The following is a 225,748-nucleotide window of genomic DNA, read 5'->3' as shown; positions in this document are numbered from 1 at the left end:
GCCGGGGCCGACGAGCGCGCGGACGGTCGTGATTCCGGTCGCAGCCGTGATCAGACCCGTGCCGGTGCCGAGCTGAACGAGGGTGCCGCTGATGTAGATGGCGTTCTCGATGGCCGCGAAACCGAGGCCGGCGACGGCGCCGAACACCGCGCCGTCGATGACGGCGTCGAAGTGTTCGCTCCGGTACGCCAGGACGCGAACGGCGAGCAGCTTCACCGCCTCCTCAACGGGCCCGACGATCAGGAAGAAAAAGAGGAGCGTGCCGACGATCGGAATCGGCTGGAGTCGAGTGCCACCGACGGTGTTGACGACGGCGGCGAACGTCGCGAACAGTACGGCGAGCACGAACGTGGCGACGAGGAGCCACAGCGGCTGTTTCGTCGTGATGTCGGCGTACCAGATGTACGCCGCGAGCGCGAGCGCCGGAACGATCGACAGGCCGAAGAAGACGGCGATAATCGGCTCCTCGGCGACGAGCAGCCCCGGCGTGACCAGTAACGAGATCGTGATCGCGACCGCGGTCAGCAAGACGATCGACTGAAGCCCGTAGCTGAGCCCCTGGTAGATGCCGTAGGAGAGCCGGTCGACCGTCGACCGTGGCTCCCACGTCGAGACGTCGTAGAGGTCCGTCCCGTCGCCGTCGGCTCGTTCGACCGGGTCGCGCCTGCGGGTCATGCGCGCCGATACGACCTCCGGCCCCCTATAGTATCGGACGGGTCGTATCGAACACACGAACACCGGACGTGGACGGCGCCACCCCATTCGATCCCGGCCATTATATGATATAATGTATCACGACACATATTAGGAGATGGCTTAAGCGGATCGAGTTCACACCGATACTCAATGTACAGCCCGAGCCGCGGTATCCTGTATGCCGACCTCCCCTCGGCGGACGAAGACGAGAACGAGGAGACACGAACCCGATCTCGAGTACCGCCCGCCGACGCCGAATCGACGCTCGAGGAACCGTCCGCCGATGCCCCCGCTCACGCTGTTTCTCATCCCGTTTCCGAACCCGCCGACGACTGAGACGGACTGCGGTACCGAGTTACCGACCCGCCCGTGAGCCGTTCGACCGGTACGCTCTACCTCGGACAGCGACCCGTCTGTCGACCCGGAATCCACAAGCACCCCCCGTGCGAAGCGCCCGCCATGCACTCCGTTCGCGTCCGTGGCATCTACACCACGGCGGTGACGCAGCTCCTCTCGGAGAACGGGCTCGATGTCGTCCAGGCCTCAGAACCCATTCGGGAACGGTTCGACGACGAGTTTCAGGTCGCACCCGCTGACGTCTCGATCGAGACGACGCGCGACCGACAGGGCGTCTCGATCTCGGGACCGTCCGAGGCGGTCGACGCGGTCGCCGCCGAACTCGAGTCGGTCGCCGTCGATGCGTTCCGGTGGGACGCCGCGGCTCCCCGGGGAGCCGTCTACGACGGCGAAATCATCGAGACGATCGGCAGCGGTGCCGTCGTCGACCTCGGCGACGGCCGCTGGGGCTTTCTGCAGTACGACGACGTCGACGGCTACGTGGACGTCGGGAATCGCTACCGCGTGCAGGTCCACGAGCCGACGCCGCCGTGGGACGACGACCGCCCGCTCGTCCGGCCGGAGATCGAGGTTCGAACCGGACTCTGTCGGCTCACCCGTGGCGAATCGGGCGTCTCGGCGGCGGCCAGGGGCCCCCGTGGGAACGAACTCGTGGGGATGACCGACCTGCTCTCGACCGACGTCCCCGACGGCTGGGGGCTGCGCTGGCGACACGCCGCCGCCGAGGCCGACCTCGAGGCGATGGGAAACGGCCTCGCCCACGTCGTCGACCGGGCGCGGGCGCTCGAGGCCGACCTCGAGGCGGCGGCCGACGGCCCGGGCGAGCCGGCACTGATCGCGGCCCCCGAGGCGACGACGTGGGTCTGGTTCGGCCGCGAGTCGCGGTTCGCGCTGGACGCGGCTCGACGGGCGGTCGAGAACACGATGCCCGGCCACCACCGGACCAAGGCGGCCGACCGGGCGGCGAGCGCGGCGGTCGACTTCGTCGAGGCCGTCTGTGACGCCGCTGGCGACGACGAGGACGATGCGTTCCCCTTCGACGCCGTCTCCCGCCAGTTCGGCCCGACGACGGGCGACCGACTGACACTCGGCCACGGCAAACCCGACGGCCGACTCATCAGCCTCGGGACGGGCAAGGTCACCGGCTGGGATCCCGACGGCTCGATCACGCTCGAGCGCCAGCTCTCGGGCGGTGGCACCTACGACGCGCTGGGCGTCCCGAAAGAGGCCGGCGACGTCGCGGTGACGAAGCTCCGGGAGGGCCGGTGGTGGTACCCCACAACCTACCGGGACGCCGAGGGGACGGCGAAGGGGACCTACGTCAACGTCTGCACGCCCGTCGAACTCTTCCCCGACTGCGCCCGATACGTCGACCTCTACGTCGACGTGATCCGCCACGCCGACGGGACGGTCGAGGTCGTCGACGAGGCCGAACTCGAGGCCGCCGTCGACGACGGGCTCGTCTCCGAGGCGCTGGCGAAGAAGGCGAGGAGCGTCGCGGGGGCGGTCGAACGGGCGCTCTCGAAGTAGTCGTTCCCAGCTGCTGGAGCTTTACCTGCCGACGTTCGTCAGCACGTCCCCGACGGCGGGCGCGCTCGCGTCGAACCCCTCGGCTCGTAATTCCTCGGCGAACGCCTCGCAACGATCGCCGTGGTTCACGAGCACCGTGGCGTCGCGGTAGCTCTCGAGGAACGCGAGCAGGCCCTCGCGGTCGGCGTGCGCGGAGAAGTCGTACCCCTCGACCTGAGCGCTGACGGGCATTACGCGGCCGTCGATCGGCGCGCTGCCGGTCTCGAGTAGCTCTCTGCCGGGCGTTCCCTCGACCTGGTAGCCGGTGAGCGCGATCTTGTTCGCTGGATGAGTTCGGATCTCGGGGACGTAGGTCATCGCGGGGCCGCCGTGGAGCATCCCACTGGTGGTGACGATCACGGTGTTCTGGGTGGCGATCCGCTTGCGCTGGCCGTCACGGCCGTCGACGAACCGGGCGTTGCCCTTCGCCCGCCGGAGCAGGTCGGGGTCGCGCAGAAAGTCGCGGTTTCGCGGGCGCAAGAACAGTTCGGTGACGCGTTTACCCATCCCGTCGACGTAACACTCGAGGTCGTGTGCTTCACAGATACAGAGCACCTCCTGAGTGCGGCCGATGGCGAACGCGGGGACGACGACGGTGCCGCCCTCCCAGATCGTCGCCTTCAGGCTGTCGGCGAACGCGCGCTCGAGTTCGTCGCGGGGCGGCCGGGTCGTATCCGAGTACGTGCTCTCACAGAGTACGACGTCGGCGTCGGGGCGGGCGGTCGTGCCGGAAACGAGCTGCTGGTCTTCGGTGTGGAAGTCGCCGGTGTAGAGCAGGCGGGTGTCTCCGTCGTTGACCAGGACGTGGGCGCTGCCGACGACGTGACCGGCGTCGAAGAACGTGAGCTCGTACCGGCCGGCGTCGGTGTCGACGGTGAACGGCTCGCGGTAGCCGTGAGTCTCGGAGACCTGCGTGAGACGGGCCAGTTCGGCCTCGGTGAACGGACAGTCGTACGTCCCGCCGTGGAGGGAAAGCGTGTCCCGGGCCAAGAGCATCGCGAGGTCGTAGGTCGGCTGCGTCCAGTGGATCGGTGGCCTCGAATCACCCGAGAGCAGGGCAGGGATCGAGCCGACGTGATCGAGGTGGCCGTGGCTCACGACGACGGCGTCGGGGTCGACGTCACGCACGGGGTATCGCGGCGGGTCGCCCGAGTCCATCCCGAAGTCGAGCAACAGGGCGTCGTCGATCAGCATCGCGCTCCGGCCGATCTCGCGCGCCCCGCCCAGGAACTCGAGGTCCATCGGAAACCGATACTCGCGAGCGACGTTTGGGTCTGTTGATCCCTCGCGCGCCGGGAACCGCGAGCGAGACAGGGGCCACGGTTGTCTCGAGATGGAAACGTTGAGGGTCCGTTCGAACGACATGTGCGTGTGATCGGCCGCGGACGCCGACTGCGGCCATACAGCGATCGACATGAACCACCAGAACACGCTCGAGGCGATCGGTGAGACGCCCCTGATCGAACTTCCGTCGATGCGACCAGATGGCGGCGCGACGATCGCCGTGAAATGGGAGGGAGCGAACCCGACCGGGAGCCTGAAAGACCGGATGGCGCTGGCGATGATCGAGGCGGCGAGACGACGGGGCGAGCTGGAACCCGGCGAGCCGGTCGTCGAGTTCACCGGCGGGAGCACGGGCTCGAGTCTCGCGTTCGTCTGTGCCGTCCTCGAGCACCCCTTTTCCGTCGTCACCGCCGACTGCGTCGCCGAGGAGAAGATCGCGTCGATGCGGGCGCTGGGGGCGGAACTCGAGTTGGTCGAGACGCCCGACGGGACGGCCTACGACGGGCTGTTCGACGACCTCCGTGACGCGGCGCTGGCCGTGCAGGAGCGGACGGGCGCGTACTTCACCGACCAGTTCGACAACCCCGACCAGCTCGAGGGCTACCGGGCGCTCGGTCGGGAAATTCTCGAGGAACGGCCCGACGTCGACGAGTTCGTGATGACCGTCGGGACGGGCGGCTGTGCGATGGGCACCTCGCGCGCGTTCCGCGAACGGGGCGCCAACGTCACCGTCTCGCTCGTCGAGCCCGCAGAGTCGCCGGTGCTCACGGACGGCACGGCCGGCTCACACAGCGTCCAGGGGACGGCGATCGTCGGCTCTCCGCCGCTCGTCGACGAGGAGCTGTACGATCGGGTTCACACGATCCCGACCGAGGAGGGAGTCGAGTGCCTCCGCGAGGTCGCACGGGAAGACGGGTTGCTCGTCGGGACGAGTACGGGGATGAACCTCGCCGCCGCCAGACGAGCCGCGGCCGAGCACGATCCCGACGGGACCGTCGTGACGGTCGCCTGTGACACCGGGCTGAAGTACCTCTCGGACGGCCTCTACGACGGGCTCGAGGGGTCGACGTTCTGTCTCTGCTGAACGTCGGTCACGCTCGACGGCCCGCTCGGGGCTCAGTCTCGCCCTCTGGTGGTGAGCCCGAGCAGGTAGACGTCGAGCAAACAGACGAGCAAAACGGCGAGCGGAACGGCGACGTCGGCGAAGTTCACCTCGTCGAACTGGAGCGCCGTCACGAAGAACGGGCTTCCCGGATCGAGCGCACCCGAGAGCGTCCGCGCGCTCAGGAACGCGAGCGCGAGCGCGTAGAGGACGAACCAGAGCGCGCCGCGTCGCCACTTCCCGAGATAGACGTGGCCGAGACCGGCGACGAGGAGCGTCAGGAGGTACGCCGGCCACGTCGGACGGGTGGGCTCACTCATTCGTTCGACCGTTCGGTCCCGATTACCAAAAGATCAGTCGCTCGCTCGAGTCGCTCCCGGGCGGGCGAGTCGGGGAGCTCCCGGAGTAGCCGACGGGCGCGTTCGAGGGGGTCGGCGACGGGGTCGACGGCACCGTCTCGAGGGAGCGACCGTGGCTCGGCGACGGCCACCAGCGAACGGTCGTCGAGAGCGGCAGACAGCTTCTCGAACGACTCGGCCGTATCCACGGAAGCGGCCTCGGCAGCCGTCGCCAGCGACTCTCCGTAGCGTCGCATCGCGTCGATCACCTCGTCCGACGCACCGCCGGCCGCTGCGCCGAGTGCGCCGCCCGTGCCGACGAGGACGGCTCGCGGGCTGGGTCGACGCGCGTTCGGTGAGAGCTGGTGACGGCTCGACCCGGCGGCGTCGGTCTGGGCGAACAGCCGCTCGACGAGTGACTTCGAGCCCTCGGTCAGCAGGCGGTAACAGGAGCGGTGGCGGCCGGCCGGAAGCGAGGCGCGCGCGAGCGCCTGGTGGGCCGACGCGTGGAGGTAGTCGCTCGCCAGAACGGCACCGTCTCGCTCGCGCGGCGTGACGTACCGTTCGGATTCAGGTCCGAGTAAATCCGCACGAACCTCCGCGTACGCTCCGAGAAAGGAGACAGCGGTTGCGACCTCGAGGAGGGAACCGTCCCGACTCTCACCGACGGCCGAACCGACCGTCCGAACCAGGGCGGCCGGGAGATCAGTTCGCCGACGGACGCTCTCGCGAACGGCCGAGCGGGTCGTCGGTGAAAGCGCTCCGAGCGAGGAGTCGATTCGATCGGCGGTGTACGTCGTGGTGGGGAGGTCTGACATTGGATCAGGTGACTGGCAAGGGAGGAATCGACTGGGTCATCGGTTCGGTTCGTCGGCGGCGTCGGTCGGCTCGATCCGGCGCGTCGGGAACTCGAGGTCGTCCGCGAGCAGTTCCTCGAAGATCCACTCCTCGGTCGCCGACCGAACCGCCACGAGGTACTCGTCGTGGCTGGTGGTGAGCTGGCGAACCCGTGCCCCGTCGAACGCTGCGATCAGGAAGGCCGCGGTCGTTACCGGGTCGTGTTCGCGGAACGCCCCCGACTCGATCCCGTCCCGGAGGATCTCCTCGAGCGCCGATCGAATTCGGTCGTCACTTCGGCACAGCTGTTCGCGGAAGCGATCGTTGTACGGTGCCTGGGCTCGTAGCTCGAGCATGGCGGTATGAAAGGACGCCTGCTCGTCGTCGTTCGGTCCGTAGAGGAACCAGTCGACGAACGTCGCGAGTCGCTCGACGGCGGACAGCTCGCGGGTCTCCTCGACGCGGTCGTCGAGGCGCTCGAGCAGGAAGTCGACGAAGTCGACCATGAGCTCGTCGGTGGAGTCGTAGTGGTAGAACAGCAGCGACTTGCTCTTTCCCGTTCGGTCGGCGATGGCCTGTGCGGTCAGATCGGTGTATCCGTGCTCACACAGCGCCTCGTACGTCGCGGTCATAATCTCGGCTCGAACGTCCGGGTCGGTCACTGCCTGACTAGTCAGTCAGGACCGAGATATGTATTTCGGTTCGATAGGTCGTGACGAGACGAACGACCGGACCGCGACGAGTTCGCCGCGTGGATCCAGAGATCGGAACGTGGATCCAGAGAAACAAAATCCACATCGGCTACCCACTTCACGTCTGGTATCGCCGGACACCAAACCGTTCGTAGCTACCGTAGGCGAGCTCGAGCGAGCCGATCCACCAGTTCCACCGGTCGGCGGGCGTGCCGTCGGGAGCGTCCTCGAGTTCGTCGATCACGACGTCGTTTGTCAGCGTCGCCCCGACGTCCTCGGCGTATCGACCTGAGTCGGCGAGGTCGACCGCCTGTCGGACGACCACGCGCGCCTCACCGGCCGTCCCGCCGAACTCGCGCTGGAGGCGCGACTCGAGTCGGTCCGGATCGAGGAACATACTCGAGAGAAGCACGCGGCCTACTTGAGTCGTTGGACCGCCAGGTTCCACGCGGTGACCGCCAGTTATGGCCGAAAATGACTACTGATTAGACGTCGGGTTCCGGGTCGTCCTCGACGGACCGTTTCAGCGAGTCGCGACGGGACTTCGCGTCCCGGGCGGTCGCCTCAAGTAAGAACTCGTTTTTTGCGGAGACGGCATCGCCGGCCGCCTCGAGTTCGTCGGGGCCGAGTTCGGTGGGGTCGCGCTCGTGGAACTCGACGCCAAGTTTGTCCTTCTTGCCGGAGTATTCGACGGCACCCACGACGATGCGTTCGAAGACGGGGTTGTCGGGCTCTCCGATCACGTAGAGGTCACTCCCCTTGTACTCCTCGGTGCCCGTGATCGGTCCGAAGTACTCCTCGACGGTGGCTTTCATGTCGGGGATTCGCTCCTCGAGGTACTCACCACGACGCATCTTGTACTCCTTCATGAATTGGATCATATACGGGGGAGCGTTTACCTCTTTTCATCAGTGGCCGGTTTCGAGACCGTGGGAGAGGCGTCGTCGCTCGACGCCGAACTCGGCTTTGCGCAGACGTGGCGAACGTCGAGGGAGGTCGGCGAGCCGGTTACGACTCACTCGAGGTCGCGTTCGCCGAGGTAGCCTCGTCGACACTCGGGGCAGATATCGCCCGGGCGCAACGAGCCGTGGGTCGCCGGGGCGACGAACGAACAGCGAGGGCAGAAGTACTCGGCGGCGACGGGATCGGTTGACTGGCTCTTTCCAGGTTCCGGAGCCGGCTGGGCGCTGGCGATGCCGGTCCCGGAGTCGGTCGCCGCCGGCTCGGGGACCGGTCGCTTGTCGGCGTCGACGAAGACCGCGTCGTCGACCGGCTCGACGTCGTCGGCCGGTTCGTCGGCGGCCAACTCGGCCGACTCGGGTGATTCTGCCTCGGGCCACGACGACGGTTCGGTCGCGATTCCCACCGGCGGGCCGACGTCGTCCGACTCCGGCCACTCACCGCGGGCACGGTCGTGTCTGGGTTCGTCGTCGGCCTCGAGAATCTCGCCGTCGTCGGTGATCGGGCCCTCGTGTTCGTTGGCGATCGGCTCCTCGTGCTCGTTGGCGATCGGCTCCTCGTGTTCGCCGGTGATCGGGTCCTCGTGTTCGCCGGCGACGGGTTGCGCTGGCGATTCGGTCGTCTCCGCCGATGTGTCGACGGTTTCGCCGAGAATCTCGGTCTCGTCGTCTCCGTCGGCGTCACCAACAGCCGACTCGGGAGCGCCGACGGCGGCTTCGTCACCGGCTTCGTCGGCGAGAATCTCGCCGTCGTCGTCGGCGTCGACGACCGCTGGCGTCACGTCGTCGTCACCCGACTCGACCGTCGGCGCAGGGTCGTCCGGGGCCGCGCTCGACTCGTGAGAGACCGACGTCACTTCGGTACTCTCACTGACTACGCGCACCTCGCCACACCGGGCGCACTCCTGGTACTCCCTGACGGTGACGACGACCTCACTACCCTGTTCCTCGCGCTCGCGTTCGACTTCGGTGTCGCCGAAGTCGTGCCCGAGCAACGAACATCGAAGGACCATGCTCTCACCGTTCCGAGCGAGAGGATAAAAAACGTACTGGAGCGGCGAACACCCCAGAAACGGCAAACGTCAAATCCTGGCTCGTCGAATAGCCGTACGAATGAGAGCGAAGCGGGAGTTTCGGGACCGCGAGTCGACAGAAGTGGCGGTCCTCGACGCGCTCGTCAACCGCGCCGACGACGGCATGACCGTCTTCGAACTCCGGGCGGCGGTCGCAGCCGAGATCGATGCCCTCGAGGATGCGCTCGCACGGCTGAAAGACGACGAGCTGATCGTCGTCGACTCGACGGGCGGACGGACGGTCATCAAGCCCGCCGAGCGCGTGATCCCCGACGAACCGGTCGACGACGAGGACGAGTCACTCTCCGACTGGATTCGACGGCGCATTCCGTTTTGAGCGTTCCAGGCGTTCGACACCGGCGTGAACCGTCCACCGGATCGGAAATCCTGATACGTCCGAAGCCCCTCGAGTGAGCCATGAGCGTCATCGAGTCGATCCACGCCGCCCACGGCGCGACGTTTGGCGAGCGCGGCGGTCGGCGGGTCGTCGAACACTACGGCCGACCGGAGCGAGCCCACCGCGCGGTCAGAAACGGCGTCGGCCTGTTCGAGCCGGCCTACGGCGTGGTCGTCGTCGAGGGTGACGACCGGGTCGAGTACGTCGACAACGTGGTCTCGAATCGCGTTCCCGACGCAGAGGGCGAGGGCTGTTACGCGCTCGTGCTCGATCCCCAGGGTGGGATCGAGGTCGAACTCGCGATCTACAACGCCGGCGAGCGGCTGTTGCTCTTTACCCCACCCGACCTGGCCGAGGAGCTGGCCGCCGACTGGTCGGAGAAAGTGTTCATTCAGGACGTCGAGATCCGTGTCGCAACCGACGAGTTCGCCATCTTCGGCGTCCACGGGCCGACGGCCACCGAGAAAGTCGCGAGCGTCCTCGCCGGCCCGGCGACGCCAGAGCGCCACCACTCCTTCGTCAGGGGCTCGATCGCCGACGCGGGCGTGACCGTGATCCGCACCGACGCCCTCGCCGGCGAGGAGAGCTACGAGGTCGTCTGTGGAGTCGCCGACGCTGAAGCCGTCTACAGCGCCCTCGAGACGCAGGGCAGCTCGGCCGCTCCCTTCGGCTACCGCACCTGGGAGACGCTCACCCTCGAGGCCGCCACCCCGCTTTTTTCGACCGAACTCGAGGGAACGATTCCGAACGTCTTCGGCCTGCGAAGCGCCCTCGACTTCGAGAAGGGCTGCTACGTCGGTCAGGAGGTCGTCTCGCGGGTGGAAAACGTCGGCCAGCCCAGCCGCCGGCTGGTCGGCCTCACCGTCGAGTCCGACGCGGTGCCCGACGCAGGTGCAGCCGTCTTCGCGGGCGACGCGAGCGTCGGCGAGGTGACCCGCGCGGCGGAGAGCCCGCTGCTCGAGCGACCGATCGCGCTCGCGCTCGTCACGTTCGACCTCGAGGCCGACGAGCTATCGGTGCGCGTCGGCGGCGAGGAGGTGCCGGCGACACGAGCCGACCTCCCGTTCGTCGCGGGATCAGAGCGTTCCGGCCGGCTCCCGGCGTACGAATAGCAACCGTTGAAGCGAGTACTATAGCGTCAGGCGAGTCACATCAGCTGACGATTGCGATCGGCACCGGCATGAAACAGAGGATCCCGAGGACGAACGTGACGACGCCGAGGACGATCCGCCCCGTCCCGAGGCGCTCGTCGTTGACCGGTCGTGCCGGGCCAACGGCGGCGATGAGCGTGGCGAACAGCCCCCAGAACACCCAGATGAACACCGAGTTGCCGCTGTGGCCACCGACGTAGTAGAGGTAGCCGGCGAGCGCGAAGAGGACACCCGGAACGAGCGCGCCGATCGTCTCCTGTCGGTCGCCGAGCACCGCCCGGAGGATGTGCCCGCCGTCGAGCTGGCCGACGGGGATGAGGTTGAGGAAGGTGACGAACATCCCGACCCAGCCGCCGATGACGACGGGATTGACGGCCGTCGTGGGGTCATCACGGTACAGCGGCTGGTCGAACGCGCTCGCGAGTAACTCGAGCAACGGTGGATAGCCCAGCTGGATCTGGATCGCGTCGGGATCGTTGACCAGCGAGGACGGCGCGGTCACCGGCGGGAGGTGGAGGCCGACGATCGTGACGACGACCGTCGCGACCAGCCCGGCGAGCGGCCCGGCGACGCCGATGTCGAACAGGACCTTCCGGTCCGGCATCCGACCTTTGATCTTGATCACCGCGCCCATGGTTCCGATGAGCGTCGGCACCGGGAGGAAGTACGGCAACGAGGCGTCGACCTCGTGGTAGCGGCTCATCACGTAGTGGCCCATCTCGTGGAAAAAGAGGACGCCAATGATCGCGACGGTGAACGGCCAGGCCGCGAGGACCGCACCGACCGGGTCCGAGATCGGGTCGACGTAGTACCACTGTGCACCGGCGAACAGCGTCGAGAACACCGTCGCGACGAACAGGAAGACGTTCGTCCAGGGGATGCCGTCGACGCCGACGTCGGTGGGCTCGGCGACGAGGACGTACTCGCCGTACTCGACCGCTAGCTGCACCTCGTATCCTGCCTCACGGAAGACCGGCCACAGCTCCCGCACCGTCGGCTCGGGCGCCAGCAGTGGCTCGCCGTAGTATCGTAACTGTTCGCCGTCCGTTCGCGTCTCGTAGACGACGAACACCGACTCGATCGCTTCGAGCGGAGGGCTCGAGTCGGGTTCGTCCACGTCGTCCATTGATTAGAACGTACTCTCCCGCGAGTATAAAACGACCATCGTTGCCGTCGATCGTCGACCACGGCGGTGGCCGACCGGCGAGCGCGAGATCACGCCGGTACTGGAAAAGCGAAACCTGGACGAGCGACGCGGGTCAGTGACCGATAACGATCGACTCGCGGCGCCGAGTGAAGCATGGCGTTCGAACACGAAGCGTTCAGTGGTGTGGCACGGTGTGAACGCGGTTCGGGGGTGGTTGGGAGCGGTTCGGGGATGGTGGGGGACGGTTCGGGCGGTCCGGGGCGATTCAGGGCAGTTCGTCAACTGTTCGTGCGTCGACGGTGGCTGCTCAGGCGGGTTCGACGCGCCAGGTCGTCGCGCCCGTGTACGACCACTTCTCGATCTCGAGATCCGTGGCGGACTCAGAGAGCTTCACCATGAGCGCGCCGATCTCTTTGGGGGACAGGCCGACGTCGTCGGCGATGAACTTGCCTTTGAAGTACAGCTCACCGTCGGCGGCGCGGTCGCGAAGGTAGCGTTTCAGGCGGCGTTCCTTGCTTTCCGTGGAGGGGGTAGCTGTCGTGCTCATCGACAGTAACCCCTCTGGCAGGAGGAAGGTTATAAAGAGAGGATGGTTAGCGAATTTTCGATTGCGTTCAGCCGCTCGGCGGCTAACTGAAATTTTACGTCGGTTCAGCGAACGTTTCACGAAGCTCTGAGATCGCTCGAGACGTTTTAAAGTCCAATCTAACACATTATCGCAGAATGTGGATCGATCCAGTTCGACCGACGAGAGCAGCCGGCGTCGGACGTTCGTTTCCTTCCCGATTTCACGGATAAATCGATCAGGTCTGCTCGTGAACCCAGAATTCGTCGTCGACGGTGACCTCTTTTTTGAACAGCGGCACCTCGTCTTTCAGCCGGTTGATGCCGTCTTCGACGGTCCGGAACGCCTCCTCGCGGTGACCCGCGAGCACGACGACGAAGACGATGTCCTCGCCGTCGCGCACGACGCCAGTCCGGTGGAACAGCTCCACCGCGTACACCCCGTCACGTGCCTCGAGTTCGTCCCGAATCGTCTCGAGTCGTTGCTCGGCGACGCCCTCGTACTTCTCGAACTCGAGGTACTCCGTCCGGGCGTCATCGGCGGCGTCCTTCGCGCGGACGCGCCCGGTGAACGTCGCGATCGCACCCGAGCGGTCGGCGTCGGGCGATCGCTTGATCCTGGCGACGAGCGTCTCGAGCGTTTCGTACGGTTCGGCTGCCTCGAGGTCCTCGACGACCGACTCGAGATCGAGGTCGGCGGCCGTCGAGACGGTCGCGATGGCCGACTCGGGCACGTCGCCGCCGTCGCCGACGGCGATCGTCGGATGGCGAGGCGGTTCGACGCCGACGACGAGACCGTACGCACAGTCGCGCGCGAGTGCGTCGAGCGCGTCGGTCACGGTCAGGTCGGTTCCTGAGGCGACCCAGTCGCCGCCAGCACCCAGGTCGTAGGTGACGTCGCCGCCCGGGGAGAGCGTCGAGTCGCGAAGTTCCGGCGTTCCGTCGGCGATCGTCGCATCGTACCAGACGACGCCGACGCGTCCGTCCTGCGAGAGTCGATCGACGACCCGGTCGACGACTCGCTCGAGTGCGTCGTCCGTTCCACCGCGGTCGAGGATTCCGAGTACGTGCATGGTCGAACGAAAGACGGCTCGAGGCTTGTAGGTGTCGCCACTGCGCTCGCTCGAAGTCGACTCCGGGGCGCCAATCGGGGTTGAGAACGCTTAAGGTCGGCTCCCGGTTACACCGCGGTAGCATGAAAGTTGTCGTCTCCATCGGCGGAAGCGTCCTCGTGCCCGAACCTGGCTCAGACCGGGTGGCGGCACACGCTGCCGTCGTCGAGGACCTCGTCGAGGATGGCTGTCGGGTCGGTGCCGTCGTCGGGGGTGGCGGCGTCGCCCGCGAGTACATCGGTGCTGCCCGCGAACTCGGCGCGAACGAGATCGAACTGGATCAGCTGGGAATCGACGTCACCAGGCTCAACGCCCGGCTGCTCATCGCCGCGCTGGGCGAGGGGACGGTGACGGCGCCCGCCCACGACTACGACGAGGCGGGCAACGCGCTCCGCCAGGGAGACGTCTGCGTGATGGGCGGGGTTGCCCCGGCCCAGACGACCGACGCCGTCGGAGCCGCCCTCGCCGAGTACGTCGACGCCGACCTGCTCGTCTACGCGACGAGCGTCCCGGGCGTCTACGACGACGATCCGAACGAGAACCCCGACGCGGTCAAGTTCGACGAACTCACCGCGCGCGAGCTGGTCGACGTCATCGCCGACCTCGAGATGAACGCCGGCTCCTCCGCGCCGGTCGACCTGCTGGCGGCGAAGATCATCCAGCGATCGGGCATGCGGACGATCGTGCTCGACGGCACCGACCCCGACCGGATCGCTCGGGCGGCCCGCTACGGCGAACACGAGGGCACCGACGTCGTCCCCGAGGGCGTCGGCGAGGAACCAACGTACTGGGCGGACGATGAGCACTGACGACGCCGACGAGACGGGCGCCGACCGACGGTCGACGACCTCGAGTCCGTACACGATCCAGCACGAGGGCGGTGAGGCTCACCACGCCTTCTGGGCCGACGAGATCGCCGACGAGATCGAGGCGCGCGATCCCGACGAACCGATCGTGATCAAAGGCGGGATCTCTCCCTCGGGCGTTCCCCACCTCGGCAACGTCAACGAGATCATGCGCGGCTACTACGTCGCCGAAGTGCTGCGCGACCGCGGCCACGAGGTGAAACAGGTCTTCACTGCCGACGACCGCGACCCCCTGCGAAAGCTGCCACGGACGCTCTGTGACCTCGAGGGCGAGCTCGTCGGCCTCGGCGACGTCGACGCGGGGGCGCTCGGTCGGAATCTCGGCGTTCCGTACACAGACATCCCGGACCCATTCGGCTGCTGTGACTCTTACGGCGCGCACTTCTCGACGATCATCCAGGACAGCGCCGACGCCCTCGACGTCCCGATCGAACTCATCTCGACGACCGAGCTCTACGAGTCCGGCGAACTCGAGCCCGTCGTCCGCCACGTCCTCGAGAATCAGGATCGCGCACGCGAGGTGCTCGCGAACTACCAGGACAAAGTCGACGAGGAGTACGTCCCGTTCAACCCCATCTGCGAGGAGTGTGGAAAGGTCACCGAGACGGTGACGGCTGTCGATTTAGCGGCCGAAACCGTCGCGTACCGCTGTACGGACATGGAAGCCGGCGACCGGACGATCGAGGGCTGTGGCCACGAGGGCGAGGCGAGCTTTAGCGAGGGCAAGCTACCCTGGCGCTTCGAGTGGCCCGGCCAGTGGCAGGTACTCGGCGTCGACTTCGAACCGTTCGGCAAGGACCACGCCGAGGGCTCCTGGCCCAGCGGCGAGGACGTCGCCCGGAACGTGCTGGGAATCGAGCCACCGGTGCCGATGGTCTACGAGTGGTTCACCCTCGATGGCGAGCCGTTCTCGTCTTCGGAAGGGAACGTGATCCTCGTCTCCGAGGTGCTCGAGGTGCTCGAGCCCGAGGTGCTCCGGTACTTCTTCGCGAAGGATCCCTCGAAGGCGCGGGACTTCAGCATCGAACGGCTCGACCTGCTGGTCGACGAGTTCGACCGGTTCGAGGCGATCTACTTCGGTGAGGTCGAAGCGAGCGAGGACGAGCAGGCGTTCGCCGAGCGCGTCTACCCGTTCGTGGTCGAACAACCGCGAGAAGCGCGCATTCGACTGCCCTACACCTTCGCCGCGGTGCTCGGCATGACTGACGATCCCGACCTGCGCGAGGAGATCGCCCGGCGGGAGGGACACATCCCGGAGGACGCGCCGGAGTGGGCGGTCGACGGCGCCCTGGCTCGCGTCGAACGCGCCCGAAACTGGGCGCGTCGGACCGGCAACCAGTTCGACTACGAGCTCAAGCGCAGCGAGATTCCCGACCACGACTTCGACGCGGCTACCGAGGCGGCGCTCTCCGAACTCGCCGACTTCGTCGAGGCGGATCCCGGCCCCGAGGAGTTACAGGGTGAGATCTACGAGACGGCAAAGCGCCACGACGTCCCGGTCGGTGACTTCTTCGCCGCGGGCTACCGACTCTTTTTCGACGACGACCAGGGGCCACAGCTCGGGCCGTTTCTCGCGAAGGTCGACCAGGAGTTCGTCGTCTCCCGGCTCCGCCGGGAGCGATGACGACGCCGGTCGAGGAGACAAAAGCGCTTTGAGAGCGCGTCCCCGAAAGAGACGACAATGGATTACGGTTCGTCTCCGCCTGCCGTTCTTGCGTTCCTCGATCCGTCGAGTCCGCTGACGTGGGTACTCGTCGGACTCGTCACCTACTGGCTCGCCATCGTCGCGCTCCGCAAACGGGACCTGTTGCCGAGTTACGTCGGCACCCAGGGACCGATCCTGACGATTCACACGAAACGCGGCCGTGAGTTTCTAGATCGCCTCTCGAAGCCGAAACGGTTCTGGCGTGCCTGGGCGAACCTCGGCATCGGCATCTCCCTCGTCGTGATGGTGAGTATGTTCGCCGTCTTGCTGCTGTCGGCGTTCGGCGCGCTGCAGACGACCGAGACGACGGAGGTCCAGCAGCCACAGAACGTCCTCGTCATCCCGGGCGTCAACGACTTCCTCCCGCTGTCGGCCGCGCCGGGCATCGTCTTCGGCCTGCTCGTCGGCCTCGTCGTCCACGAGGGGGCCCACGGCCTGCTCTGTCGCGTCGAGGACATCGACATCAAGTCGATGGGCGTCGCCATGCTCGCGATCATCCCGCTCGGGGCGTTCGTCGAACCCGACGAGAAAGACCAGTACGAGGCGAGCCGCGGCGGTCAGACCCGGATGTTCGCCGCCGGCGTCACCGCCAACTTCGCGGTCACGATCGTCGCGTTCGCCCTGCTGTTCGGCCCCGTCGCCGGCGCGATTGCCGTCGCACCAGGGGCGGCCGTCGGCGGCGTCGCTCCCGGCTCCTCGGCGGCCGAAGCCGACATCGAACCGAACGACCGCATCACCGCGATCGACGGCACGCCCATCGAGACGAACGACGACCTCTCGGCGGTCCTCGAGGAGACGACCGACGACGAGGTGACCGTCGAACTCGACGACGGCGAGCGAGAGACCACGGTCGAGCGATCGTTACTCGTGACCGTGGCGGTCGCCAACGGCCCGACCAGCGTCGAGACCGGCGACACGATCCGGGCCGTCGACGGCGAGCCGGTCGCAACCCAGGCCGGCCTCTTCGAGGCCGTCGGCGACAACGAGGTGGTTTCGCTCACCGTCGAGCGGGCTGACGGCGAGACGGTCGAGCGCGAGACGCCGATCGGTGCGTTCGTCGTCGTCGGCACCGACGGCCCGCTCGCCGACGCCGGGGCACCGGCCGGTGAGGAACTCACCATCACCACGTTCGACGGCGAGCGGGTCCACGACTACCGGAGCTTCGAGAATCGGATCGGCGAACTCGAGCCCGGTGACGAGGTCGTCGTCGCCGGCTACCTCGACGGCGAGCGGGTCGAGTACACCGTGACGCTCGGCGAGCACCCACAGGGGAACGGCGCGTTCCTCGGAATCAATGGGGCAAGCGGCGTCTCCGGCGTCGTGATGAGCGACCTCGGCGTCCAGCTCTACCCTGCCGATCAGTACCTGGCGATCCTGGGTGGTAACACCGAAGCCGAGTTCCATCCGATCCTCGATCCGTTCACCGACTCGTTCCTCGGGAAGATCGTGTTCGCGCTGTTCTTGCCGATCGTCGGCGTCGTCGGCATGCTCCCGTTCAACTTCGCTGGCTTCACCGGCGGGGTCGAGAACTTCTACACGGCTCAGGGCTCGTTCGCCCTCTTCGGCGACGGGACCGTCTTCGTGCTCGCGAACCTGCTGTTCTGGACCGGCTGGATCAACGTCCAGCTCGGCTTTTTCAACTGCATCCCTGCCTTCCCGCTGGACGGCGGTCACATCCTGCGGACGAGCACCGAGGCTGTCCTCTCGCGACTCCCGATCGAGGCGAACCGAGGGATGGTTCGGACCGTGACGACGACCGTCGGCCTGACGATGCTCGTCAGCTTCCTGTTGATGCTGTTCGGGCCGACGCTATTCGCCGGGTGAGCCGGGGCGGGTGACGACGGGCCACCCGACGTCGGTCCCGGGTTCACAGGAAACGTTGTGACAATGTACCGCCGGTCGCTCTGGTGTCGGCGATCGGCGGTACGTGACTTCAGCGGCCTCTGTCAGTCGTCCTCGAGGCCGTGTCGCTCGTCGAACTCCTCGGGCGTGTCCGGCACCCGTTCGAAGTCCGTCTCGAAGTAGTGTTCGTGGTGGCGGACCACTTGTTCGACGATCCACTCGCTGAACGCCTCGTCGAACCGCCACTCGTTCTCGCGCTCGGGGAGTTCGAACCGCTCGTCGGTCGCGAACGCGGCGTAGACGTGGAAGAAGCCGAGGATCACGTCGGCGAAGTCTTTCGCCTTCTCCGCACCGCTCTCGCGTCGCTCCTCGAGTTCCTCGTAGCCCGACTCAGTGAGCTCGAAGTACTTCCGATCGGGTTCGTCCTCGCGTTCGATCCGCTGGGCCCACCCCTTCTCCTCGAACTTATAGAGGATGGGGTAGACGGAGCCGTAGGACGGTTCCCAGTGGCCACCGCTGATCTCGCGAATTTCTTTCAGGATTTCGTACCCGTACCGGGGTTTCTCCTCGAGTAACTCGAGGACGAGATACGCGATCAGCCCCTTCGGCGGCCCACTTTTCCGCATATGACACGTGATTTAAACGGGTAGACGTAAAGGGTTTCGGTCGGCAGCAATTCCGGTCGACACCGGGGTCCCGGCGCCGTGGCGGGTGAGAAACAGGACCTTTCTTACCGTCTCCGTCCTAACTTGGCCTATGGAGCGACGCACACCGCCGCAGACTGACGAAGGCTGGTTCGTCTTACACGACTTCCGAACGGTCGACTGGGACGCCTGGCGGGACGCACCCGACCACGAACGCCGCCGGGCGATCGAGGAGGGAGTTTCCTTCCTCGCCGACTGCGAACGCGTGACCGACGCCGACGAGGGCAGTTCGGCGACGTTCGCCATCCTCGGCCACGAGGCCGACCTCCTGATCGTCCACCTGCGGCCGACGATGGCCGACCTCGAGGTGCTCGAGCGCCGGTTCGAACACACCGCCCTCGCCGGCTTCACCGAGCAGACCGACTCGTTCGTCTCGGTGACCGAGGTCTCGGGCTACGTCTCGAGTGCGTACTTCGAGGACGAGGAGGTCGACCCGGGTATCCAGCGGTACATCAACATGCGACTCCACCCGGAGATCCCCGACGCCGAGTACGTCAACTTCTACCCGATGGACAAACGCCGCGGCGAAGAGGATAACTGGTACGACCTGCCGTTCGACGAGCGCGCCGAGCATCTCGCCTCCCACGGCGAACTCGGCAAGCAGTACGCCGGAAAGGTCACCCAGGTCATCTCGAGCAGCATCGGCTTCGACGACCACGAGTGGGGCGTCACGCTGTTCGCCGACGATCCGACGAACATCAAGGACCTCCTCTACGAGATGCGCTTTGACCCCTCGACCTCCCGGTACGCCGAGTTCGGCCGCTTCTACGTCGGTCGGCGCTTCGCCCCGGAGAACCTCGGTGCGTACCTGGCAGGCGAACCCGTCCCGCAGGAGGCCGCGAGCGATGCCCACGCTGGCGCAGGTGGCCACCCCCACGCAGCCGACGACGCCGGCGAGAGCGCGGCTGACCATCCCCACGCGGACGAGGGTGCAGGCAGCCCACCACGCGGCGACGACGGCGAGGCGGTGCGCAGCGAACTCGAGGAACTCGGCGTCTACGCCGGCAAACCCCACGGCGAGGACGTTCACGCGGTCGTCCTCTACTCTGGGGCCGACGCCGACGAGCTGTTCGAGGAGGTCGACGGCCTGCGGACGAACTTCGACCACTACGACAGCCACGTGAAGACCGCCGTCTACGAATCCGAGGACCCCGAGGCCGAGACGGCCGTCGTCAGCCTCTGGGAGACCGATCGCGCCGCGAACACGGCTGCGGGCTTTCTCGCCGACCTCCCCGACGTGGTCAGGCAGGCCGGCGACGACGACGATGACTCGTGGGGAACGATGGGGATGTTCTACACCGTCAAGCCGGAGCACCGCGAGGACTTCGTGAGCACGTTCGAGGAAGTCGGCGGACTCCTGGGCGAGATGGACGGCCACCGGAAGTCGGACCTGCTCGCCAACCGCGAGGACGAAAACGACATGTTCATCGCCAGCCGCTGGGACTCCCGCGAGGACGCCATGGCGTTCTTCCGCAGCGACGCCTTCTCCGAGACCGTCCAGTACGGCCGCGACGTCCTCGCCGACCGGCCGCGACACGTCTTCCTCGCCTGAGACGGATCGTTGGACCGTGGTACCGGTGCTCGCTCGAACGGGGAAGCGAGCACCGGTACAGAATCACAACAGACCGTATGAATCGCGCTCCGCGCCGATCACGGCTCGTTCTCCGTACGTCAGTCGACCGCCAGGCGATATCGCGTCGTCGGACCAGGCCGCGTCGTCGGGCCAGTACGACTAGCGCCCGAGCTCCTCGTGGGCGCTCGCGAGGTGTCTCGAGGCCAGCGCGGCGAGCAAGGAGAGTTCGCCGGCGAGCGCGCCGACGGCGATCACTTCCGCCAGCGCGTCGGCGTTGGCACCGGCCGGGTCGCCGCCCCCGCGCAGGCCCATGACCTCGAGCGCTTCTGACTGCGTGGGGAGTTTCGTGCCGCCGCCGACGGTGCCGACCTCGAGTGAGGCGAGCGAGACGCTGGCGTAGAGGTCGACGGTGCCATCCTCGCGCTCGCGCGTGTCCATCGTCGTGATGGCGTTGGCGCCCTCGACGACCTGGGCTTCGTCCTGGCCGGTCGCGAGGAAGGCCGCGCCGACGACGTTCGCCGCGTGGGCGTTGAATCCTAAACTCCCGGCCTTGGCGCTCCCGATCAGGTTCTTGCGGGTGTTGGCCTCGACGATCGCGTCGGCCGTCGTGTGCAGGCGTTCCTCGACGAGCTCGCCGGGGATGACGACGTCGGCCGTCACCGAGCGGCCGCGGCCCTCGACGGCGTTGATCGCGGCGGGTTTCTTATCGGAACAGAGGTTCCCTGAGATGGCGACGAGCGAGGCGGGCGTCTCGGCTTCGACGACCGCACAGACCTCGCGGGTCGCGATGGTGACCATGTTCATCCCCATCGCGTCTTTGGTGTCGTACGCGAATCGCAGGTAGACGGAGTCGCCGACGACGTAGGGTTCGACGCCCAGCAGTTCACCGTGGTTCGTCGTCGACTCGGCGGCCTCCCGAAGGGACTCGAGGTTCTCCTCGACCCACGCGACGGTCTCGGCGGCCTCGGCGACGCCGTCGACGCGGAACACCGGCGCGCGGGTCATGCCGTTTTTCGTCACGCGAGCGGTCGCCCCGCCAGCTGAGCGGATCACGGAGAGGCCGCGGTTGACGGAGGCGAGCAGCGCCCCCTCGGTCGTCGCGAGCGGCAGGTAGTACTCGCCGTCGGCTGCGCCGCCGTCGATGGGGACGGGACCGGCGACCCCCATTGGAACCTGCGCCGCGCCGATCATGTTCTCGATGTTTGTCCCGGTGGCGACGGCGGCAGCGAAACTGTAGTCGCCGACGGTCTCGAGGCTCGTCCTCGTCTCTTCCTCGATCAACAGTCGACGGGCCGCGACGGCCGTCTCGTGGTCTGCGTGCTCCTCGAGTTCGTGCAGGCGAAGCTCACCCTCTCGCACCCGGTCGGCGAGGGTCTCGGCGTCGGTCATGACTGGAGGTCACAGCCGCGATTCCTAAGGGTTGCTGATTCGATTGGCAGCGTGCCGGCTCGTCGACAGTCGTCGCGAGACCTGCACGATCGTTCGTCTCGAAAATACTTTTTACCCGGGTACCCCATTTACTCAGATATGAGTACTAGTTCACACCAGTTCGGTGCGGTCGTCCGACGGACGAGCACGAAGCTGAAGCGAACGATCGAGCACTCACCTGATCTGTCGACAGCCCAATCGGAGCCGAACGGTCGTCGACCGGCAGGTCGAGTTCCGCCGGGCGGATTCATGACGGGATAGCGTCCCCCGATTCGATGGCCGACCCGGACCGCTCTCGAGTTTCTCCAGCAGTCGCCGCTTGGGAGGCTGCTCTCCGGCTCAGGCGTCCTCGGGCGCGGCGTCTTCGGGCGCGGCGTCCTCGAGGAGGTCCGGGTCGTCGTACTGGTCTCGAAGGACTTTCTTGTCGAACTTTCCGGTGGCCGTCTTGGGGACTTCGTCGATGAACAGGACGTCGTCCGGCGTCCACCACTTGGGGTAGTCCGCACGGACGAGTTCGAACAGTTCGTCTTTGACGGCCTCCGGTTCGGCCCGGTCGCGTGCCGCCTCGCTGAGGACTACGAAGGCGACCGGTCGTTCCTGCCAGCGTTCGTGAGAGACGCCGATGACCGTCGCCTCCACGACCGCCTCGTGGGCCATCAACGCGTTCTCGAGGTCGACGGAGGAGATCCACTCGCCACCGCTTTTGATGACGTCTTTCGTGCGGTCGACGATGGTCAGATAGCCCTCAGAGTCGACCGTGACGATGTCTCCAGTTTTCAACCAGGAGCCGTCGAAGTCGGCCTCGTTGGCGTCGTCCCGACCGAAGTACGAGTCGGTCACCCACGGACCACGAATGTGGAGTTCACCGAAGTCTTCGCCGTTCCAGGGAACTTCCTCGCCGTCGTCGTCGATCACTCTGAACTCGAGTCCGGGGAGGATCAACCCCTGTTTGCCTCGCTGGTCGTACTTGCTGTCCCGGTCCCACTCGCGCATCTCGGGTTTGAGGTGGGAGATGGTGCCGACCGGCGAGAGCTCGGTCATGCCCCAGCCGTGGAGCATCGTGACGTCGTACTCCTGGTCGAACGTTTCGATGAGGCTCTTCGGCGCCGCGCTGCCGCCGACCATGATCCGTTCGAGACTGCTGATGTCGACGTCGTGTTCCTGGACGTACTCGAGGACGCCGAGCCAGACGGTCGGGACGCCGGCGGTGAACGTGACGCCTTCTTCCTCGATGAGTCTCGCGAGGTCTTCGGGGTCAGGTGACGGGCCCGGGTAGACGTGTTTTGCACCGGCTGCCGTGACGGAGAACGGCATCCCCCAGGCGTTGACGTGGAACATCGGCACGACGGGCATGACGACGTCGGTGTCGTCGATGTCCAGTCCCTGCGGGGTCAGCGTCGCCATCGTGTGCGCCCACAGCATCTGTTGGGTGTACTCGACACCCTTCGGACGGCCGGTGGTCCCGGAGGTGTAACACATGCCGGCGGCCGCGTCCTCGCTCAGTTCGGGCCACTCGTAGTCGGCGTCGTGTGAACCGACGAACGACTCGTAGTCCGTGATGGGCTCGAGGTCGGTGTCCGGGACCGATTCGCCCATGACGACGAACTGTGCTACGGACTCGAACGTCGAGGGATCGTAGGCGCTTTCGAGCTTCTCGACCAGCGATGGATCGACGAACACGAGCCGATCCTCGGCGTTCTCGACGATGTACTGGACGTGTTCGTCGGGGAGCAGCGGGTTGATCGTGTGCAGCTGTGCGCCTACGCTGGGGACCGCGAAGTACGCCTCGAAGTGGCGGTGGTGGTTCCAGCAGACGGTCGCCACGCGGTCTCCGGTTTCGATTCCGGCGTCCGTGAGCGCGTTCGCGAGTCGAGCGGTCCGATCGCTGTAGGTCGCGTAGTCGTAGCGCTGGATCCCCTCGTGGGTGCGCGATACGATTTCAGTGTCGGGATACAGTCGTTCTGCGCGCCAGAGAAACGGCCTCAGCGTCTGGTCGAAGCCAGCCATACTGTGACAGAGTAGCCAACACCATATAATTATTGTCATTGTTAAAGATATGCGTCCTATAGCTACCATCGTTAAACTCGAGTGGGCGACGAGCCGGCTAGACGGGCAGGAGGCAGGCCACCGGAACCGGTCGCGGCGGCGTCGGTAAAACCGCCCGAAGCTTCCAAAGTTAGGCCAAATATTAATTTATCTAAAGTTGTTTATGAATAGTGTGATTTACCGAAAAGCTATTTAGGAGACGACGAAGTTCCGGTAGCATGGAGTTTCAGTTGACCGACGAACAGCAGGCGATCGCCGCGGAGGTTCGCCGGTTCGCGGAGAACGAGGTTCGGCCCGTTGCGACCGAGCACGACGTCGACGAGCGGTACCCGTTTGCGGTGATGGACGCGGCAGCCGACATGGGTTTGACCGGTGCGAACGTTCCCCTCGAGTACGGCGGGCCGGGCTACTCGGCGCTCGAGGTCGCACTCATCGTCGAAGAGCTGTTCGCGGTCGACCCGGGGATCGGCCTCTGTATCACGAGCGCCGCGTTCGGCTCGGAGGCGATCCTCGAGTTCGGCACGGAGACCCAGAAAGAACGCTACCTCGAGCCCATCACCCGCGGTGACGCCGTCATGGGGTCGGCGATCAGCGAGCCCGATACGGGCTCCGACGTCGCCTCCGCCTCCACGACCGCTGAGAAAGACGGCGACGAGTGGGTGATTAACGGGTCGAAGATGTGGATCACGAACGGCTCGGTCGGCGACTTCTTCGTCGTGCTCTGTCGAACGGACCCCGACGCGAACGGCCGGTACGACGGCTTTTCACAGCTCGTCGTCGAGTCCGACCGTGACGGATTTTCGGCGGAGAAGATCACCGGCAAGCTCGGCATCCGCGCTTCGGACACGGCTGAACTCATCTTCGACGACGTCCGCGTCCCCGAGGAGAACCTCGTGGGCACCCGCGGGGAGGGCTTTTACCAGCAGATGCGGTTTTTCGACGAGACGCGAACGATGGCCGCCGCCCAGGGCGTCGGCATCGCGAAAGGGGCCGCCGAGGCCGCTCTCGAGTACGCGCGCGAGCGCGAGCAGTTCGGTCGGCCGATCGCGGAGTTCCAGGCCATCCAGCACAAGCTCGCCGAGATGCACACCCGGACGGAAGCCGCCCGGCTACTGACGTACAAGTCGGCCTGGAGCGTCGAAAACGAAGCCGAACAGCTCACCGGGCTCGCATCCATGGCGAAGGCGTTCGCCTCACAGGTCGCCGTCGACGTCGCCAGCGAGGCGATCCAGGTCCACGGCGGCGCCGGCTACGTCAACGACTTCCCCGTCGAACGGCTCTACCGCGACGCCAAGATTACCCAGATCTACGAGGGCACCTCGGAGATTCAGTACAGTGTTATCGCGCGCGAGCTGCTCGGCTAATCTCGATCCACCAATGACACACCCTACCGACCCGACCAGTCTCCCGTACGAAACGATTCCCGAACTCATCAGCCACGCCGTCGACCGCTGGGCCGACGATCCGTTCGTTCACTACGACGAGGAGACCTGCACGTACGGCGAGCTCGACGACCGATCAGACCGGATCGCGGGGGCGCTCGCGACGGCCGGCGTCGAGCCCGGCGATCCGGTCTGTACGTTCCTGTACAACTCCACAGCGTACCTGGCGACCTGGTTCGCGCTCGCGAAACTCGGCGCCGTAATGGTCCCGCTGAACGTCGAACTCAAAGGTGACGGGCTCACGTACATCCTCGAGGACTCCGGGGCCGACGTACTCGTCCTCGAATCAGACACGCGCGACCAGTACGAAGCCGTCAGCGACTCCCTCGAGGGAATCTCGACCGAGTACCTCCTCGAGGGAGACGACGATCGGTATCGACCGTTCGCGGAACTCGAGGAGGGAGATCCCGCAGCCGTTCCGGCGGTCGACGTCGGTCTCGGGGACACGATGAGCGTCATCTACACGAGCGGGACGACGGGGTTACCCAAGGGCGTCGAACTCCCGCACTTCTCGTATCTGAACACTGGCCTCGAGTTCGTCACCCACCTCGGGCTGACGAAGTCGGATACGACGTTCACGACGCTGCCGCTGTTTCACTGCAATCCGCAGCAGCTGACTGTGATGGGGGCGCTACACACCGGCGGCGACTTCGCGATGGAACGGTGGTTCAGCGCGTCGAACTACTGGGAGCAGCTCCGGGCGGCCGACGCGACCTACTTCGTCGCCATCGGTACCATGCTCCGGGCGCTCGAGAGCCAGCCACGCTCGCCCGACGACGATGAGCACCCCGCGGAGTACGGGATCGCCGCACCCGTCCCCGAAGACCTCTACGAGACGTTCGCCGACCGTTTCGGCGTCCAGCTGTTCGAGGCGTACGGGCTCACCGAGACGGCCGCGATCGCGGCGATGAACGACCGGGACGACCCTCGCCGCGGCAGTTTCGGACGGCCGGTCAGACACGCAGAACTGGCCATCGTCGACGGCCACGACCGGCCGCTCGGGCCGAACGAGGTCGGCGAAATCGTCGTCAGACCGACCGAGCCGTACACGATGATGACCGGCTACTACGGAAAGCCGGCGGCGACGGTCGAGGCGTGGCGGAACCTCTGGTTTCACACCGGCGACGTCGGCTACCGCGACGAAGACGGCTACTACTACTTCCTCGAGCGCAAGACGTACACGATCCGGCGTCGGGGCGAGAACATCTCGGCGACGGAAGTCGAGACGGTTCTCGAGACCTGTCCGGACGTCGTCGAGTGTGCGATCGTCGGGGTCCCCGGCGAGCTCGGCGAAGAAGACGTCAAAGCCTACGTAAAGCGCAGCCCCAACAGCGACCTGACCCACGCCGACGTCGTCGAGTGGTGTGGAGATCGGCTAGCGTCGTTCAAGATCCCACGCTATGTCGAGTTCGTCGAGACGTTCCCGAAAACGGCGACCGAACGCATCGAGAAGTACCGGCTCAAAGAACGGGGGATCGGCGACGCCTGGGATCGGGAAGAAAAGCAGTAACGGCTATTCGCCGAGGTAGGCGTCCCGGACGTAGTCGTCGTCGCGCAGCGTCGATGGGTCGCCCTCGAACTCGATGCGTCCGTTCTCGAGGAGGTAGATCCGGTCGGCGTGGTTCATCGCGAACGTGACGTTCTGTTCACAGAGCACGACCGTTACGCCCTGTGCACTGATCTCCTCGAGTGCCTCGCTTATGTCCTCGAGGATGACCGGTGCGAGTCCGATCGTCGGCTCGTCGAGCAACAGGACCTCGGGGTCGCTCATCAGCGACCGTCCGATCGCGAGCATCTGCTGTTCGCCGCCACTCATCGTCGCCGCCTCCTGGTCTTCGCGCTCTTCGAGTCGCGGGAAGAGGTCGTAGACGTACTCGAGGCGCTCGTCGACGTTCTCGCCGCGGCGGTACGAGCCGATTCGAAGGTTCTCCCGGACGGTCATGTGACCGAACAGGTCTCGTTTTTCGGTGCAGTAGACGAGCCCAGCCTCGACCAGTGTCGCCGGCGACCGTCCGCCGAGTTCCGCACCCAGGTAGGTGATCTCGCCCTCGTAGTCGAGGAAGCCGGCGACGGTGTCGGCGAACGTCGATTTTCCGGCCCCGTTGGGGCCGATGATCGAGACGACCTCACCCCGGTCGACCGAAAGCGAAATCCCTCGGAGGGCGATGATCTTGTCGTAGGAGACGTGGAGGTCCGAGACATTGAGAACGGGCTCCCCAGCAGCGAGGTCATCGCGTCCACGACCGACATCGTCGCTCATAGATCACCCCCCAGGTACGCTTCCTGCACGATCGGATCGGCTCGAATCTCCGCCGGCGATCCCTCGGCGATCTTCTTGCCGAACTGGATGGCGATGACGCGATCGACGAGGGTCAACAGTCCGCGCATATTGTGGTCGATGACGATAATCGTGATTCCCTCCTGCCGAAGCTGTTCGAACAGCGTGGAGAACTCTTCGACCTCGCTCATCGAGAGCCCGGCGAACGGTTCGTCGACGAGGAGGACGTCGGGATCGGTCGCGAGCGCTCGAGCGAGCTCGAGTCGAAGCATCCCGGCGTGTGGCAGTTCTTCCGGATTGGTGTGCAGGCGATCCCCGAGACCCACGCGTTCACAGAGTTCGATGGCGCGGTCGCCGGTCCGTTCCTGCAGGGTCGACCAGGAGAACAGTCGATCGGGGAGCAGTGGGACCTGGACGTTTTCGACGACCGTTCGGTCCTGAAACGGCTTGAACGACTGGAACGTCCGGGCGAGCCCACGTTTGACCATCTCGTGCGTCGGCAGCCCCGTGACGTCGTCGCCGTCGTACCAGACGGTGCCGTCCGTCGGCGGGAACGTGCCCATGACGGCGTTGAACGTCGTGGACTTGCCCGCGCCGTTAGGGCCGATGAACCCCAGGATCTCGCCTTCTTCGACCGCGAACGAGAGGTCGTCGACGGCAGTGAGTCCGCCGAACTCCTTGACCAGGCCCGAGAGGACCAGGATTCCGTCGTCCGGGCCGTACGACGAGTCGGTGAGCGCCGACGATCGAACCGTCATCGGGACTCACCCCCGTGGTCTGCAAACGCGTCGTCGGTGCTACCGCCCCGCGACTCGTCGGTGCCGCCGTCGGTCACCGCTCGATCGGCCCGGCGCCGATCGAGCGCGCGTCTCCCGGCGTCGATCGAGGCAGGAAGCAGCCCGCGCGGCATATAGAAGATCATCGCGAGGGCGATGGTCCCGAAGATCGCGAAGGACATCGCCGAAATCTCGACGCCGAGCAATGGCAGTGCGAACGAGATGCCATCGAGGAAATCCTGGAGGACGACGAGCAGAATGCCGCCGATCGCCGCGCCGACGATGGTTCCCATCCCACCGAGAATCGTGGCGATCACGACCTCGATGCTGACGTGGATATCGAGTAACACGCCCGGCGTGGTCGAACCGACGCTCGAGTGAACGAAGACGGCGCCACCGAAGCCACCGACGGCCGCGCTGAGCGCGAACGCGAAGATCTTGAATTTGGTCGTGTTCAGGCCGGCAGCGGCGACTGCCTCTTCGTCCTCACGGATCGCGGTAAACACCTTCCCGGTGTCAGAGCGGGTGATCACCCAGAGGACCGCGAGGACGGCGAGGAAGACGACGAGCGCGAAGTAATAGTTAGCAGTGAGCTCGACGACGTAGTCGTCGAACCGGAGGAGTTGTTGGGGGCTTCGGAGCCCGAGTTCGCCGCCGAACGTGTCACTGTACATCGTGAAGATCTGGAGGAGGATCAACGGTGCGACGAGCGTGACGAGTCCGAGGTACGGACCGCTGAGTCGAAGGGCGGGAACCCCGATCAGCAACCCGACGAGGACGCTGAGCACGACGCCGACAGTGATGCTCAGCGCCGGCGTGATGCCGAACTCGAGGTTGAGCAACGTCGAGGTGTAGCCACCGATGGCGAAAAACAACGCGTGGCCGAAGCTGATCTGACCGGTGTATCCCGACAGGACGTCCCAGCTCATCGCGAAGATCCCGAAGAAGAACGCGACAGTGAGCGTCCGAATCCAGATCAACGGGATCGGCGTGTTGGCGACGACCAGCGGGAACGCCGCGAGGGCGCCGATTCCGAGCACGCCGAGCTTGTACCGGAGTGCTGTCGATGCCGCGAACCGTTCTCCGAGGGTAGTGAGTCTACTCATGGTATTACTCCGTGTGGGGCCGTCCGAAGAGGCCCTCGGGTTTGACGATCAGAACGACGACGAGCACGACCAGCGGGATGACCTGGGTCAGCGAGTGGGAGACGAGCGAGGCGGTCAACACCTCGAGCGTGCCGATCAGGTAGGCACCGACGACGCTCCCGCGGATCGAGCCAATGCCACCGAGGACGACGATCGTGAACGCCAGGATGAGTGGGTTGAGCCCCATGCCGGGGTAGACCCCGTACTTCGATCCCAGGAACAGGCCCGCGATCGCGGCGAGCATGCCCGAGATGATCCACGTGTAGAGGTTGATCCGGGTCGTATTGATGCCCACCAGTGCGGCACCTTTGGTGCTCATGCTAGTTGCGACGATCGCCTGGCCCGTCGTGGTCCGGTTGATGAAGAGAAAGATCCCGATGATGACGAGCCAGGAGAGGACGAACACGGCGATGTCGTTTTGCTGAACGGTCTGTCCGAGCACCGACAGCTGCCCCTCCCACAGCAGCGGGATTGCGCGTTCGCGTGAGCCCGCGGCGACGGCGAACAGTTCCTCGACGACGAGCGCGATCAACAGGGTGAGGATCATCACCACGATCGGCTCGTCCTGGATGTGGCGGATGAACCAGTTGTAGAGTACGCCGCTGACCACGGCGCCGACGATGAGTGCCGGGACGATCGCTCCGACGATGCCGACGTCGACGAATCCGCGCGTGAACGCGTAGACGACGTACGCGCCGATCGTGATCACTGCACCGTAGGTCAGGTTGAGAACGCCTCCGACGCCGAAGATCAGCGTGAAACCGATCGCGATGAGTGCGTAGAGCGCACTGATCGTTATCGAGTTTATGACTATATTGATCACTGAAACCATTGTGTGTAGCGGAGTTACTGACCCTGGTAGGAGGACGTGGCCAGTTCCTCGGGGAAGATGGGAATCTGTTCGCCGTCCTGCCACTGCGCGTAGAGGCCGTAGACGTTGTCCGGGCCGTACACCGTGTCGTGGGCGTTGGGTTCGCTCGCATCTGCGTACTCGATGTTTCCGACAGTGCCGGTGTAGCGCTGGTCTTCGAGGGCCGCGACGACCTCGTCGGCGTCGGTTGACCCGACCTCCTGGACCGCCGTGGCGTAGCTGTAGACGGCATCGTAGGTGGTGTACGCGGAGAAGACGGGCTCCTGGCCGAACTCCTCGACGTAGGCCGATCCGAACGCCTCGGTCTTCTCCGTGACGGGCGTCGTCGGCGTCGCGAAGTTCTGCGTGAAGGCACCCTCTGGCGCCCCGTCTAAGTCCTCGTACATATTGGGGTACTGTAACGGAATGTGAATGCCACCGAACCCGAACGAACGGTTCTGCTGTGCCCACTGCAACACCGCCGGGACACCCGTGTGTGCCATGCAGATGTACGCCCCGTCGGCGCCTTCGCTCTCGATCTCGTCGTAGATCGGGTCGAAGTTGTCCGTTCCGGCAGCGTAGCGTTCGTCCATCACGACCTCGACGTCGGCGTCCTCGAGTCGCTCGTTGAGCCGCTCGGCGACGGGGATCGTCCACTCGTAGTCCTCGATGAGGACGGCGATGCTGTCCCATCCCATCTGCTCGAAGTTGCCGTCCGCGAAGTCGGCCATGCTCTCGCCGAGGTAGTGGCTGTTGAACAGCCCCGTCCGGAAGTGGTACTTGTACCGGTCGTATTCATCGTGGACGAGTTCGCTCGCCGCGGGGGTGTTAGCACCGGTCGTGAAGTGTGGCGTCCGTGAGTCGGCGATGCCGTCCATGACCGCCATCAGGACCTCACTGGTGAAGATTCCGGTCGTCATGTCGACGGGATCTTCGCCTCTGGTGAGTTGTTCGTGTACGCGCTGCCCGGTCGAAGGCTGTCCGTTGGTGCTCTCGACTACCAGGTCGATCTCCTCTGTGATGAGATCGTCACTTTCTGAGAGTTCGTCGACCGCGAGTTGGGCCCCGTTTCGCATCGACAGCGAGACGGGATTTTCGTCCGGTGGCGAGGGTAGCAAGACGCCGACGGAAATACCGTCGCGTTCCTCCTGCTCACCCAGACAGCCGGCGAGTGCGAGCCCCCCTGCCACGGTCGATGCGCGCAAGAAGCTTCGCCTGTTCAGGGCCGCCGATCCCGATGCGTGGTCTCTGTTTACCATTGTATGTCGATCACTGCCGGTTGCCATAACAAAGTTAACTCAAAGCAATCGTGATAAATCATTCGTTTATTTTTATCCTTACATAAGTTTCAGTGGTAAAAGACCGAATAGCTCGTCGACAGCTTTCTGGGGCAGGGACGACCGACGCACCGGTGCAAAATCGGTGCCGTTTAAACGACCCACGTCCGTGTCGTAAACGCGTACGTGCGGCCGAATAGGGACCATCCGGGAGCTGATTTCGATCTCGAGACGTCCGCCCGAAGCGTACCGTGAGCAGAGAGTGCACTCGATAGTGGTTACCGAGGTGCGAACGGAACGAACCACCCGGACCGATAGATCTAACACTGTTAAACCTCGAGGGGAACGCAACGGTCACGATGGGCACATACCCAGAGTGGGTTCGTCGGCGCGTCCGACACAGACGGCGCGTGACGGAGAACGCACACTCGACCGAAACACACAGTACGTGCCCCCGTGGAGCGTTGACCTATGACAGACGGAACACCCCCAAACTGGTCGTTCAAACATCGAGATATCGTCATCTTACAGGAACTCGCTGCCGACCCGCAGGTCACCTCTAGAGAACTGGCCGATATTCTCGAGACGAAGTACGACATCGACGTCTCACACGTCACCGTCAGCGAGACGATCCGGAAGATGCGTGAAGCGAACGTGTTCAACGAGGCGATCATCCCCAACGAGTCCTACTACAACTTCGCGCTGTTCGAGTACAAGTTCAACACCGAGAACTTCGCCGACGGCTGGCGTGACGCGATGGAGTACATTCGCGACGACGAGCACACGCTCTTTTTCTCGATTACGAACGGAGAGTATCAGTGGACCTCGGTGATGATGTTCGGCTCCAACGAGGCCGAGGCCCGATGGATTCACGAACTCTACAAACGCCACGGCGCCGTCATCGAAAACGTTCGGAACTCTGCGATGCACAACGTGCTCAAATTCGGCGCCGATCCCGAACTGTTCAGGGCGCTCGAGCACTTCGAGTGACCGACGGTCGCCGTCGACTCGAGTCAGCACCCGGCCATCACTCGAGCAGACCAGGTTTACAGTGGAAAGAACTCACACAGTGAGTGTTTGCAACGCTGCTACGGTGTCAGCCACCAGCAGTGTTCGATGGCGCCTGGCGTGAAGAGCCCCGGCAAGTCGTCCCAGAATATCTGCTGTGACTGTTTTCCGATACAATCGCGAACCGTCTTGCGGCTGCCTCGGTACTGAGTCACAACAGTCGTAATCAATCGTAGAATCCGACGCCCGCGGCTGCGAAGTCACGAACGGTGTCTGCCGGTTCGTATCGGTCGTCGCCGGTTCGCTCGAGGCGTTCCTCGAGGACGTCGACGACCCGATCGAGTCCGATCTCGTCGCCGCGTCGGCAGGGACCGACAGGGAAGCCGCCGCCGATGCGCAGCCCCTCGTCGATCGTTTCGGCGTCCGCCACGTCACGGTCGATCAACGTTGCGGCCTCGTTGACCAGGACGGCCTCGAGTTCGATCGGATCGAAGCTGGCCGCGTCGTCCGGCGTGTACGTCGGCCCATCGCCGTCGTCGTATCGGTAGAAGCCGACGCCGCTTTTGCGGCCGAGTTCGCCGGCGTCGAGTTTCTCGGAGACGATCGAGGGAATCGAGTCGCCGGCTGTCGTCGACCGATGGTACACGACGTCCAGGCCGATGAGGTCGGTCAGCTCGAACGGACCCATGGGGTAGCCGCCGTCGTGGACCATCGCCGCGTCGATTCCCTCGATGGTGGCGCTGTCGGTCGAGACACGCGTGGCCGCTTCGTGCATGTACGGTCCGAGGACATTGTTAACGACGAATCCTGGGACGTCCGTCTCGACGAGAATCGGCGTCTTCTCGAGCGATCGGACGAACGCCGTCGCGGTGTCGACGACGGCGGGCGCGGATCGGTCTCCGGCGACCACTTCGACCAGGTCCATTTTGAGGGGTGGATTGAAAAAGTGGAGGCCAACGACGCGATCAGGGCGCTCGACCGCCGCGGCGATGTCCGTGATTCGAAGCGTCGAGGTGTTCGACGCCAGGATCGCGTCGGCTGGCGCAGCAGCCTCGAGTTCGGAAAATACCGTCCGTTTTATCTCGAGGTCCTCCGGTGCGGCCTCGATGACGAGATCTGTCCGTGCACACGACGCGTCCAGCTCGACGGTGGTGTCGATCCGGTCGATCACGGTGTCGACCGGCTCGGCTCCATCGAGCCGCGAGAGCGTGTCCTCGATCGCTCGATAGCCCGTCTCGAGAATCTCGTGGTCGATGTCTCGCATCGTGACCTCGTATCCCGCGAGTGCGACGGCTCCGGCGATACCCCGCCCCATCGTTCCTGCGCCGAGGACGGTGACGGCTCCGATCTGCTCGTCTGTCATACTCGACCGTCACCTGAGTCGTTATTAAATGTCTCGGTTATTGCTACCATAGTTTTGTAAATAGTCTATAGGCCTTCCACCAACAAGTATTTCTAAGTCTAAGTTAACATTGTTTCTCATGGCCGGGATACGAGGGTACGGCTCATACGTGCCGCTGTACCGAATCACACACGAGGCGCTCGCGACACAGCACGGTCGGCGAGGGCGTGAACGAGAGGTCGCCGTACCGTCGCACGACGAAGACGTCGTGACGATGGCGGTCGCCGCGCTGAAAGAAGCCCTGACCGTCGCGCGGGACGACGTCGACCTCGACGCCGTGTACGTGGCGACGACGTCGGATCCGTTCGACGAACGCGGAATCGCCCCGCACGTCGCCCACGCAGTCGGGGCCGACGGTGACGTCCGCGTCGCCGACTTCCAGGGCACCCCACGCGCGGTGACGACGGCGCTCACGGCGGCTCGTGACGCGATTGAGGCCGGATCGGCCGAAACCGTCGCCGTCGTGGCGACCGACGTGCTTTCGGCGCCGGCCGGCAGCGATGCGGAGCTCACCGCCGGAGCGGGCGCCGGGGCACTGGTGCTCGGATCGGACGGAGACGTCGGAACGTTCACCGCTGGCGTCTCGAACACGACCGGATTTGTCGGTCGGTTCGCACACCGTGAGACGGGGCCCGTCACAGGCGACACACAGTTTCACCGGGACGAGGGCTTTGTCGACGCCGTCACCGACACGCTGGTGACGCTCGCGTCCCGCTGTCCCAGGGAGTTCTCCCCGGAACGGTACGCGATGACGACGCCCGACCCCCGGTGGGTTTCGAGCGCGGTCGAAGCCATCTCGATCGACTGTACGCACGATACCACGTTCGACGCCGTCGGGTATGCAGGAGCTGGCAGTCTGCTCCTCGACGCCGCACTGGCACTCGAGCGTGCCACCGAAGGTCAGCAGCTGTTTCTCCTCTCGTACGGACCGGGAGGCTGTGACGCACTCTCGGTGGAGACCGGCCCCGGCGTCGAGCGAACGCCGGAGACGACGACGAGCACGTACCTCGAGAGTAAGTCGTACGTCTCGTACGCCGCACATCGACGGTATCGAGCGCGAGCGAGGGGGACCTGCTGATGTTCCGACCACGACACTGGCGAGAGCGGACGCGAACCGAACGACTCCTCGCCAGGGAGTGTAACGCCTGCGGATACGTCTCGTTCCCCGAACGGCCTGAGGGGTGCGTTCGCTGCGGAGCACTCGAGCCCGGATGGGAGCCCACCGAACTCTGTGAGCGCGGGATCGTCAGGTCCTACGTCGTCCAGCACCGCTTACCAGCGGCGTTCGAAACACCCCTGCCGGTTGCGATCGTCGATATGCCACAGCAAGGAGACGGGGAGCCAGCACGCGTGTACGGGCTCTTCACGGAGACCGACCCAGCGGAAATCGAGATCGGAATGGAAGCCGACGCCGACTTTCGGCGGCTGTTCGAGATCGAAGGGCTGCCGATGTACGCGTTCGTGTTCAAACAGCCGCGGGGTGACCGATGAGAGACGTCGCCGTCGTCGGTGCTGGGATGATCCCCTTCGGCGACCACTTCGACCAGTCGACGGATCAGCTCATCGAACGTGCATACCGTGGCGCACTGAACTCTGTCGACGCCGGCGTCTCCCCCTCGAAGATCGAGGCCGCTTGGTACGGAACGGCCGACATCGCCGGGGACGCTGCGAGCGGGCTCGGCCTCTCGTGTGCAACCGGCCTGTTCGATATCCCCGTCACACGGGTCGAAAACGCCTGTGCAACCGGGAGCGACGCGTTTCGCAACGCAGTTCAGGCCGTCCGTTCCGGAACGGTCGACCTCGCACTGGTCGTCGGCGCCGAGAAGATGCGCGACGACGAGCGTGGGCTGATGGATCTCAGCCTGGTCGAGCAGCCGTGGCGCGGCCGAGGCGTGACGATGCCGGCGTTCTTTGGCCTCCGAGCGAGTCGACACATGCACGAGTACGGCACCACTCGTGAGCAAATCGCCGCCATCAGCGTCAAGAACCACGAGAACGGCTCGAAGTACCCGTACGCACACTACCAGTTCCGATGCTCGGTGGAGGACGTCCTGACGAGTCCGACCGTGACGGATCCACTCACGCTGTACGACTGCTGTCCGGTGACAGACGGTGCAGCCGCAGTGCTCGTCGCGAGTGAGGAAGTGGCCTACACGTATACCGACGCACCCGTCTGGGTCGCTGGAAGTGGGCTCGCCACGAACAGCCTGTTTCGCGGTGACGACGAGGCGCTCGCACGGTTCCCGGCCACGCGCGCCGCCGCCGAGCAGGCGTACCAACAGGCCGGCATCACCGCCGACGATGTCGACGTCGCCGAGGTTCACGACTGCTTTACCATCACCGAGCTCATCACCTACGAGGACCTCGGATTCGCCGACCCCGGCCGCGGTGGCGAACTGATCGAGAACGGGGTCACGACACTCGACGGCGATATACCGGTCAACCCCAGCGGCGGGCTGCTCTCGAAAGGACACCCGATCGGCGCGACTGGCGTCGCACAGATCGTCGAACTGTACGAACAGCTCCGCGACGAAGCCGGGGCGGTACAGGTCGATTCGCGCCCGAGGTACGGCCTCCAGCACAACATCGGCATCGGCCGAAACGCAACTGGGAGCGTCGCCTGCGTCAACCTACTGGCCAGAGATCGCTGAAACGCGCACGACCCTGTCTCTGTCTACGCGGGTCAGAGCGCTATAGTAGCCACTGAAAGTCATTGCACACCTGCTCGCGATCAAGCGGCCAGAACTGGCAGCGTAAGCCAGTTCTGGCCGCTCCACTGCGAGCAGTGTGTAAACCGTTTCAGTTGTTACTATACCAGACGCAACCGTCACCACGCGACGGTACCCATCGCCACGACGCTCCGGAACGATTAACACGAGACGTCCATCTCTCTCACCCATGGTACGACAGAACGTGTCGGGACGCCGACTGGGGGAAATTGATGGCTGAGTTCCCCGTCGATCAGGATATCTACGAACGACTCGAGGCGGCCGTCGACGAGCTCTCGGCCGACCTCGTGGCGTTCGCGGCCGATCTGGTCCGGGTTCGAAGCGTTCCCGGTCAGGAAGGGCCGGCCCAGGCCATCGTGCGGGAGAAACTCGAGTCGCTCGACCTCGACGTCGAGGACGTGAACGCCGCCGACGTGGACGGCCTCGAGGACCACCCCGAGTACGTCGAACCCGAGAGCCCGTACGACGACCGGCCGAACCTCGTGGCGACCCGCGAGGGCGCGGACGACGGGCCATCGCTGCTGTTCAACGGCCACGTCGACGTCGTCCCCGAGGGCGACCGCGAGGCGTGGTCGTTCGACCCCTTCGCCGGAACGGTCGAGGACGGCCGGCTGCTCGGCCGCGGCGCGTCGGACATGAAAGGCGGCGTCGCCGCGATGATCTTCGCGCTCGAGGCGCTCGAGCGGGCGGGGATTACCCTCGCCGGCGACCTCACGCTCAGTTCGGTGATCGAGGAGGAGTCTGGCGGCGCCGGGGGAACGCTCGCGACCGTCCTCGCGGGCGTCGACGCCGACGCCGTCGTCATCCCGGAGCCCACGGACTTCGACCAGTGGATCGCCAACGATGGCGTCTCTTACTTCCGGGTGACCGTCCAGGGGGAAGGGGCCCACGCGGCCGAGACCGACAACGGCGTCAACGCCATGTCGAAACTGCTGCCGATCTACCAGGCACTCGAGGAGCTCCACGACCACCGGAAGACGACGGTTCACGACGAGCTCTTCGAGGGATGGCACGAGCACACCGTCTCGCTCAACCTCGGGACGGTGCGCGCCGGCGGGTGGGTTTCGAGCGTCCCCGACGAGGCCGTTCTCGAGGCCCGAATCTCTCACGCCCCCGATGAGACCCGCGAGGAGATCCACGAGCTCGTCGCGGAGACGGTCCGCGAGGCCGCCGCAGGCGACCCCTGGCTCGAGGCACACCCACCCGACCTCGAGTGGTTCGGCTGGCGGGGCAGCTCGGCGAAGATCGACCCCGACGAGCCGATCGTCCGCACGGTCCAATCCGTCACCGAGGCGGTGCTCGGCCAGGAGAGTCACCCCAAGGGCTTTCCGGGCGGGATCGACAGCCGATTCTTCGTCAATGACGCCGACACGCCGGCGACCTGTTTCGGCCCCGGCGCGTACAACATCCACGGCACCGACGAGTACCTCCCGGTCGAGGAACTCGAGGCACTCACCCTCGCGCTCGCGGCGACCGCGATGGCCTGGTGTGGCTACGAACTCGGCGACGCGTAGTCGTACTCGTTCGTCGGGCACCAACCGCTGGATACAACTGCACCCGCTTCACAAGAGATTCCATGACACACGACGCGCGACGAGAACGAACCCCGACGCCGGGGGCCGACCTTGGGGGACTGTTCCCCCGCGTCTTCCCGAAGGAGTACGTCACCATCGTCCGCGGGGAGGGCCACACCGTCTGGGACGCCGACGGCAACGCCTACTTCGACGCCGTCTCCGGCAACCAGAACGTCACCGTCGGCCACGGCCTCTCCGAGGTCGCCGACGCCGCAGCCGAACAGATCGAGCGCCTCGAGTACACCTCGAGCATGCTCTTCGCGAACGAGCCAGCCCAGGCCTATACGGAGAAGATCGCCGAGTTCACTCCCGACGGCTTCGAGAAGGCGTGGCTCGTCTCGAGCGGCTCGGAGGCGAACGAGAGCGCCGTGAAGCTCGCCCGCCAGTACCACTACGAGCGAGGCAACGAGGGCAAGTACAAGGTGATCTCCCGGCGCCAGAGCTATCACGGCAACACGGGGATCGCGATGGCGCTCTCGGGCTTTCCCGCCCGGAAGACGAAGATGGGGCCGCTGTACGCGAACTTCCCGAAGGTGCCCCACGGCTCGCCGTATCGCTGTCCGTACTGTGACGGCGACGGCGGCGAGGCCTGCGGGGTGCGCTGTGCGGACGAACTCGAGCGCGTCATCCAGCAGGAAGGACCGGACACCGTCGCCGCGTTCATCGCCGAGCCGGTGACGGGTGCCGCGAACGCCGCCGCCAGCCCCCACGACGGCTACTTCGAGCGCGTGCGGGAGATCTGCACCGAGTACGACGTGCTGTTCATCGTCGACGAGGTCATGTCGGGGTTCGGCCGCACCGGCGAGAACTTCGCCATCGAACACTGGGACGTCACGCCCGACATCATTACTGGTGCGAAGGGAATGAGCGGCGGCTACACCCCGATGGGCGGGACGATGCCCCACGACCGGATCGTCGACGTCTTCGAGGACCTCGAGGACGGCTTCCAGCACGGCCACACCTACTGTTTCAACCCGACTTCGGCCGCCATCGGCCTCGCCGTCCTCGAGTACGTGGCCGACCACGACCTCGTCGCGAACGCCCGGACCGTCGGAGCGTACCTGGGCGAACGGCTCGAGGAGTGTTACGAGTACGAGTTCGTCGGCGACGTCCGCGGAAAGGGGCTCATGTGGGGCCTCGAGTTCGTCGCCGACCGCGAAACCAAGGAACCGTTCGACCCCGACGTCGGCCTCGGCGAGCTGTTGTTCGAGACGGGCCTCGACCACGGGCTCATCACCTACCCCGGCGGCACCCACGTCGACGGCGAGCGCGGCGACCACACCCTGCTCACGCCACCGCTCACGATCGACGAGGGCGACGCCGACGACCTGCTCGAGCGGTTGCACGCGACGCTCGAGGCCGTCGAACGGGAGCTGTGAGAGCCGACCCTCGATCCCAGCTGCTCGCTCGATTCAGCCCAGGAGATTGTTGAGCGACATCACGACGAAGAAGCCGAGCACGAGTTCGTTGACGAGCCACGAGTTCGCGTTCATCCAGTCGCGAGCCGTCGGGAGGAAGGTTTCTGCGCGCTCGCCGAAGGCAGCCAGGACGAGCGAAGGGAGGGCCAGCGCCAGGAGTGTGAGGGCGACGAACGGAACGGCGTGGGTCAACGGCGCGTCGTGCGCCGCGAGGTAGGAGCCGACGGCGACCGACGTGAGGAGATCGGTCGGGAAGAAGCCAATGAGGAGAAAGCCGAGCCGGAACGAAAACCGTGGCGTCGCGGTCTCGAGTTTCCCCATCCATCGCGGCGGTTCCGCCTCCGCCCTCGTGCGGTACGTGTGCACCATCGCGAGCAAGAGGAGAACGACGACGACCGCGCTCAGCGCCTCGTTCGGCGCCCCCTGCCCGGTGGCACCGACGCCGAACACGTACGCGAGTGTGACGACCAGTGGGACCGAGAGTGCCGCACCGCCGACGAACGCGGCGGAGTTCCGTCGCCAGTTCTCGCTCGTCGCGAGAAAGACGGCGCTGAGGATCTGGGGGCCCGCGATCATCACGAACACCAGTGGTAACAGCTCGAGGAACCTCACGGGTCGACCACCCTGTCGCCGGTTTCCGGCCGCTGTGCCGGAGAACTTCCGGAAGGTGTCGAATCCACCGCGCGATCACTGAAACATCGATGGGAGCCGTCGCCGCCGCTCGTAACGATCGTACCGGTCGTCATCGTCTCGAGATCCGCCTCGACCGCCACTAGTTGGTCACGCCCCATGCTAAAGCTTGACCGAGTAACCTGCTCTTTCTTCGACTGGTATTCGCCTGCATAGTACGTACTCACCGACGGTGTACGTGCAACGTGATCTCGGAACTCGATTCCCCCGTAGCGAGAGCGCAGGACGCCTCGAGGAGTCGACCGGCCACCCGACGACGGTGCGCTTAAGCCGCGCCGTCGAAAGGGTGGCGGTATGAGTGATGTCACAGTAGACGGCCAGCGATTGCGGGATCGGTTCGACGCGTTTAACGAGATCGGCGCCACCGAGGCGGGCGGGGTCAACCGGCCGTCGCTGTCGGACGCCAACCGAGAAGCTCGAGACCAGCTCGTCGAGTGGTTCGAGGAGGCGGGACTCGAGGTGCGAATCGACGAGGTGGGCAACGTCTTCGGTCGCCGGGAGGGGCGTGACCCCGACGCCGACGTCGTCCTGCTCGGCTCGCACGTCGACAGTCAGTACAACGGCGGGCGCTACGACGGCGTCGTGGGCGTTCTCGGCGCACTCGAGGTCGTCGAGGCGTTTTCCGACGCGGGCGTCGAGACCGACCGCCCACTCGAGGTGGTCTCCTGGAGCAACGAGGAGGGCGTTCGGTTCCAGCCGGACATGCTCGGCAGCGGCGTCTACGCCGGCGTCTTCGATCCGGAGTTCGCCTATGGGCTCGAGGACAAAGCGGGGAAGACGTTCGGCGAGGAACTCGAGCGCATCGGCTACCGGGGCGAGGCTCCCGCCGAGCCCGACGACCTGCACCGTTACCTCGAGCTCCACGTCGAGCAGGGGCCGGTCCTCGAAGAGCGGGGGCTCGACGTCGGCGTCGTCGAGGGCGTCTACGGCTTCGCCTGGCTCGAGGCCACCTTCGAGGGGCAGGCAGATCACGCAGGACCGACGCCGATGCACGCCCGGCAAGACGCCTTCGTCGGCGCGGCCGAGGTCGCGAAGGCGGTCCGCGAGCTGACGGCCACGGGCGGAACCGACCTGGTCGGGACCGTCGGCAGCGTCGACGTCTGGCCCAACTCGATCAACGTGATTCCCGAACGCGTCACGTTCACGGTCGACGTCCGATCCTACGACAACGAGACGATCGACGCCGCCGTCGACCGCGTCCGCCGGGAGGTCGAACACGCCGCCGAACGGGAGGGACTCGAGTACGAACTCGAGGAACTGATGCGGATCGACGCGGCGCCGTTCGACGACGGCTGCATCGAGACGGTGGCGGCGGCGGCCGAGGAGGTCGGCTGTTCGTACACGCACCTGGTCAGCGGCGCGGGCCACGACGCGAGCTACCTGAATCAGCTCGCGCCGACGGGGATGCTCTTCGTCCCGAGCGTCGACGGCGTCAGTCACCGCGAGAGCGAGTACACCGAGTGGGACGACGTCGTCGCGGGCACCGAGGTGCTGTGCCGAGCCGTCGAACGGATGGCGACTCGAGCCTGAAGACGGGCGGCGCGACAGCACTTTCCTCGAACGCACTCAGCTTCGCTCTTGCCCGACGAGGGGTGATCGCTCACCGAACGAATGAGTCCACGACGAGTTGTTCATCATAAACCATTAAGTTTATGTCAATCCTCCCCGTTCGTCGGCGTACCGACATGGCACCCACCGTCACCCTCGGCGTGATCGGCTCCGACGCCCACGTCGTCGGCATCACGATCCTCGAGCACGCGCTCGAGGCCGCCGGCTTCGACGTCGTCAGTCTCGGCGTGCAGACCTCCCAGGCAGCGTTCGTCGACGCAACGGCGGCACACGACGCCGACGCCATCCTCGTCTCCTCGCTGTACGGCCACGCCGAGCAGGACTGCCAGGGCTTTCACGAGCGCGTCGAGGCCGCCGGACTCGACGTCGTCACCTACATCGGCGGCAACCTCGCGGTCGGCCAGGACGACTTCGACGAGACCCGCACGACGTTCGAGGCACTGGGATTCGACCGCGTCTTCGACTCCCAGACCGACCCCGAGGAGGCCATCGCCGCCCTGCGAGACGATCTCGAGCTCCGCTCGAGCGAGGCCGAGTTCGAACCCGAACGCGTCCGGGCGGCGAACGGCTAACGTCGTCTGACCCGCTGGCGACCGTGAGATCAGATCCGACGGACTCACTGGCGACGTCGCGCTGCTCGTTCTCGCACCCCGGACGGGTGTCAGCGCTCGAGGGAATTTTCCTCGAGCGCGTCGGTCTCGTCGAGGTCCGAAAAAACTCGGCGAACCGCGTGACGATCGTCTCCTCAGCGCGGTGGAGCGTTTCGCTACAGGTCGACTTGGCGATCCCGAGGTGGCCGGCGAGATCGGTCAACGTGGTTCCGACTGAAGCGAGTGACACACAGAGAGCAGGTGTCCATCGGTTCAACGACCACGAGTTCTCGGCCGGCGAGAAACGGTTGAACTGGCGGACGATCAGTGCCGCCGTCGGAGTGACGAACGAGCAGTACCGCCCGATCACGCGTCACGCCCGTCGCTGGCGGCCGGTGTGTGACCGGGGTTCCGCCGGCGTCGTTACCGGACTCGAACGAGCCGATCGTTCCAGCACTCCTCACACGTCGTGCGCTGGGGACCGTACGTACAGCCACAGTTCGGACACCGAAAGACCGGCCGGCTGGATTCGTTTCGGAGCAGTTTCTGTATACATCTCTCGAGTACTTTCACGGCGATCAGTAGCGTGCCAGCTACGAGAGAGAGGATCGAGCGAACGGGCATAAGCTTCCCGGCGACGTCAGTTCGTTCGGCCTCGAGCGAGTCGGCTGTGGCGGGATGCCAGTCCCGTGAACGGAACTGCCGGGTTGCAGAACCGAGGCTTCCGAGAACGAAATTGTCTTTTTCGTGAACGGGCAAGGACTGGTGATGCCAGCAACCGGCGATTCCGCACCCGACTTCACTGCACCGCTCGCGAACGGCGACCTCGAGTCGATCACGCTCTCAGAGCGCCTCGAGGAGGCCCCGATCGTCCTCGCTTTCTTCCCCGGGGCGTTCACGGGCGTCTGCACGACCGAGATGTGTACGTTCCAGGATCGGCTCTCGGCGTTCGAAGACCTCGACGCGACCGTCTACGGCGTCAGCGTCGACTCGCCGTTCTCGCTCAACGAGTTCCGCGCGCAGAACGACCTCTCCTTTAGCTTCGTCAGCGACTTCGAGAAGGAGCTCATCGACGAGTACGACGTCCGGATGGACTTCGAGGATCTGGGCGTCTACGGCGTCGCCAAGCGCTCGGTGTTCGTCGTCGACGCCGAGGGCGAGATCACCTACGCGTGGGTAAGCGACGACCCTGGCGTCGAACCCGACTACGACGAGGTCGAGGACGCGGTCGCTGACGCCGCCTGATCGGCGTCCCGAATCCAGCGGAGCGTTTTTTTGCCCTGCAATCGACGTTCGCGTATGGCCGATTCTGAGACCCCTGACTCTACCCGCGTCTACTCCCCGGAGGACGATCATCACTTCCCGGACGAGAAGCTGAACCGGGTCCTCGCGTTCGTCGACGCCGACGAGGAGATCACAGCCCTGCTCGAGGCCCAGAACGTCAACGCCGTCGACCGCAAGGGATACAACGATCACGGGCCGAAACACATCGAGATCGTCCGCAACCGGGCGCTCTGTCTGTACGACCTGCTCAAAGCCGGTGACGTCGACTTCAACGGCGCTCGCGAGCAGGGACTGGCCGAGGAGGACGAGTCGGTGATCATCGCGCTCGCGGCGATCTTACACGACGTCGGCCACCTCGTCCATCGCGACAGCCACGCCTACTACTCGATCCCGATCGCTTCGGACGTCCTCGATCGCATCCTGCCCGAGTTCTACGGCGTCGCCGACGCCGTCCGCGTGAAAGGCGAGGTGCTCCACGCGATCCTCTGTCATCACACCGCCGAGACGCCGTTAACGACCGAAGCCGGCGTCATCCGCGTCGCCGACGCCCTCGACATGGAACGCGGGCGCTCGCGCATCCCCTACGAACAGGGCGGGCGGGGCATCAACACCCTCTCGAGTCAGGCGATCAACCGCGTCTCCCTGCACGAGGGCGAGAGCCGCCCCGTGATGGTCGAGATCGAGATGACCAATGCCGCGGGCGTCTACCAGGTCGACAACCTGCTGAAAGCCAAACTCGAGGGCTCGGGACTCGAGGACCTGATCCGAATCGTCGCGGTCAACATCAACGAGGACCGCGAGCAACTGGTCGAGCGGATCGAACTCTAACGCCGTCTGTGGTGTTGCCTCGAGTTGGAGCACTCCGTTGGGATAGCGAAGCGCTCGGACCATGCGGTATCGACGGCTGCTTGCAATCGCCTCACACACGCTTTAGTCGGACGCCGTGTCTCTTCTACCCATGCTCGTCCACCTCCAGCAGTACAAACACGAAGAGGTACAGTTCGACGACAACCGGACGACTGGCGAGTCACAAACCGAGGATTCGGTCGACAAAGATTCCGAGGAGTACTTCGGCGAAAACGTCGATCGGTTCGACGTCGTTACGTGGGAGACCGTCGAACACGACGGCGACCCGATCCAGCGTCGCGACGTCACGATCGAGGGCGTCACCACGGTGTCCGTCCCACAACAGCCGACCGACGAAGACGATCCCGACCTCCCCGGGCAGACGATCCAGTTTCACATGGATGGTGGGGTCGAATACGTCGAGCAGGCGGAGATCGTCGAAGTTCAGGACGAAGACCCCCAGGAGCCATAGTCCGATCCGGCTGCCCCGTCGCGTCTCGGTTCCCGTCCCCACCGTCAGCTGTCGAGCGACTCGAGGAACGCCGCCACCGCCTCGTTGAACGCCGCGGGTCGTTCGAGCATGGCGAGGTGGGCGGCGTCGTCGATCGTCTCGACCCGGCCATCGGCGACGTTCTCCGCGATGTGCTCGTGGTACCACGGCGGCGTCAGCCGATCGTGCTCGCCCGTCACGGCGAGGACGGGGACGTCGATCTCCCCGAGTCGGTCGCGGACGTCGAACTGGTGGCAGGTGAGAAAGTCCCGGCGGGTGACCGTGCGGCCGGTTTCGCGCATCACGTTTCTCGAGGCCTCGACCAGCCGCGGATCGGGGTCGTGAAAGAACAGGTCCTCGCCGTGGAGGAAGTCGATCACCCGCTCGAAGTCGGACTCGAGCCACTCGAGCAGGTCCTCGAGGACGCCCAGCCGTGCGCCGGTGCCCGCGAGGACGGCTGCGTCCGGGGTGAACTCGCGCTCGAGCAGGACGTGCATGACGACGGCGCCGCCGAGGGAGTTGCCAACGAGGACGCGGGCGTCGGTCGCCTCGGCGACGGCGACAACGTCGTCGGCGTAGGCGGCGAGCGTCGTGAACCCGGGGCTGGCGTCGACGTCCGCGGACGCGCCGTGGCCGCTCAGGTCGAGGACGACGACGGGCCACCGGTCGGCCAGCCGCCGCTGGGACTTCCAGACGGCGTGTGAGCCCCCACTGCCGTGGACGAACAGGATCGGCGGCCCGTCGCCGTCGCGATCGGAGTAACTGTACGCCGTCTCCCTCCCCAGGTGCTCGGCGGTCTGCATGACGCCGTAGACGGTAGTGGCGACCATAAAGCCCCGAGTACACCGACGACAGCGGTGTGACCGACCGGTGGCTCGCTCGAGCGCGACAGGCGTGGCGGAGAACGACTCTCGAGGGATCGGTCTCGGTTACGTCTTCGCTGAGTGCCGTGGGCTACGGCCTTGCGTCTGGAACGGTGCACCCAGTGCGAGGAACCGAAATAGATACGCATCCCAGTTTACAAGTTTTGGTATGAGTTCGACCACCTCCGGTACCTCCTCCCACCTCGGCACTGACGAACGGGAACGGATTCGCCGGTCGTTTCTGTTTTCGCTCGCTCTCACCCCGGTACTGCTGTTGATTGCGCCTGCCCGTCGAATCGTTTCGCTGGAGGCAACGCTGGCGGCGATTGCACTCGGGATGTCCCTCGGGGTCGTGGCAGCCGTTGGAGTGGCCGATCGTACCCTTCAGGATGTCAACAGCGTGATGGCAACACTCGTGGCACTCGGTTGTATTGGTGTGGCAACCATCGTCGTGTGGCTAGTTGTGCCCCACCAGCATCTCGGGGCAGTGATCCAGTTTACGGTCGCGTTCATCTGGGCAATGCCTATCACTGAGCTGTTGTATCACCGCCGCTGAGCACCTGAACCCAACTAAGGAACTGCTCTCCCCCTCGACACACCCCCAACACAGGATTGACCATTCGTCGGACGGTCGTGGGGTACGGTCTGTCGTGAGTCGGTACCGGTACAACGATCCGTATCATCCCCTTCACACGACGGCTACACTTCTGCACCGGACCGGAAGCTCGTGAGGTCGTCGATCCGTTCCTCGAGCGCTTCGATCTCCTCCTGGAGCGTCTCGGCCTCGGCGCCCTCGGTCGCGGCCAGTCGGTCTTTGAGCCCCTGGAGACGGCTCTCCTTTTCTTCCTCGTCGACCTCGGCCTTGCGGACGTACTCGCGTTCTTCGATCTCGTAGACGTCGGAGGGTGCCAGCTCGGTCACCTCGAGGGCCTCGTCGACTTTCGACGCGTCGACGCTGGTGACCCGTTCCCGGGGGATGCCGGCGTCCTCGAGCGTGTCGAGGACCTCGGCTTCGTCCCGGAGCGACCGGTAGGTGCGGCCGGTCCGCTGGACGGAGCCGAACTGGCCGTGGACGGGCTGGTCGTGGTGGATGCGCTCGAGGAGCGTGGCCGAAACCTCCCCGCGGAGCTCGTCTGCCTGCCGCTGGACGTCAGACAGGAGCGTGTAGAGGTTCACCAGCGCGGCCGTCTCGAGCGCCTCGAGGTCGGCGACGTCGGAGCGCTCGAGGGCGTCGATCAGCAAGAGCGCGTCCGCGTAGATCGCGCGGTCGGGAACGGTTCGGTCCTCGTCGTCGCCGGCGCTCGCTCCCTCGAGCAGCTGTGACGGCGTCGGCTCGTCGGTCTCCCGGAGGATGCCGGCCTGCGCGTCGATCTCGAACCGTGGGTGCAGGCTCAACACCGCCGGATACGGGTCCGCTTCCGGAGGGAGCCGATCGAGTTCGAAGCCGTCTGGCCCGTCCTCGAGCCGGTCGACGAGCGTTTCGAACTGCTCGCGCTGGAGCGGCCGGGCGTCGCCGGAATCGACGAACTCGACGACAAAGCGGTGCTCCTGGACGTCCGTGATCCGAAACCGCTTTTCGGACAGCGGCGTGAGCAGCGTCGCGTCGTCCTCGAGTGCGTCGCCCTCGGCGAGCAGGTTTCCCCACGTGGAGGCGAAGGTCATGGACGGTCAGTCAGAAGACCGTTCGGGACACGCAAAACGTTTACCATGGACCGGGGTTCGGGTAGAGCTATGCACGAAACTGACGGGTCTGACGGCTGGGTCGCGGTCGTCGGAACCGACGCGACGGGACGAACCATCGCCGCGGCCGCCGACGCGGCCGGATACGACGTTCGACTCGCCACCGCTCCGGGAGACGACCCCGCGAGCGACGCGCCGGCAGACTTCGACGACCGCGAGGCGCTCCCCCTCGAGACGGCCCTGGACGGGGCCGGGCTCGTCTTCGAGGCGACGGCAGAGTCGACCGCCCTCGAGCGCGTCGCTGCGCTCACACCCGCGGACGCAATTCTGGCGACGACGAACACGTCGCCGCTCGCCGAGCTCGCCGCGGTTACGGGGCGGCCCGAGCGCGTCGTCGGCGTCTATCCCGCAGGTCCGTCGCTGTCGGCCGTCGAACTCGGTCACGGCGAGCGAACCGACGGCGACGTCGTCTCCCGCGTCCGGGAGCTGTTCGAAGCCAGCGAAACGCCGGCGTACGAGGTCGACGGGGAGGTTCCCGGTTCGATCAGCGAGCGACTGACGCTGCGCTTTCGACTCGAGGCGATTCGCCGCCTCGAGGGCGGGACCGATCCGGCGGCGATCGACGCGGCGGTGAAACGGCTCGGCTTCCCCCGCGGGCCGCTCGAGGCGGCCGACCGTGACGGCCTGGACGACCTCGAGCGCTCCGCGAAAACGCTCGTCGAGTACGGCGTGGCGGTCCACGTGCCGGACCGGCTCTCCGCGCTCGTCGAGGACGGTGCGCTCGGAACCGAAGCGGGAGCGGGGGTCTACGGGTCAGACGAGCCCCAGGCCCCCCGCGAGCGGCGATACGAGGTCGATCCGTGGCCCCTGTTCGCCCCCGTCGTCAACGAGGCGGCGCGGCTGCTCGAAGTCGACGCCACGACTCGAGCGGCGATCGACGCCCTGCTCGAGCAGGGGGCGAACTGGCCACGTGGCCCCCTGCGCCTCGCCGACGAGTACGGGATCGACCGCGTCGTCGAGCGCCTCCAGGCGGCCCACGAGGCGACGGGCCGGGCGACGTACGACCCCCGACCGACGCTTCGCGAGCTGGTCGCGTCGGGGACGGTCGGCCTCGCCTCCGGGGAGGGGTTCTACGGCTACGAGTACGAGTCGCGGACGTTCGAGACCGTCCGGTACGAGCGTCGTGACTGTTTGGCCGTCATCACGCTCGACCGACCGCACGTGCTCAACGCCCTCGATGAGGCGAGCTGGCTGGGGCTCAGGCGGGCGCTCGAGCACGCCGACGCCGACGACGGCGTCCGGGCGACGATCCTCCGTGGGGCGGGCCGGGCGTTCTCGGCCGGCGACGACATCGCCGAGATGTACGGCTGGGAAGCCGACGAGGAGGCGACGACGTTCTTCCAGGAGGTGCTCGGCCCGACGGTCGAAACGCTCCGCCAGCACTCGAAACCGACCATCGCCGTGATCGACGGCATCGCGACCGGCGGCGGCTGTGAGCTGGTCCTCGTCTGTGACCTCGCAGTGGCGAGCCACAAGAGCGAGCTCGGGCTCCCCGAGGCGCTCATCGGCGCGATTCCGCCGATCGCGCCGGCCTACGGCCTGACCAGCCTCCGGAAGAAGGACTTCTTCGAACTCGCGTACACCGGCGACCGCCTCTCCGGGCTCGAGGCGACAGAGCGCGGCCTCGTCAACTACGCCGTCGACGCCGATCAGGTCGAGGACGTCGCGCGCGAACTCGCTCGAGCGACCACTGCGGCCTCACCCGCGTCGACCGCCGCGATCAAACGGGGCTGGAACCGGATGGAGACCGAGTTCCACGAACCGTTCTTCGAGGCATATCTGGAGTCCGTCGCCGAACGCGTGCAGTCGGCCGACGGGCAAGAAGGCATGGGGGCGTTCCTCGAGAAGCGAGCGCCGGAGTGGGTCCGGTAGCCGACCCTCGTTTCGAGTCGAATCGACGAAATGGTATTGCTCAGCCGACGAGTAGCTACTGTGAACCACGAACAGTCTGAATTCTCCCATCGGACCGTCCTCGGCCAGTTCACCAGAGGAAAATTTATATACTAGGAGCGATTACCTCGAGTTAGTATGAGACTCGAACAGTTCGCTCGCGACGACGAGCGACCCTTCAGCCAGTACCAGTACGACGACGGTGCGGTGTTTGCCGTCGACTTCGGCGCGGCCGGCGCGGACGCGGCGGTCGACGTCGTCGACGACACCGTGATCGTCGTCCTCGAGGACGATCAGGTCGAACTCGAGCTGCCAGCCGCCGTCGAGGACGCGCAAGCGTTTATCAAAAACGGCGTCCTCACTATCGAAGTGGAGGCAGACGAATGAGACTCACCGTCAAACCCCTCAAGCAGAAGGACGCGGGGCGTGGACTCGCGGCGATCGACCGCGCGTCGATGCGCGAACTCGGCCTCGAGAACGGAGACTACATCCTCATCCAGGGTAACGGCGACGGGCAGGCGGTTGCCCGCGTCTGGCCCGGCTATCCCGAGGACGAGGGTCGGAACGTGGTCCGGATCGACGGTCGCCTGCGCCAGGAGGCCGGCGTCGGGATCGACGACCGCGTCACGGTCGAGAAGGCCGACGTGAAGCCGGCGTCGTCCGTGACGGTCGCGCTGCCCCAGAACCTGCGCATTCGGGGTGACATCGGCCCGCTCGTGCGCGACAAGCTTTCCGGCCAGGCCGTCACCGAGGGGCAAACGGTGCCGTTCTCGCTCTCGTTCGGCCCGATGGGCGGCTCCGGCCAGTCCGTGCCGCTGAAGATCGCGAGCACCTCGCCGTCGGGGACGGTCGTCATCACCGACTCGACGAGCATCGAGATCTCCGAGACGCCGGCCGAACAGATCAGCGCCGGCGCGCCCGGGAGCCCCGAGGGCGTCCCGAGCGTCACCTACGAGGACATCGGCGGGCTCGACGACGAACTCGACCAGGTTCGCGAAATGATCGAGCTGCCGATGCGCCACCCCGAGCTGTTCAAACAGCTCGGCATCGAGCCGCCCAAGGGCGTGCTGCTCCACGGCCCGCCAGGCACCGGCAAGACGCTGATCGCCCGCGCCGTCGCCAACGAGATCGACGCCCACTTCGAGACGATCTCCGGCCCGGAGATCATGTCGAAGTACTACGGTGAGTCCGAAGAGCAGCTTCGTGAGGTGTTCGAGGAGGCCGAAGAGAACGCGCCCGCGATCGTCTTCATCGACGAGCTCGACTCGATCGCCGCCAAACGCGAAGAGGCCGGCGGCGACGTCGAACGCCGAGTCGTCGCCCAGCTCCTCTCGCTGATGGACGGCTTAGAGGAACGTGGCCGCGTCACCGTCATCGCCGCGACCAACCGCGTGGACGCGATCGATCCCGCGCTGCGCCGGGGTGGTCGCTTCGACCGTGAGATCGAGATCGGCGTCCCCGACAAGGACGGCCGCAAGGAGATCCTGCAGGTCCACACCCGCGGGATGCCGCTGTCTGACTCGATTGACCTCGACCAGTACGCCGAGAACACCCACGGCTTCGTCGGCGCCGACTTAGAGAGTCTCGCCCGGGAGTCGGCGATGAACGCCCTGCGGCGCATCCGCCCCGAACTCGACCTCGAGGAAGACGAGATCGACGCCGACGTCCTCGAGACGCTGAAGGTGACGGAGGCGGACTTCAAGGAAGCACTCAAGGGCATCCAGCCCTCGGCGCTTCGCGAGGTGTTCGTCGAGGTCCCCGACGTCACCTGGAACGACGTCGGCGGCCTCGCCGACACCAAAGAGCGTCTCCGCGAGACCATCCAGTGGCCACTGGACTACCCCGAGGTGTTCGAGGCGATGGACATGGAGGCCGCCAAGGGCGTCCTCATGTACGGCCCGCCGGGCACCGGGAAGACCCTGCTCGCGAAGGCCGTTGCCAACGAGGCCCAGTCGAACTTCATCTCGATCAAGGGCCCCGAACTGCTGAACAAGTACGTCGGCGAATCCGAGAAAGGGGTCCGTGAGGTGTTCGAGAAGGCGCGGTCGAACGCCCCGACCGTGATCTTCTTCGACGAAATCGACTCGATCGCCACCGAACGCGGCCAGCGAACGGGCGACTCCGGCGTCGGCGAGCGCGTCGTCTCCCAGCTGCTGACCGAACTCGACGGGCTCGAGGAGCTCGAAGACGTCGTCGTCATCGCGACGACCAACCGCCCGGACCTCATCGACAGGGCGCTGCTCCGGCCTGGCCGGCTCGACCGCCACGTCCACGTGCCCGTCCCCGACGAGGGAGGCCGCAAGAAGATCTTCGAGGTCCACACCCGCGACAAGCCGCTGGCCGACGCGATCGACCTCGAGTGGCTCGCCGCCGAGACCGAGGGCTACGTCGGTGCCGACATCGAGGCCGTCTGCCGGGAGGCCTCGATGGCGGCGACCCGCGAGTTCATCACCTCGGTCGACCCCGAGCAGCTGGACGAGGCCGTCAGCAACGTCCGCATCGGCAGGGAGCACTTCGAACACGCACTCGAGGAGGTCGGCCCGAGCGTGACCCCCGAAACCCGCGAGCGCTACGAGGAGATCGAATCGGAGTTCCAGACGGCCGAGCCCGAACCCGAAGACCAGCTCGGACGGACGTTCCAGTAACCCGTTTTCTACAGTTTTTCTTCTCTCGAAACGACTCGAGCGACCGCGCCGTCGAGTGACGAGCCGGCGCGGATACTGACAGTATCAGTCGATCGTCCGCCGGCCGGTCAGCTCGGTCGGCTCGAGTTCGTAGAGGGCCATCTCGACCTCGGGGACGGCCTCGTCGAAGAGCCGAAACGGCGGGAACTGCTCGTTCAGCCAGGTGTCGGTGAACTCGGCCTGTTCGTCCTCGGGCAGGCGTTCGATCCGCCCGCGGATCATGACGCTCCAGGAGTGGGTCTCGCCGACGGTCTCGTAGACGATGAACGTCGCCGTCGCCGTCGACTCGGCGTACGCCACCTTCTCGCTGCCTGGCTCGTCGCTCACCCGGAGGAGGAACCGTTCGCCGTCGTAGGCGTAGTTGAGCGGTACGGCGTAGGCGTCGTCGCCGTCCGCCAGCGCGAGTGTCCCGTGACCCCGATCTCCGAGCAGTTCGTCGACCGCATCGGATGGCACACCCTCGGTGTAGACGTATTCGACGTTGTCCATGGGGAACCGACGACCCCCAGCGTAAAGAACCACCGCTGCGGGTCCCATGCGCCGAGACCGCACGACGATCTCGGGAGTGGAGTTACTGCGCCGCGCGCGCTTCCTCGAGGTCCGCGAGCACGTCCTCGGCGTGGCCCTCGGGGGTGACGCCCTCGTAGGCGGCCGCGACCCGGCCGTTTTCGTCGATCACGTACGTATTGCGGAAGACCCCATCGAAGGTGTTCCCGAACATCTGCTTTTCGCCATAGGAGTCGTACAACGTGGCGACCTCGCCGAGTTCGTCGGACAGCAGGTCGAACTCGAGGTCGTGTTCGTCGGCGAACGCCTCGAGGTCAGAAACGGGGTCGTCGCTGACGCCGACGATCGAGACGTCCCGCTCGTCGAACGCGGGCCGTTCGTCGCGGAACTCACAGGCCTCGGTGGTGCAGCCGTTCGTATTCGCCCGGGGGTAGAAGTAGAGCACCACGCGGCCGTCGAAGTCAGCGAGGGAAACCGTCTCACCGTGCTGGTTTGGCAGTTCGAATTCGGGGGCATCCGCACCTACGTCGAGCATGCCCGTTCGTTCGGCCGATCGATCGTAGGTCTGTCGGTCCGGTCGGCCGACCACCGAACGCACGTTGCCGGCCGTTCACGCCGCCGGCGACCGACCACGTCGCCGACAGCCGATCACTCGAGTGGTTCGGCCGCGTCGCGTTCGACCAGCGGCGTGGCGTTCTGCTCGGGCAGCGTCACGACGTCGTCGCACGCGAGTGTGTACTCGCGGTCGTCGACGCCGAGGATCGAGCCGACGTCCTGTGTGATCCGCACCGTGAGTCGGTCGACGGCCGTGGCCGACTCGCGAGACTCGGCTGCGTCGTCGACCCTGTCGGCGTCGCCGGACCCGTCAGCCGTTGGCTCGCGTCGATCCGCCTCCGGACGGTCCGGCGACGGCTCCCCCGGCGCTGACGCGGACGATGGCGGCTCGGATGGCGTGGGGTCGGGTCCGTCGCCGCCCATCACGTCGGCCACGTCGACTCGGTCCGCCGAGGAATCCGTGGCGGCGGGTCCGTCAGCCATCATATCGTCGACGGGTGGTTCTTCCGGGGGAACCGGCGGCACCTCGTCCGACGGATCAGCGCCCGACGGCGCGCCCGTCTGGTCGGCCTCCCGGGCGTCGCTCGAGGGCGTCGAGTCCGTCGGGGCCGCGTCGGTCGCGCTCGCCGAGTCCGTCGTCTCGGCCCCGTCGAGCACCTCGAGGACGCGGCCCTTGTTCGACTCGATTCGCGAGACGAGGTCAGAGAAGAGGTCGGCCTCTTCGGCCGTCAGTCCCTCGTCGTCGGCGGGCATCCCCGCCGCGGCGAGGCTCGCCTGTTTGACGAGTTTGCCCATCCGCCGTTCGTAGATCGCCTCGACGACGTCTTTCGCCGTCTCGATCTCGTCGGTGAGTCGGCCGACGTGGGGCGAGGAGAACGGGTCGTCGGCGTCGGCGGCCACGCGGTCGCGTTCGGCCTCGAGCTCGGCGATGTACTCGCCGACGTCGCGGTAGAAGGTCGGTCGCAGGTGCTGGAGACTGTCCTTCTGGCGCTCTTTGTGCTGGACCGTTCGAAGCTCCTCTAAATTCATTCTTTCTCCTTTTCGGCCCGGCCGCGTGCCATGAGGAAGGTCGCGACGTACTCCGGTAGTGACTGGTCACCCTCGGGGACTGTAAAGATATCGCCACCCAGTTCGACCTCACCCCCACGACTGACGGAGACGGCGATCTCGTGGCCGACGAACGTCTCGGGGACGGCGTCGACCAGCGGGTCGAACGCGTCGATCTCGTGGCGATCGATCCGGACCGTCTCGAGGGCGCTCCCGCCGTGGAGGCTTCCGGGGAGGCGGATCAGTCGGTTCGTGTCGGTCGTCACTGGCTCGTCGATCGGCGCGTTGTCGCGTTCGACCGCCCGCTTCGCGAACCGTTCGGCCAGCTGGGCGACTGCCGTGTGGACGGTCACGTTGCCCGCCTCGATACCCTCGCGATTGTTCCGGGCGGCGTTGAGAGTCGCGTTCGCCTTCCCCTCGCCGATGCCGTCGAACGACTGGAGCCGGGACAGGGCCTCGTCCTCGGGGGCCTCGAGTAGCTCGTCGAGAAAGGCGGTGAAGTGGTGCTGGGTTCGCCGCCCCCAGCCGCCGTCGGTCTCGAGGATGCGCCGTTCGGTCGGCGTCTTCCGGCCAAGCCCCGCCACCGTCTCCGTCTCGATCAGCTGCTCGAAGTCCAGCCCGATGCCGCGAACGTAGTCGACGATCTCGCGGCGGTGTTCCCGGTCGAGGTGCTGAACCGACTCGTCCCGGACGTGGACGTGGTAGCCACGCCCACCCGAGAAGACCACCTCGAGGTCGGAAAAGGCGAAATCGTCCTCGAGGAAGTCGAGCAGTCGCAACAGGGCGTCCTTGCACGTCGCCAGCATCTCGGCGTAGGAGTCCTCGCCGAGGGTCACGCCCGGGAGGTGGTCGGCGTCGAGGTCGAACACGAGGTCAGAAGATTGCCACTCCTTTTCGCTCATCGACCCCGCGCCGGGATCCCGGTAGCGGCCGGCCGAGAAGTAGACGTGACGGGGTCGTTCCCGCTCGAGAAAGTCGCCGACGTCCCCGAGCTCGAGCAGCGATCGGTGACGAACCATCGTCGTCCCCGGCCCACCGGTCCAGGGGATGTACCCCCACTCGCGCTCGTTGGCCGCCGGTGGCAGCGTGATCTCCGTCCGGCGATAATGGTCTCGAAATCGCCCCCTGAGGTAGGCCCTCGTTCGTTCCTCCATGCGCCTCAATCGGTGGGAGCGGCGATGGTATAACTTTGTTGGACTGTCGTCGATCGGCGACGGTCGATCGTGTTTGACTGTCGTCAGGAATAGTCTGCCGTGAAAACGAACCGGTCCGAAATCGGGCGAGTCGCACTCGGTGACGATCGGATCGTCGCCCGATTCAGTGGCGGCTCACGACCGTCGTCGCGCGATCGCCAGCGCGCTGCTGACGATCACGACGACGAGGAATCCAGCACCGAAGCCCGGCGTACTGTCGTCGTCAGCCCCCGGTTCGTCGTCATCATCGGCCGGGACAGGCTGGTCGTCCGTGGTGGAGTCGTCCGAGTCGCCGTCGTCGTCCGTGCCGGAGTCATCACGGTCGTCCGAGTCGCCGTCGTCGTCCGTGCCGGAGTCGTCACGGTCGTCCGAGTCGCCGTCGTCGTCCGTGCCGGAGTCGTCACGGTCGTCCGAGTCGCCGTCGTCGTCCGTGCCGTCGTCGTCCGTGCCGGAGTCATCACGGTCGTCCGAGTCGCCGTCGTCGTCCGTGCCGTCGTCGTCCGTGCCGGAGTCGTCACGGTCGTCCGAGTCGCCGTCGTCGTCCGTGCCGGAGTCATCACGGTCGTCCGAGTCGCCGTCGTCGTCCGTGCCGGAGTCGTCACGGTCGTCCGAGTCGCCGTCGTCGCTGTCGTCAGAGTCGTCCGGGTCTGGATCGGTCGACGGTGGCGGGGACGGCGTATCCGGTTCGTCGTCCAGTTCGTCCACGTCGAAGCTCGTTTCGTAGGTCGCGTCGTTCCCCGCCTCGTCCGCGACGGTGACCGTCGCCGTGTACGAGTTGCCGTCGTCGACCGTGAGCGTGTGCGTCGCGGTCGTCGACGTGATCTGGGTGGCGTCGTCGTCGGTGACGTCCACGCCGTCGATCGACAGCGCGATCGAACGCACGTCCACGCCCGAGAGCGCGTCCTCGTACTCGAATCGGACGGTCACCTCGTCGGTCTCCGCCTCGAGTCGGTCGTCGGGGTCGGGTGAGACGTCCACGAGTTCGGGCGGCTCCTCGTCGATCACGAGCACGCCGTACGTCGAGAAGCGCGACACGTCGGCGACGGCGAACGGCTCGTCGTCGAGGTACTCGACGCTAGAGTCGACGGTCGTCCACTCGTCGGCGGGTTCGTCATGGTGATGTAGCTCCACGTCGCCGAGGTCGGCGTCGCCGGGGAGTTCCGCCTCGTCGATCGCCAGCGAGATCGTCGCCTCCTCGATCGTGCCGTCCTCGAGGTGGTAGTCGATGAAGCTGTCCAGGTCGGCGGTCAGGAAGCCGACGCCGAGTTCGCCGCCGTCGAGGTTCGCGTTGACGGTGTTTTCTGAGAGGGCAACGAACAGTTCCTGGCTCTTGATCGCGTCGTCGGCGTCGTCAACGAGGTCGAACTCGATCGTGGTCCCCGTCTCCTCGAAGACGATCGCGCCGTCGGCGAGCGTGAAGCGGGTGTCAACGACCACGGAGGCGGTGTCCGTTCCCACGTTGCCGGCGCGGTCGGTTCCGACGGCGGTGACGGTGTACTCGCCCGACTCGTCGAACTCGAGCGTTCCGGTGAACTCGGTTCCGTCGCCGTCGACGGCTTCCATCTCGAGGTCCTCAGACGACGTCGCACCGACGTCCGCGTCCGTCAATTCGGCCGACACCACGGGAACGTCGTCGAGGGGCTCGTCGCTCTCGACGATCACCGTCGCGTCGGTGCCGTCGACGTCGACGATGGTGACCGACAGCGACGGTTTCTCGCGGTCGATCACGAGTATCTCCGAGGCGTCGGCCATTCCCGCATTGTCCCGTTCGTCCACGGCGATCACCGACAGCGCGTACCGGCCGTCGTCAGGCAGCGCGTCGAGCGGAACCGACGCGTGCCAGCGATCGCCGCTCTGGTGGGTCGCGTCGACGGGGACGGTGTAGGTCGTCTCGAGGGAGTCGACCAGGAGCGTCACCTCTTCGAGGTCGAGGTCAGCGTCGACGTCGATCTCGACGGTGGCGTCGTCGCTCGCGTACTCGAGGTCGGCTCCCGTCTCGGGGTCGACACTGCTCGAGTAGCCCTCCACGGCGACGACGGTCGGTTCGACGGTCGGTTCGACGACCTCGAACGTCCCCGCGTTGCGGTCGCCGAGCTCGAGGTCGTACGTCCCCGCCTCCTCGATCGTGAACGAGACGTTGAGCGCGCCGAGGTGGTACCAGCCCGGCTCGAGCGTCACCTCCTGACTGCCGAGCACCTCGATTTCTCCGGTCTCGGTGTTCGTGGCGGTGAGCTCGATCGTCTCTGGCCCCTCGATGGTCCCCGCCTGATAGATACTTCCGATTGCGTAGGCCGACTCGCCCTCGGCGAGTTCGACCGCCGAGACGCTCGCGGCGATCACCTGCACGTCCGATTCGGCGGACTGGACCTCGATGGTCCCGGCGGCTCGCTCGCCGAGCTCGAGTTCGTAGGTGCCCGCCTCGTCGAGGGCGAACGAGACGTTGAGCGCGCCGAGGTGGTAGAAGCCCGGCTCGAGCGTCACGTCCCGGGCTCCGAGCACCTCGGTCTCGTTGGTCTCGGTGTTCGTGGCGGTGAGTTCGATCGTCTCGGGGCCGTCGATCGTCCCGTTCTGGTAGATGCTGCCGACGACGTAGAGTTCGTCGCCCTCGACCGCCTCGACTTCGGAGACGCTCGCGGCGATCACCTGGACGTCCGACTCGGCAGGCAGGACCTCGATGGCCCCGGCGGCTCGCTCGCCGAGCTCGAGCTCGTACGTGCCGGCCTCGTCGGGGGTGAACGAGATGTTGAGCGCGCCGAGGTGGTAGAAGCCCGGCTCGAGCGTCACGTCCCGGGTTCCGAGCACCTCGGTCTCGTTGGTCTCGGTGTTCGTGGCGGTGAGTTCGATCTCTTCGGGGCCGTCGATCGTGCCGTTCTGGTAGATGCTGCCGACGACGTAGAGCTCGTCGCCCTCGACCGCCTCGACTTCGGAGACGCTCGCGGCGATCACCTGGACGTCCGACTCGGCAGGCAGGACCTCGATGGTCCCGGCGGCTCGCTCGCCGAGCTCGAGTTCGTAGGTGCCGGCCTCGTCGGGGGTGAACGAGACGTTGAGCGCACCGAGGTGGTAGAAGCCCGGCTCGAGCGTCACGTCCTGAGTTCTGAGCACCTCGGTCTCGCCGGTGTCGGTGTTCGTGGCGGTGAGTTCGATCTCTTCGGGGCCGTCGATCGTCCCGTTCTGGTAGATGCTGCCAACGACGTAGAGGTCGTCGCCCTCGACCGCCTCGATCTCTGAGACGCTGGCGGCGATCACCTGGATGTCTGACTCGGCGGGATCGACCTCGACCGTGCCGGCGTTGTGATCGCCGAGCTCGAGGTCGTACGTTCCCGGTTCGTCGGGCGTGAACGTGATGTTGAGCGCGCCGAGGTGGTAGTAGCCGGGTTCGAGGGTGACGTCCTGGCTCCCCACCACCTCGCTCTCACCGGTGTCGGTGTTCGTGGCGGTGAGCTCGATCGTCTCGGTCGCTTCGTGGCTGCCGTTCTGATAGATGCTCCCGGTCACGTGAACCGGCTCTCCCTCGATGACTTCTACCGCCGAGACCGACGAGCCGATCACCCGGATGTCGGTGACGACCTCGTCGACGGTGATCGTGCCGACCTCGCGGCCACCCAGCTCGAGGTCGTAATCGCCCGGTTCGTCGGGCGTGAACGAGATGTTCAACGCGCCGAGGTGGTAGAAGCCCGGCTCGAGCGTCACTTCCTGGGTTCCGAGCACCTCGGTCTCGTTGGTGTCGGTGTTCGTGGCGGTGAGCTCGATCGTCTCGGGACCGTCGACGTTGCCGCCCTGGTAGATGCTTCCGGTGACGTAGAGCTCTTCGCCCTGCAGGACTTCGACCTCGGAGACGGAGGCTGCGATCACGGTGATGTCGGAGTACGCCTCCTCGACCTCGATGGTGCCGGCGTGTCGCTCGCCGAGCTCGAGGTCGTACGTGCCTGCCTCGTCGGGGGTGAACGAGACGTTGAGCGCGCCGAGGTGGTAGAAGCCCGGCTCGAGCGTCACGTCCCGGGTTCCGAGCACCTCGGTCTCGTTGGTGTCGGTGTTCGTGGCGGTGAGCTCGATCGTCTCCGGGCCGTCGATCGTGCCGTTCTGGTAGATGCTGCCGACGACGTAGAGTTCGTCGCCCTCAACCGCCTCGACCTCGGAGACGCTCGCGGCGATCACCTGTACGTCCGACTCGGCGGCCTCGACTTCGATGGTACCGGCTGCTCGCTCGCCGAGCTCGAGCTCGTAGGTGCCTGCCTCGTCGGGTGTGAACGAGACGTTGAGCGCACCGAGGTGGTAGAAGCCCGGCTCGAGCGTCACGTCCCGGGTTCCGAGCACCTCGGTCTCGTTGGTCTCGGTGTTCGTGGCGGTGAGCTCGATCGTCTCGGGACCCTCGATCGTGCCGTTCTGGTAGATGCTGCCGACGACGTAGAGTTCGTCGCCCTCGACCGCCTCGACCTCGGAGACGCTCGCGGCGATCACCTGTACGTCCGACTCGGCAGGCAGGACCTCGATGGTCCCGGCGGCTCGCTCGCCGAGCTCGAGCTCGTACGTGCCGGCCTCGTCGGGGGTGAATGAGACGTTGAGCGCGCCGAGGTGGTAGAAGCCCGGCTCGAGCGTCACGTCCCGGGTTTCGAGCACCTCGGTCTCGTTGGTCTCGGTGTTCGTGGCGGTGAGTTCGATCGTCTCGGGACCCTCGACGTTGCCGCCCTGGTAGATGCTGCCGACGACGTAGAGCTCGTCGCCCTCGACGGCTTCGACCTCGGAGACGGAGGCGGCGATCACGTCAATGTCCGATTCGGCGGCCTCGACGTCGATGGTACCGGCTGCTCGCTCGCCGAGCTCGAGTTCGTAGGTGCCGGCCTCCTCGGGCGTGAACGAGACGTTGAGCGCGCCGAGGTGGTAGAAGCCCGGCTCGAGCGTCACGTCCCGGGTTCCGAGCACCTCGGTCTCGTTGGTCTCGGTGTTCGTGGCGATGAGCTCGATCTCTTCGGGGCCGTCGATCGTGCCGTTCTGGTAGATGCTGCCGACGACGTAGAGGTCGTCGCCCTCGACCGCCTCGACCTCGGAGACGCTGGCGGCGATCACCTGGACGTCCGACTCGGCAGGCAGGACCTCGATGGTCCCGGCGGCTCGCTCGCCGAGCTCGAGCTCGTAAGTGCCGGCCTCGTCGGGGGTGAACGAGACGTTGAGCGCGCCGAGGTGGTAGAAGCCCGGCTCGAGCGTCACGTCCCGGGTTCCGAGCACCTCGGTCTCGTTGGTCTCGGTGTTCGTGGCGGTGAGTTCGATCTCTTCGGGCCCATCGATCGTGCCGTTCTGGTAGATGCTGCCGACGACGTAGAGGTCGTCGCCCTCGACCGCCTCGACCTCGGAGACGGAGGCGGCGATCACCTGAACGTCTGAGTACTGATTCTCGACCGTCACGGTGTCGACGACGAAGCCATCGAGGGTGAGGGTCACGTTCATCTCCTCTTCACCGTCCGGGAGGTCCACAGCCGTCGGCGTCCAGGAGAGTTCCACGCCGTCACGGGAGATTCCGGGCGGGACGCTGGCCGTCGCCTCGTCGACGACCTCGCCGTCGACCTCGAGCGCGACCGTCTCGGTCGTCACCGCGTCCCCGCCGTTGTAGAGGTCGCCCGAGACGGTCACCGTCTCGTCGAGCGCCACGTGCGATCGATCTGCCTCTGCGCCGTAAACGACGAGCTCTCCGTCGCCAGCTGGCTCCTCGACGGCCACCGTGGCAGTGTCGGTGTCGTCGTCGCTGCGCACCTCGAGCGGGATGGCCTCGCCGACGTCGTCGGCGCCGGTCGTCCAGGTGAGCGTGACCGTCTCCGTCTCGCCCTCGTCGAGGGTGACGTCGGCTGAGTCGACGACCGCACCTCCGGCGACCAGTTCGATCGACTGCGTGTCGGCTTCCTCGCCGGTGTTCTCGACCGTCGCGGAGACCTCGAGGGAGTCGCCAGCCTGCACTGGCGCGTTCGTCTCGAGGAGCTCGACGCCGAAGAACGCCGGCTCGGGATCGTCGGCCGGCTCGGAGACGGTGACGGTTCCGACGAACTCGCCGGCGACGACCACGTCGAACTCGCCAGCGTGGTCGAACTGGTGGGTGAACGTCAGATCGGTCGTCTGGCCGGACTCGAGGGTAACTGCCTCCTCGTCGACGACCTCGCCGTCGACCTCGAGGTCGACAGTCTGGCTACCCGCGGCGTCGCCGACGTTCTGGACGGCCGCGTCGATCGTGACGACCGACCCAGTGTCGACGTTCGTGTCACTGAGGCTGGTCTCGGTCACCTCGATCTCGCTCTGGGAGGAGTCACCGAAGACGCCGAACGTCGAATCCGAGGTGAGTGTCGCGGTGACGACCCGCTCGTCGGTGTCGACCGACGAGTCGACGACGGGCGACCACTCCTGGGCGTCGTCGTTGTAGTCCCACAGTGCCAGCGTCTCCTCGTCGACCTCCTCGAGGTCGGTCGCCTCGTACGGAACCTCGACGGTGAGCGAGCCGCCGGATTCCTCGGCCGCCGCGACGAAGTAGGCGTCGAGCGAGATCGTGTCGTCCGGAGCCGGCGGGACGGTCTCGACACCCTCGATCCCGGCGTCCGTTCCGTCGACGTCGAGTGTGGTTTCGGCGACCGATTCGCCGACGGTGAGTTCCGACACGGTGTTGTCCTGAGAGCCGTCCCAGAAGAACACGTCCCAGTCACCGTTGTCGTGGGCGGTGACCGTCTCGAGCTCGTTTCCGACGGCGTTCCAGAATCGAATTCCGTGCGTGTCACTCCCCGTCGCCGTGGTGTTCGTCAGGACGTTGTCGTTCGCATCGACGAGTCGGAAGCCCTCGCGGCCACTGTCCTGAGCCGTGTTGTTCTCGAGGGCGTTTCCATCGCCGCGGATGCCGAACCCTTCGGAGTACGACCCCGTCGCGACGTTGTCCTCGAGCACGTTGTCGTCGCCGCGGACGTGGAAACCGGAATCGCCCCACGAGCTTCCGCTGTCGGTCACGGTGTTTTCGACGAGCTTGTTTCCGCTCGAACTACTGGTCACGAAGAATCCGTGATCTTCGACGCCGGTCACGTCGTTGTTCGAGAGCGTGTTGTCGCTCGAGTGGCGGACGGCGAAGCCGTACCGTCGGTTCTCCGCCACCGTGTTGGACTCGACGAGGTTGCCGGTGCTCGACTCCCGAAGGACGATTCCATCCCGGTTCTCGATCAGGTCGTTGTTCCGAACGGTGCTGTCGGTAACGGTGGTCAACCAGATTCCCGACTGGCCGATGTCGATCGCCGTTACGTCCTCGATGAGGGCGTTCTCGACGTGTTCGAACTCGATCCCGTACTGCCAGTTTTCGAGCGTCAGATCCCGGACGGTGACGTTCTCGACGTGCTGGGCGGCGATCGCCGTCCCGCCACTCTCGCTGGTGATCGTGTGACCGTTCCCGTCGAAGACGACGTCGCTCGAGGCGACGATCACTGCCGGTTCGTCACCCGGCAGCGTGAGATCGTCGTCCAGTTCGTACACTCCGGGTTCCGTGATGACGAGCTGGGCCGAGGAGGGTGCCTCGACCGTGACATGCTCGCTGTCCGAGGTATCCTCGCTCTGGACCGTAACGTGGCCCGTTCCGGCGTCGCCCGCTCCGGTTTCCCACTCGAGCGTCACCGTTTCCTGCTGGCCCTCTGCGAGCGTCACGCTCGCGGTGTCGACGACGGTTCCGTCGAACCGCTCGAGGATAACGTCCTGGGTCCCCTGGGCGTCGCCCGTATTCTCGACGGCTACCTCGACGGTGAGCGACTCGGTTTCTGCCACCGGGGAGTTGGTCGAGACGATCGAGACGTCGAAGAGCGCCTCCTCGATCGGGGTGTCACCGAGCCACGGGTCGAACAGGACCTGCTCGTCAACGGTATCTCCGTCACCGTCCGCGATCGCTCCGGTTTCGGGGTCCGTGGCGCCGCCGCTCGGCCCGTTCGCAGCGCCCCACCAGTTGTTCGTCGCGTTCAGTGCGTATTCGGGGTCCCACTCACTGTAGACGATGCCGTCGCCGTTGCCCTGAATGCCGTTCCCGTGCACCTGCACGTCTTCGGCTTCGTCGGTGACCTCGAGGCCGGCCACCGAGTTGTGCTCGAGGACGTTGTCGAGGACGGTCACGTTGACGATGGGCGCACTCCACCCCTGTGCCTCGACCACGATCCCTCGCTCGGTGTTCGAAACCGTGTTATTCGCGAGGTCTGCACCCGAGCCCTCGTCGGCGACGGTCGTGTGGATGCCGTCCCCATCGGCGCCCGTCACGGTGTTCTGGGTGATCGTCAGCGCGTCACCGTTTGTGACGGTGATGGCGTCTCTACCCGCGTCCGTCACGGTGTTCTGGGCGATAGTCGGAGCGTCGACGTCGTCGACGGTAATACCGTTCCAGCCGACGTCGGTAATCGTGTTGTTCGCGATCTCGGTGGGCCCTCCATTAATGAGCTCGATCCCGATCGTTCGATCGCCCATCTCGCTGATCGCGTTTCGCTGGATCGTCGACTGGGTCGACTCCCAGACGGTGATCGCCCCCCGGTTCGTGCTCGTGTCGGTCCCGTTCGCGATCGTGTTGTCGGCGACCGTCACGGCGTCGCTGTAGGCGACCTGGACCGGGGCCGGGACGCCCTCGAACTCGAGGCCGGAGACGGTCACGTCCGTCGAGTTGACGACGATAACCTGCCCGACGTCGTCCGGGACCTCGACGCCGGTGTCGTTGCGGACGTAGTGTAGCGGCCGATCGCCGACCGTGTTGTTGACGAACGAGTGCGTGGTCAGTTCCTCGGACTCGGCGTAGTGGCTCCGTAAGAGCACGCCGGATTCGAACGAATTGTGCCGGACCGTGACGTCGGCGGTCTCGTGAATCCACAGGTCGACAGCGTGACCGCTGACCTCGTTATCCTCCACGAGCTGGCCGTCGAAGTTCCGGAAGTAGATACCCGTGTTCCCGTTGTCGACGATCGTGTTGTCGCGCACCGTCGAGTCGGCGTTCGCCTCAACGCCGTTTCCGCGGTTGTCCTGGACGACGTTGTTCGCCACGAGCGAGTCGTGTGAAACGTCGATGCCGACCGAGTTCCCGCTGACGTCGTTGTCGGTGACGATCGCTCGCGACGGTCCGTTGATACCGGCTCGACCGTTGTCCGTGACGGTGTTGTTCTGGATCGTCGCGTCGTGGCTCCTCGACCAGTAGATTCCCTCGTTACCGTTGTTCGCGATGAGGTTGTCTTCGATCGTGACGTACTGCGAGTTAGACCCGCGGTTGTCGTGGATACCGTTGACGTGGTTGTCCGTGATCTCGTTTCCGCGTATTTCGACGAACTCCCCGCTGGTCACGAGGATCGCTGACCGGAAGTTCGAGGTCGTTCCCCCGTGGTGCGTGCCCGTGATCTCGTTGTCCGTGACCTCCAGCCGGTCCGAACTCGAGAGGAACAAACCGTTGTGGTTGTCGATCAGCGAATTGTTCCGGACGATCGCGTCGGGCGAGCCGCCGACGGAGAGCGCCCGGCTGCTACTGTCGGTGATCGTGTTATCCGCGACGACGGCGCCGGCCGAGCCGTGGATTCCGATTCCGGAGACGTGCGAGGTCTCGCCGTTGCTCACCAGCTCGTTCCCCGACACGACCGCATCGTCGGAAGACCACACCCGGATCCCGTGACTCCCGGTGTTCGAGACGTCGTTCTCCGTGACGACGGCGTTGGGACTGTACGCGATCTGGATCCCCGAGGTGACGCCGTCGAACGCGTGGCCGGAAACCTCGACGTTCGTCGAGTCCACGACGATAACCTGCGCCGCGTCATCGGGGATCTCCGGGTCGTCCTCGCCGCTGACGAAAACGAGCGGATCGTCCCCGATCGTGTTTCCGGTGGCGACGTGGTCGAAGTGCTCGAGCGTGTCGGCCGAGCCGTCGAGGGCGATCCCGGTCTCGAGGTCGTTGTCGACGATCGTGGCCGTCTGTACGCGGTCAAGTTCGACGTCGACCGTCGCGTTGGTAATCGTGTTGTTTCGGATTTCGGGGCTGTCCACCGTCGTGGCCTCGATGCCGACGCCGCCGCCGGTGACCTCGTTCCCCTCGACCAGCGCGTGGTCGCCGTCGTGAGAGATTCTTATGGCGACGTTACCGTTGTCGTTCAGGGTGTTGTTCCGGACGACAGCGTACTCGTCCCAGATGGCGATTCCGTTTCCGCTGTTGCCCTCGAGGACGTTGTCGACGACGACAGCGTGCGGCGCGTACCTGGCGTTGATGCCGACGCCGCCGTTGTCCGCGATGTGGTTCCCCCGGACTTCCACACCCTCGTTGTTCTCCCCGATGTGAATCGCCCTGACACCGTTGTTCACGATCTCGTTGTCCTCGAGGACGGCGTTCGAGGCGGCGTTGTTCTCGAGCCAGATCCCCCGTCCGCTGTCTTCGATGTGCGTGTCACGGACGGTGAGATTGTGACCGTCGCCGGTAACGCGAACTCCGTTGCTGTCGTATCCCTGGATCGTCAGCCCCTCGATCGTCACGTTGTGGGCACCGTCGACCTCGATACCCGTCCCCGACGAGCCCTGCAACACCGGATCAGCTCCCGATGCCGCCACAATGGTGATTCCTTCGGTGGCCACCTGCACACTCTCGTCGTAGGTTCCCGTCTCCACGCAGATCGTCTCCCACGGATCTGCCGCGTCGATGGCGTCCTGGATGCTCTCCTCTGGACCGACGGTCAGACAGTCACCCGACGTGTCCGCCGATCCTGTCACAGCTGCGAAGGGAACCACGATAGAACCCACCATGAGAATAGAGAACATGACCGCAAAAACTCGAGTCCGCAACAATGTTCGGTGTTCGTGCTGATACATGGAGAAGCAAAGTATCCTAAAAGAAATAAGTTCACGCTTACGAGGGGGTAATCGACACAGTTACGCCGAGGTAACCTGGGCTGGCTCGAGGTCGACGGCTTCGTCTCCCCGGCCTCGGACCGTCCCCGCTTCACCAGAGAATCTACGGGGCCGAACGTCGTCCCCGATCGGTTGTCACTGCCGCGGAGCGAGCCACGGTCCGCACGGCGCACTCGCCCGGACCATCAGTCGACCTGCTCACCGCTTCGCCAGGCGTCGATGACGGCGCGAAGCAGGTCGGTGTCCACGTCGTCGTCTCTCCAGTCGTCGATCGCGTCGCGAAGCCCGTCGGTCCGAACGACCCCGTCCTCGGCGTCGGCGTAGTCGGCGACGCTCGGTTCCGGCTCCGTCACCGCGACCGTCTCTGTCGTCTCAGCCGTCTCGCCTGTGTCGTCTTCGACCTCGAGGGTGACGCTGTAGTCACCCGCCTCGTCGTAGGTCCACGTCGCCTCCGGCTCAGTCGTCGTTACGTCGACGGTGCCATCGCCGGTGAAATCCCAGCGGTACGCCGCGATCGTTCCCTCAGGGGCACTCGAGGCGGACGCGTCGAAAGTCACCTCGTCGCCGACCTCGGGTTCGGTCGGCTCGTAGTCGAACGCGGCGACTGGTGGCGAGCCGGGTTCCAGTTCGACGTCGACGGTGACGGGATTCACGTCGATCGAGACGCCGTCGCCGGTGACCAACACCTCAAACTCGCCCGGCGAGTCGAACGTCTGTTCGAACGTGACTTCCTTGGCTCCGTAGTCGTCTTCGTAGTACGGCGGAACTTCGACGTGTTTCGTCTGGACGATTTCGCCGTCGATCCAAAGCCCGAGGTCGCTCGTTGCCAGTTCGTAGGGATAGTAGCGGTTTTCTAACGCTGCGGTAATCGTGACCGTCTCGCCGGTACCGACCGTATTCGAATCCGCGTCGAGGTTCGCAAGCCAGAGGTCCGTTTCGATTACGTGAACCGTCCCAATCGCGATTCCGTTGACCGTTACCGTCTGGTCATCGCCTTCATCGCTACCCCGTAGTGTGACCTCGATTGTCTCCGACGCCCCGCCGCCAATCGTCACCGACGTATCCGTCGAATCGGAACCGACCGCCACCTCGATCGATTCGGTGACCGACTCCGTTCCGAGATTCTGTAGCGTTGCTTCGACCGTGAACGGCTCTCCGAGCATAGCCGAGTCGGTGGAGAGTTCGGCGTCGGTGAGCACGACGCCCTCGAGTTCGGTCGGTTCGATCGGCTCGCCGTACACGGTTGCCGTCTGGGGAGCAGTTGTGTGATACCGGTAATACCCGTTGGGCGACCCGGCGCTGAACATGCTGTTGGCTGAGATGTCGGCGTGGATCGAGTGGTCACCGGGATGTGGCGTTACTGAGAACGTGATCGTCTCCGACTCACTCGGCCCCAGCGTCGTTGTGTAATCCCCAGAGGAGCCGTCTTTTCGCAGAAGTGGGTTCGCTCCGGTCATGTCCACCCTGATCGGCTGAGCGAATGGTGTCGGGTTGGTTACCACGACCGTCGCCTCGAGTTCCTCGCCGTGCTCCAGCTCGGTCGCAGAGAGCTCGAGTTCGGAGACCGAAATGGGTTCGACCCCCTGGTACGCGCCAATGCCATCGTCGGTCACGCTCAGGACGGTTCCGTTCGAAATTGCGACCGGATGCCCGGTTTTCGAGAACGAGATGTGTTCACCCGTTGCGGCGTCGTACGTTTTCAGCCCAGCGTAGAACACGCCGTCGGCGGCGACGATCGGGCTCTGGGATAGCCGAGTCTCGAACTGTTTATTCGTGGACTCGAACCACTCAACCTCGCCTCTCTCGGTATCGATCCCGTAGTGAGCGATATGATCACTCGTGAATGGGCCTCTCGTGGCGGTGATCAGCATACTGTCGCTCACGACGAGTCCGTGGTGTTGATCGTATTTGTCCTCTTGCTGGAGGTACATTTCTGGTGCGAGTTGCCATGTCGTCGAGAGATCGTCGGGATCGAGTGCGAGCAGTTGGTAGACTCCCCCCTCGTCGGGCTCCAGCGAGAGATAGATCGTCTCGCCGTCGGTGATCAACGTCCTGATGTCGCCGTCGTCGAACGTTCGAGAAGCGGTTAGCTCAAGCGTCGACCGGTCGAACGTGCGTATCGTATCAGAACCGGTGTCGTAGGATCGATCAGCGATGGCGAGTCGGTCGCCGGTCACGAGGACCTGATCCCCGCTATTGAACTCACTGTCGTCGGCGAAATACTGGGACTTTTGATTGCTGAAGTCGTGTCGATCGACCGCCCAGAGGTAGCGGTCGCCGTGGTTGTCTCCATTGTCTTCGACGCGCATCGTGAAGAACAGGCTATCGCCGTCGGTCGACAGCGATCGGAGGTTGATCCGTTGATCCTCGAAGTGACGATAGTCGATGAGTTCGCCGTCGTCAAGACCGATCGTGTACAGCCGCGAGCGTGGCTCGGCACCCGCGTGTCCCACAGAATAGGACATCCCGAAGTAGACGACATCGTCAACGATGACGTGGCTGCCGATCTCCTCCGTGTCGTCGGCCTCTTCTGGAACCGAGATTCGGTAGTCCCAGAGCTGGTTACCGGTCTCGAGGTCGAGCCCAAAGACCGTCGTATCGTTGTGGACGACGACCGTGTCGTCTTTGACGAGGACGGGATTACGTTCGACGTTGCCGTCCGTTTCGAACTCCCACGTCTGCATGAGCGGCTTCGTCGGTGCGTGGGTGTTCGGGTTCCAGTGTGAGCCGGCCGCGTCGTAGCCGATTTGAGTCCAATCGTCGTCTGGGTTCTCGTGGCCGACGACGACCGAGACGGATTCGACGCGTGGGTCTGAAGCTAGCCCGCCCGTTCCGCTCTCGAAGGCGGTTATCTCGTAGGTTCCCGAACTCGTCACTTCGAGCTCGAGCGTAGTTGTCGTCGTTTCGCCCGCCCCAACCGAAACCTCAGTCGTTCGGTGATCGAGATAGGTTGGTGTCAACGGCGAATCGATCTCGAAGGTGACCTCGCTAGTTTCGCTTTGTTCGCCATGGTTGCTCACTGTGGCCTCAACCGTGATCGTCTCGCCGACGGTGGCGCTGTCCTCGACGACCTCCACGTCGTCGACGGTGAGTGTGGTGGGCTCGAAGACGTACAGTGAGTTGTCCTCGGGCGTCCCAAACTCCTCTGAGATTCCGGCGACGTAGAGGGTGTCACCGATCGTTGCGAGAGCCGTTGGATAGGCCACCCGGTCGAGATTGCCGGTCATCGTCGGCAGTGACGTCGCCCAGGCGACCGAGAGGTCGTGCTCGAGCGCCGTGAGGCTTTCACCGGGGCCGCTATACTCTCGCGGGTCTTTCGACGCGACGTACAGCTGCGCGCCGAGCTCGAGGGCCTGGATCTCGCCGGCCGTCTGGTACATCGCGTTTCGTTCGCCGGTAAGGGAATCGAACCCGTGGATGCTCGAGCCGCTCGCGACAAACACGCCGTTGTTCCAGACGACTGGGGACAGGTCGGCTTCCTCTGGAATTGGGGTTCGCCACAGTGGAACACCGTCTGCTGTGTCGAATGCGTACAACGCACCCGTATCATCTACGTCAGCCGTCACGTACAACGTCCCGTCTGCGATCGTCGGTTGCGCCGATACCTCGCCGCTGAGTGGCCAGTCGCCGCGGTTCCACAGCACGTCGCCGCTCGACCCGCCGAACGCGCGGACGTGATCGTCGTCAACGACGTACACCGCGTCATCGTCCGCAGCCAGTTGCACGTGACCGGTATCGTCCAGCGCTTGCTCCCAGACAATCGAGCCGTCCGAGGGGTCGAGCGCGTAGACGCTTTCGCCGTCGTCGGGTTCGAACACGTCGCCGGGATCGAACACGTAGAGGTACTCGCCGAACACCGGCGGAACGTCCGAATAGAGTTCAACTCCTGCAGTGTCGAACGAGTTCCACTGCAGCGAGCCGTCGCTCGCGTCGAGTGCGACGAGCTGATCAGAAGAGAAGGTTTCTCCACTAATAGCGACGTACACCGTGCCGTCGTCGATAACGGGTTTCGACTCGAGGTCGTCGCCCAGCGTCGTCGACCAGATCGGTTCGCCCGCCGCGTCGAACGCCTCGAGCCGATCCGTTCCGTTCGTGACGACGAGCAGCTCGTCCGACGACGCGATTCCACGGTCGCCGAATCCGTCGTACTCGGCGCCGAGCAACCGGTCGAGCCGAACGGCGGGATCGTCGGCGATCGGCTCACCGGACGATTCCGGATTCAGCGACGGTTGGACCATCGTCGTGGACGCAGGGTCGACTCCCGACTCAACACCGTCTCCCACGGGAGCTCCCTCCTGAGTCGCTCCAGCCACCGCCACGAACGGCGCAACGACCGAACCGATCAGTAGTATCGAAAAAACGACCGCAAAGAGTTGCGCTCGTGTTCGAGTCCGCTGTTCACACTGGTACATGAGCAGAAGAAATACCGAAAAGAAATAAATTCACGCTTACGCAGGGGTTAGTGGCGAAGTTACTCCGAAGTACCTTACTGCAATTCGAGGCCGACGTCAGCGAGTCCGACCGCCATCCCGTCGAACCCACGACCGGACGTGACCACCGTTCGATCGTGGGCCTTGCCGACCGCCAGAGTGGGCACCAAAGCGTTCCTCGAGGCAGCCTATCCGTTCTCGAGTTCGACCCCCGAAAACTCGAACCGGGCGCCGCCGGCCGGCCCGTCCGTGACGGTGACCGTCCAGCCGTGAGCGTCGGCGATCCGCCTGACGATCGGGAGGCCGAATCCGGTGTTGCCGTCACCCGTCGTGTAGCCCGGCTCGAAGATCGCCTCGCGCTCGGCAGCGGGAATCCCGGGGCCGTCGTCTTCGACGAAGAACCCGTCCTCGAGAGTGCCGACACGAACGGTCACACCGGCACTATCGTCCCCGCGAGCGTGCGAACGAGGGCTCGTCGAGCTATGCTCGACGGCGTTACGAAACAGGTTTTCATAGACGTGTCGCAGTCGATCGGCGTCTGCACGAATCCGGCCGTCGACCTCGAGTTCGAGCGTCGCGGCTGTGGTATCGACCAGTTGCCAGCAGTCGTCGACGATCGGTTCGACGTCGACCCACTCGACGTCGGCGACAGCCTGTCCCTCGCGAGCGAGGGCGAGCGTCTCGTCGACGATCGTTTCCATCCGGTCGAGGGCCGCAGCGATCTGCTCGAGGTCGTCGTGCTCGCTGTCGGTTTCAACCACCGAGAGCGCCCCCTGAGCGACGTTCAACGGATTTCGAAGGTCGTGGCTGACGACCCTCGAGAACGCCGCCAGCCGTTCGTTCTGTCGCCCGAGTTCACGTTCCTGACGTCGCGTCCTGGTAACGTCCTGGACGGCCCCGCGCAACGTGTGAACGGCTCCGTCCTCGACGACCGCTGCACCCCGTGATCGGACCCAGCGTTCCGGGCCATCGGCGCGGACGATTCGCGCCTCGAGATCGTAAGGCACGCCGTCGGTTCGACAGCGGTCGATCGCGTCCCGGATCGCGTCCCGGTCGTCCGGGTGGTAGAACGCGAGGGCGTCCTCGAGCGTCGGCTCGAACGACGCCGAGACGCCGAAGATCCGACGCGTCCCGCGCGTCCAGCGGAGCGCGTCGGTCCGGACGTCGAGTTCCCATCCGCCAGTGTTCGCCAGCGCCTCCGTGTGTCGGAGGAGGTCGCGACTGCGGGTGCGTTCGCGCCGGGCGCGTCGCCGGTCGGTCACCTCGCGAGTGGTCCCAACGAGCTGGGACACCTCGCCGTCGACGAGCACCGGCGTGAGCGTCGTCTCCCAGATTTCGGTTCCGGACGGGAACTCGAGGCGTTCCTCGTACCGGAGTCGTGCCTGCGTCTCGAGACACTCGTGATACTTCTCCTCGAGCGTCGAGCCGACGTCGTCCCCGAGCCACTCCCGCGGGGTCAGGCCACGGGCGTCCTCGAGCGACAGCCCGGTCTGGTCCTCGTAGGCGAGGTTGAATCGGTCGATCTCGAACCGGGGCGCGTCTCCCGTGTGAACCACGTCGACGAGAAAAAGTGGCTGTCCCGCATAGTCGACGATCGTTCGGTATGCGTCTCCTGTCGTTTCCGAGAGCCCCCCAGCTCTCGGCTCCCGCTCACCCATTGCAGACAGAAACTCAGGATCGTCGGATAGAATTCTTTCGGATTGACTACTACGTGGGGACGACAGGAGCGGTGTCGGAGGAGGTGGTTGAACGATATGTCGAGGAGACTGAACATGCACCGGAGTGACGCGCTTCACCCCCGCCCACGGTGGGGCGGGGTACTCGCGCTGGGTTTCGTTTAGAGACGACGGTGAACGTCGGCGGGAGTCGTCGTGGGGTCGCCTGGCACACTTCCGACACGGTTTTCCCGGGGGGTGATGAATCGACGCCTACGAATGCTCGACCGGACCTACCTGCGCGAGCACGCAGCCGAGGTACGCGAGGCCCTCGCAAACCGCGGGGCCGACGTCGACCTCGATGCGGTGCTCGCCATCGACGAGGAGTGGCGCGAGCTGAAAGCCCGCGGCGACGACCTGCGACACGAGCGCAACCAGGTCAGCTCGCGCATCGGCCAGCTGAAACAGGAAGGGAACGAGGAGGCAGCCCAGGAGGCGATCGACCGCTCGAGCGAGCTCAAAGCCGACCTCGAGGAGGTCGAGGCGCGAGCGGGTGAGCTCGAGGCCGAACTCGAGGAAGCGATGCTCGAGATTCCCCAGGTGCCCGACGAGAGTGTCCCTGTCGGCGCAGACGAGTCGGACAACGTCGAGCACCGCCGCTGGGGCTTCGACGATCTGCGCGTCGACGCCGACGCGGTCACGCCCCACTACGAACTCGGCGAGGAACTCGACATTATCGACGAGGCGCGCGGTGCGAAGACCACCGGCGCCGGCTTCTACTTCCTCAAGGGCGACGGCGCCCGACTCGAGCACGCCCTGATCCAGTTCATGCTGGACGTCCACCGCGAGCAGGGCTACGTCGACCTCTTCCCGCCGATTCCCGTCAAGAGCACGTCGATGCAGGGCACCGGCCAGCTCCCGAAGTTCGCCGACGACGCCTACCGCCTCGGCGGCGACAACCTCGAACCGTACGACGACGAAGACCTCTGGCTCTGCCCGACGGCGGAGGTCCCCGTGACGAACATGTACGCCGAGGAGATTCTCCTGAAAGACGATCTGCCGCTGAAACACCAGGCGTACACGCCCAACTTCCGCCGGGAGGCGGGCGAGCACGGCACCAAAACCCGCGGGATCGTCCGCGTCCACCAGTTCAACAAGGTCGAACTCGTCAACTTCGTCGAACCCGAGACCAGCTACGACCGCCTCGAGGGCCTGCTCGAGGAAGCCGAGGAAGTGCTCCAGCGACTCGAGCTCCCCTACCGCATCCTCGAGCTTTGCACCGGCGATCTCACCTTCGCGAGCGCGAAGACCTACGACATCGAAGTGTGGGCCCCCGCCGACGACCTCGAGGACGGCCCCGAGGAGGGTGGTCGCTGGCTCGAGGTCTCGAGCGCGTCGAACTTCGAGGACTTCCAGGCCCGCCGCGCCGGCCTGCGCTACCGGCCCGAGCGCCACGAGTCCGCAGAGTACCTCCACACGCTGAACGCCTCGGGGCTGGCGCTGCCCCGCGTGATGGTGGCCATCCTCGAGTACTACCAGAACGACGACGGCACCGTCACGATTCCCGAGGCCCTGCGACCGTACATGGGCGGCCAGGAGGTCATCGAGGGTCACGGGAAAGTCGGAGAGGCCGCGTTAGGTGCTGGCGAGCGCGAGTAGCCGATTGCGCCGGCGGTGCGATAGTAACCGTTGAAAGTCATTGCACACCCGGTCACGAACGTCGGCGGCCAGCCTCGGTCTCGTCGTCGAGGCTGGCCGCTCGCTGTGACCGGGTGTGAATCGTTTCAACGATTACTATACTCCTCGTCGATCGGTTCGCCGCCGTCGGCCTCGCGGGGCCGATCCGCACGAACCCGTCCGCGCGTTCGGAACAGTCCGCCGATCGCGTTCCAGACCCGATCGACGACCGACGCCTCGGGCGCCCCCGGGAGGTAGAACGGCGACGGTTCGTCGTCGTCGGTCTCTCGTCGGTCGTCGGGACGATCCTGACTCATGGACTGTCAGCGGAACTGGAGTAACGTAACGGTACCTATCATCTCTGACTGAATTGATTTTCTGTGCTGTCAAGAATTGCGACGCCATCGTTCGGACGCCCCGAAGCCGGGACGCCGGAGGCTCGGACGGCCGGCAGTTCGATGGGGCTTGAGGGTCGACGAACGTTCGGTTCGTCCACCGCCGTGACGCGTCCGGCGTTGGCGCGCGGCGTCGCCGGCCTCGAGTCGACGAACCGGGCCGTGTGTGTGCCTGGCCCGCGTTTAGGGCCCTCGAGCACGTTTTTGCACCGATGGTCACCACACTCACCGCCGACCGACTCGCCGAGGCCCAGGACGGCGGCGAGGAGTTCGTCCTCGTCGACACCCGCCCCGAAGAGAGCTACGAGGCCTGGCACGTGAAGGACGCGCGGCACTTCCCGTTTGGGCCCGAGGAGGAGCTCGAGGAAGACGGCCAGCTCGAGGAACTCGAGGAGCTCGTCGACGACACCGATCGCGTGATCACGATCTGTGGGAAAGGAATCTCGTCTGGAAACCTCGCGACGCAACTCGAGTCGGCCACGGGCGAATTCGAGGTCCAGACGGTCGACGGCGGCATGGAAGCCTGGAGCGGCGTCTACGACCACGTGGAGATCGACGTCGGTGAGGGGGTGACCGTCGTCCAGGTCCAGCGCCGGGCGACGGGCTGTCTGGGTTACCTCGTCGGCTGCGCGGAGACGGGCGAGGCGGTCGTCGTCGACACGACGGCCGACACCGACGAGTTCCGGATCGCCGCCGGCGAGCACGGCCTGTCGATCGTCGGCGTGATCGACACGCACGTCCACGCCGACCACGTCTCCGGCGGGCGCGAGCTCGCAGCCGACCTCGACGTCCCCTACTACCTGGGCGAGCGGGCGGCCGAACGCGACCTCGAGTACGCGTTCGTTCCGCTCGAGCGCAACGAGGTGCTGGCGATCGGCGACCTGGACGTGAAGGCCCTCTTCACGCCGGGGCACACGAGCGAGTCGATCTCCCTGCTCGTGAACGATCGGGCGCTGCTGACCGCGGACACGTTACACGCCGACTCGACGGGACGGACGGAACTCGAGTTCGGGGAAGAGGAGGGAGAGGAGGGGGCGAAGATGCTCTACGAGTCGCTCCACCGCACGCTCCTCGCCGAACCCGAGGGAATCGTCGTCCTGCCGGGGCACGTCACCGTCTCGGCCGATGGTGAGTTCGGCGTCGGTGCGCCGGGCGAACCGATCGCGACGACGGTCGGCGAGGCGCGGACCGAGATCGACGTGCTCGACCTCGAGGAAGAGAAGTTCGTCGACCGACTGGCCGACGCCGGCGAGAAGCCGGCCAACTACGAGGAGATCATCGAGCTCAACCGCGGCGTCCGCGAGGAGCCACCGGAGGAGCGCGCCGAACTCGAGATAGGGCCGAACAACTGCTCGGCGTGAGGCCGATCCCTCGCTGTGGTTCGTCGGTCACTCGGCTGTGTGCCCCTCGGCGGCTATCGAGGTGATACTCAACCAGATTTGAGTTGCAGCCCTGTCAAAATGACAGATGTATGATAATGCTTATGACGGACCGTCGGCTATACCGTCTATGTCCCCACGTCGAAACCCGGTCACGAACTGGATCCGGGCCCACGAACTCGGCGCCTTCCTGCTGTTGACGTTCGCCATCTCCTGGAGTCTCAACGGACTGGTGATCCTGCTCGAGATGGAGATGTCCTGGACCCGGTGGCTCCTGAGTGGCTTCCTGAGCACGACCGGTCCGGCCATCGCGGCCGTCGTCGTCGTCTCCGTCAGCGACCGCAGGCTTCGGGAGTGGGCTCGAGGGATCGTCAGGTGGCGCGTCCACCCGACGTGGTACGCCGCGGCGGTCGGGATTCCCGCCGTCATCGCGCTCGGTTCCGCAGGCGTCGCCTCGCTCGTCGGTGCGCCGATCGACTTCGGCGCCTTCTCGCCGGAACTCCTGGTGCTCGTGTTCGGGATCGTTCTGGGAACGTTCGTCGGCGGCGGCCAGGAAGAAATTGGATGGCGAGGCTTCGCACAACCCGAACTCCAGCAGCACTACAGTCCGGTCGTCGCGGCGCTCGTCGTCGGCGTTATCTGGGGCGCCTGGCACCTCCCGCTGTTCGTCGACCCGCTCGCACTCCACTCCACCTGGCCGCTCGCCTCACAGGTGGCGTACTTTGTCGGCATCACCGCCTTCTCGATCCTCCTCGCGTGGGTCTACAACGGCACCGGCGGCAGCATCTTACTCGTGATGGTCATGCACGGGGCCAACAACGCCCTCGGCGGGGCGCTCGTCCCGCTCGACGTCGACCAGGTGCTCGTCGACGACGTGACCGACTTCGGGGCGCTCGTCCCGGTCTACGTTTCGAACGCCGCGATCACCGTGGTGCTCGCACTCGTCGTGGTCGCCGTCGTCGGCCGAGGGCTACTGGCCAGCCGCCTCGAGGCCTCGAGGCCCAGGACGTGAATCCGAGAGCGCGGCCCGCCCTGGAGAGAATCCAGGGAAGCTCACTCGCGCGGCTCGACGTTCTGGTTGAGCCGAAACAGGTTCTCGGGGTCGTACTCGGTCTTGACGTCGACCAGCCGCTCGTAGGTCTCCGCGCTATGGGTCGTTCGAAGCGGGTCCTCGGCTTCCTCACCGAAGCCCGGGAAGTTCAGGTAGCGACCGCCGGGCGAGAAGTCGCGCAGCTCCTCCCGGAACGACCGGGACCACTCGACGACGCGGTCGTCGTCGGCCGGCTCCTCCCACGTGGCGTCGATCGCCAGCAGGAACGGGTGCTCCCGGCCGCTGTACGCCGTCGCCTCGTCGGAGACGTCGGCGATCGCCCCGCCGAGGTGCCAGACGTCGACGAGGACGCGGTAGTGCGGGCGAGACTTCGCGCGGGCGACGACGGCGTCGATCGCCTCGTCGGTGAGCCCCTCGAGGAAGATCGACGTCACGTAGTAGCGAAGCTCCCCCGCCGGGAAGAACGGGTCGAAGTCCTGCTGGAGCTCGACGTACCGGGTCGGCCCGCTCAGGTCGAAAATCGGCGTTCCGAGCTCCCGGAGGGGCTCGAGTGCCCGCTCGCCCGCGTCGACGTCGCCGCTGTGGACGGCGGCGACGATGGCGACCGGCTGTTTCCGGAGCTCCTCCGGGAAGTCCGGGACGTCGGGAACGCTCCAGAAAACCAGTTCGGCGCTGACCTCGGTCGGCGCCGTCATCACGAAGTCGCGCCAGCCCCGGGCGACCGCTTTCGCGTCGTCGATCGAATGCCACGTCTCGACCGTCGCCACCTCCGGCCCGACCGGGTGGAGCTCGTACTCGAACGCCGTCACGATTCCGAAGTTTCCGCCGCCGCCGCGAAGCGCCCAGAACAGCTCCTCGTGTTCCGTCTCGCTGGCGGTCAGGTATCGTCCGTCGGCCGTGACGACGTCGACCGAGCGGAGGTTATCGCAAGTCAGGCCGTGTTCGCGCCGGAGGTAGCCGTAGCCACCGCCGAGGGTCAGGCCCGCCACGCCGGTCGTGGACACCACGCCGGCCGGCGTCGCCAGGTCGAACGCCTGGGTCTCGTGGTCGACGTCACCCCAGGTCGCGCCGCCACCGACGCGGGCGATGCGGGCCTCGGGATCGACGTCGACCCAGTTCAACTCGGACAGGTCGACGACGATGCCGCCGTTGCACGTCGCGTGTCCGGCGACGTTGTGGCCGCCGCCGCGGACCGCCACCAGCAGGTCCCGCTCGCGGGCGAACGCCACCGCCGTTCGGACGTCGGCGACGCCGGTACACCGGGCGATCATCGCCGGATATCTATCGATCATCCCGTTCCAGACCGCTCGCGCATCGTCGTAGCGCTCGTCACCCGGGAGGATCACCGCGCCACGAAACGCGTCGGTGAACGTCTCGAGTGCCTCGTCCGGGACTGCCTCGAGTCCGTCTTCCCCTGGATGTCTCTCTCCACTCTCCCCCGCATGCACCGCTCCGCCGTCCGGTCGCCGTCGCTCCGAGACGCCGTCACGAGTCTCGTCCGCGGTGTCGCCTCCGTTTCGGTCGGTTGTCATGGGTTCATCTCACCATCCATCGATGAACGAGACGAGGGCGAGGAGTACGAACGCATCTGGTGACGGCCACGCAGCTGCTGCACGGTGGTCACCAGCTGCCACTCGAGGGAAACCGACGCTCAACGGGCGTGCAGTGAAAAGACGCCGACACTCAGCGGGTGTACGTCTCGAGTCGGGCGAGCCGCCCATCCTCGAGGTCGAAGACGTCGGCGAACGCGAACAGCTCGCCGCCGCCCGAGTCGAGTAAGACACCACGGGCAACGGCTCGCTCCCCGTCGACGAGGACGTCACGAACGTCGTGTTTCGTCTCCCGGTTCGGCCGGTCCTCACGCATGAACCGGACGAACGCCTCGCGGCCGACGAGCGCCCGGTCGGGTCGATACTGGACGAACTCGGGAGCGAGGGCCGCCTCGAGGTCGTCGTACGCGCCGGCGTCGAGTGCGTCGTAGTACGTTCGCACGGCCGCCTCGGGATCCATGCCAGGCAGTGGTCGTCGCACCGACAAAAGTGTCCGGTTCACCGACTCCCCGCACCACCGACCCCTCCACGATCAGATAGAAACTCGTTTCAGGGAACGGTTTTGTCGACCCTCGTGGTACGACGATACATGTCACAGGTGTCCGATGGATTGGTCGAAGCGGTCGACCTCGAGGAGTTGAAAGCCGCGGGTCGAACGCTGATTACGAGCAACGGGACGGCGATCGCGCTCTTCTACCACGACGGGGAGGTCCGGGCGGTGGACAACCGCTGTCCGCACATGGGGTTTCCGCTTTCGGAGGGCAGCGTCGACGACGGCATTCTCACCTGCCACTGGCACCACGCCCGGTTCGAACTCTCCTGTGGTGACACCTTCGACCCGTGGGCGGACGACGTGCAGACCTACCCCGTCGAGATCCGCGACGGGACGGTGTACGTAGACCCCGATCCGCCACTGGAGACGTCGCCGGCCGAACACTGGGCCGGCCGGCTCGAGACTGGCCTCGAGGAGAACCTCCGGCTCGTGGTCGCGAAGTCGACGATCGGGCTGCTCGACGCCGGCGTGGGGTACGAGGAGCCGACGGCGACGGCCCTCGAGTTCGGTACTCGATATCGAGCGCCTGGCTGGGGCTCCGGGCTGACGATCCTCGGCTGTATGGCGAACGTGATGGACGACCTCGAGTCGGAGGATCGAAAGCGAGCCCTCTACACGGGCGTCCGCCACGTCGCGAGCGACTGTGCCGACGAGCCGCCGAACTTCGACCAGCCGTCGTTCGCGACGAGCGAGGTCGAGTTCGAGCGGTTGAAAGGGTGGTTCCGCGATTGCATCGAGGTCCGGGACGCCGACGGGGCCGAGCGCTGTCTCCGGACGGCCGTCGCCGCAGGCTGTACGGAATCGCAGGTCGCCGAACTCGTCTTCGCCGCCGCGACCGACCACCCCTACCTGAGCGACGGTCACGTGCTCGACTTCGCGAACACGGCGTTCGAGACGCTCGAGCACGTCGGCTGGGAGTTCGCGGGAGATTCGCTGGCGAGCCTCGTCGACCCACTCGTGACTGCCGCCCGGAGTGACGAACGTTCCGCGTGGCGACAGCCGATCGACCTCGTCGCCCTGCTCGAGGACGTCTACGGCGGCGACGTGACCGAGACGAGCGGCCTCGAGCGGCTGGCGAGCGAGGGCGAGGGGAAATCCTGGACCGCCCCCGAGGACTTCCGGGAGACGCTGCTCGGGGACGATCCCGAAGCCATCGTCGGTCAGCTGGCCGACGCCGTCCAGGAGGGGGCGACGACCGAAGAGCTGGCCGCCGAGGTCGCGGGCGCCGCGGCCACCCGCGTCGCCCAGTTCGGGACGGCCAACGAGTTCGGCGACTGGAACACCGTCCACCACACGTTCACGTACGCGAACGCGGTCCACGTGTCGAGTCGACGGACGGACGCCGTCGAACTCTACCGCGGGGTCTTCGACGCCGCGCTGAGCGTCTACCTCGATCGCTTCCTCAACACGCCGCCGGCTCCGATTCCCGAGGTCGGCGCCAACGACACCGGCCGGGAGTCCGACGCGATTCGCGAGGACCTGCTCGAGACGTTCGACGAGGAGGGGTCGGTGAACGAGGCCGGCCGGCTCGTCGGCGAGTTCTTCGACTGCGGTGGCGAGCCCGCCGACCTGAAACGCACCCTCGGACGCGGCCTGCTGCGCGAGGACGCGGGCTTTCACACGCTCCAGAACCTCGAGGCCGCCTTCCGGCAGTTCGACCTCGCGACCGAGGCCGACGCCGACGAGGAACGCCGTCGGGTGCCCCTCATCGCGACGGCCCGCTACCTGGCCGCCCACTTCCCGACGCGACGGGAGGCTGAACAGACGTTCACCATCGCCTCGCGGCTCAACAGCGGCGACGCGATCCACGAAGGGTAAGCTCGCTCAGTCGAGGACGACGTCCTCCCGCTCGAACGCCCCTTCACCCTCGCGCCAGCGCCAGGACCGGACCTCGAGGGCAGGCTCGAGCGAGACGATGACGTACGAGCGGTCGGGCCAGGCGGCGGCCTCGACGTCCGTCTCGCTCGGCTCGGGCGGGCCGCGCGGGTGGGAGTGGTAGAAGCCGACGATCTCCTCGCCGCGGCCCTCGAGTCGTTCGAAGACCGCGAGTTGCTCCTCGGGGTCGATCCGGTACCGGTTCAACGGGTGTTCGGCGGCGTTGCGCGTTGGGTAGTGCGACCGCACGCGGCTGCGCTCGTCGTCGAACGTCCCGCCGAAGACACCACAGATCTCTTCCGGGGCACCCTCGCGGGCGTCGGCGACGATCGCGTCGCAGGTTGCGGCGGGGAGTTCGATCGCCATTTCAGGCCTCGAGTCGGCGCGCCAGTTCGGACAGCGAAACGGCGACGTCCTCGGGTGGGGCGTCGAACCGGTCGGGGTGGACGATCGGCGCGAGGTGCTCGAGCGTGTCGACGATCCGTGGCCCGGGTCGGTTCACGTAGTGGTGCCCGTCCATCGCCCAGACTCGTCCGTTCCGGACGGCGGTGAGTTCGTCCCACCCCTCGCGATCGGTGAGGTCCGCGAGGTTCTCGGCGATCTGCTCGAGGCCGAAGCCACAGGGGGCGGCGACGAGTACCTCGGGGTTGTACGCGCGAACCTCGTCCCACTCCCGGGGCGTCGAGCGGTCGGCCGGATCGGCCATCCCGTACTCGCCGCCGGCTGCCCGGACGAGTTCGGGCACCCAGTGGCCCGCGATCATGACCGGACTCGTCCAGTCGAAGATGGCGACCCGCGGCCGGTCGACGACGGCGTCGGTTTCCTCGCGAACCGCGGCGATCCGCGATCGGAGACTCGTCACGACCTCCCGGGCCAGGCTCCCGCGACCCGCCGCGCGGCCGATCCGCTCGATATCGCCCATCACGTCGCCGACCGTGTGCGGGTCCGTCGTGACGAGTTCGGGATCGGCGTCGATCTCCTCGACGGCGCGCTCGATCACGGCCTCGTCGACCGCACAGACGTCACACATCCCCTGGGTGACGATCAGCTCCGGCTCGAGCGCCTCGAGCGTCTCGACGTCGACCTCGTAGACCCCCTCGTCGGCCGTCTCGAGCACCTGCCGGTCGATTTCAGCGCTCGAGGCGTCGGCGTCGATTCGCGAGCTCGTGACCGCAGGGATCGACTCGACACCAGGTGGGTGATCACACTCGTGTGAGACGCCGACGGGCTCGATCCCGAGCCGGCAGACGATCTCGGTGGCGGAAGGGAGCGTGGTGACGATTCGCATGGGAAACGTACGGGCTGGGTCACCAAAAGGGCACCAGAAGGCAGGACCGACGTCAGTCGTCGAGTTCGTCCGGCCGGAACTCGTCCGTTTCGGTGTCCGCGTCGTCTTTCGCACCGTCCTCGCCGAGTTCGTCCGGCCGGAACTCGTCCGTTTCGGGCCCGCCTTCGTGGACTGCCTCGAGATCCTCGAGGTCGCCGTCGGTCGCCTCCTCGAGCGCTCCCTCGTCGATCTCGATGACGACGCCGTCCTCGCGTCGCTCGACGCCGAGGAGCTGTTCGAACGCCCCCTCGGTCTCCTCGTTGACCGCCCAGGCGAACCGCAGCGCACGGTCGAGTTCTCGGCTCACCTCGCCGTCGAGGTCGCCGCGGGAGAGTTCCTCGAGGCTTCGTGCACCCTCGGGGTGGAGGTACTGGAACGGGTGGTCGGCGGGCACCTCTCGGAGGTCGACGTCGAACGACCAGACGTACGGTAACAGCTGGAGGCCGTATCCCTGGGGCTTCGGTGCGCGTCGCCCTGCGAGGGTGAACGCGACGGTCAGCGCCGTCGATCGGGCGTCAGTGTCGTAATACACGCCAGGGAGGCCCGGAATGGTGAGTCTCATTGAGGTGTGACCAGGAGGGGACGAGAGGAGAGTCTGCCCCCGGCACACCCAACCCCGTTTTCAGAGCTCGTACAGGTCGCCGTACTTCTCGGTCACGTACTCGAGGAAGTAGTCGGCGGTGTAGCCCTCGCCGGTGGCCGCCTCGACCAGCTCGGGCGTCGTGTAGCGCTTGCCGTGGGCGTGGACGTGCTCGCGGAGCCAGCCGTTTACGTCGTCGAACTCGCCGGCTCGGATGCGTTCCTCGAGGTCGCCAAGCTCGTCCTCGGCGGCGGCGTACAGCTGGGCGGCCAGCACGGAGCCAAGCGAGTACGTCGGGAAGTAACCGAAGGAGCCGTGAGACCAGTGGATGTCCTGGAGGCAGCCCTCGGCGTCGGTCTCGGGCCGAACCCCGAGGTACTCCTCGTACTTGTCGTTCCAGACCTCGGGGACGTCCTCGACCGCGAGGTCGCCCGCGATCAGGTCGCGCTCGACCTCGAAGCGGATCACGATGTGGAGGTGGTAGGTGAGTTCGTCTGCCTCGACGCGGATGAGGTTGTCGTCGTACACCTGGTTGGCCGACTCGTAGGCCTCTCGCGGCGTGACGCCCTCGGTCGCGGGGAACCGCTCGTGAACCGTCGGGAGGAACCGCTCCCAGAACGGCTCCGAACGGCCGACGTGGTTCTCCCAGAGCCGAGACTGGGACTCGTGGACGGTCAGGTCGCGAGCCTCGCCCAGCGGCGTGCCGTAGCCCTCGTCGGGCAGGCCGAGGGTGTAGTTGGCGTGGCCGAACTCGTGGATCGTCGACGTGATCGACCCGAGCAGGTCAGACTCGTCGAACCGGGTGGTGACGCGGGCGTCGAACTGCGTCCCCGTGGAGAACGGGTGCGGGGCGGTGTCGAGCCGCCCACGACCCCAGTCGTAGCCGAGTGCGTCGAGGACGTCCCGACAGACTTCTTCTTGGGTGTCGGCATCGAACTCCCCCGAGAAGGCGTCGGTCTCGAGGTCGGCGTCGCTGTCTCCGATCGCGTCGATCAGCGGTACGAGCTCGTCGCGTAGTTGCTCGAGTACCGCCTCGGCCGTCTCGAGGTCGAGGTAGGGCTCGTAGTCGGCGAACAACACGGCGTAGGGGTCCGCGTCGGGGTCGATGTGCTCGGCGTACTCGCGTTTGAGTTCGACCAGCTTTTCGAGCGTCGGCGCGAACGCCTCGAAGTCGTCTTCCTCCCTGGCCTGCTTCCACACCGGGTGGGCGTTCGCGGTCGTTTCGGAGAGCTCCTCGACGAGTTCCTGGGGGACGCTCGTCGCCCGGTCGTACTCCCGGCGGATCTCGCGGACGACCGCCGCCCGTTCCTCGTCGAGGTCGGCCGACTCGAGTTCTGCGAGCAACTCGCCCGTTTCCTCGGCAGTCAGCAGTTCGTGGCTGAGCGACGAGAGCGTCGAGAGCTGCTTCGCCCGGGCGGGCGTCCCCTCCTCGGGCATCACGACCTCCTGATCCCACCGGAGGACGCCGGCGGCGTTGCCGACGTTCCTGATCCGTTCGACGCGCCGTTCGAATCGTTCGTAGGTGTCGGACTCCGCCGACGATGCCTGGTCTGTTGCCATCGAATCGAAATAGTACCGGGGTGGCTATGAACGTCCGGGTTCCGGTTGGCCTCGGGCGTCACTGGCCGCGGAACGATCGATGCCTCGTCGCGACGTCCACCGTCGCCCGTGCCAGCGTCCCGACTCCGACCCGGGGTGAGCGCGACGGTCGGTAACACTCCACTGACTCGGTCCGGTTTCGTCTCGGCGTGAATCGAAGCCGCGTTACTCGGAGGTTTCGCTTGCGGAGTACCGGTCTCGAGAAGACGCTCAGTTATCCTTGACGCGAACCGACACCCTGAGCCGCGCGTCCCGGTCGTCCCGAGGATCAACCAGGACGCGGTGTTCGCCGTCCCGTTCTGCGTCGAAGGTCACCCACAGTCTCCGCACCTGTCCCGACATGTCGAACCTGGTGGCGTCGATTTCCTCGCCGTCCGGACCGTACAGCGTCATCCGCCCCCGCCTCGAGCCTTCGTCCCGGGTCGTAACTCTGAAATAGTTGATTCAATAGATTCTCTTGAGGATTAGACCGGCATAAATATATCATGGTTGTTCTGACGTCGTTCAGTAACTTACTTCGACATACAGATACCAGATAATTACACCAGTAAATTATGTTCGATAAACGGCCACCAATTATGAACCGCAGGGAACTCCTCGCGACGATCGGAACGGGACCACTGGTTCTCGCGGGATGTACCGGTAGAGCCGGACCCGAACTCGCACTCGGTCGAATCGAAATCCAGAATCGGAGCACGGAACCGGTGGAGATTCGCGTCACGATAACCAAAGACGGGGAAGAGCGGTATCGAGAGACGCTCTCGTTCGACGCCGCCGACTATGACGCGGACCATCCGACCGTCTCTGCAGAAACGATCGTCGAAGAATGGTTCGGGGACCCCGCCGAGTACGAGTTGACGGTAGCGATGGTGGACGGAGAGTTGAACGCGAGTTCCTCGACTTCTGAGGTGATCGATCGTGTCAGGGAACGCTACGCCAATACGCCCGCCGACGGCACGTGTTTCGCGTTCTTCGTAACGATGGGGATGTTGGGCGAGGAAGACCTCGACGCCATTCGGATCGGGCCGGAGATCATTCGACCGGACGACGACCTCCTTCCATACGCCGATTCGTGTGAGTGAGTAGCTGCTCGACGACCCGGTCGATCGGTTCGACCCCGTCAGCCGTCGATTCCTGCCCGCGGGTTCAGGACGCACGGAAAAACCGTGTCGGAAGCGTACGAGCGCCGTCACGGGGTCGGGGAACGTACAGGTCGAGAACGACGAGACGACGGTGTCGAAGCTGTCGTCGTCGAACGCGAGCGCCTGTGCGTCCATCTCGTAGAGCGTGCCGTCGACCTCGAGGCGCTCGAGGCGCTCGCGTGCGTTCGCCAGCATCGCCGGGCTGACGTCGATCCCGACGAGGTCGACTTCCGGGGGGAGGGACGGAAAGTTCGTCCCCGTCCCGCAGGCGACGTCGAGGACGCGTCCCCTCGCGTCCCCGAACAGTTCCCGCCGATAGCGACCAGTGACGGTCCGGTCGAGCCAATCGAACCGGTCGGCCCAGTCGGCCCAGTCGGCGTACGAGTCGCGGATCTCGTCGACCGACATCGGCCGGCGGTCGGCCGGGTCGGTGCCGTCGAACGGAGTGGTTCCCATCGACTGATCACCTCGATCGAAGTACGTGTGAGTCTCGTGGTAACTAGTACCATATAACTAGCAGGGACCGCTCACCTGGGTTGGGCCGACCCCGATCGGATCGAGTTACCGCGGCCAGCGTTCGGCGGCCTCGCGGTAGATCGCCTCACACCGCTCGAGTACCTCGAGCGAGACGCTCTCCGCAGCCGTGTGGGCCTCACCGGGCTCCGCCGCACCGCAGATCACGCACTCCGTTCCGGCCCGGGCGAGCCAGCCGGCGTCGGTCGCGTGCGGTTTCGTTACGAGCTCGGGCGTCCCCGTCTGGGCGGCGTCGGCCCCCTCGAGGACCGTCTCGGCGAACGTCTCGTCCTCACACCGCATCGGCGGCAGGTCCTGGTCGACGGTCCACTCGACGCCCTCGAGATCGGCGACGCGCTCGAGGGGGGCGCGTTCGCCCGGCACGGTCCGCTCGTCGATCGTCACCGTACAGCGGTCGGGGACGACGTTCATCGCCGAGCCGCCTTCGATTCCGGTGACGACGACGCTGCCCTCGAGGAGCTCGCCGGCGACCTCGACGGCCGGGCGCTCGAGTTCCCTGACGAGGTCGACGGCCGCCGTCGCGCGGTAGATCGCGTTCTCGCCCGCGCCGGGCTCGCTCGCGTGGGCGGCCGTGCCGTGAGCGGTGATCGTACTCCCTCGGCGACCCTTGTGAGCGACGGCGACGTCCGTGGTTCCGGAACTCGAGTACCCAGTCGAGCCCTCGCCGACGATCGCGTAGTCGGGGGCGAATCCCTCCTCGATGGCGTGGCGAGCGCCGACGCCGCCGACCTCCTCGCCGACGAAGCTCGCGAAGACGAGCTCGCCCGCCGGCGCTGCATCGCGGAAGGCGACGGCGGCTGCGGCCAGCGACCCCTTCATGTCCGCCGCCCCGCGGCCGTACAGTCGACCGTCGCGCTCCTCGAGGACGTACGCCTCGCCCTCGAGCTGGACAGGATCGGGGGCGACCACGTCGTGGTGGCCGACGAGCGCCAGCGTCTCGCACTCGCCGTCGTCCGTCGTGCGCCTGCCCTTCCGGGCGAACACGTTCCCCACCGCGTCCCGCCACACCTCGGCGTCGGTCTCGCGGCGAAGCCACCCCTCGAGAACGTCTCCGGCCGCCGTCTCGTCCTCGTGACTCGGGATCGAGACGAGCTCGCGCGTCAGCTCGCGTACTGGCATGGCTGACGATACCGGGGCCACGAAGTTGACTCCACTGGAGGGGGCAGAAAACCGGCCCGACCAGTGACCCATCCCGCAGGTCACGATCGAGGCGATCCGATCACTCGAGTCAGGACTGGGGCTGCTGGAGCTGTTCGTACACCGGTGGTTCGGTGATCTCCTCGGTCTGGGTGAGTCGGTGGACCGACGTGGCGACCTCCCTGATGTTCGCCGTCTGCTCCTGGCTCGCGGCGGCCACCGCCTCGGCCTCGCCGGCGACGTGGTCGGCGGTCCGGGCGACGTCCTCGACGGTTGTCGCGATCAGCTCGACGCTCTCGGCCTGCTGGTCGGTGGCGGCGGTGACGTCTTCCATCCCGCTGGCGGTCGCCCGCGCAGATTCGTAGATCTCATCGAGGTCGTCGATCGTCTCACGAACCCGACCGGTTCCGTCCTCGACGAGGTCGACGGTCTCGTCGGCGGCGTCGACCATCTCGACTGAGCCCTTCCGAACGGCTTCGACCGCATCCTCGATCTCGTCTAAGTCATCTCGAGCCCGTTCGGAGAACGACATGACCTCGTCGGCGATGACCGAGAGCGTCCCGCTGCTGCCACCAGCCCGGGAGGCCTCGATGTTGGCGTTAGTCGCGAGCACCTTCGTCCGCTTGGCGAGTTCGTCGATCCGCTCGACGACGTCGTCAATCTCGTTCGTTCGTTCCTCGAGGGCGGTCGCCGCGGCGGCGACGCGCTCGGTCGCCTCGTCGATGTCTTCGAGGGCAGAGAGCGTCTCGTCGGCCGACTCCGTGCCGCTGGCAGCCAGTTGCTCGGTCCGTTCACTCGCCCGACCCACCTCGTCGGTGATCGAGGCGACCTCCTGGACCGTGGCGCTGACGTCAGAGAGTTCCCTCGCGGCTTTCCCGGTGTCGGTCGCCTGTTGCTCGGTCAGGTCGCTGATCCGTTCGGCACGCCTGGCGACTGACTCGCTCGCCTCGTAGAGCTCTTCGACGGGCGCCTGGACGTCGTTTTCGACCTCGTCCGCCAGTTCGTCGCGTTTCTGGACCGCTCGTTCGAGATCCTGTGCGTAGGAGTCGACGTAGGTGTCCGCCGCCACCTGCAGATCGAGGTTGATGATGCGCAACAGCGCCAACATGTTCCGCATCGTGTCGTCGACGGCCTCGCGGACGGCGTCCTCGAGCAGTTCGTCGAGGGAGTCGTCCTCGTCGTCTGCGGCGTCACCGCCCAGAATGCCGCCGAGCAGCCCACCACCGTCGGCGTCCTCGGCGGCGGCCGCGCGATCGGCGGCCCACGACTCGAACGCGTCGGTAAGTTCCTCGTGGACTCGCTCGTTCATCACCCTGAAAAAGAGGTCGTAGTAGACGCCGTACTGCCCCACGTACTGTTTGAGGGGCATGTCGATGATCTCGTGGAGTTTGCCGACCCGGGCGCGGTTCTTGAAGTAGTCCTGGTCGTAGCCGCCGGTAGCGAGCGTCACGAGGTACGCCCGCTGGGTCTGTTTGAGCTGCTCGACGTTCTTCGGCGACCGCTCGATGACCTCGACCGCCTCGTCGTACTGCGTCAGGTTGGCGTAGAAGTCGTCCGCGATCGACTCCTGGTGTTCTCGAAGCAGCGGCTCGAGGTCAGACAGCCGCCGCTCGTCTTCGCCGTTGAACCCGATGAAGTCCTTTCGCCACTCGATCTCCGCCTCGTCGAGCCCGATGTTCTCGACGAGTTCGTCGACGTCGACGAAGCTGTTGAAGCCCCCACGTCCGAACGTACGTTCCGGATCCATAGCGTCATATGTCTCCATTCTTGTTTAAATTTACCTGTGGGTTCCCACCACACGGTTGCCAGGCGCGTCGACCGCTCCCGCAGCCTTATACTCACACACCGTCAACGGTCGAGCATGAACGTCGTGCCGGACACGAGCGTGGTCATCGACGGCCGCGTTTCGGCGACGATAGAAGACGGGCAGTTCGAGGGAGCGACGGTTTCGGTCCCGGAAGCAGTCGTCGCCGAACTCGAGGCACAGGCGAACGATGGCCTCGACAGCGGCTGGGACGGCCTCACCGAGCTCAAGCGGCTCGCCGAGCTGGCCGACGAGGGCGCAATCGACCTCGAGTACGTCGGCGAGCGCCCGAGCGCCATCGAGCGCGGCCACGCCTCCGAAGGCGAGATCGACGCGCTCATCCGCGACCTCGCCGAGGAGCTCGCGGCCACCTTCGTGACGAGCGACATCGTCCAGGCCGAAGTCGCCGAGGCGAAAGGGCTCGAGGTCGACTACATCTCCCCCGAAGTGCGCCGCGTCGGGACCCTCGCCATCGAGGAGTTCTTCGACGACGAGACGATGAGCGTCCACTTGAAGACCGACGCCGTACCGATGGCCAAACGCGGCTCGCTGGGCGAGATGCGCTACGAGCCGATCGCCGACGAGCCCATGGACGAGGAGACGATGGACGAGTACGCCCGCGAGGTCGTCGACGGCGCTCGAGAGGCCACCGGCGGGTTCATCGAGCTCTCCGAGCCGGGCATGAAGATCGTCCAGTTCCGTAACTACCGGATCGCGATCGCCCGCCCACCCTTCGCCGACGGCATCGAGGTCACCGCCGTCAGGCCGATCGCCCAGACCGACATCGAGGACTACGAACACGCCGACGAGCTGAAAGCGCGACTGCTCGAGCACCAGCGCGGCGTCCTCATCTCCGGCTCGCCCGGGGCAGGGAAGTCGACGTTCGCCCAGTCGGTCGCCCGCTATCTGAACGACAACGACTACGCGGTGAAGACGATGGAGAAACCCCGGGACCTCCAGGTCGGCCCCGAGATCACCCAGTACACCGCCCTGGGTGGCCAGATGGCGAAGACCGCCGACGCCCTGCTGATGGTCCGACCCGACTACACCATCTACGACGAAGTTCGCAAGACCGACGACTTCGAGGTGTTCGCGGATATGCGCCTCGCGGGGGTGGGCATGATCGGCGTCGTCCACGCCACCCGACCGATCGACGCCCTCCAGCGCCTGATCGGTCGCGTCGAACTCGGCGTGATCCCGCAGGTCGTCGACACCGTCGTCTACATCGAGGCCGGCGAGGTCTCGACGGTGTACGACGTCAAAACCGAGGTGAAGGTGCCTGCGGGGCTCACCGAGGAGGACCTCGCCCGCCCCGTCATCCTCGTCACCGACTTCCAGACCGGCGAACCCGCCTACGAGATCTACACCTTCAACCGCCAGATCGTCACCGTTCCGCTGGCCGACGAGGACGAACGCGAGTCGGGCGTCGACCGCCTCGCCAAAGGCGAGATCGAACGCGAGATCCGGTCGATCGCCCGCGGCTACGTCGACGTCGACCTCGTGAGCCAGAACAAAGCCGTCGTCTACGTCGACCAGGACGACATCTCGACCGTCATCGGCAAGGGCGGCGGCCGGATCACCGACGTCGAGAACCGCTTGGGAATCAACATCGACGTCCGCACCCACGATCAGAACCCACACCAGGGCCAGGACGGCGCGAACGCGTCGCCCTCGAGCGCGAAACCCGCCGGACAGATCGTCACGCCGGAGATCACCTCGAGACACATCGTCGTCCCGGTCGAGGGCAACCCCGGCGAAACCGTCGAGGTGCAGGCCGCCGGCGAGTACCTCTTCACCGCGACGGTGAGCCGCGGCGGCGAGATCCAGGTCTCGCGGGGCAGCGCCATCGCCGACGAACTCGAGCGGGCGATCGACCGGAAGGATCCGATCACGGTCGTTCGATCCTAACAGCTGTCGGCAGTCACGGGACCGCCTCGAGCCGTGCCTCGAGGTCGGCGTCGTCCGTCCAGCGGACGGTTCGGTCGGCGTTCTCGAGCAGTCGCAGGTGTGAGGCAGCCATCCCGTTGTCGTAGTGGGCCCTGTTCGCCGCCTCGCTTCCGTAGTCGCGTTTGAGTACCCAGACCTTCTCGCGGACGTCCTCGTGGAACAGGTAGCCGAGTTCCCAGACGTATCCGCCCTCGTAGTCCTCGATCACGGCCACGATATGCGTCGCCTTCGCACACAGGTTCTCGTAGGCGGCCGCCCACAGCGCGAGTTCGTCGGGTGTCAGGCCGAAGTCCTCGAGGCGGAACGACGTGGCGTCCCGACGGGCGCCCAGCCGTTCGTAGACAGTCATTCGGCGGTCGGCGACCTCGCTATCGCCGCCCGCACCCAGGACGAGATACCGGCGCTCGCTGTAGGCGAGGTCCCGGAATCGCTCGCCGTGGAGCAACGTCTTCAAACGTTCGTGTTCCTCGTACGTGAACGCCAGTCCGTCGACGTCGATCACGTCCGCATCGACGACGTTCTCGTCCGCCATACGCTCCCAGTGTGGCGGAACTGGCTTCAACGTGCTGGTGAACCGGCTAACGGTTCCCCCAAATAGTGGCTCAACTAGCTGGGCGACTACTGGCGTAAGAGATACGTACGTTTATGCGGGTGGACCTCGTAGCCGTTCGTATGAACCCGCCGGGACACGCGAGCGGCGACGAACCCGACACCTGGCACCTGCTGCAGGCGGTCACCACCACGAGTCGAGCCAACATCGTCGCCGATATCGTGGGCCACCCGAAGGGAGCACCCAGCGTCGACGAACTCGCGAAGACCAACCCCAGTCTCGAGAAGGACACGATCCGGGGCCACCTCTCCGTACTGAAAGAAGTCGGCGTCGTCGAGGAACTCGTTATCCCAGCCGGGGAACGGACGCGGGGCTACCCGTACAAGTTCTATCGGCTCACCGAGCGGGCGCGGACGCTCTTCGATTCGAACGATCTCTTCCCCGAGTCGGCGTGGAAGCGCCAGTACGCCCGGCTCACCAGGGACGCCGAGCTGCGCGAACTCGAGCGGATGCCGCGACCCGCACCCGAGCAGGAACACGGCGACGATCCGGAGACTGAAGCCACGGCGGATTGAGAGAGGCCCGGAGTTACGTGCCACCGATCGCTCGCCGACACCCCCGACGCTTTGCATCCTCGCCGCCAACGACCGCTCGAGTATGAGCCTCGCGTATCCACACTTCCTGCTCAACTTCAAGGTGTACGAGGGCACGGCCGGCGAGGACGGACTGGCGTTGGCCGAAACGATCGAAGCCGTCGGGGCGGAGACCGGAACGGCGTTCGCCGTTTCCCCCCAGACGCCCGACCTGCGCCTTCTGGCCGCCGAAACCGACCTCGGCGTCGTCGTCCAGTCAGCCGACGCGCTCGCGTCCGGTCGTGGCAACGGCAAGGTCTCCCTCGAGGCGGTCGCCGACGCCGGGGCCGACGGCGTGCTGATCAACCACCCCGAGTCTCCGGACTCGCTGACCGACGTCGCCCACCTCGTCGAGAGCTGTGCCGACTTCGGTCTCGAGTCGATCGTCTGCGTCCACAGCCACGAGATGGGGAATGCGGCGCTGGCGTTCGACCCCGACTGCCTGCTGTTCGAGAACCCCGCGGACGTCGCGACCGACCGCGCGATGTCCCGGACGGAGCCGGGCCGACTCGAGCGGTTCGTCGACCTCGTCGCCGCCGAGCATCCGCGAACCAGGGTGATGGCTGGCGGCGGGATCAGCGTCGCCGAAGACGTCGAGCGGGCGTTCGACCTGGGCGTCGACGCCGCGGGGGCCGCCTCGGCGTTCCTCGAGGCCGACGACCGGCGGGCGTGGCTACGCGACGTGGCGGCGGCGATTCCAGGTTCGGATCGACTCGAGTGACCGGTCGACCCCGCTCCGGCGACGAGTCGCTCGAGTCTCTGGAATCGGGGGCCGACGTGGTGACCGACGGGCAACAACTGTTAACCCGGCGTAGTTGCTCGACACTATCAGGAAACGTGAGATGAGTGTAGACGCGATCGAACCGTCGGGGACGGTATGAAACGCCGCGCGATCGTCGCGATCGCCATCGCGCTGGCCTTACTCGGCGTCTTCGTCACGCTCGTCGGCTGGAACGAGGTCTTAGGCGCGATCGAGCGGACGACGCCGTCGGTGTACGCCGGCGCATTCCTCGCGATGCTCGCCTGCTTTGGCTTCCGGAGCGCGGTGTGGGCTCGCGTCCTGTCAGTCGTCGACGAACCGCGGCCGTACTGGCTGGTCCTCGGCGTCTTCCTGACTGCGTCGTTCGTCAAGTACGTCACCCCCTACGGACAGGTCGCCTCGGGCGTCGGAACCGCCGCGATCGTCAGCCGGTACACCGACGCCGCCTACGAGGAGAGCCTCGCCGCGGTCGTGAGTGCCGACGTGCTCAACTACCTGCCGTACTACACGTTCGGCGCCGTCGGGCTGGTGGCCGTCGTCTTCCTCGAGTCACCCCGGTTCGATCCGGGGGCGTACGTCCTCCCCGCACTGGCGCTCGTCGTCGGGATCGTCGCCGCGCTCGCGTTGCTGTGGGTCGGCCGATCGGCCGTCCGCGCGGGCGTCCTCCGCGTCAGCTCGGGACTCCGTGCGCCGGTCGCCCGCGTTTCGGAACGGAAGGCGCGGCTGCTGCGCCGCGAACACGTCGAACGCCGATTCGAGGGGTTCTACGCGACGCTCGAGCTGGTCTCCCGGAACCGCCGGTCGATGTCGATCGCGCTGGTGTACGCCCACGTCGGCTGGCTCGGACTGGCGACGGCGCTGTACGTCACGGCGCTCTCACTCGACGCGCCGGTGTCGGTCGGCGCCGCCTTGCTCGTGGTCGCGCTCAGTAAGCTCGGCTTCCTCGTCCCGACGCCGGGTGGGATCGGCGGCGTCGAAGCGACCCTCGCTGCAGTGTTGTTCCTCGTGACGCCGATGGGCGTCGCCGTCGCGACCGCGACGGCGATCCTCTATCGCTTCGCGACGTACTGGTTCACCGTCTTCGTCGGCGGGAGTACGTCGATGGTGCTCACGATCACGGACCCGCTCCCGCCGGAGTGAGACGAACCGAGGCGACGACGTGACACTATCCGGGAGAGTCTGATCGACAAGACTTATGCGCGGCGGTGACTCACCCCTGATAACTCCACGTCGAGCCTGCACCCACGACTCGAGTGAAGCCAGTGATGACCGGATCGAAGACGACGTCGCGGTCGGTAGAGGCGGGACAGAAAGCGCTCACGCCGGACGGTGGCCGACGATGACGGGGCGGTCGATTCCGATGGTCGATCGGCTCACCGATGCGTTCTTCTCGCTCGATACCGACTGGCGCTTTACCTACCTCAACGAGCAAGCCGAAACGCTCCTCGAGCGCTCCCGTGCGGAGCTGCTCGGTCGCGTCATGTGGGACGAGTTCCCCGAAACCGTCGAGACGCAGTTTCTCGACGGCTTCTACCGCGCGATGGACGACCAGGTCCCCGTCTCGTTCGAGGTGTATCACACCCCGCTCGAGACGTGGTTCGAGGCGCGAGCGTACCCCTCCGAGACGGGGCTGTCGGTCTACATGCGCGACGTGACTGCCAGAAAAGAGCGCGAGACGCAACTCGCCCGCCACGGAGCGGTCGTCGAGGCCGTCGAAGACGGCGTCGTCACGCTCGACTCGAACACCCGTATCGTCTCGATCAACGACGTCGTCGAGTGCGTGCTCGACGTCGACCGCGAGGACGTCGTCGGCGACCACGTCGAGCGGCTGCTCGAGCTGGCGTCGGTCGATCCCGCGGAGACGGTCGAACTCGGCCGGGCGATCAGCGACATCCACGTCGGCAACGCGACGAAGCGGCAGGTCGAACTCGAGTTCGTCGATGCGTGCGAGAACGCACGGGTCGGCGAAGTTCGGCTGGTCCCCATCGACCACGGGACGGCGACCGTCGCCGGCGTCGTTCGCGACGTCACCGAGCAACACGAGTACGGACGCGTCGTCACCTCGCTGCACGAGATTACCCGGTGGCTGCTCCAGTCCGACGACCCCGAAGAGATCTGTGCGATCGCCGTCCACGCCGGGAGCGACCTGCTCGACCTGCCGATCAGCGGCATCTGGCTGCTCGACGACGAGCACGGCTACCTCGACCCCGTCGCCGCGACCGCGGGGGCGTACGACGAGTTCAACGGGCTCCCCCGGTTCGGCCAGGGCGAGGGGCTCGTCTGGGACGTGTTCGAGGCCGGTGAGGTCGAACGCTACGACGACCTCCGCGAGCTCGCCGACGATTGCTACAACCCCGGAACGCCGATCCGCTCTGAGATCATCGCCCCGATCGGCACCCACGGCGTCCTCGTAACCGGCTCACTCGAGCCCGACGCGTTCGACGAGACCGACATCGACCTCCTCTCGACGCTCGCCGAGAACACCCACGCCGCACTCGACCGGGCCGAGCGCGAACGCGTTCTCCGCGACCGGACCGAACAACTCGAGCGACAGACCGAACGGCTCGAGGCCATCGCGGACGTCCTCTCGACGGACTTAAAACGAGGACTCGAGGCCATCGAAGACGCACTCGAGCAAGAGGAGACGGACGTCGCCGAGTGGGAGTTTCCCCTCTCCGAAGACGGAGCGACCGCGAGGCTCGATCGCGCCGAGCGACTCGTCGACGACGTCCGCGAGTTCGCCCGGAACGCCACTGCCGTTGGCCCCCGGTCCCGGATCGACCTCGAGACGGCGATCGACGCCGCCGTCTGCGCCTCGAACCTCGAGAGCGCGGCGGTCGTCGTCGAGGAAGGTGCCACCCTTCGAGCCGATCCCGAACGGTTCGGCCACTTCCTCGAGACGATCTTCGACGACGCCGCCGCCCGCTCGGAGGGCGACGTCACCGTCCAGGTAGGGCTCGTCGGCCTCGATCGGCCGATCGACGGCCCGCGCGGATTCTACCTGCTCGACGACGCCCCGGAGATACCGCCAGCCATCCACGAACAGGTGTTCGAACCCGCGGCCGACGACGCGACCGACGGGCTCGGACTCGCCGTCGCCAGATCCATCGCCGAAGCCCACGGCTGGACGGTGTCGATCTCGCGGGGCGAACGTGGCGGAACCCGCTTCGAGGTCAGGGACGTGACCACGCTCGAGCGCCGGTGACAGGTGGCGAACGAGGCCACGTCGAGCGAGAAGATCACGACCTCACCTCCGGGAAAAAGGAGCCGCGCGTCAGTCGTGGGTCACACGCCGGTCGGAAGTCGCTGACGGCTCGCGCTTGACATCCTCCACACGACTGAAGTCGTGGGATTCCTCGCGTTTGGGGTCGGGCGTTCCGACCCCAACGGAGGCAACTTCCCGACCTCGGTGGTCGGTCCCGGTTTGTAGGTGGTGCGTCGGGGCGGTGGGCGGATGATGACGCCAGTCCGTTCGGACTACCCTGCTGACACCCTACAGGCCGTGCCATCGACCCGACTCGGACTCGCGTCCGAGCCTCACTTGGGTAGGGTTGCGTTTTGGTTACGGAGACCCCAATCCAACTCCAATGTTCCCGAGGAAGTTACGCTAACATTCGACCCCGTTCAAGCTACGTATTGCGGTTTTGACGGAGACTCGTCGGATTCATCCCACGACTACTGTCGTGGGCTTTCTCCTTGACTCTGTGTGATCTCCAGGCAGAGGTCCCGGTGCCCGTCCCGGTTCACCAGCTCGTCGATCGTCTCGTCGACCTGCGTGCGTACCACAGCCAGACGGTCCTCGAGTCGCGCGTACTCGTGGCTCGCCCGACGTTCGGGGGCGGTCTTCTGGCCGTCGAGCAGTGCCTTCTTCGAGGCGAGCGAGAAGTACTCCTGGAGCTGTTCGTCGTACGTCGATCGTAACAGCAGCCGATCGATGGCCGTGCGCAGTTCCGCCTTCGAGACGGGCTTGACGAGGTAGGCGTCGAATCCCAGCTCGACGATGTCGAAGTCGGGTTCGACCGCCGTCACCATCGCGACGTGACAGTCGAGTCCGTTCTCACGGATCGTATCGAGGACGGTTTCACCGGAGCGGTCGGGCATCCGACGGTCCAGCAGGACCACGTCGACCGATTCGTCGATCGACTCGAGCGCCTCGCGCCCGTCGAGCGCCGTCTCGACCGTACACGAATCCTCGAGCCAGGTGGTGTACAGGGCGGCCAGGTCGGGTTCGTCTTCGACGATCAGGACGTGTGGATTCCCCTCCATTCGTTCCTCGCAAGTAGTGTCGTAACGAACACCGCTTCCCGAACGTACATCAAGCTATCGGTGACTGGGACCGATAGCCGATCCGGTCGAGCGACTACTCGAGTTCGGCGTCGATGACCGACCGCATCGATCCGATCTCGTCGGCGTCGGCGGTGAGTTCCTGGTCACCGAGCTCGATCGAAAGCGTGCCGTCGTCGGTTCCGGAGCCGAGGGTGACGACGGGAGCAACGCCGTCGAACGCCTCGCGGACCGACTCGGGATCGGTCGTCTGGATCAGCGCGCGGCCGGGCTGTTCGTGGAACAGCGCCCCAGCGGCATGGGCGTCACCGGGCAGCGAGACGGCAAGTCCGGCACCGTCTTCGACCATCTCGGCGAGCGAGACGGCCAGGCCGCCGTGGCTGACGTCGTGAACCGCGAGCGTCCCCTCGGCGTCGGCGACCGACGCGAGCGTCTCGATCAGCTCGGCTGGATTCTCGGGCAGAGCCGGGAACTCGTCGCTGCCGCCGAGCCGGGCGAGGTACTCCGAGCCGCCCAGCCGGAACGCGCCGGCCTCGAGCGCGAGGTCGCCGACGAGCAGGAGTTCGCCCTCGGAAGCGGCCGACAGCGGCGGCGCGTCGTAACCCTCCTTCGTTCCCACCAGCGCGAGCGTCGGCGTCGGCGGGATTGGGCCAGAGGGAGAGTCGTTGTACAGCGAGACGTTGCCGCCGACGACGGGCGCCGAGAGCTCGGCACACATCTCAGCCAGCCCGTCGACGGTGGCCTTGAAGCCGCCGTAGACGTCGGGCTTCTCCGGGTTTCCGCCGTTCAGGCAGTCGACGGCCGCGAGCGGCGTCGCGCCCTTCGCCGCGAGGTTGGTCGCGTTCTCGAGGGCGACCGCCTTCGCCCCTTCGAAGGGGGCCACGCTCGTCCAGTTGGGTGCCGCGCCTGCAGAGATTGCGAGTCCGGTCTCGTTCTCCCGAATTGCGATAATCGCTGCGTCGTCGCCCGGCGGCACGCTCGTCCGCACGCCGACCTCGTGGTCGTACTGGCGGTAGACCCACTCCTTCGAGGCCGTGTTCGGGCTCGAGACGACTGTCTCGAACGCGTCCTCGAGGTCGGCCTCGGGGAGATCGGTTTCCGGCACCTCGGATTCTTCGACCTCGAGGTCGTTCATCGGCGCGCCCTCGCCGAGGAAGTAGGCGTCGACGTCGACGACGGTCTCGCCCTCGAAGGTGCAGACGTAGTGCTCCTCGGTGACCTCGCCGATGACCGAACAGCCGAGGTCGAACGTCTCGGCGATCTCTTGGACGCGGTCGACGTTCTCCGGCGTCACTTCGTAACACATCCGCTCCTGGGATTCGGCCAGCAGGATCTCCAGGGCCGACATGTTCGGCTCGCGCTGGTGGACGCGTTCGAGTTCGATGTGTGCGCCCAGACCGCCTTTGGCGACCATCTCGCTCGAGGCGCCGCCCAGCCCGGCGGCCCCGAGGTCGCGGGCGGACTCGACCAGCCCCTCCTCGATGAGGACCTCGTTGGCCTCGATCAGCAGCTTCTCGGCGTAAGGGTCGCCGACCTGCACCGCGGGGCGGTCCTCGGTCTCGGCGTCCTCGGCGAGGTCCTCGCTCGCGAAACTCGCCCCACCGAGGCCGTCGCGGCCGGTGGCGTTGCCCACGAGGACGAGTTTGTTGCCTGGCTCCTGGGCCTCCGCCGTCACCAGTCGCTCCGCGTCGAGCAGGCCGACGCAGGCGACGTTCACCAGCGGATTGCCCTCGTAATCGGGGTGGAAGTCGACGCTCCCCGCCACGGTCGGCACGCCGATGCAGTTACCGTAGTGGCTGATGCCCTCGACGACGCCCTCGAAGAGGTACTTCGAGTGCTCGCGCTCGAACGCGCCGAAGTACAGCGAGTCCGCGAGCGCGATGGGATAGGCCCCCATCGAGAGGGTGTCACGGACGATGCCGCCGACGCCCGTCGCCGCGCCGTCGAACGGATCGACGTAGGAGGGGTGGTTGTGGCTCTCGATCCCCATCGTGATGTACGTCTCCTCGTCGAGTGCGACGACGGCCGCGTCGTCGCCCGGTCCGACGACGACCTGCTCTCCCTCGCTCTCGAACGCCGACAGCAGCGGTCTCGAGGAGCGGTACGCACAGTGTTCGCTCCAGAGGTTCTCGAACAGCGCCGCCTCGGCGGGGGTCGGCTCCCGCCCCAGCTCGGAGACGACGAGTTCGTGGTCCGACTCGGGAAGACTCATTCATCTAGGTGGTGAAAGCCGGCCGGTAAATGGGTTTCTATGTGCACGTTCGTGTATTGGGTCGTCGGGTCCGTGGGGCTGGCGATCGAACCCGTCGGCGTCCGGAAGCGGCCGCTACGACCACTTCATACGGATCGTTGTAACGGTTTACCGGTGATCGCTACCCCGTTCGAGCGATCACCGGTACCGAATCACAACAGACCGTATCAGTCGTCCCTGCAGTTCGTCACTCGCAGCTTCGACTCGAGGGCGTCCGTCTGAAAGTCGGCGTCGGCAACGACGAGGTGGTCGCCGGTCGATCGCGCCGTGGCGGCGATCATCAGGTCTCGAACCGCCATTCGGGTACCCTCGTCGAGTAGTTCGTCCTGTAGCCGGGCGGCCTCGAGCGCGAGGCTCTCGTTGAACTCGAGGGCACGAACGCCGCCGAAGCGCTGCCGTTCCGCCTCGACGTCGGTGCGGCCGCTTCCGAGCGGCCCCTCGAGAACTTCGTAGACGCAGATCGCCGAAGTCAGATAGGGTGTCCCCTGCGATTCGACGAACTCGACGGTGTCCTCGACGCCCTCGAGCATGTCGATGATGACCGACGAGTCGAGAAACGTCATCGTCCAAAGTGCTCCCGAGAGCGGTCGACGGCCTCGCGAGCGCGATCGGCGGTGCCGGAATCCCACGCGCCGACGGTAATGGGCTCCTCTTCGTTGGCCAGCCGAACCAGCAGCTCGTCGAAACTCTCACCCTCACGCTTGAGCCGCTCGAGTTTCTCCTTCGTTTCCTCGGAAACGCTGATCGAGGTGCTCACATGTATACGTCGTGCAGACAATCGCTAAGTCTTTTCGCCGCTACCGTCGGACGCTCGCTCGAGTCGATCGGTTCGGCCTTCCACGCCGCCTGCCGGACGGTCCGAATCTCCCGGCTCAAACACAGAACATGAACGGCTTGATCAGTCCGACGCGGTCGCCGTCGGCGAGTTCGGTGGCGAACCCGTCGTGGTGTTCGTTGAACCGGCCGTTGATCGTGACGCGGGCAAACGGCCGGGTCTGTTCGCCCTCGGGGTTCTTCCGCCAGGTACCGGGGAGGTCGTCGGGAACCGGCGCCCAGCCGTGGGCGGTCGCCTCTGCCTCCGTCTCGGCGATCAGCAGGTCCTCGACGTCGTAGGCCTCGAAAAAGCCCTCGAGGAAGTCCCGGAGCGTCGATCCCTCGAAGGCGAACTCGAGTTCGTGGGTGCCGACGGCGTCGCGGACGTGGCCGGTGCAGCGAACGTCGACGGTCGTCTCGGGCTCGAGCCCGGTCGCGGGGTCGGCCGCGGTGGTGGTCTCCATACGCCACCGTACGCGCTCGCCGCGGGAAAGGCTCGTTCCGAACATGTTCGATCGGCGAGGCGGCGAGCGCGGTGGCCGGCGGCGAAACCAAACGGCTTTTCGAGGGGAGCACCGTTCCGAACGGTATGCCCACACCCACGGATCGCGTTCGCCGGGCCGAGCGCTCGAGCATCCGGATCATGTTCGACCTGGCAGAGCGCCACGACGGCGACCTCGTCAGACTCGAGGTCGGCGAACCCGACTTCGACACCCCCGCACACGTGATCGACGCCGCCGCACGCGCCGCCCGCGACGGGGAGACCCACTACACCTCGAACGCGGGGCTGCCGGCGTGTCGGCGCGCGATCAGTGACATGCTCGCGACGGAACACGGCGTCCACCACGACCCCGACGAGATCGTCGTCACGACCGGCGGGATGGAAGCGCTCCACCTGACGGCCCTCGCGACGGTCTCCCCCGGCGAAGAGCTGGTCGTCCCCGGCCCGACGTGGCCGAACTACGCGACGCAGGCGACCCTCGCCGACGGCACGTTCCGGGAGGTACCCATGCCCGCCGAGAACGGGTTCGACCTCGAGGCCGACCGCGTGATCGAGGCGATGGGCGAGGACACCGCCGCGGTGATCCTCACGACGCCGTCGAACCCGACCGGCCGGGTCTTCGACCCCGAGGAGTGTCGCGCGGTCGTCGAGGCCGCCGCCGACCACGACGCCTACGTCGTCGCCGACGAGGTCTACCTGGGGCTCACCTACGACGGCGAACCCGAGGGAATCGCTGCCTACACCGGCCACCCCGACCACGTGCTGACCGTCGGCTCCTGCTCGAAGACGTACGCGATGACCGGCTGGCGGATCGGCTGGCTCGCCGGCGACCCAATCCTGATCGACGAGGTGGCCAAGATCCGCGAGTCGACGACCGCCTGCACCTCGAGTCTCGCCCAGCACGCCGCGATCGCCGCGCTCACCGGCCCGCAGGAGCCGATCGAGGAGATGTACGAGGCGTTCCGCCGGCGCCGGGACCTCGTCGTCGACCGCGTCGCGGCGATCGACGGACTCTCCTGTCCCCGTCCGGAGGGCGCGTTCTACGCGTTCCTCGATCCGGGCATCGACGACGACAGCCTCTCGGTCGCGAAACACCTCTTAGAAGAACACGGCGTCGTGCTCGCCCCCGGCGACGGGTTCGGCGAGGCGGGCCGGGGTCGACTGCGGCTCTCGTTTGCCAACTCCGAGGAACGGCTTCACGAGGGGTTCGACCGACTCGAGGCTGGATTGGCGAGCTACTGACGACGCCGTCGGCTGCGGCGTCGGCGCTTATCGAACCATCGTAAGCACCATCGTAAAGCGCGATGGAGCTGCCACCGCGTGGGGCACGTTCGCCGGCATGGCCAGGGCCTCGCCAGCCTCGAGCACGTGCTCCTCGCCGTCGATCGTCACCGCGCCGGTGCCGTCGACGACCTGCAAAATCGCATCGTGGGGCGCGCTGTGCTCGCTGATCGTCTGTCCTTCGTCGAGGGCGAACACGGTCAGCGTCGCCGACGCCGCGTCGATCAGGGTCCGGCTGACGATGGCGCCGTCCTGGTACTCGATCAGGTCCGAGAATTGGAACGGTGCTCCCTCGAGGGCTTCTAGCGGCGTACCGTCGGGTTCCATGCACGTACTCGGTCCGGAACGGGCTTAGTCGCTGTCCCGCACAGTTTCGGGTCCGCGGCTCGAGCGTCTGTGAACCGCTTGTGTCGTTCACACCTGAACACGGCCGTCAGATGCTTACTAATTTCACGGGAACGTAGCGTTGGTATTCGTTACTCCCCTCGCTGCTGAACCGCGTCACGAGAGACCTCATCGGGAGTAAGGTCGTACTCGGCACAGGCTCGCTCCAGTTGCATATTCCGCTCAACCACCTCTGGACATGGAGGGCGATTCTGACGCTGTGCATACACAAATACTGCGAGAAGGAGGCCCCCGGCCACGAGTCCGATTATCGGCGCATTCAGTATGAAGACACTGTACCCCACAGCTAGTGCCACTCCAATAACGCCAACACTACCCCGTTTCCACGACTGTCGTCGAAGTTCTGTTTCATGCGCCTCAACAACGACATCACCGTCACCAGCTTCAACCCCGCGATACGCTATGTCTGGTGGCTCACCGTACCGAAGAACGTCAATACGTCGCGGACCCTCCTCGTTCCTCATGCGTGTTCAGTTATTTGAATATCGGGTATACTTTCTGGTGTTGTGACGATAGCCGTGGACACTGTTCGAGCTGACAGCCGCAGTCGCCGCTGTGCCAGGGTCGTCCGAGTGAAACCAGCGCCCCATATAAGACTCGCGCCCTGAATCTTGCACACCAGTTCAAATACTAATCGTATCTGGCAGCACCTTCATCGGTCAGTACGCACATCTACGTATCAGGTGGTTCATCGAAAGAGAGTTGAAAACAACGCCATGGATATAATTCTATAATACCCTCTGTCTCTAACCAATATCGAGTGTTTCAACACACAATAAGAAATCTGTATCAGTATTATCTTCTGGAAATATTTACTATATTGGTCTATTATATAATGCACATCTACAAATTTCAGAAGGTTTATATCATTTGGAAACAACCAATGGTTGTATGGGTAGGAGGCGTCTTCATCGAAGATATACGGAAGGAGCTCGATATGACACTATGAATCGACGAACGCTTCTCACGACCACCGCTTGCGGAGTGGTTCTCGCAGGCTGTCTCGGAAACAACGACTTTGAAGACGGCCCCACTTCCGTCGTTGCCCATCCGTACGACACCGCTCCACCTGAGGCATCGACGACAAGCGTTGACGACCCAAAAATTGAGGGAGTCATCAAAGAGGTCGTGGTCGAAGCGATTGAGACGAACGCAACGGCGACGCAGCGACTCGACGAAGAGGAACGAGAAGCGGTAACTGATCAATTCGATGAACTACCGTGGTATGAGGGTGACGACGAGTTTTCGTCCGGTGCGTACGTAACTCGGGACGACGACGCGGCCGCAGTGTTCCTCGAAGTGCTGGAATGACGGTAATACCGTCGGACAAAACGGTTGATAGATCGACCTTCCGAACTCCCTGACGTACTTCACGCTCCAGGGATTTCAGCGGGATTCTCATGGAGTCACCCTCACCACCACACGAAACCGAACTGCCCAGCGTGGACGGCTGACTCTCTTCACCCGCTCAGCACATCAGCTCGCCGCCGTTGACGTTCAGCGTCTCGCCGGTGACGAACGTCGCGTCGCGGAGGTAGGCGACCGCGTCGGCGATGTCTTCGGGCTGACCGTAGCGATCCACTGGAATCGCCGCCAGCTCCTCGCGTTTCTCCTCGGGCGTCCGGTCGCCCGTCATGTCCGTTTCGACGTGGCCCGGCGCGACCGCGTTCACCCGAATCTCGGGTGCGAAGTCAGCGGCGTGACTCCGCGTCAGCGAGATGAGCGCTCCCTTCGAGGCCGCGTAGTGACACTCGATCGGTGCGCCGGTGTGGGCGAGGATCGAGGAGACGTTCGCCACCGAGGGATCGTCCGTCGAGGTCTCGAGGTACGGCAGCGCCGCCTTCGTCACGGCGAACGCGGAGTTGACGTTCACGTCCATGATTCGATCGAAGTCGGCGGGCTCGAGGTCGGCGGTGTAGACGTGCTGGTCGATCCCGGCGTTGTTGACGACGTGGTCGACGCCGCCGAAGGCGTCGACGGTTTCCTCGACGAGGCGGGTGGCGTCGTCCGGGTTGGCGACGTCCGCGCCGACGACGATCGCGTCCTGTCCCCGATCGCGGACCTCGTCGGCGACCGCCGCGGCCGCGTCCGCACTCGAGTGGTAGTTCACGGCGACGTCGTAGCCGTCCGCGGCGAACCGGAGTGCGATCGCGCGGCCAATCCCTCTCGAGGAACCAGTGACGACTGCTGCAGGCATATCCCAGACGAGACGGCGGGGGGTCTTTGTCGTTCCGAAGGCGGTCACGGTCGACGAGGCGGCGCCAGCCACACGAATCCCGGTAGTCGCCCCCCTGCAGTGATCGACTCACTCCCCTCCCAAACGCCGTCTCCACAAGTGCAGACGGCCCGATACCTGCCATGAGCCGATCGGACGCGCCGAAAAGGCCAACTCCCCGGCCGCCGACGACCCGATATGGCAGAGAAACGACTCGAGGGCCAGGCAGCGATCGTCACCGGCGCGAGCGCGGGCATCGGCGCGGCGACCTGTCGGGCGCTCGCCGCCGAGGGAGCGACCGTGACGCTCGCGGCCCGTCGCGAGGAGCGACTCGAGAAGCTGGCGGCCGAACTCGAGGCCGACCACGACGTCGAGACGCTCGTCGTGCCGACGGACGTTCGCGAGGAGACGCAGGTCGAGGCGCTCGTCTCCGAGACGGTCGAGACCGTCGGGAGGCTCGACGTGCTGGTGAACAACGCCGGGCTCGGTCGAGGAAGCGACGTGGAGACGATGGCGACCGACGACTATCGGCTGATGCAGGAGACGAACCTCGACGGCGTCTTCTACGCGACGCGAGCGGCGATCCCACACGTCCGCGAGCAGGGCGGGCACCTGCTCTTCGTCGGGAGCTTCGCCGGCCAGTACCCGCGGCCGTTCAACCCCGTCTACGCGGCGACGAAGTGGTGGGTCCGCGGCTTCGCCAAGAGCGTCGCCGCGCAGGTGGGCGACGACGGCGTCGGCGTCACGATCGTCAACCCCTCCGAGGTGCGCTCTGAGTTCGAGACGACCGACGGCGACACGTTCGCCGAGCGGTTCGAGGAAGGCGAGGTCACCGAACCCGAGGAGGTCGCCGAGGCGATCGCGTTCGCCGCGACGCGCGAGCACTCCTCGGTAACCGAACTCGACCTCTACCGACGGGACAAGTTCACCGGCTTTTGACCCACGTCCGAGGATTTACTATCCGTCGTCGAGTGTTTCGAGACGAAATATGGCGTCTACTGACAACACACAGCATTCCCCGGAGGCGTACGCCAGCCTCCTCGAGCGAGCGAGGAAACTCGGAAACGTCCGGATGGCTTCGATGGTCCTCGCGTGGGACCAGCGGGTGATGATGCCCGAGGGCGGAACGCCGGCTCGAGCCCAGCAGCTGTCGACGCTCTCGTCGCTGGGCCACGATCTGCTCGTCGACGACGAGGTGGGCGAGTGGCTCCAGTCCCTGGAAGACGAGTCGCTGACCGAGGAGCAGGCCGCCGTCGTCCGCGAACTCCGCCGGGAGTACGAACGGGCCGCCGAGGTGCCCGCCGAGTTGATCGAGCAGCTCTCGGCTCACCAGGTCGAGAGCCAGCAGGTCTGGCAGGAGGCGAAGGCGGCGGACGACTTCGACCACTTCGCGCCGGCGCTCGAGCAATTGATCGATCTCAACCGCGAACGGGCGGCCGCGATCGACCCCGGCGGCGACCATTACCGGGTGCTCTACGAGGACAGTCAGCCGTACCTCCCGCTCGAGCGCGTCGAGGAGATCTTCGCCGAACTTCGCGAGCATCTCGTGGCGCTGATCGAGGAGATCCGCGAGGACGGCCGCGAGCTCCCCTCGCCATTTTCGGGCCACAGCTACGACGAGGAGTCCCAGCGCGCGCTCTCTGAGGACGCCCTCGACCTGCTCGGTTATCCGCGCGAACACGGCCGGCTCGACACCGCGCCGCACCCGTTCATGTCGGGCAACCAGTTCGACGCCCGGATCACCACGCGGTTCAAAGAAGACGATCCTATCGACGCCCTGACGGCGACGATCCACGAGTTCGGCCACGCGACCTACCAGCTCGGCCTCCCGAAAGACGAGTACGGCACGCCGCTGGGCTCGCCGCGTTCGTCGGGCGTCCACGAATCCCAGTCGCGGTTCTGGGAGAACCACGTCGGTCGGTCGCGGGCGTTCTGGGAGCTATTCTTGCCGACGATGAAAGCGCACTTTCCCCACCTCGAGGACGTCACGGTCGAGGAGGCCTACGCCGCGGTCAACCGGATCTATCCGGAGAACCTGATCCGCGTGGAGGCCGACGAGCTGACTTACCACCTCCACATCATCCTCCGGTGTGAGATCGACCGGGCGTTCGTCGAGGGCGAGCTCGAGGTCTCGGAGATCCCGCGCGTCTGGAACGAGAAGATGGAAGCGTACCTGGGAGTGACTCCCGAGACCGACGCCGAGGGCTGTCTGCAAGACACCCACTGGTCGTACAGCTTCGCGAAGTTCCAGGGCTACACCGTCGGGAGCGTTCTCGCCGCCCAGCTCGACGCCGCGATGCGCGAGGACCTCGACGTCGACGGCCTCGTTCGCGACGGGGAGTTCGAGCCGCTGTGGGAGTGGATGACCGACCACGTCCACCGCCACGGCCAGCGCTACCCCACCGAGGAGCTGATCGAGGTCGCGACGGGCGAACCCCTCACGGCCGACTACTTCCTCGAGTACGTCGACGAGAAGTTCGGCGAGCTCTACGAGCTCTGATAACTCGGTCGCAGTCCGGGTGAAACGGCCGTCGGCCGTCGCCTCGAGGAGAACGAGGTCGGCGACGGACCGACCGACGCTTGGCGGAGTACTAGCTCGCGTTCTCGGGATCGTTCAGCGCGAACGCCAGCCCGACGCCGACGAGCGTCAACAGGAGGATGAAGCCGACGATCGCCCCGACGAGTAACTCGCCGCCCGCCGGGGAGAGCGTGCTGTCTGCTCCCCCGTAGTTGAGCCCGATGCCGATCATGACTCCGAGCATCAGGAAGACGGCGGAGACGGCGACGACGATTTCGATGATTCGCTCCCGCTCGAGCATTGTATCCCGGATTTCTCCGGCCCGGACAAAAGCGCTTCGAAGGGCGGCGCCGTTCGGCCGCCGACTCGACAGGTCGTCAGCGGTGACGGTCTGCGCTATCGACGGGCGCGACGTTTAGGCCGCTCGAGCCCCTACCACGTTCGAACAGCCGATCGAACGCTCACCACCGAGGACGCACCCCATGAACACACACGCGTCACCGAAAGCACCGCTTTCGCCCGCCGACGGCCACCTCGACGAGCGGTCGCGCCGGGCTCGAGTCGAACCGATGTCCGTGCTGGCGCTCGGCGACGGCCTCTACGAGGTCGAGTCGGGCAGCGGAGCCACCTACCTGATCGACGTGGAGGCGGGACGGTGTACCTGTCCCGACCACGTCTTCCGGAACGTCCGCTGTAAACACCTCCGCCGGGTAGCTATCGAGATCACGGAGGGGCGAACCCCGCCGCCCGGACAGCTCGCACTCGAGTGCCACGACTGTGAGACGGCCGTTTTCGTCGACGAGAGAACCCCGGAGCCGGTCTACTGCGACGACCACGCGATCTCCCCGGGCGATACGGTCAGAGACCGCGAGACCGGTTCCCGCCTGACCGTCGTCGACGCGTCCGATCTTCGGGCCGACCACGTCCAGATCCGGGAGGCCGACTGCACCGTCGCCGAGTACGGCACGAACGAAACTTACGATCCCGACGTGCCCGTCGTCGGTGCGATCTACCCTCACGCCAGCGTACGGCGCCACGGCCCCGTCCCAGAGTCGCTCAAAGTGTACGTCTTCCCGCGAACCCGCCTCGAGCGAGTGCCGACGGACTCCTAACCAATCGATCCCGTTGCTGACTCGCGAGTATCACGGCGGACGACGCCATGCCGGCAGATGTAGGTGAGACGATTACGCCGCTCGACGACGACGGTCACTGTATGTGCGCTCACTTCAGCGACCACGACGAAGGAAAGCGAGTCGTCAACGCCGATGGCGAAGCGATCGGAATCGTCGAGCACGTCCACGGATCGACCGTCCACGTCAACCCCGATCCGGGCGTGACCGATACGATCAGGTCGAAACTCGGCTGGGGCGATGCCGACGAGGAGACCTACGAACTCGACGAGTCGAACGTCGAATCGATCACGGACGACGAGATCCGACTGGGTCGGCTCTGAGGCCGACCGAGGCGGTCGGGCCGCTACGCGGGGACGATTCTAGGCGAACAGCTGCCGTGCATCGTCGAGCGCCTCGACGAGCGCGTCGACCTCCTCGTGAGTGTTGTAGACGTAGAACGAGGCCCGCGCCGACGCGGCCACGCCGAGTTTGTCGTGCAGCGGCTGAGTGCAGTGGTCGCCGGCGCGGATGGCGACGGCGTGATCGTTCATGATCGAGGCGAGGTCGTGGGCGTGGACGCCCTCGAGGTTGAAGCTCACGAGGCCGCCGCGCTCTGCGCCGGGTTCGGGGCCGTAGATCTCGACGTCGCCCTCCTCGGCAAGGCGGTCGTAAGCGTAGGCGGCGAGCTCCTCTTCGTGGGCGCGGACTCGCTCCATCCCGAGCTCCTCGAGGTAGTCGACCGCGGCGTGGAGGCCGACGGCTTCGGCGATTGGCGGCGTGCCGGGCTCGAACTTCCAGGGAAGGTCGCCCCAGGTCGAGTCCTCGAAAGTGACCTTGCGGATCATGCCGCCGCCGTAGAGGTAGGGCTCCATCTCCTCGAGCAGCTTCTTCTTTCCGTAGAGGACGCCGATGCCGGTGGGGCCGGCCATCTTGTGCCCGGAGAAGGCGTAGAAGTCGGCGTCGATGGCCTCGACGTCGACGGGGCGGGTCGGAACGGCCTGGGCGCCGTCGACGAAGATGTACGCGCCGTGGTCGTGGGCGAGGTCGGCGAGCTCGGCGACGGGGTTGACGGTGCCCAAGGTGTTCGAGACGTGGACGACGCTCACGAGCGCGGTGTCGTCGGTGATGCACTCGCGGGCGTGCTCCATGTCCAATCGACCGGTCTCGTCGACCTCGATGTACTTCACGCTCGCACCCGTTCGCTTGGCGATCTGCTGCCAGGTGACGAGCGAGGCGTGGTGTTCCATCTCCGTGAGGACGACCTCGTCGTCGGGGCCGAGCTCGTTCAGCCCCCACGAGTAGGCGAGCAGGTTCTCACTCTCCGTGGTGTTCTTCGTGAAAACGATCTCCTCGCGCTCGCCGCTCGCGCCGATGAAGTCGGCCACCCGGTCGTGGGCGTCCTCGTACGCGATGGAGGCTTCCTGACTGAGCTGGTGGATGCCCCGGTGGACGTTCGAGTTGGAGGTGCGGTAGTAGTCACTCATCGCCTCGACGACTGGCTCCGGCGTGTGGGTCGTCGCCGCGTTGTCGAGATAGACGAGGGGAGTCCCGTCAAATTCCCGCTCGAGGATCGGGTACTCGGCCCGGATCGCCTCGACGTCGAGCGACCCGACGTTCTGCTGGCTCATTACCGGATACGAGGGACCGCAGGCAAAACACTCCTTCGGTCGCGACGCGCGTCTCCGGTCGCAGGGACGGGTGTCGGGCGACGCTACTGGCTGATCTCGAGCACGCGCTGGCTGCAGTCGTCACAGGTGATCGCATACACCTGGTGTGACCGACAGCAGGACTCGACGGTCTCCTCGTCGAGCGAGAGCGGTCCGTCACAGGCCGGACAGACGTCGGCGAAGGCCCGCAGCCCGCTCGTGACCGTGCTCCGCTCGCGGAGATCGAACGACTCCCAGCCGGGGATGCGGTCGGCGAGGACGTCCAGCCCCGCCAGATCAGCGAGCAACGCGGCTTCGGACTCCCAGCGCCCGCCCAGGCGACCGTTCACCCGGACGATAACGACGTCGCTCGAGGATTGCATCGTGAGCGGTTCCGCCTCGACCTCGAGGAAGTCGGCGACCTGGGCCTCGCGGTCGCCGTCGCGTAACGCCTCGATCCGGGCTCGCCACTCCGTCTGGACCTCGTCGTCGAGACAGAGGTCGTCGACGTCCGCACAGGGGGCGATGACGCCGTGCTCGAGGAGGAGCGCTTCGGGATCGACGGGTCCGTCGTCGGTCGCGACGTCGTCGGCCTCCTCGAGTTCCAGTCCCACCTCGGGGCCCTTGTCGAACGTCGCGAGCAGCCAGTCGGGGAAGTATCGCTTCGTCAGCGCCGGCGTCCCGGGAACGAGGTAGCCTCGTAGGTAGATCGCCGCGAGCGAGAAGACGAGGGCGGCGGCGCCCACCGCCGGGGCGACGACTCCGATGGGAATCGCGACCGCGACGGCGATGACGACGTTGACGACCGTACACGGGACACATCGGTTCTCGCCAGTGTACTCTGGTTGTCGGAATCGCTCGAGCGTACGTGTCAGGCTGGAGTGCATGGCTTCTCGAAGAACGTGTACGACAAAAACGTTCGTGGTCGTGAGACGCGCTATCCAACCGCTCGCGGACTCCGCTCCGGCCGCATCGCCCGCCAGCTCCGTCGTCCTATGAATCGACGAACGGGTTCTTCCCCTTCACCACGTTCGTCTTGTAGACCCCGCGCGTCTTCGCGAGGGGCCGGTCGTCCTCGTCGACGACCTCGACCTCGACGACGCCCGTCTCGCGTCCGTACCGAACGACCTCGGCTTTCCCGTAGATATCGCCCGTGGCTGGTCGCAGATAGTCGATGCGCACGTCGAGCGTCGGCCCCGGATTCCCCTCGACCGACGCGAGCGCGGCGGCCGACAGCGAGTCCGCCAGCCCGAACGGCACCGCCCCGTGGGCGAGCACCGTCGTCTCCGACAGCGAGTGGTGGTCCTCGAGTTCGATCTTGCCCTCGACGTAGCCCTCCTCGACGTGGGTGAGCTCGAGGCCGAGGTGCTCGCCAAACGGGTACTGCTCGTTGAACCGCTCGAAAACGTCCATGTGACTGGTCCGTTCACAGGAATACTCTATAAATATATCTTACGTAAACAGTCACGTTAAGACGAATTACTAAACGAAGAACCGGTCAGTAGAGCCGCAGAAGCTGGGCGTGGCGTGTCGCCCCCAGCTCGAGGACGCACTCCTCGTCGATGACGTCCGCTTCGATGGCCAGGTCGACGGCGCGCGTCCCGACGATGTTGGCGATCGTCGCCCGGGCGAGGCTGTCGACGACGGCACCCTCGTCGACCTCGTCGCCGCCGTAGAACTCCTCGGTGACGGTGAGCGAGAGCTCACCCTCCTCGAAGGTCTCGCCTAAGACGTCGGCGTCACAGACGGTGACCAACAGCCCCTTCTCGGTCTCGCGTTCGGAGACGATCATCCGTGATCCCGTGCTCATTCGTGCGTTCGCTCGCGCTCTTCGATCAGCCGCTGCTCGGCCCGTTCGCGCAGTTCGTTCGCCTCGTCGGCGATCACCTCGGCCTCGTCGTACTCGCCGAGTTCCTCGAGGATCCGCACCTTCTCCTCGAGCACCGGCGCGCTGCGAAGCCCCAGCCGGATCGCGTTGTCGAGGCAGTGGAGCGCCTCCTCGGCGAGGCCACGTTCGGCGAGGAAGAAGGCCCGGTTGTACCACGCCTGCGGGAACCGATCGTCGAGTTCGACGGCCCGCTCGGCGTGCTCGAGCGCCTGGGCGGTCTCGCCGAACTCCCAGAGCGCGTAGGCCAGGTTAGTCTCGGCGGATGCAGCGTGCTCACTCTGGTCGTCGATCCGCAGGGCCTCCCGGTAGGCGCCGATCGCCTCGTCGTACTCCTCGAGTTCGGCGTGGGCGACGCCCTTGTTCACCCAGGCCTCTTGGGCGAGCAGGTCGTCGTCGGCGAATCGGGCCGCCCGTTCGAACGCGTCGACGGCCTGCTCGTGGCGGTTGATCGCCACGTAGTTGAGGCCCACGTCGAGCAGTTCCTCGGCGTCGACCTCGTCCGTCGAGAGTTGGCGCTCGTCGAGCAGGTCGGCCACCACGCGGGAGTCGACGGGGTCGACTTTCGCGGGGTCGACCGAGAGCGCCGGTGGGTCGAGGTCGAACTCGTCGTAGGGGTCGTCGAAGCCAGCGCCTTCGGAGAAGCGGTGGTCGCGATCGCCCTCTCGGTCGGTCATCGACGGGAATTGGATCGCGTGCGGGTTAAGGGCTGCGCTCTTTATGACTCGAGCATCGCCGCGGCTTCCTCGACCGACAGCTCGCCCTGGGAAACGGCGGTGAGCACGCGCAGCACGTCCGGATCGTGGTCGGGTCGCTCCTCGCCGAGCTGGTCGAGCGTGACCTTCTTTGAGTCGCCGACGAACTCGGGGAAGTCGGTCCCCTCGGCGATGGCGGTCTCCTTTTTCACGCGGTAGTTCCCGCCGTCGGTCCGGTGGAGGTCGCCGGGGTGGAAGAAGTACCAGTCCTCGCGGTCGAAGCGGACGCCGATGCGGGGTTTCGCGCCGAAGTTGCGGCTAAAGTAGACCAGCGCTTCGACCTCCTCGCCGGAGAGGTAGATGGGGTTGCCGGCGCTCGATTTCGCCTCGATCGCGTAGAAGTCCTCGCCGTTTCCGGCCAGCACGTCGGGGAGTTCGCGTTCGGTCGCGGAGCCGCTCGCGGGCGCACGCATCACCGCAAAGCCCGCCTCGTCGAGTAAGTTGACGAGTTCGCGCTCACGACGGTCGCCCTTCGCCTGGGACATGGCCGTATCTCACCGGCGGTGACTAATAAACGAGGTGGACCGAAGGCGGCGCGATTCGGGCCGACGAGCGACCGGCGTCCCGTCCGATCGTCCTCGTCGACGATCGTCAGAACGGGACGAGCGCGAGGGCTTCGAGGGCGAATCCCTGCAGTTCCTCGAGCTGTTCGGGGTCGCCATACTCGAGCTGGAGGTAGAGGATACCGAACTGGAAGAGGTTGAAACCGGCGTGGGCGACCGTCGGAACGAGGAGGTTGTCGGTTTTGGCGTACGCGTAGCCGAAGATGAGCGAGCCGACGAAGACGGCGGTGAGTGAGACCATCGTGGCGAGCAGCGGGCCGCCGCTGACGAGGAAGACGGGGAAGTGAACCGCAGCGAAGATGACGCTGGCGACGACGACGGCGCCGTTCTTGGTGAACGACTGATAGAGTCGTTTCTGGATGACGTTCCGAAAGAGGAACTCCTCGGCCGGCGCGTTGGCGAAGACGACGATGGCGAACATCCAGAGGAGGAGGATCTGGTCGTCGCCGATGATGTTGACGATGTCGTTCGGCGCCGCGGGGAGCTCGAGGAGCTGGACGGCGATCCCGAAGACGATGATGAAGAGGATGCTCCCGACGGTCGTCGCGATCATCCAGAGCCAGTCACGTTTCGTGGGCATCCGAAGATCGACGTACGACCACCCTCGGCCGGTGTACGCGAGGTAGATCGCCCCGGCGACGGCGAAGCCGGCGAAGTTGAGCACCATCATCGCGATCGTCGTCGACCGTTCCATCGACGTCTCCGGATCGAGAAAGCCCGGGTCGACCAGCGCGAGCGGCGTGACGAGGACGTTGGCGACGACGAACGCGAAGATCGCGATCGCGACCCCGACCACGACCGAGCGAATCGGGTTGTCACGATGGCTGGAAGTGACCATGGAGGTCGATATGGGCGGGAACCCTTTGTGCGTTCCCTTGTTCCTCGCCTCCGTGAAAGACAGCAGTTGATTCACTCCTCTGGACGATCACCACGGCGAACCGCTCGAGATCCGGAACAAACCGCTCGAGACCGGGGACGGAGCCGAGAACGTCCCCGATACAGTTCGATCGACGAGAACCCACCAGTACTATAGTCGTGTCACGTGAGCCACCAGTATGGACGAGTCCCCGATCGTCGACGCACTCGATCCGGAGGACGCCTTCGCGGTCCTCGCAGACGAGACGCGGATCGACATCCTCCGGGCGCTCTGGGAGGCCGACGGCCACGAGGCGACCTTTTCGGAACTGCGAGAGGCCGTCGGCGTCCGCGACTCCGGGCAGTTCAACTACCACCTCGGGAAGCTCACCGGCCGGTTCGTGGGCAAGACCGACGAGGGCTACGAACTGCGGACGGCCGGCCAGGAGGTCGTCGGCTCCCTGCTCTCCGGCAGTTACACGATGACGGCGGATCTCGAGCCGATCGACCTCGAGGACCCGTGTCCGGTCTGCAATGGCCCGATGACCTTCGACTACGAGCACGAGCGCGTCGTCGTCGAGTGCGACGAGTGTTTCTACGCGGGTCGGTTCCCCGTACCGCCGGGCGCGTTCGCTGGCTACGAGGTCGATCGGTTCCCGGACGTCACCGAGCGGTACGTCCGAACGTTCATCGCACAGTTCAGCAACGGCTTCTGTCCATCGTGTACCGGTCCCGTCGAGCCGGAACTGATCACGCTCGACGACCTGGGTGGCTGGGACGTCCCCGCTGAGTTCGCGAACGTCGCGTCGGTCAAGTACGACTGCGAGCGGTGTGGTTCGAGCAGTCAACTCGACCTCAAGACGGTATTGCTGACTCACCCCGCGGTCGTTTCGTTTTACCACGACCACGGCACCGACGTCCGCGACGTCCCGATCCTGCGGCGACGAGAACCAACGGAGATCCCACAGTCACAGCTCCTCGAGGGCAAGCCGCCCAGGGCGACGGTCACGTACACGATCGACGACGCTTCGCTCACGCTGACGGTCGACGACGCGCTCGAGGTCGTCGACGTGCAGCGACGTGATAGTCAATAAACAGAACCACAGTTCTGTCCTCGGCGTTACAGAAATACAGTTCTGATTACACTTATCGCGCCGACGCTCGAGTCGTTCGGTAATGCGAGGTCCCTTCGAGAATCGCACGTTTCGACGTCTGTTCGCCGGCCGCGTGATCACCAACTTCGGGGACAGTCTCTACTTCGTCGCCGCGATGTGGCTCGTCTACAGCCTGACGAACGATCCGTTCTACACGGGCCTGGCTGGCTTTCTCACGATGGCGCCCCAGGCGTTCCAGTTTCTGGCGGGGCCGCTCGTCGACCGCTGGTCGATCCGGCGGACGCTCGTCGGCACGCAGTTGCTCCAGGCGGCCATCATCTCCCTGATCCCGATCGCCCACGCCCTCGGCGTCCTCAGCGTCGGGCTGCTGCTGGTCGTGATGCCGCTTCTGTCCGCGCTCAACCAGCTCGTCTACCCGGCTCAGACGGCCGCCCTGCCGCGGATCCTCGAGGACGAGGAGCTGGTCGCGGCGAACTCCGCGTTCTCGATCGCCTACCAGGGGTTCGACATGGTCGCGAACGGGATCGGCGGCGTCCTCATCGGTCTGGTCGGCGCAGTCGCGCTGTTCGCGGTCGACGCCGTCACGTTCGGGCTCGCCGCACTGGTGTTCGCGACGCTCTCGATCCCGCGGGCGGGTGCGTCGGGTGACGATGCCGGGAGCGCCGACCGATCGCCGACCGACGACGCCGATTCTGACGGGGCTGCCGTCGCCGACGGCGGATCGTCGACGCTCGAGGAGCCGGAGTCGTACCTGTCTCGGCTGCGAGAGGGAGCGGCTGTCCTCCGTGGAACGTTCCTCGTGTGGCTAATCGCGGGCGCAGCCGTGGTCAACGTCACCGCCGGAATGATCCTGGCGGCGATTCCGCCGTACGCCGATTCCCTCGGCGTCCCACCCGCGTTGAGTGTGATCGGCGCGGCTGGCGGCTACGGAATCCTCATGGCTGCGTTCGCAGCCGGAAATTTCTTCGGGGCACTCGGCGCAACGCTGGTCGCTGACCGGCCGTTCGGCCGGACCATGATCCTCGGCTTCGGACTCGCCGGCGTCCTCTGGTTCGCCGCCATTGCCGTCGACTGGCTCCCGCTAACGGCCCTCCTGATCACGCTCGCGCTCGTTCCCGTTGGCCTGGTCAACGTCCAGTTCGCCGCCGTCGTCCAGTCTGCCCCACCCGAAGCACTCGTCGGGCGCGTGAGCAGTATTCTGGGTTCCGCCTCGGCCTCGATGATCCCGCTCGGCTCGCTCCTCGGTGGGATCGTCGCGAGTGCGTTCAGCCCCCGCCTTGCGATGAGTGCACTCGGCGTCGGCTCGCTCTGCCTGGCGCTCTACGTGCTCGCCCGACGTGACCTCCGCGAACTGCCCGCGCCAGATCGGGCGACGCTCGAGGTCGACCCCGAACGGGTCCGGTGAGCCGGCGGCTCTCGAGAATAGCTGACCGTCTGAAGCCGTTTACGTCCCGTGGTCCCAGGAGCCCATGTACTCGCGCTGGACGTCGGTCAGCGCGTCGAACTCGACGCCCTCGGCTGCGAGTTTGATTTCGGCGATCTCCCGATCGAGGTCGTCGGGGACGTCGTGGACGCCCGGGCCGTACGCGTCTGCGTTCTCGAGCAGCTCGCGGACGCAGACGGCCTGGATACCGAAGCTCTGGTCCATCACCTCGACGGGGTGGCCGAGCGAGACCGGCGCGGCGAGGTTGACGAGTCGTCCCTCGGCGACGACGTTCAGTCGGCGGCCGTCCTCGAGCACGTAGGCGTCGACGCCGTCACGCGCCTCGTAGGTCTCGACGGCGAGGTCAGAAAGGGCGTCGAGGTCGATCTCGATGTCGAAGTGGCCGGCGTTGGCGAGCAAGACGCCGTCTTTCATCTTCTCGAAGTGCTCACGGACGACGACGTCGCGGTTGCCCGTCGTCGTGAGGAAGACGTCACCCACCTCGGCCGCCTCGGCCATCGGCATCACGTCGTAGCCTTCCATGTGCGCCTCGAGCGCCCGCCGGGGCTCGACTTCGGTGACGATCACGTTCGCGTTCTGGCCGGCGGCCTTACGGGCGACACCTTTGCCGCAGTAGCCGAAGCCGGCGACGACGACGTTCTTGCCGGCCCAGGAGAGGTTCGTCGTCATAGCGATGGAGGCGAGCGAGGACTCGCCGGTGCCGTGGACGTTGTCGAACAGCCGCTTCATCGGCGTGTCGTTCACCGCGAAGACGGGATAGTCAAGCGCCCCGTCTGCGTCCATCGCGCGTAGCCGGTGGACGCCCGTGGTGGTTTCTTCCGCCCCGCCGACGATGCCGTCGATGAGTTCGGGGTACTCCTCGTGGACCATCGCGACGAGGTCCATCCCGTCGTCGACGGTGATCGTCGGCTCGTGGGCGATCACGGCGTGGATCGCCTCGTAGTACTCCTCGTCGTTGACGCCGCGTTTGGCGTAGCTCGTGATCGAGTCGTGGGCGTCCAGGGCGGCGGAGACGTCGTCGTGAGTCGACAGCGGGTTACAGCCCGTCACCGCGACCTCCGCGCCGCCGTCGGCGAGCGTTTCGACCAGGATGGCGGTCTTGGCCTCGACGTGCATCGCCATGGCGATTCGCTCACCGGCCAGGGGCTGGTCGGCCTCGAACTCCTCGCGGACGGCCGCCATGATGGGCATGTGCTGGGCGGCCCAGTCCATCTTGCGCCGTCCCTCGACTCGAGCGGCGTCGACGTCGTCTAGCTGCTCGCTGATCGGCGGATACTCCGTCATGGCTCGACAGAGTACAACCGTGGCCAAAACGCTACCGGAGCGAGCCAGTCGGAGAGGGAGCCGAGAAACGGAGGAAAAAATGTCCCTCGAGCGGTTCACGTCCCGAACTGACGTCCGGTGAGCGATCGTTTCCGGTGACTGTTCGTTCGGTTATCTGCCGCCTGGTCCGGCGTGACCCGGCGGACCACGTTCGTCGTCATCGTCGTCGCCGCCTGATCCGGCGTGACCCGGCGGACCACGTTCGTCGTCATCGTCGTCGCCGCCTGATCCGGCGTGACCCGGCGGACCACGTTCGTCGTCATCGTCGTCGCCGCCCGGTCCGGCGTGACCCGGCGGACCACGTTCGTCATCAGCATCGTCCGTTTCGTCGTCCTCGTCAGCGCTGGCTTCAGACTCCTCCTCGTCCGCGTCGTCCTCGTCAGCGTCGTCGTCACCCGGCCCGGCGTGATCCGGCGGGCCAGCGTGACTTGGCGGACCGCGCTCGTCACCGTCGTCGGCATCGTCGCCGTCGTCGTCACCAGATCCAGCGTGAGCCGGTGGACCAGCGTGGCTCGGCGGGCCGCGCTCGTCATCGGCATCGTCCGTTTCGTCGTCCTCGTCAGCGCTGGCCTCAGACTCCTCCTCGTCAGCGTCGTCCTCGCCAGCGTCGTCACCACCCGGTCCGGCGTGTTCCGGCGGGCCAGCGTGAGCCGGTGGTCCGGCCGCGTTGCCGGGATTGTTCTCCCTGACGAAGTTGGAGACTGCCTGTCCGAGCGGTCCATCGGTGTCGTCACGGTTCTCCTCGACGAACTGTGAAACGAGGTGCCCAAACGGAACCGATTCGTCTTCCTCACCGTCGGCGTCCTGAAGCGTTACCTCGGTCGTCACGGACTCGTTCTCGTAGCTCGCCTCGAGTGCGACGACGACGGTCTCGTTCGGAACCGGGAGGGAGACCGTGCCGTTCGCGTCCGTCGTGTAGTTTCCGACGCCGTCGTAGGTGGCGTTCTCCTCGACGGTCGCTACCTCGAGCGTGGCGTTCTCGATCCCGTCACCGGTCCCGTCGTTGAAAACCACGACGGAGACGTCGTCGTCCTGCTCGACGTCGATCGCGAGTTCGAAGGGTGCCTCGAGGGTCACCTGGGCCATTTCGGTCTCGTTCTCGTAACTCGCCTCGAGTTCGACGTCGACGGTTTCGTTCGGAACGGCGAGGGAGACCGTTCCGTTCTCGTCGGTCGTGTAGTTCCCGACGCCGTCGTAGGTGGCGTTCTCCTCGACAGTCGTTACCTCGAGTGTCGCGTTCGCGATCTGACGCTCAGTTACATTGTTGCTCACCGTCACGAGCGGGGCGTCGTCCTGCTCGACGTCGATCGTCAGCTCGAGTGGCACTTCGAGGTGGGCTTCAGCCGCGGTCGACGCGCCCTCGTAGTTCGCCTCGAGGACGACGTCGACGGGCTCGCTCGGTACCGGGAGCGCAGCCGTTCCGTTCTCGTCGGTCGTGTAGTTCCCGACGCCGTCGTAGGTGGCGTTCTCCTCGACAGTCGTTACCTCGAGCGTCGCGTTCGTGATCGGGGCCTCAGTGGCGTTGTCGGTCACCGTCACGAGCGGGGCGTCGTCCTGCTCGACGTCGATCGCCAGCTCGAGCGGCGCCTCGAGGTGGGCTTCAGCCGCGGTCGACGCGCCCTCGTAGTTCGCCTCGAGGACGACGTCGACGGGCTCGCTCGGTACCGGGAGCGCAGCCGTTCCGTTCTCGTCGGTCGTGTAGTTCCCGACGCCGTCGTAGGTGGCGTTCTCCTCGACAGTCGTTACCTCGAGCGTCGCGTTCGTGATCGGGGCCTCAGTGGCGTTGTCGGTCACCGTCACGAGCGGGGCGTCGTCCTGCTCGACGTCGATCGCCAGCTCGAGCGGCGCCTCGAGGATCACTTCGTCCGTCACGGACGCGTTCTCGTAGTTTGCCTCGAGTGCGACGACGACGGTCTCGTTCGGAACCGGGAGGGAGACCGTGCCGTTCTCGTCGGTCGTGTAGTTCCCGACGCCGTCGTAGGTGGCGTTCTCCTCGACAGTCGTTACCTCGAGCGTCGCGTTCTCGGCTGTACTCTCGTTCGCAGTCACGGCGACGAGTACGTCACCGTTTTGTGAGACATCGATCGACAGCTCCTCGCCTGAGGCGTCGTCAGCGGCCACCGTCCCCAGCGGGGTGAAGACGGCGGTTATCATGACGACGGCGAGGACCGTCGCGAGTAGTCTTGATACACTCATCACAGGCAGACATTCACGAATACTCGAATAAATACCGATGGTAGTTCGTCTCGGACCGGGCCATGAGCGACCGTTCGAGAACTGTTTTAAGCGTTTATCGAGCTCGTAGAGCGTTCAACTCCACAGCTGTCAACTACACGTCAGCACGAGCAATCAGCGACTCAGCTCGCTCGATCGCACGCTCACGAACTGTCGACTCCTCGAGCGTCAGCACCTCGCGGTCGCGCATGAGCACCCGGCCGTCACAGACGGTGTGTCGCACGTCCGACGCCGCCGCGGCGTAGGCGAGGTGGCTCACGAGGTCGTGGGCGGGCGTCAGATGGGGCTTCTCGAGGTCGATTACCGCGAGGTCGGCGGGCGCGCCTTCCTCGAGTCGGCCCGCCTCGAGGCCGATCGCCGCCGCACTGCCCCGGGTCAGCATTTCGACGACGGCCGGAGCCGGCACCGCGCTCGCGTCGTCGGCAGCGAGTTTGCCGATCATGGCGGCGTCCCGGCCCTCGTCGAGCATCGAGAGGTCGTTGTTCGAGGCCGCGCCGTCGGTGCCGATGCCGACGGTGACGCCGGCCTCGAGCATGTGCTGGACGGGGGCCATCCCACTGGCGAGTTTCATGTTCGAGGCAGGGCAGTGGATCACGCCCGCACCCGTCTCCGCCAGGAGTTCGATCTCGGTCTCGTCGACGTGTACCCCGTGGGCGATGAAGTCCTCCGGCTCGAGCAGGCCGCGTTCGGCGGCGTAGGCGAGCGGTCGCACGCCGTGTTCCTCGACGATGGGGGTCACCTCGTTCACCGTCTCGTTGGCGTGGAAGTGGACCGGAACGCCGAGTTCGCGGGCTTTCGGGACGAACTCCTCGAGGATCTCGGCCGTGACGGTGGTCAGCGCGTGGGGCATGAACGCCGTCTGCACGCGGCCGTCGGCGACCCCGTCGAGTCGTTCGGCGACGTCGATCCCCGTCTGGGCGTCCTCCCGGGCGGCCTCGGTGTCCTTCCCGACGGAGATGACCCCGTGGCCGATTCGGGCGCGCACGCCCGCCTCCTCGACCGCCGCGGCGACCTCGTCCATGTAGAAGTACATGTCCGCGAACGCCGTTACCCCACCTTTGATCATCTCGAGGATGCCGAGTTCGGCTCCCGCGCGGACGTCTTCGGCCGTCAGTGCCGCCTCGACGGGCCAGATGTCCTCGCGAAGCCACGGCTCGAGTGGTTTGTCGTCCGCCCGACCCCGAAAGAGCGTCATCGGGACGTGACAGTGCCCGTTGACGAATCCGGGCGTGACGAGCCCGTTCGAGGCGTCGAGTGTCTCCTCCCCGTCGCCCTCGAGGTCGGAGCCGATCTCGAGAATCGCTCCTGTTTCCCTGTCGATCAGTACGTCCGCGCGTTCGACGGTCAGGTCGGGTCGGAGGACCCGCCCGCCGGTCACCGACAGCGTGCTCATGGCTCGGGATTCCCCGGCCATCGGTGTTATACTATCGGTCCCGGAACGCCATCGGCGTCGCTCGATCCCGTCCTGGTCCAGTGATTTCCGTCCGCTCGCTCACTCGGCGTTCTGCTCGCTCGCTTCTTCCTCCTCGCCCGGCTCGAGCGCCTCCTCCTCGTCCGTCCGCGGGGCGTTCTGCGTCCCGAAGTCGTCGCCCTCGTCGACCTCGTCCGGATCGCGGCCGATGCGCTCGAGTTCGTCTTCGATCTTGGCCTCGCGTTCGGCCTCGAGTTCGTTCGCTCGGTCGGTGTCGTCCTCAGCCATGGTGGACGATCGAACGCGAGCGACTTGGCCGACGGGCCGTCGACTGCAACCCGCCGCCTGCGTGGCCGCGGCTGGGCATCGGTTCGTTCGTTTCGTTCGATCGATGATCGCGCGCAGTAGAAAGACAGATAAAAGGGGGCGCGCTGTGAATACACAGATATGGACGTTCCGTACGACCTCACCTCGTACGTTCGGGTGTTGAAGATGGCGACGACGCCCACGCGAGAGGAGTTCCTCCAGGTAGCGAAGATCGCCGGCGCCGGCATCCTGTTCGTCGGCTTCATCGGCTTCATCATCGGGGTGACGATGGGGCTGTTCACAGGTGGCTTCTGATGAGCATCTACGCCGTCAAAACGACCGCGAGTCAGGAACAGACCGTCGCGGATATGATCATCAACCGTGAAGAGCCGGAGGTCCACGCCGCGCTCGCACCCGACTCGCTCACCTCCTACGTGATGGTCGAGGCGGAGAACAACGCGGTGCTCGAGCGCGTCTTAGAGGAGATTCCCCACGCCCGAAGCATCGTCCCCGGCGAATCGAGCATCACGGAGGTCGAACACTTCCTCTCGCCCAAGCCGGACGTCGAGGGCATCGCCGAGGGCGACATCGTCGAGCTGATCGCCGGGCCGTTCAAAGGCGAGAAAGCGCAGGTCCAGCGCATCGACGAGGGCAAAGATCAGGTGACGGTCGAACTGTACGAGGCGACGGTCCCGATTCCAGTCACCGTACGCGGCGATCAGATCCGCGTGCTCGACTCCGACGAGCGCTAGCGAGTCGGCGTTTTATCCTAACTTTTACAAGGAGCGGTGAGCGAACCGTGTGAGCGGACCCGACGCAGTAAAAGTTAGGAGCGCGAGGGTCCCGATTCCGGCCACCGTGCGCAGTGATCGAGTCCGCGTGTCGACTTCGACGAGCGATGGTGAATCGGAGTGGTTTCTTCTCCAGTCGTTCTTCTGTAGGGTCTGTCGATACTGGAAAGTTGTTGCTGTGGCGTCGAAGCGGGCAAAGATGTCTCGGTAGCGAGAGTCGACGTCGCAGTAACACCGAATACCGGCCCATTCACAATCCTTATTACCTTAAAGTCTAGTTTTAATAACAGATGCAATATAAGCGACGTGAGTTTTTGGGGGCAACTGCGGCGGTGACCGTCGGCGGGCTGGCTGGCTGTCTTGGCCAGCGCGAGTCGGATGTTGTTCGCGTTGGATATGTGCCAGTGTATCCGAATCTTCAGCATTTCGTCATGGATGAGGCGGGGCATTACGACGAACTGCCGGTCGAGATAGGCTACGAGAAGTTCGATACGGGCACGGGATTGAACACGGCTTTTGCGGCTGGTGATATCGATATCGGGCATTTCGCAATCGTCCCTGCGTTTTCGCTCGTTCAGCAGGACCAACAGGTTCGTGCTCTGGCGGTCAACAATGTAAACGGAATCAAGCTCCTCGGGTCCGAGGCCGTGGCCGAATGCCATCGGGAACACGGGAACTCGTTTCTGGATGCGTATCAGGAACAACACGGACGACCACGGATTGCAATTCCGGGTGGCAAGGGTGGTGCTCCCCACCTCGTCGTCCACCGCTGGATAACCGCCGAGCTCGGGTACGATCGCCTCGATGCCGTCCTCGAGGAACGAGACGTGGCACCACCCCGTACTGTCGAGGCGATCCACCAGGGCGAAGTCGACCTCGTTGCGAACCAGGAGCCGTTTGCGACGAGCATTACCCGCGACCCCGGCTATACATCCGTCGCATGGTCCGGAGAGATCATCGAGAACCATCCGTTGTCAGTCATGCTGGCCAACGGCCGAGTCCGCGAAGATACGGACCTCCGCACGGAGTTGCTCGACCGACATCGCGACGCGACAGAACTGATCCGTGCTGAGCCGGAGACAGCGGCCTCCCACGCCGCTTCTGGGATGGGCATCGGGGACGAACTCGCTCAGGCAGTGACGACATCACGGGCCTACGACTTCGAGACGTCACCTGACGGACTTCGATCCAGCGTTGAGACGATCGGTGACATTCTCGTCGAACTCGAGATCATCGACCAGGCCCCGACAGCTGAAGAGCTGTTCGCGTCTGACGTCCTCGAGTGATGGGTGACGTCGTTCGGTCACCGGTTTCTCACCGGCGACTGCTTCGCGGTGGGATGGGGATCCTCATTTTCGGCGGACTCTGGTGGATCGGTTCGATACTCACCCAGCCAGGGTATTTGATTCCGAGTCCAGTGGCGACGATGCAGGCCTTCGTCGAGCTGTCCACTTCGGTGTCGACAGTTCAGTCCCCGGTCTTCGGGACTGTCACGCTACCGACGAACGTCGCTCATCTCTTTCAGACCTTCCATCACTACGTGCCCGGTCTCTTACTGGGTACCGCCGCCGGAGTAGTATTGGGGATCGCGATGGCCTGGCATCACACCCTCGACGACTGGCTAACACCGATCGTGCGGGTGCTTCGGCCAATCCCGCCGCTTGCCTGGGTTGTCTTCGCTATCGTCTGGTTCGGAATCGGTCACGGCGGTGCGTTGTTTATCGTCTTCGTTGGCGGGTTCTGGATCAACTTCTACGGTGCATACGGTGCTGTCGAAGACGTATCGAATACGACGATAGAGGCCGCCGCCGTACTCGGTGTTGAGGATGACCGTACGATGTTGTACTCCGTCGTCTTACCCAGCGCACTACCGCAGTTACTGACCGCCTTTCGGACGAGTATCGGCCGTTGCTTGATGATCGTCGTCGGAGCAGAACTGTTCGGCGCGCCGGGCGTCGGCTCGGAGATTATGACTGCCTCAAATTACTTCGCGATGGATATCGCCCTCGCCTACATGCTTCTGATAAGTATTGCCTTTTTGACCATGGATGTTGGATTCCGTATCGTGGAGCGACTGGTACTCACATGGCGTTGAGAAATGAGATCCCGAAGGTGACTGTCGAGGCTGTCACCAACCGATACGACACCGGTGAGAGTCGTGTCACCGCCCTCTCTGATGTCTCGCTCGAGATTCCTCCCGGCACGTTCATCGGGATCGTCGGCCCATCAGGCGAGGGGAAGTCAACGCTCCTTCGATTACTCGCCGGACTCGAACAGCCAGACACCGGGCGGATTCTCGTCGATGGTGATCCAGTCGACGGACCGTCGGCCGATCGGACGATGGTCTTTCAAGAGTACGGACTGTTTCCGTGGCTATCTGTCGAGGAAAACGTCGCCTTCGGTCTCCGACAGCAGTCAGTTCCACAGGCCCAGCGTACCGAGCGAGTGGACAAACTACTTCAACAAGTGGGACTGACTGCTGTCCGAGCGGCCTATCCCAAGGAGCTCTCCGGAGGGATGAAACAGCGTGTCGCCGTTGCGCGAGCGTTGGCGGTGAATCCGTCGGTTCTGTTGCTGGACGAACCGTTTGGCAGCCTCGACGTCACAACCCGAGAGCAGCTCTGGGAAACGGTGCTTACGCAATGGGAGAAGACCGGAATGACCGTGGTCCTCGTCACCCATGAACTGACAGAGGCAGTCGTTCTTGCGAGTCAGGTTCTCGTCATGGGTGACGGTAGTATCCGTGATCGGGTTCCAGTCGACTTGGAGCGGCCGCGAGATCCGACTGACGAGGGTGTGGTGGATCGGGTACAGGCAGTCCGGGAACACCTGTGAGTTTCTCAGCGGTGGTTGACGAGGATCCCTCGGCGCGTTGGATCAGAATGACATTCGACGACGTGAGAGTCAAGAACGCGACGGTCCCGATTCCGGTCACCGTACGCGGCGATCAGATCCGCGTGCTCGACTCCGACGAACGCTGACGTATTCACCCGAACGTCGACCCAACCGGACGCTGCAAGACAATTACTTCGTCAACTCACTCGAGAGCGCCGTCACGTCCACGTTCGACTCGATCTCCTCGAGGAGTCGCTCGCGGTGTCTGACGTCCCTGGAGCTGGCGCCGTAGGCGCGGACGTACTCCGCACGGCTGTGGTCGGTGAGGACGTGACGGATCGCGACGTAACCGTCGGGGATGATGGTGCCACACACCTTACACTCGTGGCGTTCGTGCTCGTTCACCTGGTGGACGATGGCCGACTCGGCGTCCTCGAACGCCGCGTCGCAGTCACCGATTCCGCATTCCCAGTGCATTCGTTTTTCTCAGTCGTTGGGCTGTCGTAATGGTTGTTTCGTCACCACACCGTCAGGAGTGGCCGACAGGACCACCAAAACGTCAGCACGCATCCGCTTTCGGGAGCCACTGCGGCACGGAGACACACCCGTCTCAGGCGGGCGTGTAGCCGAGCGCGTGGCTCGCGAATCAGAATTCCTAACTCTCCCGTCTCGAAACTACTCGCCGTGACCGACAGCGACGAGTTCCGGGTCGACCCCCACGTGAAAGTCCTCGACGAGCGGGTCGTCCGGCGCGCACGACGCGCAGGGCTCGACGCGATCGTCTACGCGCCACACTTCACCCGCCTCCCGGACGTCCGCGCACAGGCGGCCGCCTACTCGAGTGCGGACCTCCTCGTGATCCCTGCCCGCGAGGTGTTCACCGGCTCCTGGCGCGAGCGCAAACACGTTCTCGCGATCGGACTCGACGAGCCCGTCCCGGATTTCATCTCGCTCGAGGCCGCGATGGCCGAGTTCGACCGGCAGGACGCCGCCGTCGTCGCCCCACACCCCGGATTCCTGAACGTCAGCCTCGATGAAGCCGACCTGCGTGCGTACCGGGACGTCGTCGACGCCGCCGAGATCTACAACCCGAAGCACCTGCCCCGACACAACCGGCGAGCGCGCGCGCTCGCCGAGGCGCTCGAGTTCCCGCCGGTTGCCTCCTCGTACGCCCACCTGCCCTCGAGCGTCGGCGTCGCCTACACGGCGTTCGACGGCGTCGAAGACGAGGCCGACCTCGTGGAGGCGCTCAAACGCGGCGACGGCCGGCGGGTCGGCCACGAAACCGGCCTTGATCGCTGGCGAACGACGGCAGCCGAACTCGGGCACCTCCTCTACGAGAACACCTGGGAGAAGGCCGATCGGCTCTTCCTCCAGGGGACCGAGCCGACCCACCCGAGCCACATCGCCTACGAGGGCGCGTTCGACGACGTCGCCGTCTACTGATCGAGCGTTCGCTTTCGCTTCTCGAGCACCCGCACGTTCTCGATGCCCGTCTCGGGGTAGCCGCCGTCGTCGCCCTTCTCGATCGCTTTCACCATGTCCCAGACGACGTTCAGGCCAGTGGTGACGCCCTCGAGGGCCTCCATCTCACAGCCCGTCTTGCCCGTCGTCTCGACGGCGACCTCGAGTTCGACGCAATCTTCGGCGAGGGAAAACTCGGTGTCGACGTTCGTGATCGGGATCTGGTGGCACATCGGGATCGTCTCCCAGGTGTGCTTGACGGCCTGGATCGCGCCGACGCGAGCGGTCGCGAGCACGTCGCCTTTCCCGACCTGATCCTCGCGGATCGCCTCGATGGTACTCGAGCGCAGGCGGATCTCTCCGGCAGCGACCGCCCGACGCTTCGTGTCGGGTTTCTCGCCGACGTCGACCATCTGGACGTCGCCCGCCGCGGTCGTGTGCGTGAGGTCGTCGGCGCCGGCTCCCGACGCCGGCGCCGCTCCCGGCTCGTCGGCGTGGCCGGGCGTACTCTCCTCTCTGTCACTCATCGTCACCACCCCACAGGACCGCGGGAATCTCGGCTAACAGTTCCGACGCGAGAAAGCCGAGGTCGTCCGCCTCGGCCAACCGCTCGCCCGCCACGCCGTTGACGGAGGCCCCGGCGCAGGCCGCCTCGAACGGCACGCTCTCCTCGAGCAGTCCGGCGACGATCCCGGCGAGCGTGTCGCCGGTGCCGCCGACGGCCATCCCCGGCGTGCCCGAGCGGTTGATCCGGGTCCGCTCGCCGTCGGTGATCACGTCGTCGGCCGCCTTCGCGAGGATCACGTGGCCGAGGTCGGCGGCGAACGCCTCAATCTCGTCGGCCGCCGACTCCAGGTCGTCGGTCTCGGGCCCGCCCATCCCTGCGAGCTCCCGGCGATTGGGCGTACAGACCAGCGTCGCCTCCGTCTCGACCTCGGGGACGACCGACAGCGCGTCGGCGTCGACCACGACCGGGCCGGTGAACGACTCGAGAAACTCACGGGTGGCCTCGAGCGTCTCCTCGGCGGTGCCGAGTCCGGGGCCGAGGATCACGACGTCGTCGTAGCGCTCGGCGGTGTCGACGAGGTCGGGGACGCGCTCGGGGATGAGTACGTCCTCGGCGTAGGGCTGGACGATGAGGTCCTCGGCGTAGCTCTGGATCTCTCCGGCCACGCTCTCCGGGGCGGCGACGAACGAGAGCTCCATCCCCGTCCGAAGAGCCGCCTGGGCGGCCAGCGCGGGCGCACCCGTGTACGGCCCGCCGCCGATCACGAACGCCCGGCCGTCCCGACTCGAGGGGCGCGCGAGGCGGACGTCGCCCGGTCCGACGAGCCGCTCGGCGGCCGTCGGGATGCCGATGTCGGAAACGGTGACCGACGCCTCGAGCTCGCCGAGGCCGGGCTTTGCGTCGTGGAACGTGACGACGTGATCGGCCTCGACGCCGTTGTCGGCGTGCTCGCCGGCGTCGGCGTCGAATCCCGAGGGAACGTCGATGGAGACGACGGTCGCCTCGGCCTCGTTGATCGCCCGCGCCGCGGTCGCCATCGGCTCCCGGAGGTCGCCGCTGATCCCAGTCCCGAGCATCGCGTCGACGATCACGTCGCAGTCGGGAAGCGCGAAGTTCCGGGAGTCGGCCACCTCGCGGACGTCGTACGCGCCAGCCTCGAGGGCGTCCCAGTTCTCCCGGGCGATGTCGGTGCCGATTCGCTCGGCCCGACCGAGCAGGTAGGTGGTGACGTCGTACTCCCCGAGAAAGCGAACGGCGACGAACGCGTCCCCGCCGTTGTTCCCCCGGCCGGCGAGGACGACGACCCTCGAGCCGGGGTCGGCGACCTCCCGCACCGCGCGAGCGACGGCGTTCCCGCTCGACTCCATCAGCTGTTTGCGCGCCACGCCGAGCGCCGCGGCGTTCTCGTCGACGGCGGCCATCCGTGCTCCGGTGATCATGTTCGGTCCTTCGGCGGGTCGGTCGTTGAAGGTTGCGGACGACGGGGCTATCCCACCTCCACACCTAGGACCGTCGTGAACGTCTTCTGGCTCGACGAGGAGCCGCGACTGTCCGCTCGCTACCACTGCGACCAGCACGTCGCCAAGCTGATCCTCGAGGCCGCCCAGGTGCTCTGTACGGCGGCGCGGGCGAACGGCTACGACGCGGCGTTTCTCTACCGACCGACCCACGCCGACCACCCCGTCACCAGGTGGGCCGGCGAGTCGCGGGCGAACTGGCTGCGCCTGCGTGAACACGCCCGGGCGCTCGACGCCGAGTACCGCGAGCGCTACGGGAACGACGACCACCACGCCAGCTGGCTCGTGATCGAGCGAATCGATCCCGACGCGATCGACTTTCCCGCCGAGGAGCCGACGCCGCGCCCGCAGGCGATGCCCGAGGAGTACAAACGACCGGGCGACCCCGTCGGCGCCTATCGGGCCTACTACGCCGGCGAGAAGGCCGACTGGGCGCGGTGGGCCCACACCGACGAGCCGCCGTGGCTCGAGGCGTATCGACGCGAAGGCGGGGAGTAAGCCCCAGTGACCCCGCTCGCCGACCGTCACTCGTCGGACCGTTCCGCGAACCGCTGACAGCGTTGGACCCACTCGCGCTCGTACGTCTCCGGGCCGACCACCCGGCCGTGCAGGTCCCGGACCGTCTCGACGCCAGCGGCCGCACACCAGTCGATACACGTCAGGTACGCGTCGAAGTCGAACTCCTCGAGGACGGTCCGGTCCCGTTCGACCCGGATCGTCTCCGCGCCGGCGAGCGCGGTCGCGAACGCGCGCGTGTGCCCGTCCGAGAGGTACCACGCTCCGTCGTGTTCGAAGACGGGAAGCGGCTCGTAGTTCGGATCGTCGACGTCGAACCACTCGAGCATCCCCGCGAGTTTCTCGCTCGAGAGGTACAGCTGCGTCGGGCGGAGTTCGGAGAGTGGAAGTCGGCGGGCCATTCGTCGGCCGGTCGTTCGCAATCGCGTGAAATAACGCTTCGGTCTCTCGATTGGCTCCCGCCGAGTTCGATTACGAGTGGGGCGTCGCGACCCGCGTTCGACGGTTCCGAAAGAACTTCGACGCGCCGACACGACGGACGACCACCGATGCCCTCCCGCGAGAATCTCGTCCTCCTCGGCTCGCTCGTCGTCTTCCTGCTCACGTTCGCCGTGGTCGCGGCCGTCGGCGTCGAGAGCGCCGTCGTGACGTTCGCCGTCGTCGCCGGCGTCGGCGTCCTCGGCCCGCAACTGGTCCTCGCCGCCGTCGACGACTCGGTCTCCCCACGAGGTCGCGTCCGGATCGGCGTCCTCCTCACCCTCGTGATCGCCGGGCTCACGGTCGGGTCGGCCGACCCCTTCGAACGCCGCGTCATCGGAACGGTCGCCGCCGCCCTGTTCGTCGGCCTCGTCGGCTGGGAGTTCGTCGGCGGCTACCGCTCGCGCGGCGGGTGAGTTCGATCAGTAGCGAATCTCGAAGCCGTCCTCGCCCTGGGGCTCCTCGTACTCGGCCTCGACGTCCTCGACCCGCGCCGCCGGAGAGCCCTCGTGACACCACTCGACCATCGACTCGACGGCGTCCTCGGGCCCCTCGAAGACCGCCTCGACCCGGCCGTCGGCGAGGTTTCTCACCCAGCCGTCGACGCCCGCCTCGCGGGCCGCGTCGCGGGTGTTCGCGCGGTAGTAGACGCCCTGTACCTTGCCGGAGACGAACACGTGGGCTCGAGTTCGATCGCTCATACGCGAGCCCTCGAGGCGACGGGACAAAAATTCGGCTCCCGTTGAGGGGACGCGACAGGACGATGGGCCTCGAGGCCGTACGGTCGCGCACAGCATGGGACTCCTCGACCGCCTCGAGGACGAGTACGTCGACGTCTCGAGCCGCCGGGTGACGGCCCGGGAGTTGTTCGAGCTGGTCGCGGGTGCGGTCTTCTTCGTCTTCGTCGCCGGCGCGCTCACCTACTCCCTGCTCGGGGGGACGGCGGCGCTGGTCGTCGTCGCGATCCTCGCGGTCGTTTTCAGCGTTACGATCGTTTCACAGGCGTACTGGACACGTACCGGGCGAGCGGACTACGAGGAGTGATCGGAGCCTTCGACTTCACTCGCCGGCACCCGTCCGAAGGTGGTGAAAGACGTACGTCTGGGCGTAGCCGGCGTGGCGGCCACCGAAGCGCTCACGGATCGCCCTCGAGGTGTCGGCGTAGTTGCCGCGGTCGCAGTCGGGGTAGTGCTCCTCGATCGCGCTCTTGATCCAGGTGTCGAGCGGGACGGCCTCGTCGAAGCCCAGCGAGAACAGCAGCACGCAGTCGGCGACTTTCTCGCCGACGCCGACGAACTGCGTGAGGTACTCGCGGGCGTCCTCGTACGGGAGCTCGCGCGCCTCCTCGGGGTGGGCCTCACCCGAAGCGACCATCTCGGCCGTGCGAACGACGTACGGGGCGCGGTAGCCCAGGCCGAGCTCGCGCAGTTCGTCCTCGGTCGCCTGTGCCAGTTGGTCCGGCGTCGGGAACGCGTGGTAGGTTTTGCCGTCGAAGGCGACCTCGTCGCCGTACTCGCGAGCGAGCGTCGACACCATGCCGTGGATGCGACGCACTCGCATCTGGGCCGAGCAGATGAACGAGATCAGCGTCGGAAACGGCGGATCCTCGACCAGCCGGAGCCCGTGGTGGGTCTCGTACGCCTCCCGAAGCAGCGGGTCGTCGGGCGCGTCGGCGACGATTCGCTCGAGGTCGTCCTCGAGCCTGAGCAGCCGGCGGACGAGGGCGTCAGCGTCGGTCGTCGATTCCCACTCGAGGCGGCCGTCGCGCTGGCGCACCCGGACGACTTCACCCCCGACGACCGTGTCGTACCACGCCCCCGGCTTCCGGTTGCCGCCGTACATCTCGCCGTCCTCCCGGCGCCAGCAGTAGCTCTGGCCGCTCTCGAGCGTGCGGTAGAGGTCGAGTCCTCCCGAGAGGTCGTCGGCCGCGAGTTCGCCCGTCTCCATCGGTTCGTCCCTTCGGGGGCTCACGCTTGGGAGTTTCGAACCGATGCGACGCGAAAGCCGCGCCTGTGCCGGTGCTGGCCGGCCTACCGTGTGCGTGAGGCGAACCTTCATACCGATGGACACAGAATGACTAGCTATGAATTGCAGGGTTGTCGTCGAGGCTGCCGTGCCGGTGTTCGACGTCGAGACGGAAGACGAGGCGATCCGCATCGCCATCTCGAAGACGGGCGAGATGCTGAACCCTGACTTGAACTACGTCGAGATCAACATGGGCGAGCGAACCTCGCCATCGGGGGAGGAGCTGCCGCCGGCCTTTATCGCCGCGGACGAGGCGCTCGTCGCGCTCGAACTCGAGATGACCGTCTTCAACGTCGAGCGCGAGGAGCACGCCTCGCGTATCGCCCGCAAGGAGATCGGCCAGCGCCTCGAGAACATCCCGCTCGAGGTCCTCAACGTGGACGTGCTCGAAGCGGAAGACGAGGACGAAGACGAAGCGACCGAGGAGCGCGACGAAAACGAGGAGGTGGCCGAAGACGACGAGAACGACGAGGACGACGTACTTCCGGAGTTCGAAGACCTCATCGAGTGACGGTCGCGGTTTTTACGACGACGTCGACACCAGCCCTGCACCGAACTCGGTTCCAGAACCAGCGTCAACGACGGCACGGCACTCGCGACGAGTCGGTGAGACAGGGGTCACGTCTCTCGAGTCCTGTAAGTGCCCACTATCGACCCAGCCGACACGAACGCGACTCGTTTCTGTCAGACGGGAGCTGATTTGACAGTCGGCCGAACTCGCCAAAAGAGTCCGAGAAAGGGAACGATAGCAAACGATCGGCCGGCCTAAGAGAGCCGTTCCACTGGGCGGCGTGAGTACTCGAGGATACGTCGCGTTCTCAGTCTGCAGTTGCGGCGACTGCTTCCGTTTCACTCTCGTGCATAAACTGGGTGACTCCCCCGGCGAGTGCGAACACAGCGGCTTTGTGATCTGTTTTCGACTTGTGAATAGATGTCGGTCGAATACCGAGCGATTCGTACTCTTCAAGATCAATCTGACAGTCTTCCCACTCCGCACACTGGTTCGATACCTCCGCGAGAAGGCCGTGGAGGTGAATGAGCTCCTGTTTCTTCATAACCATCCACTTCTATCCACCGCAGGGTTATATTATTATCCTGAGCATCGTTAACACGCTGCTCCCGTTCGATCGTCCAGATATATTCGTTCGAAACATACCGACGCCCGAAAACGAACGATTCAACAGCGATCCATCCGCGCAGTAACAAACTATTGAACACGTGTAAGGTGTTCGTTTCCTCCAGAACCTGATATCGATCGTAGAGAACGATACGACTGTCTGTGTATCTTACTGTTTTTTCCGTCCACCACAGATGGTTGGCCTCAAAAATTCGGAATGAAAAACCGAGATCGAACGGATCGATCCGACGAACGACGATTAGCCGAGTTGTTTCAGCGTCCGGAGATCGCGATCAGTCCGCGTAAACTCCGACATCCGCCGAGAGGCGTGGCAGTTCGGACAGTGGAACACGGTCGCCGGTTCGGGGAGGTCGCCCGGCGGAGCTTGCCAATTTTTCGCACACTCGGGGCACAACAGTTGAACGGTCGTTTCGTCCATGAGACTCTCTTTCACACCCGTAGGTGAAAAGCTTTGTCGCGGCGTCGGATCAGCGACTGCATTGGAACCGAAAGCGAACGGGCGTGGTGGTGCCAGCGGAGACGGGACTCGCGTCGATCAGGCTGGCGTCGCCGTGTCCGAGGCCTCGAGCAGTTCCTTGTACCGGTTTCGGATGGTCACTTCGGAGATGTTGGCGACCTCGCTGACCTCGTTCTGGGTGACTTTCTCGTTGGTGAGCAGGGCGGCCGCGTAGACGGCGGCAGCAGCGAGGCCGACCGGCGACTTGCCCGAGTGAACGCCCTTCTCTCGAGCGCTGTCGAGCAGTTCGCGCGCCATGCGCTCGGTCTCGTCAGAGAGCTCGAGTCCGCTGATGAAGCGCGGGACGTAGTGCTCGGGGTCGGCGGGCTTGACCTCGAGTCCGAGCTGGCGGATCACGTAGCGGTACGTTCGCGTGAGTTCCATCCGGTCGACGCGGCTCACCGCCGAGATTTCGTCGAGGCTCCGAGGAGTGCCGGCCTGCCGAGCGGCGGCGTACAGCGACGCCGTCGCGACGCCTTCGATCGACCGGCCCGGGAGGAGATCCTCCTCGAGCGCACGGCGGTAGATCACCGAGGCCGTCTCGCGGACGTTCTCGGGGAGACCGAGCGCGGAGGCCATCCGGTCGATCTCGCCGAGGGCCTGCTTGAGGTTCCGCTCTTTGGAGTCGCGGGTACGGAAGCGCTCGTTCCAGGTGCGCAGCCGCTGCATCTTCTGGCGCTGGCGGCTCGAGAGTGCCTTCCCGTAGGCGTCTCTGTCCTGCCAGCCGATGTTCGTCGACAGCCCCTGGTCGTGCATCATCTTCGTCGTGGGTGCGCCGACGCGGCTCTTCTGATCTTTCTCGGCCGAGTCGAACGCGCGCCACTCCGGTCCGCGGTCGATCTCGTCCTCCTCGACGACCAGCCCACACTCGTTGCAGACCGTCTCGGCGTGTTCGGCGTCCGAAACGAGTCGGCCGCCACACTCCGGGCAGCGATCTTGCTCTTCCGTCCGCTGCGTCTCGGTCTGGGTCTCTGTCTCGCCGGTGTACGTTCGGGTAATCGTATCTGTCATGATGTATCACTTGGTTACTCGGGGCTCCCGGGCGGGGAAACCAGAAAAAACCCGGTCACCTCTGCTAACATATAGTTAGACCGAAAACCATATAAACGTTTCGCCTACTTAATAAACAGATCGGCGTTCGAGTTATATACGTTTCGGATATTTTGTCATTGATCGTGTACAATATCGGCGTGCGACGCCCGGCCACCACGGGGCCGGTCCCCGCAGATAAACGTCTCGAACGTCGACGACGATTACCCCCGTGAGTCGGTAGCCGGATCCCCAGCGGAGGACTCTCACACGGTAGCGCTGGGTGGCGGTCACACGGTAAAGAGGTGCCCATCCGTCGGAACGTCGAACAGTCCCACGCGCGCACCCGCATCGAGCCACGCGTGTCCGTACGAGAACGCCGCCAGCGCGTTCACGAGGTCTCCCTCCGCTCGGAAGTGACGTCCGTCTTCGAGGTACGACGCTGCCATCTCCCGACACTCCGCCGCTGCCTCGGCCATCGGCGTCCCCGACGGCGGGGCGACCGCCGCCGCCTCGAGCGCCTCCGCCAGCAACTCGCCGTATCGGTCGGTCTTCTCCTCGAGTTCTGCAGCCATACCTGGAGGGTCGACCGGCCACGCTGTAAGTCCGTCGTCAGCCTCGGCGATGACTACCGCGGCTGTGTCCGGACCGTGCACCCCGGCACAAGGAGTTTACCGTCACGACTCTGTACGATCGTCCATGGACGACCAGACGCGAGTGGAGATCTACACCAAAGATCCCTGCCCGTACTGCGAGATGGCGAAATCCCTCCTCGAGAAGAAAGGCGTGGCGTACGAGGAGTACCTCGTCACCGGTGACGACGAGCTGTTCACGGAGATGGTCGAACGCGCCAATGGCCGGACGACCGCCCCCGAAGTGTTCGTCGACGGCGAACTGATCGGCGGCTGGAACGAGACCCGCGCGCTCGAGGAGTCGGGCGAACTCGACGAGTTGCTCGGCCTCACCGTCGCCGACGGTGGCACGGACGTCGAGCACCGGAACCTGATCATCGCCGGGACGGGGATCGCCGGCCTCACGGCGGCGATCTACGCCGGCCGGGCGAACAACGAGCCGCTGGTGCTGGAAGGCGACGAGCCGGGCGGCCAGCTCACGCTCACGACCGACGTGGCGAACTATCCGGGCTTCCCGGAGGGGATCAGCGGCCCCGAGCTCGTCACCGAGATGAAAGCCCAGGCCGAGCGCTTCGGCGCCGAGATCGACCACGGCGTCCTCGAGTCTGTCGAGCGCGTCGAGCAACGCTCGACTGTAAATCGGAACGTGGAGCGTTCCGATGACGCCTCCGACCGGCCGTTTCGCGTCGAGCTGACGAACGGCGACGTCTACACCGCCGACGCGATCATCGCCGCCTCCGGCGCGAGCGCGCGCACCCTCGGCGTGCCCGGCGAGGACGAGCTGATGGGCTACGGGCTCTCGACGTGTGCCACCTGCGACGGCGCCTTCTTCCGCGGCGAGGACATGCTGGTCGTCGGCGGCGGCGACGCCGCGATGGAGGAGGCGCACTTCCTCACCAAATTCGCCGACACCGTCTACCTCGCTCACCGCCGCGAGGAGTTCCGCGCCGAGCAGTACTGGATCGACCGCGTCGAAGAGAAGGTCGAGGCCGGCGAGCTCGAGATCATGAAAAACACCGAACTGCTCGAGGTCCACGGCTCCCCCGAAGACGGCGTCGACCACGTCACGCTCGTCCACAACGAGCAGGGTCACCCGACGGACCGGCTCGACGACCCCGAAACCGACGAGTTCGACTTCGACGTCGGCGCGGTCTTCCTCGCCATCGGCCACACCCCCAACACCGACTACCTCGAGGACACCGGCGTGCAGATGGACGACGAAGGCTATCTCCGAACCCAGGGTGGTACCGACGGCGGCCAGACCGAAACCGACGTCCCCGGCATCTTCGGCGCCGGCGACGTCGTCGACTACCACTACCAGCAAGCGGTGACGGCGGCGGGCATGGGCTGTAAAGCCGCCATCGACGCCGACGCCTACCTCGAGGAGCTCGAGCGCGCCGACGCCGCGACCGAGACTGCCACAGCCGACGACTGACGCCGTAGCCGGGGAACAGAGCGGAGTCGCTTACAGCCGACTCGGCGCGTCGAGTCAGTCGAGGGCGTCCGACTCGACGTCGTCTTCGGCCATCTCGAGGAACTCGAGGAGCTCTGAATCTGCGTGCTCGAGGTACTCCGGCGGCGGCGCGCTGACGGGCCCGGGCTCGGCGCCATCGCAGCCGTGAGCGTCGATGAGGATGGCCCGGCGATCGTACTGCCGATAGTCGTCGATCGTCTCCGTCTCCGTCCACTCGTAGATGTAGTACATCGTGGTGCGCTCGAGAGGTTGGCCGTCCCACTCGTAGTGCTCACAGAGATACTCCTGGTAGTGTTCGACGACGCCGCTCTCCCGGCCGTCGACGCCGTGGTTCCTGACAGAGATCATGTAGAACCGATGACGGTACGTCTCGAGCTGTTTGTAGTTGTCGGCGTACGGTCGATCCCACTGTAAAGGCCGATCGTTGAACACGTCGACGTGCTGGCCGTCTGCGGTCTCCCCGGCGAAGACGAAGTACCGGTTCGAGGAGATCGGGCTCGGGTAAAAACGCCACGACGGCTCGGCGAGTCGGACGGTCTGTTGGCCCGCCGTGACCTCGTCTTCGAACGGGATCGACTCGTCCTCGTCGATGACGCCGATCGTCTGGGCGTTTGGAATGACCGTAAAGATCCCCGAAACCAGGACGATCACGATCACGAGGGTGGTGGCCGTCCTCCGCAGTCGCTCCGTCGGGGGGATCCGATCGCTGATCGCCAGGTGTGGGAGCCGTCGCTCGAGATGCCGGCCCTGGCGGGTCACCGCGGCGACAACCCGCTCGACCGGAAGGTCGAACCGCGACGCCACCCACGCGGCGTCGTCCCACGCCCGGGACTGGAAGAACAGCATCAGCCCCATGATCGCCGCGTAAGGGAACGCGCCGATCCGGACGGTGACGGCCAGAAACAGGTGCCCGCCCGCGTAGAGGGTCGCCAGCAGGTACCGTCCTCGGCCGGTAAACAGCAACAGCAGGGGCGATCCCAACATCAGGGAGTACCACATGATGCCGCTGAACTGCATGAACAGTGGGAACTCCCGAACGTACTCAGAGAGGAAAAACGCCACGCGGTCGTAGTGCAGGATCGTCGTCATCGTCTCGCCGCTGAGCCACGCCTCCCGCGACGGGATCTTGTGACTCCCGTTGGTGAGGTACATGAGCATCATCTGGGCGAGCGCGAACATCCCGGCGAGACCGGTGTACTGTTTCGGGGGCGGCCCGTCGGCCCGGAGCGCATCGATCGAGTAGCGCGCCCCCAGCGGCATGAACATCGCCCAGAACAGCATGTGCCTGAAGATCACGTCCGCGTAGCTGGTGACGATCGGATTCCGGTAGTCGACCGAGACGACGAAGAGAAACGAGACGACGATGGCGAACCGGGTGTAGTACCCCAGGATTAGCTGGATCGCCACGACGAAGTGGATGGCAAAGAGGAGCAACGTGATCGTCGGCTCCCCCGAGAAGAAAAACACCGAGACGGCGTATTCCGGCACGAGCCCCTGTGCGACCTCTACGGGCACGACGCCGTCGTCGGTGTAGAAAAACCGGAAGTTACGGAGCCGAAGCAGGATGTCGACGACGATCAGGACTCCCGCGATGACGCGAAAGACCGCGAGCGAGCGCGTGTCGATCCTGATTCGGCGTCTGAACTGCTCGATCAGTGCGTTCCTGTCCATCGGTATCAATCCGCAGCTCGGAGGGGCAATTCGACCGCTCGTTTCTAGCGCTTGACCATGAACGTACCGGATCGAATCCAGTGGTCGCTACGACCGCAAACCACAACAGCGAAACCGCCCGAACAGGTCACTAGAGTGTAATGAGCGGACTGCGACCGAACGAGTCACGAATCGCGCGGGTGGTCGACCCGTGACCGACCCCGACCGCCGCCGCGTGCTCCGTGCGACGGCTGGCATCGGTGCCGTCGGACTCGGCGTCGCCGCTCCGGTGACGACGCGAGCAACCGCCACTGCGCGAGTTCGCTGGCGCTTCGAGACCGACGGCGCCGTCTTCTCCTCCCCGACGATCCTCGACGACGCCCTCTACGTCGGCAGCACCGACGGCCACCTCTACGCGGTCGGCGCCGACGACGGCACCGAGCGCTGGCGCTTCGAAACCGACGACGCCATCTTCTCTTCCCCGACGGCCCTCGAGGAGACGCTCTACGTCGGCAGCGACGACGGCCACCTCTACGCGGTCGGCGCCGACGACGGCACCGAGCGCTGGCGCTTCGAAACCGACGACAAAGTACCCTCCTCACCGACGGCGGGCTTCGTCGGCGAGGATCGAACACCGGTCGTCTTCGTCGGCAGTGACGACGGACGGCTCTACGAAGTCGACGCCGAGACGGGCACGGAACGCTGGCACCTCGAGACCGACGCGGCCGTCCGCGCGTCGCCGCTCGTCGACGACGACACCCTCGTCGTCGGCAGCGACAACGGACAGCTCTACGCCGTCACGCTCGAGTGGGCACAGACGCGGTGGTACGCCCCGACCGGCGATGCGGTCCACTCCTCGCCGACCGTCGCCGACGTCGACGAGAACACCGCGGACGGGGCGACCGGTCGAACGCTCTTCGTCGCGAACGAGGCGATCACCGCCCTGCACCTCGAGGCAGGCCAGGAGCGCTGGCGCTTCGTCCCCGACAGTCGCATCTTCTCCTCACCGACGGTCGCCACCGTCGGTGCTGATTCGACCCCCGGCGTCTTCGTCGGGAGTGACGACGGGACCGTCTACGCCCTCTCGGCCGCCACCGGCGAAGAGCGCTGGCGCTTCGAGACCGACGACACCGTCGACTCTTCTCCCACCGTCGTCGACGACACGCTCTTCGTCGGCAGTAACGACGGCCACCTCTACGCCCTCTCGGCCACCACAGGCGAGCAGCGATGGCGCTTCGAGACCGACGGCGCCGTCTTCTCCTCCCCGACCGTCGTCGGCGGCACGCTGTACGTCGGCAGTACCGACGGCCAGCTGTACGCCCTCGACGCCGGCGTCGACGGCTCGAGTGAGTGTTCGCGCGTCGCCAACGGAACGCTCGGCCACCACCACGGTCGAGCCGACCAGCGAGGAGGAGAAGACGACGGCCTCCCCGGACCAGGGATCGTCGGGACGCTCGCTGCACTCGGCGGCACCGGCTACCTGTTCGCTCGACAGTCGGCCCGATCGGACGAGTCGTAACGGTTCGCTTTTTCGCGCTCGCCATCACCCTCGAGCCCACCCGAAGCCGTTCCCGGCGGACCGACAGGTCCCTGCTTCGGCGTCGGTGATGACCGGTCCTCGTTCGTCTGGCTGTTGCTCACACCAATCCGAGCCGATAGCGCTCGACGACTCCATCAGACAGTCGTCAGCCCCGATCCGATCGGACTCGAGCTCGAGCGAGCCCTCTCACGCGGTCCGATCATGGTGACGTCGGCGCAGTCGCTCACCGGGTAACGGACGCGAAAAATGAAAACCGCAACGAATGATAATCCGGAGTTGAAATCCGGTGGTTCAGCCAGTCAGCTCAGTCCTGCCGGCGCAGGGCGAGCATCGCGGCGGCGAGGAGTGCGACGAGTGCGACGGCGACGCCGAAGCCGGGCTGGCTGTCGTCATCTTCCGTCTCCTCAGGCTCCTCGGTCTCCTCAGGCTCCTCGGTCTCCTCAGGCTCCTCGGTCTCCTCAGGCTCCTCGGTCTCCTCAGGCTCCTCGGTCTCCTCAGGCTCCTCGGTCTCCTCAGGCTCCTCGTGCTTTACGACGTCAGTCGTGCCCGAGGCGGAGTCGTTGTCGGTCTCGACGGACCAGTCGATCTCACCAGCTTCGCTGGTGTCGAGGTCGAAGCTGTCTGCCCAGCTCTCGCCCTCGTCGAGTTCGACGGCCTCGTTGTAGACCTCGTCACCGCCGACGGTGACGACGATCGACTGCTCGTCGGACTCTTCGCCGGTGTTGGTGACCGTCACGTCGAGCGACGCGGCGTCGTCGACGTGGACCGACGCGGGTGCGTCAGCGTCGATCTGGAAGTTCGCAGGGAGGTCCTCATCAGCGTCGTAGACGAGGCCCTGGACTTCGTCCTCAGCGTCGCCTGCTTCCTGGACGTTGATGCGGCGGATCTCGGTACCCTCGTCGACGTCGGAGAGGTCGAAGGTAGCCGTGATCGTGTTACCGTCGACGTAGGCGTCACCGCGGACGACCTCCGTCGGGAAGCGGAGCGTGTAGTCGGCTTCCGTGCCGGGTGCGACGTTCGTCTCGGCGGAGATCTCCGACTCGGCGGAGTTCTCGACCATCAGACGGTCGTCTTCGTTGAAGTTGCCGATGATCTCGAGGACACGCTCTTCGACGGTGAACGTCTCAGAGACGGTGTGCTCGTCGTCCTCGCCAACGTACGCGTTGTCTTCAGTGACCTCGACGCTGACTTCCCACTCCTGTCCGTCCTCGAGGGCCTCGCCAGCGAACGAGCCGCTGGTGTCGAGGACCACGTAGAACACGCCGTTGTCGGCGTCAGTGACGACGGTCAGGTCGTCCTGGTCGTCAGTGACGCTGAAGCTGGCGGGGTCAGCGAACGGGCTGTCTTCGGTCTCCTCGAAGAGCATCTCGATGCCGACGTCGTCCTGCATCTCGTTGCCGTCGACCAGGTATCCGAAGACGCCGGTCGCTTCGACTTCGACGATGAGGAGGTCGTCCTCAGCGACGTAGTCGCGCTCGGTGGTCTCGTTCAGGAAGTCACCGAGGTCGCCCTCAGCGTCTGCGAGACTACCAGATTCGGGTGCAACGTGGGTGGTGACGCTCTCGACTTCACCGTCCTCGAGCATGAGGAAGGCGGCGTCGACCTCGTCGTCGCTGTCGATCTCAGTGTACAGTTCGAGTTCGTAGTCGACCGCAGGCAGCGGCTCGTCGTCGAGCGCACTGGTGAAGTCGGCCGACGCACCGACGTCCTCGGTGACGTCGTCGCCCTCACTGTTCAGCACGGTGATGGCGGCGTCGTTGTCCTGGCCAGCCTCGTAGGTGTTGAGCTGGATCGTCAGGTCCTCATCGACGTCGTCAGCGGCGCTGACGTCATCGATGGTGATGGTTCCGACGAAGACGTCGTCTTCCTCGGAGGTGACGTTGATCTTCAGTTCGTCGAGGTTGCCGATCTCGTCGCCATCCTCGTCGACGATGACGAGGTCGACGACGTCACCGGCAGCCGACTCGTAGACGTTGTCCTCGAAGACCGGGTTGATCTCGAGTTCAGCGAGGATCTCGATCTCGGCCGTGTCCTCGGCGGTGGTGTCGTAGATCTCGACCGTGAACTCGTACTCGCCGGCGTCGATGCCGTCGAAGTCAGCGTCGATCTCGTCGCCCTCGACGACGTTCTCGATGATGACCTGGCCATCGGCGTAGGCGGAGGCGCCCGCGAAGATGTCCTCGAGTTCGTCCTCGTCGAGGTCACCGTCGGCATCGATGAGGATGTCGACGTCGGCCTGGCGGTTGTCGTCCTCGAAGACGAGGGTGGAGGAGGCACCGGAGCGGACCTCGTCATCCTCGAAGTCGAATTCGACTTCCTGCTCGGTCACTTCGAACGAGTCGGTGCTGACACCGGGCGCGCTGAGCTTGTAGTAGCCGTCACGGTCGGCCGTGTCGATGACGATCGTTCCGTCATCGTCCGCGCGGATGTTGGTCTGGTGGCTCACTCGGTCGCCGTCGGCGTTGCTCGAGTAGAGCTGGACCAGTTCGTCAGCGTCGAAGCCGTCGACGGAGACAGTCTGGCCGGCGAAGAACAGCTGACCGTCGAGGTTGCTGTAGTGACCGACGTTGACGTCAGCCTCGTCAGCGTCCTCGGGTTCGTCTTCGTCTTCGTCGTCGTCATCGTCGTCAGCCTCGGCGACGGTGACAGTCTGGGTCACCGACGAAGGCTGCGTGACCTCGAACTCAGCCTGGTCGCCAGCCTCGGCGTCAGCCGGCGGGATGAGAGTGACCGTGACCGTGTAGTCACCGGCACTGTCGAACATCCAAAGGAGTTCGTTGGTCACTTCGATGTGATCTCCGTCGTCGGAGATGTCAGCAACGTCCCAGCCGTCAGGGACGTTGGCAGAGATTGCTGCCGTGTTTTCGGCGGTGATTGTAACAGTCGATCCATCCATCTCGATTTCGTCCGCATCGACAGTAACTTCCTGTGCAACTGCTGGTGCAGCGAACGCTGCACTCATTGCAACTACCGACAGCACCATCAGGGCTGACAGGAATACTGCGCGTATTTGTTTCGATTTTGTCATCGTTAGGGTATCTGTATTTTCGTTTCTATTCTGCATCGTGTGCAGTCGAACGATAGTTCATCGTTCTGGTGCTTAGTTAGCTTTCTCGATTCCCAGGCGGGACAGTCGGTGATACCGACCAACACGTTAAGTATTTTCTGTTCGCCGGTAACGGATTATTATCCGTTTCCGATCAGCTGTCTCGTCCGGGTTCATTTGAATTGCTGGTACCTGATTGTAAATACTTTCTGGTGAGAACGCCCACACAGACAGAGTATCACAGTCAGGTAATCTCTGATTATCGCGAAAGGTCCGCCAGCCTGTCCTGATAGCTGACGATAAAGCCACGGGTAGTGTGCTCGAGCGGACCAATGACACAGCTGTCGCTACAGGATGAAAATAAATAAAATTGTGAGAGGGCGCGACGCCGGTCGTTCCGGCTCGCGTAGTTAGCTGTCGTTACGCAACCAGGTCGTTGTGGAGTGCGGCGATGTCAGCACCGGTGAAGGTGACACCGTCGATCTCGTTGTCACCGTCGACGATCAGCTGGTTCTGGGCAGCCGCGATGTCAGCACCCGTCACCATGCTATCGTCGCCAGTGAAACCAGCGATCGCGTAGTAGACGTCCTCGTCAACGGGGTAGTCGTCTTCGACCTCGTCGACAGTCAGCGTCCACGTGTCAGACACGTCGTCGTCAGTCGAGACGTACCAGTCGTAGTCGCCAGCCAGGTCGGACGTGTCGAGTTCGAAGGTGACGGTCTCGGTTTCACCGGAGCCGAGCGACACACCCTCGGATGCGACTTCGTCGCCAGCGAGGTAGAACGCGACGTCCTGGTTCTCGAGTCCGACACCAGTGTTGGTGACGGTCGCCGTCACGGTGACGGTGTCACCCTGGTCTGCGGTCACGTCCTCGGCAGGTTCGATCTCCGTCACGAGGACACCCTCAGGTGCCACCGCGTCGGGGATCACGATGTCTGCGTTGGTCGTACCGGCTGGGAGGTCCTTGAGTTGACCCTCGTTGAAACCAGTGTGGCCGTGTTCGTCCTCGGCAACGACGCGGTAGTCGAGACCGGTGCGGACGTCAACGAACGAGTACGAACCGTCGTCACCAGTGTTGGTGTCATCGACGTAGTCGAGAGTGCCAGTGGCTTCGTCGATCACGTACAGGGTCACGTCAGCGTTCGGGATGAGCGTGTCCTCGTTGTCGACGACGTCACCGGTAATCTGTGCGTCCTCGAAGACCTCGATAGTCGCCTGGTCTCCGCCCTCGGCGAAGAACCGCTGACCGTCGCGGTCAGTCTCTTCGATGGTGGACGCAGTGACGTTCGTCTCACCGGTGAAGCCCATGTCGTGGGCGACGAAGGTCGTCGTCGCGATACCGTCAGCGTTGGTCGTGACGGTGTCGTCGACGAGGTCACCGACGTTGCTGAAGCCGTTGTCTTCGATCAGTTCAGCGTCGAGTTCGACCTCACCTGCGGGCTGTCGCTCGTCTTCGTCAGCACCGACTTCGGCGAGGAAGACCTCGAACTGGACGATGGTCTCCTCGCCAGTTGGGAGGGCCGTCCACTTCGTGAATTCGCCGGACTCGGGGTCCTGCGCCTTCACGTCGATGTAGTAGTTCAGGTCGACGTCGGGCGTGTACTGCTGGACGCTCAGGTCGACGTTGTACTGCAGAGCACCAACCTCGGCGTTCGGCTCGACGGGAACGACGCTGTAGCCGCGGAAGTTAGCGAATCCGACCCGGTCTTCGGGGTCGTCAGCCGAGACGGCATCACCAGCACCGGCGATGACGACGTACTCCTCGTGCGTCGGCATGTTGAGCAGCTCGAAGTCACCGTGTTCGTTGGTGTAATCCGTCGGGATGACACGGTCGTCCTCGTAGCGCTCGTCGACCGCATCGAACGTCAGGTCCTCGGTGGGCGAGAACAGGGCGTCGGGCGTTGCATGCGTTCCACCAGCGGTATCGAGGCTGACGTTCTTCCAGAGGACCTCGGTCGTCTGGTCCTCCAGGGTCACCTCAACCAGCTGCTGGACCTGGTAGTCGTCGGGCTCCAGGAAGGAGACGCCAATCAACTCACCAGTGTCACCCTCGGTCTCGTGGACGTCGAAGCCGATCGACGTCTCGTTCTGGACGACCTCGGTGTCACTGGAGGTGTGCACCAGGTAGTCAGCTCGTGGGTCCTGGATGATCTCTTCGTTGTCTTCGTAGGTCACGACGCGGAACTGGTCGCCGTCAGCGATGCGGACGTTCTCCGGCGAGTGGCCGATGACGTTCTCGCCACCGACTTCAGCCGGGACCTCTTCGAGGGCCGCACCGTCGTTGATGCTGGCCATGTTCTCCATGAGGTCGTCAAACTGGACAGCGTGGACCGGCACGTTCGCGATCGGCTGGATGTTGGACTGTCGGTCGTCCTGGACGCCGATCATCCGGTCCTGTCGAATCTCGTCGACTTCACCGGAGATCGTACCGGTGTCACCGATTTCGGGGACGAAGATGATCGTCAGCGTGTCGTACGCGGTGTTGTCACTCTGTGCGTAGAACTCGAGTTCGACTTCGATGTTGTCCGAGAAGTCGTCGGCGTCGTGGGTGCCGAGGTCGAGGCTGATCTCGAAGTCGGTCAGGCCGTCCTCGTCAGTGTCGCTCTGTACGGGGTCGACGACGACGTTGACGTTCTGGCCGGCATCCACACCGTCGACGATTTCGGCATCGTAGTGGACGGTGTCCTCGAACGGAGCGAGTTCACCGAGGTCGGTGCCGAAGTCTTCGTTGTCCATCGTCTCGACGAAGACGTCGGCTTCGACGGACTCATCGATGTCGACGGTCTCCTGCCCGAGACGCTCGGGGTCAGGGTCGATCGGGACGTCGCCGTCCTCGATGTCGCCAGTGATGCGGTCGAGCTCGCCATCGGCGAGGATCGTCAGCCGGTCAGCGTCCTCGACGCGCTCGAGGCGGAAGTTCAGGTCGTCGTTCTGTCCACCCTCGAGTTCCTCGGTCACACCGTCGAAGGTGAAGAACCGGTTCTCGGGGTCATTGACGGTGAACTCGTACTGAGCCGTGTCTTCGATGAGCGCGAGCTCGATGTCGTAGACGTCAGGCTCGCCGGGCGTGAAGCCAGCGCTGTCGACGAGGTCGTTCTCCTCAGCGAGGTCGTCGAACTCCGACAGCGGCACGTTCGTGAAGAAGTACCGGTCGCTCTCACGGTCGTAGACGGTAACCTCGAGGTCGCCAGCGACGTCGCTGTCGATGGCGTTCTGCTGGCGGTCCGTGAGCTCACCAGTGATCAGCGCGTTGGCGTCCTCGCGGACGGTCAACGTGCCGTCGTAGGCTTCCTCACCGTCGACGGTGATTTCGTAGTCGTACGTGCCAGCGGGCAGGTCGGACGTGTCCACGGTCAGCGAGACAGTCTCCGTCTCGCCAGCCCCGACGGTCACGTCGTCGGATGCGCTGTAGTCGCCTTCGGGCGTGTCGATCTCAACGCCGACGTCAGCGGTGGCTTCATCCTCACCGGAGTTGTTGACGGTGACGTCGAACGTCGCGTCGTCACCCTCGGTGATCGGGGTAGCGTCGACGGAGTCGACGGAGAGCTCACCTTCTTCTTCCGGTGGCTCCTCCTCCTCCTCCGCAACGACGACGTCCTGCGAGTAGTCATAGTGCGCGTCGGTACCGTCAGGCGTGTCGACGGCCATGGAACCCTCGATGGTGTGCGTACCTTCTTCGTCCGGTGCGGTAGCCTCGTAGGTCACAACGACCTCGGAACCACCTTCGATGATGACATCGTCACCACCATCTTCGAAGAGGGTGAAGTTTCCGGGAAGGTCGTCAACGAAGGACGCACCACGTGCTTCCCCATCAACCTCATACGTGCCAACTCCCTGAATTGGTTCATATTCCGTGTCCATTTCAGGGGAGATCTCGTCGGAAACGATGAGGAATTCAATATCTTCCGTGACTTGTATAGTCGTCGTCACTTCGAACGTTTCGCCTGGCGCTACTGTTTCCGGTACGTCACGGTCTGGCTCTTCAGCCTGTGCCACAGCTGCGCCCGCAAACGCTGCGGACATAGCAACGACCGAGAGTACCATAATCGCGGCCAGGAACACTGCACGTCCCTTTTCGCGATAGGTTATATCGTCTCTTGTCATATTTGTTAGTTTTCGTGTTCCTTCTCCTGCGTGGCCACGCTCGTGTTCCGATCGGTGACTGCGGTATCCGAAGACTGAGTACCGTCCAAATTCCGCAATCCGATCCTACTTACTCGCCTGACCATGGGTAGGGGTACGAGGGATATGTTTTGGGTCGTGAGTTATATACTTTGTTGTCTCTCACCAGAAGCTAGTATGACGGTCGTCGTACAGTAAAACGCCATTACTCGAGCCGGCGGTTTCGCACGTTCGGCTGAAACGAGGCGGTTTCGAGCGGCGTTGTCGCCAGTCGCCGAACAGCGGGAATGTCGGTGAATGCGTGTTATGAATTCTGAAGAGTAGCAGAGTTACTCGTTTGGTGATTGCCGGTAAAAGAGTATCAAGTCACCGAACGAGACACGAACGGCTCGAGTCCGGTTCAATCAGCTCGAGTCCAGTTGGAAAACACACGCGACCGTCACGAGAAGGCGGAATCGACACAACAGCGGGGCTGATCGCCCCGACAAGAGACGACGTATTCGGTTGTCGAAACGGATGGATAAACCGGTACCATGCCCTGCGTACCCCTACCCACTCTGGCGGGGAACCGTTGTGATGTGGTAGAGCAGGGCGGTACCCCATCCGTCCCCGCCAGGTGGTGGTAGCGATCATCTATTCATCAACTTGTTGTTTGTTTTAGTGAGAAATTCACGTTTTTATGAGTGTTCAAAACAGTTCATTGGCCGCGTTGAGCCGGGAGTGACCGATCGAACAGTTCAAAGCGAATCGCCATCGTCGCCTCGACGAGCTCGAGTCCAAACGAGCGCTCCGAGCGAGGCCGGCGAGCCAGGAATAGAGCGATCGACACGGACGGAATGGAGCGATCGACGCGGGCGACACCCAGTCGCACGCGCGTGAAAGGTTATACTTCGGCTCCAGATCGCCAGTAATCGATGACGTCGCGCAAGAGGCCGGTGTCGATGATCCCGGACCGCCAGTCATCGATCGCATCGCGAAGACCGCCAGTCTGGACGGTGCCGTCCTCGTCGGTGTAGGTAGCGGCGGTCGCCTCGACCGTGAGCTCCGTGGTGGCTTCACCGCCATCCTCGACGTGAACGCCGAGCTGGTAGTCCCCAGGTCCGACGTCGATCAGTACGTTCTCGAACGCAACGTCGGTGTCCGAATCGGCCTCGAGGGTCACGGACTCGCTGTGCAAGAGGGCGTCGTCGAGACGCACCTCGACGTCGCGGGTCGCTGTGGACTCTCCCGCGTTCGTCACCGTCGCCGAGACGGTGAGTTCCTCGCCGTCTCCGACGGTTGCCGGCGCCTCGAGGTCACTCACCTCGAGTGAGGCGTCGATTCCTGCCGCGGCACTCACGGCTGCGTGTGCATCGATGATGCCGTGGCCGAATTCGGAATCCTGATCACCGCCGTCGGGGTGAGAGGCCGTCTCCTCGAGGAGTTGCTCGATCTCCGACACCGAGAGGTCAGGATCCTCGGTTACCAACAGCGCGGCGGCTCCAGCGACGTGAGGGGTTGCCATCGACGTACCGCTTTTATACCCGTGTCCGTCATCGGGGACTGCACTCAAGACGTTGACACCCGGTGCCGCAACGTTGGGAACGGTATACTCAGAAGGCCAGTGTGTCGGCGGGTTGTCCCACACGTCTGCAGTTGTGATTACTTCGCCACTCGAGCTAGCGTAGAGATTCTCGTTGCTATCCGATCCACCGACTGCGAACGCGTCGTAGACGTTTGCCGGAGAGCTGGAAGTCCCCTGACCTTCGTTCCCAGCGGCTGCGACGACGACGATGCCGGCGTCTCTCGCGTTCTCGACCGGGTCGATGAACTCGTCGATGTAGTCGTCGGCACCCAGACTCATCGTGAGGACGTCGACGTCGGCCTCGTGGTCGGTCGCCCACTGCATACCAGCCAGGATCGCGGGGAATGAACCCTCTCCATTCTCATCGAGGACTTTACTGTGGGCCAATCCGACGTCGGGAGCGACGCCGTAGTGAACGTTCGCGTCGGTCTGGTCCCCGCCAACGGTCCCGGTCACGTGCGTGCCATGCCCTTCGGGATCGTACGGTTCGCTATCTACCAGGTTGCCGCCTTCGTCGAACTCGGCCCAGCCGTCCTCGATCAACTCGAGGTCTGGGTGACTATCGACGTCGACGCCGGTATCGAGCACTGCGACCGTCGCACCCTCGCCACGGTTGTCGAACTCGTCCCAGACGTCGGGGGCGTTGATCTGCTCGAGCCCGTACGTGTAGTCGCTTTCGGCCGTCTCGGCGACCGTTGACTGGAGGGAACCGGTCTCGAGCGCGCCCTGATCGACGGCGGGTGAGCTGGCTGCCGTCGAGACGGCCTCGACTTCGTAGTTCTCGTGGATTCGTTCGACGTGTGGGAGCGCCGCGAGTGACTCGAGGTCGGTTTCGGTCGTGTCGACGGTCACCACGAGGGCGTTCGTGATCCAGAAGTCGGTTCGGACCTCGACGCCCGGTCGGCGCTCGAGAGTGGCGACGACCGGCGACTGGGTCGTTGCCGCGTGGGACTTGAGTTCGTCACGGACGTCCAGGTCAGACCGTGTGGTGGCCGCCTGTAGCCGCGGCTCGTCGACGTCGCGCAGTTCAGTCAACCGGAGAACGACAGTGAGTTCGTCCTCCGTCGACGCCAGTTTCTCGAGTTGCGGATCGATCACGGCCGCCCTGTGCTGTTCTTCGAGGCTGGCATCGGAGGCGTCGCGGTCCTCCAGAGCCAGGTTCCCGACCGAACCCGGGTCGCCAGCGGCGAGCGGCACCATGGCGACGAGCGAAACGATCAGTATCGTAGAGAGAGCGAGAGCCATTCCCGACCCGTTCGATGATCGAGGGCGTCGGGCCAGTGAAGAAGTGACGGATAGACTTCTAATTGCGGCATCACGAACTTCTGAATTTACTTTTTTATTGAAACTCATACATCCTGACCTGTACCTACTACAATACGTAAAAGTACCAAAAGATTACGGTTCTCGACAATCAGAAAGATCAATTCACAGTCGTGACGAAGGGCGTTCTGCACGAGGTTAGAGGTTAGATGGTCAGACACCCGTCACGGAGGTGAAGCGGAATGCGCTGATTCGGTCCGACCAGTTCGGAGTGTCTGTGTGTTACTACCGCCAGCAAAACGTGGCGACGGCAACACCGATTGCAAGAATCGAAACGACGAGTGAAAGCCCGAGCTCATCCTCTGCAGCCGGCTCCGATTCGTCACCGACGCCGTCGGCGTCAGTCATCTCCAGTTCATCGCTGTCGTCAGCACTCGTCGCGGTTTCCGACTCGTCGATGTCGACATCGTCTGCGGCGACTCCAGACTCGTCATCGTCCACATCGGCCGACTGGCCGTCGTCTTCGACTGTAGTGATCGTGAGGACGTCATCGCCGGCGACGGCTATCGGATCGGTTCCGGGGGTCGCACGGAAGTCGCCGTCGAACTTGAAGCGATCATCCAGGTTCGCGTCGTCGGGCACTTCGACGGTGAAAACGATCTCGAGCGTGCCCGCTTCGAGGTCGTTCGTGACGACGAGAAGCGAGTCGCCACCGGCAAACGCCAACATCGGCGTAATCGGTTCCCCGTCGAGCGTCAACGACTCGAGAGAAACGTCCTCGAACGCGGGATCGAACTCCTCGGCGTAGTCGACCGGTCCGTCGTCGTCGCGTTCGATCGTCGTCGTCACCGTCACGGCGTCGCCAGGCGTTGCGTTGGCCTCGAAAGAGCGGTCGACGGTCGCCTCGGCGGCGGCGGTACCGCCACCGACCCCAACCGCGAGCGCACAACACAGCAAGAGGAGTGGAAGAACGAACGTGCGTGACATGCGAACGAAATGGTAAGTCAGGAGTAATAAACGTACTGATGAAGGTGACGTTCGAGGAGCGACACTCGGAGCGTGAGAGCCACGCTGCGACGTCAGCCGTGGGCAGTCGACTCGAGGAGAACCTGCGCTTCGAGGAGCGTCTCGAGTTCGGACTGGACGGCCTCGAGGCGGGCGTCGTCGACGGTCGACTGGCGGAGCATGACGCCGGCGAGAGTCGTAGCCATCGCTTCGGGATCGCAGTCACGGACGGTTCCGCGATCGATTCCCGCCTGCAACAGCGTCGCGACGTACCGTTCGAAGACGCGGTCGCTTCGGTTGAAGTGGTTGCGATAGGCCGCGTCGTAGCGAGCTGGTGGCGTCCGGGTTCGTCGTGAAGGTCCGACGGACCACCTCGACGGAGACCCTTCACCTGTTGGGTGAACCTACTTCGGGCGGACGTTGCACTGGGCAACTATGGATCAGCTTCGAAACGGGACGGTCGCGCGGCGACGTCCGCGCTCGAGGACATGCAACTGACCGACGTCACCCTCCGGGAGGGTGAACAGCGGCCGGGGCAGTCCTACGCACCCGACGCGAAAGTCGAAGCCGGTCGGCGACTCGACGAGCTCGGGGTCGCGTCCGTCCAGGCGGGATTCCCGATCACCGGTGCGGCCGACCGGCAGGTCGTCCGGACGCTGGCCGACGACCTCGAGGCCGACGTCGTCGCGCTCGCCCGGGCGGTGCCGGGCGACGTCGAGGCCGCCGTGGCGGCCGAGGCGGACGTCGTCGAGGTCTTCGCCCCGCTCTCGGACCGCCAGCTCACCCACCTCGTCGACCGCTCGCGGGCGGAGATGTTCGACGCGCTACGCGAGGCGGTCGACCTCGCGTTCGACCACGACGCCGCCGTCGTCGTGAGCCTGCTCGACGCGTTCCGGACCGACGGCGACCACCTCCTCGAGGCGGCCGAGCGGTTCCCGGACGTCGACGTGCTCAACCTGGCGGACACGGTCGGCGCCCGGACGCCGACCTCGGTGGCGACGACGCTCGCCGAGCTGGGCGAACGGGTCGACCTGGGCAGGCTCGGCGTCCACTTCCACGACGACCTCGGGGTGGCGACCGCCAACGTGCTGACCGCCTACGAGGCCGGCGTCGGAAGGGCCGACGTCAGCGTCGCCTCGGTGGGCGAACGCGCCGGAAACGCGGCGCTCGAGGAGGTCGTCGCCGCCGGCGTCCTCGAGCACGGGACGTCGTTCGGAGTCGACCCCGAGCGACTCGTGCCCGTCTGCGAAGGCGTCCTCGAGACGCTCGGCGAGTCGGTCGCGCCGGGGAAGGCGGTGCTCGGCGAGGAGGTGACGCGACACGAGTCCGGGATCCACACGGCGGCGATGCTCGCGGATCCGAGCGTCTTCGAGCCGTTCGATCCCGCGACGTTCGGCGGGGAGCGCGAACTCGTCTTCGGCGCGGCCAGCGGCCGGGGGGCAGCCCGGGGGCTGCTCGAGCGCGCCGGCCTCGAGCCGACCGACGAGCGGGTCGCGACGGTGCTCGAGCTCCTCGAGAAGCGGGGGCCGCTCGACACCGCGGCGGCGGTCGAGCTCGTCAGGGATCGCTTCGGAGCCGACTGACGCGACCTGCACGCCTCGAGCTACGCCTCGAGTGACTCGAGCGCGTCGACGAGCTGGTCCGGGTCGATCACGCCGTCGTTTCGCAGCGTCCGGTTCGAGAGCGCCTGCGTGAGGAGTTTTTTCTCGGCCTTTCGGAGGTGCTCGAGGAACGTCGGGTGCGTGATGTCGAGGTCGGCGGCGACGTCGACCGCCTCGGCCTTGCGCGGCCAGTCGAAGTAGCCCGCCTCGAGGGCGGCCTGGACGACCTCGAGCTGTCGCGTCGAGAGGTCGGCCGGCCGTTCGTCGACGGCGATGAGTTTCTCGATCGAGACGACGCCCAGCTCCTCGAGGTCGGTGGCGATCGCCTGGATGTCGTCTCGACAGAACGTCAGCACGTCGAAGGTGCGCTCGGTGCCGAACGCGCGATCGACGCCGGCGAGGAAGCCGTTGTGGCGGCGGATGATCGGGATCGCCCCGCACGAGCGCTTTCGGACGACGATCACCGACTCGCCCATCGCGCCGACCCGCATCACCGACGGATACTCCGCCAGACGAGCGGCGATCTCGTCGCGCTTGTCCGTCACCTCCGCGACGAACGTGAGCGTATCGTCGTCGTGAACCTCCTCGTGCGTGACGATGAACGGGCTGTCGAACTCCCGCGTGACGTCGTTGAGCACGAAGTCCGAGTGGAGGTCGAGACGGATGGTACTCCGTAGCATAACTATGTTCACGGAGTTTCAGTATTGAATGTTGCGACACTACGAACGCCACGCCCTTCTGACTGTGTTTTATTTCTATATTAAATCATAGATTATAACTAGACCGTGGCCGCCAACAAGTGTAGGGAGTATCGATATCTGTACTTCTCATCAGTTGCTTAGTCGTACCCTCGGACGGATTCAGACGTTGCAGTCGCGCCGCAGAACCCGATCCCGGTAGTTCCCTGCCGGCCGAGATCGGGACGGTGTGACTCGGGGGACGGACAACAGCCACATGCCACGGAAACAGTCACTCACACGGAGACGGACAGTGCTCAAGACGATCGGTGTCGCAGGACTCGCCGGCCTCGCGGGTTGTCTCGGCGACGAGGGCGAGTACCCGGACGACGACCTGACCGCCGTCGTGCCGTTCGACGAGGGCGGCGGCTCGGACACCTACGTCCGGCAGATGGCGGGCCCGCTGTCGGACGAACTCGACCAGGACATCCGCGTCGAGAACGTCCCCGGTGCGGGCGCGATGCGCGGGATCGGTCAGCTGCTGACCAGCGACCCCGACGGCTACACGTTCGGGAAGTTCAACCCGCTGACGACGTCGATCGAGGCCATGATCAACCCGCCGGACTTCGAGATGCAGGATCTCAAGGGGCTGGCGACGATCGGTTTCAACGCGATCGTCGTCATCGGGGACGCCGACGAGGGGCTCGAGGACTTCGACGACGCCGTCGACCGGTACGACGACGGCGAGTTCGAGAACCTCGGCGGGCTGGGCGTGAACTACCTCCCGAAAGCGATGTTCTTCCAGGAACGCTACGGGATGCCCTGGTCGAACTACATCCAGTACTCCGGCGCCGGGCCGATCAACCAGGCCGTCGCCTCCGGCGAGGTGCCGGTCGCGATCACCTCGGACCAGGGAGCCACGGCCGCCGTCGACGGCGGCGACGCCGACGTGCTCGCGGTCCTCACCAGCAACGGGAGCTCGGTGTTCCCGGACGCGCCGACGATCACGGACCTCGGCTACGAGGGAATGGACTTCCTCGGGCAGGTCACCCGGTCGATGTGGGTTCCGCCGGAGACGCCGGAGGACCGAGTCGAGGTCCTCTCCGAGGCGATCGAGGCGACGATCGAGAGCGACGAGGTGCAGTCGTGGGCCGCAGAGACCGGCAACGAGATGGCCTACGGCCCGCCGGAAGAGGCAGACCAGGTCCTCGAGGACGTCTGGTCGGAGATTCCGGACCTCGTCGATCTCGACGACCTCCGCGACGAGGCCAACTGAGCGAGATCGATGCAGAGCCACGACCGCTCCGAACTCGGCCTCCTCGGCGTCTTCCTCGCGACGGCCGTCGGATTCACCGCCCTCACGTTCGACTTCCGGTCGTCGTCGGCGGCGCTATTCCCCCGGCTGATGGCCGGCGTGATCGTCGTCGGAGTCGTCCTCCTGCTCGTACGCGAGTACCTGCCGGAACCGCTCCGACGCGTCGTCGCCGAGCCGGTCAGCCTCGTCGACCAGGAAGAACTCGAGCACGACGCGACGGAACTCGAGACCGACACCGACGACGCGACGGAACTCGAGACCGACACCGACGACGCGACGGAACTCGAGACCGACACCGACGACGCGACGGAGCTCGAGACCGACACCGACGACGCGGACGCCACGTCGACGCGGGCAGCGGAGCGCCCGCTCACGCCGCGGCAGTTCACGTTCGCCGCCATCGCCGGCTACGTCGGCCTGTCGTATCTCTTCAGCATCCTCGTCGCGACGCCGCTGTTCGTGCTCGCGTACGCGACGTGGTTCGGACACCGGCGGCGGACGGCGCTCGCGCTCGTCGTCGCGTCGCTGCTCGTCGTGTTTCTGTTCATCGAACTCGCCAACGCACCGCTGGGCGATGGCCGCCTGCTCCCAGGTGGAGGGCTCTAGATGGTCTTCGACGCCCTCCTCGAGGGGATCGCCATCGCCCTCTCCTGGCCGACCGTCGGCTGGCTGATCCTCGGCGTGCTGCTCGGCATCGTCATCGGCGCCGTCCCGGGGATCGGGCCGAACCTCGGGATGGCCGTCGTCTTGCCGCTCACGCTGCCGCTCGGAGGGACGAACGCCATCATCCTGCTCGTGGGGATCTACTCCGGCTCGATGTACGGCGGCTCGATCGCCGCGATCCTCGTCAACGTCCCCGGCACGGCCGCCGCGGCCGCCACGACGTTCGACGGCTACCCGCTCTCGAGACAGGGGGAGGCCGGCTACGCCCTCTCGGTGTCGGCCGTCAGTTCGGCGTTCGCCGGCTTCATGACCGTCGCCGTACTCATCCTGCTCTCGCCGCTGCTCGTGACGATCGTCCTCCTGATGGGGTCGCCGGAGTACTTCCTGGTCGCCGTCCTCGGGCTCTCGATGATCACGATCGTCGCCCGGGGCTCGATCGTCAAGGGGTTCGTCGCCGGAGCGTTCGGCCTGCTGTTGACGACGATCGGCATCGCGCCGATGTCCTCGGAGCTCCGATTCACCTTCGGCTCGCTCGAGCTCTACGACGGGCTCAACTTCGTCGCGGCGATTCTCGGACTGTTCGCGATCGCAGAGATGCTGAAGCTCGCGGGCGAGCGCGGCGGGATCGCCAGAGACGGGATCGCCGTCGACGGAACCCATACGCGAGGCGTCCGGGAGGTTCTCTCCCATCCGGTCACGCTGGTCAAATCCGCGTTCATTGGGATGGGGATCGGCTCCCTGCCCGGCTCCGGCGCGGCCGTCTCGAACTTCGTCGCCTACGGCGAAGCGATGCGCTCGTCCGCCTCCGACCGGTTCGGTCGCGGCGAGATCCTCGGCGTGATCGCCTCGGAGTCGTCGAACAACGGCACCGTCGGCGGCTCGCTCATCCCGGCGCTCTCGTTCGGGATTCCGGGCTCCGGGGCGACGGCCGTCCTGCTTGGCGGGCTGCTCATGCACGGGCTGATCCCCGGCCCGGACCTCTTCGAGGGGGAGTTACAGCTCACCTACAGCGTCTTCGTCGCGCTGTTCGTCGGCAACCTCGTGATCCTGGTGATCGGCCTCTCGCTGGTGACCCGGATGGACGTCCTCACGCGGATCAACACCGAGTACCTGATTCCCGTCATCGTCGTGCTCGCCGTCGCCGGCAGCTACACCCTGCGGAGCAACTGGATCGACGTCGCGACGATCCTCGTTCTCGGCGCCGTCGGCTACTACATGTTCCAGCACGAGTACTCCGTCATCGCGTTCATCCTCGGGATGGTCCTCGGCGGCATCGCCGAGGAGAACTTCCTGCGCTCGCTGCAGCTGTCGGACGGCTCGTGGGCGATCTTCGTCGCGAGCTGGCCGTCCCGGCTGATCGTCCTGCTCATCGTCCTCGTCGTCGTCGGGCCGCTCGTCTCGAACTGGCTGCGCAACCGCCAGGAGGGCCCCGACGCCACATGAGCCCGACCTCCACGATGGCGTACCGCTCGCCGACCACCCCTGTTAGCTATCTCACAGTATGAGTCAGAGTCACACTGCATCACGCCACGACGACCGCCCGCTGAACGACATTACCGTCCTCGAGCTCGGCCACATCGCGGCCGGCCCGTTCTGCTCGCTGATCCTCGCCGAACTCGGCGCCGACGTCATCAAGGTCGAACGCCGCGCCTCGGGCGGCGACTCGGTCCGCGACTCGAGTCCGGTCGGCAACAGCCTGTTCAACGCCGTCAACCGGAACAAACGGGCGATCACGCTCGATTTGAAGACCGACGACGGGCTCGCGGTGTTCTACGACCTGGTCGCGGAGGCCGACGCCTTCGTCGAGAACCTCCGCCCGGGGGCACCCGAGCGCCTCGGTATCGGTTACGAACAGCTCCGCGAGCAGAACCCGGAGCTGGTGTACTGCTCGATCAAGGGTTTCAACGAGGGGCCCTACCAGGAGTACCCCGCACTGGACCCGATCGCCGAGGCGCTCTCGGGGCTGATGAGCGTCACGGGCCACCCGGACAAGCCGCCGGCCCGTGCGGGGACGAGCGTCGCCGACATGACCGCCGCGCTGTTCGGCGCCATCGGCGTCGTCTCCGGAATTCGCCAGCGGGCGATCACCGGCGAGGGCCAGCACGTCACCGCGCCGCTGTACGAGAGCACCGTCTCACTGATGGGCTACTGGCTCGCCTACGCGCAGGCGTACGACGACGTCCCCGAGCCGATCGGCGCCAGCCACGAGAACTGGGCGCCCTACGACGTCTACCTGGCCGCCGACGAGACGTGGGTCTTCGTCGGCCCGTCCTCACAGGCCCAGTGGGAACGCCTCTGTGCGGCCCTCGAGGTCGACCTCCACGAGCGGCCGGCGTTCGAGACGCTCGCGGACCGCCGGGCGAACGAAGCCGACCTCAACGCCGAGTTGCAGGCCGTCATCCGTGAGCGCCCCGCCGACGAGGTCGTCGCGGCCATCCGCGAGGTCGGCGTCCCCGTCGCTCCCGTCCAGAACGTCCGCGAAGTGGGCGAAGACGAGCACCTGCTCGCGAGCGACGCCCTCGGGACGATCGAGACGACAGAAGGGGCCGAGGCGGAGGTCGCCGTCCCGTTACTTCCCCTCCGCTCGTCGACGTTCGACGCGCCCCATCCGACGAAGCCGCCCGAACTCGGCGAGGACACGGACGCCATCCTCGCCGAACTCGGCTACGACGCCGACGAGATCGAACGCCTCCGGAACGACGGCTGCCTCTGAGTCGGCCGACCGCAACCCGAGCACCGATACTCCCTCGGCCGCAATCGACTGTCGATGAGCGACGGCACAGAGACGGCTACTCACGAGAACGCGGGCTACCGCCGGCTGTTCGAGGGCGACGGGCTGACGTTCGGGACGAGCTTCCCGCTCACGGGGACGCGGCGGTCGACGCCCGCCGTCGACGAGGAACTCCGACTCGCGCGCCACGCCGAGGCGGTCGGCTTCGACGGGCTCTGGGCGCGGGACGTGCCGACCTACTGGCCGCGCTTTGGCGACGCTGGCGGCGGCTTCGACACCTGGCCGTGGCTCTCCCACGTCGCCGCCCACACCGACGCGGTCGCCCTCGGCACCGCGAGCGTCGTCCTCCCGCTTCGCCACCCGTTGCACGTCGCGAAAGCCGCCGCGACCGTCGACCGCCTCTCGAAGGGGCGGCTCGTCCTCGGCGTCGCCTCCGGCGACCGCGATCCGGAGTTCCCGGCGTTCGGCGTCGACCGCGACGAACGCGGGGCGCGCGTCCGCGAATCCATCGAGGTCCTCCGGACGGTCTGGCGCGAGGCGTTCCCCGAACTCGACGGCGAGTGGGGACGCCTCGAGGGCGACCTCGACGTGCTCCCGAAGCCGACGAGCGGGTCGATCCCACTGCTGCCGACCGGCTACGCCCGCCAGTCGCTCGAGTGGATCGCCGACCACGGCGACGGCTGGCTGTTCTACCACCTCCCCGACGAGACGCTCCAGACCTACCTCGAGCAGTGGCGGTCGCTGGCGGGCGAGCAGCCGTTCGCCATCGCGGTCCGCGTCGAACTCGCGGCCGACCCCGACGCCGACCCGGAGCCGCGCCACCTGGGCTACCACGCCGGCGTCGAGTGGTTCCGGGAGTACTTCGCCCGGCTCGAGGGCTACGGGCTCGATCACGTCATCGTCGGCCTCGAGGCCGAGGAACCGGAACGGGCGCTAACGACGTTCGCCGAGGCGGTCATCGAGGAGCTGTGACGGGCACGGTCAGCCGCAACGTCCAGCCGGCCGGTCGCGGTTCTCGGCGCCCCGATCGGCGACTCGTCGGACGAACGTGAATCACGACGGACGCTCATTACGAACGCGATCACGACAGATTATAACGATATTACGAACGCGATCACGACGGAACGCGCGGCCGCCGTCGCTACGCGGATGCGTGTCCGGCCAGCTCGAGGTACGGCGTCAGGACGCCGCGGTCGACCACCAGGGTAACCAGATCGGTGTCGGGGTCGTACCGAGCGAGGCCCGCGTCGCACAGCTGCGGGAGGTGGGCGTGAACGAGGTCGGCGTAGACGTGTTCACACCGATCACGCGTCGGGTCGCCTTCGGTGAGGGCGACGAACTCGGCCAGGTCGTCCAGTGCGGTCGCGGCCGGACGGTGTGCCAGATACGCGAGCGCGAGTTGCCGTCGTTCGTGGGCGAATGCGGCGAACAACCGCGTCGGGGTGGTCTCAGGGCTCTCAACGTCCGCTTGCTTTGGGGTTCGTGTCTGCGACGTCATATCATCACTACTGCACTCGTCTCTCGCTGATCCAGCACCCGCTCACAGTGCAGCTTCAGCGGAGTACGGAGAGTCCATTGGCTCGCTCTGTTATAGGCTTCGTTACCGTCCACTGTCAGCGTCCCAGAACACTCGACAGCGCCGATAGTTCACCGCGAATGTGCGGACAGTAATCGCCACAAACCGACACCCTTCGGCCCCGTCTGACGGTTCGAACGGGGCGAGTTCGAGGGGTGAGTTCAGCACCGTTTTCACGGCTTTCGGTGAGTATCGTCGGATTCCGTGCCTGGAGCCGACAACCTCGATGGCCAGCCGACGGCTCACGGGGCACCTCGGATCGTGCTGGGCACCGGTGTACACCCGGCTTTGACGCGGCATCCGTTTCGGGTGGGACGATCCCCTCGTTCCCGCGCCTTTATCCGGGCGGCGCTCGACGCTGCTGCTCGATGAAGACCTACCCGCCTATCCCCCGCGTCGCCGGCGCGCCCGATCACTGGTTCGAGGAGGGGCACCTGTGGCTCCTCGAGAAGGTCGACGGGGCACTCCTTCGCTTCCAGCTTCAGTCGTCGGGGCTGCTCCGCTTTGGCGACCGCGAACGGGTGTACGACGAGCCGGCCGCGGTCCCCGAACCGTACCGCCACGCCGTCGAGCACGTCAGGGCGAACCTCGATCGCGACGCCCTCCGTCGAGCGATGTCGGACGTCGAGAGCGTCGTCTTCTTCGCCGAGGCGATGCACCGCCAGACGATCGCGTACGACTGGGAGCGAACGCCGTCGGTGCTCGGCATCGACGTCTGGTCGGCCGAAACGGGCACGTTCTTACCGCCCGACGCCGTCGACCGAATCTTCGATCGGCTCGGCCTCACCCCCGTGAACGTCTTCGAGCGAGAACTTCGCGCCCGCGATTTCGACCCGGACGCGTATTCGATCCCACAGTCGGCGTGGTACGACGGACCCGCCGAAGGCGTCGTCGTCCGGAACAAACGGGGCGGACGCGCCAAACTGCTCCATCCCGACCAGTCGGCGACACAGCCCGCGCCAGTCGACGCCTCGGCCGACGAACTGGCCGGGAGGTACGCGACCGACAGTCGCTTCGAAACGGTCGCTTCCACTCTCGAAGAGCGAGGCCAGCCCGTGACGGTCGACACGCTCTACGAACGCACCCTCGAGTTCGTCCTCCGCGAGGCACACCACCACGTCCACGGCGACGGGCGGGTGGACGCACGCGCCTTCCGATCTGCAGTCGCCGCACGGACGCGGACGTTCCTCGACACTCGAGCGGACGACGCGTGACAGAACGGGACGACAGCACGTGAGAGACAGGATGACGACGCGTGACAGAACGGGACGACAGCACGTGAGAGACAGGATGACGACACGTGATAGAACGGGACGACGACGCGTGATAGAACAGGATAACGACGCGATCAGAACGGGACGACGAGGCGTGATGGAAGCTGTCGGCGGACGGCCGACGTCGGCCGACGCGGTCAGAACGGGAACAGCGAGTCGGCCTCGAGGTCGCGCTCTAAGAGTTCGATCTCGTGGCCGTCCTGGTCTTTGGTGAACGCGTACATGTCGTCGTTGCTCTCGGGGTCGCGGTACTCCTCGGCCTCACGGACGAGCAGCTGCTCCCAGTCTTCCTCGAGGTCGTCGACGCGCACGCAGAGGTGGCCCCAGGCGTCGCCCAGCTCGTAGCTCCGGCCGTCGTAGTTGTAGGTGAGTTCGACGGTCATCGCCTCGTCGGCGGCGCCCTCGGGTTCGACGAAGTAGTTCGCGAACGTGTCGGCCTCCCAGCGGCCGACCTCCTGGTACTCGAACTTGCGGGTCCAGAAGCCGAGCGCCTCGTCGGCGTCCTCGACGCGGATCATGGTGTGGTCGAGCGACCACGTCGGGAGGTCGGGGTCACGCTGGACTAACTCGATCTCGTGGCCGTCGGGATCCTTGACGAACGCGTAGCGGCCGCCACAGGACTCGGGGTCGCGGTAGTCCTCGACGCCGCCGTCCATCAGTTGCTCGTAGTGGTCCTCGAGTTCGCCTTCGGGGACGCGCACGGCGATGTGGCCCCAGGCGTCGCCCATCTCGGTGGTCTCGCCCTCGTTGTGCGTGAGCTCGAGAAAGGCCGCCTCCTCGCCCATCTCCTCGGGGCCGAGGTAGACGATGGTGAAGCCGTCGCCCTCGTAGCGGTCTTTCTCCTCGTAGGCGAGGTGCTCACCGTACCACTCGAGTGACTCCTCGAGGTCTTCGACGCGCAGCATGACGTGGTCGAGCGTTCCGTCCATACTCGAGTCATCACCAGCAGGCGGCAAAAGCGTGGCGAAGGCGGTGGTCGACCGCGAGTCGAGTCGCCTCAGTCGGTACTCTCGGGTGCACCTGGATCGCGTTCGGGTTCCGGGATGAACTCGACGTCCTCGCGGGAGGCGATCGGGTCGACGCCCTTCCGGCGGGCGTCGAGTTCGGAGAGACCGTAGACGAGGCCCACGAGCAGGACGACCCCGAGCGGGAGGAAGACGACGGGGGGCACGCCGAGGTAGCCGTACAGCAGATAACAGACGGTGACGACAGCGATCACCGTCGTGGCGTAGTAAAACTGCGTGCGGACGTGATCGATGAGGTCCGCGCCGGTGAACGTCGAGGAGAGCACGGTCGTATCGGAGATCGGTGAGGTGTGGTCGCCGAAGATCGCCCCCGAGAAGACGGCGCCGACGACGACGGGTGCGAGCGCGAAGTCGCCGGTGAGTTCGAACGCCACGGGGATCGCGATCGGCGTCACGATCCCCATCGTGGCCCAGGACGAGCCCATGGTGAAGGCGATGAACGCGGCCGTAAAGAGGACGACGACGGGGAACAGCGCGGGCGAGAGCACGCCCTCGGCGAGCCCGGCGACGTACTCGCCGGTGCCCATGTCCGAGGCGACGGCGCTGATCGACCACGCGAGCACGAGGATCGTGACGGCCGTGAGCATCAGCCGGAAGCCGTCGAGGGTGGACTCGACGCCGTCGCCGACGTCGAACAGCCCGTAGCCGACCCCGATGGCGATCGCCGTCGCGACCATCGCGAACGAGCCCCAGACGAGCGCGGCCGCCCAGTCGGCCTCACCCGCCACCCCCTCGGCGAACTCGCCCAGCGAGAGGGCGAACAGCTCAGCGGGGGACTCGAGTCCGGCGGCGAGATAGCCGGTGTAGAAGGCGCTCGCGATGGTGACGGCGATCAGGACGACGATCGGCGCGAAGAACGTCCGCAACATCGGTCGCTCGTCGATGGGATCGCCGAGGTCCGCCTCGACTTCCTGGAGCGGCGTCGCGTCGTCGCGGTTGACCTTGCCGGTCGACCACGCGCGGTGTTCGGCGTCGAGCATCTCGCCGTAATCGCGCCGGGTGAGCACGACGAGCCCGACCATCACGACCGCGAGCAGCGCGTAGGCGTTGTACGGAATCGACTGGAGGTAGGTCGCGAAGACGCTCGGCGCATCGACCCCCTCGGCCTCCTCGACGACGTCGAACCCCTCCCGAACCATCGAGAGCTGGAAGGCGACCCAGCTCGAGATAGCGATCGTCGCCACGGGTGCGGCCGTCGAGTCGACGATGTAGGAGAGCTTCTCGCGGGAGATGCGGAAGCGATCGGAGATCTCACGCATCGTCGAGCCGACGATGGCCGTGTTGGCGTAGTCGTCGAAAAAGAGGACGATTCCGAGCACCCAGGTGGCGACGCCGGTCTTTCGCTGGCTCTGCAGTCGCTCGACGGCCCAGTCGCGGACGGCGATCGCACCGCCGAGTCGCCAGATGAGCGCGACGCCCGAGCCGAGCAAGAGCGTGAAGATGAGGATCTGGGCGTGGAAGACGTCCGCGATCGAGCCCGCGATCCAGTTGAACGTCTGATCGATGCCGATACTGCCCGTGACGATGACACCACCCGCCCAGATGCCGAGAAATAGCGAGAGAATCGGTCGTCGAGTGACGATCGCGAGGAGGATCGCGAGAAGCGGTGGGACGAGCGAAAGCGCGCCGAATTCGACCATAGCAGTTCGATGGTCATCGCCGAGTATAAACATGATTATAAATAATTATTATTATCCAGTGAATGGTAGTATTTCCCACTGGCAGGGTTCGAAGGGATGGGCCCGGCGATTCTCCATCGATCGAGAGACCGGACCGACTAACGAGTCGTTACAGGTTGGCCAAGCGCAGGTGGCTTACAACGCGACGAGTTCCCACAGCTCGAGGCCGTCGGCCTGACCGCGGTCGCCGTCACGGCGAGGAAGCCAGCGTCACTCGTGGTTCGGCGTCCACTCGTCGCAGGCGTCCATGTCGTCCATGGCCGCCCCGTCGTGCGAACAGTACGGCGTCATTCCCGACGACGAGCGAACGTACTCGAAGTGCGCGCAGTTGCCACAGTATCGGTCGGTCGGCTCTCCCGGGCCGGACGGCGGGTCGACGATCTCAGCGTCGCGACCGTCGGTTCCGTCCAGGGGCGAGCGGAGCTCAGCGTCCACCGAGCCGCCGTCACTGGTCGGCGACGCCGTTCCCGCCGCCGTTCCCGCTGGCGAACGCGAGGTGGCGGTCGGCGGTGACGGCGACTGTGACGTGGTCGCCGTCGAGGCGCCGGGGGCGTTCGTCTGGGTTTCGACCTCGCCGTCGGGGGTCGCCCCGAGGAAGCCGACACCGCCGAGTCCGCTCGAACCCTCGACCTCGACGATCTTCGTTTCGCCCTTACGGGTGACGTTCATCTCGAGTGCACCGCCGGGGTCGTTGCGCGTCTTGAAGTTCACGACGGCGGTGAACAACGTCCCGATGGCGCTGAAAAAGCCGAGCAGGTAGACGGCGGAGACGAACAGCGTGAGGTCCTGCCCGTAGCCGTCCCAGTGGGTGGGGTAGGCGTACCAGAAGAGGGCGACCCCAACCAGGCAGATACTGGCACTGATCGCCGCCGCTGCCTGGATGCGACGGCTCGCTGGCAACACCACGAACACGCCAACGAGCACGACGGGCGCGGCGAGGCCACCGACGATGCCGCCATACTCGCGGGCGGTGAGCGTCTCAGCGACGAAGAAGTCGGTGGTCGCAACGAGGACGGCCAGGACGGCCAGTACCGCTCCAGTGAGGACGAGTCCCGTCCCTGCGTACAGCCGCCGGAGGCTCGACACCTCCCTCGCGTTCCCTTCGTAGACCTCCGTCAGGCTGGTCATGGAGCCACCTTCGTGCCCAATCCACAAAACGATACGTCAGACACCTACTAGAAAACGGAGACGTATTCGACGGTGAGAGCAAACGAAAGCTTGAATCGACCCGCTCGCAAACGACCTGTCATGAGCGACGAGGAGGACTCCGAGGAACACCCCGTTACGCTGGGCGAACAGCGATCGGTCGAGGGCGCACCGCTCGCTCGCGTGACGTCGCGGCTGACCTGGCCGAAAGAGAAAAGCGAGGTGGACCGACTCGAGGGCGACAGCGTCGTCCGAACGCCCGACGGTCCGCAGGAGCTGTCGGCCGTGCTCGAGGAAGTCGAAGAGACCTACTTCGAGCGCCGCCAGGAGTTCGAATCCCACGTTCGCGACGTGATCGGAACCGGCCCCGTTCCGACCGCAGACGAGTAAGGAGCCGTGGCAACGGCAGACGTCCGTTCGGGCGTTCGCTGGTTCCGTGAGCGCCTCGGGGCGCTCACCTGGGTGCAGCGGTCGTTGCTCGCCGGCGCGCTGTTGACGATTCTGTGGACCAACCTGGTTCGCTCCGGTCTCGACAACCGGATCGTCTTCGACGGACTGTTTCTCTTCGCTGGGCCGCTCGCGCTGGCGCTGACCCACGGCAAGCGCATCGGCTGGCGGATCAATCGGGTCGCGATTCGCAACGCGATCTTGCTCTCGCTGTTCGTCCTCCCCTTCTACCTCGTCGGCTCGACCCTGCCGACGATCAGGGGGTTTTACCCGATCTGGGAGACGTCGACCGATCCGGCGGCGTTCGTTCCCCACGCGGTGAAGCTGTTTTTCCTCGCGCTGGCTGCCGAAACCTACTACCGGGGGCTGCTCTGCGTCGGCGTCAGCGACCTCGGCTTCAAGGCCGTCTTCATCAGCCCTGTCGTCTACATGTTCCACCACATGGGCAAACCGCCCATCGAGTTCCTCCTCTCGGGGCCGACCGACGTCCTCTTCGGCGCCGTCGACTACAAGTCGAACTCGATTCTCCCGTCGGTCATCGCCCACGGCGCCGGCCTCGTCCTGCTCGACTGGCTCGTCCTCCACGACCCGCTGTTCGATCCGACAGGGCTGTTGAGCCACCTCGAGTGGTTTCCGGTTCCGCTCTGAGCCACCCGTCAGGCGGTCGGCGCGTCGCCGCGAACGAACGATGAGTGAGAGCAGTTTTTGCCCTGGGCGAGGAACAACAAGGGATGATCGATCCGAGCGAACTCGACCCCGAGGAGTACGGCGAGAAAGAAGCGATCCTCGAGATGGACCACGAGGAGGCGATCGAGCACGTCCGCGGGGTGTGTACCGACGTCGGCTTCGGCATCCCCGTCGAGTTCTCCCCCTCGGAGTTGCTCAACGAGAAGGTCGACGCCGACCGCGACCCCTACTACGTCCTCGGCGCCTGCAACCCGGCGATCGCGAACCGCGCGCTCGAGGAGACGCTGCGCATCGGCGGCCTCTTCCCCTGTAACGTGATCGTCTGGGAGGAGAAACCGGGCCGCCAGCGCGTCTACCACCTCTCGATCATGAAGATCGCCCACCTGCTCGGCATCGCCCCCGACAACGAGGCGTGGGCCGAGATCCTCGAGGAGACCGGCGAGCTCACGGCGGAGGCGTTCGACCGCCTCGAGGGCGTCGACTCCGCGGCGTCGGACTGACATTCAGAACTAATAACTCGGCACGCGGGCCAAATTTTGGCCAAGATAGGACTCAACGCGGCCGATCTCCCGCATCATTCCACGCTAGTAGAGGCGTTTGACAGGATCAAGACGGCCGTCTGGCGAGTGCTGCTGCGCCTGTCGGCGTTCACAAAAGCGCGAGTGATCGAGGTTAGTTTTGAATACTCGTTTCGGAAGCAGTCGCTCGAGTCGCGGGAGTCGAATAGCGTACCGACGTAGCCAAGATTCAGAAGTGACGCAGACCACTCCAGCTTTTGTGCAGCCCACAAAATCGCTCTGCGATTTTGGGACGCAGCTGCACGACCCATCCGGTCATGCGGCGATGGACGCGACATTTTTCGACCGCGAAAACGCAAGCAAACACTACTGCCGTCGGACGAATTACCGCGTCCAGACGCTCAAAACCACCGCTCTCGTCGATACAGCCTCACAGGCTGTCCTCGACGTTCACTGCACGACGAGGAAACGCCACGACACGCAGATCGGCTGGCAACTCGCCCGCCGCAACGCGGGCGAGTTGCACAGCCTCGTCGCAGACAAAGGCTACGACTGGCAACGATTACGCGACAAATTGAGGGAAGAAGGCGTGAGACCGTTGATCAAGCATCGTGAGTTTCGCCCCATCGATCACGCGCACAATGCGCGGATCGATGAGACTCTCTACGGCCAGCGAGCGCTGTCTGAAACCGTCTTCTCGGTAATCAAGCTCACGCTCGGCGATGCCGTGCGTGCGCGAAGCTGGTATCGTGAGTTCCGTGAAATCGTCCTGATGTGTGTCGTCTACAACATCAAGCGTGCCGTCACACAGTGAAATCAACCACTGTATGGCGATTCACCACAGCCGAATGAAGAGTCTATTTTGCCAGATGAAAAGTATTTATATTCTCGGCCTTTATCATAGGTATGAACCGACGAAAAGTTATTACTGGGACAGGGATAGCGCTCTTCACGCCCATGATTGGCTGTCTTGACAGAAATCAAAGCACCGAAGATGATATGCACAACGATAATGACACCAGTGGAGAAGATGAAAATGATGATATAGATACTGAGCCACAGAATGGCGAAGAAGACACCTATGATGAATCAAGACAAGATCCGATATTCATTGAGAACACCACAGATGATGAGATAGTTGTAGAAGTGTTTGTTGAACAGAAATCTAGTGGAGAAGAACTTATTGAAAACAAGTACGAAGTTCCCTCAAAGACAGGGCTTGAAATTCCAAGCATAGCAGATGTCGGAAGTGAATACAGAATTACCGCTAAATTTGACGGAATGGTTGAGGAATATGATTGGACAGTTTTGACTTGTGCCCGTGGTCCTGGAGCCGGCACCGGAACCGCTCTCGGGGTAGAAATAGCCGAAGGTGAACTCTATATTCTCCATACTGATTGTGATGAAATTGGTGCTGGGGAAAAAATAGAGTTGACATACGAAAATCATGAAGAATATATAATTGATTGAAAAGAAGTAGAGGTGACATAGAATCAGTCGATCACATCGGGTTTGAGTGAAAGTGTCTGCTTGGAGAATGTATGCAACTGGCGGCGCCCCGTCGAGGGAGGGGGCACCGCCTCTGGAGGTGGCCGTTCACAGAGTTCTGCGAGATGGTGCCCCGCGCAGCTTGGGCAGCACTTGGCGTCCGCAGAGCTGTGCCAGCGAACCAACCGCTCAACGACCGGTTCTTCCGGTAGCTGTCCCTGAATTGGGACACCGGTCGTGAATGGAACGCCGTCGAGTCGGCAGCGATCTGCCGCCAGCAACGACCAGCCAACAACAAAGCTCGGCTGCCGAGAACAGAACTCACCATCTCAATGCGTTCGAAGGCTATCCAGATCTCGAAGACAACGATTCAGCGGCTACTGGAACGGGGTTGTGAGCTCTCTGATGTGATCAACTGAGGCTACGACTGGCAACGATTACGCGACAAGCTGAGGGAAAAAGCGTGAGACTCCTGATCAAGCATCGTGAGTTCCGGCCTATCGATCACGCGCATGGGTGATCGAGGTTAGTTTTGAATACTCGTTTCGGAAGCAGTCACTCGAGTCGCGGGAGTCGAATAGCGTACCGACGTAGCCAAGATTCAGAAGTGACGCAGACCACTCAACGCGCGGATCGATGAGGCTCTCTACGACCAAAGAACCCCGTCTGAAACCGTCTTCTCGGTGACCAAGCGCACGCTCGGCGACGCCGTACGTGCGCGCTTCTGGTATCGAGAGTTCAGTGAAATTGTCCTGATGTGTATCGTCTACAAGATCAAGGGTGCCATCAGACAGTGTAATCAACCGCTGTATGGTGATTCACCACGGCTACCCATTTGATCTGCTGAGTCCTATTCCATTTTAAATACCAAATCACTATAGTATCTGACACGCACTTCTCGGCTAACATCTATTTCTTCGTTCCTAACTGTGGTTTTACGAGCAAGTTTATGGGTAGGTACATCTAATTCAGTGTCAACTAGTTCTCCAGTAACCTCATGTGTGATTGCTGTCACAGGACGGCTGGAGAATTGCTGCACCATCTCTTCTCCTGCTCTAACTGGTTCTTCGGAATCATCTGTTTTGACTATGATTGAACCATCATTCATATTTTCGACAATAATGGACTCTTCCTGATGTGGCTCAGTCAATTCAATCGCTACATCTGGACGTAAATTTTTAGCTAGATTAATATTGAGGTAATTTCGTCGTTCATACTCAATTGGATCACTTAGGGACTGGAAGGCTCCACTATATGTTACGGTTTGGTTGGATTTGATTACATCAATTTCATCTTGTCCAATTACATCTGTATAAAGTTTTACAATTCCGTTTTGCAGTCGATATTTATTGACATCACATATGGCTATTGTTTCAGGTGGAAATTTAGTTGAAGAGTTAATAGAGTATTGAGTTCCAATCTCAATAAGGCCGGCTTTTCTTTCTGATGCTGCAGCGGTGGTGGAACCCACTACGACCGCCCCGCTCAGCACAGCAGTTTTCTTTAAAATGGCACGTCTATCTACTTGGTATGTTTTCTTTGTTTTAGTCATCGTACTCGTGGTCAGCAGTAACTTCAACTCCGGTGTGCTCGCAACTATTCATTTTTGTCCAAGCTTCCTCTGTTGAGGCTATATCAGAATTACAGTCTCCTGTGCTCCAATGCTCGGAACCGTATGTTCCAAGTAACGGACTGCTTGCTCCTTCTTCATGTCCAATCATATATAAGTGTCCGAGGTCGTGGTCAGTATCGTTTTCTACCATGTCCTCGATTTCATCAATACCTCGGTTAATAATAGTATGTAACACCTCGTGGACCGCTACCTGAGCAGTCCCGTTTTCATTACTATATACTCCCATGACACCACGCTTCGCGTCAACGAATCCGGTTGTATGTGAGAGATTGCTTGGACTCTGTGCTCGCCCCCCAATGTTATTACTGGAAACTGCTAAGTGAGTTCCTCTCCAGTCTATATAATCACTAACTTCAAGCCAATTTTTGAAGGCAGTGGAAAAGTTATCAAGTGTATTATCGCTTATATTAAGAGTGTCATTATATCTTTGGATACGATAAAAATCGATAACACCGTCCGAGTACATCGATTCACATAGTCCGTAGATACCTTCATTATCGCTCAGATCGCCACCATATAATATTTCATCATTTATCGAACTATTTACTGATTGTGAATTCGGGTATAAATACACAAGATATGGTCTGCTTGGTTGCCATGCATCACCTCGTTCTTCTAATGTCGTGAAAGACATGCAAGATATACTGTGCAATATACCAATATAAAAATTATGGAATTAATTAGATATATGAGGGTACTAATAAATCTCTTCTCAGGTATAGTCTCTAGAAATACGATGAGTTCGCGCTCGCTGAGCTGGAAGCAATCGTCTCCGGAGTCACGAACGATCTGTTTCATCTGAAGAACTCGGTCGCACTCCGTGCGCCGAAGAATGAGCGTTTGGCGACCCGCGAGCGGATCGACCAGACGCTCGAGAACCTCCGGAAAGAAGTCTGACGATTAGGCCGTCAAGACTCGCTAAAAGCTGCGGCGTACCTCCAGGAATGGGCGAAAGCAACCGTGACGTTCGCAGAACTCGCGCTTGAACAACAGCAGGTTCCGTGGACGTTCAATGTTGTCGAACAAGCCATGGGTGAAGTTTCGAAGCGATGTAAGAATCAGTGGGTTCGGTGGTCAGAAGCAGGATTAAAGTCGCTCCTCTGGTTGACTCTGGTGCAGTATGCCGATCCCGAACAATTCGCGGCGTTCGCCGACGAACTGCTCGAGCGGTCAGCCAAAACAGCCATCACACTGGAGGTGTCAGTTGACGCTACCAGAGGCGAACTCTAGACGAGTTTGGGACGGGATCCAAATATTGCGAGAACTGCCCCTCGAGCTCTCGGTCGTCGGCGTCGATTGTCCATTCGGTTACATACCTCGTTACGCCCTCGAGGCGACCACCCGCTGGTGATTTCCCCGCTCCCGGCTCGTTCGCCTCTAAAATAGGCGACCGAAACGGCCATTAATAAATACGGAAAACTTGCCGGAGAGATCTATTGCACATCATTGAAATACCGCCTCTGACTACGAATTCGTATGGTAGAACCCGATCCGTTCGGTGCCGTTCGCGAACTCGAGTACGACGGGTCCACGTACAAGATGGCGGACCTCACCGTGCTCGAGGAACAGGGACTGTGTGACCTCGAGAAACTGCCGGTGAGCATCCGGATCCTGCTCGAGTCCGTGTTGCGAAACGTCGACGGCGAGAACGTCTCCGCGGACGACGTGAAAAACGCCGCCTCCTGGGAGCCCGACGTCCCGGACGTCGAGGTGCCGTTCCAGCCCAGCCGCGTCGTTCTGCAGGACTTAACCGGCGTGCCCGCGGTCGTCGACCTCGCGGCGCTGCGGTCGGCGGCCGACCGCGCCGGCGAGGATCCCTCGATCGTCGAACCCGAGGTGCCGTGTGACCTCGTGATCGACCACAGCGTCCAGGTCGACTACTTCGGCTCCGAGGACGCCTACGAGAAGAACGTCGAGCTCGAGTACGAGCGCAACGAGGAGCGCTATCGGGCGATCAAGTGGGCCGAGCAGGCGTTCGAGGACTTCAACGTCGTGCCCCCAGGGACCGGTATCGTCCACCAGGTCAACCTCGAGTACCTGGGCCGCGTCGTCGACGACCGCGAGGTCGACGGCGAGCAGTGGCTGCTGCCCGACACGCTCGTCGGCACGGACAGCCACACGCCGATGATCAACGGCATCGGCGTCGTCGGCTGGGGTGTCGGCGGCATCGAGGCCGAGGCCGCGCTGCTCGGCCAGCCAATCACGATGACCCTACCCGAGGTCGTCGGCGTCAAGCTCACGGGCGAACTGCCCGAGGGCGCGACCGCGACCGACCTCGTGCTCCACATCACCGAGAAGCTGCGCCAGGTCGGCGTCGTCGACAAGTTCGTCGAGTTCTTCGGCCCCGGCGTCTCCCAGCTCTCGGTCGCCGACCGCGCGACCATCTCGAACATGGCCCCCGAGCAGGGCTCGACCATCAGCATCTTCCCGGTCGACGACGCCACGCTCGACTACCTCGAGCTCACGGGTCGTGACGAAGAGCACATCGAGTTGGTGAAAGAGTACCTCGAGGCCCAGGGCCTCTTCGGCGAGCACGACCCCGAGTTCACCGAGGTCGTCGAGTTCGATCTCGGCGAGGTCGAACCCAGCCTCGCGGGGCACAAAAAGCCCCACGCCCGCATCCCGATGGGCGACTTAGACGAGCACTTCCCGACGCTGCTCGAAGAGCAGGGCGTCATCGACTCGGGAGCCGCCGAGGGCGACGGTGGGCTGGTCTCGAAGGAGGTCCCGGACCTCGACGAGAAGGTCCCCGTCACGCTCGAGGACGGCACCGAGGTCGAGATCGGCCACGGCGACGTCCTCGTCAGCGCCATCACGAGCTGTACGAACACCTCGAACCCCTCGGTGATGGTCGCCGCGGGCCTGCTCGCGCGCAACGCCGCCGAGGCCGGCCTCGAGGTGCCCGAGTACGTCAAGACCTCACTGGCCCCCGGCAGCAAGGTCGTCACCGAGTACCTGAAGCAGGCCGACCTGCTCGAGGATCTCGAGGAGCTGGGTTACCACGTCGTCGGCTACGGCTGTACGACCTGTATCGGGAACGCCGGCCCGCTCCAGGCGCCGATCGAGGAGGCCATCGACGAGCACGGCCTCTGGACGACGAGCGTCCTCTCGGGCAACCGCAACTTCGAGGCGCGCATCCACCCGAAGATCCGCGCGAACTACCTCGCCAGCCCGCCGCTCGTGGTGGCCTACGGCCTCGCCGGGCGGATGGACATCGACCTCGAGAACGAACCCATCGGCACGAACGACGAGGGCGAGGAGGTCTACCTCGAGGACGTCTGGCCGGACGCCGAGGAGATCAAAGAGACCATCTACGACAGCGTCTCGCCCGAGCTGTTCGAGGAGAAGTACGCGAGCGTCTACGAGGGCGACGAGCGCTGGGAGGCCCTCGATGCCCCCGAAGGCGACGTCTACGAGTGGGACGGCGAGTCGACCTACATCCGCGAGCCGCCGTTCTTCCAGGACTTCCCGCTCGAGGAACCGGGTGTCGAGGACATCGCCAACGCGCGCTGTCTGCTCACCCTCGGCGACACCGTCACCACCGACCACATCAGCCCGGCCGGGCCGTTCAGCGAGGAGCTGCCCGCCGGCCAGTGGCTCAGTGAACGTGGGGTCGAACCGTACGAGTTCAACACCTACGGCTCGCGCCGTGGCAACCACGAGGTCATGATGCGTGGCACCTTCGCGAACGTCCGCATCGAGAACGAGATGCTCGACGGCGTCGAGGGTGGCTACACCATCCACCACCCGACCGACGAGGAGACCACCGTCTTCGAAGCCTCCGAGCGCTACCGCGAGGAGGACACCCCGCTCGTGGTCATGGCCGGCGAGGAACTCGGGACCGGCTCGAGTCGCGACTGGGCCGCGAAAGGGACCGATCTGCTCGGCATCCGCGCGACCATCGGCAAGAGCTACGAGCGGATCTACCGTGACAACCTCATCGGCATGGGCGTCCTCCCCCTGCAGTTTTCGGAGGGCGACGGCTGGGAAGAGCTCGGCCTCGACGGCTCTGAGTACTTCGAGATCCAGGGCTTAGAGGACGGCCTCGAGCCCAACGACGAACTCACCGTCGTCGCCGAGGACGAAGCCGGCGAGACGACCGAGTTCGACGTCACCGCACAGGTCGGCACGCCCGCGGCCGTCCGCTACATCGAGAACGGCGGCGTCCTCCACCTCGTGCTGCGCCGGCTGCTGACCGAGAACTGACGACGCGACGACGGTGAGCCCGGCTTCGGGACCACCATCGGTTCGGACGGATTGCTGGACCGAGTTATCGGCGTGCTCGCGGACCGGCTGCGACTGCGCTGGAGCTGGCGTACGACAGTTCGTATCGATTCGGTAGAATAATTGAATCGTTGAATCGCAAGCCCCCTGGAATCGGCGACGGGACCGCCCAGTCCGGTTGGTTTATGGTTTCCTGTCCCATCATATGAGACGATGAGTGATAGCGACGAACGATCGACCGGTCCCGCCGACTGTTCATTCGTCCTCTCCGAGGAGCAGGTCGATGAGCTGTCGGACCGATCGGTCGACGAGGAGATCGAGATCTTCTCTACACTGGGCAGCGAAACCCGGTATCGGATTCTGCTGATCCTCGACGCAGCCGAGAAGCCGGTCTGCGTCTGTGAACTCGAGCCGTACCTCGAGGTCGGACAGAGCAGCATCAGCCAGTCGCTGTCGCAGCTTCGAAAGGACGGGCTCGTCTCCCGGACGAAAGAGGGACGGTGGCGATACTACGAGCCGACCCCGCTCGCAGAGCGGCTCATTCAGACCGTCAGGGACAGACACGGCGTCGACGCGCCGGTTCCCGGTTTCTGATCACACACTCACCGTCAGACGAGACGGCGTGTAAAACGACTTTTCCCCCGATTGGACGCTGGACTCGGTGAGTCATCGGACCTGACGCTGCCGTGAGTCGCTGGTCCAGTCTCGATCCCGAACGATTCTTTTTTCGACGACATCCGGGGCCGCACAGTCAAAACCTTAATATTGTAATATCGTAATACGTGCAGTTGATGTACGAGAGCCACTCACAGGGGGCGATCGACTGGTGGTGGTCGACACCATGAGTCTGGACGTCACCGAGAAAGAGACAGACGAGGGCGTCTCGAGGCGCACGGTGTTGAAGTCGTTCGCGCTCGCCGCGGCCGCGACCGGCGTCGGCGTCGGCGGCGCGCAGTACTTCAGCCAGACGGGAAGCGCCGGCCAGTCACTCGAGTTCGACGTCGAGGAGGTGTCGACGGCCTGCTGGATCGGCAAGCAGGACTGTACGATGCGAGCGACGGTCGTGAACGACCGCGTCGTCCAGCTGCGACCCGAACCGAACGACGAGGTGATCGACGGCATCTGTCCGAAGGGTGCGTCGACGGTCGCCGACCTCTACGATCCGTACCGGATCAAACAGCCGCTCAAGCGCGTCGGCGGCGAGAAGGGCGAGGAAGGCGAATTCGAGCCGATCTCCTGGGAACAGGCCGCCGAGGAGATCGCAGCCGAGCTCGGACCGATGCTCGAGGACGACCCCCGCCGCGTCCACTTCCAGATCGGGCGCGTGAAAGGTGCGGAGTGGCACATGGACGGCTGGGTCGCCGCGCTCGAGGAGACCTACGGCGAGGGGGTCAACGTCCGTGGGCACGGCAACGTCTGTGCCACGGGCAACAAGATGGCACTCAGCCGCATGGGTGCTGGGTTCTCCTCGCCCGAACCCGACTTCGACAACACCGACTTTTTCCTGAACTGGGGCTGGAACGCCACGCAGGCAGGTGGGCCACACCTCTGCAACACCACGTACTCGAGGGAGATGGCCGAGGGGTACGAAGACGGCATGGAGGTCGCCGTGCTCGACCCCCAGCGCCGCGGTGCGGGCCAGTGGTGTGACGAGTGGATGCCGATCGAACCCGGCACCGACCTGGCCTTCTTCCTCGCGATGAGCAACGTGTTGCTCGAGGAGGGCTACGTCGACGAGTGGTTCCTCACGAACACCACCAACGCCCCGTGTCTGGTCTACACGGAAGGCGAGAACGAAGGCCAGATCGCCCGCGCCGACGACGCCGAAGACCCCGTCGAATCGGTGCTCTGGACCGAAGGCGAACTCGTCTACGACGAGGAGGCTGGCGAGATCGTGCCCCACGAGGAGACGCTGCCCGAGGACCCCCACGATCCGACGGCGGTCGGCACCGCCGCGCTCCGGGTCGACGAGGACCTCGAGGTCGACGGCGACGCGGTCCGTCCCGCCTTCGAACTGTTCGAAGAGCACGTCGCCGACTACACGCCGGAGTGGGCGGCCGAGATCACCGACCTCCCCGCCCAGCAGATCCGGCGGGTCGCCCGAAAGTGGGGCGAGAAGGCACGCATCGGCGCGACCACGACGGTCGACGTCGACGGCGAACGACGGCAGGTACCCTACCGGCCGGTCTCGATGTCGCTGTACCACGTCAGCCAGCAGGAACTCGGCCCGACCGCGATGCAGGCGGGGATGATGCCGCTGTTTCTCGTCGGTGCAGTCGAGACGGTCGGCGCCAGCCGAACGGGCTACTTCAACGCGCCGGACCCCTCCAACAGAGAACACGTCCGCGCGCAGGCGTTCGACCCCGAGGAGGCGCTCTCCTGGGAACCGGACGGCCCGGACCTCGAGGGCACGTACTTTCACCCGGACGCCAACGGGGCGTACGCCAGGGTTCCACACGTCCTCAACAACCCCGACGAGTACAACCTCCCGCACGATCCGTCGGAGATGGCCTGCGTCGTCTGTTACGCGAACCCGCTCGCGGGTGCCCCCAACAGGGAGCGATCCAGGGAGGGCTACTCCCAGTACGGGACGGTCATCGCGGTCGATCCCTTCATGAGCGACACGGCAGCGTACACCGCCGACTACGTGTTGCCGACGACGACCGTCGACAAGAACGAGAACGCCAAAGGCGGGATGAGCAACACCCACTACACGAGTTCGACGCGGACGGCCCCGATCCCACAGCTGTGGGAGTGCCGCGACGAGGGTGACATCTTCAAGGAGCTCGCCGACGCGCTCGGTGCCGGCGACAGCTACGTCGAGTTCGTCAACGACGCGTTCGAACTCGAGGACGCGGACGCCTTCGAGAGCGTCGACGACCTCACCGTCGAGGCGTGTCTCGACCGCTCGCCCCGCTACGGCGAGGAGTACCGCGACGGCCCACAGAGCGTCGAACGACCGCTTACCGAGCGCTACTGGGCGCTCATGCCGGTCTCCGAGCACCTCGACGAGGACGTCCACCGGACCGAGTACAGTCTCTTTGGCTTCAAGTGGCAGTTCTACCTCGAGTCGTTCGAACTCCTCGGACGGAACGTCCGCGAGGGCTTCGAGGCGGAGTACGGCGACGACGCTGTCGATCAGTTCCCGTACATCCAGGACATCACCGGCTTCGCACAGTGGCGCGAGCCCACGATGTGGAACTCCCCGGAGGAGTACGACCTCACCCTGTTCGACTACAAACAGATCGAACACAAGCAGTCCCGGACCGCACAGAACGCGCTGCTCAACGAACTCGCGCCGAAGAACCACGTCCGGATGAATCCGCGGGACGCGGCGGAGATCGGCGTTTCCGACGGCGACCGCGTCCGTATCGAGAGTCACAACGCGGTCACCGGCGACACGTACGAACTCGAGGGCGACCTGATGGTACTCGAGGGAATCAAACCGGGAACGATCGCGATTCCCTACGGAAACGACACCCACACCAAACACCCGAACGTGAAAGCACTCGACGAGGGGGCGAACCCCAACGACCTGTTCGACTCGACGGAAGGCTACTGTTCCTGGTCGGCCGACCAGTCGTTCCACATCCGTGTGAACGTCGAGCCCGCCGGGGGTGATGGTGCATGAGCCAGATGGGCATGGTCATCGACGTCGAGCGCTGTCAGGGCTGTCGCGCCTGCATGGTCGCCTGCAAGACCGAGAACGACACCCCGCGCGGCGCGTTCTGGATGAACGTCTTCCGCTACGAGGAAGGGGAGTTCCCCGACGTCGAGCAGGGCTTCACCCCGAACCCGTGTCACCACTGTTCGGAGCCCTCCTGTGCGGACGTCTGCCCGACGAACGCGCGGTTCAAGCGCGAAGAGGACGGCATCGTCCTCACCGATTACAGCACGTGTATCGGCTGTCGGTACTGTGAGGTCGGCTGTCCCTACGGCGTCAACTTCTTCCAGTGGCGCGACCCCGAAGAGGGACAGTACGGTTTCGCCGCTGACGACGAACTCGCCCGGGAGGTCCGCCAGAATCTCGAGGAACTCGACGCCGATCTCGACGGCTCCGGCGGTGCCTGGGAGAATCCGCGGCTCCAGGCGGCCCAGGAGCCACGCGGGACGAAGATGGGTGGCGGCAACCACAAGGTCGGCACGATGGGCAAGTGTACCTTCTGTGTCCACCGCCAGGACTCGGGCGACGACGAGCTGGCCGGGACGACCGCCTGCGAGGAGGTCTGTCCGATCAACGTGATCCACTTCGGCGACATGGAAGACCCACAGAGCAAGCCGCGCCAGTACCTCGAGGAGAAAGGTGCCAAACAGCGCTGGAAGATGCTCGAGAACTCCGGCAACGAGCCGAACGTCGTCTACCTCGGCGACAAACCGAGCAACGCCGCCCGCGGGATGGAAAACGAGTACAAAGACACCGACGAGGCGATCGAGGCCGAACGCGAGCGCGACGCTGCGTACCTCGTCGCCGACGGTGGTGAGGTCCAGTGAGCGCGATCGACGCCGACGTCGAGCGGCTGACCGAGCCGCTGCGGCGGACCTCGAGTAAGTTCTACGTCGCGCTGGCTGTCACGGCGATCCTCTCGCTGGCGACGGCGGTCGCCTACGTCAGCCAGCTGCGCTTCGGGATGGCCGTCACCGGCCTGCGCGGCTGGGGGACCCAGGGTGGCGTCCCGTGGGGGCTGTACATCGGGACGTTCATCTGGTGGATCGGCATCGCCCACGGCGGCGTGGCGATCTCGGCTGCGGTTCGTCTCTTCGACTTCGAGGAGTACCTGCCGATCGCCCGAATCGCCGAGATCCTGACGCTGATCGCGCTGCCGATGGCGGCGACGAACATCCTGTTCGACATCGGCCGCCCGGACACGCTCTGGGTGATGATCACCAACTGGCCGACGACGGTCCAGACCTCGCCGCTGACCTGGGACATGACGGCGACGTTCCTCTACTTCATCATGGCGGGAACGTACCTCATCATCACGCTGCGGACCGACCTGCACGACTGTCTGCAGCGCGGGACGCTGCCGTCGGCGCTGAACCCGCTGTACAAACTGTTGCTGATCGGCTACCGCCCCAGCGAGCGCGAGAAGAGCGCGCAGATGGCGTGGTGGATGGCGATCGGCATCCTGCTACTCGTCCCGCTGATGAGCGGCGGCGTGGTCCCGTGGCTGTTCGCCACGATGGGGATGCACCCCGGCTGGTTCGGCGCCTCCCACGGCCCCGCGATGTTCGCGGAGTCGATGACCTCGGCCATCGCCGCCGTGGTCATCACCGCCGCTGCCTTCCGGTGGGCCTACGGCTGGGACGACGTCATCGGCGACGAGATCTTCCGCGGCCTGAACAAGGCGCTGATCGCGCTCGTGCTGGTGACGCTGTGGTTCCTGCTCCAGAGCCTCGTTACCGGCTCGTACCCCGCCGCACCCGCCGAGACCGGCGCGCTCACCCAGTCGCTCGTCGCCGGCCGCATGGCAGTGCCGTTCTGGCTGGCCGTCGGCGGCCTGCTCGTCGCGCTGGCGTATCTCGTCGCCCAGGCGCTTCGCCCATCGCTCTACAGCGTCGCGGCCTCGGCGGTCGCCGCGTTCCTCGTGACGAGCGCAATCTTGCTGAAGAAGATCGTCTTCGTCGTCGAGGGGCTGCTCTACCCGACGCGCGACCCGCTCGCGGGCATGTTCCCCGAGAACAGCTACTGGCCGACGATTCCTGAGTTCACCATGGCGTTCGGAACGATCGCCGTGGCCGTGTTGATCTTCCTCGTCGCCACGAAGATCATCCCGATCGTCGAACTCGAGCACGCCAGCCCGGCCCCCGACGAGGCCGCGGAATCCGACGCGGAGGTGACCGAGGCATGAGCATGGGACTGTGGGTGATCTTCGGAATCGTCCTCGTGCCGCTGTACGTCACCCTGCTCGGCTGGTTCCTCGGGAAGCCACGCGACAACCGGACGGCCGCGATCGGCGTCGGTGTCATGGCGGCGCTGCTCTTGGCGATGGTCCTCGGGGCGGTCATCCCGATCGCCTTCCAGGTCATCATCCCCGGCTGAACCCACCCGCCACCTCGCAGTGCACCGATACCGAGAAACGTATTAGTCCTGGCCGATATGGATACGACGACCGTTCAGCATGCACGATTCGAACCGTTCAGGCCGACCGTCCGCCGCTGCGTCGACGATCGACGACGCGACGCCCTCGGAACTCGGCCCGCTCCTGGCACCGGTCTACCGGACCCTCGGCCGGGCCTACCTCGAGGCCCCCGACGACGAGCTTCTCGAGTCGCTCGAGTCGCTGTGTAGCGCCGTCGCGACCGACCCAGAGCTGCCCGACAACCTCGCCACGGCCGTCGACGCCGTTCTGGCGGCCGAGACCGACCTCGAGCAACTCCGGGCGGCGTTCACGCGGCTGTTCCACGGCGTCAGCCGCGGGGAGTCGACGCCGCCGCCGTACGAGTCGCTGTACGTCGACGGCGTGCTCAACGGCCCGAGTTCGCCGGCGGTCGAGGCCTTCTACCTCGAAGCAGGATTCGAGCTCGCGGTCGACGACCACCTCGTCGACCACGCGGGGTACGAACTCGCCTTTCTCGCCGAGCTGTGTGCCCAGGGCGATCGGACGCGCCAGCTCGCGTTCGTCGAGACTCACGTCGGCGACTGGCTCCCCGAGTTCCACGACGCGGCCGAACGGGACGATCCCCCGGCGTTCTACCGCGGGCTCTTCGCGCTGACCGAGGCCGTCCTCGACCTCCACGTGACGGCGCTCGAGGAAGAAGGCGTAACGATCGACCGATAATTCACGATAGATCTTCACGCTATGACGAGTTTCACGACAGCTGAACGAGGCGGACGCGAACCCGTCCACGACCGAATCGACCGCGTCGCTCGCCGGAGCGACGCCGAACCACGACTCAGACGGGAAGAGCCATGACCGACGACGCGAGCGTCGGTGCGTTCGTCTGTGACTGCGCCGGCACGTGTGCGCTCGACCTCGAGACCGTCCGCGACCGAATCGACGGCGTCGAGGTGGCGGCGAGCTCCGACCTGCTGTGTGGCGCCGAAACCGTCGACGATATTCGAGAGGTCGTCGAGGCGCGCGACCTCGAGGAGCTGCTCGTCACCTGTCCGGCCGCCGCCGGCCAGGCGAGCCTCGAGCGGATCGAGGCCGAGACCGATGTGACTATTCACTTCGTCGATCAGCGCGAGGGGGCGGGCTGGGTCCACGACGAGCGCGCAGCGACGGAGAAGACCGCCCGGCTCGTGAACGCGGCCCGGGCGAGCCTCGACCACGGCGGAGCCGACGAGCCGGCGGTCGACGCGACCGTCGGCCGGTCGGTGGCCGTCGTCGGCGACGCCGACCTCGCGTCCACGCTCGCCACCTCGGCCGACGTGACCCTGCTCGCCGACGGCGAGGAGTTCGACGACATCGACGTCGATCTCGCGGGGGTTCGCCTCGAGCGCGGCCGCGTCGTCGACGTTTCGGGCTCGCTGGGTGGGTTCGAACTGACCCTCGAGGCGCGGGTGACCGACGACTGCATCGACTGCCTGCGCTGCGTCGAGGCCGGCCCCGAGGACGCGGTGACGCGGACGCCGGTGGACGTCGCGCCCGACGCGCCGGACGGCGAGTGGGTCGAGGTCTGTCCGACGAACGCGATCGATCTTCGGGGAACCCGGCAGACGATCACCGTCGACCAGGTCGTCCACCCGGGTGCCGAGACGCCCGCCCCCGGCGGGAAGACGGGCTATCACACGGGAAGCGGGCTCGAGACCGTCGCGGCCGTAACCGCGCTGTTCGACGCCGACCTCGCCTCGGGCCTCGAGTACGACGTCGGGATCTGTGCGGCCGGCGACTCCGGCCAGCAGGGGTGTACGGCCTGTGTCGAAGCCTGTCCGCACGACGCCGTCTCCCGGCCGGCCCCCGACGAGGTCGCCTTCGATCTGGCGGCCTGCCAGACCTGCGGGGCGTGTACGAGCACCTGTCCGACGGGCGCCGTCGAACTGCCCGAACGCACGAACGAGCGACTCGCCCGCGAGGTGGAGGCGCTCGTCGCCGCGGAGCCGAGTGGCGGTCTCCTCGACCGGTCGGGCCCGGCGATCGACACCCAGGTCGTGGCGTTCGTCTGTTCGAAGCGGGCGGCGACGGCGCTCAGACGCTACGGCCGGCTCGCCGCAAGCGGCCGGGCCGACGTCGCCTACCCGCCGATCCTCCCCGTCGCGGTCGACTGCACGGACACCGTCGGCGAGGCCCACGTGCTCCACGCGCTCGCAGCGGGCGCCGATGGGGTGACGATTCTCGGCTGTGGCTGTGACTGCCAGCACTCGGGACCGGATCCCAAGGCCGAGTTCGTCGACCGGCTGAACCGGGCGACGACGGACCTCGGCCTCGGCGAACGGGTGGCCTTCCTCGCCCCCGACCCCGACGACCCCGCAGGCTTTGGGTCGTCGCTCTCGACGTTCGTCGACGGCCTGTCTCCGACGCCCGTCCCACCCGGCGCCCACGAGGCCACGGGTCGGGCGATCGAGGCCGACGAACGGTCCGCCTACGGGAACAGTACGTGGGCACTCGAGAGCGTCCGAGCGATCCTCGACCACGTCGAGCCCGACCGCGACCGGATTCGGGGGCTCGAGAACTTTGGCGTGATGACCGTCAGCGACGCCTGTGGGCTGACCCCGACGTGCTCGAACCTCTGTCCCGTCGACGCGATCCGCAACGAGGACGGCTGCCTCGAGTTCAGTCACGAGCGCTGTGTCAACTGCGGGCTCTGTGAGACCGGCTGTCCCGAGAGCGCGATCACGATGGAGCCGGGACTCGACCTCGGCTTGCTGCCGGAGCGAACCGGCGGGGAGGCCTGGACGGTCGTCCACGAGGACGAGCCCTTCGCCTGTCGGGGCTGCGGGGAGGAGTTCACCAGCACCGCGACCGTCGAGAACATGAAAGCCCAGCTCCCCGACGGCGAACTGCCGGGCGCCGAGGGCCACATGGCCGAGTACTGCAGCGACTGCAAGGGCGAACTCGCCTTCAAATTATGAGCACGATCGAACTTGCGACCACGGACGACGCGACGGTGCATCAACCGACGAACGGCGCGAACGGGGGCGGCCCGCGATGACGGCCACCGAAGCCGAGCTTCGCGACCGACTGGGCGAGATCGAGGATCCAGCGCTCGACGCCGACATCGTCTCGCTCGGGCTGATCGACGAGCTCCGCGTGGCCGACGGCGTCGCGGAGCTCACCCTCGAGTTCGCCGCGCCGTACGCCCCCGACGAGATGGCGATGGGACGGCAGATCCGCGAGGCCGCCGACGAGCTGGGACTCGAGGCGCGGCTCTCCGTGACGCTCCCGGATCGCGACCCGGGGAGCCCCATTCCGGGCGTCAGGAACGTGATCGCCGTCTCCTCGGGCAAAGGCGGCGTCGGGAAGACGACCGTCGCGACCAACCTCGCTGCTGGCCTCGCCGACGCGGGCGCTCGCGTCGGGTTGTTCGACGCCGACATCTACGGTCCGAACGTCCCGCGGATGGTCGGCATCGAGGCTGAGCCGGGCGTCACCGACGACGCGACGCTCGTCCCGCCGGTAGCCTACGACGTGACGATGATGAGCATGGCGTTTCTCGTCCCCGACGAGGAGAAACACGATCCCGCAATGCTCCGCGGGCCGATGATCGACAAGCTGATCGTCGAACTGCTGGAGGACGTCGAGTGGGGGCGGCTCGACTACCTGGTCGTCGATCTTCCACCGGGGACCGGTGACGCCCAGCTGACGCTGCTCCAGACGGTGCCGGTGGCCGGCGCGCTCATCGTGACCACGCCCGAAGACGTCGCGCTCGACGACGTTCGCAAGGGGCTGCGGATCTTCTCCGATCACGACGTTCCCATCCTCGGGCTCGTCGAGAACATGAGCGGCTTTCACTGCCCTGACTGCGGCGGGATCCACGACCTCTTCGGCAGCGGCGGCGGGAGCGAGGTCGCCGAGGAGTACGACGTGCCCCTGCTCGCCGAGGTTCCGATGGACCCCGAGATCCGGACGCGAAACGACGCCGACGGCCCGCCGGCCGTCCTCGGCGGCGGTCCTGCGGCGGAGCCGCTGTCGAATCTCGTCGATGCCGTGGCAAACCGCGTCGGCGCGGTTGGCCGGGCGTCCGCCGCCGGCGTCGAGCCAGGTGAGATCGGCCTCGAATCAGAAGAACCCGTCGGCGGCTCGAGTGACTCCCCGGCCGAGCGACCGACCGGCGACCCGACGACCACCGGCGACCCGACGACCACCGGCGACCCGACGACCACCGGCAATCTCGAGGACGTCGACCCGACGAGCGACGCTGAATCTCCGGCCGGGTCGACGGTCTCCGGTGGCCTCGACTTCTCCGAGGGCGACGGAGAGGCGGACTGAGACGGTGATCGAGCCGTGACAACCGGAATCGTCGTCGCCGGTGGCACCTCACGCCGATTCGGTCCCGGCGACAAGGCGCTTGCACCCGTCGCTGGCTCACCTATGATTCGACACGTCGTGGGCGCACTCGAGCCGATCACCGACGCCGTCGTCGTGAACTGTCGCGAAGGACAACGTCCGGCGTTCGAAACGGCGCTGTCGACCGGCGAGGGAGTTCGGTTCGCGATCGACCGAGTTCCTGACAGCGGCCCCGTCGCCGGGCTCGAGACGGCGTGTGCCGTGGTCGACGACGACGTGGCGATCGTCGTCGGCTGTGACGTCCCGCTCGTGACGACGGCGACGCTGTCGTCGGTGCTGGCTCGACTCGAAGCCCGCCCCGTCGACGTCGTCGTTCCGCGGGTCGACGGCCGGCGACAGCCGCTGTGTGGCACCTATCGGGTCGACGCGCTCGAGGATGCGATCGACGCCGTCGGCGACGCTCAGGGGTGCCGGGTCGGCGCGCTCTTCGACCACCTCGACGTCCACGCGGTATCGGCCCGCCGGCTCCCCGGCGGTGATCGTGCGTTCTGGAACGTCAACACCCGTTCTGACCTCGCGTTCGCTCGTCGGTGGCTCCGAGCGTCACGGCCCGGCCGCCTCGAGGACGGCCCTCGACCGGAGTAGACGAAATGGGCTTCCGACGGGGAGTCGGCGATCGGCGTCGTGTTCGCGCGATAACAGGCAACGCAGACGTTCGACTAGTTCTTTACGAGCCACGTCTCACCGTCTACTCGATGGCAGAATCGAGAGACAGACTCCGTCGCTACCTGGCCGACGAGTGGGGCGAGTGCCGGGACGGCGACCTCGAGCGACGGCTCGCGGAACTCGAAGCGCTCGAGGACTCGGTCGAGCCCACACTCGAGGAAGACGTCGAGGTACTCTCGGCGCTCGCCGACGACACGCGGTACCGGATCGTGCGGCTGCTCGCAGCGGCCGATGGAGAACTGTCCGTCTGTGAACTCACACCGTTGCTCGACGTCAGCGACAGCGCGGTCAGTCACGCCCTCACGCAGCTGACCGACGCCGGGCTGGTCGTCCGCCGAAAGGACGGCCGCTGGCGGAAGTACCAAACGACGAGCCGTGCGGACGCCCTGTTCGTCGCGCTGGACGGGACGCGGTAGCTTCGAACCGGACGACCGCGGTTCCGACGGTTGAGACGGACCGCTGTAGCCAGTTCCGGCGCAACTGCGATCGTGCTGCGGTTGTGTCGACACATCGGAACGGCAATCCATACACACTATCCAGACACTGCTAGCGACGGTTTCGACGCCTACCACCTCCTGAACACTGACAGCATGGACCGTGGTACGCAGTGGTTTTATCAGTTCGGGAAGCCGAGTGTAACCCGTTATGGGACAGACCCTCACCGAGAAGATCCTCGACGATCACCTCGTCGAAGGTGAACTCGAAACCGGCGAAGAGATCGGGATCGAGATCGACCAGGTGCTCACACAGGACACGACCGGGACGATGGTCTGGCTCCAGTTCGAGGCGATGGGACTGGACGAGGTCCAGACCGAGGTCGCCGCCCAGTACTGTGACCATCAGACCTACCAGTTCGACTTCAAGAACACGGACGATCACCGGTTCCTCCGCTCTGCAGCTGGCACGTACGGTGCGTACTTCTCCCGACCCGGGAACGGGATCTGTCACAACGTCCACCGGGAGAACTTCGCCGCCCCCGGGAAGACGCTGCTCGGGTCTGACTCGCACACACCCACGCCAGGCGGGCTCGGCCAGCTCGCCATCGGCGCCGGCGGCATCGACGTCACCGTCGCCATGGGCGGCGCTCCCTACTACATCGAGATGCCGAAAATCGTCGAGGTCCGACTCGAGGGCGAACTCCCCGAGTGGGCGACGGCCAAGGACGTCGTCCTCGAGATGCTACGCCGGCTGACGGTCAAAGGCGGCGTCGGCAAGATCTTCGAGTACACTGGCCCCGGCGTCGAGTCGCTCACCGCCCCCGAGCGGATGACGATCACCAACATGGGGACCGAACTCGGCGCGACGACGTCGATCTTCCCGACCGACGAGCGGACCCGCGATTACCTCGAGCGACTGGGACGCGCCGACGAGTACGTCGAGCTCCAGCCCGACGACGACGCCGAGTACGACGACCAGATCGTCGTCGACCTCGGGGAGCTCGAGCCGCTGATCTCGACGCCCTCGATGCCCGACAACGTCGTTCCCGTCCGCGAGGTCGCCGGCGAGTCCGTCGACCAGGTGATCGTCGGCTCCTGTACCAACGGCGCCTACGAGGACATCCTCCCCGCCGCGAAGATGCTCGAGGGCCGCGAGATGGCGAAGACGACCGAGATGATCGTCGCCCCCGGCTCGAAGCAGGCCTCAGAGCTCCTCGCGCGCGAGGGCTGGGTCGCCGAGCTGATGGCCGCCGGCGTCAACTTCTCCGAGGCGACCTGCGGCGCCTGCATCGGCATCGGTCACGTCCCCGCCTCCGACTCCGTCTCCCTGCGGACGTTCAACCGCAACTTCGAGGGTCGCTCCGGCATCGAGGACGACAACGTCTACCTCTGCTCGCCCGAGGTCGCCGCCGCCGCGGCGCTCGCCGGCGAGATCGTCGACCCCCGCAACCTGGCCGACGAGCTCGACGACCTCGAGGATCCCGGCGTCGAACTCCCCGACGAGTACGACGCCTCCAAAGCCGACCTCATCACCCCGGAGGAGGCCGTCGACGACGAACTCGTCAAGGGCCCGAACATCGGCGACGTGCCACTGAAAGACCCCCTAGACAGCGACCTCGCAGGCGAGGCGCTGTTGAAGATGGACGACAACATCACGACCGACCACATCATCCCCGCGACCCAGGACATCCTGATGTACCGGTCGAACGTCCCCAAACTCTCAGAGTTTACCCTCAGTCGGGTCGACGAGACGTTCGCCGAGCGCGCCCTCGAGGCCGACGGCGGATTTCTGGTGGCCGGCGAGAACTACGGCCAGGGCTCCTCGCGCGAACACGCGGCGCTCTGTCCCATGTATCTGGGCATCCAGGGCGTCTTCGCCCAGAGCTTCGCGCGTATCCACCGCGCCAACCTCTTCAACTTCGGGCTGATTCCGCTGACGATCGACGAAGAGACCTACGAGAACCTCGAGCAGGGTGACGACCTCGAGATCGTCGACGACGTCCGCGAGGGCGTCGAGAGCGGCGCCGAGGCGTTCACCGTCCGGGTCAACGACGACTGGGAGTTCACCGCCGAGCTCTTCGCCTCCGAGCGCGAACGCGCCATCCTGGCCGCCGGCGGCAAGCTCTCCTGGACGAAAGCGCAGGCCGAAGACGGCGACGCGGCGACGGCCGACGACTGATCGGTTCGGACCCACTCGAGGGGCCTACCCCGCTAAACGGGGTACCTACCCGAACACCACGAGCAACGGGAGCATCGAGCCGAGGCCGACGACGAACCCCACGAGGAGCTCGCGTCGGCCGCGGCCGGGGAGGTGTCGCCCGCGAGCCGCCGCCTCGGGAAGCATGTCGCGAGCGACGAGGTAGATCATCGCGCCGGCGGCGAGGCCGAAGCCGAACGGGAGGACGCCGGAGGCGACCGTGACGAAGTAGTAGGCGAGTACGGCGCCGATCGGCTGGGGAAGGCCGGAGAACACCGCCCAGCCGACGGTCTGCCAGCGGCCGATGCCGTACGTTCGCATCGGGATGGCGATCGCCAGCCCCTCGGGGACGTTCACGATCGCGACGGCGAGCGAGACGAAGACGGCGAGTGCGGGCACCGCGATGCCCGCGAGCACGAGGTCGCCCTCGAGGCCGAGCTCGGCGAACGCGACGCCGACGGCGACGCCTTCCGGGACGCTGTGGATCGTGAGCACGCCGACGATCAGGACGAGTTTATCGAAGTCCGCCCGCGCGAGCGTCCGCGGCTCGAAGTCGTGAGCACCGACGACGCGGTCGGCGACGACCACGAGGCCGACGCCGACGAGCAGCCCCGCGACGACGTGGATCGGCGAACCCGCCTCGAGCGCCTCGGGGAGCAGCCCGAACAGCGACGCCGAGAGGATGATGCCGGCGGCCAGCCCCCAGAGCCCGACGAGCCAGCGGTCGCTCACCTCGTCGGTCAGGAAGAACGGCAGCGCCCCGAGTCCGGTCGAGAGCGCCGTCACCAGGCCGGCGAGGAAGACGACGACGAGGTACTCGAGCGGAACCGTCACGGTTCGACCCTCGAGCCGGTTGCCGATGGAGACCTCACGAGACGAGCACGACCGGGGAACACGGTTCGACGGCGACTTTCGGTCGGCCCGGCATAGGTATTTCGCGTCCGGACCACGAAGACGACCCGTATGGACGACCCCGAACGAACGACCCCCGGCGGTGGTTGGCGGTGAGCACTCGAGCCGGCGAGCTCGTGAGCCACCGCGACGTCGTCGCCAACGGAATTCGACTCCACTGCGTCGTCGCCGGTCCCGAAGCCGGCGACCTCGTCGTCCTCTTACACGGCTTTCCCGAGTACTGGTACTCCTGGCGTCACCAGATCCCCGCCCTGGTCGACGCCGGCTACCGCGTCGTCGCCCCCGACATGCGCGGCTACAACCGCTCGGAGAAACCCCACGGCGTCGCCGCTTACCGCCTCCCGGCGCTGGTCGGGGACGTCGTCGGCCTGCTCGACGCGTTCGGGGCCGATCAGGCCCACGTCGTCGGCCACGACTGGGGCGGCGTCGTGGCCTGGGAACTCGCCGGGGCGCACCCCGAGCGGGTGACGTCGCTCACGGTCATGAACGCGCCACACCCGGCCAAGTACGTCCGCGAATGCTCCCTCGAGCAGGCCCGGCGCTCGTGGTACGTCCTCGCGTTCCAGATTCCGTGGCTGCCCGAGCGGCTGTTCGCGAGTCGTGACTTCGCGGCGTTCGAGACGCTGTTCGGCGAGGGAGCCGTCGAGCCGAACGCGTTCACGCCGGCGGAAATCGAACGCTACAAGGCCGCGTTCCGCCGGCCGGGGGCGCTCGAGTCGGCGATCAACTACTACCGGGCGCTGTTCAGAGACTCGATGCCGGGCGAGCTGCTCGCGCGGGTTCCGGTCGTCGGGCCCGCCATCACCGATCCCGTCACCCCGATCGAACCGCCGACGCTAGTGGTGTGGGGCGAACGGGACGTCGCGCTCTCGATCGAACAGGTGGAGGGACTCGAGCGCTACGTCGAAACCGTCCGGATCGAACGAGTGCCGGACGCGAGCCACTGGGTGCAGGTCGACAGACCGGATCGGGTGACCGACGCGTTAGTCGGGTTTCTCGAGTCGAACCGGTGACGGCCCACGCCACGGACAGGACGGCAACAGCGCAGACGGTCAGGGGGTCGACGTCGGATGCGACCGAGTGACCTCGACTTCGGGCTCACCCTCCGTCGTGACGGTCACGGAGACGTCCTCGAAACACTTCTGGTAGACGGCGGCGTGCTGGCCGTCGGCGCTGATCCGAATCCGTTCTTCGACGAGCTGGGCGTCGGTCAGTCGCTCGAGTTTTCGGTAGGTAGTCGAGAGAGGGATATCACAGCGCGTGGAGATTTCGGTGGCGCTCAGGGAGTCCTCCGTCGTCGCCTCGAGAATGTCGCGAGAGGCGTCGTCGGCGAGGGCCTCGAGGACGGACTCGGCATCGGGTGCGTCCCGGGACACCAGCCCACGTCGCTTCGACGGCCGTTGATTCAGATCCTGGTTCGTGGCGGACATACGTTGACGGATACTGGTTGCCGCTGGATGGCCACCAAATGAATCCCTCAAAATAGAGGGGGCATTATATGTAGCGTCGAAATCCACGCCCCGGGAGGTGCGACTCGAGCGCCCGGGACGAGTGCGGGTACGGGACGAGCGTCGGCCGACCTCGTCACGGACGCCCCACCTTCATCCCCCATCATATAGAGGGGGACGTCTTTAGCGGACGAAACGTAACGGCTAGGCACCGATGGCGACGGGAATCCGAGCGGAGGTGCGAATCGACGCCGCGAGCGTCTGCCCTGTCGCGCAGTTCTCGGCGGAGGCGGAGATGGCGAGCCACTCGGTCAGCAAGAGCGTCTCGCCAGCGGATGAGCGGACGGTGACGGAGGAGTTCATCGGAGCGTCAGCGGAGGAACTCACCGACGTCGACGTCGACGAGGGGTTGACGGAGGTGTTTCGCTACGGCTCGAGTTCGGCGTACCGGTTCGAGCGCGAACTGGGCGTTGGCTGCCCATGTGAGTGCATCGAGGCGTTCGACTGTCCGGTCACCGACGTTCGGGCGCGCGACGGTGGGCTGTATCTCACGTTTCACGCCCCGGAGATGGCGACGTTACAGACCATCATCGGAGAGTTGCGCGACCGCTATTCGGGACTCGACGTGCAACGGTTGCTCCGCTCGCGCGAGGAATACGCAGCGGACAGCCTCGTCTTCGTCGACCGAAGCGCGTTGACCGACCGCCAGCGTGAAGTGCTGGAGACGGCCCACCGGATGGGCTACTTCGATCACCCGAAGGGGGCGAACGCAGGCGAAGTCGCAACGGCACTCGACATCACGACCTCCACGTTCACCGAGCACCTCTCGGCAGCCCAGCGAAAACTGCTCGGGGCGGTGATCGACTCGTGATCGCCGAGACACCCTGTATATAGTGGACCGATACCTAAGACACGACCTGACGAACACGAATCTATCATGAGCAAATACGAGTTTACCTGTCCGGACTGTGGCCAGGCGATCGAGGTCAACGAACCGATGCGGGAGGCGATCCTCGAGCACGGCTGCCCGGTCTGTGGGAGCGTGGTCGAGCCCTCGAGTTTCGTCTCGCTGCCGACGACCGGTTGATACTGACGGTTGTAACTGTTTACCGGTGATCGTCGTCCCGGTGGGGCGACGATCGTCGGTAAGAGACTACAACCATCGGTATGAGACCGAGTCGACGTCACCGTGCTCCGCCTCACGGTCCACCAGCGCGAACTGTCGGGCGAAACTGTTTTTGTGTGGACGGGCAAATTCCAGCCACTCGACCATGGTACCAGACACCACACATATCGTCAAAGACGGCGGGCTCGTTCTCTGGCGGAACGACGACTTCATCATCTCGGTAGCGGAGGCCGAATCGATCGTAGCGGAGCTCAGACGACTGCTGGAACACGACGAGACGGCCGCCGTCTTCGTCGACAACCGAAACGCCGGCGGCGCGTGGCCCGCCGACGTGAACGAGGTCTGGGCCGAGTTGATGGGCGACCTCTACGAACAGGGGGTGCGGTGTGCGACGGTCTCGCCGAACGTCACGAACGCGATGCAGATCAATCGACTGGCGACCGACGCCGGTATGGACGACGCGATCAAGGCATTCGATCCGGATGGGTACCAGGACGCAGTCGACTTCGTCCGCGCAGCCATCGAGTAACTCGATACGGCAATTCGTCTCAGCCGTCGTCGATCCCCACGAACACGGGGTCGCGAATCTCGAGCGCCGACTCGAACTCCTCGAGTCGATCTTCGCGGCGGCCGATGCGCAGCAGTTGTTCCTCGTGGGCCCGGCGCACCGCCGACCGCTCGCGGTCGGTAAAGCCCAGCCGATCACCGATTTCCTCCCAGTGGCCCCACTCGACGAAGAAGGCACATCGGTCGTCGTCCTCGTAGGCACACTCGTAGCCACGGCGATACGTCTCGAGTCGCGACTCGAGGTCGACCTGCGCGAGCTCGACCAGATCGGGGAGACGAGCCGGCGGGACACTGGCTTTCGCAGCGGTGAGCAACAGCACCTGCCCGTCGATCGGCTCGCCCGCCATCAGCCCCCCGCACGCATCGCCTTCGTGGCGAACCGTTCGACCAGCGACTCGAGTCGCTCCTCCTCGCCCTCGAAGACGACCGTCACCTCGGTTAGCGTGAGCGAGGGACCGATGGAAACGGTCTCGGCGGAGAGCCGGGCCGACCAGCCGTCACCCTCGACGGCGTCGTCGGCGACCTGTTCGCCGCCGAGCTTCTGCAGGTACCGAATCGCCAGCCGCTCGGAGATGCCACGAAAGGAGCGTTCGACGCGCGTCGTCATGGCTCGAGAGTCGTGGGCCGACAGCAAAAAGGCGCGGTCGGCGAGCGTCGGTCAGCTGGTGCCGCCCGCCACCGGCGGAAACACCGAGAGCAAATCTCCCTCCTCGAGTTCCGTCTCGGCGTCGTCCATGTGGACCACGTCGCGGCCGTTTTTCAACACGCTCAACTGTGGCGCGATCGAGCCGTCATCGAGCAGTCGCCCCTCGAGTCCGTCGTACTCCGTCTCGAGCGCCGCGAGGACGTCGCCCACGGTGGCGTCGTCGTCGACGTCGCGGCTGAGTTCTTTCTGGCCGACGGCTTCCCGAAAGGTCGCGAAAAATCGCAGGTCGAGTTCCATAGCTACACACTCGTCGCGGGAGCCTATAAGTCTCGACGCTCGTCTACGCCGCCGACGGTGCTGAGGTGTAGGAGACGGCGTCGAGTCCCGCCGACTCGAGCGCGTCGTCGATCGCCTGCTGACCGCGTGCTTTCGCCGATCCAGGGTCGTCGGCCTCGGCGGCGACGGTCACTGCAAACGCGACCGTGATCGTGTACGGATCGAACGGGGCCGTCGGATGCTCGTACACCTCGGCATCGGTGACCGTCCAGTCGGTGATCGTGTCGTCGGTCTCGAGTTCCTCGAGGCTCGCCGTGAGCTGGGAGACGGCCTCGTCGCGAGCGGTCGTGTCAGTTCCTTCGTGTAGCGTCACCAGCGTCGTTCCCTCGAGGGAGACGGCGTACTCCATGGGACTACCTATCAATCGAGAGGATTTGAACCCTCGGGCTGACACTGGGGTCGCATTATATGTGGCCCCGGTTGAACGTCCGATCCTCGACGAGTCACGGCTCGAGCCGATCGTAAATCCGCGCGAGCTGCTCGAGGGAGTGGTCGACCGAGAGCATCTCGCGTCGGCGCTGACAGAGGTCCGAGAGCCGATCGTTCTCCTCGAGCGTCCGCCAGATCGCGTACTGAAAGCCCCCGATGTCGCCGGCCTCGTACCGGTAGCCGGTCTCGCCCTCGATGACGGAGTCGGTGAGCGCGCCCTCGTCGACGGCAACGACGGGCGTGCCACAGGCGGTCGCCTCGAGCGCGACGAGTCCCTGGGTCTCGACCGGGCTGGGGAAGACGAAGGCGTCGAGCACCGAATAGAAGGCGGGGAGGTCCTCACGCTCGAGAAAACCCAGAAACCGTACGTCCGCACTGGATTCGCGGGCATGATCCTCGAGCTCGTCACGAACAGGGCCGTCACCGCCGATGACGAGCGTGACGTCGAGGTCGGCGACGGCGTCGATCGCCTCCGAAATGTTCTTCTCGGGGCCGTGACGACCGGTGTAGCCGAGGACGGGTCGCTCCGACGGAAGATCGTAGAGGCGACGAAAGGTCGTCGGATCGACGGGCCGGAAGAAGTCGACGTCGATGCCGTTCGAGACGACCGTGACGTCGACGTCCGCGCCGATGCGCTCTAAGAGGTGGCGCCGAGCGAACGACGTCGGCGCAGTGACGTGGTCGACGCGCTCGAAGAACGAGCGTTCGTAGGCGCGACAGGTGTACTCGAGGCCCTCGACGAGACTCTCCGGGACGTGCTGGTCTGCCCGGTCGTCGAGCAGCGTGTGGTAAGAGGCGACGACGGGGATCTCGCGCTTTCTGGCGAAGCGAATCCCCGCGTAGCCGACGGTAAACGGCGTGTGGACGTGGACGAGGTCCGGCGTCTCGAGGTCGTCCGGGATCGTCGGGAGCCCGAGACGATACCGCGAGTACAACGGCGCGGGAACGCTCCGGACGGGGTACTCGTCGGCGGCTGGCTGGTGCCCGTCCATCCGCGGATAGACCACCGGCATCGTCCCCCAGCGGCACGACCAGCGCTCGCGCCAGAGACTGACGGTGTACGTGACGCCGTTGACCGTCGGCAGGTAGAGGTCCGTAAACGCGGTGACCGTCTCGACTCGAGACATGACCGTGCTATTGCTGAAACGAGAGTAATAGATTTCCGTCTCCGTCGATCAGTCGATCCGGAAGGAGACGCCGTGGTCCGAGAGCAACGACCGCATCCGCTTTACGCCGCCCGTCGTGTCCCAGCCTTCGGCCGTGTAGTGCTTGTAGGGGTGACGGAGCCAAGAGTATTCCCGGTGAGCGAACACCTCGACCGCGTCTCGACCGTCCTGAAACAACGTGACGTGTAGCTGCCAGTCGTCGAGCGGAGAGTTCCGTCGGACCCAGCTGCCGGCCGACTTCCGGCCGTCCTCGTGAACCTTTAGCGAGGCGATCGGCTCGGGAGCGAAGGACATGGCCTCGAGGTCGGGCCGAAACGATCGAAGCTCGCGCTCGACGGTTCCGACGTACTCGGACGGGTGCATCGTACACTGTGCGAAGCCACCGAACGGTTCTTTGATCCGGTGGACGGTCGGGAGGACGCGACGCCGCGTTCGGGTCATCCAGTCGACGCCCGCCCTGGAGGCGTCGCGCTCGTCGTTCGTCGCCACGAAAGACTGTATCGAACCAGTGGGTAAAATCATTGTGGATCGGACGGCCCACCCTCAGCCAGCCTACAGATCCCGCAGCCGGATGCCGTCCTCGACCAGCCGGGCGTTCCGCTCGCGGTCGAGGTGTTCCCCGAGCTCCTCGTGTTCGTAGAGCTGACTGATAACGTCGGCGTAGAGCGTTCGCCAGGCGATGGCGTAGATCGGCGACTGTCCCCACGCCCGGAGCTCGGGGACGAGCTCGTCGTACGTCTCGAAGCGCGCTTCGAAGCGGTCGATCGCCTCGAGTACGTATCCCGCAGCCTCGCGGTCGTCTTCTGCCTGTTCGATCGCGCGGTTGAGTCGCCGTTCCCAGCCCGCGACCGCCTGTTGCATGTCCGCCGCCGCGTCCTCGTCGCCGTCGGGCAGCCGCTCGAGCAACGGTCTCGGGACGCCGAGTGACACCTCTTCCATGTGACGACGTACGGCCGCGCGGGTCAAGAAACCTCGTGCCGATGGCGAGAGTCAGGGCGTCAGTCGCTCGAGCGATCGCCACTCGATCCCCTCCTCGCCCACCAGCGCGAAGACCATCGTCTTGCGGACGCCGTGAGCCAGCCGAACGTCGAGGGCGAGGTCCCGTGGCTCGAAGACGTGTTCGGCGGGCAGCACCCTGATCAGCAGTTCGGAGTGACCGAGGTCGTCGACCGACGCGACGTCGGCGTACGTCCGGAAGTCGGCGCCGAACTTGTAGCCGGTCTTGGGGACGACGCCGCGCTCGCGCAGGGTCGTATAGACGCCCAATCGTCGGTCGAACCGGTCGCCCTCCACCTCGCGCCCGCGCTCGAGCACGGTCTCGGGATCGAGGTCGATCGCCCCCGCCTCAGCAAGGTGGGCCGCCTCGAGCAGCGAACACTGCAAGGTGGGCCGGTCGTACTCCCGTCCCTCGAGGGGCTGGCCGTAGAACGCCCGCTCGTAGAGGTCGGCCGGCGGCTCCCAGACGACGACGCGGTCGGCCAGCAGGTCGGCGTCGACCGCCGACGGCAGGTCGGCACTCGAGGTCCCGGAGATCTCCGGCTGGCCGATCTCGAAGTACGTGATCTCGCTTTCCTCGTCGACGACCGCGAGGACGCCCGGCTCGAGTTCGCTCGCGGGGACGTCGGTCCGTTCGCCGATCACCCGCATGGCGTACGCCACCTCGCCGTCTCCCGGCCCCTTCCCGCGGGGAAAGACCGCGAAGTCGGCCGCGGGCGGCTCGGCGAGCCACGGTTCGGCGGCGGGCGTGAGATAGAAGCCGCGCGAGCGCAGGTCGGCGTAGACGAGGAACTCGACGCCAAAGTCCGGGCCGGGTTCGCGTGCGGCGAACTCCCGGAAGCCAAGCCGCTCGTCGCCGTCGACGACCGCCTCGAGGTCGCCCCGGTACAGCAGGTGAGCCGCCTCGACGGGGGCGACCGCGATCTCGTTGCCCGTGAGTGGATAGCCGTAGCCGCGCGCATCGTGGTAGCGCTGGCGGGCGTCGCCGCCGATCCGGACGACGCCGTCGTCGAACCGCCCCTCGAGAGTCATACCCGTGGCTACCCCGCCGACGACAAAGGGGCTGTGGATTCGACGACGCCAGCTGGCCACGAACGAGCGGTGGATTCACGATCAGGGGCCCGTCTGGCTCTGTGCCGTCGGGTCGGACTCGAGGAGCCGTTCACACGTGGCGTCGAGACAGCGCCGTCCGCTCGCCGTCTCGAACGTCGGCAGGCCACAGCCACACTCGCCGTCGACGACGCCGCTTGGGATCACGAAGCCGGTCTCACAGTCTGGGTAGTGTTCACAGCCGGCGATCAGGCCGCCCCGCCGGAGGATCAGGAGGTCGCCACCGCAGGTCGGGCAGGTCCACTCGCGATCGAACGCCTCGCGGACGGCGTCGTCGAGCGACTCGCAGTCGCGATCGATACAGACGTCGAAGGCGAGGCCGCGTTCGACGCGCATGCGCGGGAGCCCACACGAGCACCGGGTGTCGAGGATCGTCGCGTCGGCCGGAATCGCGTACCGGTTGCCACAGTCGACGCAGTGAACGTCGGCGGATCGAACGAGCGCGCCGCCGCAGTCGGGACACTCACCGACGGGCGTTCCCGCCGCCGACGCCGGGTAGTGAGCGAAGGCGTCCTCGTCGTGGGCTGCGATCCGGAGACACTGCTCGCCTTTCTTCGCGACCAGCGAGAAGCCGTCCGCGGGGTCGCTCGAGACGGTGTCCGCCCGGGTGAGCCACGCGACGGGCTGGTAGCCGTCGACGTCGTGGACGAGGACGGTGTTGTCGGGCTTGACCACTGTCGTCACGCGGCCACGGTACTCCTCGCGGTCGGTGCCGTCGGTGATGACGGTGCAGTCGCCGGCCAGCACGCGGATCGCGTCGTCGATCATACCGGCGTTGGTCGCGTCACAGTATTTAAACTCGAGGCCGATCGTTGATCCCGGGAAGACGGATCGGGATTTATGACAGTCAGGCTCGAACGAATCCGTCGATGAGCCTCGATCCCGCCGACCCACGCTGTCCGGACTGTGACGGGCCCGTCGGGCAGACGTCGACGTACTGCATGCACTGTGGGGCCGACTTCGACGGGCCGGCGGGGGGCGAGGTCGACGACGGCTTCGATCGGCGGGACGACGAGTTCGAACGGGGGGTCACGAGGACGGAGCCCACCACGACCGGCGAGCGTGACGGCGGGTTGCTGGACCCGGATGGCCTGCTCGACAACACGCTCACCGTCGTCGTGGGCGTCGTCGCCGGCCTGATCGTCGGGCTCGTGAGTGTGTTCGTGCTGGTGTTCGTCACCGCGAGCGGGTGGGGGCTGTTGCTCGGCCTGCTGGCGTGGATCGGCGTCACCGTTCACCTCGTGCGCCAGCCGAGCATCGGCGACGCCGTCGCCTACGGGGGCTACGCGCTCGGAGCCGTCCTCCTCTCGGTGCCGATCATCGCGCTCAGCCCCGTCGTCGACGTCGACGGCGGGCTCTCGGGACGGCTCACTGCCGGGGGCATCCTGCTGGTCGTCGTCGCCGCGCCGGCCGGAATCGCCGTCGTGATCGGGTGGGCGGCCTCGCGGTTCGCTGGCGTGGGCTCCTCGGACGAATAATCGAAAAGCGGTCGCAGCCGAACCGGGCCGGCGATCAGTCGTCGCCGGGTGCCGCCGCACCGCCCTCGGCGCTGACGCCGGTGCCGGGGCCGATCTCGATCTCGAGTTCCTCGAGTTTCTCGTCGGGGACGACGCCGTCGACCCAGCCGCGGTGGTCGTAGTACTCGGCTTTCATCTCCTCGAGTTCGCAGTACTCGCCCTCGGAGGCGCCCTGGCCGGGGATGCCGTCCTCGCCCTCGAGGAAGCGCGCTGGCAGCGAGTCGTCGCTTCCGTCGAAGCCGGCGAGGTTGTTGTAGTAGCGCTCTAAGTTGTAGACCCGTTCGCCGGCTTTCAGCAGTTCGTCCTCGGTGACCTCGAGGCCGGTCATCCCGTTGTACTGGGTGACGTACTCCTCGATGCCCTCGGCGAAGGCGTTGAACTTGCAGATGTCGAACGAGTCGCTGATGGCGTGCAGATCCTGGAAGGCGGCGGTCAGCTCGCCTTTCCCCTCCCACTCGTAGGGATCGACCTTCTCGGGGATGCCGAGGATCTCGGCCGCCGGCGTGTAGCCACGCAGGTGGCAGGCCCCGCGGTTCGAGGTGGCGTAGCCGATGCCCATCCCCTTCATGCAGCGGGGGTCGTACGCCGGGATCGTCTGGCCCTTGACGGCCAGCGAGTTCTCGTGGGCGTCGAGCTCCTCGGCGACGCGGTCGGCACCCTCGGCGAGCAGGTCGCCGACGCCCTCGCGGTGGCCGATTCGTTTGATCATCTCGATCATCTCCTCGGTGTCGCCCCAGTCGATTCCCTCCTCGAGTTTGCCGTCTTCTGCCATCTCCATCGCCATCGCGAGCATGTTGCCCGTCTCGATGGCGTCGATCGAGAGGTCGTTACAGAGGTCGATCATCACGGCGATCGAGTCGCGGTCGTCGTTCATGGAGTTCGGCCCGAGCGAGAACGCGGGTTCGTACTCGAAGCTCTCCATCCGGACGTTCATGTCCTCGCCCTTGTGACGGTAGGTGACCTCGACTTCCTTCTTACACGCCACGGGACAGGAGTGACAGGTCGGTTCGTCGACTAAGATGTTCTCGCGGACGTTCTCCCCGGAGACGCGTTCGGCGTCGAAGTCGATCCCCCTGTCTTCGCTCGCACTCCGCGTACTCGTGTAGCGGGCGTTGCCCGTCGGGAGGCCGTCCATCTCCTCGGTGATGTTCATCAGGACGTTCGTCCCGTACACCGAGAGGCCGCCCTCGTTCGGCGCGGTGACGTCTGACTCCTGGATGGCCTGCATCGCCGCCTGGTGGCCCTCCATGAACGTCTCCTTGTCCGCGGGCTGGGGCATCCTCGTCGAGGACTTGACGACGACGGCCTTGAGCCCTTTCGAGCCCATCACGCCGCCCGTCCCGCCACGGCCCGAGGCGCGGTCGTCCTCGTTGATGATGCTGGCGTAGCGAACCTCGTTCTCGCCGCCGGGGCCGATCCCCATGATCGAGAGGTTCTTGCCGTAGGCGCCGTCGACTTCCTCCTCGAGCGTGTCACGGGCCTCGTGGAAGCCCTTGCCCCAGAGGTGGGAGGCGTCTCGCAGCTCCACCTCGCCGTCCTCGACGTAGGCGTAGACGGGGTCGTCGGCCTGCCCCTCGAACAGCAGGCCGTCGAAGCCGGCCCACTTCAGTCGGGCGCCGGACCAGCCACCCTGGTGGCTGTCGGTGACGGTGCCGGTGAGCGGCGATTTGGTGCAGACTGCGATGCGCCCGCTCATCGTCACCTGTGTCCCCGAGAGCGGACCGTTCATGAACGCGAGCAGGTTGTCGGGTCCGAGCGGGTCGACGTCCGGCCCCTGCTCGAAGACGTACTTTACGCCCAGTCCGCGCGCACCGATGTATTTTTTCGCGTCGTCGTCGTCGATCGACTCGTAGGCGACCGATCCGTCGCTCAGGTCGACGCGGGCGACTCTGTCTTGGAAACCGCCAAGTTCTGTCATGGTAAGTGCAGTACGTTATATTGCACGCCCAGCCTGTTAGTCGTTGCCACCCGTACGTAACCGAACCAGGTTACCGACGCCACCGGTGAATTTCATCCCGAAGGGTGAGTTCCCGAGCGCTCTTCGGCGATCGAACCGGCGCTCGCTCGTGGCAATACCTGCGAAAGCGTAACCGGAAGCTCCCTCACCGGGCCGCTACAGTAGCAGCGAGACGATCGCCAGGATCAGAAAGACGAGCACGAAGATGCGTGCGACCTCCATCGAGATTCCCGCGACGCCGCGCGCGCCGACCGCGGCCGCGACGATCGCGAGCACGAAGAAGACGATCGCCCAGTACAGGAAGCCGCCGTCGGCGAGCTGAAGCGGGGCTGCGGTCGCGAACATGAGCCGGCGTACCACCAGATCGCACATAAACACGGGTGACCGTCCAGCACCGTTCGGCGCCCTAAGCGCTTGCTACAGTTCGGTAAGCCGCGTTTCACCGGAGCGGAGCCGCGTCGGTTCCGTCAGCGGGGCGTCTATCGGCCGGGCTGGTATAGTACTCGTTGAACCGAGTTTCCCCCGGTCACAGCCGAGCGGGCAGCCTCGGCCTCGTTGGCGAGGCTGCCCGCCAACGGTCGTGACCGGGGGTGCACTGACGTTCAACGGTTACTATAGTTCTCACTCGTCGCCGTGCTCGCCGTCGAAAAACGCTCCACAGAGTTTCGCCTCGGCGGTTCGCAGGTGCTCGTGGAACGTCGGCCGGGAGACGCCCATCGACTGGGCCAGTTCCTCGCCCGTCGTCGGCCGGGGCCACTCGAAGTAGCCTCCGAGATACGCCCGCTGTAACGCAGCGAGCTGTCGCTCGGTGAGCTCCGCCTCGAGGCGGGCGGCGAACTCCTGGCGAGTCTCGCCGTCGCGCTCTCGCTGGCGGAACGAGACGACGTCGGTTTCAGGATACCGCTCTTCGACGGCCTCGATGACCGCGCGAACGTTCGCCGAGCGAGGGACCTCGAGTGTGAGCCGTGCACGGCCGTCCTCGGCGCGGATCGTCCGGGCGACGGCGCCGCGGTCGGAGAGCCACTCGACGACGTTGTCATCGCCCGAGAGTTCGACCAGGGAACTATCGCCACGGTCGACGATCGGCACCAGATCGAGGTCCTCGAGGTCGGCAGCGGCCGCCACGAGGTCGTCCATCGTCGCCCCGGTGGCGGAGTACAGCGACGCCGTCCCGCCGGTTCGGTGAACGGATCGGCGGTACTCGAGTGTGCAGTCGGCGGCCGCCGAGAGGGCGACCGGTGCGACGTCGTGGTCGACGAGCTCGAGGTCGACGGCGACGACGGCGTCGGTCGCGAGCATGCGGCTGGACTCGCGGGCGTTGATGCCGCTGGCGATCGCCCGGGCCAGCGCCGAGAGGATCACCTCCCCGCGGTCGTCGACGTCGTCTTCGTCGGTCGTCCGGACGACCAGCACGCCGTACTCGACGCCGCTGTAGGACAGCGGAACGGCAGCGACGGCCGTGTCGCCGACGGCGCCGACGGTCAGCTCGCCGTCTTCGAGCGCGACGACGGCCGGGTGGTCGTCGGCCTCGGCGGGTGACTCGGGCACGTCGCCGGCGCTCGCCCGGGGCTCGAGCGCGCCGGTGGCGGGACTTCGCTCGCCGATCCAGACGCCCTCGACGGTCGGCTCGTCGACGAATCGGTCACAGACGGCCACCTCGAGCTCCGACCGGGAGGCCGCACCGGCGATGGCGGTCGTCACGTCCTGGATCAGCCCCTCGACGCGTTCCAGGACGGACTCGAGTTCGTCCCGGTGGCGCTCGACCTCGAGTTCAGCCTCCTTGCGGGCGGTGACGTCGTTCTGGAAGCCGACGTAGTTCGTGACTTCCCCGTCGTCGTCGTACATCGGGGCGAGCGTGACCTCGTTCCAGAACGGCGTGCCGTCCTTGCGGTAGTTCACGAGTTCGACGGTCACTGGCCGATCATCGTCGATGGCCTCGCGCATCTCGTCGACCGTCTCGGGATCGGAGGCCTCCCCCTGCAGGAATCGACAGTTTCGGCCGACGACCTCGTCGAACGGGTAGCCCGTCGTCCGCTCGAAGGCGTCGTTGACGTAGATCAACGGATTGTCCTCGCGGGCGGGATCGGAGATCGCGACGCCGACGGGCGTCTCGGCTACCGCACGCCCCTTGAGTATCTCGTCGTCGTCGCGGGCTGGACCGTCGGGAACGAACGTGATCGTCGCGCCGTCGACGCCACGGTGGAGCCGAGCGTCGAACCGGTCGTCCGCGAGCGACACCGTTCGAGCCGCGCCGACGGCCGTCTCGTCGACGATCGGCTCGAGTCGTTCCCACGTCGTCCCGAGCACGTCCGCCGGCGAACGACCGCTCGCCTCCGCAGGCGCGTCGAACGCCTCGGCCGCGGCGGCGTTCAGGTACGTGATCGTCCCGTCGGCGACGGCGACGACTGGATCGACGATGCGCTCGAGGGCGGCGGTCGCGGCCGACGCCTCGCCGGCTCCCCCGTTGCCCCGCTCCGTACCGGTCTCGTCCATGTTCCCTACATAGGAAGGGGATCACCTCAAACGTATTGGTCGGTCCATCGACCGGTCCTCGCCGTCCTCGTCCGCCGAACGTTCACTCCGGACATACACAGGTTTTATGTGTACCCAAGCTGTATGCTACCACATGTCAGTCGAAAGAGCCAGGTCGCCGTTCGACCGTCTCCGACGGAAGTTCGAGGACTCCGAGCTTCGCTGTCGCGCGTGTGGCTACCTGAACGACGATGGCGGGTGGCGGGTGACCACGACCGGCAGTCGCGTCCGGTACCAGCACGTCTGTCCGAAGTGCGATAACATCGAGACCAGAGAGCTCCGCCTCGGCTGAGCGCCCCCGGCGTCGTAGACGAAGCCGCTTTACGTCCCTGGCTGCTTCTCCCGGTAATGAGTCACCCCACGCCCGAGGTCTACGAGCAGGGCAAGGGCATGGACGCCCACAACCAGGTGATGCGGGAGATCCGCGCGCGAAAGGAGCGCAGCTACGACCCGCACGAGCCGACCCGCGTCTGGCTGGACGAGGACAACACCCCCGACGGCGTCAGGGAGAGTCTGACGATCATCTTAAACACCGGCGGCTGCCGGTGGGCCCGCGCCGGCGGCTGTACGATGTGTGGCTACGTCGCCGAGTCGGTCGAGGGCGGCTCCGTGAGCCACGAGGCCCTGCTGGACCAGGTCGACGTCTGTCTCGAGCACGAGGCCGAAAATGCGGACGAGCCCGCCCCGCTCGTGAAGATCTATACCTCGGGTTCGTTCCTCGACGACCGCGAGGTCGGCCCCGACACTCGCGAAGCGATCGCCGAGACGTTCGCCGACCGCGAGCGGATGGTCCTCGAGTCGCTGCCGGATTTCGTCGCCCGGGAGAAACTCGAGGTCTTCACCGACCACGGCCTCGCCGTCGACGTCGCGATCGGCCTCGAGACGGCCACCGACCGGGTTCGCCGGGACTGCGTGAACAAGTACTTCGACTTCGCAGACTTCGAGGCCGCCTGTGCAGAGGCCGTGGCCGCCGACGCCGGCGTGAAGGCCTACCTGCTGATGAAGCCGCCCTTCCTCACCGAGTCCGAAGCGGTCGAGGACATGATCTCCTCGATCGAGCGCTGTGCCGGGGTCGACGGCTGTCACACGATCTCGATGAACCCTACCAACGTCCAGCGCTACACCATGGTCGACGAGCTCTACTTCCGTGGGGGCTACCGGCCGCCGTGGCTCTGGTCGGTCGCTCACGTCCTCCGCGAGACCGCCGACGTCGACGCCATCGTCGTCTCCGATCCCGTCGGCCACGGCTCCGATCGCGGGCCACACAACTGCAAGGAGTGTGACGACCTCGTCCAGAAGGCGATCAAGGACTTCAACCTCCGGTCCGATCCGACGGTCTTCGAGCAGGTCTCGTGTGACTGCGAGGCGACCTGGGAGGCCGTACTGGAACACGAACGGGGCTACAACGCGCCACTGACGCGCTGACTCCGCCTCTCTCGGGGAAATAGCCAGAACCGTTATATGACCGGTCGTAGAACGTAGCCGCGACGGGGGGAGGCGTCAGTCGTTGCCAGATGATCGCCGATGGGGGCTCTACAACAGCCAATCCCTCCGTCCGTGACGACGGCGGCTCCATCCGATCGTCGTCACGTTCATCGTCCCGTTTCGACTCGAGCACCGTCGACGGCGAGCGGCGGCGGCGTCGAACGGGAACGTCGAACCCGCGGCCGAAGCGTCCTCGAGCGGCAGGCTTCGGCGACCGACTGACGTCTCAGGCTGAGTCTACAGCGCGCTCGAATCCCGTGAGGACGCCCTGTCCGTCCGTCCCACCGACGTCGGGCAGCGTCACCCGTTCGGGGTGAGGCATCAACACCGCGACGGTCTCGCGCTCGCCGAGGACGCCCGCGACGTTGTGCTTCGAACCGTTGGGGTTGACTCCCTCGCGCACCTCGCCGTCGGCGTCGCAGTACCGAAAGAGGATCCGGTCGTCGGCCTCGAGTTCCTCGAGGCGGTCGTCGTCGACCTCGTAGCGACCCTCGGCGTGGGCGATCGGGACCTCGATCACGTCGCCTTCCTCGTACGCCGCCGTCCAGGGGGTGTCGTCGCGCTCGACGCGCAGGTAGACGGACTCACACTGGAAGCGCGCGCTCTCGTTGGTGGTGAACGCGCCCTCGGTGAGCCCTGACTCACAGCCGATCTGCGCGCCGTTGCAGATGCCAAGCACCGGAACGCCGTCGGCGGCGGCCTCGCGCACCTCGGCCATGATCGGCGAGTGGGCGGCCATCGCCCCCGCGCGCAGGTAGTCGCCGTAGGAGAAGCCGCCGGGGAGGACGATGCCCGTCGTGTCGTCCGGCAGGCCGTCCTCGTGCCAGACGATCTCAGCGTCGATCCCCAGGTGCTCGAGGGCGGCCTCGGCGTCGCGGTCGCAGTTCGAGCCGCCGAAGCGGATGATCGCGACCGTCACAGTCTCCACCCCTCGGTGTTGTGACCGACGGTCGCGGTCAGTGTGATCGAAACGGTCATCTACTGCTCGTCGACCTCCACGTCGTAGTCGTGGATGGTCGGATTCGCGAGGAGTCGTTCGGCCATCTCGTCCGCGCGCGCCGCGGCCGCCTCGGCGTCCTCGGCCTCGAGGTCGATCTCGAACCGATCCGTCGAGCGCAGGCCCTCGAGTTCGAATCCGAGGCGCTCGAGTGAGCGTTTGGTCGTCTCGGCTTCGGGGTCGAGGACGCCGCGTTTGAGTCGGACGGTCACCGTCGCGGTGTAGGCAGTCATCACCTGAAACCCCGTATCCGTGCTCAAAAACGCTTTCGCCTTTGGGCCGTGATACACGTTCGTGGATACTCGCTCGAGGCGAACGGCCTCGCTCGAAGAAGCGGCACAGACGACGCTCGAGTCAAGCTCGTGTCGCATTGCTCTCTATTCAGGTCACTCGGGGCGAGCAATTCTCGAAAAACAGCGCCGAAGCCAGGACTCGAACAGGTGCGAGACGGTCGACCTCACTTCGTTCGGCCGCGTGCGACTCGCGTGTTCGAGTCTGGCTCGTTCCGCTGGTTTTCTCGCCGGGTTCGCTCGGAGCGACCGCTCCTCGCGAGTAATTGCTCGAAAAACAGCGCCGAAGCCAGGACTCGAACCTGGGACAACCTCGTTAACAGCGAGGTGCTCTACCATCTGAGCTACTTCGGCTCATCTTCGAGTTGACGCGTGGATTTGATAGGGCTTTCGTTTTGCCCTCGGCGAGTTCGACACGCTTTCACGCGCCGCTCGAGTACGCACACTCGATGACCGACGAGGACGCCGACGGAACCGACGCAGACGAGGCGGCCGAGGACGCCGACGGCAATCTCGAGGCCGTTCTCTCGCGGGTCCGCGAGCGGATCGATCCAGACGAAGCAGAACGCGAGCGACTCGAGGCGGTCGCCGAGACGCTCCTCGAGCGCGCCGAGTCGGCGGCCCAGGAGGTGTGCCCGGCTGCAGACGTCATGCGGGTCGGCTCCACGGCCCGGGACACCTGGATCAGCGGCGACCGCGACGTCGACGTCTTCGTCCGCTTCCCGCCTGACCTCGACCGCGAGACGCTCGAGCGATACGGCCTCGAGGTCGGCCACGCGACGCTGCCCGGCGGCCACGAGGAGTACGCCGAACACCCCTACGTGAAAGGCGAGTTCGAGGGGTTCGCAGTCGACGTCGTCCCCTGTTTTCGACTCGAGACGGCGACGGACATCCACTCGGCCGTCGACCGAACGCCGTTTCACACCGCCTACGTCAGGGATCGACTCGACGCCGACCTCGCCGCAGACGTTCGGCTGACGAAGGCGTTCACGAAGGGAATCGGCGTCTACGGGAGCGACCTCCGGACGCGCGGCTTCAGCGGCTATCTCACCGAGTTGCTCGTCGCCGAGTACGGCGGATTTCTCGCGCTGCTCGAGGCCGCCGCGGAGTGGCGGCCGCCGATTCGTCTCGATCCCGAAGGTCACGGGCAGGCGACGTTCGACGACGCGCTCGTGGTGATCGATCCGACCGACCCCGAGCGCAACGTCGCGGCCGTCTGCTCGGCCGAGAGCGTCGCCCGCTTTCAGCACTACGCCCGCGCGTTTCTCGACGAGCCCCGGGTCGGGTTCTTCGACTCGGTCGAAGCCGACCCACTCACCCCGGGAGAACTGCGCGAGCACCTCGAGCGTCGCGGGACGACGCCCGTCGCGATCCGCTTTTTTGCACCCGACCTCGTCGACGACCAGCTCTACCCCCAGCTTCGCAAATCGCTCGCGGGCGTCACGCGCGGGCTCGAGGATCGTGACTTCGACGTCTTCCGCGCCACGCTGGCCGCCGACGAGACGGCCGTCCTCTTCGTCGAGCTCGCCGTCGCCGAGCGGCCGGTGATCGAACGCCACGAGGGGCCGCCGGTCCACGTCCGGGGCCACGCCGAGGGCTTCTACGAGGCGTACGCCGACGACCCCGACGTCTACGGCCCGTTCCTCGACGGCGACCGGTACGTCGCCGAACGCGACCGGGAGTTCACCACCGCCCGGGCCTTCCTCGAGAGCGACCGCCTCTTCGACGTCAGCCTCGGGGCCCACGTCCAGACCGCGCTCGAGGAGGACTACGAGCTGCTCGTCGGCGAGGAGATCGTGGCGTTGCTCGAGGAGTTCGGCGAGGAGCTGGCACGGTATTTCGAGCCGCGGCCGTAACGCAACCGAAGGCCGTCCGTCCGCGCTCTCGAGGGCGGTTTTGGATGTCGTGGGGCGTACAGGGACGGAAATGGGCGTCGCCGGCGACGAGTCGGCCAACGCCGTAATGATGACGTCGGTGATCGAGCGCGATTTCGGATTGTGGTATCCACCTGCGATCGGATTCGACTCTCCACTGAACTCACGGACGGGTTCGCCTTCCAGTCGGATTCCTCCCACGACTAACGTCGTGGGCTTCCTCCTTGCACTTCTGTGAACCGATAGCGTCCCCTCTCCAGCGGCACGAGTTGACAGATCGGTAAATATATCATGATCGGAGTTCATTATAGCACACTTACATGTATGGTTCGGAACCGAGCGATGCGGTCGAAACTCTCATCAGCCGACTCGAGTTGCTCGATCGGTTCTGTCGCTCGCCGGCTCACATCAGGGATATTACCGACGAAACTGGCCACTCCCGGTCGACGGTTCACCGCGCGGTCAACGAACTCACGGAGCTCGGAGTCGTCACCCGAACCGACGACGGAATCGAGGCGACGATCACTGGACGGATCGCTCGTGATCAGCTCACGTCGTCTCTGGCGGATTTCGACGACATCCTCAAGGCGCGGGCCGTGCTGGAGCCACTGCCCGCACAGAGTACGATTACCTCGGCGGCGATAGCCGGGGCTGAAACGATACTCGCCGAGGAGCCGACTCCGTACCGGCCGGCTGATCGGTTTCACGAGGCACTGGCCGATGCGACGACGTTTCGAGCGGTCCTTCCCACACTCGAGGAGTCGCGAACGATCAGGGTGTTGTACGAACACGTTGTAACTCGTGAGAACCGAGCGGAGTTGGTCGTCTCCCAGGCCGTCTTCGAGACGTTACGGACGGAGTTTCCACGACGGATGGCCGTGCTTGCTGAATCCGACCACTGTGCCGTCCACGTCAGCGACGTCCCCGAGTACACCCTCGGCGTACTCGAGCATCGACCGACACCAGGTGCGGAGCGTACAACGAGTGTTCACGTCGTCGTACACAACGACAGTGGCGGTATCCACGGGCTGCTCGTCAACGAAACAGAACGCGCCGTTTCGTGGGCACGTGACCTGTACGAGCGCTGTCGCCGCAGCGGGACGGATCGAACGGAGGAGTTGCTCGCCGACGTCGGCGAGAATACGGAGGTCAACGATCAGCCAGGGCGAGGAACCTGCGGGCACTCGCTGCCAGTTTCGCTCGAGCGAGCGGGGTTCGTGACGATCGGCGCGTCGTACTTCCAGAATGAGCCAGTCGCGAAGCCAGCGACGGCGTGGCGAGCCGAACTCTCGCCGGCCGAGGTACACGTCGGTTACGCGGTTGCGAGAGAGGCGCAACCGACTGTGGAGGAGTCGACGACCGATGCGGCCGAACTCGAGGGAGTGGAGTCGGACGGACGAGATTCGGGAATCGGTGCCGAACTCGCTGCCGAACTGGGTGCAGGAACGAACGCCATCGTCCTCGGTCCGCCCGGATCAGGAAAGAGTACGATCTGTAAGCAAGTCGCCTGTCGGTGGTACGCGGACGATCGTGGCCCGGTATTCTACCGCGACGGAACTACCGATCGGTCCGTCGACGCTGTTGACGACTTCGTCGCCCACCTCAGGAGCGTCGAAGGGCACGCACTCGTCGTCGTCGAAGACGCGACCCGGGCCGACGCCGAGGCCGTTTTCGAGCTGCTCGAACGCGTCGATCACCGCGAAGACGTGAGCGTGTTACTCGACGCTCGAGAGCACGAGTGGAGGACGTTCACGGATCAGCGAGCGTCGATACCCGATCTCGCGGTCGTTCACGTGCCGCCGCTGCGAGCGGCCGACTGCGAGCGGTTCGTCGACCACTTCGAGCGAACGGTTGGCCGGCCGGTCGAGCCGTCGGCCGCCGACCTCTGGGCGGCGATCAGAGAGGATCCCGGCGACGGCGACGAGCAGCAGCCCCACGAACTGCTCCGGCTGGTCCACCGGCTCTCGACGTACGCCGATCCGCTCGCAGAGGACGCAACCGCCCTCGAGGAGACGGTGGCGTCGGTCTATGCCTCGCTGGCGGAAGACGAACTGGCGCTGTCAGTCGGTCTCCTCGCGAACACGCTCATCGCGGCAGGGATCGGTACCGTTCGAGGACTCCTCTACGCCGTTGGGGACGCCGACGACCTCGGCGCGGTGGAGAACGCACTGGAGACGGTACACGGACAGGTGCTGTTTCCACGGGAAGACGGGGGATATCGAACCGTTCACGAGGACTGGGCGACGGCATTTCTCCACCACCACCGCCGCGTCGCCGGTTCGGAGGACGCCTCCGAACGGTTCGGCGCGATCCTGGGTGCTCTCCTGTCGCTTGCGAACGATCCAGCTCGCTGTGAGCAAATTGCCAGCCACCTCGGCGAGCCGACGGTTCTGGAGCCAGTCACGGAAGCGCCAGCAGAGTGGGTGACGGCGACGGTCGACGCCGTGTATGCCCTGGGCGAACGCCGATCGCAGCTCGCCCCGTTGTTCGGCGATGGCCACGAGAACCCGTTCGAACTTCCCGACGCCTGTCCGGAGCCAGTCGTCCTCGAGCGACACCACCGACTCGGCGACCTGTTTCTGGCCGGCGGCTACTACGACCGTGCCGAGACCGCCTTCGAACGCGCCTCGAGCGACCGGCCCGACCACGCGATTGAACGGCTGCTCGGATTGGCTCGCGTCGCGTTCAATCGCGGCGAGTACGACGAGGTGATCGACCACTGCCGTACGTGTCTATCGCGGCTGGAATCCGACGACGAGACGCTGGACCGCGAAACGCGGGCGACCCTTCGGGCTCGAACTCGGGTTCGTCTCGGCGAAGGACTGGCCGAGAAAGGCGAGTACGACGAAGCTGCCTCACAGTACGAGCGGGCACTCCTCGAGTTCCGCGACAGGAACGACCGGGGGTGGGAATCGAAAACCCGGCAGCGAATCGCCGACCTGGCGTTCCAGCGCGGCGAGTACGACGATGCAGCGGACAGGTACGAATCGTGCCTGAAGAGTCGACGCGAGCTGGGCGACCGTCGCGGCGAAGCCGAACTCTGCAATTCGCTGGGGAACGTCGCTTGGCAACAGGGCGACTTCGATCGGGCGGGCGAACTGTTCGAACGAACCCTCGAGATACAGACCGCCGTGGGTGATCGTCACGCCGTCGCGAGCGTTCTGAACAACCTCGGGGCCGTCGAACTCATGCGGGAACACTACGGGAAGGCGGCCGAGTTCTTCGAGCGAAGCCTCGAAGACAGCCGAGCGGTCGGCGACCAGCCCGGCGTGGCCAAGTGTCTCCACAACCTCGGACGGGTACACGAGGAAGCGGGAGAGTTTGATCGCGCGACGGAATACTACGAACGCAGCCTGGAGATCAAACGCGATCTCGGCGACCGGCCGCTGTTGACCACGTCGGTCACGACGCTCGGAACGGTCGAAGGTCGACGGGGCAACTACGGTCGAGCGGCCGAGTACCAGGAGCGTGCGCTCGAGCTCACCCGAGAACTGGGCGACCGTCACGGGACAGCGAGGTGCCTTCATAACCTCGGGCAGATCAACCACCGGCAGGGGAACTTCGAGGAGGCGGTCGAGTGCTACGAGGACAGTCTGGCGATCAAAGAAGCGATCGGCGACCGGGGCGACCTCGTCCCCTCGTTCACCAACCTCGCGACGATTGCTGCCAAGCGCGGCGAACACGATCGAGCTCGAGCGTACGCCGACCGAGGACTCGAGGTCGCGATGGCGGTTGACATCTCGGATCAACTCGCCGGAAGCTACCTCTGCCAGGCCGAAATCGCCCTTCGAACGGACGCGGACGATCGGGCTGAGAATCGGCTCGAGCGCGCGCTCTCGGCCGTCGAGACCGAAGACGGGCTGCTCGGCCTCGAGATCCGGCTGGCGATGGCACGACTCGCCCGCCTTCGCGGGAACCACGAGCGAGCGAGCTCGATTGCCGGCGAGGTACGCACAGGGGCCGAGCGTCTGGATGCAGCCTACTGGGTCGCACAGGCCGATCGACTACTCGGCGAACTCCACCTCGAATCAGGGTCGCCAGCGGACGCCCACGAGAGTCTGGATCGCGCCCTCGAGTACTTCGAACGCGCTGGGGCGGTTCGCTACGCTCTGTCGACCCTGGAGACGCTCCTCGAGATGAAGGCTGTCGACGACGATGCTCGAGCGAGGTACCTCGAGCGGGGGCGAGCGCTGCTGACGGCGGCACCCGAAGACGTTTCCCAGCGACATGCGGCCTGGCTATCGGATACCAGCGGTCGATAGCAACGGCTCGTCGCGAAGTATGTCCGTCCGATTCGCCGTGTCCCATCTCGTGACACAGTGTTTCAACCCATAACATGAGGTCCCTCTCCGCGAACCGTATCGACGTATGAGAGAGTCAGACGAACGGGACGATCGCACACGAACCCACCCTGAATCTGCCCCCGATATCGACCCCCTCGTGACCAGTAAGGAGGGATCCGTTCGAGAGCGAGCGAAGGACGTCAGCCGGCGGACGGTGCTTCGAGCGAGTGCGGGAGTCGGCGTGGCGGCGGTCGGGCTCGGCGCGGTCGCCAGCACACCGGTTTCGGCGACGAGCGCTGGCGACGTCATCTGGACGTACGGCGAGGACCTCGACTGTTCGCAAGCGTCGACGTTCGGGGCCCCGTTGACGGTCGTCGACGGCTGGGTCTACGCGGGAACGACCTGTGCACATATGCACGTTCTCGAGGCGGCGACGGGCAACCAGGTGAAGACGATTTACACGAACGCGACGACTAATCGTGCCCCGAACGTCGTCAACGATATCGCCGTCTTCGCGCCGAACAATCACGAACTCAAGGCGTACGACCACCAGGAGGAGGAGGCACGGACGAAACGCATCTGGGAGACCGACGTCGGCGGAACGGCGACCACGCGAGTAAGTGCCCCGACGGTGTTCGACGGAACGGTCTACGTGACCAACCACGACGGCCCGCCGTACTGTTACGCGCTCGAGCTGTTTACCGGCGAGGAACGCTGGACCTACGACGAACACGAACTGGGTGAAGCGCCGGTCGTCGACGACGGCGTCGTGTACGCGACCGGGAGGGACGGCGTCCTGGTGGCTCTCGAGGCCGACACCGGCGACGTGCGGTGGTCGTTCGACGTCGGCGCGTCCGTCGAGTCCGCACCGACGGTCGCCGACGGGCGCGTATTCGTCGCCAGCACCGACGGCACGCTGTTCGCCGTCGACGGTGGCGACGAAGAGTGGCGCTTCGAGGCCGACGGCGAAATCCAGTCGACACCGACGGTCGCCGACGGCACGGTCTACGTCGGGAGTTTCGATGGGCACCTGTACGCGGTCGACGCGACCGATGGGGACGAACTCTGGCGGTTCGAAACGGACGAGATCACCAACTCTGCAACCGTCGTCGACGGCACGGTCTTCCTCACGAGCCAGGGCGGGTGGCTGTACTCCGTGGACGCGAGTACCGGCGAGGCGAACTGGGAGTTTCAGGAAACCGAACTCAACGACGACCTCTATCCGAACGCGAACGACCCGATCGTCGTCGACGGCGTCGTCTACGTGGCCACCACCGACGGCCGACAGGGTCGAGTACGCGCCCTGGACGCCGGCGTTTCCGGCTCGAGCGAGGACTCCCGAATCCTCCTTGGAACGACGGGCCATCACGATGCGTGGTCACAGACGGCAGCTGTCGACGGCCGACCTGCGGACGGAGAATCGATGGGAACCAGCGGCGACGATGGCTCGAGTCAGACCGACGGCGACGGTGAGACAGGCGGCGATGACGACGGATTACCGGGGTTCGGGCTGCTCGGGGCGGTTGCGAGCCTCGCCGGCGTGAGCTACCTCCTGGGGCGACGCGGTGACGGGCCGGAAATGGAGCGATGACAAACGGCTAGTCGCGCCGACGACTGCTCGTATGCTGTGGCGTCGGGATAACGGCTCGAGTGGCAGGGTGTACCGGCGGTGGTGGGAACGGTGCGAGCAAAACCGGTGATGACGGACCGGGGGAATCGGCGTCGACGAAACCGGTCGAGCGGATCCCAGAGCGGTCGATGCGGAGGGCCAGGGCGACGACCCCGACGTGAGGACGGTCGTCCGCTTCGACGTCGGGCCCGGGGCCCACGTCCAGACCGCACTCGAGGAGGACTACGAGCTACTCGTCGGCGAGGAGGTCGTGGCGTTGCTCGAGGAGTTCGGCGAAGAGCTGGCACGGTATTTCGATCCATCACCGTAGCGTCCCGTGGCGTTATCGCCCCGGGGCTCGAATCACCATCCATGCGCGAGGCGCTCCGGGCCGGAATCGCCATCTACAACGACGGCTACTACCACGCTGCCCACGACGCCTGGGAGGACCGCTGGCTCGAGCTCGAGTCCGGTACCGACGACGAACGATTCTTACACGGCCTGATCCAGTTCACCGCCGCGGTCTACCACGCCCGCAACCGCAACTGGGAGGGCGCCGTCGGACTGACCGAAAGTGCGCTCGAGTACCTCGAGGAGCTCCCGGCGACCTCCCGCGACGTCGGGCTCTCGCGGGTCCGGAGCTACCTCGAGCGCCTCGCCGCCGATCCCGAGGTGATCGAGCGTCGCCCGCCGATTCGGGTCACGCACGAGGGCGACGCGCCGGGACTCGAGGACCTCGACGTTCCCGAGACGGTCGTCGCCGCGGGGGTCCTCGCCGAGGAACTCGGCTACGACGAGGGGCCGGTCGAGACCGCCGGCGAGTACGCGCTGGCCGACCTCGAGGCCGGTCGCGACGACAGCCGGTTCATCGCCCTGCTGTTCGCGTTCGTGCGCGAGGCCGACGATCGCGACGTGGTGTACCGGCGGCTGACGGCGCACGTGAGCCGACGGCGATCGCGGGAGGAGGACGTCGAGGGACTGTTTTAGTTCCCGTCGTCGGCCATCCAGCGGACGGTCTCCTCGAGCAGGTCCCGGAGCCGACGGGCCTCCTCGAGCGTCAGTTCGGCGTCGGCGTGGCCCGTCGCGTGGTCGCCAGCGGCCGCGTCGACGGTGAGCAGCACGTGAGTTCCCTCGGGTCGGACCGAAACGTCGGCGCGATCGGGGTACTCACCCGGCTGGCCGACCTCGAGATCCAGCTCACCGCGAGTGACGCCGATGGAGACGCTGTCGGGCGACTCGAGGTCGAACGAGTCCGTCGGATCGTCGGCGACTCGTTCGGTGGGCTCCTCGGACGGGCGTGGAGAATCGTCCCGGGTCATACCTGTGGCGTCTCGTGCCCGGCGTTTAGCTATTGGTATCGTTCCAAAACCGTGAGACTGTGCGAGGGTGGGAGGCGGTTCAATCGTGCTCGGCGGAGTTGTCCTGTGGGTCGTACCCCAGCACCTCGCGGGCGCGGTCGATCGAGTAGTACTTCCGGTCGTTGTCGGAGATGCCGTAGACGATCTCGAAGCCGTAGTCGGCTTTCACACAGCGATCGAACAAGTGCGCACAGTCGCGGTAGGAGAGCCACATCGCCTGCCCGCGTTCGTAGTCGATCGGGGGGTGGCCCTTGGTGAGATTGCCGATGCGAACGCAGACGACCGAGAGGCCGTACTCGTCGTGGTAGTACCGCCCGAGGAACTCGCCGGTGGCCTTCGAGACGCCGTAGAGGTTCCCCGGTCGCGGGAGTTCGGTGCCGTCGAGCCGGAAGTCGTCGTCCACGCGGTACATGTCGGGCGTGCGCTCGTCGGTCTCGTAAGCGCCGACGGCGTGGTTCGAGGAGGCGAACGCGACCTTCTCGACGCCCGCCTCGACGGCGGCCTCGTAGACGACCTTCGTGCCGTCGATGTTGTTCGGGAGGACGCTCTCCCACGGGGCAGTCTTACGCGGGTCACCCGCGAGGTGGATCACCGCGTCGATGCCCGCCATCGCCTCGCGGACGGCCGCCTCGTCGGTGATGTCCGCGACGACGAACTCGCCCGGGTGGTCCTCGGTCGGCGGGTCACGATCGAGCAGCCGCCACTCGTACTCGTCGCCGAGGTCTGCGAGAATCGCCTCCCCGACGCGACCCCCGGCCCCGGTGAGCAGAACCGACTGTGCCATTCGTTCGACGAGAGGTACACGGGCGATAAGAACCATGCGATTCGCCCCGTCCCACGTGCCGTCACAACGATGCTCTCGAGACCGACCACAACGACCATTCCCCTCGCGCTCGACCGACACCCATGGACGAGTCGCCCACGGACGCCCAGGTCGCCTGCTTCGAGGCGGGCATCAAGTTCGGCACGCTCTACCACCAGTTCGCCGGGACGCCAGTCTCGCTCGAGAGCGCGGCGAGCCTCGAGCGAGCCATCGAGGAGTCGATCGAGAACCAGCCCCACTGCGTCGACGTGACCGTCGAAATCCGCCGGGAGGAACTCGAGACGGAACTCGCGGAGTCGGCCGCCGACTACACCGAGTTGACGGGACGCTTCCTCGAGGTCGAAATCGTCGTCGAGTACGAGGGCCAGGAAGTGGTCACCCGAATGGAGATGGAAGACGGCTATCCGCTGATGCGAGTGGTTTCGGTTCGGCGCTCGAGCGAGAAGGAGTAGCAACGCAATTCATCGTTTCGACCCATGTATCTCCGGCAGTTGAGAGATAGGTGTTGCTGACTCGATGGAAATTCTGCTATATCCCATGAGAGCGTGAAACAAGTATGGGACGCAAGAGACCGAGCTGTATTCCGTGCCCGAGAGCACGTGCTGCTGACTGGCCCGAGTGCGTAGGAAGCCGAGTCCTGGGCATCACAGCCCGACTGCCGCTCCCGGCGGCAGTCGGGAAAGCCCGTATAGGTGAATCTCTGTTTCACGCGCCGGCGTTCCAAGGTGAGTCCAATGTTCATTGGAATCGACGTACACAAGCGGTACTCACAGATCGCAGTACTGGACAAAAACGGTGAGATCGTCGAAGAGGTTCGCGTCGAAAACGCGAACCTCGACGACTTTGCCCAGCGGTACGCTGGCTCGAAAGCCGCGCTTGAAGCCACCAGCAACTACTACCACATCCACGATACGCTTTTAGCGTATCTGGATGTGACTGTCGCTCACCCCGGCGAATTGAAGGTGATCTCTGACTCGGACAAGAAAACTGACCGCGTTGATGCGAAACAACTCGCTCGAATGCTTCGGTTAGGCTCAGTTCCAGAAAGCTACGTTCCAACCGACGAGGTTCGGCAAGCCCGCGCACTCGTGCGCGGGCGCCAGAAGCTCGTCGAGAACCGGACCGAGTATGCGAACAAGATCCATGGCCTGTTGAGTGACCATGGCATCACTCGGGAGGTAAAGCCGTTGAGTGTGAAGGGACGAGAGTTCCTGGCGGAACTCTCGCTCCCGGCCCCGTGGGATGCGTTGTTGGAGTCGTATCTGGAACTGATTCAGGTGCTCACCGAGCAGATCGAATCGTTGGAAGCGGAGATCGAGGAACGGGCTGGGTCTCTGAAGGAGACCCAGCTCCTGATGACGATTCCTGGTGTGAGCATCCGTCTTTAGCTAATACTCAGAGTAATACCGAATAACACCGTTTTGGAGGTGGGTTTCGTCAGTATACGACCGCTGCGGGGCGAAAAAGCAGTCTCTGCATTATCTGTACTGTTGACTCTCAGCCGCATCAGCGGTTCAGCCGCTAGATTCGTTCGACTAATACCATTAAGCATAATTCTGCCACGGAGTATAACCAGCAGTCTTAGCTAAAGACGAATGGCCCGTGGCCTTTCGCCCCCATCTCACCACAACTCCCGCCGACTCCCGATCCACAGGTATAGCCCCCCGATAAACATCAAGAGGTATATTACAATGTTGGCTGGCATATAGATAATCGACACAGAGGTGGCTAAGCCGACGACACTGGCAGGTTCATCAAAATTCAACCCCGTATCTAAATGAGCAATCACAACAGGGTTCACGATTGAAATAATTAATACAAATACCATCAATTTCTTCTCTTTCCGCCAAGGGATTTGCGTTTCACAGTAGTTTTTTCTATAATATCTGACGATATACAATGGCGGGACCAAACTAAATAATGTTCCGGCAAGTGACATGCCTACGAAGAGATAGCGTACTACTCCCAGAACGAATAGAAGGGGTGCAAAGATTATGTATCCCAAAATATGAAATAGTATTAGAATCGTACTGTACTGAACAAGCGACTGGCCCCAGTCGGATCCACCCCGAGTATCGAGGTATTCTTTCAAATATGGTGATCCAATTATTACTAGAATAGAAACAATACCAACTACTTCAAAGAGGGCCAGGATCGGAATGCATAGCACAAGAAACAGTTCTTTAACTATAGAAACAGTAGACGTTCTAATGAATCTCCTATATGCGAATATCAACCAGACAGCTGATATCGATGTAATTAATGCAAAATAAAATAGATCGAGCGGTGACAAGTTTAGCAGTACAGGGAAAAAACTGTACTGAAGAACTGCTTTTGCCCACTTATAACTGCTATGTTTTTCCACAAATGTATTCATAACTGTGCCCGTAAAATAGTTACGTTGCCACAGTGGTAACCTTTCTGAGTCTTTGGCTTTGTTGAATCCCTGTAAGGCGGTGGATTAGTCGTTCAACACAGCCAATTATTGAATCTCATGACCGATAGACTCTCTGTATCGGTCACAGCGATTTCAACACATCCGTGGACAATTATATTAGAATGTATGAAAATCCACGCTACTCACGAAAGTAGAGGTCATGGATTTCGGAATCGAATCGCTATTGTCCCGAGTGACGGCCGCAGGCACCGATTTTCACTTTCACTTTCGGGCTACCTTTTAACCGCAGCGGGGATGAAGGGGGTGACATGAGCCAGACGGCGCTCGACGACGACGAACTGTTCGGCGAAGCGGCCACCGAGATGCGCTCGGACGTCGAATCCTCGCTCGAGGAGGCGTGGGCGGCCCTCCCCGAGGCCGACGAAATCTGGGAGACCGACGCCGAAAACGTGCTCGGGGTGCTCAACGGACTGAAGACCGCCCTCGACGCGGGCGACGCCGAGGACCACCTCCGGGACGCGAAAAAGTGGTACACGATGGGCGAGCGCGCCGGCGCGTTCGACGACGCAGAGGATCTCGAAACCGAGCTCGCTTCCCTCGAGGAGGCGATCGGCGACGTCACCGACGCCGGCGAGCAGGTCGGCGAACTCACGGCGACGATCCCCGGCCTCAGGGGAACGCTCCAGGACGCGGTCCCCGACGGCGGCGACGACGAAGCCGACGAAGACGAGTAGCGTTCGCTCTCCTCTCGATCAGCGCCGGTCGGGTCGCGAGACGTCCCGTTCGGACACCGCCTCGAGTAGCCGCGCTAACGCCGCGGCCGCCAGCTCGAGCAGCTCCGCTCCCCGTGCTGCCGATCCCGCCGTGGGGTCGCCGACGACGCCGTTGGCCGTGAACGCCGCCGAGTCGTGGGCGAGGTTCGTGTGACTGACCCACTCACCCCACCGCTCGGCGGCTCCCTCGCGGGCTTCCTCGAGTCGCGCTTCGCGCACGAGATCGGGGTGGCAGTGGCGCACCAGCGCCGTCTCGAGTGGCCCGCCGTGGCCCATCTCGCTCGCGTGGTCGCCGACGTTCTCGAACCAGGTGAACGAAACGGCGTAGGCGTCGTCGTGGCGGGTAATCGTCCCGGACGCTTCCCGGAGGGCGTCGACGTTGCCGCCGTGACCGTTGACGAGCACGACCCGATCGAAGCCGTGGCTGGCGAGGCTCGCGACGGACTCCCGGACGACGGCGCGGAAGGTATCCGGCGAGAGCCACATCGTCCCGGGGAAGTGGCGGTGTTCCTCGGCGACGCCGAGGGGGATCGTGGGCGCGAGGACGACGTCCCCGTCGAACGCCTCGACGCCGGCCTCGGCGACCGCCTCCGCAGCGAGGAAGTCGGTGCCAAGCGGGGCGTGTGGGCCGTGCTGTTCCGTGCTGCCGACCGGGACGACGGCGAGGTCCGTCTCGAGGTCGGCCACCTCTGTCCAGGTGGCTCGAGCGAGATGCATGCCGCCACAGACGGGTGAGTCCCCCTTGTAAGCGACGCCTCCGTCGGCTCGTAGAATAGTGATGATCAGACTCGGCGAGGGCAGGCCGAACCCGTATCCGACCCGTCGACGTCCGACCGGTTATGAGCGACGATAGTCGACAGCAGGGCGTCGAACTGGGCGACCTGGGGGAGCAGCTCCGGAGTCACGAGTACCCGGCGAGCCAGGACGAACTGCTCGAGGACTACGGCGACGAGGAACTCGAGCTGGCAGAGGAGACGGCGACGCTCGAGGAGCTCATCTCCCCGCTGAACGAAGACGAGTATGAGTCCTACGACGAGCTCGAGGGGGCGATCATGAACATGGTGGGAGACGAGGCGATCGGGCGGAAGAACTACAGCGACCGGACGCCGTACGCGCCGGGCGAGGACCGACAGGAGGAAGGTGCACCGGGGCAGGACGTCGATGGGGGCCAGGAGTCGTTCTAATGGTGTGTTAGCGCACTTCGTGTCATTCGATAGGCCAGTCCCCGCCGTGGTAAGTGCAAGAGTGCACATACGACAGTGATACTCATACTACTGGACAACAGTCAGTAACCACTCGATCGCGCTGTGACCGGCCGTCGGATTCGCTGACGGCCGATCGCGTGCGATCGATGTGTGAACCGTTTTGTCCGGCAGTATCAGAACCCCCGTTCGCTCTCGAAATCGATAGTCTGGTCCGGGAGACTTTCGAAAAATCCACGCGTTGTTACAAAGTCAGAAAACACGACTTCCCCATTCTCACCCGTCCTGAATCGCAGCGACTCGCTGAATGGACCCACTCCGCTTCATGTGGTGATTGACATCCTCCTCCGCCTGAAGACGGAGGAATCCTGAGCGTTGGAGATTTCAGGTTTGGAGTTACATCGAATCCAGACACGGTGAGAATCCGTGCGGGATTCATGAGCGGAATCGGGTGAGACTGCTGGGAGTGCCAAGCCCCCAGTACTCCTATCCTCGGCATCGTTCGACCCTCGTGGTTGTTTTTGCCCGGCAAGGGTCGAGTGGGAGCGTCAGCGGACTCGGAGTTACAGGTTGAACAGGCGCAATGCCACGTCCTTTAGGGCGTGGATACGCGCCGTAAGCTCCGTTAACCGTCTCCACGATATAGCACGGGCGGATATTATATAGCTTTAACTAGATTCTGCTTTAATACAAATGTAATGGCCGCGGTCACTGTAACCGCGAAGTTCCACAAATGAGTTTGAAACTGGAGCTACTCATCCCCAATCACACCCGTCTCTCACTCGTGGACGTCGTACGGTTCGACCAGCGTCAGGAGTTCTCGTTCCAGTTCGCCGCCAACAAACTGGATGTGCCCCGTTTCAGCCTCATAGTCGATTATCCGAGCCTCGTCCAGTTTTGGTAGATGGGTATGATGAAGTTCGATCCGGACGCGTTGTCGGTGTTCGTCTGACTCCCGCCTCGCGTCTTCGTCCCGAACCCGGTCTGCAACGCGATCTACGAGTACATCGTATTCCAGTGTCTTCTCGGATGCGTTGTCCAACGCGTCGAGGATAGCACGTCGATGTTCATTCGCTACTGCCGACAGAGCCGTATCGGGGGAGATCGCTCTCTCACGCCCCGAAGAATCGGAAACCTCCTCAATTGACTGGAGATCATGTGTTCCAAGCTCTATGTTCTCATCCATACTCTCATAACGTAGGCCCAACTGCCTGGCCCTATCGCATGGTGTACAATGGAAACAACCTGTCCGCTTACGCATCTGGCTCGGGAGTGAGAAGTGCGTGCCTCCCGAACGCACCGATGGCACGACGCAGTCGCTCCGTCACTGCCTGATCGGAAATCCCGAGTTCGTTAGCGAGTTCTGCGGTCGTACAGCCTCGTGGAATGTCGTAGTACCCCATTCGAACGGAAAGCGTCAGCGCTTCTCTCTGTGGCTCACTCAAGCCGTACCACGGACCGGCCTCGGGGTCCGTCGGATTGTATATACGGGTTAGCTCCAGGGAGATGTGCGCGTTCTCACAACAGTCCTGGCACCGACTCAATGCCTCGCGGTCAGGGAATCGTATCTCGAAATTCCACCCTTCCGGTGATCCAGTAGCACTCAGTATTTGCCCGTCGTGTTCCAGGATGCACTGAAAAAGGTGGTCCTGGCTCGCATCCCAGTCGATCCTGAACAGTGTTCGGTCTTCGAACACGTCCACCTCCGTGACGCTGTTGACAGTTGGATAGCGCTCGACGGTCTCGAGAAAGCCGTTTCCGACCGGTTCGTAGACCCAGAAGAGCGGCACGGTAGCGTTCCCACTCGGGACGAGCGTTTCGAGTTCGATGGCCGACGCATCCTCTAGATCGAGAATTTGCCCGAGTTCAAAAGCATCGGATGGGATGCGAATCTCCGTTATCACACTCATGCTCGCTTGTGCGACTAGATTGCTCGGTCGTACAAAAGTAGATGACATGGTACACCATGGCTGCTCGGATGCCAAACGGATCCCCCACTCGCAGAGCGCACTATCACCGCCCAACAACTGTGTGTTGTCTCTTCTCGAAGCCATGATACACCACCCATCCCGGTTATCCGTCTGCTAGACGAAGGCTCCTCATGGCGACTGTGATGGAGTTTACGAGTCCGGTAGCGGAGTTTCCGCTGGGGAGTGTGTTCGAGAATTTGCCGGGCGTGACCGTCGAACTGGAGCGACTGATTCCACACGAGACGCTGATTATCCCGTATTTCTGGGTGCGTGGTGCAGACACGGAGGACATCGAAGCCTCGTTCGAAAAACACGCTGGCGTGTCCAACATCCGACTGGTCGATCGCGTCGAAGACGAGTATCTCATGCGTGCCGAGTGGGAACAAGAGTACTTCGGCATCCTGAGTGCGCTTGCCAAGGCCAACGTCGTCGTGCTCTCTGGAATCGGTATGAAAGACGAGTGGCGATTCGAGGTGCGCGGCGAGAGTCAGGAGGCAATCGCCGCGTTTCGAGATTACTGCCAGGAAAACGATATTCCAGTAGCGATCACCGCCGTCCACGCAATGCTTCCGATTCAAGGGGAGGGCTACGAGTTGACCGAGACCCAACGCGAGGCGCTGGTGTTAGCTTACGAGCGGGGCTACTTCGATACCCCACGCGAGGCGTCGCTCGAAGAGATCGCTGACGAGCTCGGCATCACCCAGCAGTCACTATCGTCACGCCTTCGACGCGGGCATCGACGCCTCATTGGAGCGACGCTCAGCAGTTCGTTGTGATCGTTCGGATAGAATCTTATCTTAAACCTACTGTATAATCAGTGCCCCTATTGAACCGGGTCAGACGGCTAAAATCGGGCAAGATGGACGCAAGGGTATCTGGGGTTAGAGTCGAAGCGGTCGAATACTTTCAGGAATCTGGGACTGTTCGCACCCAGTTCGATCAAGAGAAGACACCCGCGAGCATGGCTGTTACCGCAACGCTGGCGGACCTAATCGGGACTGATCCGGTTGAACTCGACCCGCTCCACTCTACCGTTGATCCCGACGAATTAGATGCGCTCGTCCGGGTTCGAAACGGGACGAACGGAGACATCCACGTTACCTTCACGCACGAAAGCCACGCGATAACCGTACACAGCTACGGTGTGATCACCATCACACCAGAACACGAACTCACAGCGGAGAAACACGAAAGGATCGCAGGAAGATGACTTCTGAGGAGACCTCGCTTACGTCGAAGGAGGAACTGAACGCGGAGCTGAAAGCCCTCCTTCGCAGGGCCTACGAGGGTGGAATCGATGTGGAAGGCGGATTCGAGTGTCGGAATGGGGTCGAACATCCTGACTGGGACGTGATCGTCACGGAAGTCGAAAAGAACGAGCATTCGGAGTGACCGACGACGAGGGGTACCGGTCGGAGCAGATAACAGGTCCGTGTGTGAGAGAAACGCTGTAACCAAATCGCATCGAACAGGTGCCCTCAGCGCAACAGCGGCGAGTATTACGTGCGCTACTGGACGAGAGTGCGATATCTGCAGATCCCATTCTTCGAACGGGAGAGACTCTTGACGCCGGGGAGTACCTCACGATCTGTTAGGAACCCCATCACGTTCTACTCCTCGAATGAGCGGACATGAGACTCATCGAGTTCGACAGGTTCGAAGACGAGGTATGGTGAGGACTGAGATTCGACGGGATGCGTTGATTTCTCGAGCAGATCGCTGACAGTCATGAGAAGTAATCTGGTCTGGAATCGCTTCGCTGCTGAAGTGCGCGGTGGGTCCTCGAGGGACCGTAAGTCGCTCGGTCGACGACGGAACGGACTGATCTCAGTCGTCGTCGCCGATCTCCGTCCGGGCCTGGCGGCGCTGGGCGCGCTCGATGAACTCCTGGGGAAGTTCGTCGATCTCGCCGGCCTGGACGCCCCAGAGGTGGGCGTAGAGGCCGTCCTCGGCGAGCAGTTCGTCGTGCGTGCCGCGCTCGACGATCTTCCCGTCCTCGAGGACGACGATCTTGTCGGCGTCCTTGATCGTCGAGAGTCGGTGGGCGATGGCGAACGTCGTTCGCTCCTCGGTGAGCCGGTCGATCGAGCGCTGGATGAGCATCTCCGTCTCGGTGTCGACGTCGCTCGTGGCCTCGTCGAGGATCAGGATGTCCGGATCCTCGAGCACGGCCCGGGCGATACAGAGGCGCTGGCGCTGGCCGCCGGAGAGTTTGACGCCGCGTTCACCGACCATCGTGTCGTAGCCGTCGGGGAGGTTCTCGATGAACTCGTGGGCCTCCGCGGCTTTCGCCGCCGCGACGACCTCCTCGCGGCTCGCGTCGAACGTGCCGTAGGTGATGTTCTCCTCGACGGTGCCGTAGAAGAGGTACGACTCCTGGCCGACGTAGCCCATCGACTGTCTGAGGCTCCGAAGCGAGACGTCCCGGACGTCCTGGCCGTCGATGCGGATCGCCCCCTCGTCGACGTCGTACAGGCGCAGGAGTAGTTTGAGCACCGTCGACTTGCCTGCCCCCGTCGGTCCGACGAGCGCGATCGTCTCCCCGCCCGGAACGTCGAAGGAGACGTCCTCGAGGATCGTCTCCTCGTCGTAGCCGAACGCGACCTCGTCGTACTCGACGCGCCCGTCCGTGATCTCGAGTGGTTCGGGGTCGTCCTCCTCGTCGACGCGACCCGTCTCGTCCATCAGACCGAAGATCCGCTCGGCGGAGGCGTTCGCGCGCTGATACATATTGATGATCTGTCCAAACTGGGCCATCGGCCAGACGAGTTGCTGGGTAAGCAGGATGAACGTCGCGAACTGGCCGACGTCGAGCGTGCCGGTGAACGGGCCGGGTGCGCCGGCGAACACCCAGTAGCCACCGACGAGGAACGTGAGCACGAAGCCGATCCCCGAGATGATCTGCAACCCCGGGAAGAACTTGATCCGGATGCGGATCGCCCCCCAGTTCGTGTCGTAGTACTTTCGGGAGACGTCGTCGACGCGACCCGACTCGTAGTCCTCGGTGTTGCTCGCCTTGATCACCTGGATGCCGCCGAGGTTGTTCTCGAGTCGTGAGTTGACCTTCCCGACCGACGAGCGCACGGCAGCGTACTTCGGCTGAATCTTCTTGACGAAAATGTACGTGAAGACGGCGATGAGGGGGACGGGGGCGAGCGAGACGAGTGCGAGTTGCGGGTTGATGGTGAACAGCACCGCTGCGATGCCGAGCACCATCACCGACAGCCGGAACGCGGCGTTCAGCCCGTCGTTGAGAAATCGCTCGAGTTGATTGACGTCGTTGCTCAGGATCGACATCATCTCGCCGGTCTGCTTGTCGGCGAAAAAGTCCATGTCCAGCCGTTGCATCGTGTCGTACGTGTCGGTCCTGACGTCGTGCTGGATGTCCTGGGCGAAGGCGTTGAACCCCCAGTTTCGGATCCAGTGGAACGCCGCCCCGATCACGAACGAGAGGGCGATGATGACGACGGTGAGGACGAACTGTTCTTCCTGGGTCGCCGGAATCCACGCGTCTGGGACGAACTGGAGGTTGAACGGGCGCGTCTCGAGGAAGATCGCGTCGATCGCGACTCCCAGGAGGATCGCCGGAATCAGGTCCAGCAGCCGCGCGAGGACACTCGCGATAATCCCTGCCGTCACCGAAAACCAGTAGGGTCGGCCGTACTCGCCGATGAGCCGCCGCATCGGCCCGTCGACCGACTCCCGTTGCTCCTCGAACGGGTCGTCCTCGTCCCAGTCGATTCCGCTCATTACGTGCGCTGAATGGGCGGTCGGTGATAAACGTTCGCTACGAATCGAAATACCACTGCTATCCGACCGGTCGACGGCTCACCCGTCGTCGATCCGGATCTCGTCGCCGACCTCGATTTCCGCCTCCTCGACCGTCCCCGCAGGCACTTCGAGCACCCACTTCGCCTGTCCCGTGTACCGGAGATCCTCGCCGTCCTCGCTGGGCCCGGGTGCGCGGGCATGGTGAATCGTCGTGATCTCGCCGTCGGCCCCGACGAAGATGATGTCGATATCGAAGTCCATGTCGCGCATGACGTACGTCCGCTCGCCCTCGGTGGCGTGGACGAACAGCATCCCCTCGCCGGGCTCGAGCGAGTCGTGGTCGCTCAGTCCGACGTACCGCTCGCGCGGGGTATCGGCGACCTCGGCGTCGACCGTCGCTTTCGTCGCCCCGTCGTCGCCGACGATCCGGACCTCCGCCCGGTCGTCGCCCCACAGTTGGGGGAGGACGCCGAGTCCGACGAGGACGACGGCGACGACGAGGACGACGCCCGAGAGCAGGAGCAGCCTCGAGGTTCGCCCAGGAGCCATTCGCTCGAGGCTCCGGGCCAAGAAGGTAAAGGTTATTCGGGCGGACCCACTTCGGTAGCGTACGGGCTCGTGGTCTAGCTGGTCATGACGCGGCCTTTACAAGGCCGAAATCGGTGGTTCGAATCCGCCCGAGCCCATTTCTGTCGCGAACAACTCGTGAGCGACAGCACCGTGTCGCGAGGGCGGTTCGAACGAGGCCAGACGCGCACAGCGAAGTGAGCACGTCTGGACGTTGTTCGAATCCGCCCGAGCCCATTTCTGTCGCGAACAACTCGTGAGCGACAGCACCGTGTCGCGAGGGCGGTTCGAACGAGGCCAGACGCGCACAGCGAAGTGAGCACGTCTGGACGTTGTTCGAATCCGCCCGAGCCCACCGTTGCCGACGCCAACGTCACCCGAGCGGCGACAACGAGTCTCGAGGCCGATACGAACCCGGAGCTGTGGCACCACCCCTC

205 protein-coding genes, 2 tRNA genes and 10 pseudogenes (1 of these 217 cut by a window edge) are annotated in these 225,748 nt (G+C 65.1%); 105 read left to right on the top strand and 112 right to left on the bottom strand.

Going from position 1 to position 225,748, the window contains the following annotated elements; genetic code table 11:
• A protein-coding gene (locus NMQ09_RS04550) for a PrsW family intramembrane metalloprotease (protein ID WP_255193257.1) crosses the window boundary here: on the bottom strand, positions 1 to 675 show its 5' portion. 372 nt of this gene lie to the left of the window's left edge; the window shows 675 of its 1,047 coding nt (coding positions 1-675); it begins with the start codon at positions 673 to 675; the stop codon falls past the left edge of the window.
• A 171-nt stretch (positions 676 to 846) separates the two neighbouring features.
• Here NMQ09_RS04550 and NMQ09_RS04545 point away from each other — a divergent pair, with 171 nt between their 5' ends.
• Positions 847 to 1,032 (top strand): hypothetical protein, encoded by a 186-nt coding sequence (locus NMQ09_RS04545; RefSeq protein WP_255193256.1) that lies wholly within the window; start codon positions 847 to 849, stop codon positions 1,030 to 1,032.
• A 123-nt stretch (positions 1,033 to 1,155) separates the two neighbouring features.
• Positions 1,156 to 2,583: a ribonuclease FAU-1 family protein gene (locus NMQ09_RS04540; protein ID WP_255193255.1), complete on the top strand. Its 1,428-nt coding sequence runs from the start codon at positions 1,156 to 1,158 to the stop codon at positions 2,581 to 2,583.
• 21 nt (positions 2,584 to 2,604) lie between these two features.
• Here NMQ09_RS04540 and NMQ09_RS04535 read toward each other — a convergent pair whose 3' ends face one another.
• Positions 2,605 to 3,864 carry an MBL fold metallo-hydrolase gene (locus NMQ09_RS04535; protein WP_255193254.1) on the bottom strand — a complete coding sequence of 420 codons (1,260 nt, stop codon included), beginning with the start codon at positions 3,862 to 3,864 and terminating at the stop codon, positions 2,605 to 2,607.
• A 172-nt stretch (positions 3,865 to 4,036) separates the two neighbouring features.
• Here NMQ09_RS04535 and NMQ09_RS04530 point away from each other — a divergent pair, with 172 nt between their 5' ends.
• The gene (locus NMQ09_RS04530) at positions 4,037 to 4,990 is read left to right on the top strand and encodes a PLP-dependent cysteine synthase family protein (protein ID WP_255193253.1); all 954 of its coding nucleotides are present in this window, start codon (positions 4,037 to 4,039) and stop codon (positions 4,988 to 4,990) included.
• A gap of 32 nt (positions 4,991 to 5,022) precedes the next feature.
• Here NMQ09_RS04530 and NMQ09_RS04525 read toward each other — a convergent pair whose 3' ends face one another.
• From NMQ09_RS04525 to NMQ09_RS04500, 6 genes are all read right to left on the bottom strand, one after another.
• Positions 5,023 to 5,328, bottom strand: coding sequence for a hypothetical protein (locus NMQ09_RS04525; RefSeq protein ID WP_255193252.1), 306 nt, complete (start codon positions 5,326 to 5,328; stop codon positions 5,023 to 5,025).
• Positions 5,325 to 6,164 (bottom strand): hypothetical protein, encoded by an 840-nt coding sequence (locus NMQ09_RS04520; protein WP_255193251.1) that lies wholly within the window; start codon positions 6,162 to 6,164, stop codon positions 5,325 to 5,327. Before NMQ09_RS04520 ends, NMQ09_RS04525 begins: the two co-directional genes overlap by 4 nt.
• Positions 6,165 to 6,200: 36 nt before the next feature.
• Positions 6,201 to 6,845 (bottom strand): TetR/AcrR family transcriptional regulator, encoded by a 645-nt coding sequence (locus tag NMQ09_RS04515; protein WP_255193250.1) that lies wholly within the window; start codon positions 6,843 to 6,845, stop codon positions 6,201 to 6,203.
• 148 nt (positions 6,846 to 6,993) lie between these two features.
• Complete coding sequence (locus tag NMQ09_RS04510; protein WP_255193249.1) at positions 6,994 to 7,272, bottom strand: WNWW family protein; 279 nt, start codon at positions 7,270 to 7,272, stop codon at positions 6,994 to 6,996.
• 88 nt (positions 7,273 to 7,360) lie between these two features.
• Positions 7,361 to 7,744 (bottom strand): DUF5611 family protein, encoded by a 384-nt coding sequence (locus NMQ09_RS04505; RefSeq protein WP_255193248.1) that lies wholly within the window; start codon positions 7,742 to 7,744, stop codon positions 7,361 to 7,363.
• A gap of 146 nt (positions 7,745 to 7,890) precedes the next feature.
• On the bottom strand, positions 7,891 to 8,847 hold the full coding sequence (locus NMQ09_RS04500; protein ID WP_255193247.1) for a DUF7093 family protein: 957 nt from the start codon (positions 8,845 to 8,847) through the stop codon (positions 7,891 to 7,893).
• Positions 8,848 to 8,947: 100 nt separating this feature from the next.
• Between NMQ09_RS04500 and NMQ09_RS04495 the strand changes: the two genes are divergently transcribed.
• Positions 8,948 to 9,244, top strand: a complete 297-nt coding sequence (locus tag NMQ09_RS04495; protein WP_255193246.1) for a DUF6432 family protein — start codon at positions 8,948 to 8,950, stop codon at positions 9,242 to 9,244.
• Between the two features lie 80 nt (positions 9,245 to 9,324).
• Positions 9,325 to 10,416: a CAF17-like 4Fe-4S cluster assembly/insertion protein YgfZ gene (ygfZ, locus tag NMQ09_RS04490; RefSeq protein ID WP_255193245.1), complete on the top strand. Its 1,092-nt coding sequence runs from the start codon at positions 9,325 to 9,327 to the stop codon at positions 10,414 to 10,416.
• Between the two features lie 40 nt (positions 10,417 to 10,456).
• Here ygfZ and NMQ09_RS04485 read toward each other — a convergent pair whose 3' ends face one another.
• The 3 genes from NMQ09_RS04485 to NMQ09_RS04475 form a co-directional block, all read right to left on the bottom strand.
• A complete protein-coding gene (locus tag NMQ09_RS04485; protein ID WP_255193244.1) occupies positions 10,457 to 11,581 on the bottom strand; it encodes a site-2 protease family protein in 1,125 nt (374 codons plus the stop codon).
• Between the two features lie 328 nt (positions 11,582 to 11,909).
• Positions 11,910 to 12,149: a DUF7123 family protein gene (locus NMQ09_RS04480; protein WP_255193243.1), complete on the bottom strand. Its 240-nt coding sequence runs from the start codon at positions 12,147 to 12,149 to the stop codon at positions 11,910 to 11,912.
• A 256-nt stretch (positions 12,150 to 12,405) separates the two neighbouring features.
• Positions 12,406 to 13,239: a molybdopterin synthase gene (locus NMQ09_RS04475; RefSeq protein ID WP_255193242.1), complete on the bottom strand. Its 834-nt coding sequence runs from the start codon at positions 13,237 to 13,239 to the stop codon at positions 12,406 to 12,408.
• 122 nt (positions 13,240 to 13,361) lie between these two features.
• On the opposite strand from NMQ09_RS04475, the gene pyrH reads away from it, so the two are divergent.
• From pyrH to NMQ09_RS04460, 3 genes are read left to right on the top strand one after another with little or no spacing between them, the layout of a single operon-like run.
• Entirely contained in the window at positions 13,362 to 14,087 is a 726-nt protein-coding gene (gene pyrH, locus NMQ09_RS04470) for a UMP kinase (RefSeq protein WP_255193241.1), read from the top strand.
• Complete coding sequence (gene lysS / locus NMQ09_RS04465; protein ID WP_255193240.1) at positions 14,077 to 15,768, top strand: lysine--tRNA ligase; 1,692 nt, start codon at positions 14,077 to 14,079, stop codon at positions 15,766 to 15,768. Before pyrH ends, lysS begins: the two co-directional genes overlap by 11 nt.
• A gap of 57 nt (positions 15,769 to 15,825) precedes the next feature.
• Complete coding sequence (locus NMQ09_RS04460) at positions 15,826 to 17,673, top strand: site-2 protease family protein (RefSeq protein WP_255193239.1); 1,848 nt, start codon at positions 15,826 to 15,828, stop codon at positions 17,671 to 17,673.
• A gap of 122 nt (positions 17,674 to 17,795) precedes the next feature.
• On the opposite strand, the gene NMQ09_RS04455 is transcribed toward NMQ09_RS04460, so the two are convergent.
• On the bottom strand, positions 17,796 to 18,317 hold the full coding sequence (locus tag NMQ09_RS04455) for a PadR family transcriptional regulator (protein ID WP_255193238.1): 522 nt from the start codon (positions 18,315 to 18,317) through the stop codon (positions 17,796 to 17,798).
• Positions 18,318 to 18,447: 130 nt separating this feature from the next.
• Between NMQ09_RS04455 and NMQ09_RS04450 the strand changes: the two genes are divergently transcribed.
• Positions 18,448 to 19,947 (top strand): heme-binding protein, encoded by a 1,500-nt coding sequence (locus NMQ09_RS04450; RefSeq protein ID WP_255193237.1) that lies wholly within the window; start codon positions 18,448 to 18,450, stop codon positions 19,945 to 19,947.
• 180 nt (positions 19,948 to 20,127) lie between these two features.
• On the opposite strand, the gene hmgA is transcribed toward NMQ09_RS04450, so the two are convergent.
• Both hmgA and NMQ09_RS04440 read right to left on the bottom strand, forming a co-directional pair.
• Complete coding sequence (hmgA, locus tag NMQ09_RS04445; protein WP_255193236.1) at positions 20,128 to 21,357, bottom strand: hydroxymethylglutaryl-CoA reductase (NADPH); 1,230 nt, start codon at positions 21,355 to 21,357, stop codon at positions 20,128 to 20,130.
• Positions 21,358 to 21,735: 378 nt separating this feature from the next.
• Positions 21,736 to 23,403 (bottom strand): long-chain fatty acid--CoA ligase, encoded by a 1,668-nt coding sequence (locus NMQ09_RS04440; RefSeq protein WP_255193235.1) that lies wholly within the window; start codon positions 23,401 to 23,403, stop codon positions 21,736 to 21,738.
• Between the two features lie 257 nt (positions 23,404 to 23,660).
• On the opposite strand from NMQ09_RS04440, the gene NMQ09_RS04435 reads away from it, so the two are divergent.
• Positions 23,661 to 24,806, top strand: a complete 1,146-nt coding sequence (locus NMQ09_RS04435; protein WP_255193234.1) for an acyl-CoA dehydrogenase family protein — start codon at positions 23,661 to 23,663, stop codon at positions 24,804 to 24,806.
• A 13-nt stretch (positions 24,807 to 24,819) separates the two neighbouring features.
• Entirely contained in the window at positions 24,820 to 26,394 is a 1,575-nt protein-coding gene (locus tag NMQ09_RS04430; protein WP_255193233.1) for an AMP-binding protein, read from the top strand.
• 3 nt (positions 26,395 to 26,397) lie between these two features.
• On the opposite strand, the gene NMQ09_RS04425 is transcribed toward NMQ09_RS04430, so the two are convergent.
• Genes NMQ09_RS04425 through NMQ09_RS04405 form a run of 5 tightly spaced genes read right to left on the bottom strand, consistent with a single transcriptional unit; the run spans position 26,398 to position 31,192 of the window.
• Positions 26,398 to 27,144: an ABC transporter ATP-binding protein gene (locus tag NMQ09_RS04425; RefSeq protein ID WP_255193232.1), complete on the bottom strand. Its 747-nt coding sequence runs from the start codon at positions 27,142 to 27,144 to the stop codon at positions 26,398 to 26,400.
• Positions 27,141 to 27,920, bottom strand: coding sequence for an ABC transporter ATP-binding protein (locus tag NMQ09_RS04420; RefSeq protein ID WP_255193231.1), 780 nt, complete (start codon positions 27,918 to 27,920; stop codon positions 27,141 to 27,143). The genes NMQ09_RS04425 and NMQ09_RS04420 overlap by 4 nt, the downstream gene beginning before the upstream one ends.
• Entirely contained in the window at positions 27,917 to 29,044 is a 1,128-nt protein-coding gene (locus NMQ09_RS04415) for a branched-chain amino acid ABC transporter permease (RefSeq protein ID WP_255193230.1), read from the bottom strand. Before NMQ09_RS04415 ends, NMQ09_RS04420 begins: the two co-directional genes overlap by 4 nt.
• Before the next feature lie 4 nt (positions 29,045 to 29,048).
• Entirely contained in the window at positions 29,049 to 29,915 is an 867-nt protein-coding gene (locus tag NMQ09_RS04410; protein ID WP_345781279.1) for a branched-chain amino acid ABC transporter permease, read from the bottom strand.
• Positions 29,916 to 29,929: 14 nt separating this feature from the next.
• Positions 29,930 to 31,192, bottom strand: a complete 1,263-nt coding sequence (locus NMQ09_RS04405) for an ABC transporter substrate-binding protein (RefSeq protein WP_255193228.1) — start codon at positions 31,190 to 31,192, stop codon at positions 29,930 to 29,932.
• Between the two features lie 489 nt (positions 31,193 to 31,681).
• Here NMQ09_RS04405 and NMQ09_RS04400 point away from each other — a divergent pair, with 489 nt between their 5' ends.
• Complete coding sequence (locus NMQ09_RS04400; RefSeq protein ID WP_255193227.1) at positions 31,682 to 32,200, top strand: helix-turn-helix domain-containing protein; 519 nt, start codon at positions 31,682 to 31,684, stop codon at positions 32,198 to 32,200.
• A 244-nt stretch (positions 32,201 to 32,444) separates the two neighbouring features.
• Here the strand turns inward: NMQ09_RS04400 and NMQ09_RS04395 are convergent, their stop codons facing one another.
• Positions 32,445 to 33,581 (bottom strand): 3-hydroxyacyl-CoA dehydrogenase, encoded by a 1,137-nt coding sequence (locus NMQ09_RS04395; RefSeq protein WP_255193226.1) that lies wholly within the window; start codon positions 33,579 to 33,581, stop codon positions 32,445 to 32,447.
• 118 nt (positions 33,582 to 33,699) lie between these two features.
• Between NMQ09_RS04395 and NMQ09_RS04390 the strand changes: the two genes are divergently transcribed.
• The 5 genes from NMQ09_RS04390 (at position 33,700) to NMQ09_RS04370 (ending at position 39,302) form a co-directional block, all read left to right on the top strand.
• Positions 33,700 to 34,698 (top strand): hypothetical protein, encoded by a 999-nt coding sequence (locus tag NMQ09_RS04390; RefSeq protein WP_255193225.1) that lies wholly within the window; start codon positions 33,700 to 33,702, stop codon positions 34,696 to 34,698.
• Positions 34,698 to 35,111, top strand: coding sequence for a Zn-ribbon domain-containing OB-fold protein (locus NMQ09_RS04385; protein WP_255193224.1), 414 nt, complete (start codon positions 34,698 to 34,700; stop codon positions 35,109 to 35,111). The genes NMQ09_RS04390 and NMQ09_RS04385 overlap by 1 nt, the downstream gene beginning before the upstream one ends.
• On the top strand, positions 35,108 to 36,271 hold the full coding sequence (locus NMQ09_RS04380) for a thiolase C-terminal domain-containing protein (RefSeq protein ID WP_255193223.1): 1,164 nt from the start codon (positions 35,108 to 35,110) through the stop codon (positions 36,269 to 36,271). The genes NMQ09_RS04385 and NMQ09_RS04380 overlap by 4 nt, the downstream gene beginning before the upstream one ends.
• Before the next feature lie 290 nt (positions 36,272 to 36,561).
• On the top strand, positions 36,562 to 37,863 hold the full coding sequence (locus NMQ09_RS04375; protein ID WP_255193222.1) for an ArgE/DapE family deacylase: 1,302 nt from the start codon (positions 36,562 to 36,564) through the stop codon (positions 37,861 to 37,863).
• A gap of 62 nt (positions 37,864 to 37,925) precedes the next feature.
• On the top strand, positions 37,926 to 39,302 hold the full coding sequence (locus tag NMQ09_RS04370; RefSeq protein ID WP_255193221.1) for an aminotransferase family protein: 1,377 nt from the start codon (positions 37,926 to 37,928) through the stop codon (positions 39,300 to 39,302).
• A gap of 33 nt (positions 39,303 to 39,335) precedes the next feature.
• On the opposite strand, the gene NMQ09_RS04365 is transcribed toward NMQ09_RS04370, so the two are convergent.
• Complete coding sequence (locus NMQ09_RS04365) at positions 39,336 to 39,953, bottom strand: GAP family protein (RefSeq protein ID WP_255193220.1); 618 nt, start codon at positions 39,951 to 39,953, stop codon at positions 39,336 to 39,338.
• Between the two features lie 372 nt (positions 39,954 to 40,325).
• Between NMQ09_RS04365 and NMQ09_RS04360 the strand changes: the two genes are divergently transcribed.
• Positions 40,326 to 41,561: a Zn-dependent hydrolase gene (locus NMQ09_RS04360; RefSeq protein WP_255193219.1), complete on the top strand. Its 1,236-nt coding sequence runs from the start codon at positions 40,326 to 40,328 to the stop codon at positions 41,559 to 41,561.
• Positions 41,562 to 41,716: 155 nt separating this feature from the next.
• On the top strand, positions 41,717 to 42,172 hold the full coding sequence (glmS, locus tag NMQ09_RS04355) for a methylaspartate mutase subunit S (protein ID WP_255193218.1): 456 nt from the start codon (positions 41,717 to 41,719) through the stop codon (positions 42,170 to 42,172).
• Positions 42,173 to 42,261: 89 nt separating this feature from the next.
• Here glmS and NMQ09_RS04350 read toward each other — a convergent pair.
• Positions 42,262 to 42,416 (bottom strand): annotated as a pseudogene (locus NMQ09_RS04350) (helix-turn-helix domain-containing protein); the annotation flags it as partial.
• Between the two features lie 542 nt (positions 42,417 to 42,958).
• Between NMQ09_RS04350 and NMQ09_RS04345 the strand changes: the two are divergent.
• The 3 genes from NMQ09_RS04345 (at position 42,959) to NMQ09_RS04335 (ending at position 44,792) form a co-directional block, all read left to right on the top strand.
• Entirely contained in the window at positions 42,959 to 43,435 is a 477-nt protein-coding gene (locus tag NMQ09_RS04345; protein WP_255193217.1) for a redoxin domain-containing protein, read from the top strand.
• A gap of 54 nt (positions 43,436 to 43,489) precedes the next feature.
• Positions 43,490 to 44,302 (top strand): HD domain-containing protein, encoded by an 813-nt coding sequence (locus NMQ09_RS04340; protein ID WP_255193216.1) that lies wholly within the window; start codon positions 43,490 to 43,492, stop codon positions 44,300 to 44,302.
• Between the two features lie 130 nt (positions 44,303 to 44,432).
• A complete protein-coding gene (locus NMQ09_RS04335) occupies positions 44,433 to 44,792 on the top strand; it encodes a hypothetical protein (protein WP_255193215.1) in 360 nt (119 codons plus the stop codon).
• A 44-nt stretch (positions 44,793 to 44,836) separates the two neighbouring features.
• Here the strand turns inward: NMQ09_RS04335 and NMQ09_RS04330 are convergent, their stop codons facing one another.
• Positions 44,837 to 45,613 (bottom strand): alpha/beta fold hydrolase, encoded by a 777-nt coding sequence (locus tag NMQ09_RS04330; RefSeq protein ID WP_255194553.1) that lies wholly within the window; start codon positions 45,611 to 45,613, stop codon positions 44,837 to 44,839.
• A gap of 229 nt (positions 45,614 to 45,842) precedes the next feature.
• On the opposite strand from NMQ09_RS04330, the gene NMQ09_RS04325 reads away from it, so the two are divergent.
• Positions 45,843 to 46,229: a hypothetical protein gene (locus tag NMQ09_RS04325; protein ID WP_255193214.1), complete on the top strand. Its 387-nt coding sequence runs from the start codon at positions 45,843 to 45,845 to the stop codon at positions 46,227 to 46,229.
• 143 nt (positions 46,230 to 46,372) lie between these two features.
• Here NMQ09_RS04325 and NMQ09_RS04320 read toward each other — a convergent pair whose 3' ends face one another.
• On the bottom strand, positions 46,373 to 47,335 hold the full coding sequence (locus NMQ09_RS04320) for a DUF7983 family protein (RefSeq protein ID WP_255193213.1): 963 nt from the start codon (positions 47,333 to 47,335) through the stop codon (positions 46,373 to 46,375).
• A gap of 69 nt (positions 47,336 to 47,404) precedes the next feature.
• On the opposite strand from NMQ09_RS04320, the gene NMQ09_RS04315 reads away from it, so the two are divergent.
• The 3 genes from NMQ09_RS04315 to NMQ09_RS04305 all read left to right on the top strand — a co-directional run bounded on the left by NMQ09_RS04315 (position 47,405) and on the right by NMQ09_RS04305 (position 51,948).
• Positions 47,405 to 49,285 carry an enoyl-CoA hydratase-related protein gene (locus NMQ09_RS04315; protein ID WP_255193212.1) on the top strand — a complete coding sequence of 627 codons (1,881 nt, stop codon included), beginning with the start codon at positions 47,405 to 47,407 and terminating at the stop codon, positions 49,283 to 49,285.
• A gap of 156 nt (positions 49,286 to 49,441) precedes the next feature.
• Positions 49,442 to 49,690: a DUF7127 family protein gene (locus tag NMQ09_RS04310; protein WP_255193211.1), complete on the top strand. Its 249-nt coding sequence runs from the start codon at positions 49,442 to 49,444 to the stop codon at positions 49,688 to 49,690.
• Entirely contained in the window at positions 49,687 to 51,948 is a 2,262-nt protein-coding gene (locus NMQ09_RS04305) for a CDC48 family AAA ATPase (RefSeq protein ID WP_255193210.1), read from the top strand. The genes NMQ09_RS04310 and NMQ09_RS04305 overlap by 4 nt, the downstream gene beginning before the upstream one ends.
• 84 nt (positions 51,949 to 52,032) lie before the next feature.
• Here the strand turns inward: NMQ09_RS04305 and NMQ09_RS04300 are convergent, their stop codons facing one another.
• From NMQ09_RS04300 to NMQ09_RS04270, 7 genes are all read right to left on the bottom strand, one after another.
• Positions 52,033 to 52,476 (bottom strand): pyridoxamine 5'-phosphate oxidase family protein, encoded by a 444-nt coding sequence (locus tag NMQ09_RS04300; protein WP_255193209.1) that lies wholly within the window; start codon positions 52,474 to 52,476, stop codon positions 52,033 to 52,035.
• Between the two features lie 82 nt (positions 52,477 to 52,558).
• Entirely contained in the window at positions 52,559 to 53,029 is a 471-nt protein-coding gene (bcp, locus tag NMQ09_RS04295; RefSeq protein WP_255193208.1) for a thioredoxin-dependent thiol peroxidase, read from the bottom strand.
• Positions 53,030 to 53,142: 113 nt separating this feature from the next.
• Positions 53,143 to 54,078: a DNA replication complex subunit Gins51 gene (locus NMQ09_RS04290; RefSeq protein ID WP_255193207.1), complete on the bottom strand. Its 936-nt coding sequence runs from the start codon at positions 54,076 to 54,078 to the stop codon at positions 53,143 to 53,145.
• Positions 54,075 to 55,250, bottom strand: a complete 1,176-nt coding sequence (gene priS / locus NMQ09_RS04285; protein WP_255193206.1) for a DNA primase small subunit PriS — start codon at positions 55,248 to 55,250, stop codon at positions 54,075 to 54,077. The genes NMQ09_RS04290 and priS overlap by 4 nt, the downstream gene beginning before the upstream one ends.
• 174 nt (positions 55,251 to 55,424) lie before the next feature.
• On the bottom strand, positions 55,425 to 66,011 hold the full coding sequence (locus NMQ09_RS04280) for a right-handed parallel beta-helix repeat-containing protein (protein ID WP_255193205.1): 10,587 nt from the start codon (positions 66,009 to 66,011) through the stop codon (positions 55,425 to 55,427).
• 323 nt (positions 66,012 to 66,334) lie between these two features.
• Complete coding sequence (locus NMQ09_RS04275; protein WP_255193204.1) at positions 66,335 to 70,387, bottom strand: outer membrane protein assembly factor BamB family protein; 4,053 nt, start codon at positions 70,385 to 70,387, stop codon at positions 66,335 to 66,337.
• A gap of 380 nt (positions 70,388 to 70,767) precedes the next feature.
• On the bottom strand, positions 70,768 to 72,237 hold the full coding sequence (locus NMQ09_RS04270; RefSeq protein ID WP_425607256.1) for a PAS domain-containing sensor histidine kinase: 1,470 nt from the start codon (positions 72,235 to 72,237) through the stop codon (positions 70,768 to 70,770).
• Positions 72,238 to 72,269: 32 nt separating this feature from the next.
• On the opposite strand from NMQ09_RS04270, the pseudogene NMQ09_RS04265 reads away from it, so the two are divergent.
• Positions 72,270 to 72,365 (top strand): annotated as a pseudogene (locus tag NMQ09_RS04265) (IS200/IS605 family transposase); the annotation flags it as partial.
• Positions 72,366 to 72,513: 148 nt separating this feature from the next.
• A complete protein-coding gene (gene serS, locus NMQ09_RS04260) occupies positions 72,514 to 73,893 on the top strand; it encodes a serine--tRNA ligase (RefSeq protein ID WP_255193202.1) in 1,380 nt (459 codons plus the stop codon).
• A 125-nt stretch (positions 73,894 to 74,018) separates the two neighbouring features.
• Here the strand turns inward: serS and NMQ09_RS04255 are convergent, their stop codons facing one another.
• Entirely contained in the window at positions 74,019 to 74,228 is a 210-nt protein-coding gene (locus tag NMQ09_RS04255; RefSeq protein ID WP_255193201.1) for a hypothetical protein, read from the bottom strand.
• A gap of 290 nt (positions 74,229 to 74,518) precedes the next feature.
• Here NMQ09_RS04255 and NMQ09_RS04250 point away from each other — a divergent pair, with 290 nt between their 5' ends.
• Together NMQ09_RS04250 and NMQ09_RS04245 are read left to right on the top strand one after the other, a co-directional pair.
• Positions 74,519 to 75,667, top strand: a complete 1,149-nt coding sequence (locus tag NMQ09_RS04250; RefSeq protein WP_255193200.1) for an MBL fold metallo-hydrolase — start codon at positions 74,519 to 74,521, stop codon at positions 75,665 to 75,667.
• Positions 75,668 to 75,815: 148 nt separating this feature from the next.
• Positions 75,816 to 76,697, top strand: coding sequence for a CPBP family intramembrane glutamic endopeptidase (locus tag NMQ09_RS04245; RefSeq protein WP_255193199.1), 882 nt, complete (start codon positions 75,816 to 75,818; stop codon positions 76,695 to 76,697).
• Between the two features lie 41 nt (positions 76,698 to 76,738).
• Here the strand turns inward: NMQ09_RS04245 and NMQ09_RS04240 are convergent, their stop codons facing one another.
• On the bottom strand, positions 76,739 to 78,268 hold the full coding sequence (locus NMQ09_RS04240; RefSeq protein ID WP_255193198.1) for an FAD-binding oxidoreductase: 1,530 nt from the start codon (positions 78,266 to 78,268) through the stop codon (positions 76,739 to 76,741).
• A gap of 151 nt (positions 78,269 to 78,419) precedes the next feature.
• Positions 78,420 to 78,746, bottom strand: a complete 327-nt coding sequence (locus NMQ09_RS04235; protein WP_255193197.1) for a nuclear transport factor 2 family protein — start codon at positions 78,744 to 78,746, stop codon at positions 78,420 to 78,422.
• Positions 78,747 to 78,875: 129 nt separating this feature from the next.
• Between NMQ09_RS04235 and NMQ09_RS04230 the strand changes: the two genes are divergently transcribed.
• Positions 78,876 to 80,657 (top strand): Rieske (2Fe-2S) protein, encoded by a 1,782-nt coding sequence (locus tag NMQ09_RS04230; RefSeq protein WP_255193196.1) that lies wholly within the window; start codon positions 78,876 to 78,878, stop codon positions 80,655 to 80,657.
• A gap of 6 nt (positions 80,658 to 80,663) precedes the next feature.
• Here NMQ09_RS04230 and NMQ09_RS04225 read toward each other — a convergent pair whose 3' ends face one another.
• The 8 genes from NMQ09_RS04225 to NMQ09_RS04190 form a co-directional block, all read right to left on the bottom strand.
• Positions 80,664 to 81,080: a desampylase gene (locus tag NMQ09_RS04225; RefSeq protein WP_255193195.1), complete on the bottom strand. Its 417-nt coding sequence runs from the start codon at positions 81,078 to 81,080 to the stop codon at positions 80,664 to 80,666.
• 1 nt (position 81,081) lies between these two features.
• On the bottom strand, positions 81,082 to 82,002 hold the full coding sequence (locus NMQ09_RS04220; protein WP_255193194.1) for a cobalamin-binding protein: 921 nt from the start codon (positions 82,000 to 82,002) through the stop codon (positions 81,082 to 81,084).
• A 52-nt stretch (positions 82,003 to 82,054) separates the two neighbouring features.
• Positions 82,055 to 82,603 carry a hypothetical protein gene (locus NMQ09_RS04215; RefSeq protein ID WP_255193193.1) on the bottom strand — a complete coding sequence of 183 codons (549 nt, stop codon included), beginning with the start codon at positions 82,601 to 82,603 and terminating at the stop codon, positions 82,055 to 82,057.
• A 60-nt stretch (positions 82,604 to 82,663) separates the two neighbouring features.
• Positions 82,664 to 84,181, bottom strand: coding sequence for a carboxypeptidase M32 (locus NMQ09_RS04210; protein WP_255193192.1), 1,518 nt, complete (start codon positions 84,179 to 84,181; stop codon positions 82,664 to 82,666).
• Between the two features lie 249 nt (positions 84,182 to 84,430).
• Positions 84,431 to 84,613, bottom strand: coding sequence for a hypothetical protein (locus NMQ09_RS04205; RefSeq protein ID WP_255193191.1), 183 nt, complete (start codon positions 84,611 to 84,613; stop codon positions 84,431 to 84,433).
• Between the two features lie 146 nt (positions 84,614 to 84,759).
• A complete protein-coding gene (locus NMQ09_RS04200; RefSeq protein WP_255193190.1) occupies positions 84,760 to 85,818 on the bottom strand; it encodes a class I SAM-dependent methyltransferase in 1,059 nt (352 codons plus the stop codon).
• 105 nt (positions 85,819 to 85,923) lie between these two features.
• A complete protein-coding gene (locus NMQ09_RS04195; protein ID WP_255193189.1) occupies positions 85,924 to 87,015 on the bottom strand; it encodes a M20 family metallopeptidase in 1,092 nt (363 codons plus the stop codon).
• A gap of 109 nt (positions 87,016 to 87,124) precedes the next feature.
• The gene (locus tag NMQ09_RS04190; RefSeq protein WP_255193188.1) at positions 87,125 to 88,780 is read right to left on the bottom strand and encodes a globin-coupled sensor protein; all 1,656 of its coding nucleotides are present in this window, start codon (positions 88,778 to 88,780) and stop codon (positions 87,125 to 87,127) included.
• Positions 88,781 to 88,894: 114 nt separating this feature from the next.
• Between NMQ09_RS04190 and NMQ09_RS04185 the strand changes: the two genes are divergently transcribed.
• A complete protein-coding gene (locus NMQ09_RS04185) occupies positions 88,895 to 90,745 on the top strand; it encodes a PINc/VapC family ATPase (RefSeq protein WP_255193187.1) in 1,851 nt (616 codons plus the stop codon).
• A gap of 13 nt (positions 90,746 to 90,758) precedes the next feature.
• Here the strand turns inward: NMQ09_RS04185 and NMQ09_RS04180 are convergent, their stop codons facing one another.
• Positions 90,759 to 91,316, bottom strand: coding sequence for a DUF8170 family protein (locus NMQ09_RS04180; protein WP_255193186.1), 558 nt, complete (start codon positions 91,314 to 91,316; stop codon positions 90,759 to 90,761).
• Positions 91,317 to 91,456: 140 nt separating this feature from the next.
• On the opposite strand from NMQ09_RS04180, the gene NMQ09_RS04175 reads away from it, so the two are divergent.
• The 4 genes from NMQ09_RS04175 (at position 91,457) to NMQ09_RS04160 (ending at position 95,931) form a co-directional block, all read left to right on the top strand.
• Positions 91,457 to 91,909 carry a helix-turn-helix domain-containing protein gene (locus NMQ09_RS04175; protein WP_255193185.1) on the top strand — a complete coding sequence of 151 codons (453 nt, stop codon included), beginning with the start codon at positions 91,457 to 91,459 and terminating at the stop codon, positions 91,907 to 91,909.
• Between the two features lie 82 nt (positions 91,910 to 91,991).
• On the top strand, positions 91,992 to 92,687 hold the full coding sequence (locus NMQ09_RS04170; RefSeq protein WP_255193184.1) for a triose-phosphate isomerase: 696 nt from the start codon (positions 91,992 to 91,994) through the stop codon (positions 92,685 to 92,687).
• Between the two features lie 156 nt (positions 92,688 to 92,843).
• On the top strand, positions 92,844 to 93,866 hold the full coding sequence (locus NMQ09_RS04165) for a lysylphosphatidylglycerol synthase transmembrane domain-containing protein (protein ID WP_255193183.1): 1,023 nt from the start codon (positions 92,844 to 92,846) through the stop codon (positions 93,864 to 93,866).
• A gap of 199 nt (positions 93,867 to 94,065) precedes the next feature.
• On the top strand, positions 94,066 to 95,931 hold the full coding sequence (locus NMQ09_RS04160) for a PAS domain-containing sensor histidine kinase (protein WP_255193182.1): 1,866 nt from the start codon (positions 94,066 to 94,068) through the stop codon (positions 95,929 to 95,931).
• A 470-nt stretch (positions 95,932 to 96,401) separates the two neighbouring features.
• Here NMQ09_RS04160 and NMQ09_RS04155 read toward each other — a convergent pair whose 3' ends face one another.
• From NMQ09_RS04155 to NMQ09_RS04135, 5 genes are all read right to left on the bottom strand, one after another.
• Positions 96,402 to 96,992: a HalX domain-containing protein gene (locus NMQ09_RS04155; RefSeq protein ID WP_255193181.1), complete on the bottom strand. Its 591-nt coding sequence runs from the start codon at positions 96,990 to 96,992 to the stop codon at positions 96,402 to 96,404.
• A 94-nt stretch (positions 96,993 to 97,086) separates the two neighbouring features.
• A complete protein-coding gene (purL, locus tag NMQ09_RS04150) occupies positions 97,087 to 99,222 on the bottom strand; it encodes a phosphoribosylformylglycinamidine synthase subunit PurL (protein ID WP_255193180.1) in 2,136 nt (711 codons plus the stop codon).
• Between the two features lie 206 nt (positions 99,223 to 99,428).
• Positions 99,429 to 99,824: a PIN domain-containing protein gene (locus NMQ09_RS04145; protein ID WP_255193179.1), complete on the bottom strand. Its 396-nt coding sequence runs from the start codon at positions 99,822 to 99,824 to the stop codon at positions 99,429 to 99,431.
• Positions 99,821 to 100,018, bottom strand: a complete 198-nt coding sequence (locus tag NMQ09_RS04140) for an antitoxin VapB family protein (RefSeq protein WP_255193178.1) — start codon at positions 100,016 to 100,018, stop codon at positions 99,821 to 99,823. The genes NMQ09_RS04145 and NMQ09_RS04140 overlap by 4 nt, the downstream gene beginning before the upstream one ends.
• Before the next feature lie 115 nt (positions 100,019 to 100,133).
• Positions 100,134 to 100,538 (bottom strand): ubiquitin family protein, encoded by a 405-nt coding sequence (locus tag NMQ09_RS04135; RefSeq protein ID WP_255193177.1) that lies wholly within the window; start codon positions 100,536 to 100,538, stop codon positions 100,134 to 100,136.
• 125 nt (positions 100,539 to 100,663) lie between these two features.
• On the opposite strand from NMQ09_RS04135, the gene NMQ09_RS04130 reads away from it, so the two are divergent.
• The gene (locus NMQ09_RS04130; protein WP_255193176.1) at positions 100,664 to 101,818 is read left to right on the top strand and encodes a pyridoxal phosphate-dependent aminotransferase; all 1,155 of its coding nucleotides are present in this window, start codon (positions 100,664 to 100,666) and stop codon (positions 101,816 to 101,818) included.
• Between the two features lie 27 nt (positions 101,819 to 101,845).
• Here NMQ09_RS04130 and NMQ09_RS04125 read toward each other — a convergent pair whose 3' ends face one another.
• Both NMQ09_RS04125 and NMQ09_RS04120 read right to left on the bottom strand, forming a co-directional pair.
• Positions 101,846 to 102,184 carry a cupin domain-containing protein gene (locus tag NMQ09_RS04125; RefSeq protein WP_255193175.1) on the bottom strand — a complete coding sequence of 113 codons (339 nt, stop codon included), beginning with the start codon at positions 102,182 to 102,184 and terminating at the stop codon, positions 101,846 to 101,848.
• A gap of 149 nt (positions 102,185 to 102,333) precedes the next feature.
• Positions 102,334 to 102,726: a hypothetical protein gene (locus NMQ09_RS04120; RefSeq protein WP_255193174.1), complete on the bottom strand. Its 393-nt coding sequence runs from the start codon at positions 102,724 to 102,726 to the stop codon at positions 102,334 to 102,336.
• A gap of 481 nt (positions 102,727 to 103,207) precedes the next feature.
• Here NMQ09_RS04120 and NMQ09_RS04115 point away from each other — a divergent pair, with 481 nt between their 5' ends.
• Complete coding sequence (locus NMQ09_RS04115; RefSeq protein ID WP_255193173.1) at positions 103,208 to 103,573, top strand: FlaG family protein; 366 nt, start codon at positions 103,208 to 103,210, stop codon at positions 103,571 to 103,573.
• Between the two features lie 157 nt (positions 103,574 to 103,730).
• On the opposite strand, the gene NMQ09_RS04110 is transcribed toward NMQ09_RS04115, so the two are convergent.
• Entirely contained in the window at positions 103,731 to 104,459 is a 729-nt protein-coding gene (locus NMQ09_RS04110) for a 3-oxoacyl-ACP reductase family protein (protein ID WP_255193172.1), read from the bottom strand.
• A gap of 216 nt (positions 104,460 to 104,675) precedes the next feature.
• On the opposite strand from NMQ09_RS04110, the gene NMQ09_RS04105 reads away from it, so the two are divergent.
• Both NMQ09_RS04105 and NMQ09_RS04100 read left to right on the top strand, forming a co-directional pair.
• Complete coding sequence (locus NMQ09_RS04105) at positions 104,676 to 105,416, top strand: SDR family oxidoreductase (protein ID WP_255193171.1); 741 nt, start codon at positions 104,676 to 104,678, stop codon at positions 105,414 to 105,416.
• 49 nt (positions 105,417 to 105,465) lie between these two features.
• The gene (locus tag NMQ09_RS04100; RefSeq protein WP_255193170.1) at positions 105,466 to 106,977 is read left to right on the top strand and encodes a carboxypeptidase M32; all 1,512 of its coding nucleotides are present in this window, start codon (positions 105,466 to 105,468) and stop codon (positions 106,975 to 106,977) included.
• 91 nt (positions 106,978 to 107,068) lie between these two features.
• On the opposite strand, the gene NMQ09_RS04095 is transcribed toward NMQ09_RS04100, so the two are convergent.
• Positions 107,069 to 107,296: a DUF7472 family protein gene (locus NMQ09_RS04095; protein ID WP_255193169.1), complete on the bottom strand. Its 228-nt coding sequence runs from the start codon at positions 107,294 to 107,296 to the stop codon at positions 107,069 to 107,071.
• 181 nt (positions 107,297 to 107,477) lie between these two features.
• Between NMQ09_RS04095 and NMQ09_RS04090 the strand changes: the two genes are divergently transcribed.
• Both NMQ09_RS04090 and NMQ09_RS04085 read left to right on the top strand, forming a co-directional pair.
• Positions 107,478 to 108,107 carry an SWIM zinc finger family protein gene (locus NMQ09_RS04090; protein ID WP_255193168.1) on the top strand — a complete coding sequence of 210 codons (630 nt, stop codon included), beginning with the start codon at positions 107,478 to 107,480 and terminating at the stop codon, positions 108,105 to 108,107.
• 101 nt (positions 108,108 to 108,208) lie between these two features.
• On the top strand, positions 108,209 to 108,448 hold the full coding sequence (locus NMQ09_RS04085; RefSeq protein ID WP_255194552.1) for a PRC-barrel domain containing protein: 240 nt from the start codon (positions 108,209 to 108,211) through the stop codon (positions 108,446 to 108,448).
• Positions 108,449 to 108,487: 39 nt separating this feature from the next.
• Here the strand turns inward: NMQ09_RS04085 and NMQ09_RS04080 are convergent, their stop codons facing one another.
• The 7 genes from NMQ09_RS04080 to NMQ09_RS04050 form a co-directional block, all read right to left on the bottom strand.
• Positions 108,488 to 109,735 (bottom strand): aminotransferase class V-fold PLP-dependent enzyme, encoded by a 1,248-nt coding sequence (locus tag NMQ09_RS04080; protein ID WP_255193167.1) that lies wholly within the window; start codon positions 109,733 to 109,735, stop codon positions 108,488 to 108,490.
• An 83-nt stretch (positions 109,736 to 109,818) separates the two neighbouring features.
• Positions 109,819 to 110,640 (bottom strand): DUF8054 domain-containing protein, encoded by an 822-nt coding sequence (locus NMQ09_RS04075; RefSeq protein WP_255193166.1) that lies wholly within the window; start codon positions 110,638 to 110,640, stop codon positions 109,819 to 109,821.
• Between the two features lie 106 nt (positions 110,641 to 110,746).
• Positions 110,747 to 111,166, bottom strand: coding sequence for a PaaI family thioesterase (locus NMQ09_RS04070; protein ID WP_255193165.1), 420 nt, complete (start codon positions 111,164 to 111,166; stop codon positions 110,747 to 110,749).
• 85 nt (positions 111,167 to 111,251) lie between these two features.
• Positions 111,252 to 111,545: a DUF424 domain-containing protein gene (locus NMQ09_RS04065; RefSeq protein WP_255194551.1), complete on the bottom strand. Its 294-nt coding sequence runs from the start codon at positions 111,543 to 111,545 to the stop codon at positions 111,252 to 111,254.
• Positions 111,546 to 111,559: 14 nt separating this feature from the next.
• Positions 111,560 to 112,315, bottom strand: coding sequence for a tetratricopeptide repeat protein (locus NMQ09_RS04060; protein WP_255193164.1), 756 nt, complete (start codon positions 112,313 to 112,315; stop codon positions 111,560 to 111,562).
• Positions 112,316 to 112,356: 41 nt separating this feature from the next.
• Complete coding sequence (gene hjc / locus NMQ09_RS04055; RefSeq protein ID WP_255193163.1) at positions 112,357 to 112,878, bottom strand: Holliday junction resolvase Hjc; 522 nt, start codon at positions 112,876 to 112,878, stop codon at positions 112,357 to 112,359.
• Positions 112,879 to 112,984: 106 nt separating this feature from the next.
• Positions 112,985 to 113,794, bottom strand: a complete 810-nt coding sequence (locus tag NMQ09_RS04050) for a CPBP family intramembrane glutamic endopeptidase (RefSeq protein ID WP_255193162.1) — start codon at positions 113,792 to 113,794, stop codon at positions 112,985 to 112,987.
• A gap of 217 nt (positions 113,795 to 114,011) precedes the next feature.
• On the opposite strand from NMQ09_RS04050, the gene NMQ09_RS04045 reads away from it, so the two are divergent.
• On the top strand, positions 114,012 to 114,905 hold the full coding sequence (locus NMQ09_RS04045) for an ArsR/SmtB family transcription factor (protein WP_255193161.1): 894 nt from the start codon (positions 114,012 to 114,014) through the stop codon (positions 114,903 to 114,905).
• An 82-nt stretch (positions 114,906 to 114,987) separates the two neighbouring features.
• Positions 114,988 to 116,331, top strand: coding sequence for an MFS transporter (locus NMQ09_RS04040; RefSeq protein WP_255193160.1), 1,344 nt, complete (start codon positions 114,988 to 114,990; stop codon positions 116,329 to 116,331).
• 39 nt (positions 116,332 to 116,370) lie between these two features.
• On the opposite strand, the gene NMQ09_RS04035 is transcribed toward NMQ09_RS04040, so the two are convergent.
• From NMQ09_RS04035 to NMQ09_RS04020, 4 genes are all read right to left on the bottom strand, one after another.
• Positions 116,371 to 117,654, bottom strand: a complete 1,284-nt coding sequence (locus tag NMQ09_RS04035) for an adenosylhomocysteinase (RefSeq protein WP_255193159.1) — start codon at positions 117,652 to 117,654, stop codon at positions 116,371 to 116,373.
• 150 nt (positions 117,655 to 117,804) lie between these two features.
• Entirely contained in the window at positions 117,805 to 119,889 is a 2,085-nt protein-coding gene (locus tag NMQ09_RS04030; protein ID WP_255193158.1) for a hypothetical protein, read from the bottom strand.
• A gap of 133 nt (positions 119,890 to 120,022) precedes the next feature.
• Entirely contained in the window at positions 120,023 to 121,321 is a 1,299-nt protein-coding gene (locus tag NMQ09_RS04025) for an amidohydrolase (protein WP_255193157.1), read from the bottom strand.
• A 99-nt stretch (positions 121,322 to 121,420) separates the two neighbouring features.
• Entirely contained in the window at positions 121,421 to 121,627 is a 207-nt protein-coding gene (locus tag NMQ09_RS04020; RefSeq protein ID WP_255193156.1) for a hypothetical protein, read from the bottom strand.
• A gap of 159 nt (positions 121,628 to 121,786) precedes the next feature.
• Between NMQ09_RS04020 and NMQ09_RS04015 the strand changes: the two genes are divergently transcribed.
• From NMQ09_RS04015 to NMQ09_RS03990, 6 genes and pseudogenes are all read left to right on the top strand, one after another.
• Positions 121,787 to 121,960: a protein translocase SEC61 complex subunit gamma gene (locus NMQ09_RS04015; RefSeq protein WP_255193155.1), complete on the top strand. Its 174-nt coding sequence runs from the start codon at positions 121,787 to 121,789 to the stop codon at positions 121,958 to 121,960.
• Entirely contained in the window at positions 121,960 to 122,397 is a 438-nt protein-coding gene (locus NMQ09_RS04010) for a transcription elongation factor Spt5 (RefSeq protein WP_255193154.1), read from the top strand. The genes NMQ09_RS04015 and NMQ09_RS04010 overlap by 1 nt, the downstream gene beginning before the upstream one ends.
• A 371-nt stretch (positions 122,398 to 122,768) precedes the next feature.
• Positions 122,769 to 123,722: an ABC transporter substrate-binding protein gene (locus NMQ09_RS04005; protein WP_255193153.1), complete on the top strand. Its 954-nt coding sequence runs from the start codon at positions 122,769 to 122,771 to the stop codon at positions 123,720 to 123,722.
• Complete coding sequence (locus NMQ09_RS04000) at positions 123,722 to 124,531, top strand: ABC transporter permease (RefSeq protein ID WP_255193152.1); 810 nt, start codon at positions 123,722 to 123,724, stop codon at positions 124,529 to 124,531. Before NMQ09_RS04005 ends, NMQ09_RS04000 begins: the two co-directional genes overlap by 1 nt.
• Complete coding sequence (locus NMQ09_RS03995; protein ID WP_255193151.1) at positions 124,522 to 125,271, top strand: ABC transporter ATP-binding protein; 750 nt, start codon at positions 124,522 to 124,524, stop codon at positions 125,269 to 125,271. The genes NMQ09_RS04000 and NMQ09_RS03995 overlap by 10 nt, the downstream gene beginning before the upstream one ends.
• 62 nt (positions 125,272 to 125,333) lie before the next feature.
• A pseudogene (locus NMQ09_RS03990) lies at positions 125,334 to 125,417 on the top strand (transcription elongation factor Spt5); the annotation flags it as partial.
• Between the two features lie 43 nt (positions 125,418 to 125,460).
• Here the strand turns inward: NMQ09_RS03990 and NMQ09_RS03985 are convergent.
• The gene (locus NMQ09_RS03985; protein ID WP_255193150.1) at positions 125,461 to 125,748 is read right to left on the bottom strand and encodes a DUF7565 family protein; all 288 of its coding nucleotides are present in this window, start codon (positions 125,746 to 125,748) and stop codon (positions 125,461 to 125,463) included.
• Positions 125,749 to 125,955: 207 nt separating this feature from the next.
• Here NMQ09_RS03985 and NMQ09_RS03980 point away from each other — a divergent pair, with 207 nt between their 5' ends.
• A complete protein-coding gene (locus tag NMQ09_RS03980) occupies positions 125,956 to 126,717 on the top strand; it encodes a PHP-associated domain-containing protein (protein ID WP_255193149.1) in 762 nt (253 codons plus the stop codon).
• Here the strand turns inward: NMQ09_RS03980 and moaC are convergent.
• Entirely contained in the window at positions 126,711 to 127,262 is a 552-nt protein-coding gene (moaC, locus tag NMQ09_RS03975) for a cyclic pyranopterin monophosphate synthase MoaC (protein ID WP_255193148.1), read from the bottom strand. The genes NMQ09_RS03980 and moaC overlap by 7 nt on opposite strands.
• The gene (locus NMQ09_RS03970; protein WP_255193147.1) at positions 127,255 to 128,682 is read right to left on the bottom strand and encodes an NAD(P)H-hydrate dehydratase; all 1,428 of its coding nucleotides are present in this window, start codon (positions 128,680 to 128,682) and stop codon (positions 127,255 to 127,257) included. Before NMQ09_RS03970 ends, moaC begins: the two co-directional genes overlap by 8 nt.
• A 75-nt stretch (positions 128,683 to 128,757) precedes the next feature.
• On the opposite strand from NMQ09_RS03970, the gene NMQ09_RS03965 reads away from it, so the two are divergent.
• On the top strand, positions 128,758 to 129,258 hold the full coding sequence (locus tag NMQ09_RS03965) for a hypothetical protein (RefSeq protein WP_255193146.1): 501 nt from the start codon (positions 128,758 to 128,760) through the stop codon (positions 129,256 to 129,258).
• 26 nt (positions 129,259 to 129,284) lie between these two features.
• On the opposite strand, the gene NMQ09_RS03960 is transcribed toward NMQ09_RS03965, so the two are convergent.
• Positions 129,285 to 129,677, bottom strand: a complete 393-nt coding sequence (locus NMQ09_RS03960) for a histone acetyltransferase (protein ID WP_255193145.1) — start codon at positions 129,675 to 129,677, stop codon at positions 129,285 to 129,287.
• A gap of 147 nt (positions 129,678 to 129,824) precedes the next feature.
• Here NMQ09_RS03960 and NMQ09_RS03955 point away from each other — a divergent pair, with 147 nt between their 5' ends.
• Positions 129,825 to 130,169 carry a hypothetical protein gene (locus NMQ09_RS03955; protein ID WP_255193144.1) on the top strand — a complete coding sequence of 115 codons (345 nt, stop codon included), beginning with the start codon at positions 129,825 to 129,827 and terminating at the stop codon, positions 130,167 to 130,169.
• Positions 130,170 to 130,175: 6 nt separating this feature from the next.
• On the opposite strand, the gene NMQ09_RS03950 is transcribed toward NMQ09_RS03955, so the two are convergent.
• Positions 130,176 to 130,454, bottom strand: a complete 279-nt coding sequence (locus NMQ09_RS03950) for an acylphosphatase (protein WP_255193143.1) — start codon at positions 130,452 to 130,454, stop codon at positions 130,176 to 130,178.
• A gap of 94 nt (positions 130,455 to 130,548) precedes the next feature.
• Here NMQ09_RS03950 and NMQ09_RS03945 point away from each other — a divergent pair, with 94 nt between their 5' ends.
• Positions 130,549 to 130,797: a hypothetical protein gene (locus NMQ09_RS03945; RefSeq protein WP_255193142.1), complete on the top strand. Its 249-nt coding sequence runs from the start codon at positions 130,549 to 130,551 to the stop codon at positions 130,795 to 130,797.
• 15 nt (positions 130,798 to 130,812) lie between these two features.
• On the opposite strand, the gene NMQ09_RS03940 is transcribed toward NMQ09_RS03945, so the two are convergent.
• Positions 130,813 to 131,700, bottom strand: coding sequence for a DNA-3-methyladenine glycosylase family protein (locus NMQ09_RS03940; protein ID WP_255193141.1), 888 nt, complete (start codon positions 131,698 to 131,700; stop codon positions 130,813 to 130,815).
• 136 nt (positions 131,701 to 131,836) lie between these two features.
• On the opposite strand from NMQ09_RS03940, the gene NMQ09_RS03935 reads away from it, so the two are divergent.
• On the top strand, positions 131,837 to 132,289 hold the full coding sequence (locus tag NMQ09_RS03935; protein ID WP_255193140.1) for a DUF555 domain-containing protein: 453 nt from the start codon (positions 131,837 to 131,839) through the stop codon (positions 132,287 to 132,289).
• A 307-nt stretch (positions 132,290 to 132,596) separates the two neighbouring features.
• On the opposite strand, the gene NMQ09_RS03930 is transcribed toward NMQ09_RS03935, so the two are convergent.
• From NMQ09_RS03930 to NMQ09_RS03915, 4 genes are all read right to left on the bottom strand, one after another.
• Positions 132,597 to 132,833 carry a UPF0058 family protein gene (locus tag NMQ09_RS03930; protein WP_255193139.1) on the bottom strand — a complete coding sequence of 79 codons (237 nt, stop codon included), beginning with the start codon at positions 132,831 to 132,833 and terminating at the stop codon, positions 132,597 to 132,599.
• A 321-nt stretch (positions 132,834 to 133,154) separates the two neighbouring features.
• Positions 133,155 to 133,334, bottom strand: coding sequence for an IS66 family transposase (locus NMQ09_RS03925; RefSeq protein ID WP_255193138.1), 180 nt, complete (start codon positions 133,332 to 133,334; stop codon positions 133,155 to 133,157).
• Between the two features lie 117 nt (positions 133,335 to 133,451).
• Positions 133,452 to 134,423: a transcription initiation factor IIB gene (locus NMQ09_RS03920; RefSeq protein ID WP_255193137.1), complete on the bottom strand. Its 972-nt coding sequence runs from the start codon at positions 134,421 to 134,423 to the stop codon at positions 133,452 to 133,454.
• A gap of 308 nt (positions 134,424 to 134,731) precedes the next feature.
• Positions 134,732 to 135,016 carry a DUF357 domain-containing protein gene (locus tag NMQ09_RS03915; RefSeq protein ID WP_255193136.1) on the bottom strand — a complete coding sequence of 95 codons (285 nt, stop codon included), beginning with the start codon at positions 135,014 to 135,016 and terminating at the stop codon, positions 134,732 to 134,734.
• A gap of 124 nt (positions 135,017 to 135,140) precedes the next feature.
• On the opposite strand from NMQ09_RS03915, the gene NMQ09_RS03910 reads away from it, so the two are divergent.
• The gene (locus NMQ09_RS03910; RefSeq protein WP_255193135.1) at positions 135,141 to 136,508 is read left to right on the top strand and encodes an FAD-dependent oxidoreductase; all 1,368 of its coding nucleotides are present in this window, start codon (positions 135,141 to 135,143) and stop codon (positions 136,506 to 136,508) included.
• A gap of 54 nt (positions 136,509 to 136,562) precedes the next feature.
• On the opposite strand, the gene NMQ09_RS03905 is transcribed toward NMQ09_RS03910, so the two are convergent.
• Positions 136,563 to 138,218: an HTTM domain-containing protein gene (locus NMQ09_RS03905; RefSeq protein WP_255193134.1), complete on the bottom strand. Its 1,656-nt coding sequence runs from the start codon at positions 138,216 to 138,218 to the stop codon at positions 136,563 to 136,565.
• A gap of 190 nt (positions 138,219 to 138,408) precedes the next feature.
• Here NMQ09_RS03905 and NMQ09_RS03900 point away from each other — a divergent pair, with 190 nt between their 5' ends.
• Positions 138,409 to 139,716: an outer membrane protein assembly factor BamB family protein gene (locus NMQ09_RS03900; protein ID WP_255193133.1), complete on the top strand. Its 1,308-nt coding sequence runs from the start codon at positions 138,409 to 138,411 to the stop codon at positions 139,714 to 139,716.
• Between the two features lie 325 nt (positions 139,717 to 140,041).
• On the opposite strand, the gene NMQ09_RS03895 is transcribed toward NMQ09_RS03900, so the two are convergent.
• The 6 genes and pseudogenes from NMQ09_RS03895 to NMQ09_RS03875 all read right to left on the bottom strand — a co-directional run bounded on the left by NMQ09_RS03895 (position 140,042) and on the right by NMQ09_RS03875 (position 150,943).
• Complete coding sequence (locus tag NMQ09_RS03895; RefSeq protein WP_425607255.1) at positions 140,042 to 142,765, bottom strand: BGTF surface domain-containing protein; 2,724 nt, start codon at positions 142,763 to 142,765, stop codon at positions 140,042 to 140,044.
• A gap of 438 nt (positions 142,766 to 143,203) precedes the next feature.
• Positions 143,204 to 146,644, bottom strand: coding sequence for a CARDB domain-containing protein (locus NMQ09_RS03890; protein WP_255193131.1), 3,441 nt, complete (start codon positions 146,642 to 146,644; stop codon positions 143,204 to 143,206).
• A 138-nt stretch (positions 146,645 to 146,782) separates the two neighbouring features.
• Positions 146,783 to 146,887: pseudogene (locus NMQ09_RS21150) on the bottom strand (surface glycoprotein); the annotation flags it as partial.
• Between the two features lie 901 nt (positions 146,888 to 147,788).
• Entirely contained in the window at positions 147,789 to 149,669 is a 1,881-nt protein-coding gene (locus tag NMQ09_RS03885; RefSeq protein WP_255193130.1) for a S8 family serine peptidase, read from the bottom strand.
• Between the two features lie 348 nt (positions 149,670 to 150,017).
• The gene (locus NMQ09_RS03880) at positions 150,018 to 150,719 is read right to left on the bottom strand and encodes a hypothetical protein (RefSeq protein WP_255193129.1); all 702 of its coding nucleotides are present in this window, start codon (positions 150,717 to 150,719) and stop codon (positions 150,018 to 150,020) included.
• A gap of 92 nt (positions 150,720 to 150,811) precedes the next feature.
• The gene (locus NMQ09_RS03875) at positions 150,812 to 150,943 is read right to left on the bottom strand and encodes a hypothetical protein (protein WP_255193128.1); all 132 of its coding nucleotides are present in this window, start codon (positions 150,941 to 150,943) and stop codon (positions 150,812 to 150,814) included.
• A 282-nt stretch (positions 150,944 to 151,225) separates the two neighbouring features.
• Here NMQ09_RS03875 and NMQ09_RS03870 point away from each other — a divergent pair, with 282 nt between their 5' ends.
• On the top strand, positions 151,226 to 152,320 hold the full coding sequence (locus tag NMQ09_RS03870) for a LeuA family protein (RefSeq protein ID WP_255193127.1): 1,095 nt from the start codon (positions 151,226 to 151,228) through the stop codon (positions 152,318 to 152,320).
• A 20-nt stretch (positions 152,321 to 152,340) separates the two neighbouring features.
• On the opposite strand, the gene NMQ09_RS03865 is transcribed toward NMQ09_RS03870, so the two are convergent.
• Complete coding sequence (locus tag NMQ09_RS03865) at positions 152,341 to 153,018, bottom strand: helix-turn-helix domain-containing protein (RefSeq protein ID WP_255193126.1); 678 nt, start codon at positions 153,016 to 153,018, stop codon at positions 152,341 to 152,343.
• A 310-nt stretch (positions 153,019 to 153,328) separates the two neighbouring features.
• Between NMQ09_RS03865 and NMQ09_RS03860 the strand changes: the two genes are divergently transcribed.
• The 5 genes from NMQ09_RS03860 to NMQ09_RS03840 are packed head-to-tail and all read left to right on the top strand — an operon-like array spanning position 153,329 to position 158,696.
• Positions 153,329 to 154,291 carry a Bug family tripartite tricarboxylate transporter substrate binding protein gene (locus tag NMQ09_RS03860; RefSeq protein ID WP_255193125.1) on the top strand — a complete coding sequence of 321 codons (963 nt, stop codon included), beginning with the start codon at positions 153,329 to 153,331 and terminating at the stop codon, positions 154,289 to 154,291.
• 9 nt (positions 154,292 to 154,300) lie between these two features.
• A complete protein-coding gene (locus tag NMQ09_RS03855; protein WP_255193124.1) occupies positions 154,301 to 154,936 on the top strand; it encodes a tripartite tricarboxylate transporter TctB family protein in 636 nt (211 codons plus the stop codon).
• Positions 154,937 to 156,436 carry a tripartite tricarboxylate transporter permease gene (locus NMQ09_RS03850; RefSeq protein WP_255193123.1) on the top strand — a complete coding sequence of 500 codons (1,500 nt, stop codon included), beginning with the start codon at positions 154,937 to 154,939 and terminating at the stop codon, positions 156,434 to 156,436.
• Positions 156,437 to 156,494: 58 nt separating this feature from the next.
• Positions 156,495 to 157,706: a CaiB/BaiF CoA transferase family protein gene (locus NMQ09_RS03845; protein ID WP_255193122.1), complete on the top strand. Its 1,212-nt coding sequence runs from the start codon at positions 156,495 to 156,497 to the stop codon at positions 157,704 to 157,706.
• A 54-nt stretch (positions 157,707 to 157,760) separates the two neighbouring features.
• A complete protein-coding gene (locus tag NMQ09_RS03840) occupies positions 157,761 to 158,696 on the top strand; it encodes a TIGR03571 family LLM class oxidoreductase (RefSeq protein WP_255193121.1) in 936 nt (311 codons plus the stop codon).
• Positions 158,697 to 158,865: 169 nt separating this feature from the next.
• On the opposite strand, the gene NMQ09_RS03835 is transcribed toward NMQ09_RS03840, so the two are convergent.
• Complete coding sequence (locus NMQ09_RS03835; protein ID WP_255193120.1) at positions 158,866 to 159,222, bottom strand: DUF7344 domain-containing protein; 357 nt, start codon at positions 159,220 to 159,222, stop codon at positions 158,866 to 158,868.
• A gap of 446 nt (positions 159,223 to 159,668) precedes the next feature.
• On the opposite strand from NMQ09_RS03835, the gene NMQ09_RS03830 reads away from it, so the two are divergent.
• Entirely contained in the window at positions 159,669 to 160,514 is an 846-nt protein-coding gene (locus NMQ09_RS03830; protein WP_255193119.1) for an RNA ligase family protein, read from the top strand.
• A gap of 197 nt (positions 160,515 to 160,711) precedes the next feature.
• On the opposite strand, the gene NMQ09_RS03825 is transcribed toward NMQ09_RS03830, so the two are convergent.
• The 3 genes from NMQ09_RS03825 to NMQ09_RS03815 all read right to left on the bottom strand — a co-directional run bounded on the left by NMQ09_RS03825 (position 160,712) and on the right by NMQ09_RS03815 (position 164,406).
• Complete coding sequence (locus tag NMQ09_RS03825; protein ID WP_255193118.1) at positions 160,712 to 161,503, bottom strand: VOC family protein; 792 nt, start codon at positions 161,501 to 161,503, stop codon at positions 160,712 to 160,714.
• A gap of 68 nt (positions 161,504 to 161,571) precedes the next feature.
• Positions 161,572 to 163,239, bottom strand: a complete 1,668-nt coding sequence (locus tag NMQ09_RS03820; RefSeq protein WP_255193117.1) for a Na+/H+ antiporter NhaC family protein — start codon at positions 163,237 to 163,239, stop codon at positions 161,572 to 161,574.
• Between the two features lie 249 nt (positions 163,240 to 163,488).
• The gene (locus tag NMQ09_RS03815) at positions 163,489 to 164,406 is read right to left on the bottom strand and encodes a cell division protein CdpA domain-containing protein (RefSeq protein WP_255193116.1); all 918 of its coding nucleotides are present in this window, start codon (positions 164,404 to 164,406) and stop codon (positions 163,489 to 163,491) included.
• Positions 164,407 to 164,526: 120 nt separating this feature from the next.
• Between NMQ09_RS03815 and NMQ09_RS03810 the strand changes: the two genes are divergently transcribed.
• The 8 genes and pseudogenes from NMQ09_RS03810 to NMQ09_RS03770 all read left to right on the top strand — a co-directional run.
• Positions 164,527 to 164,814: a DUF5789 family protein gene (locus NMQ09_RS03810; protein WP_255193115.1), complete on the top strand. Its 288-nt coding sequence runs from the start codon at positions 164,527 to 164,529 to the stop codon at positions 164,812 to 164,814.
• Between the two features lie 6 nt (positions 164,815 to 164,820).
• Positions 164,821 to 165,519 carry a CPBP family glutamic-type intramembrane protease gene (locus NMQ09_RS03805; protein WP_255193114.1) on the top strand — a complete coding sequence of 233 codons (699 nt, stop codon included), beginning with the start codon at positions 164,821 to 164,823 and terminating at the stop codon, positions 165,517 to 165,519.
• Positions 165,520 to 165,602: 83 nt separating this feature from the next.
• A complete protein-coding gene (locus NMQ09_RS03800; RefSeq protein WP_255193113.1) occupies positions 165,603 to 166,058 on the top strand; it encodes a DUF302 domain-containing protein in 456 nt (151 codons plus the stop codon).
• A gap of 12 nt (positions 166,059 to 166,070) precedes the next feature.
• Positions 166,071 to 166,890: pseudogene (locus NMQ09_RS21145) on the top strand (IS5 family transposase).
• Between the two features lie 92 nt (positions 166,891 to 166,982).
• Entirely contained in the window at positions 166,983 to 167,546 is a 564-nt protein-coding gene (locus tag NMQ09_RS03785) for a hypothetical protein (RefSeq protein WP_255193112.1), read from the top strand.
• 77 nt (positions 167,547 to 167,623) lie between these two features.
• Positions 167,624 to 167,776, top strand: a pseudogene (locus tag NMQ09_RS03780) (ISH3 family transposase); the annotation flags it as partial.
• Between the two features lie 207 nt (positions 167,777 to 167,983).
• Positions 167,984 to 168,078: pseudogene (locus NMQ09_RS03775) on the top strand (IS5/IS1182 family transposase); the annotation flags it as partial.
• Between the two features lie 109 nt (positions 168,079 to 168,187).
• Positions 168,188 to 168,403 (top strand): annotated as a pseudogene (locus tag NMQ09_RS03770) (hypothetical protein); the annotation flags it as partial.
• A gap of 11 nt (positions 168,404 to 168,414) precedes the next feature.
• Here NMQ09_RS03770 and NMQ09_RS03765 read toward each other — a convergent pair.
• Together NMQ09_RS03765 and NMQ09_RS03760 are read right to left on the bottom strand one after the other, a co-directional pair.
• The gene (locus NMQ09_RS03765) at positions 168,415 to 169,116 is read right to left on the bottom strand and encodes a hypothetical protein (protein WP_255193111.1); all 702 of its coding nucleotides are present in this window, start codon (positions 169,114 to 169,116) and stop codon (positions 168,415 to 168,417) included.
• Entirely contained in the window at positions 169,109 to 169,831 is a 723-nt protein-coding gene (locus NMQ09_RS03760; protein WP_255193110.1) for a hypothetical protein, read from the bottom strand. Before NMQ09_RS03760 ends, NMQ09_RS03765 begins: the two co-directional genes overlap by 8 nt.
• Before the next feature lie 95 nt (positions 169,832 to 169,926).
• On the opposite strand from NMQ09_RS03760, the pseudogene NMQ09_RS03755 reads away from it, so the two are divergent.
• The 13 genes and pseudogenes from NMQ09_RS03755 to NMQ09_RS03695 all read left to right on the top strand — a co-directional run.
• Positions 169,927 to 170,427, top strand: a pseudogene (locus NMQ09_RS03755) (ISH6 family transposase); the annotation flags it as partial.
• 246 nt (positions 170,428 to 170,673) lie between these two features.
• A complete protein-coding gene (acnA, locus tag NMQ09_RS03750; RefSeq protein WP_255193109.1) occupies positions 170,674 to 173,403 on the top strand; it encodes an aconitate hydratase AcnA in 2,730 nt (909 codons plus the stop codon).
• A gap of 231 nt (positions 173,404 to 173,634) precedes the next feature.
• Entirely contained in the window at positions 173,635 to 174,015 is a 381-nt protein-coding gene (locus tag NMQ09_RS03745) for a winged helix-turn-helix domain-containing protein (protein WP_255193108.1), read from the top strand.
• A 247-nt stretch (positions 174,016 to 174,262) separates the two neighbouring features.
• Complete coding sequence (locus tag NMQ09_RS03740; protein ID WP_255193107.1) at positions 174,263 to 177,052, top strand: molybdopterin-containing oxidoreductase family protein; 2,790 nt, start codon at positions 174,263 to 174,265, stop codon at positions 177,050 to 177,052.
• The gene (locus tag NMQ09_RS03735; RefSeq protein ID WP_255193106.1) at positions 177,049 to 177,912 is read left to right on the top strand and encodes a 4Fe-4S dicluster domain-containing protein; all 864 of its coding nucleotides are present in this window, start codon (positions 177,049 to 177,051) and stop codon (positions 177,910 to 177,912) included. The genes NMQ09_RS03740 and NMQ09_RS03735 overlap by 4 nt, the downstream gene beginning before the upstream one ends.
• Positions 177,909 to 179,270 carry an NrfD/PsrC family molybdoenzyme membrane anchor subunit gene (nrfD, locus tag NMQ09_RS03730; protein WP_255193105.1) on the top strand — a complete coding sequence of 454 codons (1,362 nt, stop codon included), beginning with the start codon at positions 177,909 to 177,911 and terminating at the stop codon, positions 179,268 to 179,270. The genes NMQ09_RS03735 and nrfD overlap by 4 nt, the downstream gene beginning before the upstream one ends.
• On the top strand, positions 179,267 to 179,461 hold the full coding sequence (locus tag NMQ09_RS03725; protein WP_255193104.1) for a hypothetical protein: 195 nt from the start codon (positions 179,267 to 179,269) through the stop codon (positions 179,459 to 179,461). Before nrfD ends, NMQ09_RS03725 begins: the two co-directional genes overlap by 4 nt.
• Before the next feature lie 79 nt (positions 179,462 to 179,540).
• Positions 179,541 to 180,200 (top strand): TorD/DmsD family molecular chaperone, encoded by a 660-nt coding sequence (locus NMQ09_RS03720; protein ID WP_255193103.1) that lies wholly within the window; start codon positions 179,541 to 179,543, stop codon positions 180,198 to 180,200.
• A gap of 131 nt (positions 180,201 to 180,331) precedes the next feature.
• Positions 180,332 to 182,434: a 4Fe-4S dicluster domain-containing protein gene (locus NMQ09_RS03715; RefSeq protein WP_255193102.1), complete on the top strand. Its 2,103-nt coding sequence runs from the start codon at positions 180,332 to 180,334 to the stop codon at positions 182,432 to 182,434.
• A 76-nt stretch (positions 182,435 to 182,510) separates the two neighbouring features.
• Positions 182,511 to 183,791 (top strand): Mrp/NBP35 family ATP-binding protein, encoded by a 1,281-nt coding sequence (locus NMQ09_RS03710; RefSeq protein ID WP_255193101.1) that lies wholly within the window; start codon positions 182,511 to 182,513, stop codon positions 183,789 to 183,791.
• Between the two features lie 15 nt (positions 183,792 to 183,806).
• On the top strand, positions 183,807 to 184,454 hold the full coding sequence (mobA, locus tag NMQ09_RS03705; protein ID WP_255193100.1) for a molybdenum cofactor guanylyltransferase: 648 nt from the start codon (positions 183,807 to 183,809) through the stop codon (positions 184,452 to 184,454).
• A gap of 110 nt (positions 184,455 to 184,564) precedes the next feature.
• On the top strand, positions 184,565 to 184,951 hold the full coding sequence (locus tag NMQ09_RS03700; protein WP_255193099.1) for an ArsR/SmtB family transcription factor: 387 nt from the start codon (positions 184,565 to 184,567) through the stop codon (positions 184,949 to 184,951).
• Positions 184,952 to 185,180: 229 nt separating this feature from the next.
• A complete protein-coding gene (locus NMQ09_RS03695) occupies positions 185,181 to 187,151 on the top strand; it encodes an aconitate hydratase (RefSeq protein ID WP_255193098.1) in 1,971 nt (656 codons plus the stop codon).
• Positions 187,152 to 187,196: 45 nt separating this feature from the next.
• On the opposite strand, the gene NMQ09_RS03690 is transcribed toward NMQ09_RS03695, so the two are convergent.
• Positions 187,197 to 188,003: a ZIP family metal transporter gene (locus tag NMQ09_RS03690; protein WP_255193097.1), complete on the bottom strand. Its 807-nt coding sequence runs from the start codon at positions 188,001 to 188,003 to the stop codon at positions 187,197 to 187,199.
• Between the two features lie 170 nt (positions 188,004 to 188,173).
• Between NMQ09_RS03690 and NMQ09_RS03685 the strand changes: the two genes are divergently transcribed.
• Complete coding sequence (locus tag NMQ09_RS03685) at positions 188,174 to 189,094, top strand: alpha/beta fold hydrolase (protein WP_303842769.1); 921 nt, start codon at positions 188,174 to 188,176, stop codon at positions 189,092 to 189,094.
• 39 nt (positions 189,095 to 189,133) lie between these two features.
• Here NMQ09_RS03685 and NMQ09_RS03680 read toward each other — a convergent pair whose 3' ends face one another.
• On the bottom strand, positions 189,134 to 189,511 hold the full coding sequence (locus NMQ09_RS03680) for an ArsR/SmtB family transcription factor (protein ID WP_255193096.1): 378 nt from the start codon (positions 189,509 to 189,511) through the stop codon (positions 189,134 to 189,136).
• Positions 189,512 to 189,743: 232 nt separating this feature from the next.
• Between NMQ09_RS03680 and NMQ09_RS03675 the strand changes: the two genes are divergently transcribed.
• The 3 genes from NMQ09_RS03675 (at position 189,744) to NMQ09_RS03665 (ending at position 191,184) form a co-directional block, all read left to right on the top strand.
• Entirely contained in the window at positions 189,744 to 190,400 is a 657-nt protein-coding gene (locus tag NMQ09_RS03675; RefSeq protein ID WP_255193095.1) for a helix-turn-helix domain-containing protein, read from the top strand.
• 66 nt (positions 190,401 to 190,466) lie between these two features.
• On the top strand, positions 190,467 to 190,616 hold the full coding sequence (locus NMQ09_RS03670; RefSeq protein ID WP_255193094.1) for a DUF7560 family zinc ribbon protein: 150 nt from the start codon (positions 190,467 to 190,469) through the stop codon (positions 190,614 to 190,616).
• Positions 190,617 to 190,800: 184 nt separating this feature from the next.
• Positions 190,801 to 191,184, top strand: a complete 384-nt coding sequence (locus NMQ09_RS03665) for a hypothetical protein (RefSeq protein ID WP_255193093.1) — start codon at positions 190,801 to 190,803, stop codon at positions 191,182 to 191,184.
• A 19-nt stretch (positions 191,185 to 191,203) separates the two neighbouring features.
• Here NMQ09_RS03665 and NMQ09_RS03660 read toward each other — a convergent pair whose 3' ends face one another.
• From NMQ09_RS03660 to NMQ09_RS03620, 9 genes are all read right to left on the bottom strand, one after another.
• A complete protein-coding gene (locus NMQ09_RS03660) occupies positions 191,204 to 191,569 on the bottom strand; it encodes a DUF8048 family protein (RefSeq protein WP_255193092.1) in 366 nt (121 codons plus the stop codon).
• Positions 191,569 to 191,829 (bottom strand): MoaD-like domain-containing protein, encoded by a 261-nt coding sequence (locus tag NMQ09_RS03655; RefSeq protein WP_255193091.1) that lies wholly within the window; start codon positions 191,827 to 191,829, stop codon positions 191,569 to 191,571. The genes NMQ09_RS03660 and NMQ09_RS03655 overlap by 1 nt, the downstream gene beginning before the upstream one ends.
• Positions 191,830 to 191,880: 51 nt before the next feature.
• The gene (locus NMQ09_RS03650) at positions 191,881 to 192,165 is read right to left on the bottom strand and encodes a ubiquitin-like small modifier protein 1 (RefSeq protein ID WP_255193090.1); all 285 of its coding nucleotides are present in this window, start codon (positions 192,163 to 192,165) and stop codon (positions 191,881 to 191,883) included.
• 43 nt (positions 192,166 to 192,208) lie between these two features.
• Positions 192,209 to 192,553, bottom strand: coding sequence for a hypothetical protein (locus tag NMQ09_RS03645; RefSeq protein ID WP_255193089.1), 345 nt, complete (start codon positions 192,551 to 192,553; stop codon positions 192,209 to 192,211).
• A 94-nt stretch (positions 192,554 to 192,647) separates the two neighbouring features.
• On the bottom strand, positions 192,648 to 193,760 hold the full coding sequence (locus NMQ09_RS03640) for a glycosyltransferase (protein WP_255193088.1): 1,113 nt from the start codon (positions 193,758 to 193,760) through the stop codon (positions 192,648 to 192,650).
• A gap of 48 nt (positions 193,761 to 193,808) precedes the next feature.
• Positions 193,809 to 194,288 (bottom strand): hypothetical protein, encoded by a 480-nt coding sequence (locus NMQ09_RS03635; RefSeq protein ID WP_255193087.1) that lies wholly within the window; start codon positions 194,286 to 194,288, stop codon positions 193,809 to 193,811.
• Positions 194,289 to 194,351: 63 nt separating this feature from the next.
• Positions 194,352 to 194,738 carry a DUF7971 family protein gene (locus tag NMQ09_RS03630; protein ID WP_255193086.1) on the bottom strand — a complete coding sequence of 129 codons (387 nt, stop codon included), beginning with the start codon at positions 194,736 to 194,738 and terminating at the stop codon, positions 194,352 to 194,354.
• Positions 194,739 to 194,789: 51 nt separating this feature from the next.
• Positions 194,790 to 195,827, bottom strand: a complete 1,038-nt coding sequence (gene endA / locus NMQ09_RS03625; RefSeq protein ID WP_255193085.1) for a tRNA-intron lyase — start codon at positions 195,825 to 195,827, stop codon at positions 194,790 to 194,792.
• A gap of 81 nt (positions 195,828 to 195,908) precedes the next feature.
• Positions 195,909 to 196,673: a topoisomerase DNA-binding C4 zinc finger domain-containing protein gene (locus NMQ09_RS03620; RefSeq protein WP_255193084.1), complete on the bottom strand. Its 765-nt coding sequence runs from the start codon at positions 196,671 to 196,673 to the stop codon at positions 195,909 to 195,911.
• Positions 196,674 to 196,774: 101 nt separating this feature from the next.
• Here NMQ09_RS03620 and NMQ09_RS03615 point away from each other — a divergent pair, with 101 nt between their 5' ends.
• Positions 196,775 to 197,383, top strand: coding sequence for a hypothetical protein (locus tag NMQ09_RS03615; RefSeq protein WP_255193083.1), 609 nt, complete (start codon positions 196,775 to 196,777; stop codon positions 197,381 to 197,383).
• Positions 197,384 to 197,417: 34 nt separating this feature from the next.
• On the opposite strand, the gene NMQ09_RS03610 is transcribed toward NMQ09_RS03615, so the two are convergent.
• The 3 genes from NMQ09_RS03610 to NMQ09_RS03600 all read right to left on the bottom strand — a co-directional run bounded on the left by NMQ09_RS03610 (position 197,418) and on the right by NMQ09_RS03600 (position 201,872).
• Positions 197,418 to 199,340, bottom strand: a complete 1,923-nt coding sequence (locus NMQ09_RS03610; protein WP_255193082.1) for an aldehyde ferredoxin oxidoreductase family protein — start codon at positions 199,338 to 199,340, stop codon at positions 197,418 to 197,420.
• A gap of 195 nt (positions 199,341 to 199,535) precedes the next feature.
• Positions 199,536 to 199,724, bottom strand: coding sequence for a DUF1328 family protein (locus tag NMQ09_RS03605; protein ID WP_255193081.1), 189 nt, complete (start codon positions 199,722 to 199,724; stop codon positions 199,536 to 199,538).
• 276 nt (positions 199,725 to 200,000) lie between these two features.
• The gene (locus NMQ09_RS03600) at positions 200,001 to 201,872 is read right to left on the bottom strand and encodes a bacterio-opsin activator domain-containing protein (RefSeq protein WP_255193080.1); all 1,872 of its coding nucleotides are present in this window, start codon (positions 201,870 to 201,872) and stop codon (positions 200,001 to 200,003) included.
• 133 nt (positions 201,873 to 202,005) lie between these two features.
• Here NMQ09_RS03600 and NMQ09_RS03595 point away from each other — a divergent pair, with 133 nt between their 5' ends.
• Positions 202,006 to 202,203 carry an HVO_0649 family zinc finger protein gene (locus NMQ09_RS03595; protein WP_255193079.1) on the top strand — a complete coding sequence of 66 codons (198 nt, stop codon included), beginning with the start codon at positions 202,006 to 202,008 and terminating at the stop codon, positions 202,201 to 202,203.
• Between the two features lie 56 nt (positions 202,204 to 202,259).
• The gene (locus tag NMQ09_RS03590) at positions 202,260 to 203,336 is read left to right on the top strand and encodes an archaeosine biosynthesis radical SAM protein RaSEA (RefSeq protein ID WP_255193078.1); all 1,077 of its coding nucleotides are present in this window, start codon (positions 202,260 to 202,262) and stop codon (positions 203,334 to 203,336) included.
• Between the two features lie 286 nt (positions 203,337 to 203,622).
• Here the strand turns inward: NMQ09_RS03590 and purQ are convergent, their stop codons facing one another.
• The 3 genes from purQ to NMQ09_RS03575 all read right to left on the bottom strand — a co-directional run bounded on the left by purQ (position 203,623) and on the right by NMQ09_RS03575 (position 205,037).
• The gene (purQ, locus tag NMQ09_RS03585; protein WP_255193077.1) at positions 203,623 to 204,315 is read right to left on the bottom strand and encodes a phosphoribosylformylglycinamidine synthase I; all 693 of its coding nucleotides are present in this window, start codon (positions 204,313 to 204,315) and stop codon (positions 203,623 to 203,625) included.
• A 59-nt stretch (positions 204,316 to 204,374) separates the two neighbouring features.
• Positions 204,375 to 204,626 (bottom strand): phosphoribosylformylglycinamidine synthase subunit PurS, encoded by a 252-nt coding sequence (gene purS, locus NMQ09_RS03580; protein WP_255193076.1) that lies wholly within the window; start codon positions 204,624 to 204,626, stop codon positions 204,375 to 204,377.
• Positions 204,627 to 204,964: 338 nt separating this feature from the next.
• Positions 204,965 to 205,037: transfer RNA gene (locus NMQ09_RS03575), tRNA-Asn, on the bottom strand.
• 95 nt (positions 205,038 to 205,132) lie between these two features.
• Between NMQ09_RS03575 and cca the strand changes: the two genes are divergently transcribed.
• From cca to NMQ09_RS03550, 5 genes are all read left to right on the top strand, one after another.
• Positions 205,133 to 206,539, top strand: a complete 1,407-nt coding sequence (gene cca, locus NMQ09_RS03570; protein ID WP_255193075.1) for a CCA tRNA nucleotidyltransferase — start codon at positions 205,133 to 205,135, stop codon at positions 206,537 to 206,539.
• 338 nt (positions 206,540 to 206,877) lie between these two features.
• Positions 206,878 to 210,819 (top strand): tetratricopeptide repeat protein, encoded by a 3,942-nt coding sequence (locus tag NMQ09_RS03565; protein ID WP_255193074.1) that lies wholly within the window; start codon positions 206,878 to 206,880, stop codon positions 210,817 to 210,819.
• A 106-nt stretch (positions 210,820 to 210,925) separates the two neighbouring features.
• A complete protein-coding gene (locus NMQ09_RS03560; RefSeq protein WP_255193073.1) occupies positions 210,926 to 212,431 on the top strand; it encodes an outer membrane protein assembly factor BamB family protein in 1,506 nt (501 codons plus the stop codon).
• A 196-nt stretch (positions 212,432 to 212,627) separates the two neighbouring features.
• On the top strand, positions 212,628 to 212,780 hold the full coding sequence (locus NMQ09_RS03555) for a hypothetical protein (RefSeq protein ID WP_255193072.1): 153 nt from the start codon (positions 212,628 to 212,630) through the stop codon (positions 212,778 to 212,780).
• A 41-nt stretch (positions 212,781 to 212,821) separates the two neighbouring features.
• Positions 212,822 to 213,436, top strand: a complete 615-nt coding sequence (locus NMQ09_RS03550; RefSeq protein WP_255193071.1) for a DUF309 domain-containing protein — start codon at positions 212,822 to 212,824, stop codon at positions 213,434 to 213,436.
• On the opposite strand, the gene NMQ09_RS03545 is transcribed toward NMQ09_RS03550, so the two are convergent.
• Positions 213,433 to 213,768 (bottom strand): hypothetical protein, encoded by a 336-nt coding sequence (locus tag NMQ09_RS03545; protein ID WP_255193070.1) that lies wholly within the window; start codon positions 213,766 to 213,768, stop codon positions 213,433 to 213,435. The genes NMQ09_RS03550 and NMQ09_RS03545 overlap by 4 nt on opposite strands.
• 79 nt (positions 213,769 to 213,847) lie before the next feature.
• Positions 213,848 to 214,591 carry an NAD-dependent glucose-6-phosphate dehydrogenase Azf gene (gene azf / locus NMQ09_RS03540; protein ID WP_255193069.1) on the bottom strand — a complete coding sequence of 248 codons (744 nt, stop codon included), beginning with the start codon at positions 214,589 to 214,591 and terminating at the stop codon, positions 213,848 to 213,850.
• Positions 214,592 to 214,713: 122 nt separating this feature from the next.
• Here azf and NMQ09_RS03535 point away from each other — a divergent pair, with 122 nt between their 5' ends.
• Positions 214,714 to 215,082, top strand: a complete 369-nt coding sequence (locus NMQ09_RS03535; RefSeq protein WP_255193068.1) for a dihydroneopterin aldolase family protein — start codon at positions 214,714 to 214,716, stop codon at positions 215,080 to 215,082.
• Positions 215,083 to 215,364: 282 nt separating this feature from the next.
• Positions 215,365 to 216,006: pseudogene (locus tag NMQ09_RS03530) on the top strand (IS110 family RNA-guided transposase); the annotation flags it as partial.
• A 245-nt stretch (positions 216,007 to 216,251) separates the two neighbouring features.
• Here NMQ09_RS03530 and NMQ09_RS03525 read toward each other — a convergent pair.
• Entirely contained in the window at positions 216,252 to 216,995 is a 744-nt protein-coding gene (locus tag NMQ09_RS03525) for a hypothetical protein (protein ID WP_255193067.1), read from the bottom strand.
• Between the two features lie 341 nt (positions 216,996 to 217,336).
• Between NMQ09_RS03525 and NMQ09_RS03520 the strand changes: the two genes are divergently transcribed.
• Positions 217,337 to 217,762: a DUF5790 family protein gene (locus NMQ09_RS03520; RefSeq protein ID WP_255193066.1), complete on the top strand. Its 426-nt coding sequence runs from the start codon at positions 217,337 to 217,339 to the stop codon at positions 217,760 to 217,762.
• 18 nt (positions 217,763 to 217,780) lie between these two features.
• Here NMQ09_RS03520 and NMQ09_RS03515 read toward each other — a convergent pair whose 3' ends face one another.
• Positions 217,781 to 218,518 (bottom strand): creatininase family protein, encoded by a 738-nt coding sequence (locus NMQ09_RS03515; RefSeq protein WP_255193065.1) that lies wholly within the window; start codon positions 218,516 to 218,518, stop codon positions 217,781 to 217,783.
• Between the two features lie 122 nt (positions 218,519 to 218,640).
• On the opposite strand from NMQ09_RS03515, the gene NMQ09_RS03510 reads away from it, so the two are divergent.
• Positions 218,641 to 218,985: a DUF5789 family protein gene (locus tag NMQ09_RS03510; protein WP_255193064.1), complete on the top strand. Its 345-nt coding sequence runs from the start codon at positions 218,641 to 218,643 to the stop codon at positions 218,983 to 218,985.
• 796 nt (positions 218,986 to 219,781) lie between these two features.
• Here NMQ09_RS03510 and NMQ09_RS03505 read toward each other — a convergent pair.
• The gene (locus NMQ09_RS03505; protein WP_255193063.1) at positions 219,782 to 220,189 is read right to left on the bottom strand and encodes a DUF7344 domain-containing protein; all 408 of its coding nucleotides are present in this window, start codon (positions 220,187 to 220,189) and stop codon (positions 219,782 to 219,784) included.
• A gap of 67 nt (positions 220,190 to 220,256) precedes the next feature.
• Positions 220,257 to 220,913 carry a helix-turn-helix domain-containing protein gene (locus NMQ09_RS03500; RefSeq protein WP_255193062.1) on the bottom strand — a complete coding sequence of 219 codons (657 nt, stop codon included), beginning with the start codon at positions 220,911 to 220,913 and terminating at the stop codon, positions 220,257 to 220,259.
• Between the two features lie 191 nt (positions 220,914 to 221,104).
• On the opposite strand from NMQ09_RS03500, the gene NMQ09_RS03495 reads away from it, so the two are divergent.
• From NMQ09_RS03495 to NMQ09_RS03485, 3 genes are all read left to right on the top strand, one after another.
• Entirely contained in the window at positions 221,105 to 221,749 is a 645-nt protein-coding gene (locus NMQ09_RS03495; RefSeq protein ID WP_255193061.1) for a helix-turn-helix domain-containing protein, read from the top strand.
• 83 nt (positions 221,750 to 221,832) lie between these two features.
• Complete coding sequence (locus tag NMQ09_RS03490) at positions 221,833 to 222,183, top strand: HalOD1 output domain-containing protein (protein WP_255193060.1); 351 nt, start codon at positions 221,833 to 221,835, stop codon at positions 222,181 to 222,183.
• A complete protein-coding gene (locus NMQ09_RS03485) occupies positions 222,180 to 222,365 on the top strand; it encodes a hypothetical protein (protein WP_255193059.1) in 186 nt (61 codons plus the stop codon). Before NMQ09_RS03490 ends, NMQ09_RS03485 begins: the two co-directional genes overlap by 4 nt.
• Before the next feature lie 435 nt (positions 222,366 to 222,800).
• Here the strand turns inward: NMQ09_RS03485 and NMQ09_RS03480 are convergent, their stop codons facing one another.
• Together NMQ09_RS03480 and NMQ09_RS03475 are read right to left on the bottom strand one after the other, a co-directional pair.
• Positions 222,801 to 224,723 (bottom strand): ABC transporter ATP-binding protein, encoded by a 1,923-nt coding sequence (locus tag NMQ09_RS03480; RefSeq protein WP_255193058.1) that lies wholly within the window; start codon positions 224,721 to 224,723, stop codon positions 222,801 to 222,803.
• A 78-nt stretch (positions 224,724 to 224,801) separates the two neighbouring features.
• Positions 224,802 to 225,293 (bottom strand): DUF192 domain-containing protein, encoded by a 492-nt coding sequence (locus NMQ09_RS03475; protein WP_255193057.1) that lies wholly within the window; start codon positions 225,291 to 225,293, stop codon positions 224,802 to 224,804.
• A gap of 63 nt (positions 225,294 to 225,356) precedes the next feature.
• Between NMQ09_RS03475 and NMQ09_RS03470 the strand changes: the two genes are divergently transcribed.
• Positions 225,357 to 225,430, top strand: a tRNA-Val gene (locus NMQ09_RS03470).
• Positions 225,431 to 225,748 lie beyond the last annotated feature (318 nt).

The sequence above is a fragment of the Natronobeatus ordinarius genome (assembly GCF_024362485.1).
GTDB classification, from domain to species: Archaea; Halobacteriota; Halobacteria; order Halobacteriales; family Natrialbaceae; genus Natronobeatus; species Natronobeatus ordinarius.
This window is presented reverse-complemented; position numbering and strand designations above follow the sequence as displayed.

Excerpts from the sequence above, each read along its gene's own strand:
- NMQ09_RS04195 (WP_255193189.1), bottom strand. The coding sequence starts at position 87,015 with ATGCCAGTACGCGAGCTGACGCGCGAGCTCGTCTCGATCCCGAGTCAC.
- NMQ09_RS03700 (WP_255193099.1), top strand. The coding sequence starts at position 184,565 with ATGGCAGAATCGAGAGACAGACTCCGTCGCTACCTGGCCGACGAGTGG.
- ygfZ (WP_255193245.1), top strand. The coding sequence starts at position 9,325 with ATGAGCGTCATCGAGTCGATCCACGCCGCCCACGGCGCGACGTTTGGC.
- NMQ09_RS03510 (WP_255193064.1), top strand. The coding sequence starts at position 218,641 with ATGAGCGACGATAGTCGACAGCAGGGCGTCGAACTGGGCGACCTGGGG.
- hmgA (WP_255193236.1), bottom strand. The coding sequence starts at position 21,357 with ATGACCGACGCCGAGACCCTCGCCGACCGGGTGCGAGAGGGTGAGCTT.
- NMQ09_RS03495 (WP_255193061.1), top strand. The coding sequence starts at position 221,105 with ATGGCGACTGTGATGGAGTTTACGAGTCCGGTAGCGGAGTTTCCGCTG.
- NMQ09_RS04485 (WP_255193244.1), bottom strand. The coding sequence starts at position 11,581 with ATGGACGACGTGGACGAACCCGACTCGAGCCCTCCGCTCGAAGCGATC.
- NMQ09_RS03810 (WP_255193115.1), top strand. The coding sequence starts at position 164,527 with ATGAGCGACGAGGAGGACTCCGAGGAACACCCCGTTACGCTGGGCGAA.
- NMQ09_RS03650 (WP_255193090.1), bottom strand. The coding sequence starts at position 192,165 with ATGGAACTCGACCTGCGATTTTTCGCGACCTTTCGGGAAGCCGTCGGC.
- NMQ09_RS04475 (WP_255193242.1), bottom strand. The coding sequence starts at position 13,239 with ATGCACGTACTCGGAATCCTCGACCGCGGTGGAACGGACGACGCACTC.
- NMQ09_RS04010 (WP_255193154.1), top strand. The coding sequence starts at position 121,960 with ATGAGCATCTACGCCGTCAAAACGACCGCGAGTCAGGAACAGACCGTC.
- NMQ09_RS03815 (WP_255193116.1), bottom strand. The coding sequence starts at position 164,406 with ATGACCAGCCTGACGGAGGTCTACGAAGGGAACGCGAGGGAGGTGTCG.
- NMQ09_RS04190 (WP_255193188.1), bottom strand. The coding sequence starts at position 88,780 with ATGGATCCGGAACGTACGTTCGGACGTGGGGGCTTCAACAGCTTCGTC.
- NMQ09_RS04090 (WP_255193168.1), top strand. The coding sequence starts at position 107,478 with ATGAACACACACGCGTCACCGAAAGCACCGCTTTCGCCCGCCGACGGC.
- NMQ09_RS04040 (WP_255193160.1), top strand. The coding sequence starts at position 114,988 with ATGCGAGGTCCCTTCGAGAATCGCACGTTTCGACGTCTGTTCGCCGGC.
- NMQ09_RS04460 (WP_255193239.1), top strand. The coding sequence starts at position 15,826 with ATGGATTACGGTTCGTCTCCGCCTGCCGTTCTTGCGTTCCTCGATCCG.
- NMQ09_RS04315 (WP_255193212.1), top strand. The coding sequence starts at position 47,405 with ATGCACGAAACTGACGGGTCTGACGGCTGGGTCGCGGTCGTCGGAACC.
- NMQ09_RS04325 (WP_255193214.1), top strand. The coding sequence starts at position 45,843 with ATGAGTTCGACCACCTCCGGTACCTCCTCCCACCTCGGCACTGACGAA.
- NMQ09_RS04065 (WP_255194551.1), bottom strand. The coding sequence starts at position 111,545 with ATGATCGTCTCCGAACGCGAGACCGAGAAGGGGCTGTTGGTCACCGTC.
- NMQ09_RS04210 (WP_255193192.1), bottom strand. The coding sequence starts at position 84,181 with ATGGCAACAGACCAGGCATCGTCGGCGGAGTCCGACACCTACGAACGA.
- NMQ09_RS03565 (WP_255193074.1), top strand. The coding sequence starts at position 206,878 with ATGTATGGTTCGGAACCGAGCGATGCGGTCGAAACTCTCATCAGCCGA.
- NMQ09_RS03545 (WP_255193070.1), bottom strand. The coding sequence starts at position 213,768 with ATGACCCGGGACGATTCTCCACGCCCGTCCGAGGAGCCCACCGAACGA.
- NMQ09_RS03655 (WP_255193091.1), bottom strand. The coding sequence starts at position 191,829 with ATGACGACGCGCGTCGAACGCTCCTTTCGTGGCATCTCCGAGCGGCTG.
- NMQ09_RS03845 (WP_255193122.1), top strand. The coding sequence starts at position 156,495 with ATGAGTCAGAGTCACACTGCATCACGCCACGACGACCGCCCGCTGAAC.
- NMQ09_RS04505 (WP_255193248.1), bottom strand. The coding sequence starts at position 7,744 with ATGAAGGAGTACAAGATGCGTCGTGGTGAGTACCTCGAGGAGCGAATC.
- NMQ09_RS03670 (WP_255193094.1), top strand. The coding sequence starts at position 190,467 with ATGAGCAAATACGAGTTTACCTGTCCGGACTGTGGCCAGGCGATCGAG.
- NMQ09_RS04110 (WP_255193172.1), bottom strand. The coding sequence starts at position 104,459 with ATGCCTGCAGCAGTCGTCACTGGTTCCTCGAGAGGGATTGGCCGCGCG.
- NMQ09_RS03720 (WP_255193103.1), top strand. The coding sequence starts at position 179,541 with ATGCACGATTCGAACCGTTCAGGCCGACCGTCCGCCGCTGCGTCGACG.
- NMQ09_RS04410 (WP_345781279.1), bottom strand. The coding sequence starts at position 29,915 with ATGGTTTCAGTGATCAATATAGTCATAAACTCGATAACGATCAGTGCG.
- NMQ09_RS03875 (WP_255193128.1), bottom strand. The coding sequence starts at position 150,943 with ATGGCTACGACTCTCGCCGGCGTCATGCTCCGCCAGTCGACCGTCGAC.
- serS (WP_255193202.1), top strand. The coding sequence starts at position 72,514 with ATGCTCGACCGGACCTACCTGCGCGAGCACGCAGCCGAGGTACGCGAG.
- NMQ09_RS04300 (WP_255193209.1), bottom strand. The coding sequence starts at position 52,476 with ATGGACAACGTCGAATACGTCTACACCGAGGGTGTGCCATCCGATGCG.
- NMQ09_RS04250 (WP_255193200.1), top strand. The coding sequence starts at position 74,519 with ATGGTCACCACACTCACCGCCGACCGACTCGCCGAGGCCCAGGACGGC.
- NMQ09_RS04395 (WP_255193226.1), bottom strand. The coding sequence starts at position 33,581 with ATGACAGACGAGCAGATCGGAGCCGTCACCGTCCTCGGCGCAGGAACG.
- NMQ09_RS03610 (WP_255193082.1), bottom strand. The coding sequence starts at position 199,340 with ATGACAGAACTTGGCGGTTTCCAAGACAGAGTCGCCCGCGTCGACCTG.
- NMQ09_RS04240 (WP_255193198.1), bottom strand. The coding sequence starts at position 78,268 with ATGACAACCGACCGAAACGGAGGCGACACCGCGGACGAGACTCGTGAC.
- NMQ09_RS03505 (WP_255193063.1), bottom strand. The coding sequence starts at position 220,189 with ATGGATGAGAACATAGAGCTTGGAACACATGATCTCCAGTCAATTGAG.
- NMQ09_RS04380 (WP_255193223.1), top strand. The coding sequence starts at position 35,108 with ATGAGAGACGTCGCCGTCGTCGGTGCTGGGATGATCCCCTTCGGCGAC.
- NMQ09_RS04020 (WP_255193156.1), bottom strand. The coding sequence starts at position 121,627 with ATGGCTGAGGACGACACCGACCGAGCGAACGAACTCGAGGCCGAACGC.
- NMQ09_RS04160 (WP_255193182.1), top strand. The coding sequence starts at position 94,066 with ATGACGGGGCGGTCGATTCCGATGGTCGATCGGCTCACCGATGCGTTC.
- NMQ09_RS03955 (WP_255193144.1), top strand. The coding sequence starts at position 129,825 with ATGCCCTCCCGCGAGAATCTCGTCCTCCTCGGCTCGCTCGTCGTCTTC.
- NMQ09_RS03880 (WP_255193129.1), bottom strand. The coding sequence starts at position 150,719 with ATGTCACGCACGTTCGTTCTTCCACTCCTCTTGCTGTGTTGTGCGCTC.
- NMQ09_RS04025 (WP_255193157.1), bottom strand. The coding sequence starts at position 121,321 with ATGAGCACGCTGTCGGTGACCGGCGGGCGGGTCCTCCGACCCGACCTG.
- NMQ09_RS04165 (WP_255193183.1), top strand. The coding sequence starts at position 92,844 with ATGAAACGCCGCGCGATCGTCGCGATCGCCATCGCGCTGGCCTTACTC.
- NMQ09_RS03645 (WP_255193089.1), bottom strand. The coding sequence starts at position 192,553 with ATGGAGTACGCCGTCTCCCTCGAGGGAACGACGCTGGTGACGCTACAC.
- NMQ09_RS04305 (WP_255193210.1), top strand. The coding sequence starts at position 49,687 with ATGAGACTCACCGTCAAACCCCTCAAGCAGAAGGACGCGGGGCGTGGA.
- NMQ09_RS04200 (WP_255193190.1), bottom strand. The coding sequence starts at position 85,818 with ATGGGAACCACTCCGTTCGACGGCACCGACCCGGCCGACCGCCGGCCG.
- NMQ09_RS03480 (WP_255193058.1), bottom strand. The coding sequence starts at position 224,723 with ATGAGCGGAATCGACTGGGACGAGGACGACCCGTTCGAGGAGCAACGG.
- NMQ09_RS03620 (WP_255193084.1), bottom strand. The coding sequence starts at position 196,673 with ATGATCGACGACGCGATCCGCGTGCTGGCCGGCGACTGCACCGTCATC.
- NMQ09_RS04060 (WP_255193164.1), bottom strand. The coding sequence starts at position 112,315 with ATGACCGACCGAGAGGGCGATCGCGACCACCGCTTCTCCGAAGGCGCT.
- moaC (WP_255193148.1), bottom strand. The coding sequence starts at position 127,262 with ATGAGTGACAGAGAGGAGAGTACGCCCGGCCACGCCGACGAGCCGGGA.
- NMQ09_RS03640 (WP_255193088.1), bottom strand. The coding sequence starts at position 193,760 with ATGTCTCGAGTCGAGACGGTCACCGCGTTTACGGACCTCTACCTGCCG.
- NMQ09_RS04480 (WP_255193243.1), bottom strand. The coding sequence starts at position 12,149 with ATGAGCACGACAGCTACCCCCTCCACGGAAAGCAAGGAACGCCGCCTG.
- NMQ09_RS03630 (WP_255193086.1), bottom strand. The coding sequence starts at position 194,738 with ATGGAAGAGGTGTCACTCGGCGTCCCGAGACCGTTGCTCGAGCGGCTG.
- NMQ09_RS03865 (WP_255193126.1), bottom strand. The coding sequence starts at position 153,018 with ATGCTACGGAGTACCATCCGTCTCGACCTCCACTCGGACTTCGTGCTC.
- NMQ09_RS03710 (WP_255193101.1), top strand. The coding sequence starts at position 182,511 with ATGACGGCCACCGAAGCCGAGCTTCGCGACCGACTGGGCGAGATCGAG.
- hjc (WP_255193163.1), bottom strand. The coding sequence starts at position 112,878 with ATGTCCCAGGCGAAGGGCGACCGTCGTGAGCGCGAACTCGTCAACTTA.
- NMQ09_RS03895 (WP_425607255.1), bottom strand. The coding sequence starts at position 142,765 with ATGACAAAATCGAAACAAATACGCGCAGTATTCCTGTCAGCCCTGATG.
- NMQ09_RS03745 (WP_255193108.1), top strand. The coding sequence starts at position 173,635 with ATGAGTGATAGCGACGAACGATCGACCGGTCCCGCCGACTGTTCATTC.
- NMQ09_RS03945 (WP_255193142.1), top strand. The coding sequence starts at position 130,549 with ATGGGACTCCTCGACCGCCTCGAGGACGAGTACGTCGACGTCTCGAGC.
- NMQ09_RS04235 (WP_255193197.1), bottom strand. The coding sequence starts at position 78,746 with ATGGATCCCGAGGCGGCCGTGCGAACGTACTACGACGCACTCGACGCC.
- NMQ09_RS03960 (WP_255193145.1), bottom strand. The coding sequence starts at position 129,677 with ATGGCCCGCCGACTTCCACTCTCCGAACTCCGCCCGACGCAGCTGTAC.
- NMQ09_RS03910 (WP_255193135.1), top strand. The coding sequence starts at position 135,141 with ATGGACGACCAGACGCGAGTGGAGATCTACACCAAAGATCCCTGCCCG.
- NMQ09_RS04540 (WP_255193255.1), top strand. The coding sequence starts at position 1,156 with ATGCACTCCGTTCGCGTCCGTGGCATCTACACCACGGCGGTGACGCAG.
- NMQ09_RS04125 (WP_255193175.1), bottom strand. The coding sequence starts at position 102,184 with ATGGAACCCGACGGTACGCCGCTAGAAGCCCTCGAGGGAGCACCGTTC.
- NMQ09_RS03890 (WP_255193131.1), bottom strand. The coding sequence starts at position 146,644 with ATGGACACGGAATATGAACCAATTCAGGGAGTTGGCACGTATGAGGTT.
- NMQ09_RS04360 (WP_255193219.1), top strand. The coding sequence starts at position 40,326 with ATGAGTGATGTCACAGTAGACGGCCAGCGATTGCGGGATCGGTTCGAC.
- NMQ09_RS04405 (WP_255193228.1), bottom strand. The coding sequence starts at position 31,192 with ATGGTAAACAGAGACCACGCATCGGGATCGGCGGCCCTGAACAGGCGA.
- NMQ09_RS03695 (WP_255193098.1), top strand. The coding sequence starts at position 185,181 with ATGGGACAGACCCTCACCGAGAAGATCCTCGACGATCACCTCGTCGAA.
- NMQ09_RS03615 (WP_255193083.1), top strand. The coding sequence starts at position 196,775 with ATGAGCCTCGATCCCGCCGACCCACGCTGTCCGGACTGTGACGGGCCC.
- azf (WP_255193069.1), bottom strand. The coding sequence starts at position 214,591 with ATGGCACAGTCGGTTCTGCTCACCGGGGCCGGGGGTCGCGTCGGGGAG.
- NMQ09_RS04345 (WP_255193217.1), top strand. The coding sequence starts at position 42,959 with ATGCCAGCAACCGGCGATTCCGCACCCGACTTCACTGCACCGCTCGCG.
- NMQ09_RS03680 (WP_255193096.1), bottom strand. The coding sequence starts at position 189,511 with ATGTCCGCCACGAACCAGGATCTGAATCAACGGCCGTCGAAGCGACGT.
- NMQ09_RS04030 (WP_255193158.1), bottom strand. The coding sequence starts at position 119,889 with ATGAGTGTATCAAGACTACTCGCGACGGTCCTCGCCGTCGTCATGATA.
- NMQ09_RS04070 (WP_255193165.1), bottom strand. The coding sequence starts at position 111,166 with ATGGACGTTTTCGAGCGGTTCAACGAGCAGTACCCGTTTGGCGAGCAC.
- NMQ09_RS03850 (WP_255193123.1), top strand. The coding sequence starts at position 154,937 with ATGGTCTTCGACGCCCTCCTCGAGGGGATCGCCATCGCCCTCTCCTGG.
- NMQ09_RS04245 (WP_255193199.1), top strand. The coding sequence starts at position 75,816 with ATGTCCCCACGTCGAAACCCGGTCACGAACTGGATCCGGGCCCACGAA.
- NMQ09_RS04145 (WP_255193179.1), bottom strand. The coding sequence starts at position 99,824 with ATGACGTTTCTCGACTCGTCGGTCATCATCGACATGCTCGAGGGCGTC.
- NMQ09_RS03800 (WP_255193113.1), top strand. The coding sequence starts at position 165,603 with ATGATCGATCCGAGCGAACTCGACCCCGAGGAGTACGGCGAGAAAGAA.
- NMQ09_RS04425 (WP_255193232.1), bottom strand. The coding sequence starts at position 27,144 with ATGAGCGACGATGTCGGTCGTGGACGCGATGACCTCGCTGCTGGGGAG.
- NMQ09_RS03590 (WP_255193078.1), top strand. The coding sequence starts at position 202,260 with ATGAGTCACCCCACGCCCGAGGTCTACGAGCAGGGCAAGGGCATGGAC.
- NMQ09_RS04400 (WP_255193227.1), top strand. The coding sequence starts at position 31,682 with ATGACAGACGGAACACCCCCAAACTGGTCGTTCAAACATCGAGATATC.
- NMQ09_RS04495 (WP_255193246.1), top strand. The coding sequence starts at position 8,948 with ATGAGAGCGAAGCGGGAGTTTCGGGACCGCGAGTCGACAGAAGTGGCG.
- acnA (WP_255193109.1), top strand. The coding sequence starts at position 170,674 with ATGGTAGAACCCGATCCGTTCGGTGCCGTTCGCGAACTCGAGTACGAC.
- NMQ09_RS03475 (WP_255193057.1), bottom strand. The coding sequence starts at position 225,293 with ATGGCTCCTGGGCGAACCTCGAGGCTGCTCCTGCTCTCGGGCGTCGTC.
- NMQ09_RS04435 (WP_255193234.1), top strand. The coding sequence starts at position 23,661 with ATGGAGTTTCAGTTGACCGACGAACAGCAGGCGATCGCCGCGGAGGTT.
- NMQ09_RS03485 (WP_255193059.1), top strand. The coding sequence starts at position 222,180 with ATGACTTCTGAGGAGACCTCGCTTACGTCGAAGGAGGAACTGAACGCG.
- NMQ09_RS04510 (WP_255193249.1), bottom strand. The coding sequence starts at position 7,272 with ATGTTCCTCGATCCGGACCGACTCGAGTCGCGCCTCCAGCGCGAGTTC.
- NMQ09_RS03950 (WP_255193143.1), bottom strand. The coding sequence starts at position 130,454 with ATGAGCGATCGAACTCGAGCCCACGTGTTCGTCTCCGGCAAGGTACAG.
- NMQ09_RS04130 (WP_255193176.1), top strand. The coding sequence starts at position 100,664 with ATGCCCACACCCACGGATCGCGTTCGCCGGGCCGAGCGCTCGAGCATC.
- NMQ09_RS03740 (WP_255193107.1), top strand. The coding sequence starts at position 174,263 with ATGAGTCTGGACGTCACCGAGAAAGAGACAGACGAGGGCGTCTCGAGG.
- NMQ09_RS04330 (WP_255194553.1), bottom strand. The coding sequence starts at position 45,613 with ATGCAGACCGCCGAGCACCTGGGGAGGGAGACGGCGTACAGTTACTCC.
- NMQ09_RS04180 (WP_255193186.1), bottom strand. The coding sequence starts at position 91,316 with ATGGCGGACGAGAACGTCGTCGATGCGGACGTGATCGACGTCGACGGA.
- NMQ09_RS03675 (WP_255193095.1), top strand. The coding sequence starts at position 189,744 with ATGGCGACGGGAATCCGAGCGGAGGTGCGAATCGACGCCGCGAGCGTC.
- NMQ09_RS03870 (WP_255193127.1), top strand. The coding sequence starts at position 151,226 with ATGCAACTGACCGACGTCACCCTCCGGGAGGGTGAACAGCGGCCGGGG.
- NMQ09_RS04320 (WP_255193213.1), bottom strand. The coding sequence starts at position 47,335 with ATGACCTTCGCCTCCACGTGGGGAAACCTGCTCGCCGAGGGCGACGCA.
- NMQ09_RS04455 (WP_255193238.1), bottom strand. The coding sequence starts at position 18,317 with ATGCGGAAAAGTGGGCCGCCGAAGGGGCTGATCGCGTATCTCGTCCTC.
- NMQ09_RS04035 (WP_255193159.1), bottom strand. The coding sequence starts at position 117,654 with ATGACGGAGTATCCGCCGATCAGCGAGCAGCTAGACGACGTCGACGCC.
- NMQ09_RS04525 (WP_255193252.1), bottom strand. The coding sequence starts at position 5,328 with ATGAGTGAGCCCACCCGTCCGACGTGGCCGGCGTACCTCCTGACGCTC.
- NMQ09_RS04375 (WP_255193222.1), top strand. The coding sequence starts at position 36,562 with ATGGCTGAGTTCCCCGTCGATCAGGATATCTACGAACGACTCGAGGCG.
- NMQ09_RS03855 (WP_255193124.1), top strand. The coding sequence starts at position 154,301 with ATGCAGAGCCACGACCGCTCCGAACTCGGCCTCCTCGGCGTCTTCCTC.
- NMQ09_RS04120 (WP_255193174.1), bottom strand. The coding sequence starts at position 102,726 with ATGAGGAACGAGGAGGGTCCGCGACGTATTGACGTTCTTCGGTACGGT.
- NMQ09_RS04530 (WP_255193253.1), top strand. The coding sequence starts at position 4,037 with ATGAACCACCAGAACACGCTCGAGGCGATCGGTGAGACGCCCCTGATC.
- NMQ09_RS04340 (WP_255193216.1), top strand. The coding sequence starts at position 43,490 with ATGGCCGATTCTGAGACCCCTGACTCTACCCGCGTCTACTCCCCGGAG.
- NMQ09_RS03660 (WP_255193092.1), bottom strand. The coding sequence starts at position 191,569 with ATGGCGGGCGAGCCGATCGACGGGCAGGTGCTGTTGCTCACCGCTGCG.
- NMQ09_RS04520 (WP_255193251.1), bottom strand. The coding sequence starts at position 6,164 with ATGTCAGACCTCCCCACCACGACGTACACCGCCGATCGAATCGACTCC.
- NMQ09_RS03920 (WP_255193137.1), bottom strand. The coding sequence starts at position 134,423 with ATGACAGATACGATTACCCGAACGTACACCGGCGAGACAGAGACCCAG.
- NMQ09_RS04205 (WP_255193191.1), bottom strand. The coding sequence starts at position 84,613 with ATGACGCTGTACGGTCCGGACGGCGAGGAAATCGACGCCACCAGGTTC.
- pyrH (WP_255193241.1), top strand. The coding sequence starts at position 13,362 with ATGAAAGTTGTCGTCTCCATCGGCGGAAGCGTCCTCGTGCCCGAACCT.
- NMQ09_RS04175 (WP_255193185.1), top strand. The coding sequence starts at position 91,457 with ATGAACCCGCCGGGACACGCGAGCGGCGACGAACCCGACACCTGGCAC.
- NMQ09_RS04085 (WP_255194552.1), top strand. The coding sequence starts at position 108,209 with ATGTGCGCTCACTTCAGCGACCACGACGAAGGAAAGCGAGTCGTCAAC.
- NMQ09_RS03490 (WP_255193060.1), top strand. The coding sequence starts at position 221,833 with ATGGACGCAAGGGTATCTGGGGTTAGAGTCGAAGCGGTCGAATACTTT.
- NMQ09_RS03935 (WP_255193140.1), top strand. The coding sequence starts at position 131,837 with ATGAATTGCAGGGTTGTCGTCGAGGCTGCCGTGCCGGTGTTCGACGTC.
- NMQ09_RS03970 (WP_255193147.1), bottom strand. The coding sequence starts at position 128,682 with ATGATCACCGGAGCACGGATGGCCGCCGTCGACGAGAACGCCGCGGCG.
- NMQ09_RS03725 (WP_255193104.1), top strand. The coding sequence starts at position 179,267 with ATGAGCATGGGACTGTGGGTGATCTTCGGAATCGTCCTCGTGCCGCTG.
- NMQ09_RS03760 (WP_255193110.1), bottom strand. The coding sequence starts at position 169,831 with ATGTCTTTCACGACATTAGAAGAACGAGGTGATGCATGGCAACCAAGC.
- NMQ09_RS04275 (WP_255193204.1), bottom strand. The coding sequence starts at position 70,387 with ATGGTCCAACCGTCGCTGAATCCGGAATCGTCCGGTGAGCCGATCGCC.
- NMQ09_RS04270 (WP_425607256.1), bottom strand. The coding sequence starts at position 72,237 with ATGGGTGAGCGGGAGCCGAGAGCTGGGGGGCTCTCGGAAACGACAGGA.
- NMQ09_RS03560 (WP_255193073.1), top strand. The coding sequence starts at position 210,926 with ATGAGAGAGTCAGACGAACGGGACGATCGCACACGAACCCACCCTGAA.
- NMQ09_RS04385 (WP_255193224.1), top strand. The coding sequence starts at position 34,698 with ATGTTCCGACCACGACACTGGCGAGAGCGGACGCGAACCGAACGACTC.
- NMQ09_RS03595 (WP_255193079.1), top strand. The coding sequence starts at position 202,006 with ATGTCAGTCGAAAGAGCCAGGTCGCCGTTCGACCGTCTCCGACGGAAG.
- NMQ09_RS03820 (WP_255193117.1), bottom strand. The coding sequence starts at position 163,239 with ATGGTCGAATTCGGCGCGCTTTCGCTCGTCCCACCGCTTCTCGCGATC.
- NMQ09_RS03605 (WP_255193081.1), bottom strand. The coding sequence starts at position 199,724 with ATGTTCGCGACCGCAGCCCCGCTTCAGCTCGCCGACGGCGGCTTCCTG.
- NMQ09_RS04170 (WP_255193184.1), top strand. The coding sequence starts at position 91,992 with ATGAGCCTCGCGTATCCACACTTCCTGCTCAACTTCAAGGTGTACGAG.
- NMQ09_RS04450 (WP_255193237.1), top strand. The coding sequence starts at position 18,448 with ATGGAGCGACGCACACCGCCGCAGACTGACGAAGGCTGGTTCGTCTTA.
- NMQ09_RS03985 (WP_255193150.1), bottom strand. The coding sequence starts at position 125,748 with ATGCACTGGGAATGCGGAATCGGTGACTGCGACGCGGCGTTCGAGGAC.
- NMQ09_RS03765 (WP_255193111.1), bottom strand. The coding sequence starts at position 169,116 with ATGACTAAAACAAAGAAAACATACCAAGTAGATAGACGTGCCATTTTA.
- NMQ09_RS04220 (WP_255193194.1), bottom strand. The coding sequence starts at position 82,002 with ATGCGAATCGTCACCACGCTCCCTTCCGCCACCGAGATCGTCTGCCGG.
- NMQ09_RS04075 (WP_255193166.1), bottom strand. The coding sequence starts at position 110,640 with ATGCACTCCAGCCTGACACGTACGCTCGAGCGATTCCGACAACCAGAG.
- NMQ09_RS04415 (WP_255193230.1), bottom strand. The coding sequence starts at position 29,044 with ATGAGTAGACTCACTACCCTCGGAGAACGGTTCGCGGCATCGACAGCA.
- NMQ09_RS03785 (WP_255193112.1), top strand. The coding sequence starts at position 166,983 with ATGAACCGACGAAAAGTTATTACTGGGACAGGGATAGCGCTCTTCACG.
- NMQ09_RS03535 (WP_255193068.1), top strand. The coding sequence starts at position 214,714 with ATGGACGAGTCGCCCACGGACGCCCAGGTCGCCTGCTTCGAGGCGGGC.
- NMQ09_RS04545 (WP_255193256.1), top strand. The coding sequence starts at position 847 with ATGTACAGCCCGAGCCGCGGTATCCTGTATGCCGACCTCCCCTCGGCG.
- NMQ09_RS04015 (WP_255193155.1), top strand. The coding sequence starts at position 121,787 with ATGGACGTTCCGTACGACCTCACCTCGTACGTTCGGGTGTTGAAGATG.
- NMQ09_RS04230 (WP_255193196.1), top strand. The coding sequence starts at position 78,876 with ATGTCACAGGTGTCCGATGGATTGGTCGAAGCGGTCGACCTCGAGGAG.
- NMQ09_RS04390 (WP_255193225.1), top strand. The coding sequence starts at position 33,700 with ATGGCCGGGATACGAGGGTACGGCTCATACGTGCCGCTGTACCGAATC.
- NMQ09_RS04500 (WP_255193247.1), bottom strand. The coding sequence starts at position 8,847 with ATGGTCCTTCGATGTTCGTTGCTCGGGCACGACTTCGGCGACACCGAA.
- cca (WP_255193075.1), top strand. The coding sequence starts at position 205,133 with ATGACCGACGAGGACGCCGACGGAACCGACGCAGACGAGGCGGCCGAG.
- NMQ09_RS04100 (WP_255193170.1), top strand. The coding sequence starts at position 105,466 with ATGGCGTCTACTGACAACACACAGCATTCCCCGGAGGCGTACGCCAGC.
- NMQ09_RS03520 (WP_255193066.1), top strand. The coding sequence starts at position 217,337 with ATGAGCCAGACGGCGCTCGACGACGACGAACTGTTCGGCGAAGCGGCC.
- NMQ09_RS03940 (WP_255193141.1), bottom strand. The coding sequence starts at position 131,700 with ATGGAGACGGGCGAACTCGCGGCCGACGACCTCTCGGGAGGACTCGAC.
- NMQ09_RS04440 (WP_255193235.1), bottom strand. The coding sequence starts at position 23,403 with ATGGCTGGCTTCGACCAGACGCTGAGGCCGTTTCTCTGGCGCGCAGAA.
- NMQ09_RS04370 (WP_255193221.1), top strand. The coding sequence starts at position 37,926 with ATGACACACGACGCGCGACGAGAACGAACCCCGACGCCGGGGGCCGAC.
- NMQ09_RS04215 (WP_255193193.1), bottom strand. The coding sequence starts at position 82,603 with ATGAGACTCACCATTCCGGGCCTCCCTGGCGTGTATTACGACACTGAC.
- NMQ09_RS03500 (WP_255193062.1), bottom strand. The coding sequence starts at position 220,913 with ATGAGTGTGATAACGGAGATTCGCATCCCATCCGATGCTTTTGAACTC.
- NMQ09_RS03715 (WP_255193102.1), top strand. The coding sequence starts at position 180,332 with ATGACCGACGACGCGAGCGTCGGTGCGTTCGTCTGTGACTGCGCCGGC.
- purL (WP_255193180.1), bottom strand. The coding sequence starts at position 99,222 with ATGAGTCTTCCCGAGTCGGACCACGAACTCGTCGTCTCCGAGCTGGGG.
- NMQ09_RS04045 (WP_255193161.1), top strand. The coding sequence starts at position 114,012 with ATGGACGAGTCCCCGATCGTCGACGCACTCGATCCGGAGGACGCCTTC.
- NMQ09_RS04255 (WP_255193201.1), bottom strand. The coding sequence starts at position 74,228 with ATGAGTCAGGATCGTCCCGACGACCGACGAGAGACCGACGACGACGAA.
- NMQ09_RS04080 (WP_255193167.1), bottom strand. The coding sequence starts at position 109,735 with ATGAGCCAGCAGAACGTCGGGTCGCTCGACGTCGAGGCGATCCGGGCC.
- NMQ09_RS04135 (WP_255193177.1), bottom strand. The coding sequence starts at position 100,538 with ATGGAGACCACCACCGCGGCCGACCCCGCGACCGGGCTCGAGCCCGAG.
- NMQ09_RS03840 (WP_255193121.1), top strand. The coding sequence starts at position 157,761 with ATGAGCGACGGCACAGAGACGGCTACTCACGAGAACGCGGGCTACCGC.
- NMQ09_RS03925 (WP_255193138.1), bottom strand. The coding sequence starts at position 133,334 with ATGGACGAAACGACCGTTCAACTGTTGTGCCCCGAGTGTGCGAAAAAT.
- purS (WP_255193076.1), bottom strand. The coding sequence starts at position 204,626 with ATGACTGCCTACACCGCGACGGTGACCGTCCGACTCAAACGCGGCGTC.
- NMQ09_RS04155 (WP_255193181.1), bottom strand. The coding sequence starts at position 96,992 with ATGGAGGGGAATCCACACGTCCTGATCGTCGAAGACGAACCCGACCTG.
- NMQ09_RS04095 (WP_255193169.1), bottom strand. The coding sequence starts at position 107,296 with ATGCTCGAGCGGGAGCGAATCATCGAAATCGTCGTCGCCGTCTCCGCC.
- NMQ09_RS03515 (WP_255193065.1), bottom strand. The coding sequence starts at position 218,518 with ATGCATCTCGCTCGAGCCACCTGGACAGAGGTGGCCGACCTCGAGACG.
- NMQ09_RS04290 (WP_255193207.1), bottom strand. The coding sequence starts at position 54,078 with ATGAATTTAGAGGAGCTTCGAACGGTCCAGCACAAAGAGCGCCAGAAG.
- NMQ09_RS04050 (WP_255193162.1), bottom strand. The coding sequence starts at position 113,794 with ATGGTCACTTCCAGCCATCGTGACAACCCGATTCGCTCGGTCGTGGTC.
- NMQ09_RS03825 (WP_255193118.1), bottom strand. The coding sequence starts at position 161,503 with ATGGACGGAACGCTCGACCACGTCATGCTGCGCGTCGAAGACCTCGAG.
- NMQ09_RS04420 (WP_255193231.1), bottom strand. The coding sequence starts at position 27,920 with ATGACGGTTCGATCGTCGGCGCTCACCGACTCGTCGTACGGCCCGGAC.
- NMQ09_RS04430 (WP_255193233.1), top strand. The coding sequence starts at position 24,820 with ATGACACACCCTACCGACCCGACCAGTCTCCCGTACGAAACGATTCCC.
- NMQ09_RS04310 (WP_255193211.1), top strand. The coding sequence starts at position 49,442 with ATGAGACTCGAACAGTTCGCTCGCGACGACGAGCGACCCTTCAGCCAG.
- NMQ09_RS04105 (WP_255193171.1), top strand. The coding sequence starts at position 104,676 with ATGGCAGAGAAACGACTCGAGGGCCAGGCAGCGATCGTCACCGGCGCG.
- endA (WP_255193085.1), bottom strand. The coding sequence starts at position 195,827 with ATGACTCTCGAGGGGCGGTTCGACGACGGCGTCGTCCGGATCGGCGGC.
- lysS (WP_255193240.1), top strand. The coding sequence starts at position 14,077 with ATGAGCACTGACGACGCCGACGAGACGGGCGCCGACCGACGGTCGACG.
- NMQ09_RS03930 (WP_255193139.1), bottom strand. The coding sequence starts at position 132,833 with ATGAAGAAACAGGAGCTCATTCACCTCCACGGCCTTCTCGCGGAGGTA.
- NMQ09_RS03995 (WP_255193151.1), top strand. The coding sequence starts at position 124,522 with ATGGCGTTGAGAAATGAGATCCCGAAGGTGACTGTCGAGGCTGTCACC.
- NMQ09_RS04535 (WP_255193254.1), bottom strand. The coding sequence starts at position 3,864 with ATGGACCTCGAGTTCCTGGGCGGGGCGCGCGAGATCGGCCGGAGCGCG.
- NMQ09_RS03665 (WP_255193093.1), top strand. The coding sequence starts at position 190,801 with ATGGTACCAGACACCACACATATCGTCAAAGACGGCGGGCTCGTTCTC.
- bcp (WP_255193208.1), bottom strand. The coding sequence starts at position 53,029 with ATGCTCGACGTAGGTGCGGATGCCCCCGAATTCGAACTGCCAAACCAG.
- NMQ09_RS03885 (WP_255193130.1), bottom strand. The coding sequence starts at position 149,669 with ATGGTGCCGCTCGCCGCTGGCGACCCGGGTTCGGTCGGGAACCTGGCT.
- NMQ09_RS03915 (WP_255193136.1), bottom strand. The coding sequence starts at position 135,016 with ATGGCTGCAGAACTCGAGGAGAAGACCGACCGATACGGCGAGTTGCTG.
- NMQ09_RS03735 (WP_255193106.1), top strand. The coding sequence starts at position 177,049 with ATGAGCCAGATGGGCATGGTCATCGACGTCGAGCGCTGTCAGGGCTGT.
- NMQ09_RS04225 (WP_255193195.1), bottom strand. The coding sequence starts at position 81,080 with ATGGCGATCGAACTCCCCGCCGCAACCTGCGACGCGATCGTCGCCGAC.
- NMQ09_RS03600 (WP_255193080.1), bottom strand. The coding sequence starts at position 201,872 with ATGGACGAGACCGGTACGGAGCGGGGCAACGGGGGAGCCGGCGAGGCG.
- glmS (WP_255193218.1), top strand. The coding sequence starts at position 41,717 with ATGGCACCCACCGTCACCCTCGGCGTGATCGGCTCCGACGCCCACGTC.
- priS (WP_255193206.1), bottom strand. The coding sequence starts at position 55,250 with ATGGAGGAACGAACGAGGGCCTACCTCAGGGGGCGATTTCGAGACCAT.
- NMQ09_RS03550 (WP_255193071.1), top strand. The coding sequence starts at position 212,822 with ATGCGCGAGGCGCTCCGGGCCGGAATCGCCATCTACAACGACGGCTAC.
- NMQ09_RS04335 (WP_255193215.1), top strand. The coding sequence starts at position 44,433 with ATGCTCGTCCACCTCCAGCAGTACAAACACGAAGAGGTACAGTTCGAC.
- NMQ09_RS04115 (WP_255193173.1), top strand. The coding sequence starts at position 103,208 with ATGAATCGACGAACGCTTCTCACGACCACCGCTTGCGGAGTGGTTCTC.
- NMQ09_RS03830 (WP_255193119.1), top strand. The coding sequence starts at position 159,669 with ATGAAGACCTACCCGCCTATCCCCCGCGTCGCCGGCGCGCCCGATCAC.
- NMQ09_RS04185 (WP_255193187.1), top strand. The coding sequence starts at position 88,895 with ATGAACGTCGTGCCGGACACGAGCGTGGTCATCGACGGCCGCGTTTCG.
- NMQ09_RS03905 (WP_255193134.1), bottom strand. The coding sequence starts at position 138,218 with ATGGACAGGAACGCACTGATCGAGCAGTTCAGACGCCGAATCAGGATC.
- NMQ09_RS04000 (WP_255193152.1), top strand. The coding sequence starts at position 123,722 with ATGGGTGACGTCGTTCGGTCACCGGTTTCTCACCGGCGACTGCTTCGC.
- NMQ09_RS03835 (WP_255193120.1), bottom strand. The coding sequence starts at position 159,222 with ATGACGTCGCAGACACGAACCCCAAAGCAAGCGGACGTTGAGAGCCCT.